This is a genomic window from Micromonospora sp. NPDC048909 (assembly GCF_040649635.1).
Lineage (GTDB): Bacteria > Actinomycetota > Actinomycetes > Mycobacteriales > Micromonosporaceae > Micromonospora.
Map to the genome: position 1 here is coordinate 54897 of NZ_JBEZFU010000001.1, position 226942 is coordinate 281838.

The following is a 226942-nucleotide window of genomic DNA, read 5'->3' on the forward strand; positions in this document are numbered from 1 at the left end:
TCATCCCGTAGATGCCGGCGATGGCGGTCCACACCGCGGCGATGGCCGCCCAGGCGGCGATCTTGCGCATGTCGTTGTTCTGGTCGACGGTGACCTGAGCGAGCCGCGCCTGGAGGATGGAGTTCAGCAGGTCGTCGTAGGAGTTCACCTGCTCGACGGTGCGGCTGAGGTGGTCCTGCACGTCGCGGAAGTAGCGCCGGATCTCCTTCGGCACCTCCCGGTTGACCTGCGAGGTCAGCGTCAGCAGCGGCCGTTGCAGCGGCACCACGGCCCGCTTGAACTCCACCAGCTCGCGCTTCATCTGGTAGATGCGCTGGATCCGCCCGTGGCTGTTGCGGTCGAAGACCTCGGCCTCCAGCACGTCCAGGTCGTCCTCGAGCTGGTCGGCCACCTCCAGGTAGAGGTCGACCACCCGGTCGGTGACCGCGTACGCGACGGCCCACGGCCCCTGGAGCAGCAGGTCCTGCTTGGTCTCCAGGTCGGCGCGGACCGGCGAGAGCCGGCAGGCGTCCCCGTGCCGGACGCTGATCAGGAAGTTCGGGCCGATGAAGAGCATCACCTGCCCGGTCTCCACCACCTCTGAGTTCTCGGTCAGCTCGGCGTGCTCGCAGTAGCGGGCGGTGCGCAGCACCAGGAAGCTCACCTCGCCGAACTGCTCCAGCTTGGGGCGCTGCTCGGCCTTCACCGCGTCCTCGACGGCGAGCTCGTGCAGGCCGTAGGTGTCCGCGATGGCGGTCATCTCGGCCAGCTCAGGCTGGTGCAGCCCGAGCCAGACGAAGCCGTGCTCCGCCCGGCGGGCCGCGGCCAGCGCGTCGGCGTAGTGCCAGTCGCCGGGCTGTCGCTTGCCGTCGATGTAGAGGGCGCAGTCGACGACCCCGCTGCGCCCCGGACGGTCGGGGGCCGGGGTGGGCGGGGAGCCGTCGGCGTTGAGGATCCGGCTCATCGCCCGGACCGGGGCCGCCCAGGCTCTCGGTCGGAGCCCTCGCCCGCTCTGCTGTGGGGTTGTCCGGCCCCGCTCCGCCCGATCCGTCATCGCGCCCCCCTCTCCACGCTCCGCTGCGGCTTGCAGGTTACGCCGCACGGCGCGGTCACCGCCCGTGACGACCGGGTGAGCGGGCGGGGCCGGGCGGGCCGGGTCGTTCTCGGGGGGTGAGGGGACGACGCGGCCCACCCGGCGCCCTGTGGGGGCGGGGGTTGTGCTGGTCACGCCATTCGTCGTGTCGGTTGCGGCCCGTCGACCCGGCCCGCCGGCCGGCACGCCGGGTGCCGGGGGCGGGCGGTGACGTCCGCTACACGTGGTGAATGACGCTCGCAGCATTGTGGGCCGCCGGCCGCCCGGACGGGAGCCCCGGAACGGCCGGCACGGTCGTTCTGTCGGAAACCCGACAGATTTCAGCCGCGAACCGCCGCCACCGCCTCGGCCAACCGGCGGACGCCATCGTCGATCTTGTCGGCGGTGACCGCCGAGAAGGCGAGCCGCAGGGCGTGTTGTCCGCCGTCGACCACGAAGTCGCTGCCCTTGACCACGGCCACCCCGCGCTCGGCGGCCGCCGGGGCGAGTCGGTCGACCAGCACGTCGTCCGGAAGCTCCACCCAGAGGAAGTAGCCGCCGTCCGGCTCGACGAACCGGGCCTGCGGGATGTGCCGGCGCAGCGACTCGGCGAGCACCCGGGCCCGCTCGCCCAGCGCGGCCCGTACGGTCTCGATCGAGCGGTCGATCTCACCGGACACGCAGAACTGGTGCACGATCGCCTGGGCGACCATGCCGGGAGAGATGTAGAGGCTGGTCGCGCTCTTGGCGATGTCCGCGATCAGGTCCGTCGGGCCGACCAGGTAGCCCACCCGGACCCCGGGGCAGACCGTCTTGGTGAAGCTCGAGGCGTGCACCACCACGTTGCGGGTGTCCAGCGAGAGCATCGACGGCAGCGCCTCGCCCCGGAACCGGATGTCGGCGTACGGGTCGTCCTCGAAGATGGTGAACTCGTACTCGGCGGCCAGGTCGAGCAGCTCACGCCGCTTCTCCAGGGAGAGCGTCACGCCGGCCGGGTTCTGGTAGTTCGGGATGATGTGCGCCAGCCGGGGGCGGACCCCGGACTCCAGCAGCTTGCGCAGCTCGGCGGTGTCCAGACCATCCGGCTGGATCGAGACGCCGTGCAGCTCACTGCCCATCCGCTGCAGGTTGAGCAGCGTCCGGTCGTACGTCGGGCGCTCGACCACCACCGCGTCACCCGAGCGGATCAGGTGGTCGAAGAGGAAGGCGTCGGCCTGCAACGAGCCGTTGGTGACCAGCACCTGCTCGGGTGTCACCCCGTGCTTCTCCGCGATCCACTTCCGCAGGGGCGGGTAGCCGACGGAGGTCCCGTACGCGGTGACCCCTGCGGGGTCGGCGTCGAACGCGCGGACGGCGGCGGCCTTGAGCCCCTCGACATCGACGATGTCCAGCGACGGAGCCCCACGGGCGAAGGAGATCAGCTGCTCGGCGGTCATGGCTGTTGAGCGTACGGGCGGCGACGGGGGGCACGCGGACGGCACGGCGATGTCCGCATCCTGAGCCACCGGGTCGGGTGACCTGGGCGGACCCGGTGGGCGGCAAGTCAGACCGGAAGGGCGAGCGGGTCGTGCTGCGGCTCGCGGGAAAGCCCTTCAAGATGCAGCCCGAGCTCCGCCAGGAGCTGGCCCCAGTCGAAGTAGGACCGCCAGGCGGCGATCCGTCCTCGCCGGACCCGGACCACGTCCACCACGTCCCAGCTGACCGCCCGCCCAGTCGGCGCGACCGTGCCGAACGGTGAGTGCAGCACGCCTGTGTGGGTGCCGGTGAGCCGCTGCTCCACCGCCGCCCCACCGGCGGTCTGCACCCGACCGGTCGGGTCCACCCGCAGGTCGGGGAAGGCGCCGGTCCAGGTACGCAGCAGGGCGGGGAGCTCGATCGGGCGCACCGTGACGCCGGGCATCGCGTAGAAGGCGTCCCGGGCGTAGAGGTCCGGCAGCCGGGCGACGTCCCGCCGCAGGAGCATGGCGTACTGCTGCTCGACCAGACGCTCGGCGCTGCGCATCACGCCCTCCCCCGCGGTCGCGGCGTCTCCGCTCCCGCAGGGGGATCCTTACCCGTCGATCCGGCCCGGCACACCTGCGGGCACCGGGCGACCCGACGCCGGCCGTCGGCCCGTGGCCGGTGGCCGGCGCCGGGCCGGAGGCCGGCTCAGCTCGTCGCGATCATCCGGCTGGCCGCCCAGACCCGCATGATGTCGCGGACCGAGATCACGCCGGCCACCTCACGGCCGTCGAGCACCACCAGGTGCCGAAAGCCGCCCCGAGCCATCGCCGCGGCCGCCTCCTCCAGCGTCCAGTCCGGCCCGGCGTAGACCACGTCCCAGGTCAGGTGCGCGCCGGTGCGCTCGACGTCGCAGTCCAACCCGGCACCGATGGCGTTGAGCACATCACGTTCGGTCATGATCCCGACCCCCTCGGAGTCCGGGTCGATCACGACCGCCGACCCGATCCCGCGGGTCGACATCATCGTCGCCGCCTGACGGAGCGTGTGCTCCGGGCCGACCACGAGAACCTGGCTGGACATCGCTTCCCGTACCTGCATCACGCATCACCCCTTTGGGACGGTGGCATCCGGTACGGACATGGTGGGCCGTCGATGTTGCCGGGACAAGACCGGGCGTCGTCGCCACGCCGGTGGGCTCGCTAATGTCGGAGCGTGTCCACCGAGCCTCTGCGCTGCGCCGGCGCCCTGATCGTCCGCGACGACGGCCGCATCTTCTTCCAGCGCCGATCCCCGGAGCGACGGCTCTTTCCCGATTGCTGGGACGTGGTCGGTGGCCACCTGGAGCCCGGCGACGGGCTGAACCGCCGGATCGCGGAGGAGGCGTTCGCCGCCCTGCGCTCGACCAGTCGGTGAACGAGGCCGTCGAGCTGGGGCCGCACCGGTTCGCCGGGCTGGCCGCCCCGGCGGTGGACCGGGCCGTCGCCGCGGGCATGCGCGCCGCCCGCGACGGTGGTGGTGCCGAGCTGTGCCAACGGTACGGGGGGCCGGCGGCGACCGGCTTCCTGGTGGAGTTCCGCACCCGGCTCGCCGCGCCCGGTGGCGCGGTCGACGGGCCGGGGTTCGCCGCGCTCACCCGACACCGCGATCCGGCGACCTGCCAGCGGGCGCTGGACAAGCAGGTGGCGCACGGCATGATCCACCGCCGGCCGGACGGCGGGCTCTCCGCCACCGAGCGCGGCGCCACCTTCCTGGCCGAGTTGCACCATCTGCACGGCGAGGTCACCGCCGAGCTGTGGGCCGGCCACGAGGAGCGGGTGCTCCGGCTGGTCGCGGCGCTCGGCCGGCTGCTGGCGTACGCGCTGGTGCTCGCCGAGGAGAACGGCGCGACGGAGAGCACGGCGTTCACCGCGCTGGCGCCCCCGCACGAGCCGGACGGCACCCTGCCCGGCGTGCTGCTGCTCAACCGGCTCGACGCGCTGCGTCACCAGCGGGCGGACGCGTATGCCGCGTCCTGGGCCGCCGCCGGGCACACCGCACCCAGCGTGGCCGCCCTGTCGCCCGGTCCCGAGCGGCAGGCGATCGAGCTGGAGACCGACCGCCGGGCGGCCGGCCCCTACACCGTGTTGACCGCCGAGGAGCGCCTGATCATGCTCGCCGATCTGGCGGCGCTGCCCGGCTGACCCGGTTGGCCGGAGCCGCACCCGCGCCCGGCGCTATCCTCCACCGGTGAACGGGAGATGTACGACGGGAGATGTCGCATGATCGGGATGGTGCTGGCGGCCGGGGCGGGGCGCCGGCTGCGCCCGTACACCGACACCCTGCCCAAGGCGCTGATCCCGGTGGACGGCGACGTCACGATCCTGGACATCGCGCTGGGCAACCTCGCCGAGGTGGGGCTGACCGAGGTCGTGATCGTGGTGGGCTACGCGGCCGACGCGGTCCGGGAGCGGCAGGCCGACCTGGAGAAGCGGTACGGCGTCACGCTGACCCTGGTGCACAACGACAAGGCCGAGGAGTGGAACAACGCCTACTCGCTCTGGCTGGCCCGGGAGCACTTCAGCCGGGGCGTGCTGCTGGTCAACGGCGACACCGTGCACCCGGTCAGCGTGGAGAAGACGCTGCTCGCCGAGCGCGGGCCGGGCATCCTGCTCGCCGTCGACACGCTGAAGCCGCTCGCCGAGGAGGAGATGAAGACCACCTTCGACGCGGCCGGCCAGCTCACCCGGATCACCAAGCTGATGGACCCGGGCGAGGCGTACGGGGAGTACATCGGCGCGACCCTGATCGAGCCGCAGGTGGCCGACGCGCTCGCCGACGCGCTGGAGGCGACCTGGCGGCGGGATCCGAACCTCTACTACGAGGACGGTTACCAGGAGTTCGCTGACCGCGGCGGCGAGGTGCGGGCGGCCCCGATCGGCGACGTGTCCTGGGTCGAGGTCGACAACCACGCCGACCTGGCCCGGGCCCGGGAGATCGCGTGCCACTACTAGCCCGTACGGTCAACACCCCGTTGTTGATCGAGGTCCGGCGGGGTGCGGTGGCGGACCTGGGTCCGCTCCTCGCCGACCGGCGGATCTCGGCCGGCGGCGACGTCGCGGTGGTGGTCGGTCCCGGCCAGGGCGAGAAGATCGTCGAGTTGTGCCGGCCGAGCCTGGGCTCGGCCGACGTGTTCACCGTGGCCGGCGGCACCATCGACGCCGCGAACGAGCTCGGTGACCGGCTCCGGTCCCGGTCCTACGACGCCGTGGTCGGCATCGGCGGCGGCAGGACCATCGACACCGCGAAGTACGCGGCCACCCGGTACGGCATCCCGATGGTGACCGTGGCGACCAGCCTCGCCAACGACGGCATCGCCTCGCCGACCGCCTCGCTCGACCACGAGGGCGGCAAGGGCTCCTACGGGGTGCACATCCCGATCGCGGTCATCGTCGACCTGGACTTCGTGGAGAACGGCCCGGACCGGCAGACCCAGGCCGGCATCGGCGACGCGGTCAGCAACGTGAACGCCTGCGCGGACTGGGAGCTGGCCCACCAGGTCCGGGGCGAGCCGATCGACGGCCTCGCGGTGACCCTGGCCCGGACCGGCGCCGAGGCGTTGATCAACCACCCGGGCAAGATCACCGACGACGGCTTCCTCACCACGCTGGCCGAGGCGCTGATCCTCGGCGGGATCGCGAGTTCGGTGGCCGGGTCGACCCGCCCGGCCAGCGGCGGCGACCACGAGATCTCGCACGCCATCGACCACCTCTTTCCCGGCACCGCCTCGCACGGCGAGCAGGTCGGGATCGGCGCCCTTTTCTGCACGTTCCTCCGTGGCGACCCCGAGCGGTTCAGCCAGCTCGCCCGCTGCCTGCACCGCCACGGCCTCGCCGTCACCCCGGCGGACCTGGGGCTGACCGACGACCAGTTCGTCGAAGCGGTGCATTACGCGCCCAGCACCCGACCGGACCGGTACACCATCCTCGAACACCTCGCGCTGTCCGCCGACGGCCTGCGGACCCGGCTTGGAGACTATGTTGACGCCCTTCGTGACCACCTTGGCTGAGCCGTCCCGGCCGACCGCGGCCGACTTCCACCGGACGAACCGGGGCGGTGGGCTGTTCAGCGAGTCGATCAGCCAGTGGCTGGGCGCCGCCTTCGCGGTCGGCGCGCACCGGATGGGGCTTCCCCCGACCGCGCTGACCCTCACCAACCTGGTGCTCGGCCTGGCCACCTCGGTCACCGCGGTCGCGCTCGCCGGCCCGGTCGCCACGGGCGACGTGCCGGCCTGGGTGGTCGGCGTGATCGCGCTGGTCGGCTGGCAGGTGGCGTACGCCCTGGACTGCGCGGACGGTCAGCTCGCCCGGGTGACCGACCAGCGCAGCGCGGCCGGCGCCCGGATCGACGTGCTCTGCGACGTGGCCGCCCAGATCGCCCTGGTCGCGGCGCTCGCCGCGACCGCGGTGGCCCAGCAGCCGTCCACCCCGACCTGGCTGGTCGCCGCCTTCGCCGGCACCTGGATGGTCAACCTGGTCACCTCGGTGATGCAGGCCGGCCCGAACGCGGCGAGCATGGTCACCTCGACCTCGCTGCCGGTTCGGCTGGTGAAGCTGGTCCGCGACTACGGCGCGGTGATCTTCGTGGCCGCGCTGGTGCTCCTGCTCGCCCCGGCGCTGGCGCTCTGGGTGATGATCGCCTTCACCGTCGTCAACGGCGGATTCCTGCTCGCCAGCATCGCCTTCTCCGCCCGCGCCTCGCTCCGCTGACCCCCACTACTTCCCTTGATCGCGCTCGATTCCGGGAAGTAGTGGCGTCCGGCCGCCGCCGAAGCCCCTCTTCCCGGGATCGAGCGCGATCTTGCGGGGGCCGCGCCGTCGGGTCAGGCGCGGCTCGGCGTGCGGGACAGGCCGGCGTAGATGTCGATGAGCTGCTTGGTGACCACGTCGGGGTGGAAGGTCCGCTCGTAGCGGGCCCGGGCTGCCGGGGCGAGCGCGGCGGCCCCGGCCCGGGCGATCGGCAGGGCGGCGGCCAGCGCGGCCGGCTCCGGGGCCACCACCCAGCCGGCCTCTCCCGCCTCGATGCCGGCCGGCATCGGCGACCCGCCGCCCCCGGCGACGGCGGAGGCGACCTCGGCCGGCCCGGTGCCGGCCGGTTCGCGCGGAGCGTCCGCCCCCACCAGGTACGGAATGCCGCCGAGCGCGGTGCCGAGCACCGGCCGGCCGCTGGCCAGCGCCTCGATGATCACGGTCGGCAGCACGTCGTGCCACATCGACGCGGCGATCACCACCGCGCTCGCCTCGACCGCCGCGCGTACCCCGGCCCGGTCGAGCTGGCCCAGGTAGACCACGTCGGGGCGTTCGGCGGCGGCGGCCTCCACCAGCGGGCGCAACTCGCCGTCGCCGGCCATCCGCAGCGTGCCCAGCGCGCCCACCGGATGCCGGCGCCAGGCGTCCAGCAGCAGGTCGACCCCCTTCTCCGGGGAGAGCCGGGCCATGTAGAGGAACCCGTCGCCGAGCGGCGCGGGTCGGCCCGGGTCCGGCACGGCGTTCGGCTTCACCACGATGCGTTCGTCCGGAATGCCGTAGTCGCGCAGGTGGTCGGCGATCGCCGAGGTGAGCGCGATGTAGCGGTCCACCGACCGCCAGGTGCCCCGGTGCACGGCCAGGGTGGTCGCCATCAGCGCGCTCTGCGCCGCCGAGTCGCGGTAGCAGCGATGCTTGATCGCCGGTACGCCCAGCGCCCGGCCCTTGCAGTCCTGGCAGATCACGCCGTCGCGGAAGTAGATCCCCGAGGAGCAGACCTGCCGGTAGTTGTGCACCGTCTGCACCACCGGCACGCCGTGCCGGTGCGCGGTCCGCACCACCCAGGGCGAGAGCAAGGGGTACGGGTTGTGCAGGTGCAGCACGTCCGGCCGGTGCTCGGTGAGCAGCCGGCTCAGGTCGTGCTGGGCCCGCGGCGCCCAGATCGGCGAGATCGGCAGCAGCGCCTTCGCCGCCTTCGACATCGACGGGATCTCGTCCGAGCTTCGGATGAACGGCAGCACCTCGACGCCGGCGGCGGTGAGCTGGCCGATCTCCGAGTCGACGATGGTGTTCTCGCCGGAGGGCTGGGCTTCCCGGTACCGGTTGTGCGCCACCACGATTCTCACAGTGCTCGCCTTTCGTTCGCGGTCGTGCCGGCTCCTGCTCGCGGCTGCGGGGCTCGCACGCTCACTCCTCGCGCTCGCGGCAGGGACTCGCAAGCTCATTCCTCGCGCTCACCGGAAAGAAGGCTACCGTTGTGTCGTGCCCGAACTACCGGAGGTTGAGGCGCTCGCGGGTTACCTGCGGCAGCGCGCGGTGGGGCGGCGGGTCGACCGGCTCGAGGTCGCCGCGATCAGCGCCCTGAAGACGTACGACCCGGCACCGACCGCGGTCGCCGGCCGGGCGGTGGTCGACGCCCGGCGGCACGGCAAGTTCCTCGACGTGCTCTTCGACGGCGACCTGCACCTGGTGGTCCATCTCGCCCGGGCCGGCTGGCTGCACTACCGGGAGGCCTTCCCGTCCGCGGCGCCGCTGCGCCCCGGCAAGGGCCCGATCGCCCTGCGGGTCCGCCTCGACGACGGTTCCGGCTTCGACCTCACCGAGGCCGGCACCCAGAAGAAGCTCGCCGCCTACCTGGTGACCGATCCGGCGGCGGTGCCGGGGGTGGCCAAGCTCGGCCCGGACGCGCTCGCCGCCGACCTGCCCACCTTCACCGAGCGGCTCCGCAGCCGGCGCGGCCAGGTGAAGGGAGTGCTGACCGACCAGGCGGTGCTGGCCGGGGTGGGCAACGCCTACTCCGACGAGATCCTGCACGCGGCGAAGCTGTCGCCGTTCGCGCTCACCAACAAGCTGACCGACGGCCAACTGGCCACCCTGCACGCGGCGACCCGGCAGGTGCTGGGCGACGCGGTCGACCGGTCGATGGGCCAGCGGGCGGCGGAGCTGAAGGGTGAGAAGCGCTCCGGGCTCAAGGTCCACGCCCGGACCGGGCTGCCCTGTCCGGTCTGCGGGGACACCGTCCGCGAGGTCTCCTTCGCCGACTCGAGCCTGCAGTACTGCCCCACCTGCCAGACCGCCGGCAAGCCGCTGGCTGACCGACGGTTGTCTCGACTTGTACGGTGAGTAAGGCCACTCGCCGGTTACGGAGCGGAATCGACTGGAGCGCGCCGAAGGTCCCGGTCGGGAGTTCTTCCGACCCCGCCATCCATCGGTATAGTGACTCGGTCCCCGGCTTCTGATATGGCGTGGAGCCGGCCAGATCGCCCGCCGGCACCATCGGTCGCAAAGTCCTTCGGGTCGGCGCCCGGCCGGGGCCCGCGTGGGAGACTGGAACGGTGGGCGACTCGAGCCCTCACGGCGAGTGAGCGGCGCGGGTCATGCGGGAGGACATGGGTGAGGTGACGACAAGCCTCCAGCGCCCGGTAACCAACGAAGGCCGGAGCAAACTCGTGCGGCACGTCGACAGCTTCGAGATCCAGCCGCCGTCACCGCCGTCGCACAACGGCGTACCCCGGTCCGCCTGGGCCCGGGCCCGGCGTCGCGTCTCCCGCTGGCATCGCCCCTACACGGCGGTCCTGCTGCTGCTCGACTTCGCGGCGGCGGCCTTCGCCAGCTTCACCGCCATCCACACCTTCGACCAGGCCCGGTCCGGCTTCTACAACGCCCAGCAGGACCCGACCTGGTTCTTCACCGTCGCCTTCGTGCTGCTGCCACTCGGCTGGGTGGTGATCCTCTGGGGCAACCGGGCCTACGACCGCCGCTACCTGGGGCTCGGCCCGGACGAGTACAAACGGGTCATCCGGGCCGGTGTCGCCGTCGCGGCCACCGTCTCCTTCCTCGCCTTCGCCACCAAGACGTCGCTCTCCCGCTACACGGTCGGCACCGCGCTGCTCGGCGCGCTGCTGCTGATCCTGCTCGGCCGCATCCTGGCCCGCTTCGTGCTGCACGTGATCCGGCGCAACATCGGTCAGGGCGGGCACCGGATGGTGCTGGTCGGGACGCTGCCGGAGTGCCTGGAGGTCTACACCGCGGTCACCCGCAACCCGGCCGCCGGCCTGGTGCCGGTCGCGATCCACATCACCGACGGCTATGCCGCCGCCCGGGGGATGCAGACCCCGGTCCCGGTGTACGCCGGGCGGGACGTGCTCGCCCTGGTGCGCGAGGTGGGCGGCGACACCATCGCGGTCTGCGGCTCGGCCAGCGCCGAGCCGGGCGAGCTGCGCCGGCTGGCCTGGCAGTTGGAGGGCTCCGGCGTCGACCTGGTCGTCGCCCCGCAGCTCACCGACATCGCCGGCCCCCGGGTGCACATCCGGCCGATCGAGGGCCTGCCGCTGCTGCACGTCGAGGAGCCGACCCTCTCCGGCCCGGCGCTGCTGGCCAAGAACCTGATGGACCGGGTGGCGGCCGGGCTCGGGCTGCTGCTGCTCGTCCCGCTCTTCGTGGCCGTCGCGGTGGCGATCAAGATCTCCGACCGTGGGCCGGTCTACTTCCGCCAGCCCCGGGTGGGGCACGAGGGACGAACGTTCCGGGTGTGGAAGTTCCGGACCATGTACGTCGACGCCGAGGACCGGCTGGCCAGCCTGGTCGACCAGAACGAGACCGACGGCATGCTCTTCAAGATGAAGCAGGATCCGCGGGTCTTCCCGGTGGGCCGTTTCCTGCGCGCCTCCTCGCTCGACGAGCTGCCCCAGCTGATCAACGTGCTCTGGGGGGAGATGTCGCTGGTCGGCCCGCGTCCGCTGCCGGCCGACGACGGCGACTTCCTCGGCGACGTACGCCGGCGGCTCCTCGTCCGGCCCGGCATGACCGGCCTCTGGCAGGTCTCCGGACGCTCCGACCTCTCCTGGGACGAGGCGGTCCGGCTGGACCTCTACTACGTCGACAACTGGTCGCTCGCGTACGACCTGAGCATCCTCTGGCGCACCGTCGGGGTGGTACTCGCTCGCAAGGGCGCGTACTGAGGGATGGCGTAGCCGCCGCCGAACGGCCAGGATCTGGGCGTGGGTGGCAACCTCTCGGCCGTGGTCGGTGTCGTGTCGCTGGTCAGCGCGCTGGCCGCGGCGCTGTTCGCGGTCGGCCGGCTACGTGCCCGCCGGGGCATCGCCACCGCCACCCAGCGGGCCACCTACGAGGTGCTGCACACCGCCGGGCTGGCCGCCGAGCCGCTGCGTACCGGCCTGAGCCCGGCGGGCGCGGCGAAGGCCGTACGTCATCTGCGGGCCCTGGTGGGCGCGGTCGGCCTGGCGCTGACCGACCGGTCGGCGCTGGTCGCCCTGGACGGGCGCGGCGGGCACCACGGCGAGCAGCTGCTGGGCGCGGCCCAGCGGGCGGTGGCGACCGAGCGCTCCACCGTGCTGGGCGAGTCGGAGCTGCACTGCGACCGGGTCGACTGCCCGGTACGCGGGGCGGTCGTCGCGCCGCTGACCGGCGCGGACGGGCGGGTGGTCGGGGCGCTGGTCGCGATCGCCGACGGCCCGCCGGCGCCCGGTCTGGTGCAGGCGACCCTGGAGACCGCGCACTGGGCCGGCAACCAGCTCGCCCTGGCCGAGCTGGACTCGTCCCGGGAGCGGCTGGCCCGGGCCGAGATCCGCGCGCTGCGCGCCCAGATCAGCCCGCACTTCATCTACAACGCGCTGACCGCGATCGGCTCGTTCGTCCGGACCGACCCGGAGCGGGCCCGCGAGCTGATCCTGGAGTTCGCCGAGTTCACCCGCTACTCGTTCCGGGCGCACGGTGAGTTCACCACGCTGGCCGAGGAGCTGCGCTCGATCGACCGCTACCTGACCATCGAGCGGGCCCGGTTCGGCGACCGGCTCCAGGTGCGGTTGCAGATCGCGCCGGAGGTGCTGCCGGTGACCCTGCCGTTCCTCTGCCTGCAACCGTTGGTCGAGAACGCTGTCCGGCACGGGTTGTCCCGCAAGCCCGGCACGGGCATGGTGAGCATCGAGGCCCGGGACGCCGGCGCCGAATGCCACATCACGGTGGAGGACGACGGGGTGGGGATGGATCCGACCAGCCTGACCGCCGGCATCGCCGAGTTGGCCCGCAGCTCCGGCGACCCGGGGGACGATTCCGGCCAGCACGTCGGGCTCTCCAACGTCGACGAGCGGCTCCGGTCGGTCTTCGGGGACGGGTTCGGCCTGGTCGTCGAGACCGGCCTGGGCTCCGGCACGAAGGTCAGCATGCGGGTGCCGAAGTTCCACCCCGGCGTACGGGCGGGGTCATGAGCGCTCCGGGTTTTCTGCGGGTGCTGGCGGTCGACGACGAGCCGCCGGCACTGGACGAGCTGGCCTACCACCTGCGGGCCGACCCCCGGGTGGCCCGGCTGCACACCGCCGGGGACGCGACGGAGGCGCTGCGGCTGCTGCGCGACGGCGACATGGATGTGGTCTTCCTGGACATCCGGATGCCCGGCCTGGACGGGATGGAGCTGGCCCGGGTGCTGCGCCGGTTCGCCCGGCCACCGGCGATCGTCTTCGTCACCGCCTACGACGACGGCGCGGTCGACGCTTTCGACCTGGGTGCGACCGACTACGTGCGCAAGCCGGTGCGCGCCGAGCGGTTGGCCGAGTCGCTGCGCCGGGTGATGGGCTCCCGGGTGGTGCCGTCGCACCCGGCAGCGCTGGCCCGGGCGGAGGAGGACCCGACGATCCCGATCGAGCTCGCCGGCACCACCCGGATGCTGCCCCGCTCGGCGGTGCGCTGGGTGGAGGCGCAGGGCGACTACGCCCGGCTGCACACCGCGGACGGCTCGCACCTGGTCCGGGTGTCCCTGGCGACCCTCGCCGAGCGGTGGGCGGACGCCGGGTTCGTCCGCATCCACCGCTCGTACCTGGTGCAGTTGAAGCTCATCGCCGAGCTGCGGCTGGTCAACTCCGGCTACGTGGTGGTGATCGACGGCACCGAGCTGCCGGTCAGCCGGCGGCACACCCGGGAACTCAAGGACAAGCTGGTCCGCGCGGCGAAACAGGATTGGAACCGGTAGACCGGGAATAAGACCTCTCTGGCCGTACGCTGTACGGTAGGCCGTACGACTTGAGGGAGGCCGCCGTGACAGACGCCCCGTTCGACGCCGGAACCGAGTTCGACCGCCAGCTCGACCGACTGGTCGAGCTGGACTACCCCGCCCTCGCCAAGATGACCGCCGACGACTTCCGCGGGCTGGTCGAACCGCTGCGGGCGGCGGCCGTCGCCGGCGCGGCCGGCCTGCCGGCCCCGACCGAGGGGCGGGTGCCGTTCCTGCTGGTGATCACCCGCGAGCTGGTGCCGGTCGAGGACCGGCTGGCGCTGACCACGCTCGCCGGCAAGCGCAAGCCCGGCTTCCTGGACCGGCACTACGCCGAGGGTGACCTGGCCCGGTTCGACCCGATCAAGGAGCTGGAGGTGCCCGCCGGTCCCGCGTACCTGCTCTTCGACGTGGACCGGGGTGACGAGGAGACGCTGAACCTCGCCCCCTCGTCGGCGATGGAGGTGATCACCGGCCAGGGCCGGCTGCCGCTCAGCATCGACGAGGGGCTCGCCTTCGTCACGCTGTACCCGGCCGCGCTCGCCAAGAACAAGTGCTTCTCGCTGGTCGGTTCGCGCTGCGGCGACAAGCGGGTGCCGGCGATCTGGATCAGTCAGGGTGCGCCGAAGCTCGGCTGGTGCTGGTACGGCAACCCGCACACCTGGCTCGGCTCCGCCTCCGCCCGACCGGAGCGCGCCGGTCTGGAGTGACGAAAGGGCGCCCGGGTCCTCGACCCGGGCGCCCTTTCCACGTTCCGCCCGTCACGGCCAGTAGAACCTGCCCGTCACGTCCATGACCAGGTGAACGCTGCCCGCGTGGTTGCGCACGTGGAACTTGCCGTACGGCCCGAGCTCGTTCAGCACCGCCCCGGAAACGGTCTGCCCGATCGCCGGATTGAGGTTGCTCGCCGCCGGCTCACCGAAGTCGGGCCAGTCGGCCGGCCAGACCGTGACGACCGTGTTCCGCGTCGGCGTCACGGCGGTCACGTTCGTCACCAGGACGATCTCCTCGTTGGTCCCCATCGCCGGCGGCGGCGCCACCTTGCGGGTGTCCCCGGCGCCGAGCGCGCCCGCCGTCCCCAGGCCGGTGCGGGTGTCGACGATCCGGGTCGGATTCAGTGCCTGGAAGCGGCGGCCGAAGAGCAGCGTCCCGTCGTCCATCATCCCGAAGCCGTCGACGATGATGTGGGCACGGGCCGAGGTGTAGATCGTGAAGGCCGGCGCGCCCTCCGGGGAGCAGAGCGACCCGTCACACGGCCGGGTCTGCACGTACGCCAGGTTGGGCGTGACGGTGCCGGCGCGGAAGTTGACGGTCGAGGCGGTGGGCACCGGACCGTCACCCGACCAGGCCGTGACGAAGCCGTCGGACTCCGGGTCGACCACGGTGATGTTGAGGACCAGCGCTCGGGCATGTGGGTTGTCCCCGCCGAGCAGCCTGGTCAGGTTCAGGTAGCTGCCCGCGGACCGCTTCAGCCCGCCGGTGTTCGGGTCGGTCCGGCTGTCGAAGATCCGGTTCGCGCGGTACGGGTGGTAGCGGGAGCCCATGCCCCGGCTCGCGAGGGTGTTGTCGGCCGCGTAGAACCCCACCACATCGACCACGACATCCGTGTGGCCGTTGCGGTTGAACACCCTCACCTTGCCGCCGGCGCCGAGCTTGACGGTGACATTGTTGGAGCCCAACCAGCCCGCCGCGAAGTTGACCGACGAAGCGTTCGGCAGAGGCTGGCCGGCCGGATAGAGGGTGACGAAGCTGTCCGCCGTCGGGCCGGTGATCGTCACGTTGACGACGACCGCCCCGACACCGCTGACCGGCACGCCGCCGCGCCCGGTCACCTGCAGGTCCACCGTGCCCGACGGTCCGACCTTGGCCGCAGGCGCGCCCAGACCGTCGCGGGTGTCCATCAGGCGGGTGGGGGCGACCGGGTAGTAGGTGCCGGTGACGTCGACAGCCGCCTGCGACGTGCGCGACGGCACGGCGGCGGCGGGCGCCGCCGTCAGCGCGCAGGTGGCGACCAGGGCCACCCCCAAACCGAGCAGGCCGCGAACTGTTCGCATGTGGATCCCCCGGAGAACGATGGACGGAAATGCGTCGACACACCCTAGGAGCCGGTGATCATGCGCGGCAAGGCCGACCCCGGCCAGGGCGGCACCTCGACCCGTTCGGCCGGGGTGTGGTGGCCGGAACGTGGTCAGTAGCCGCCGGTGGCGATGACCCCCATCGGCTCGGCCGGCGAGGTGCCGGTCGGCAGTTGGAAGGTGCCCACCACGTCGGCCACCAGATGGGTGCTGCCGGCGAGGTTGTGCACCTGGAACGCGTCCTGCGGACCGATGCCGCTCAACACGGCGTTGGAGACGATCTGCCCGGCCGCCGGGTTCAGATTGCTCGCGGTCGGCTTCGCCAACCCCGCGTCGGCGGGCCAGACGGTGACCACGGTGTTGAGGCTCGGCGCGACCGCCGTCACGTTCAGCGCCAGCACCTGCGTGGCGGCGGTGACCAGGGCGGCCGGGGTGACGACCCGGCGGGTCACGTTCGCGCCCAGCGCCCCCGAGGTGCCCAGGTTGCTGCGGCTGTCCACGATCCGGGTGGGGCTCAGCGGGGTGAACCGCAGCCCACCCGCCAGCGATCCGTCGTCGATCACCCCGACCAGGTCGACCACGATGTTGGTGGACCGGAGCGTGTAGACCGAGAAGATCGGCACGCCGTACCAGGGACCGCAGTCGTGGCAGGTCGCGGTCCGCACGTAGGCCAGGTTTGGCACGACCTTGCCGGCGCCGTAGTTGACCGTCGACGAGGTGGGCACCGGGCTGTCACCGGCCCAGGCGCTGAGGAAGCCCGACTCGGCCGGCGCGACGGCGGTGATGTTGAGGACCAGCGCCCGCACCCGCGGGCTGGACGGGCCGAGGTCGACCCACCGGTTGATCCGGGTGTTCTCCTCGATCGCGCCGCGCTCCTGCCGGGTGTCGACGAGCCGGGTCGGGGTCACCCGCTGGAACTGGCCGCCCCGGCCGTGGCTGCTCTGCACCGCGTCACTGCCGGCGTAGAAGCCGACCACGTCGACCACGACCTGCGTGCTGCCGTCGTGGTGGTAGATGGCGACCCGGCCGTCCGCCGCGAGCTTGACGGTGACGTTGTTGGAGCCCAGCCAGCCGGGCGCAAAGTTGATCGACGATGCGGTCGGCCGGGCCTGGCCGCCCGGGTAGAGGGTCAGGTAGCTGTTCGCGGTCGGGCCGGTCACCGTCACGTTCAGCACCACCGAGCCGACGCCGCCGGCCGGTACCCCGCCCCGGCCGGCGACCTGGAGGTCGACCACCTCACGGGCCCGGAGCGGGCCGGTCCGACCGCCGAGGCCGCTGCGGGTGTCCATCAACCGCTCCGGCGCCAGCGGGTAGTACATCCCGACGACCGATTCGGCGGCGGCCGCGGCGGGTGCCGAGGCGGCCGACGCGACGGGCGCCGAAGCCGGCAGCCCGGCCAGCGCACAGGCTCCGGCGGCGGCCACGGAGAGCAGGGTGCGGAGTGCGCGCATGAGAGGCCCCGGGGAGACGAGGGGACAGGGAACAGCCTGCTCAGACTAGGGGTGGCCATCTATGCCGGCAACCCCGTGACCAGCGAATAAATCCCCTCGTATCCACCGTGGAGGAACATCCGGCGACCGGTATCCGTCGATCGGCTGAGCGGCAGCACGCGGATCGGCGCCGGACCCGGACCGACCGTTCTCCACAGATCGTTCACATCACCAGCCACTGATCTCCACGGCGGCTCCCTACAGTCAGGCCTCATGAAAGAGCGCCGCGTACTGGTGGTCGAGGACGAGCGGACCATCGCCGAGTCGGTCGCCGCACGGCTACGTGCCGAGGGCTTCACGGTGGACATCGCGGGCGACGGCCCGAGCGCCGTCGAACGATTCCGGGTCGGGCAGCACGACCTGGTCGTCCTCGACGTCATGCTGCCGGGCTTCGACGGCCTGGAGGTGTGCCGGCGGATCCAGGCCGACCGTGCCGTCCCGGTGCTGATGTTGACCGCCCGGGACGACGAGACAGACCTGCTGGTCGGGCTCGCGGTGGGCGCGGACGACTACCTCACCAAACCGTTCTCCATGCGCGAACTGGCCGCCCGGGTGCACGTCCTGCTGCGCCGGGTCGAGCGGGCCGCCGCGGCGCCGGCACCCGCCCTACGACTCGGCGACATCGAGATCAACGAGGCCGAGCGACGGGTCCGCAAGGCCGGTGCCGAGGTGCACCTCACCCCGACCGAGTTCGACCTGCTGGTGCATCTCGCCGCCCGACCCCGCACGGTGCTTCCCCGGGAGGCCCTGCTCGCCGATGTCTGGGGCTGGGCCGACAGCGCCGGCATCCGTACCGTCGACAGCCACGTCAAGGCGTTGCGGCGCAAGCTCGGCGCCGATCTGATCCGCACGGTGCACGGGGTCGGCTACGCGCTGGAGGTGCCGGCGTGAGCCCCGGCTTGTTCGCCCGGCTGGACCGGGTGCTCGAACTGCTTCCCCGGCCGCTCGACCCGGTCCGGTCGATCAAGTTGAAGCTGGGGATCCTGCTCGTCGCCTCCGGCGGGGCCGGGATCTCCTACTTCTGGTATGCCATCGGCTGGCTGCCGGTCCGGACGGCCGCCACCGCCATCTGCGTCGCGCTGCTCACCTCGCAGGTCCTCGCGCACGGGATGACCTCGCCGCTGCGCGAGATGACCGCCGCGGCCGGCGCGATGGCCCGCGGCGACTACACCCGGCGGGTACGTGCGACCTCACGTGACGAGGTGGGCGAACTGGCCCGCGCGTTCACCAAGATGGCCGAGGACCTGGGTGCCGCGGACCAGCGCCGGCGCGAGCTGATCGCGAACGTCTCCCACGAGCTGCGGACGCCGATCACCGCGTTGCAGGGCGTGCTGGAGAACATGGTCGACGGGGTGGCCGCCGCCGAGCCGGCCAGCCTGCGGGCCGCGCTGGCGCAGACCGAGCGGCTCGGTCACCTGGTCGCCGACCTGCTCGACCTCTCCCGACTCGACGCGGGGGTGGCGACGCTGCGCCGGGTCCACATCGACGTCGCCGACTTCCTGGACGAGGCGGTCGAGCACGCCAGCGCGAGCGCCGCCGGCGCCGGGCTGGACGTCCATTTCCGGTCGCGGGAACTGCCCGCGCCGCTGAGCGTGCACGCCGACCCGTGGCGGCTGCACCAGGTCCTCGCCAACCTGCTGGACAACGCCGCCCGGCACAGCCCGGCCGGCGGCACGGTGCGGGTGAGCGCCGAGGAGCACGCCGGCGAGCTGCACCTCGAAGTGAGCGACGAGGGCCAGGGCATCCCGCCGGCCGAGCGTTCCCGGGTCTTCGAGCGGTTCAGCCGTGGCGACCGGGCCGCCGGCGGCGGGACGGGCCTCGGCCTCGCCATCGCCCGCTGGGTCGTCGAGCTGCACGGCGGACGCATCCAGGTGATCGACCCCGCCGCCCCCACGCCCGGTGGCGGACCCGGCTGCCGGATCCAGGTGGCCATCCCCGGTGCCGGACAGACCCGAGAGGAAGCGGTATGACCGACCCCACGGCGAGGCCGACGCCCGCCCCAGCCAACTCCCCGCCGACGCCTGCCCCGCAGCAGCCGAAAGCTCCGGCGGCCGGCGGCGGACCGGCGGGCGGCACGGCCGGACCGCAGGCCGGCGGTCCCGCGGCGGGACATACGGTCCCGCGACCGTCCGGGCCGGTATCCGGCCATCCGGCGCCGCCGCCGGGACCGGGGGTCGGCCGTCCGGGACCGCCGGCGGTGGGCGTGCCCGGTGCCACGAGCTGGGCGGGGCACGGGGGCAACTGGGGCGGCAACTGGGGCCCGATGCCACCCACCGGCGGGCAGCCCCGGCCGCCCGCCACACCACCCGTACCGTCGGCACTCCGCCGACGGTGGCCCGGCCCGACCGGCGCCGCCCATCCGGCGGTCCTCGGCGCGGCGACCGCGGCAGCCGCCGTGGCCGCGTCGGTCGTGCCGCTCGACCGCCCCGGCGCCGGATGGTTGCTGGCCGCCCTCGCCGGCACCGGGGCGCTGGTCACGGCCGCCGCGATCCGCCCCGACCCATCCGCCGGCACGCCACGTGCGCCGGTACCGCCGGCAGCCACCGCAACCGCACCCGGCACGCCGCCGCAGCCGCCCACAGCTCCTCCCGTCGCGCCCGCTGTCGCCGCGGGGGACCGCCAGGATGCCGCACCGGGGAGGGCAGCGGCCGCGCCCGACGCCCAGCCGACCGCTGGCGCCCCGGCGCCGGCCGCCGGTACGCCGGCCGAGGCGCCGCCCACCGACGCGGCACCGCGAACGCCGGCCGACGCAGCACAGCCTGCCGACGCAGCAGCGCCCGCCAGGGCAGCACAGCCGGGTGAGGCAGCACAGCCGGCCGGGGCAGCACAGCCGGGTGAGGCAGCACAGCTGGCGGCGAAGCCGGACGTCCGTCCCGGTGCCACGGGGGCACCGGGGCGGGCGGCCCGACTCGCCTGGGCCGGCGCCACCATCGCGCTGGTCGCGGTCGGCTCGGTACGCGCCGCCGGTTGGCTCTTCGTCCTCTGCCTGCTCACCGCGGCCGTGACCGCGAGCCTCGCGCTGGCCGGTGGCCGTACCCCGCGGGGGATGCTGGTGTCGATGGTGCTGCCGCCGGCGGCAGCCGCCCGGGCCCTGCCCTGGGCGGCGCGCGGGTTCGCCGGCACCCGTCCGGACGGACGCAGGTTCGGGCGCGTCCTGGCCAGCGTGGCGGTCTCGCTCGGCCTGCTGGCCCTCTTCGGTCTGCTCTTCTCCTCGGCCGACGCGATCTTCGCCGACCTGCTGACCGACCTGCTGCCGGACGTCTCACTCTCCGGCGTCACCAGTTGGACGCTGCGGTTCGGCCTGATCGGCGCCGGTCTGCTCGGCGGGGCGTACCTGTTGGTCCGCCCGCCCGATCTGGGCGACCTGCGGTCCGGACCGGCCCGGACGGTGCACCGGATGGAGTGGGTGCTGCCGCTGGCCGCACTGGACGCGCTCTTCGCCGCCTTCGTGCTGGTGCAGCTGACCGTGCTCTTCGGCGGGTCGGGTCACGTGCTGCGCACGGCCGGGCTGAGCTACGCCCAGTACGCGCGCAGCGGTTTCTGGCAGCTGCTGGCGGTGTCCGCGCTCACCCTGCTGGTGATCGGCGGCGCGGTCCGCTGGGCGCCGCGCACGACTCGGGCCGACCGGATGCTGGTCCGCGTCCTGCTCGGCACGCTCACCCTGCTCAGCCTGGTCGTCGTGGCGTCCGCGCTCTACCGGATGCAGGTCTACACCGAGGCGTACGGGGCGACCCGGCTTCGGCTGTTCGTGACGACCGTCGAGGTGTGGCTCGGGGTGCTCTTCGTCCTGGTCGGGGTGGCCGTGCTCCGGCTGCGAGGCGGCTGGCTGCCCCGGCTGGTGCTCGCCACCGCCGTGCTGGCGCTGCTCGGCCTCGCGGCGGTGAACCCGGACCGCTTCATCGCGGACCGTAACGTCGAGCGGTACCAGGCGACCGGCCGGTTGGACGTCGGCTATCTCGCCGGCCTCTCCGCGGACGCCGTACCGGCCCTGGACCGGCTGCCGGAGCCGCTGCGCTCCTGCGCGCTGCGGGACATCGCCGCGGAGCTGCCCGAGGACGGGCTGTCCGCCGCCAACCTGGGCCGGGTCCGGGCCCGGGCGCTGCTCAAGCCGGATCCCGCGACGGCTGCCACCACCGGCTGCGAGGGCCCGCGCCACTGGTGACCGCCGCCGCCTACACGTACGAGGGCGCCCCGGATCACCGGGGCGCCCTCGTACGTGCCCGGTCCGCCGCGGACGTGGTCCGACGCGCCGGCACCGGCGGCCTTCGGCCTCGACGAGCCGGTCGCGAGGGCGGCCGCACCCGTCGTGCTCGCGGTGCCCGGTGGCGGGGTTCAGGTTGCTCGCCATCGGACCGGCGAAAGGCGGTGTGCCCCGACGTCAGCGGTGAAAACCGTATATGTCGGAGCGGGTTCGGCGAGTGCCAGCTTCCGCATTACCCGGCGCACATATCCCGGCCAAATCCGCGCGAGCAGCGGGCGGAACTTGCGCATGAAGAGCCCTGAAGCAGAGCGGACCGATTGCCGGCCTCGGGTTCTGATCCCGGCACGAGGGCCGCACTCATCGAGCCGGCGACCCGCCCGCGTCGATCGCGAGGGCGGACAGCGACGGGGCGCCCCGGCCGATGGCCAGGGCGCCCCGCGTGGGTGGTACTCAGCTGCCGGTCGAAGCCCGGCTGGTGGTGCCGACGACCGCGGGAGCGGTGGTGCCGGCCTTGGCGCCCTTGGCGGCGAGCGCCGCGGCCGGGTCGAGGAAGTAGAACGTGCCCACCACGTCGAAGATCATGTGCGTGGTGCCAGAGAGGTTGTGCACGTTGAAGCCGGCCTCCGGGCCGATCAGGCTCAGCACCGCGCCGGACACCGTCTGACCGGCGGCCGGGTTGAGGTTGCTCGCCATCGGCTTCGGGTCGCCCCAGCCGGCCGGCCAGACCGTGATCACGGTGCTGCTGGTCGGCGCGACGGCGGTCGCGTTCATCGCCAGCGCCACGGTGGTCTCGTCGAGCAGCGCCGCCGGCGTGGTGACCGTCCGGACAGCGCCCGGGGTGAGCGCGGCCGGGATGCCCTGGCCGTAACGGCTGTCGGCGATCCGGGTCGGGCTCAGCGGCTTGAACCGCAGGCCGCCGCCCCAGCTGCCGTCGTCGATCAGGCCGACCAGGTCAGTCACGAAGTGCGAGGTCTGCGAGGTGTAGACGCGGAACATCGGCGCACCGGGGGTGCACCAGTCCTCGTAGCACGGCCGGGTCTGCACGTAGGCCAGGTTCGGCACCACCTTGCCGGCGCCGTAGTTGACCGTGGAGGAGGTCGGTCGGGTGCCCGCACCCGACCAGGCGGTCAGGAAGCCCGCGTTCGCCGGGGCCACCGCGGTCAGGTTGATCACCAGGCTGCGGATGCCCGGGTTGTCGGCTCCGAAGTCGACCGAGTAGTCGATCCAGGAGCCGGCCGGCATCTTGCCGGTGCCGTCCGACCGGGTGTCGAAGAGCCGGTCCGGAGTGACGGGCCAGAACTCGCTGCCGTTGCGGTTGGTGAGGGTGTTGTCGGCGGCGTAGAAGCCGACGACGTCCACCACGACGTGGGTCGAGCCCAGGTGGTTGTAGATCGAGGCCTTGCCGCCGGTGCCGAGCTTCACCGTGACGTTGTTCGAGCCCAGCCAGCCCTTGGGGAAGTTGATCGACGAGGCCGAGGGGCGCGCCTCGCCCGCCGGGTAGGCGGTGAGGTAGCTGTTCATCGTCGGACCGGTCACGGTCACGTTGAGCACGACCGCGCCGACGCCGGCGGACGGAACCCCGCCGCGGCCGGCGACCTGCAGGTCGATCTTCTTGCCTGCGCCGAGGGCGCCCGTCGGCGCGCCCAGGCCGGAGCGGGTGTCGAGCAGGCGGGCCGGCGCCAGCGGGTAGTAGGCACCGGTGGTGTCGTCGATCGCCGCCGCAGCCTTCTGCGAGACGGCGGGAGCCGCGGATGCCGTACCCGGCACCACGGCCAGTGCACATGCTCCGGCGAGAGTGACGCCGAGCAGCGTGCGGAATCTACGCATAGAAACCCCGTGGGTAGAGAGGAACAGGAAATTGCCGCATCAGCGTAGGTGCCGGGGTCAATGCCGGCAAGGCCGATACGCCGGGAAACAAAGAAGGGTACTGAGGGCGGACCAAACCGGACTTAATGGTTACTTAAATGTCCGAGCGGCTGGTTGTCCACAGGGGTGAGCGCTTCTCCACAGGTTGTCCACAGCCGACGGCCTTCCCTTGACATTCGGCCTGATCAGGCGAGACTGCCCAGGTGACCGCTGCCGACGATGCCGTCCCGGCCCAGCGGGCGCCGGAGCCGCCGCTGCGGACGCGTATCGTGCTCGCCGAGGTGTCCCGGCGGGACGACCGGGTGCTGCGCACCCGCGCCGAGCTGGCCCAGCAGACCCTGGTCGGCGAGACGTTGGTCCGAGGCCTGGTCCGGGCCCAGCTCGCCCTGGCGCTGCGGCTCTCGCTGGTGGTGGCGATCGGGCTGGGCGGGCTGCCCTGGCTCTTCGCGATCGCACCCTCGGTCGGCCGGGTCACCGTGCTCGGGGTCAACCTGCCGTGGCTGCTGCTCGGCGTGGTCAGCTTCCCGTTCCTGATCGGGGTCGGTTGGGCGTACGTGCGGCTGGCCGAGCGGAACGAGCAGGACTTCACCGACCTGGTCCAGCGGCCGGAGCGCTGAGGTGGGCAACGGGCTGGTCGTTCCGGCGATCGTCGCGGTCACCCTGGTCACCGTCGGCATCGGCTTCTACGGGCTGCGGCTGGCCCGCACCACCTCCGACTTCCTGGTCGCCTCCCGGGCGGTCAGTCCGACGTGGAACGCCGCCGCCATCGGCGGGGAGTACCTCTCCGCGGCGTCCTTCCTCGGTGTCGCCGGCCTGATCCTCAAGTACGGCGTCGACGTGCTCTGGTACCCGGTCGGGTTCGCCGCCGGCTACCTGGCCCTGCTGCTCTTCGTGGCCGCCCCGCTGCGCCGCTCCGGCGCGTTCACCCTGCCCGACTTCTGCGAGCTGCGGCTCGGCTCCCGCCGGCTGCGCATCCTGGCCACCGTCTTCGTCATCTTCATCGGCTGGCTCTATCTGGTGCCGCAACTGCAGGGCGCCGGGCTCACCCTGGCCACCGTGGCCGGCTCGGCGTACCCGGTGGGAGCCGTGCTGGTGGCCGTGGTGGTCACCGCCAACGTGGCGCTGGGCGGCATGCGGGCGATCACCTTCGTCCAGGCGTTCCAGTACTGGCTCAAGCTGACCGCGCTCGCCGTACCCGCGATCTTCCTGGCCCTCCAGTGGCAGGCCGACGCCCGTCCGGCGGTGACCCCGCCCGACGGGCCGGCCTTCCGGACCGCGACCACCGTCGTGGTCGAGCACCGCGCCACCCTCACCCTGCCCGACGGCGAGACCCGGGAGGTACGCCCCGGCGACCAGCTCTCCTTCGCCGCCGGCGACGCGGTGCCCGAGGTGTCCGGGGCGGCCACCGGTGCGGCCGACTGGCTGCTGCCCAGCACCGCCGGCGACGACGACCGCGGCCTCTTCGCCACCTACTCGCTGATCCTGGCCACCTTCCTCGGCACCATGGGGCTGCCGCACGTGCTGGTGCGCTTCTACACCAACCCCGACGGCGCGGCGGCCCGGCGTACCACCCTGGTCGTGCTCGCGCTGGTCGGCGCGTTCTATCTGCTGCCCACCCTGTACGGCGTGCTCGGCCGGATCTACACCCCGCAGCTGCTGGTCAGCGGCCAGACCGACGCGGTGGTGGTGCTGCTGCCCGGTGCCGCGCTCGGCGACGGGCTGACCGGCCGGCTGCTCGCCGCGCTGGTCGCGGCCGGCGCGTTCGCGGCCTTCCTCTCCACCTCCTCCGGCCTGCTCACCAGCGTGGCCGGGGTGATCTCGACCGACGTGCTCGGCCGCGGCTCGGTACGCGGCTTCCGGCTGGCCACGGTGATCGCCGGGGCGGTGCCCACCGTGCTCGCCCTGAACGTCTCCGGGCTGGACGTGTCGCAGGTGGTCGGGCTGGCCTTCGCCGTCGCCGCGTCGAGCTTCTGCCCGCTGCTGGTGCTCGGCATCTGGTGGCGGGGGTTGACCGACCTCGGGGCCGCCGCCGGAGTGCTGGTCGGTGGCGGCGCGGCGATCGGGGCGGTGCTGGTCACCGTGCTCGGGCCGCCGCTCTCCGGCTGGCCGGCAACGCTCACCACCCAGCCGGCGGCGTGGACCGTCCCGCTCGCCTTCACCGTGATGGTCCTGGTGTCGATGGCCTCCCGCCGGCGGGTTCCGGCCGACATCGGGGCCACCATGCTGCGCCTGCACACCCCCGAGGCCCTGCGCCTCTAGCCACCGACACGGTGACCCGGGCGCCGGTGGCGGCACCCGGGTCACCGGTCGGGTCAGCAGCCGTCGGTGCCGGCGCAGAGCCGGTCGGCCACCTTCCGGGCGTACCCGCGGGCCTCAGCCGGGGTGGTGGCGCTGTCCATCCGGAGCTGCGCCACGAGATCACCCTGCCGGACCAGGAGCCACCGGCTCGGCTTTCCCTCGATCAGCGAGCCGACGAGCAGCGACTCGTCGCCACCGAGGCCCTCCGCCAGGATCGACAGCGAGTCGTCCGGCCGGTGGGGATCGCAGTCGGCGACCTGCTCCCGTACCCGGTCCATCGAGCTCGCGGCGCCACTTCCGGAGTGCCGGGTGACGCGCTGGATCATCGAGTCGGTGGGCGAGTCGAAGACCCGGTCCCGGTCGGCGACCTGGCGCACGGCCAACGACGGTGACTGGTGACGGCAGTAGATGGTGACCGACGCGAGGGTCCAGTCACCGTCCGGGGTCTTGTCCGCCGAGGTGAAGCCCTTCGGCAGGTCGGCCGGCTGCAGCATCGCCGCGGCCGGAATCTCCACGCTCGGCGCGGACGGTCCGCCGGTGCCCGCCGCAGGGCTCGACGGCGCCCGGCCGGTGGGGCTCCCGCTGCTGCTCGGCGTGGGGTCGGCGGCGCGGCTCGGCGTGCTGGACGGCGTGGGCGTCGGCGAGTCGGTGGCGGGCGGAAACGGCGGGGTGGCGTCCGGGCCACCGGCCAGTGCCACGGCACCGGTGGCGACCAGGGCCACCGCCACGATGCCGGCGAGGCCGGCCGCCATCCGGGTACGCCGGGTGCGCTGCCGGCCGCGCCGACGCACCTGGTCGGTCGGCGCCCAGGTCAGGTTCTCGGTGTCCCGGTAGAGATCGGTGAAGAGCTGGTCAGGCATGGGTGACCTCCTCAGGGAGGGCGGTGTCGAGCCTGGTGGCCAGGGATTTCCGGCCGCGGGCGAGGCGGGCCTTGACGGTGCCGGTCGGGGCGCCCGTCTGGGCCGCGATCTCGGCGACCGACAGATCGGCCAGGTGGTGCAGCACGATGGCTTCCCGTTGTTCGTCGGGCAGCCGGCGCAGCGCCGTCACCAGGGCGACGGTGTTCTCCGAGGGTGGTCCCACGGCGGGGTCCGGACCGTGCCGCCGGTAGGCGGCGAACCCGTTGCGGATCTTGCGCCAGCGGTTGATCAGCAACCGATGGCCGACCGTCCGTACCCACGCCTCCGGATCGCCGTACCCGCTGATCCGCTCCCACCGCTGCCAGGCCCGCACGTACGCCTCCTGCGCGGCGTCCTGCGCCTCGGCCAGGTCACCGCCGAGCGCGTAGAGCACGGTGACGACCCGATGTCTGGTGGTCCGATAGAACTCCTCGAACCCCTCGTCGCTCTCCAATGTCCCTCCCCGTCGCGTTCCTGCCCCTGTCACCCGCCAGCGAGTGGACCGGTTGCAGATGACGCGGGTACGTCGCGAGGATGACCGCAGGTCATCCGCGCGGGGGCGGACGTCGCGGTGCGAGCCGGATACGGTCTGACGCATGACTGGTGAGCATCCGGCGCTCGTGCTGCGTGGCCTGGCCAAGCGGTTCGACAGCAAGGTGGCGGTGGCCGGCGTCGACCTGGACGTCCCGGCCGGCTCGTTCTACGGCCTCCTCGGCCCGAACGGCGCCGGCAAGACCACCACCCTGTCGATGGCGGTCGGGCTGCTCCGGCCGGACCACGGCCAGGCGCAGGTGCTCGGGCACGACGTCTGGGCCGACCCGGTCCGCGCGAAGCAACTGCTCGGCGTCATGCCCGACGGGGTACGTCTCTTCGACCGGCTCAGCGGGGCGGAGCTGCTGGCCTACCACGGTCTGCTGCGCGGCATGGACCCGGCGGTGGTCGACCAGCGGGCCGCGGAGCTGCTGGACGTGCTGGCTCTCAGCGACGCCGGCCGCACCCTGGTGGTGGACTACTCGGCCGGCATGAAGAAGAAGATCGGGCTGGCCTGCGCTCTGCTGCACGGCCCCCGGCTGCTCGTCCTCGACGAGCCGTTCGAGGCGGTCGACCCGGTGTCCGCGGCGCTGATCCGGGACATCCTCCAGCGCTACGTCACCGGCGGCGGGACGGTGGTCTTCTCCAGCCACGTCATGGAGGTGGTCGAGCGGCTCTGCTCGCACGTGGCGATCCTGGCCGAGGGCACCATCAAGCGGGTCGGCGCCATCGGCGAGGTACGCGGCGACCGCTCGCTGGAGGACGTCTTCGTCGAGGTGGTCGGCGGGCGGACCGCGACCGGCGAGGAGCTGGCGTGGCTGTCGAAGTGACCGCGCCCGCCCCACGGGTCCGGCCGGTCCCGGCCCGGCTCTTCGTCCGGCTCAAGCTGCGGGTGATGGGCAACAACTTCCGGGGCCAGGGCTGGCGGATCGCGCTCTTCGTGGTGGGCGTGCTGGTCGGGCTCTGGTTCGCCGGGAGCGGCTTCTTCCTCTTCGCCGCACCCGGGCTGGCCGACAGCAACCGCTACGCGCTGATGATCGCCGCGTTCGGCGGCGGCCTGCTGGTGCTCGGCTGGCTGCTGCTGCCGCTGGTCTTCTTCGGCGTGGACGAGACGCTCGACCCGGCCCGGTTCGCGTTGCTGCCACTGTCCCGTCGGACGCTGGTCACCGGGTTGCTGGCCGCCGCCCTGGTCAGTGTGCCGGTCCTCGCCGTGCTGATCGCGCTCGCCGGGCTGGTGGTCACCGCGTGGGTGCTCGGCGGCTGGTCGGCCGGCCTGGTCGGCGCCGTCGGCGTGCTCGCCGGCGTGCTGCTCTGCGTGGCCGCCAGCCGGGCGGTGACCAGCGCCTTCGCCACCATGCTCCGGTCCCGGCGGGTCCGCGACCTGGCCGCCGTGCTGCTGGCGGTGACCGCTGCGCTGCTCGGGCCGTTGCAGATCTTCGGGCTCGCCGCGATCCGCGAGGCCGACTGGGCGGCGCTCAGCGGGGCGGCCGAGGTGGTCGGCTGGACCCCGTTCGGCGCACCGTGGACCGTCGGCATCGACGTGGCGCAGGGCCGGGTCTGGGCCGCGCCGGTCAAGCTGCTGATCACCGCGGTCACCCTCGGCGCGCTGCTGCTCTGGTGGTCGCGGTCGCTGGAGTCGGCGATGGTCGGGGCGGCGAGCGCCGGCCCGGCCCCGGCGACCCGCGGCGCCACCGGGGGCGCGGTGGCCCAGCTCTTTCCGCGCGCGGCCGGCTGGGCCCGGCGGGACCGGTTCGGCGCGCTGGTCGCCCGGGAGTGCCGCTACTGGTGGCGCGACGCGCGACGGCGGGCCAACCTGATCACCATCGCCGTGGTCGGCATCTTCGTGCCGGTGATGGTCAATCTGGGTGGCGCCGGTTTCAGCATGGACACCGAGCGCGGCTTCACCGCCGGTGGTGGCGCGGCCTCACCGGTGCTGGTCAGCCTCTCGATGCTCTTCGTCGGGGTGATCGCGGCGCTCACCCTGGCCAACCAGTTCGGCTTCGACGGCAGCGCGTACGCCGCGCACGTGGTGGCGGGGGTGCCCGGGCGACTGGAGCTGCGGGCCCGGTTCACCGCCTTCTCCGCGTACGTGCTGCCGATGCTGGCCGTGGTGGCCGTGGTGATCCCGCTGGTGCTCGGTGAGCCGGGCTGGATCGGCCTGACGGCCGGTGGCCTGTTCGCCGCGTACGGGGCCGGGCTCGCGGTGACCGGTCTCGTGTCGGTGCTCGGGGCGTACTCGCTGCCGGAGACGAGCAACCCGTTCGCACTGAACACCGGCGCCGGGGTGGCGAAGAGCTTCCTCAGCCTGCTGGCGATGCTCGGCTCGGCCGCCGCCGGGGTGCCGATGGTGCTGGCCGCCGTGCTGCTCGGCGACGTCTGGCTCTGGCTGGCCCTGCCGATCGGCGCGGCGTACGGGTTGGGTGCGGCGCTGCTCGGCAGCTACCTGGCCGGCGACGTGCTGGACCGGCGGCAGCCGGAGCTGCTGGCCACGGTCACCCCCCGCCGCTGACGCCGGCGCGCCGGCTGGCCGGATCGGTCGGGCGCGCGCGCTCCGCCGCTTCGGGCACCCGAACCGGGCCGCGCACGGCAATGCCCGGCGACCGTTGCGGAGCGGCAGTTACGGTGCGGGAAGCCGTGACAAGGAGCAGCCGGTATGAGCACCTCCACCCGCTACCGCACCGTGACGGTCGACGGCCTCTCCATCTTCTACCGGGAAGCCGGCCCGCCGGACGCGCCGACGCTGCTGCTCCTGCACGGCTTCCCATCCTCCTCGCGGATGTTCGAACCGCTGCTCGGGCGGCTCGCCGACCGGTTCCGGTTGATCGCGCCCGACTATCCGGGCTTCGGGCACAGCGAGGCCCCCGACCCCGGCCGTTTCCGGTACACCTTCGACCGCATCGCCGAGGTCATGTCGCGCTTCGCGGCCACCGTCGGCGCCGAGCGGTACCTGTTGTACGTCCAGGACTACGGCGGCCCGGTGGGCTTCCGGATGGCGTTGGCGGAACCGGACCGGCTCACCGGCCTGGTGGTGCAGAACGCGGTCGCCCACGAGGTGGGCCTGGGCCCGCTCTGGGAGAGCCGGCGGGCGTTCTGGCGGGACCGGGCCGGGCACGAGGCCGCGGTACGGGAGAACTTCCTGTCACTGGACGCGGCGCGCACCCGGCATGTCGGGAGCGACCCCGACCCCCAGCGGTACGACCCGGATCTCTGGACCGACGAGCACGCCTTTCTCAGCCGACCGGGGCAGGCCGAGATCCAGCTCGACCTCTTCTACGACTACCGCACCAACGTGGCGTCGTACCGCCTCTGGCAGGAGTGGCTCCGCCGGACCGGGCCGCGGCTGCTCGTCCTCTGGGGCCGCTACGACACCTCGTTCGAGCCGGGCGAGGCGGAGGCGTACCGCGCGGACGTGCCGGGCGCCGAGGTCTACCTGTTGGACGGCGGCCACTTCCTGATGGACACCCGGGCCGACGAGGTCGCCTCGCTGGTCCGTGGCTTCGCGTCCAGCGGCGGGTGAGCCCGGACCGCGGGCAGAATGTTTCACGTGAATCATGACCCGGGCGCCGAGATCCACCACACCGATCCGTTCGCCGTACCGGCCGGTGCGCGGTCGCCGGTACGCCGTCTGCGCGGTCGGCTGGCCGCGCCGGTGACGCTCTGGACGGCACCCGGGCCGGCCGGCCTGACGGTGTCGTCGACGCTGGTCTCGGAGGGCGAGCCGGACCGGCTGCTCGGGCTGATCGACGCGGAGTCGGACCTGTGGGCGGCGGCCCACGCCGCCGGCCGGTTCGCCGTGTCCCCGCTGGCTCCGGCGCACCGGCAGCTCGCCGACCGGTTCGCCGGTCTCTTCCCGTCGCCCGGTGGCCTCTTCGCCACCGGGTCGTGGACCGACACGCCGTACGGGCCGGTGCCGGCCGACGCCGGCGGGTGGGCCGGCTGCCGGCTGGACACGGCCCGCGAGTACGGCTGGGCGCTGCTGGTCGAGGCGACCATCGAGGCGGTGGAACTGGTCGAGGACGCCGCCCCGCTGCTGCATCACCGGGGTCGGTACCGCGAGTTGGGCTGACGACCGCTAAGCGGAGTGACATGCGTCACTCGGCGCAGCGAACACGCCGTTCGGCGCAGCCGTCGACCGACGCCGATCTCGGCCTTCCGCGTCGGGGAGCGCACTTTCTACCGTGCGCGAAAATCCCCGATGCCTGTGAAGGTGGTGATCCACAGATGTCCACGGACACACCCGCGCCGGCCACGCCCGCGCCGGACCGGTACCTCGCCGTACAACGGTCGGATGAGTTCGCCGGGTTGCGTCGCGCCCTGCGCGGCTTCGTCTTCCCGATGACCGTCGCATTCTTCCTGTGGTACGCGCTCTACGTGATCCTGTCCGCGTACGCGCGGGACTTCATGGGCACGAAGCTCTTCGGCAGCAACATCAACATTGCGTTGATCTTCGGACTGCTGCAGTTCGTCTCCACGTTCGTGATCGCCTGGCTCTACTCCCGGTACGCCGACCGGAAGATCGACCCGGTGGCCGACCGGATCCGTGCCGAGATCGGGGAGGTGAACCATGAGGATGCTCCTCGCGGCTGAGGCGGGCGACACCACCGCCCGCAACCTGACCATCACCCTCTTCCTGGTCTTCGTGGCGATCACGCTGGCCATCACCATCTGGGCCAGCCGGCAGACCAAGACCGCCACCGACTTCTACGCCGGCGGCCGGTCCTTCTCCGGCTTCCAGAACGGCATGGCGATCGGTGGCGACTACATGTCGGCCGCCTCGTTCCTCGGCATCGCCGGCATCATCGCCCTCTACGGCTACGACGGCTTCCTCTACTCGATCGGGTTCCTGGTCGCCTGGCTGGTGGCGTTGCTGCTCGTCGCCGAGCTGCTGCGCAACTCCGGCCGGTACACGATGGCCGACGTGCTGGCGTTCCGCATGCGCCAGCGCCCGGTGCGTACCGCGGCGGCGGTCTCCACCATCACCGTGTCGATCTTCTATCTGCTGGCCCAGATGGTGGGCGCGGGCGCCCTGGTGGCGCTGCTGCTCGGCATCCGGCCGGGGACCACGTTCCTCGGCATGGACGCGGACGCCGCGAAGATCGCAACCATCATCATGGTCGGCGCGCTGATGATCGTCTACGTCACGGTGGGCGGCATGAAGGGCACCACCTACGTGCAGATCGTCAAGGCGTTCCTGCTGATGGGCGGCGCGCTGATCATGACGCTGCTGGTGCTGGCCAAGTACAAGTTCAACCTCTCCTCGCTGCTCGGCGACGCCGCGTCGTCCTCCGGCAAGGGCAGCGCATTCCTCGAACCGGGGCTGCGCTACGGGGTCGAGGTGGCCAGCTCGACGCAGACCTTCTACAACAAGATGGATCTGCTCTCCCTCGGCATCGCCCTGGTGCTGGGCACCGCCGGCCTGCCGCACATCCTGATCCGCTTCTACACCGTGCCGACCGCCAAGGCGGCCCGCAAGAGCGTGCTCTGGGCGATCGGCATCATCGGCACCTTCTACCTGCTCACCCTCGCGCTCGGCTTCGGCGCGGCGGCGCTGGTCGGCAGCGAGGCGATCACCGCCCAGGACCGGGCCGGCAACACGGCCGCACCGCAGCTGGCCGAGGCGCTCGGGATCGACTTCCTCGGTGGCGACCTGGGCGGGGCCACCCTGCTCGCGATCATCGCGGCGGTCGCCTTCGCGACCATCCTGGCCGTGGTCGCCGGGCTGACCCTGGCCTCCTCGTCCAGCCTGGCGCACGACTTCTACGCCAACGTCATCAAGAGAGGGCAGGCGTCGGAGCGGCAGGAGGTACGGGTCGCCCGGATCTCGGCGCTGGTGATCGGTGCGGTCTCGATCGCACTGTCGATCTTCGCGCAGAACCTGAACGTGGCGTTCCTGGTGGCGCTCGCGTTCGCGGTCGCCGCGTCGGGCAACCTGCCGGCGATCCTCTACAGCCTGTTCTGGCGGCGGTTCAACACCTCCGGCGCGGTGTGGGCCATCTACGGCGGCCTGCTCGCCGCGGTGGTGCTGGTGTTCTTCTCGCCGGTGGTCTCCGGAGCGCCGACGGCGATGTTCCCCGACCACGACTGGCAGTGGTTCCCGCTCTCCAACCCGGGCCTGCTCTCGATCCCGTTCGGCTTCCTCTGCGGCTGGATCGGCACGCTCGTCTCGAAGGAGCACGACGAGGACAAGTACGCGGAGCTGGAGGTGCGGGCCCTCACCGGCGCCGGCGCCCACTGAGAAACCGCTGGCCCGGCACCCCCCGCCGGTCAGCACCCCGGGCCCCCTCCCCCTTCGGGAGGGGGCCCACCCTCGTTCCGGCCCGCTCTTCGGGCGACCGGTGGGGCCGGTTGCGACACCGACACGGGCCGCCACGTCGGCCCTGCGGCCGTCGCCGCGCCGGCGGCGACGCTGAGTAGGCTGACCGGTATGAAGGTTGCTGCGCGCTTCGGACCCGGTCACCGCATCCTCGTCACCGGCGGTGCCGGTTTCGTCCCGTCACACCTGGTGGACGCCCTGATCACCCGGGGCTGCACGGTGGTCGCGCTGGACAACTTCGTCACCGGGTCGAAGGAGAACGTCGCGCACCTGCTGGACACGCCGACCTTCTCCCTGGTCGAGGCGGACATCTCCGACGGGCTGCCGGCGCACCACCCGGCGCTGGCCGAGCGGTTCGACGCGATCCTGCACATGGCCTCCCCGGCCAGCCCGACCGACTTCGAGAAGCTGCCGGTGGAGATCCTCCGGGTCGGCTCGGTGGGCACCCTGCACCTGCTCGACCGCGCGCTCGCCGACGGCGCCCGGTTCCTGATGGCCTCCACGTCCGAGGCGTACGGGGACCCGAAGGAGCACCCGCAGCGGGAGACGTACTGGGGCAACGTCAACCCGATCGGCATCCGCAGCGTCTACGACGAGGGCAAGCGCTTCTCCGAGGCGGCCACCATGGCCTACCACCGCAGCCGAGGGCTGGACGCCGCGATCGTCCGGATCTTCAACACCTACGGGCCGCGGATGCGGCCGGACGACGGCCGGGCCATCCCCACCTTCATCTCCCAGGCGCTGCGTGGCGAGCCGATCACGGTGCACGGGACCGGCAACCAGACCCGCTCGATCTGCTACGTCGAGGACCTGGTCCGCGGCATCCTGCTGCTGCTCGACTCGACCCAGACCGGGCCGATCAACTGCGGCACCGAGCACGAGATGACCATGCGGCAACTGGCCGAGACCATCGTGTCGCTCTGCGGAAGCAGCTCCGAGGTGACCTACATCACCCGCAGCGCCGACGACCCGGAGATGCGCCGGCCCGATCTCACCCTCGCCCGCGAGCTGCTCGGCTACGAGCCGACGGTCTCGCCCGAGGACGGCCTGCGACGCACGATCGAGTACTTCCGCGGCCGGCTGGGCTGACCCCGGGAGGCGGCGCAGGTCGAGAACCTGACCCTCACCTGAGGGCGACACTGGCTCAACCTACGTACCCTGAGTTACATGTCAGCGACCTCGTCTGCCGGCGTCCCCCTCCCGTACCTGCACCGGAGCTCCGGGCGCGCGTCGGTTCCCGGCCCCGCCCGGGGTGCCTCCGGACGCGCCCGGCCCGCCGAGCCGCGCTGGTACCCGTCGTACGACGAGGAGCCGCGTGGCGGTGGCCCCGGCGGACCCTCCGGGCCTGGTGGGCCGACCAGCCCGGGCGGCCCCGGCGACGGCCGACCCGGCCGGCGGGGGCCGCGGCCGCGGTGGGGCCGGATCGGCCTGGTGGCCGGCGTGGCGGTGCTGGTGCTCGCGCTGCTCGGCGGGATCGGCGGCTGGCTCTACGTCCGCAACCTGGACAACGACCTGGCCCGGACCGACCCGTTCTCCGAGATCACCGGTGGACGTCCGGCGAAGCCGGTCGAGGGCGCGCTCAACATCCTGCTGGTCGGCACCGACTCGCGGGATCCGGACGCCCCGGTCGACCAGGCCGGCGAGTGGCGGGCCGACACGATCATCGTGATGCACATCCCGGCCAACCACCAGCAGGCCTACCTGGTCAGCATTCCGCGCGACCTCTACGTGCCGGTCCCGGAGAGCGCCGGCGCCGACTGCGACTCGGGGCGGCGCGCGAAGATCAACGCGGCCTTCGCCTTCGGCGGCCTCCCGCTGGCGGTACGCACCGTCGAGTGCTTCACCGACGTCCGGCTGGACCACGTGATGGCGATCGACTTCGCCGGCTTCAAGCAGGTCACCGACGCACTCGGCGGGGTCGACCTGAAGGTCGAACGGACCATCACCTCGATCCACAAGCCGTACCGGACGTTCACCAAGGGCACCAACCACATGGACGGCGCCGAGGCGCTGGACTGGATCCGGCAGCGCAAGCAGTTCCCGGACGGGGACTTCGCCCGGATGCGCCACCAGCAGGAGTTTCTCCGGGCGCTGATGGACAAGGCGGCCAGCACCGGCACGCTGAGCAACCCGAAGAAGTTGAACGCGTTCCTCCAGTCGGTGACCGACGCGGCAACCGTGGACCAGGGTTTCTCGTTGATGGACATGGCGGTGCAGTTCCGCAACCTGCGGGGCGAGAACCTCACCTTCGTGACCAGCCCGAACTCCGGGAGCGACACGATCAACGGAGAGTCCGTGGTCGTCTCCGACCGGGAGAAGGCGCTGGCCATGTACCGGGCGATGTCGGCCGACACCATGGCCGACTGGGTCAAGGCCAACCAGAAGGGCGGCACCGACGGGGGCTGAACGCTCACCGAGGGTGCTGACACCGGCGAGAGTGATCGACGGCCGACTTTGCGTTTACTGAAGGCCAACCGCCGACCGGTCGTATCGAAGTAGCCGATCGGTCAATACGCCTGGGTGACCCCCGGACCAACGGAACATTGCGTCCGGGCGAACTCGCCTCGGCCGGGAAGTGTCCGTACAGTGGTCCCGCCCCCCTGATCACGTGAGCTGGAGCACGCATGCCGGTTCAGACCAGCCGCCGCCCGTCGGCGGATGCCACCCGCCCCCCCGTCGGCGGCGCCGCGGCCATCCCGCCCCAGAGCCGTGGGGGTCGAGGTGGCGGCAGCTCGCCGGCCAAACGACCGCGCCGCAAGGATCCGCTCTGGGCTCGGCTCACCGTGGTCTTCGGCGCCGTGCTGATGATGAGCAGCGGCGTCGCCATCGTCGGCAGCAAGGCCCTGATCAGCCAGGCGACCGGCGACATCGCCCAGCGGAACCTGCTCGGCGAGGCCGGCAAGTCCGACGCCGAGGGCGGCGCGAGCCTGGACGGGCCGATCGACATGCTGCTGCTCGGCGTGGACGCCCGCGAGCGGTGGGCCGCCGACGACGTCCGGTCGGACAGCATCATCATCCTGCACATCCCGGCGACGCACGACCAGGCGTACCTGATCTCCATCCCCCGGGACACCGAGGCGCAGATCCCGGCGTTCAAGAAGAGCGGCTACGGGGGCGGCACCGACAAGATCAACGCCGCGTTCCAGGCCGGGGCCCGCAACGGCGGCGGCTGGGAGGGTGGCGCCCAGCTGATGGCGCAGACGATCAAGCGGATGACCGGGGTGAGCTTCGACGGCGCCGCGATCATCAATTTCGGCGGCTTCAAGAACGTCATCGACACCCTCGGCTCGGTGCGCCTGTGCGTGAAGCAGGAGGTCAAGTCGCACCACATGTCGTACGTGAACGGCAAGCCGATGTGGAACGCGGACGCCAAGAAGACCGGCAAGACGATGACCCCGGTGGTGCACAAGAAGGGCTGCCAGCAGATGGAGGGCTGGGCGGCGCTCGACTACGCCCGGCAGCGCTACGGCCTCACGAACAGCGACTACGACCGGCAGCAGAACCAGCAGCAGCTGATCAAGGCGATGGCCAAGAAGGCCACCGACAAGGGCATGCTGACCAACCCGGTCAAGCTCCAGCAGCTGATCAAGGCGGCCGGCAAGGCTTTCATCCTGGACACCGGCGGCGTGCCGATCGAGGACTTCGTCTTCACCATGCGTGGTGTCACCGCGAACGAGCTCACCATGCTGAAGACCAACAACGGCACCTTCAACGGCGACGGGAACGGCAAGGAAGTGCTGAGCGCCGAGACGCTGGAGATGTTCCAGGCGGTCAAGCAGGACAAGCTCGCCGAGTTCGTCTTCAACCACCCCGAGGTCATCTCCTCCCGGAAGTGACCGCCCGGGGCCGCCGGCGGCCCTGAAAGTCGGCAAAACGGACCGGTCGACGGTGCTCTCCTCGTAGCCTGACGTGAGCAGGACTCACGTACTGGCTGCGGGGAGGCGCCACGTCCAGGTCGGGCCGAGATGGCGGAGCGCGGACCGGGCCGAGCGCTCGGGCCGCCCGGCCGCGTCGCGCCCGCTGGCCCCGGATCCTGCTCGTCCTCGGTCTCAGCCTGGTCGTGCTGGCCGGCCTCGCCGTGGTCGGGCTCCAGGCGCTCACCGACCGGTACGACCGCACGGTGCTCAAGGAGCAACTGCTCGACCCGGACGCCCGCACGGAGCGGACCAACCTCGACGGGCCGCTGAACTACCTGCTCATCGGCACCGACCGGCGCCCCGGCGACACCAACCCGGAGCAGCGCGCGGACACCATCCTGATCGTGCACGTGCCGGCCGGGCTACGTCAGGCGTACCTGGTCTCCATCCCCCGCGACCTGCTCGTCGCCATCCCGGCCGGCGGCAGCTACCCGGGCGGTCAAGACAAGATCAACGCGGCGTACGAGCACGGCGGCGGCGGGGAGGCCGGCGCCCAACTGCTGTCGGCCACCCTGGCCCGGCTCACCGGGCTCCGGTTCGACGGCGCCGCCCTGATCGACTTCTCCGGCATCAAGCAGGTGATCGACCTGCTCGGCGGCGTACGGATGTGCGTGGACAGCGAGGTCCGCTCGATCCACACCACGCGGGTCTTCACCCCCGGCTGTCGGCAGATGAACGGCGCGGAGGCACTGGACTACGTCCGCCAGCGCTACGACCTGCCGGGCGGCGACTACGACCGGCAGCGTCACCAGCAGCAGTTGCTGCGGGCCCTGCTGGACCGGGCCGGCGAGACCCGGCTGCGCACCAACCCGGTCAAGCTCGACCAGGTCATCCGCGCGGTGGGTGGCGCGCTGACCGTGGACACCAACGGCGTGGCGCTGGAGGACCTGCTCTTCGCGCTGCGCGGGCTGCCCCCCGACGCGCTGCGCGGGGTACAGGTGCCCTCGTACCCGCAGGTGATCGACGAGGTGTCGTACGTGGTGCTGGAGAACGGGAGCAACGGGCTCTTCGACGCGGTCCGCGGCAGCCGGATGCCGGACTGGGCGGGAGCCAATCCGCGCTGGGTGGTCAAGCTGTGACCGCGCCGACTCCCCCGGGCGGCGGCGGTCCGCCGGGGAAGGCTCTAGGCTTGGTACCCGTGTTCGGACCCCAGGTTCCCACCGTGACCGTGAACGATCTCGCCGATGACATCTACCTGCTCGACGTCCGCGAGGACGACGAGTGGGCGGCCGGTCACGCGCCCGGCGCCCATCACCTGCCGATGATGGAGCTGCCGAGCCGGCTGGCCGAGGTGCCCACCGACCAGGAGGTGGCCGTCATCTGCCGCTCCGGCGGGCGCTCCGCCCAGGTCGTCACCTACCTCATGCGCAACGGCTGGGAGCAGGTGCGCAACGTGGCGGGCGGAATGGGCGACTGGGCCGCCGCCGGGCGACCGGTGGTCGCCGAGAACGGGCAGCCGGGCCGGGTTCTCTAGGACCACGTCATGGGCGAGCAACCCCTGGTGTTCGCGCACCGCGGCGCCTCGTACGACCTCCCCGAGCACACCCTCGCGGCGTACCTGCGCGCCATCGCCGAGGGTGCCGACGGGCTGGAGTGCGACGTCCGGCTGACCCGCGACGGCCACCTGGTCTGTGTGCACGACCGCCGCCTGGACCGCACCAGCAACGGCCGTGGCCTGGTCAGCGCCCGCACCCTCGCCGAGTTGGACGCGCTCGACTTCGGCTCCTGGCACCCCGGCTACGCCCTGGGGGACACCGACGAGCCGCCGGACGAGTCGCACACCCGGCTGCTCACCCTGGAGCGGCTGCTCGACGCGGTGCTCGCCGCCGGCCGGCCGGTCCGGCTGCTGGTGGAGACCAAGCATCCGTCGCGCTACGGCCGTGACGTCGAGCGCCGGCTGGTCGCGCTGCTGCGCCGGTACGGGTTGGCCGAGCCGAAGCCGGACGACCCCGTCCAGGTGACGGTGATGTCCTTCTCACCGCTCGCCGTCCGCCGCGTCCGCGAACTCGCCCCGACACTTCCCACCGTGCTGCTGCTGGAGGTGCTGCCCCCCTGGCTGCGGCTGGGTCGGCTGCCCTTCGGCACCCGGATCGCCGGCCCGGGCGTGGGCCTGGTCCGGGCCCGGCCGCACCTGCTGCCGGCCCTGCGGGCCGCCGGCAACCAGGTCTACGTCTGGACGGTCAACGAACCCGCCGACCTGGATCTCGTCCTGACCGCCGGGGTGGACGGGATCATCACCGACCGGCCGGCGCACACCCTGTCCCGGCTCGGCCGCTGACCGCCGACGGCGGAGACCGGCGCGTGGGCGAGCGGCACGTGGGTCCGGGCGGCGCGCCGGCCAGTCCGTGTGCCGAGCGGCGGCGCCCCGGGCGGGGGTGCCCAAAAGCGGGCCGGCGAGGCACACTCGGGGCATGCCGGAGCGCATCGACTTCGCCGCTCTCATCGACGGCCACACCGTGGTGATCGAGATGATCAATTCCGGCGACGCCGGCCTGCCCGTCCTCACCCAGCTGCTCCGGGTCGCGCAGCCGGCGCTCGGCGCGGCGGCCATGGCGTTCGTCGAGTTCGGCCCGACCGGCGGCCGGGTGATCGCCGCGACCGGAGCCGCCGAGTGGACCGTCGGCCGGCCGCTGGCAGGCAACGACCCGGCCACCGTGTGCCTGCTCACCGGCCCCCGGGTGCAGCAGGTCCGGATGGATCACCTCACCGGCCGGCTGCCGGGTGAGTTGGCCGAGCGGGGGCTGCGCCAGATGGTGGTCTCCCGGGCCGAGATCGGCGGGCACACCGTCGGCAGCCTGCACGCCCTCTACGCCGAGGACGAGGAGCCGGACGACGAGCAGCACGGCGTGGTCGCGTACCTCGCCTCCTGCATCGCGCACATGTACGGCGACCAGACCGGCCTGCCCGTGCACGGTGACGGGCCGGTCGTCGCGGCGCTCGCCGACGGGCTGGCGGTGGTCGACCGGGACGGGCACGTCCGGCTCTGGAACCCGGCCGCGGCGCAGGTGACCGGCCGGGACGCCGGCCAGGCGCTCAGCCGGCCGCTGACCTTCCCGATCCCCCCGTCCGGGCAGGTGCTCGACCACCGGCTGCCGGACGGCCGCTGGCTGCGGATCACCTCCGGAGAGCTGCCCGGCCCCGGGGCGCTGCGGGTGGTCACCTTCCGCGACATCACCGACCAGCAGCGCCGGGACCACGAGCGGGATCTCTTCGTCGCGGTGACCAGCCACGAGCTGCGCACACCGGTCACCGTCATCAAGGGGTACGCGGACACGCTGACCGACCACTGGGAGTCGCTGACCGACACCGACCGGCGGCAGGCCGCGCGGGTGATCGGCCAGCGGGCGAACGAGCTGGCCCGGCTGGTCGACCGGCTCCTCTCCTCGGCCGCCGAGTCGGGGCCCGGCGACGAGCCACCCGCCCCCTTCGACCTTGGCGACGCCCTGCAGGCCGCGGTCGCCGACCTCCCCGCCGAACTGCGCCACCGGCTCGTCCTCGACCTGCCGACCGACCTGCCCAAGGCGCTCGGGCACCGGCCGAGTCTGGCCACCGTGCTGACCGAGCTGAGCACCAACGCCGGGAAGTACTCCGCGCCGGGCAGCCGGATCGAGATCAGCGCCAGCGCGGACAGCCAGATGGTCTCGTTCCGGGTCAGCGACCGGGGCATCGGCATCCGTCCCGAGCACGTCGAGCGGGCCTTCGACCGGTTCTGGCAGGGCGAGTCCGGCGACCGCCGGGGCTATCCGGGGGCGGGTCTCGGCCTGTATCTCGTCCGCCGGATCGTTGAGCAGCAGAATGGATGGGTATCCCTACGGCCGAGGGCCGGTGGCGGTACCGTCGCAGAGGTGCGGCTGCCGCGCGGATGACCGGCGACGGCACGGGCGTGGAGGGGCGAGCGTGGCGACGGGAGTAGGCGAACGAGCCTGGTGCGTGGTGGTCCCCCACCACGCCAGTGGCGCGCGGCTGGCCCGGCACCGGCTCGCCGACGAGTTGGCCGAGCTGGTCGCCCCGACGCTCCTGGCGGACCTGGTCGCCGTCCTGGCCGAGCTGGTCGGCAACGCGGTCCGGCACGCCCGCCCGCTGCCCGGCGGCGTGGTGCGGGTGGCCTGGCGGCTGTGCGGGGCGGTCGACGGTCCGCGGATCCAGCTCCGGGTCACCGACGGCGGGGCCGGCGACGGCCCTCGGATGCGGATCGCCGATCCCGACGCCGCCGACGGTCGGGGGCTGCACATCGTCGCCGGTCTGGCGAGCCGGTGGGGCGTCGATCGGGACGGGCTCGGGCAGAGCGTCTGGGCCGAGTTCGAGCCGGCCGGGTCGAGCCGGCCGGACCTGGTCGCCGCCGGCTGAACGACGCCTCGGGGCGGGTCCTCCCCACGCTCGGCCGGTCCGGCCTCTAGGCTGTCTCGCCGTGAGCAAGCGTCGAAAGAGCCAGCGGTCCGCCGAGACCACCCCGAAGGAAAAGGTGCGCGACGTCTTCGTGCCGCGTCCGTTCGAAGGGCTCGTCGACGAGCCCGAATGGATCGCGTTGCGAGAACTCGTACCGGCCGCGTCCGCGCCGCTGCGGCTCGCCCCCGCCCTGGTGGAGGAGTTCGGCGACCGGCCCGTCACGCTGGCCACCGTGCTGCCGATGGCCGCCCCGGCGATGACCAAGCCGGACGGCCGGGTGCTGATCGGGCTCCAGCGCCACATTCAGTCCGGCGACGTCTCGCGGGACCTGGCCGAGGCGCTGCTCTGCGCGCTGCGCGCCGAGCCGGGCGGCCCGGTGTCGGTCCCGCCGCTGCCCGGCCCCGGCCCGCGCCTGCAGGACGTGCTGGTCGACGGCCCGCTGGAGATCAGCATGCACGACGGGTTCGACTTCTGGCTCGACCCGGGCGCGGCGGACGACCCCAACGTGCAGGCGTCCCTGGAGCGGGCGAACGCCGCCGTCTACCCCACCGTGCGGATGGCCGCGGCGAAGGCCGCGTACTGGTGCCAGGTGCCGGAGAAGTCGCACGTGCGCTGGGTCCTGCCGGAGGGCGAGGACGCCGCGCTCGACGCGCTGGCCCGCCTCGGCGCGGCGGGCGCGCTGCCGCTCGGCGACGACACCCGGTTCGCCGGCATGTTCCGTGCGCACGGGCGCCTGGTGCCGGTCTGGGACCTGCCGGAGCAGACGCCCGCCGCCGAGTGGGAGGAGCCGGTGGCGCAGTTCGGCAAGCGCTACGCCGAGGCGCTGACCGAGACCGGCCCGCTGGACGCCGCCGGGCGCCGGGCCCGGCAGGGCCTGCTCGGCCGGCAGCTCACCCTGCGCTGACCCACCGCCGCGGCCGACCGCCGCCGCGTCCTGGTGCCGCGGCGGCGGCAACCGGGGCGCGGCGTCAGCCGTGCAGCGGTTCCCGGACCAGCGGGCAGGACATGCAGCGGGGACCGCCCCGGCCCGAGCCCAGCTCCGAGCCCGCGATCGGGATCACCTCGATGCCCGCCCGCTCCAGCTGCGCGTTGGTCTCCACGTTGCGCTCGTAGCCGACGCAGAGCCGAGGCGCGAGGGCGAGGGTGTTGTTCCCGTCGTCCCACTGCTCCCGCTCGGCGGTGATCGGGTCCAGGCCGGTGTCGATGACCCGGAGCTGGTCCAGGTCCATCGCGTCGGCGGCGGCCCGCAGGAAGGGCGCCGGGCCGTCCACCCGCGGGTCCTCGCCGTCCGCGCCGGCGATCACCGTGTACGCGGAGAGCGTGTCGGCGACGTTGGGGTACATCAGCACCGCGTCGACGTCGACCATCGTGCAGACCGTGTCCAGGTGCATGGTGGCCCGCTCCTGGGCGATCGGCACCACCAGGATGGTGTGCGCCAGGCCGGCGGCGAAAACCTGCCGGCCGAGTCGTTCCGCGCCGGCCGGAGTGGTCCGCTCGCCCACCCCGACGGCGAGCACGCCGGGTGCGAGCAGCAGCACGTCGCCGCCCTCCAGGTGCTCCAGCTCCGGTCGGTAGACGAGCTGGGTGCCGGCGAAGCGGGGGTGGTGGCGGTAGATGGCGTTGGTCAGCGTGGTCTCCCGCCGCCGGGCCAACATGGCCAGGCTGGTCACCCCGACCCGGTCCCGGATCCAGACCGACGAGTCGCGGGTGAAGAGCAGGTTGGGCAGCGGGGCGATGACGAAGTCGTGCCGGTCCATCAGCGTGTAGACCAGGCCACCCGGTCGCTCCGAGCTGATCCGCAGCTCCTCGTGGGCGAGGCCGGCGATGAGCACGTCGGCGAGCGCCGCCGGGTCCAGGTACGCCAGATGGTCCGCGACCCGGGCCCGCAGCGTGTCGCCGAGCCGGGGTGAGCGGAGTACCTGCTCGGTGAGTTCGGCGCGGGCGTCGGCGACGGCGAGCGTCTCCGCGAGCAGGTTGGCGAGGTAGAGCACCTCCACCCCGCGCTCGCGTAGCGCCGCGGCGAAGGCGTCGTGCTCCTCCTGCGCCCGGCCGACCCATGGGATCGCGTCGAAGAGAAGGGTGTCGTTGTTCCGGGGGGTGAGGCGGGCGAGTTCCCGGCCCGGACGGTGCAGCAGCACGGTGCCGAGCCGGGCGACTTCGCTGTCCACATAGTGGGTCACCATGGCAGCGTAGGGCAGGGTTTGGCGGCATCCGGGAAAAGAAGTGTGGATGAATATGGCATTCATCCACAGTCACTCCGGCGCTCCACCTTGCCGACCCCCCGGAGTGGCAACGTAGGGTAGTGGAGACATAACTTCGAGGGACCTTTTGCCGGAGGTCGCGATGACTGTCTTTCCCGCTCGTCGAGCCGTACCCACCGCTCGGGCACTGCCGCCCGCCACGGTGCCACACCCTCGGGTGGAGGCACCGGGGGTTCTCGACCCGGTCCGTCCGACCCCGCTGGAGTGGGCCCGCCGTCGGCGGGCCGAGCGGGGCGCACGGCGGCTCGAGGCTGCGGGGGCCCGGGCGCTCGGCCAGCTCGATCACCTCGGGCCGGCCTGGCACGTCATCGAGTGGCCCCGCACCGACGTGACCGACGTGCTGCTCGACCGGCCGCACGAGGAACGCGCCGGTTTCCTCGCCATCGGGCCGAGCGGCCTGTTCGCGGTCACCATCGCCGACCACGGCCGCGCCCGGGTGCTGGTCGCCGGCGACGTGGTGCAGATCAACGGCAAGCGGCCGCCCTACGTTGCCGAGGCCCGCCGGGACGCCAAGCGGGCGAGCAAGGCGCTCTCCGCCGCGGTCGGGCTGCCGATCCCGGTCACGCCGGTGCTGACCTTCGTCGGCTCCGGCGTCATCAGCGTCTACGGCCTACCCAAGGACTGCCTGATGGCGACCCACCGCGAGCTGGACCGCCTGCTCGTCGCGGGTGGCAGCCGGATCAGCCCGGCCACCGCCGAGAAGCTGTCCCGGGTCGCACAGCACCCGAGCACCTGGCTGAACGGCACTTACCGTCCAGCAGCCGACTACCGGTGGTACGAGGACGGCCGAATGGCCGCTGACAAGCCGGCCAACCGCCGGTAACGTCATCCGGGACGTCACGTGCGCCGGCCGTCGCCGGCACCGCAGGTCCGCGCCCTCGCCGGCCGCCTGGTCCGGGCATTGCCCCGCGCACCGGCGGCCCGGCGAGCGCGGTGTGATCGGCGATCGCCCGGGCGACCGGCTAGCGTGGACAGTCCCTCGGTGCACATAGGAGGCGCGGTGGCCCACGTCGAACTCTCGCTCTCGGAAGTGTTCGTGCCGACTGCGCGGGCTTCGACAGAGCCGGAGTCCGACAACTTCGGCCAGTGGTCCTCGACGGTCTCCCACGCCGACGAGCCGTGTCTGCTGATCGACGCCGACACCAAGGTGGTGGCGATCTCCGCCGCCGGCTGCGAACTGCTCTGCCTCGGCAAGCCGGAGGATCTGATCGGTCTGCCCCTGCTCGACGGCGGTTTGCGCCTGGTCGACTTCACCGCCAACCGCGGCGAACTGACCGACCAGGAGATCGACAAGATCCCGCCGCTGCTGGCGCTCTCCTCCGGCCGGCTGGCCCGCGGCCTGCTCCGGGTGCAGGCGGCGCCCGAGGGCAGCTCCGACGCCACCGTGGACGCCATCTCCACCCCGGTGTTCACCGACGGTTCGGTCGCCGGCTCGCTCACCTTCTTTTCCGTGGTCTGACCTGCGGCGGAGTGTGGCACTCGCCGCACGCGGCGAATCCGGGCGGGTGCACGCCGAGGCCGTAAGGTGCCCTCATGCTCGATATCGCCCTGCTGCCGGGGGAGTACGCCGTGTGCCGGATGGCCGCCGGCTCCGCCCTGCCGCCCGCGTTGTCGAGCGGGTTGACCGCCGCCGACGTGGTGACGGTGAGCTGGACCGCTGACGGGATCTCGGTGATCTGCCCGATGGACCGGGCACCCGAGCAGGCTGTGGTGGAGACCGCCTGGCGCTGCCTGCGGGTCTCCGGCCCGGTGGACGTGGCCGTCACCGGCACCCTCGCCGCGCTCGTCGACCCGCTCGCCGGCGCCCGGGTGAACGTGGTGGCCTTCTCCACCTTCGACACCGACTACCTGCTGGTCCCCGCGGTACGCCTCGGCGCGGCGACCGCCGCGCTGGAACGCGCGGGGCACCGCGTGCTCGGCTGACCTTCACCCCCGCCGCGGTTGCTCCTACGATGGGCTCGGCCACCCCGGCCACCCCTTCCGCAGCCCCTCAGGATCGGCCCGTGCCGCCCACTCCACCGCCCCGCCCCACGATGCCCCGCACCCGCCGACCGGCCACCCCGCCCGCGGCGCGCTCCGGTGCGCTCGACCACCTCACCGGTTCGACCGTGGCCCACCGCCGCTTCCGGCGGCTGGGCGCGGCAGCCACGGTGCTGGCCACGCTCGCGCTGGCCGGCTGCGGCGCCCCGCCGGAGCTACGGCAACCGGTGCCGACCGGCACGCCGAGTGCCCCGACCACGGCGCCCACTCCGGCGCTGCCGCCGGCCACCGGTCTGCCGTCCGCCGTCCCGACCGCGCCGGCAACCCCGACGACCGATGCCGGACTGGTGGCCGCCCCGTGCCGCAACGGCCCGAGCGGGCAGCGGGTCATCCAGTTGCTGCGTGGCCGGTCCGGGGTGCTCCCCGACGACATCCGGGTCCAGGTGCGCACCGGGCCGCTCTGTGCCGCGGACTGGCAGTACACGGTGCTCGAGGTGACCGGGCACGAGGAGCTCCAGGTGGTCACCCGGGGTGGGCCCGGCACGCCGGAGCTGGTGACCGCCGGCACCGACGTCTGCACCGTCGAGGTACGGGCGACCGGGCCGCTCGGGATCCGGACGCTGGCCTGCGACGGCGGCACGGTGGGCCTACCGGGTGCGTAGGCTGGTCGCCATGCCGGGAACACCGCCGACGCGCTTCGTCTACCTCGGGCCCGAGGGCACCTTCGCCGAGCAGGCGCTGCGTACCGTCTCCGCCGCCGAACGCGGCAACCGGACGCCGGCCCGCAGCGTCGGGGAGGCGCTGGAGAGCGTACGGGCCGGCGACGCCGACGCGGCGCTGGTGCCGCTGGAGAACTCGATCGGCGGCGCGGTGGGGGTGACCCTGGACGAACTGGCCGAGGGGGAACCGCTGGTGATCACCCGCGAGGTGATCCTGCCGGTGGAGTTCGTGCTCGGTGCGCGGACCGGCACCGAGCTGGCCACGGTCCGCACCGTGGCGGCGCACCCGCAGGCGTCCACCCAGTGCCGGAACTGGCTCCGCGCCCACCTGCCCGACGCGGTGGTGGTCGACGTGCTCTCCAACGGCGCTGCCGCGGCGGGCGCCGCCGCCGGCGAGTACGACGCGGCGATCTGCGCACCGATCGGGGCCGGTCGGCACCGGCTGGCGGTGCTGGCGGACAAGATCGCCGACCACCCGGACGCGGTGACCCGGTTCGCGCTGGTGTCCCGCCCCGGCCCGCCTCCGCCGCCGACCGGGGACGACCTCACCTCGCTGGCCGTCTACATCGCCCACGATCGGGTGGGCGCGCTGCTCTCGGTGCTCATGGAGCTGGCCGTGCGGGGGGTCAACCTGACCCGGATCGAGTCCCGGCCCACCGGCGAGGCGCTCGGCCGCTACGTCTTCTTCCTCGACTGCACGGGCCACGTGGCCGACGTCCGGCTCGGCGAGGCCCTGCAGGGGCTGCGTCGGGTCTGCGCGGATGTGCGCTTCCTCGGCTCGTACCCTCGGCACCGCTGGGCGGAGGCGGCGGGTGAGCGGCCGGTTCCGGCGCCGCCGGGCCTCTCCGACGTCGACTACGCCGATGCGGCGGCCTGGCTGGCCCGGCTGCGCACCGGAGAACTGAGCTGACCGACCGCATCGCCGGGAAGGCCGGGGCGGCGTCGCCCGCTCGTCGGTCTCAGGGCCCGGCCGCCCCGGCCGGGAGGCACCCGGCGCCGGGGCGGCCTGAGCGCGACGTCAACTGAGCAGGCCGCCGAGCAGGCCGCCCTGCTGCTCCTGAGCGCCGCTGCCCAGCACCGGCGGCTCCTCGGACGGCTGCACGACCACGAAGCCCTGGCCGGCGAAGCTCATCGTGAACGACTCACCGGTGCGCCGGCCCAACAGCGTGCCGAGGCCCAACTGCTCGGCCCGGTGGTAGCCGGTCTGCAGGTTGGCCGACCAGCAGACCGCGGCCTGCGGGTCGACGTAGGTCGGCTGGTCGACGTTGAGCACCACCGGGGTGCCCCTGGTGGTGATGGCGATCCGGCCGTAGCCGGTGAAGACGCAGTTGAACAGGCCGGAGGACGAGGCCATGCCGGCGCCGCCGACCATCTTGATGTCGTACTGGAGGGTGGAGTCGAAGGCCAGCACGCTGGAGCCGTTGATGGAGAGCGCGTCGCCCTGCTCGAGGTCGATGATGTGCACGTCCTTGGCCAACTCGGCCAGGAAGACGTCACCCTGCCCGCTGACCCTCATCAGCGGTACGCCCTCGCCGGTCAGCTTCTGCTTGAGGAACTTGCCCAGCCCACCGGAGCCGAGCGCCTGGAACTGCACCTGCCCCTGATAGGCGACCATCGACCCGACCCGGGCCATCGCCTCGCCGTTCAGCTCGATCTTCAACATCTTGGAGTTCTGCAGCCGCATGCCGGGCTGGGCGGACTCCTTCTCCAGGTTCTCCGCGGAGAACAGCGCGCTGCGCATGGAAGTGCCTCCTGAGGTCGCGATGCCTCTCACGACCGTAGGTGACCGTCGCAACGGCGGGCCATCAGTCGAGCGGCGTGCCGGCGACCCCCGTCGTCGCGCCCGACTGGACGACCAGCCGGGTCAGCCCCAGCCCAGGGCGTGCAGCCGCGCGTCGTCGATGCCGAAGTGGTGGGCGATCTCGTGCACCACGGTGACCGCCACCTCGTCGACGACGTCCTCGTCGCTGTCGCAGATCCCCAGGATGGGGCGGCGGTAGATGAAGATGCGGTCGGGCAGGACGCCGGAGTAGTCCCAGCCGCGGTCGGTGAGGGCATGCCCCTCGTAGAGGCCGAGCAGGTCCTCGCCGGGGGGCGGGTCGTCCTCGACCAGGATGACCACGTTGCTCATCAGGCCGAGCAGCTCCTCGGGCACCTCGTCGAGGGCGTCGGCGACCAGCTCCTCGAAGCGCTCGCGGCTCATCTCCATCGGCACCCTGTCATTCTGCCCCACGCCGCCCGGCTGCCGGGACGGCCAAGATCCGCCCACCTCCACGGAGAATCGGCACTCCGTGGAGGTGCGCGGTCGGGTGGGTCAGGAAGCGAGGCGGGCGGTGAGGGTGATCGCGGCGCCCGGGGAGAGCAGGCGGGAGATCGGGCAGTTCGCCTTGGCGGCCTCGGCGAGCTTCTGGAACTCGCTCTCGTCGATGCCCGGGACCTGGCCGACGGTCTCCAGCTCGATCCGGGTCACGGTCATCCCGGCGTCGGTCTTGTCCAGGTGCACCTTGGCGGTGGTCTCGACGGAGGTCGCCGTGGAACCGGCGTCGGCGAGCGCCTTGGAGAAGGCCATCGAGAAGCAGCCGGCGTGCGCCGCGCCGATCAGCTCCTCCGGGTTGGTGCCCTCGCCCTCCTCGAAGCGCGACTTGAACGAGTAGTTCCCCTCGAGCCCGCCCTTGCCGGTGCGGACCGTGCCGGACCCCTCGGTGAGGTTGCCCTGCCAACGTGCGGAAGCGGTACGGATAGGCATGCACCGACGCTAGCGGAAAGCCGCCCAGCCTGCGACGGCCTCGGTCGACGCCCCTCGTGCGATCCCCGTCACCAGACGTCCGCTGTGCCATGATTCGGGGCAGGCGCGTGACCGGCGAGAGGATGGCCGATGTCCCGAGAACTGCCTATCCCCCGGCAGGACGACCGGTCCGACGGCACGGCCGTCGTCGAGTGGGGCAGCACCGAGCCAGCACCCGCTGCACGGCGCGGGCGCTTCCTCGCCGACCTGGGTCGGGACCGCCGGTTGCCGCCGCTGCTCGCCGGGCTCGGCGCGGTGGCCGCGGTCGCCTCGCTGATCGGCGAGTGGTCGGTGATGACCCTGCCCAACGCCGGCCCCAGGGGTGAGTCGGTCCGGGTGCCCGCTGGGGTCTCCGACGTCGCGGGCTTCGGTGTCGCCTACCTGGTCGGGCTGCTCGCGCTGGCCTGCGCGGTGGCGGTCGTGCTGTGGGGCACCCCGGCGGTCCGGGCGAACACCCGACTGGCCGGGCTCGCCCTGGCCGGGGCGCTGCTGGCGTTGCTCACCGCGTCGGCCTTCACGCTTGACAAGGCGGGGCAGCGCACCTTCTTCTACGGCGTGGAGGACGGTTTCCAGGTCGAGTACGGCCGGGGCCTGGTGATGGCGTTCGTCGCCTGCGCGCTGCTCGGCGGGGCGCTGTGGCTGGGCCCGAATCTCGGCCCGTTCGACTCCGACGCCTCGGCCCAGCCGGTCTTCCGGCGACGTCGCCGGCCGGCCGGCGACCTACGTGATGACGGGCCGGCCGAGCCGGCCGACCTCACCGTGCAACCGGCCGTCCCGTTCGCCCGGCCGGAATCGTCCCACTGAGTCGCCCGGCCCCGAGCTGACGGCCCGTGAGCCGGCCGGTCGGTCCGGCGGCCGGCGGAACGATCGCGTTCAGGTGGCCCAGCGCAGCTCGCCGTCGACCACCGTCTCGGTGGCACGCAGGCCGAGTCGTTCGGCGACCCGGGCCGAGGCCCGGTGGTCGGGGTGCACGTGGGCGATCAACGCCCGGATCCCGTGCCCGTCGAGCCAGCCGACCATGCCCGCGGCGGCCTCTCCGGCGTAGCCGCGGCCCTGCTGCGGGGCGACGATGATCCAGGCCAGCTCGGCCACCGACCGCTCACCGTCGAGCCGGACGGTGGCCTGCACGGTGCCCACCGCCTGCCCGCTGTCCCGGTGCCGGACGATCCAGTTCAGCCAGCCCTGGCTGCCGTCCGGCGACTGCCCGGTGACCTGACGGGCGTACCGGGCGCGTAGCTGCTCCAGGCTGGCCGGCTGGCCGCCGATGTACTCGTGCAGCCGCTCGTCGCGCAGCAGCGGGGCCATCTCCGCGGCGTGCTCGACCCGGAGCGGTTCCAGCACCAACCGCTCGGTCTCGATCGGCTCCGCCGCCGGCCAGTCGCGCACCGCCATCCGTTCACCGTACGACCGAAGGGGCGCCGCCGGGTGGGAAGCCACCGGACCGGCGGTCGGAGATCGGTGTGCGCCCGGGGTTGGCGTCTGATTCGCCTGGAAGCCATGGTTGCGACCAGTTGACCGAGGTACGGTTGCTGCCCGCCGTCACTCCGGGTCGATGATCGACCACTGAAACGGCTGGCTGCGACGGCGGCGGGCGAAGGAGGAACCATGACCCGCCCGGGACTGCCCAAGCTGATCGCCACCGATCTTGACGGAACGCTCGTCCGCAGTGACGACACTGTTTCCGCGTACACCCACGGGGTGCTCGACCGGGTGCGGGCCGCCGGGATTCCGGTGGTCGGCGCGACCGGCCGCGGGCCCCGGCTGACCGAGCTGACCCGCAACGACATCCGCGCGGCCGATTTCCTGGTGATGGCGGGCGGCGGCCGGGTGGTCGACCAGAGCGACCCGGCCGGCCCGATCGTGCTCCGCGACGAGCGGCTTCCCGGGGAGGTGCTCGCCCGGCTGCTGGCCGACCTGGAGGCCGAAGTGGGCCCGCTGACCGTGATGGTGGAGGCGTCGGACGAGCACGACGCCCCGCTCTGGGGCGACTACCACCCGAGCTGGCCATACCAGGATCGGTTCGAGGCGCGCACCCGCGCCGAGTGCCTCGCCACCGACGTGATCAAGGCGTTCGCGCGTACCGCGGATCACCACGTGGACGAACTGCTCGCGGTGGCTCGTCGGATCATTCCGGCGCAGGTGGCCACGCTCACCCAGGCCGGGCTCGGCTTCGTGGAGATCTGCCCGCCCGGGGTGGACAAGGCGACCGGGCTGGCCGTGGTGGCGCAGGCCCTCGGCGTCGACCCGGGTGACGTGCTGGTCTTCGGCGACATGCCCAATGACCTGCCGATGTTCGAGTGGGCCGGTTGGTCCCGGGTGGCGGTCTCCAACGCCCACCCGACGGTACGTGCCGCGGCTGACGAGGTGACCCTGCGCAACGACGACGACGGGGTAGCGGTCTACCTGGACCGACTACTCTCCCGGTGATGGGAGAGACGCCACGCCTGGTCGCCACCGACATCGACGGCACGCTGCTGCGCGACGACCGGACGCTCAGCCCGCGTACCGCGCAGGCGCTGGCCCGGATCGCCGCCAGGGGCACGCCGGTCGTGCTGGTCACCGGCCGCCCGATCCGCTGGCTGAAAATGGTGTACGACCAGCTGAGCGGGCCGCTGCCGGCGATCTGCGCGAACGGCGCGGTGGTCTACGACCCGGTGAACGACGAGGTGCTGCGGGCTGATCCGCTCGCGCCGGAGCTGCTCGCCGAGGTGGCCCGGCGGCTGCGCGCCGAGGTGCCCGGAATCAGCTTCGCCGTGGAGATCATCGACAGCCGGCAGATGCGACACGAGGCGCACTACCCGCTGCGCTGGGATGCTGACGCCAAGGCGATCCGGGCCGTCGAGACGCCCGAGGAACTGCTGGCGGCGCCGGCGGTGAAGCTGCTCGCCCGGGCCGGGGAGCAGGACCCGGACGCCTTCGTCGAGCTGGTCGCCACGGCCCTGCAGGGACTGGCCGAGGCCACCCACTCGTCCTACTCCGGCCTGGTCGAGATCTCCGCTGCCGGGGTGACCAAGGCGGCGGGGCTGGCCTGGTACTGCGCCCGGCTCGGCGTCGACGCCGGGGACGTGCTGGCCTTCGGCGACATGCCCAACGACGTGCCGATGCTGGCCTGGGCCGGTCGGGCGGTGGCGGTGGCGAACGCACACCCCGCCGTCCTGAAGGTCGCGCACGAGGTGACCGTGACGAACTCCGAGGACGGCGTGGCGGCGTACCTGGAGAAGATCTTCGACGTGGGTTGAGCGGGCCCGCCGCGCCGGCGGCGCGGCGGTCGGCTCAGAGGTACTGCCCGGTGCTGTGGCCCTCGCCACCGGCGGGCTGCCCGATCCCGGGCATCCCGGGCGCCATCCCGCCGGGCCCGCTCGGCAGCGCCTGGCGCCCCGAGCGCATCTGCTCCAACTGCACCCGCGCGGCCATCTGCTGGGCGACCAGCGCCGCCTGGATGCCGTGGAACAGCCCCTCCAGCCAGCCGACCAGCTGGGCGTGGGCGATCCGCAGCTCGCCCTCGCTGGGCGCGCTCTCCTCGGTGAAGGGCAGCGAGATCCGCTCGAGCTCCTCGCGCAGCTCGGGGGCGAGGCCCTCCTTCAGCTCGACGATCGACCGGGCGTGGATCTCCCGCAGCCGGTGCCGGCTGGCGTCGTCGAGCGGGGCGGCCTTGACCTCCTCCAGCAGCTGCTTGATCATGCTGCCGATCCGCATCACCTTGGCGGGCTGTTCGACCAGGCGGGTCGGGTCCTCCCCCTGGCCCTCGTCGGCCTGCATGGTGCCGACCGGCTGGCCGTCCGGGCCGACCACCACCACCGTGCCGGAGTGGCCGGTGTCCTCGTGGTCCGGCTCGTTGTTCTGTCCAGCGGAGCGCGCTTCGGTCATGGGATCCATCTTTACCCAGTGGCGCCCGTCCACGCTCGGCGGGACCGACTCCCACCCGGCAACCACCCGGGCGGGGCGCGCTACCGTCGCGCCATGCCCGCCGACCCGCGCGCCGTCCTCACCCGGCCCGCCCCGGAGCCGGACCGCACCGTCGCGTACGGCGACCATCCGGACCAGATCGCCGATCTGCGGATCCCCGCCGGGTCCGGCCCGGCGCGGCCGCTGGTCGTGGTGGTGCACGGCGGCTTCTGGCGGGCCGAGTACGACCGGCGACACACCGGCCCGATGGCGGCGGCCCTGGCCGCGCTGGGTCATCCGGTGGCGCAGCTGGAGTACCGGCGCACCGGGCAGCCCGGCGGCGGCTGGCCGAACACGTTCACCGACGTGCTGACCGGCGTGGCGGAGCTGCCCCGGCTGGCCGCCGCGGCGATGCCGGGCCGGGTGTCGGCAGCCGCGCCGATCCTCGTCGGTCATTCGGCCGGCGGGCACCTGGCGCTCTACGTCGCCGGGACCGCGCCGGCGACAGTCGGTGGGGTGCTGGCGCTGGCCCCGGTCGCCGACCTGGGTGAGGCGTACCGGCGAGACCTGGACTCCGGGGCGGTGGTCGCGCTGCTCGGCGGGGGGCCGGCCGAGTTTCCCGAGCGGTACGCGATCGCCGATCCACGGTCGTTGGTACCGATGCAGACACGCTCAGTAGTTGTCCATGGTGCCCTGGACCGACAGGTGCCGGTCGCGATGAGTCGGAGCTTCGTCGCCGACGCCCGCGCGGTTGGCACCGATATCACCCTTGTTGAGCTCCCAGAATGCGAGCATTTCGGGCTTATCGATCCGGAGTCCGCAGCCTGGCCGGTGATCGTCGATGTATTGCAGTCCCTACACGATGATCAGCAGCCGATTGACGCAGCGTCGCCGACCAGGTAGAACGCCGAAGGGGCGTTCAGGCCCTGCAACGCTCCTCGGAAGGAACTCGGTGTCGCAGATGAACCGCAGGCGGGCGCTCCAACTGCTGGCCGCGCTCGGTACGACCGGACTCGTCGCGGCGTGCGGCGACGACACCGACGGCGCTCCGGCGGCCGGGCCGAAGAGCCCGATCAAGATCGGTCTCATCGCACCGCAGGCCGGCGGCTTCAAGGCGATCGGCGAGGAGATCACCAACGGGTTCCAGCTCTTCCTCGACCTGCACCAGCAGCAGCTCGGCGGCCACCCGGTGACGCTGATCACCGCGGACGAGGGGGAGACCGCCAAGTCCGGCAAGGCCGCCGTCGACGATCTGCTCAAGCAGGGCGTGCTCGCGCTGACCGGCGTGGTCAACTCCGCCGTCATGCTCGGCATCCGGGACACGGTCGAGCAGGCTCGGGTGCCGCTGATCGGCTCCAACGCCTCCCCGAGCAGCCTGCAGAGCGTGGTCTACATCTGGCGTACCTCATACGTGCTGGACGAGGCGGGACGGGCGCTCGGCCGGTACCTCAAGGAGAAGCTCCCCGCGAGCAGCCGGATCACGATGATCATCCCGGAGAACGTCGGCGGCCCGGACGTGGTCCGCGGCTTCCGGCAGGAGTTCGGCGCCAGCGACCCGCGCATCTCCGGCGCGGTCATCTGGACCAACCCCACCACGAAGCCCAGCCCCACCGCGTACGTCCAGGACATCCGCAAGGCGATCAACCGCAGGCCGTCCGGGATCTTCTGCTTCTTCGCCGGCGACGCCGGTGTCGAGTTCATCCGGCAGCTGCGCAAGGAGGGCTACAAGGGGCCCGTCTACGCCCCCGGCTTCCTCACCGAGGGCACCGCACTGGAGACCCTCAAGAACGACGGGCTCAACATCCAGACCGCGTTGAACTACTCCGCCGACCTGAACAACGCGGCCAACCGGGACTTCGCCTCGGCCTACCGGAAGAAGCACAACTCGTCGCCCACCACCTACGCGATGGCGTCGTACGACGCGGCACAGGTGCTCCACCAGGCGATCGACCTGGCCGGCGACGCCCCGAACCCGCAGCAGGTCAACCTGGCGCTGGGCAAGCTCGGGCAGATCGACAGCCCGCGCGGTATCTGGCAGTTCAACCAGCCGCGCACGCCGCAGCAGAAGTGGTACCTGCGCCAGGCGCAGCGCGAGGGTCAGCTGATCTCGAACGTCGTGATCACCGAGCTGGCCACCCTGGGCTGAGCCCCACCACCCGCACGCCAGGGGCCGGCCTCCACGACGGGAGGCCGGCCCCTGCTGGTACGCCGGTCGTACGGGCGGTCAGTGGCGCAGCTCGGCGATGCAGCACTTCACGCTGCCGCCGCCCTTCTTCAGCTCGGCCAGGTCCACCGGCACCGGGTGGTAGCCGGCGGCCTTGAGCTTGCCGGCGAGCCGGGTCGCCTCGCTGTTGAGCACCACGTTCAGCCCGTCGCTGACCAGGTTGAGCCCGAAGGCCATGGCATCCTCGTCGTCCGCGATCACCGCGTCCGGGAAGAGCTGGGTGAGCACCCGCTGGCTGGCCGCCGAGAACGCACCCGGGAAGTAGACGACGTTGGTGTCGTCGATGGCGGCGAGCGCCACGTCCAGGTGGTAGAAGCGCGGGTCGATCAGATGCAGCGAGACCACCGGTCGGGCGAGTGCCTCCTGCGCCTCGGCGTGCGCCGGCAGCTCGGTGCGGAAGCCGTGCCCGGCGAGGATCAGCCCACCGTGCGCCTCCGGCACGTACGCGAAGTCACCCTCGCCCTCGTTGGTCTCGCTCGGGGCGATGAACCGCCAGCCCTGCTCCTCGTAGAACGCCCGGTGCGCCGCGGCCTCGCCGGCCCGCTGCTCGTGCTTGAACCGGGCCCCGTAGGCGGTGCCGTCCACCACGAAGGCGCCGTTGGCGGCATAGACCATGTCCGGCAGACCGCGCTCGGGGGTCAGCAGGTGCACCTCGTGGCCGAGACCGACCAGAGTTTCCCGCAGCCGGTCCCACTGCTTCACGGCCAGCGCCGAGTCGACCGCAGTGGTCACGTCCATCCACGGGTTGATCGCGTACTCGACCGCGAAGTGCTCAGGGGAGCACATGAGATATGTCCGCTTTCGCGGCACTCGCTGCTGGTTCACGGTGACCAAGAGTAGGTACCGTAGAACTTTGGTAACAGCCACAACCATTGCTTCCCAGAGGCGGAACGTTGCAGATAGATGCCGTTGACCAGCGGATCATTGCGTTGCTCGTCGCCGACGCCCGCGCGTCGTACGCCGACATCGGCACCCGGGTGTCACTCTCCGCCCCCGCAGTCAAGCGGCGGGTCGACCGGCTGCGCGCCACCGGGGTGATCCGGGGATTCACCGCCGTCGTCGACCCGGCCGCCGTCGGTTGGACCACCGAGGCGTTCGTCGAGCTCTTCTGCGCCGGGCGGACCACCCCCGCACAGATCGGCGTGGCGGCCCGCCGGCACCCCGAGGTGGTCGGCGCGTACACCGTCTCCGGCGAGGCCGACGCGCTCGTGCACCTGCGCGCCGCCGACATCGCCCACCTCGAGGCGGCCCTGGAGCGGCTGCGCGCCGAATCGTTCGTCACCTCCACCCGGAGCACCATCGTGCTCTCCCGGCTGGTCGAGTCACCGGGCGTCGGCCCCTCCGCCGGCTGACCGGCCGGCGCACGCACCCAGCCGGGCGGTGACGGAAAAACCGGTGGCCCACCATGGAACCGCTGCCGGCCGCAGCCCGTCGAACCGGCCATGACACGGGTAGCCCTCATCGCCGTCGTCGGCACGCTGGCCGCGCTCAGCCTGCTCGCCGACGGTGGTCGGCTCCCCTAGACCTGATCCTCCCTCCCCGGCGGGTGAGGTCCGGTTCTCGGGGTTTCCGGGCCTCACCCGCCACCACCGGACTTGACCTCAAGGTGGGTTGAGGGTGTCGACTCGACACCGGAGACCCGAGGGGGAGTCATGCGAGCGATCTGGTTGCGCGGGTTCGGCGGACCCGAGGTGCTGGTGCCAGGCCCGGCTCCCGATCCGGTGCCCGGGCCGGGCCAGGTGCTCATCGACGTGGCACACGCCAACATCACCTTCGTGGAGACCCAGTTCCGGGCCGGCCGGACCGGGCCGTTCGGCGGCAGCCCACCGCTGATCCCCGGCAACGGCGTCGGAGGCACGATCACCGACGTGGGCGCGGGCGTCGACCCGGCGCTGGTCGGACGCCGGGTGGTGAGCTCCACCGGCGGCTCGGGCGGCTACGCCGAGCGGGTCACGGTGGACGCGACCGCGCCGATCGAGGTGCCCGATCCGCTGGCGCTCGACGCGGCAGTGGCGCTGCTCGCCGACGGTCGCACCGCGACCATGCTGATCGACGCGGTCGACCTCCGGCCCGGCGAGCGGGTGCTGGTGGAGGCGGCCGCGGGCGGGGTGGGCAGCCTGCTGGTGCAGCTCGCCGCAGCCGCCGGCGCCCGGGTGGTCGCGCTCGCCGGCGGGCCGCGCAAGGTGTCGCTGCTGCCCGGGCTCGGCGCGGCGGTGGCGGTGGACTACCGCGAGCCGGACTGGACCGACCGGGTCCGCGCCGCCACCGACGGGGTCGACGTGGTCTTCGACGGCGTCGGCGGCGAGCTCGGCCGGGCCGCGTTCAAGCTGCTCGACCCGGGTGGCCGGATGGTGAGTTTCGGCCTGGCCAGCGGCGAGTGGGCCGGGGTGCCGCCGGAGGACGCCACGGCCCGGAAAGTGGCGCTGCTCCGGCCGGACGTGCCGCCGGCGCGGCTGCGCGCGTACACCGAACAGGCCCTGGCGGAGGCGGCGGCCGGACGGCTGCGGCCGCTGATCGGCCAGCGGTTCCCGCTGGAGCGGGCGGCCGACGCGCACGCGGCGATCGAGTCCCGAGCGACCGTGGGCAAGACCCTGCTCGACCTGCACTGACCAGCAGCATCCCGCCTTTTCAGAGGTACATGCCGGTGCGGTGCTCACCCTGGTCACGGCGGACCGGCTTGTCACTCTCGCCGAAGAACCGCTTGCCGCCGAACTCGCCGTGCAACCGGTCGTCCAGCTCGTCGGCGAGCCCGGTCATCACCTGCACCGCCAACATGAGGTGGGTGGCCTGGAAGTTGCGGCCGAAGACCGGGATGGACGCCCAGACGGTGTCGTCGGCGCAGTAGAGGCGGCCGATCGGCATCCGGTTGGTGAGTTCGGAGAGCCGTACGTAGAGCCGCTCGGTCGGTTCGACCTCGGTGAGCACCGGAGAGAAGACGTCGACCAGCGGCGGATTGTCGCGGACCCGGACGAAGACCATCGCCGAGCCGGAGCGGATGTTGATGTCCCCGTCCGAATCCACCTGCAGGCGGTCGGAGTCGGACTTGAGCATGGTCGAGACGACGGTGCGGACCCGCTCCTCCAGCGCCAGCACGCCGGTCTGCTCGGGCTGGGCGGCGGCCGCCTCGGCCAGCGCCTCGTCCAGGTCGGCCTCGACGTCGTGGTCCGGGCCGAACTCACTACGCGCGGTGCCGAGCGGCTCGCCGGGCAGCGGCTCCCCCTCGGCGTCGTGGATCAGGTAGACCAGGAAGGCCGGGTGCGGCGCACCGTAGACGTCGCGCAGGGTCCGGGAGAGCAGGGCGGCGATCCGGGTCGACGCCGCCGTCGTGCCGTCCAGGCCGAAGGACTCGCCGGAGCCCTCGATGACCCCCGGCGGCGACCAGCCCAGCGCGATCATGTCCGCCACCGCGCTGCGGTCCAGCCGATAGCCCTGCGGCAGGCTGGCGTTGCCGACCGCCCGCGCGGCGAGCCGGCCGTCGGCGCCCACGTCCACGCTGATGGAGTAGACGGCGTCGCCGGTGCCGGAGGCGGTCGGATCGAGGGTCAGCTCGACGTGCGCGCCGGTGGGCAACGCCGGGAGCAGCGCCGCCAGCGCCCGGGCGAACTCCTGCCAGGCCTGTGTCACCTTGGCCCGCAGGTCGGCCGTGCTCGGCTCGTCGAGCAGGATCGACTCGTGCTGTTCCGGCTGCGTCGGCGCGCCGCCGGACGGCTCACCGGTCGGCACCGAGGGGTGGTCTGCCGTCATGATCGCCTCCGTCCGTCAAGGTCACCCTACCCACGGGACCGGGAAGCCGAATCAGCCCCGACCGTGATCGGACAGCAGCCGCCGGCGGACCGGTCAGATCGGCCGATCCGGGCCAGGAAAGCCCTGGTGAGGCCGGTGCGGCACCGGGCGGCGCGAAGCGGACGACCCCGTCGCCCGCCGCAGGCGGTCAGGAGGCGGTGGGGTCGGCCCGGTCGGCACCGAGCTCGACCGGCCAGCTCCCGGCCAGCGCACTGAGCCGCGCGGCGGCGCCCGCGGGATCGGCGCCGCGCCCCACCGCCAACCCCAGCAGGTACGCGGAGACCGGCGCGCCGGGGCGGATCACCTGGTGGGCGACGTCCTTCGCCAGGTCGAGCACGGCCGGCACCGGCACCTCGGCCGGGTCGAGCCCCAGCTCGGCGCAGGCCGCCGTGACCCAGTCGTCCATCACCGTCATCGCGCCCACTCCTCCGCCCGGTGTACGTCCTGGTCAGTGTCGCAGTCGAACCAGGGCGGCGGGCCCTCGCCGGCCCAGGCCACCTCCCGCACGGTCAACCCGTCGAGCAGGGCGCGCACCGAGGCGCCCGCGAGCGTGCCGCCCCGCGCGGCGGCGAGCCGGTCCACGGCGGCCCGCAGCGGGGACACCCGCCACATCCCGCAGAGGGACTGTCGCCGGCCGTCGTCGTCCACGAAGCAGGCACCGTCGACGGCCCGGGCGTGGTCGCCGTCCGGCTTGTCCAGCGCGCGCCGCAGCACGCCGATCGCGTTCCGGGTGAGCAACGGCAGGTCCGCCGCGAGCAGGGCGACCGTCGTGGCGCCCGCATCGAGCAGGGCGAGCCCGGCCGCCGCGGCGGCCACCGGCCCACCGCCGGGCGGCTCCTCCCGGGTGACCCGTACCTCGGACGGGACCGGATCGGCCCACCCGACCAGGATCCGGGGCTCGGCGTCGGCGACCGCGGCGAGCACCCGGTCGCGCATCGGCCGGCCACCGACCGCGAGCGCGGGTTTGTCCACCCCGCCCATCCGCCGGGCCGCGCCGCCCGCGAGCACCACCGCCGCGTACGTCCCCATCCGGTCACGGTAGCCGTGCGGACGCCCGGACGCGGGGTGCAGGATGGCGGGATGGGACGGGCGACTGACCGACGTGGCGTACTCCGGATCGACCTCGACGGCGTGGCCGGCCCGTCGGTCCGCCGGCCGGACAACCTGGCCGTGGAGGAGCCGCTGGAGATCCGGGTGGGTGCGGCCGGGCCGGGCCGGCGTGAACCACTCGCGGTGACCATGCGCACCCCCGGCGACGACCTCGACCTGGCGATCGGTTTCCTGCTGACTGAGGGGCTGATCCGGTCGACCGACGACGTGCACACCGCGCAGCTCTGCGCCGGGGCGGAAACTCCGAACACGTACAACGTGGTGGACGTGGTGCTCAGCCCCGGCGTGCCGGAGCCGGCCACCGACCCGGCCCGGAACTTCTACACCACCAGCTCGTGCGGGGTGTGCGGCAAGGCCAGCATCGACGCCGTCCGGACCCGCTCGCTCTTCCCCGTCGCCGATGATCCGCTCACCGTGCCGGCCGCCCTCCTCGCCGAGCTGCCTGACCGGCTGCGCGCGGCGCAACGCGGCTTCGACCGCACCGGTGGCCTGCACGCGGCGGGCCTGTTCACCGCGGACGGGCAGCTGCTCGTGCTGCGCGAGGACGTCGGGCGGCACAACGCCGTCGACAAGGTGGTCGGCTGGGCGGTGCGGGAACGCCGACTGCCGCTGGCCGGGCATCTGTTGATGGTCTCCGGGCGGGCGAGCTTCGAGCTGACCCAGAAGGCGTGGATGGCCGGGCTGCCGCTGCTCGCGGCGGTCTCCGCGCCGAGCACCCTCGCCGCCGACCTGGCCGAGGAGGCCGGGATGACCCTGGTCGGCTTCCTGCGCGGCCGGACGATGAACGTTTACGCCGGCCCGGCCCGGATCCTCACCGATTGAGCAGGTCGAACAGGTCCAGCCGGAGGGCGGCGTCGCGGGCGACCAGGAAGCCGGCGATGCCGAGGACCCAGCCGAGCGCGCTGCCGGCCTTCTCGGTGATCCAGGCGTTCAGCCGGGCGAGCACCGGCTCGATCAGCCTCGGGACGGCCACCCGGGCGGCCAGCAGCAGCACGGCCGGCACCACCATCACCAGGCAGTAGCCGGTCAGCAGCGCCGCCACCGTCGGCGCGCCCAGATCGGCGGACGCCAGCAGGCTCACCGCGCCGAGGTACGGCAGCATGGTGGCCACCTCGGCCAACGCGGCGAGCAGCGCCAACCCGACCAGCCAGCGGGCCGAGGAGTCCCCACTGGTGGCCCGGTCGCGCCAGCGCAGCACCCCGCCGGAGCGGCGCCGCCGCTTGCCGTCGTAGCGGAAGCTGAGCGCGAAGAGCGCGATGCCGAGCGCCAGCTGCGCCCAGAGCACCGGTCGCTGGTCCAGCGCCCCGCCGAGCGCGTCGGCCAGCCGGGTGCCACCCCAGACCAGCAGCAGCCCGACCGCGAGGTAGAAGGCGGCGATCGTGCCGAGGTACGCCAGGATCCGCGGCACGCTGACCCGGCCCGGCGCGAGCAGCAGCCAGATCGGGATGAAGAGGGTGCCGATGCTGGTGCTGTCGATCAACGCCAGCCCGGCGAGTGAGAGCAGGAGTCCGACGCTCATCTGGTCACCAAGGGGGGTACGGGCACCTGACCATCCTCCGGTCGCGCGGGCCGCGCCGAGTCGACCCGGGGAACGAACCTGGCGTACATCGTTCGACGGACGGCGGTTCCCGGCCGGTCAGCGCCCGGCGCGGCGGCTCCGCTTGCGGCGCACCACGCCGGGCAGCCCGACCGCCGGCCAGCCGTCCAGCTCGGAGGGCGGCACGCCCCGGCGGAGCAGGTCGTCCAGGAGCAGCGCGAGGGAGTAGTCCGGGTGCACGGCGAGCGCCCGCTCCAACGCGACCGCCGCCAGCGCGCCCTGGCCGGCCCGCCAGGCGGCGAAGGTGAGCAGGCTCGCCGGCGCGGCGATCAGCTCCGGCTCGGCCCGGCGCAGCACGTCCGTCCAGAGGGCGATGTCCCGTTCCCGCCCGTCGGTGCGTTCCCAGGCGTGGTCGCGTACCGGCAGGTGGGTCAGGAGCAGGGTCAGCCAGGCCACCTCGGCGTCGTCGAGGCGCTCGCCCCGGCGCTGCCGGCGCAGCGCGTCGCGTACCGCCGCCACCCCGGCGGCGCGCAGTGAGCGTCCGCCCAGCAGGTCACTGCCGGGAGCCCGCTCGACCAGGCCCACCAGCCGCCGCTCGGCGTCGTCGGTGGCCCGCCGCATGGCCAGCCGGGCCGGGCCCTGCACCGGGGACACCTGCGCCGCCAGGGCCGCCCGGTCGGGCAGGGCCACCTGCCCGGCGAAGACCGCGGACGCGGTGACCTGACTGGCGCCCGGGTCGTACGGCCGACCTTCCGGCGGGCAGCAACCCGCCTCGGTGCACAGGTAGGACCACCACCGACCGTCGGTGACCCGCAGCGCGTCGAGCAGCGCCAGACCCGCCTCGGTCAACGCGGCGCGGACGGCGTCGACGGTCGGGGTCACCTGCGCCGCCGGCCCGTAGCCGACGACGGTGGCGGCGTCCGCGCGCTGACGGTGGACGACGCCGGCCAGATGCTGGGCCGGGCCGGCCGGGTCGGCGGTGGGCTCGGGCAGGTCGGCCCGGGCGGCGAAGACGATCTGCCGACCGCGCAGCGCCACCACGACCACGCTCTCGGCGGGGTGGAAGCCGAGCAGGTAGGGCACGGCGGCGATCAGGTCGGCGGGTGAGCGGACGGCGAGCCGGGGGCGGTCGGTCGAGGACATGGAGGCAGCCTGCGACCCGGCGCGGACGCCGCGCTGCCCTTGTGGACGACACGCTGTCCATCCACAGACACGGAGAGTATTTCGCCTGCTCAGCCGCGTATGCCACGGCGCTCGGCGGGAGGGGCTACGGTGCGCTGATGGACCTCGCGTACCTGCGCGCGCATCCGGCCCACCTGCCGACGTTCCTGACCCACCAACGGATCCGGGAGACGCCGGTCGCCGGCGGGGACATCTGCACCGCGTCCCGGCTCACCCTGGACGACGGCCACTCGGTCTTCGCCAAGACCTGGCCGGAGCGCGCCGGGCGACCGGTGCCGGAGGGCTTCTTCGCCGCGGAAGCGGCCGGGCTGCGCTGGCTGGCGGCGGCCGGCACCGTGGCCGCGACCGGCGCCGCGGTCGCTGCGGACGTGGTGCCGGTGCCCGAGGTGATCGTGGTGCTGCCGGAGCTGCTCGCCCTGCAGTGGGTGCAGCCCGGCGAGTCGAGCCCGGAGGCGGCCGAGCGGTTCGGCCGGGAGTTGGCCGCGCTGCACCGGGTCGGCGCGCCGACCTTCGGGGCGGAGTGGACCGGGTTCATCGGGGCGCTGCCCCAGGACAACACGCCGGAGGAAGGCCCCTGGGCGGCCTGGTTCGCCCGACGGCGACTGACGCCGTACCTGCGCCGCTCGGTGGCCGGTGGGGCGCTCACCGCGGCCGACGCGGCCCTGGTCGAGGAGGTCATCGACCGGGTCGGCGAGTTCGGCGGGGACGAGCCACCGGCGCGGATCCACGGTGACCTGTGGCCGGGCAACGTGCTCTGGGGCGCCGACGACCGCGCCTGGCTGGTCGACCCGGCCGCGCACGGCGGGCACCGGGAGACCGACCTGGCCCAGCTGGCGCTCTTCGGCGGCGCGCCGCACCTGGACCGGATCCTCGCCGCCTATCAGGAGACGTGGCCGCTGGCCGAGGGGTGGCGGGAACGGGTGCCGCTGCACCAGCTGCACCTGCTGCTGGTGCACACCGCGCTCTTCGGCGCCGGATACCGCGATGCGGTCACCCGCGCCGCCCGAGCCGCCCTGAACGGGGTCGGGCGCGCTACGGTCGACACGTGAGCGTCGCCATACCGACCGACGGCGTCCTCGTCGACCGGTTCGGCCGCGTCGCCCGGGACCTGCGCGTGTCACTGACCGACAAGTGCAATCTGCGCTGCACCTACTGCATGCCGGCCGAGGGGCTGCCCTGGCTGGCCGGCCCGGAGCTGCTGACCGACGACGAGATCGTCCGGCTGGTCCGGATCGCCGTCGAGCAGCTCGGCGTGACCGAGGTCCGGTTCACCGGCGGTGAGCCGCTGATCCGCCCCGGGCTGGTCGACATCGTCACCGCGGTGGCCGCTCTCGAACCGCGCCCCACGATCTCGCTGACCACCAACGGCATCGGTCTGGACCGGCTCGCACCGGCGCTGCGCGCCGCCGGGCTGGACCGGGTGAACGTCAGCCTGGACACCCTGGACCCGGCCCGGTTCGCCGACCTCACCCGCCGGCCCCGGCTCGACGCCGTCCTGGCCGGCCTGACCGGCGCGGTGGCGGCCGGCCTTGACCCGGTCAAAATCAACAGCGTGCTGATGCGCGGCGTCAACGACGACGAGGCCCCGGCGCTGCTCCGGTTCGCCCTCGACCACGGCTACGAGCTGCGGTTCATCGAACAGATGCCGCTGGACGCGCAGCACGGCTGGGACCGGGCCGCCATGGTCACCGCCGACGAGATCCTCGCGTCGCTGCGCCGGGAGTTCGACCTGCGTACCGATCCCGCGGAGCGGGGCGCGGCGCCGGCCGAGACGTGGTTGGTCGACGGCGGCCCGGCCCGGGTCGGCGTGATCGCCAGCGTCACCCGTCCGTTCTGCGGTGACTGCGACCGGACCCGGGTGACCGCGGACGGCCAGGTCCGCGCCTGCCTCTTCGCCACCGAGGAGTCCGACCTGCGCGGCGCGCTGCGCGGCGGGGCGGACGACGACGGCCTGGCCGACCGCTGGCGGCGCGCGATGTGGGGCAAGCGGGCCGGGCACGGCATCGACGATCCGAGTTTCCTGCAACCAGCCCGACCGATGTCGGCCATCGGAGGGTGACGGTGACCGACCCGACGCGGCCGGTCGGCGCCGCGCAGCTCACCGTCCGCTACTTCGCCGGTGCCCGGGCGGCGGCCGGCCGCACCGAGGAGGCCGTACCCGCCGGGAGGTCGCTCGACGATCTCACGACCGAGTTGGCCGAACGGCACGGTGACCGGCTCGCCGGCGTGCTGCGGGTGGCGAGTTTCCTCGTCGACGGCGTCACCTGTCATGATCGTCAAACGCCGTTGCCGGCCGGGGCCACGATCGACGTCCTGCCCCCCTTCGCGGGCGGCTGAAGGAGGCGTACGTGCTGTCGGTCCTGGCGTTCGTGGGCACCATCGCCCTGATCACCGGCCTGATCCACCTCTACCTGTGGAAGCGGCTGGTTCGCGACACCACCAGGCCGGGTCGCTGGCGGCGGATCGGTGGCGTCACCGCTGTGGTGCTCGCCGTGCTCGTGCCCGCCGCGCTGGTGGGCACCCGGGCCGAGCTGCACTGGCTGGCCTGGCCGGGCTACCTCTGGCTCGCGCTGATGTTCTACCTGCTGGTGCTGCTCGTGGTGCTGGAGGTGCCGATGCTGGTGGCCCGGTTGGTGCTGCGCCGCAGGGTGACCGCCGCCGAGTCGACCGCCGCCGCGCCCGAGCCGGTGCTCGTCGGCGCCGCCGGGCCGGCCGACCCGCCCGCCGCCGACGCGGTCGCGCAGCCCGACCACGATCCGTCCCGCCGGTTGCTGCTCGCCCGGGGGGCCGCCGTCTTCGCCGGCCTCACCGCCGTCGGCGTCGCCGGGTACGGCGTGCGCACCGCCTTCGGCCCGCCGGAACTGGACCGGGTACGCATCCCGCTGGCCAAGCTGCCCAGGAGCATGGACGGCCTGCGCATCGCCACCGTCTCCGACATCCACCTCGGGCCGCTGCTCGGTCGGGGGCACACCGAGCGGATCGTCGCCGCCATCAACCGGCTCGACGCCGACCTGGTCGCGGTGGTCGGCGACCTGGTCGACGGTACGGTCGCGGAGCTCGGCGAGGCGGCTGCCCCGCTGCGCGACCTGCGCTCCCGCTACGGCAACTTCTTCGTCACCGGCAACCACGAGTACTACTCCGGGGTGGAGGAGTGGGTGCGGGAGGTGGACCGGCTCGGCCTGCGGGTGCTCCAGAACCAGCGGGTGGAGATTCCCGCGCGCGGCGGCGTGCTGGACCTGGCCGGCGTGAACGACGTGTCCGGGGCGCAGTTGAGCGCCGCCGCCGGGCCGGACTACGCCGCGGCGCTCGGTGACCGCGACCCGGCCCGCCCGGTGGTGCTCCTCGCCCACCAGCCGATCGCCGCGGTCGAGGCGGCGAAGTTCGGTGTCGACCTGCAGCTGTCCGGGCACACCCACGGCGGCCAGATGGTGCCGTTCAACCTCGCGGTCAAGCTGGAGCAGCCGGTGGTCTCCGGGCTGGGTGAGGTGGACGGCACCAAGGTCTACGTCACCAACGGCGCCGGTTTCTGGGGTCCACCGGTGCGGGTCGGCGCCAACCCCCAGATCACCCTCGTCGAGCTCCGCGCCCCCTGACCGGTCCCGGCACCCGCCGGGAAGAAGTGAGGATTGCGCGGGTCACGTGTGTGCGTGGCGGCGGGCGGCAGCCCGGGCGGGCGTGACAGGATGCGGCGTGCCTCCGTTCAGCGCCGCACCCCCCGGTGGCCTCCCGCCGTTCGTCGCGGACCTGCACATCCACTCGAAGTACTCCCGCGCGTGCAGCCGTGACCTCACCCTGCCGAACCTCGGCTGGTGGGCCCGGCGCAAGGGCATCGGCGTGCTCGGCACCGGTGACTTCACCCATCCCGCCTGGTACGACCACCTACGCGAGACGCTGCATCCGGCCGAGCCCGGCCTCTACCGGCTCAGCCCGGAGGCGGAGCGGGACATCGCCCGGCGGCTGCCGCCCCGCCTGGCGAGCGAGGCCGAGAGCGACCCCGTCCGGTTCATGCTCAGCGTGGAGATCTCCACGATCTACAAGCGGGACGACCGGACCCGCAAGGTGCACCACCTGGTCTACCTGCCCGATCTGGACGCGGTCGAGCGGTTCAACACCGCGCTCGGCCGGATCGGCAACCTCGGCTCCGACGGCCGCCCGATCCTCGGCCTGGACTCCCGTGACCTGCTGGAGATCACGCTTGAGGCGAGCCCGGACGGCTACCTGGTGCCGGCGCACATCTGGACGCCCTGGTTCTCGGCGCTCGGCTCGAAGTCCGGCTTCGACGCGATCGCCGACTGCTACGCCGACCTCGCCGAGCACATCTTCGCGGTGGAGACGGGCCTGTCGTCGGACCCGGAGATGAACTGGCGGGTCGGCAGCCTGGACGCGTACCGGCTGGTGTCCAACTCGGATGCGCACTCCCCGCCGGCGCTGGCCCGGGAGGCGACCGTCTTCGCCACCGCCCGCGACTACTTCGCGGTCCGGGACGCGCTGCGCACGGGCGACGGGCTCGCCGGCACCGTCGAATTCTTCCCCGAGGAGGGGAAGTACCACGCGGACGGCCACCGGCTCTGCGGGGTCAGCTGGGCCCCGGAGCGGACCCGGGCGGCCGACGGGCGCTGCCCGGAGTGCGGGAAGCCGCTGACCGTGGGCGTACTGAGCCGGGTCGAGGAGCTGGCCGACCGGCCGGTGGGGCACCGTCCGGCGCACGCCCGCGAGGTGACCCACCTGGTTCCGCTGGCCGAGATCCTCGGCGAGATCAACGGCGTCGGGGCCCGGTCCAAGAAGGTGGAGGGCAAGCTCAACGAGCTGCTCGCCGCGCTCGGCCCCGAGCTGGAGATCCTGACCCGCACCCCACTCGACGATCTCGCCCGGGTCGGTGGCGAACTGCTCGGCGAGGGGATCGGCCGGTTGCGCCGGGGCGAGGTCCACCGGGTGCCCGGCTACGACGGCGAGTACGGCGTGATCACCCTCTTCGACCCGGCCGAGCTGCGCGGGCAGTCGGGCAGCGCGCAGGCGGAGACGCTCTTCGACGTACCCGTGCCGGCGCAGCGGAAGCCGACGGAGCCGGCGTCGAAGCCGCGCACCAAGCGCCCGACGGCGGCCAAGGCCGAACCGAAGCGGAAGCCGGCGGCCCCGCCGCCCCCGATCGCCCCGCCGCCCTCGCCACACGAGCCGTTCGAGCCGATGCTCGCCGGCATGGAGGAGGTCGGCACCGGTCTGCTGGACCGGCTCGACGCGATGCAGCGGGTGGCCGCGTCCGCGCCGGGTGGCCCGCTGCTCATCGTGGCCGGCCCGGGCACCGGCAAAACCCGGACGCTGACCCACCGGATCGCGTACCTCTGCGCCGAGCTGAACGTCTTCCCCGAGCAGTGCCTGGCGATCACCTTCACCCGGCGGGCGGCGGAGGAGCTGCGGCACCGCCTCGACGGCCTGCTCGGTCCGGTCGCCGAGGATGTCACGGTCGGCACCTTCCACTCGCTCGGGCTGGCCATCCTCCGGGAGAACGCCGACGCCGCCGGCCTGCCGGCGGACTTCCGGATCGCCGATGACGCCGACCGGGCGGCCGCCCGCAGCGAAGCCGGCGACGACCCGGCGGCGTACACCGCGCTACTGCGCAAGCAGGACCTGGTCGACCTGGACGAGCTGCTCACCCTGCCGGTGGCGCTGCTGCGCGAGGATCGGACGCTGGTCGAGCGCTACCGGGACCGCTGGCGTTGGATCTTCGTCGACGAGTACCAGGACGTCGACGCCGTGCAGTACGAGCTGCTGCGGCTGCTCAGCCCCGCGGACGGCAACCTCTGCGCGATCGGCGATCCGGACCAGGCCATCTACTCGTTCCGCGGCGCGGACGTGGGCTACTTCCTGCGCTTCTCGCAGGACTTCACCGACGCCCGGTTGGTCCGGCTGAACCGCAACTACCGATCCTCGGCGCCGATCCTGGCCGCCGCGGTGCAGGCCATCGCGCCGTCGTCGCTGGTCCGGGGCCGCCGGCTGGACCCGGCCCGGCTGGACCCGGAGGCCCCGCTGGTCGGCCGCTATCCCGCGGCCTCCGTCGCCGACGAGGCCGATTTCCTGGTACGCACCATCGACGAGCTGGTCGGCGGTCTGTCGCACCGGTCGCTGGACTCCGGCCGGATCGACGGCCGGTCCACCTCGCTCTCCTTCTCCGACATCGCGGTGCTCTACCGCACCGACTCGCAGGCCGCGCCGATCGTGGACGCGCTCGCCCGGGCCAACATTCCGGTGCAGAAGCGCTCACACGACCGGCTGCGCGATCGCCCGGGGGTGACCGCGATCGCTCGGGAGCTGCGGCACGCCGACGGGCTCGGCGGCGGCCTGCCGGCCCGGGTCCGGCTCGCCGGGCAGGTGCTGGCCGAGCGGTTCGCCGCACCCACCCTGGACGGCTCGGGCGTGGTACGGCCCGAGGAGGTCCGGGCGGCGGTCGACCTGCTCACTCCGCTGGCCCGGCGCTGCGGCGACGACCTGCCGCTCTTCCTCTCCCAACTGGCCACCGGCGCCGAGGTGGACGCGTTGGACCCGCGCGCCGAGGCGGTCACGCTGCTCACCCTGCACGCCGCCAAGGGGCTGGAGTTCCCGGTGGTCTTCCTGGTCGGCGCCGAGGACGGGTTGCTGCCGCTGCGCTGGCCGGGCTCGACACCCGACGAGGACGCGGTCGCGGAGGAGCGGCGGCTCTTCTTCGTCGGGCTGACGCGCGCTCAGGACCGGCTCTACGTCAGCCACGCGGCCCGCCGCACCCGGCAGGGGACGGAACGTGACTGCGCCCCCTCGCCGTTCCTCGACGTGATCGACCCGGGCCTGTTCGAGCGGTTCGGCGAGACCGAGCCCCGCCGGCCGAAGGACCGCCAGCTCCGCCTGATCTGACCGGGTCAGGCCCGCGGCCGGGCCGCCGACGCGGGCCCGCCGGGTCGGGGAGCGGCCGAGCCGGGCCGGGAGCGGCCGAGCCGGGCCCGGTCGGCCACATGGTTGTAAGCGATATACCTCAGAGTCATATTGATGCCTCTCAGGTATATCGCTCACCAGCACGGCCGGGCGGCGGGCATCCGTCGGAAGCTGGGGCACGGCCGTGCCGGTGGCGTGCACCAGAGTGCGGAAGGTGTCAGGCGAGGAGAGCGGCCAGCCAGGCACCGACGAGGATCGCCGGGCCGAACGGCAGAGCGGTGTCCCGCCGGACCTGGCGGGTGGCGAGCAGCGCGAGCACCACGAGGCCGTTGAGCACGTGCGGCAGGACCAGCGCCCAACCGAGGGTCGGCCAGCCCAGCCAACCGAGCGGCAGGCCGAGCGCGGCGGCGAGCTTCACGTCGCCGGCGCCGAGCCGGGAGCCGGGCAGCAGCGCCAGCGCCAGGTAGACGGCGAGTGAGACGGCGGCACCGGCCACGGCCAGCGCCAGCCGGGCCGGGGTGCCGCCGACGAGTGCGGCCACGACCAGTGCGAGCGCGGCGGCGCCGGTGGCCGTGGTCACCAGCGGGTCGGGGAGCCGCAGGCAGGCCAGATCCACCACGGCCAGCACCAGCCCGACCGCCGCGACCAGCAGGAACGCCGGCAGGGCCGGATCGGCCCCCCGGGCCGCGGCGAGCCCGCCGAAGACCACCGCCCCGGCCACGCCCAGGACGATCCGGCCGCCGGTAGAGCCCATGGTGCGGGCGATCCGGCAGTCGCCGGAGGTCCCGGTGGCGTCCGGGGAGGCGGCGGGCAGGAAGCGGCCAGCGAGGGTCGGCGTGGCGACGCCGGCGACGACGCCGAGGAGCGCCGCTGCGGTCACCAGTCCCGCCGACACGGGCCGGGATGCTACCGGCGGGGCGCGGCCGGTTCCGCCCCGTCGCGCGCCCGGCGGGGCCGCTCGGTGCTCACCACCAGGGCCACGCCGGCCACGATCACCGCACCGCCGAGCAGAACCTGCGTGGTGATCGGCTCGGCCACCAGCACCGCGCCGAGCGCCACCGCCACCACCGGGTTGACGTAGGCGTACGTCGCGACGAGCGAGATCGGCGCGTGGTGCAGCAGCCAGACGTACGCGGTGAAGGCGACCAGCGAGCCGGCGACCATCAGGTAACCGAGCGCGAGCCAGGAGCGGGTGCTCACCTGGCTCGGGTCGAAGCCGTGCATCTCGCCCCGGCCGAGGGCGAGCACGGCGAGCACCACCGCCCCGGCGATCATCTCGTAGACGGTGGCGACGAACGGGTCGGCGGGCATCCGGATCCGCCCGGAGAGGAACGACCCGATCGACCAGCAGACGGCCCCCGCCACCACGGTGAGCGCCCCGGCCAGCGGCACATTGTCCGCCCCACCGGTCGGCAGGACCAGCAGGACCAGGCCGAGGAAGCCGAGGGTGACGCCGGCGAAGGTCCAGAACCGGGGTCGGTCCCCGGTGGCCGAGCGGAGCAGTACGACCAGCAGCGGCACGGTGGCGACCAGCAGCGCGGCGATCCCGGAGGGCAGCGCCGTCCCGGGGGGACCGGATTCGGCGAGCACCACCAGCCCGTTGCCGCCCGCGAGCAGCAGCACCCCCACGAGCGCCGCGGAGCCGAGCTGCCGCCGGTCGACGCGGAGCGCGCCCGGCCCCCGGCGGATCCGGAGCACGAGCGCCAGCACCACGGCGGCGGCGGCGAACCGGGCCGCCGCCGAGGCGAGCGGCGGCAGGGTCTCGACCGCGATCCGGATGCCGAGATAGGTGGAGCCCCAGAGCAGGTAGACCACGATCAGGGCGGTCCAGATCAGGCTCGGGGCGGTTGCGGCGGAGGCGATTACGGCGGGCCGTCCGGAAGGATCGGCGGGCCGGGTCGCACTTGGCGGAGTCGAGCTCATCGCTGGTCCACGCTACGGTGACCTCGGCGTCGGCGTCCCGCCTTGGTGGCCGGCCTCTCACCACTCCCGCAGGAGGCGTGCATGGCGAACTACGGATCTGCGGGCGGCGGCTCCCGGGAACCGTGGCAGGGGCGACCGGCTGAGCAGCCGTACGGGCCGCCGGCCGGGCAGCCCGGATGGGGTGAACCGAGGCCACGCTACGACGACGGCTCCCGCTACGACGACGGCTCCCGCTACGGCACCGAGTACCAGACGGAGTACCAGTACGACGCCGATCCCCGCTACACCTCGGAGCCCCGCTACGCGCCCGAGCCACATCCGGCACCCGCGCCGGGCTACGACACCTCCGCCTACCCAGGTGGCGGCGCGGTGACGTACGGCGGTGATCCGGCGCCGCCGCCCCCGCGGCGCGGTCGCGGGCCGTTGATCGCGGTGCTGGCGGTCGTCACGCTGCTCGTGCTGGCCGGCGGTGCGGCGCTCTTCGTCCTCCTCGGCCAGGACGAGCCGGCACCGGTGGCGGGGCCGACCGAGCCGGCGACGGCCGGGGGGCCGGACGCGGACGTCGCCGATCCGACGGACGTGCCGAGCGCGCCCGCACCGGAGTCGTCGGCCGACCCGCGGTTCGTCAAGGTCGGGCAGTGCGTCCGCAACGAGGGTACGGCCGGTGGGAAGCCGAAGCTGCTGATCAGCGACTGCGCCCCGAAGTCGTACGAGGTGCTGCGCCGCATCGAGGGTGCGACCAGTGGGGAGAAGGACGCCGAGGCGAAATGCGCCAAGGTGTCGGGCTACACCAACTGGTACTTCTTCGACAGCGAGCTGGACACCCTCGACTTCGTCCTCTGCCTGAAGCAGCGCTGACCCACGCACCCCGGGGGATGAGATGAGCACCTACGGACCACCCGGTTCCGGCCAGCCGGACGACACCGAGCCACCCACCCAACCGCAATGGGGTCCGCCCCCGGCCCAAGGCGCCGAGCGCGGCGAGCCACCCACCCAACCGCAATGGGCCCCGCCCCCGGCCCAGGGCGCCGAGCCACCGACGGCACCGATGTGGGGGCCGCCGCCCACCTCCGGCTCCGGCTATCCGCCGCCGGGTGGCGCGGCCGGGTCACCGCCACCCGGGCCCTTTCCGCCGGCCGGCCCGGCGCCCGCTCCGGCCGCCGGCCAGTGGGGCGCGCCGCCGGCCGGGCCCGGCGGCTACGGAATGCCACCGACCCCGGGCGGCTACGGAATGCCGCCGGCCGCCCCGCCGGCGAAGAGACGCGGCGGCCGGATCGCGCTGATCGTCATCCTGGCGGTGCTGCTCCTGCTCTGCCCCTGCCTCGCGCTGAGCGGTTGGGCCGTGTGGCGGGTGACGAACGGCGATTCGACGACCTCGGCACCGGCGCCGTCACTGGGTGCCCCCGTCGAGCCGTCCGCCGGGCCGTCGTCGGCCGGACCGAGCCCGAGCGAGGACGACGAGGAGTTCGCCACCGGCGACTGCGTGGTCAACGACGGCACGGACAACGAGGCCGAACTGCGCAAGGTGCCGTGCGGCCCGAACACGTACCAGGTGCTGCTGCGGATTCCGGCGACGACCGACGGCGACCGGTGCGAGACGCTGGCGCCGCAGGCCACCGCGAACTACGTCCACGACAACACGATCGACGTGCTGGACTACGTGCTCTGCCTCAAGGAGCGGTAGCCGTAGCCAAAACTAGGGCTGTCTAGCGTGGAGGCTAGACAGCCCTAGTTTTATGTCGACCGCCCCGACACGCCGGTAGCCCCATCTATCCATGTCTAGCCCGGCAGCTAGACGGCCCGATACTCTGCGATGCGTGGATCCGGTCCGCAACCCGTACGCCCCGGGCGCCGGCCAGCGCCCGCCCGAACTCGCCGGGCGGGGGCGGGAGCTGGACGTCTTCGACGTCGTACTGGAACGCATCGCCCGAGGGCGGCCGGAGCGGAGCCTGATGCTCACCGGTCTGCGCGGCGTCGGCAAGACCGTCCTGCTCAACACCCTCCGCTCACAGGCGATCAGCCGACTCTGGGGCACCGGCAAGATCGAAGCCCGGCCGGACCAGTCCCTGCGCCGTCCGGTGGCCGCCGCGCTGCACATGGCCGTGCGGGAACTCGCCCCCCGACACCGCGCGCCGGACCGGATCGACGCGTTCCTCGGCGTACTCAAGGCGTTCGCGCTGCGCGCCACGCCCGCCGGCCGGGCCGGGACCGCGACCAAGCTGCGCGACCGCTGGCAGCCCGGCATCGACGTGCCCGCCAGCAGCGGCCGGGCCGACTCCGGGGACATCGAGATCGACCTGGTCGAGCTGCTGAGCGATGCGGCGGCGGTCGCCAGCGACGTGGGCACCGGCATCGCCATCTTCATCGACGAGATGCAGGATCTCAGCCCCGAGGACGTCTCAGCGCTCTGCGCCGCCTGCCACGAACTCTCCCAGCTCGGCGCGCCACTGATCGTGGTCGGCGCCGGCCTGCCCCATCTGCCGGCCGTGCTCAGCGCGGCGAAGTCCTACTCGGAACGGCTCTTCCGCTACCAGCGCATCGACCGGCTCGACCGGATCGCCGCCGACCAGGCGTTCTGCGCGCCGGCGGAGCGCGAGGAGGTGGAGTACGAGCAGAAGGCGCTCGACCTGCTCTACGAGAAGTCCGGCGGCTACCCCTACTTCGTCCAGGCGTACGGGAAGGCCACCTGGGACCACGCCCCGCGCTCCCCGATCACCGCCGCGGACGTCCGGGTCGCCGCCCCCGAGGCCGAGGCGGAGCTGGCCGTCGGCTTCTTCGGCTCCCGGTTCGAGCGGGCCACCCCGGCTGAGCGCGAGTACATGCGGGCGATGGCCACCCTGTCGCTGGTGGAGGCCGAGACGGGCGGCCCGGTCCGGGACGACATGGACGCGGCGGTGCCGACCGCGGAGATAGCCCGGTCCCTCGGCCGCAAGCCGGCCAGCCTCTCCCCGGCCCGGGACGCCCTGATCAAGAAGGGCCTGATCTACTCCGGCGAGCGGGGCACCGTCGCGTTCACCGTGCCGCACTTCGGCCGGTACCTGCGGACCCAGCCGGCCTGACCGCGGCCCGGCCTGCGCCCCGACCCCGGTCGGGCGGCGCTGCTCAGACCTTGGACCAGGGGGGCGGAAAGACGACCTCGCCCTGCGGCGGCGGGCCGGCGTCGCTGGTCGACGGGGGCAGCACCAGGCACTGCCAGGGCTCGCCCAGCCCCGACCACGGGCTGGTCAGTCCCATCCGATCGGCCCGCTCGAAGCCGAACCGCCGGTAGTAGCCCGGGTCGCCGAGCACCACGACCAGTCGCTCACCCAGCTCGGTGGCGGCGTCCAACGAGGCCTGCACCACGGCGGTGCCGTGCCCGACCCGTTGCCGGTGTGGGGCCACCGCCAGTGGCCCGAGTGCCAGCGCCGGCTGCGAACCACGCTCGGACTTCACCCGGACCCGAGTGAGCAGTGCGTAGCCGACGACCTCACCGCCGTACTCGGCGACCATGGCGAGCTCCGGAATCCAGACCTCGCTGCCCCGCAGCTCGTCGACCAGGCCCACCTCGGGCGGGGTGGCCACGTCGGGGCGCGCGAACGCGGCGGCCAGCACCCGCCTGACCGGGCCGGCGTCGGCCGGGTCCTCGGGTCGCAGCCGCAACGTCGTCACCCGCGCGACGTTACCCGCCGGAGGCGGTCCATCCGCGACGGTCGCTCGATTCGGCGTGGCGCAGCGTGCACCGTCGCCGATCCGGATCGGCGGTTGCAGGGGTGGCCGGGGTCGCGAGGGGGTATGACTGAGCCATGAAACCCGTACGCTCTCTCGCCCGCGCCATGTTGAGCGGCATCTTCGTGGTCAGCGGGTACCGCAACTTCACCAACCCCGGCCGACTGGTGCCGTCGGCCGAGCCGCTGACCGACCGGGTGGCGCCGCTGATCCAGCGGGTCAACCCCCGCCTCCCCACCGACACCGCGACCCTGATCCGGGCCAACGCGGCGGTGCAGGTCGGCGCCGGGCTGATGTTCGCCACCGGGCGGCTCACCCGGCCGGCGGCGCTGGTGCTGGCCGGCACGCTGGTGCCGGTGACCCTCGCCGGGCATCCCTTCTGGAACAACGACGACCCCCTCGCGCGGACCAACAACCAGATCCACTTCCTGAAGAACGTCGGCCTTTTCGGTGGGCTGCTGCTCGCCGCCGCCGACACCGAGGGTAAGCCGGGACTGCGCTGGCGGACCGGCCACCGCATCGGCCACTCTCGACGTTCGGTGGGTCGGGCCGTCCGTACTGCCCGGCGGGAGACCCGGATCGCCGTCCGGTCCGCTGCCACCGCGCGACGAATCCCTGGTTGACCTGCATCTATACCTCCCCTCGGTCGCCCCACCCCTCCCAACACCGCGAATCACCTGAACCACCCGGTAGGCGTTAACGCGGTGGAAATGTCAAAAACATGTGTGGGATCGGACACGGTCGCATAACGCGGGAGGCACTAACGTGAGGCGCCGTTCTAGGCTCCGTGCAGGACCTGGACGGGTAGGACGACGACCTTGGTATGGGGGTGGCCACGCCGTGCCGACGACCGTCGGGAGACGGGCGGACCGCCTCGCCCTCGTTCAGCGGGTCACGAGTGGGATCGATCGCACGGTCACGACGGCGCTGGTCGGGGGACGACTCGGGACACTGGTACGGGCCGGCATCGTGGCCTTCGTCGCCTACGCCGCCTGGCTCGCCGTCGGCGTCTTCGGGCGGCCGTACAACTTCTTCGACATGAAGATCTACCACGGCGCGATCGTGTGGTGGGCCAGCGGTCACGAGCTCTACGAGTTCATCGCCCCGGACACCACCCTCGGATTCACCTACCCGCCGTTCGCCGGCCTGGTCATGCTGCCGATGGCGCATCTGCCGGTGCAGGCGGCCGGTCTGGTCAACGCGCTGGCCAGCCTCGCCGCGCTGGCGGTCGTACTGGCCGGCCTGCTCCGCCCGATCGTCGACCGGCTCGCCTGGCCGCTGTGGTTCTCGGTCGCCATCGCGGTGCCGCTCGCCGCGGCCATCGAACCGGCCCGGGAGACGCTCGGCTACGGCCAGGTCAACCTGCTGCTCTTCGCGCTGATCATCGCCGACATGATCGGTCTCCGCTGGCGCTCCCGCCGCGGCACCCACGCGGCGGCCGAGGACGGCCCGTTGCTGCGGTTCATCTACAGCGGCGCCTGGGCGGGCGCCGGCATCGGGCTGGCCACCGCGGTCAAGCTCACCCCCGCGCTCTTCATCGCCTACCTGATGATCACCCGGCAGTGGCGGGCCGCGTTCACCGCGATCGGCACCACGATCGGGGTCACCGTCGGCACGTTCGCGGTCGTCGGCAACGAGTCGCGCGCCTACTTCGGCAGCGTCCTGTGGCAGACCGAGCGGGTCGGGGCGGCCGACATGACCCCGAACCAGTCGCTGGCCGGGCTGCTGGCCCGCCTCTACGACTCGATCGAGACGCCCGGCCTGCTCTGGTTGGCGTTCTCCGTGCTGATCCTGGCGCTGGGCCTGTCCCGGGCGGCCAACTCACACGCTGACGGCGACGAGCTGACCGCGTTCACCCTGGTCGGGCTGACCGCCAACGTGATCAGCCCGATCTCCTGGACGCACCACCTGGTGTGGGTGATCCCGGCGATCATCGTGCTGGCCGACGCCGCGGTACGCCGCCGCGAGGCGAGCCGGGGCCCGGCGCACCGGGCCGCCCACCTGTCCGGGCACGGTGGCCTGCCGGGGGTGAGCGGGCTGCGCCCGCCGATCTGGTACCCGACGTTGACCGGGCTGCGGCACGGCGTCGCCGCGATCGGGCTCTACCTGCTCTTCCTGGTCTCCCCGATCTGGCCGTACGAGCACCAGTTGCCCGAGGTCTCGCACTACCAGGACGGTCTCTTCGGCGCGCTGATGGAGAACTCGCTGGCGGTCGCGCTGATCGTGCTGGTCGCCGGGCTGCCCTGGCGGCCGGGGGCGGAGCCGGTGTTCTACAGCGACCGGATGGGCCGGGTCTCGGTCAACGCCCGCCGCTGAGCGCCGGGCCGCGACCCGGCGACCGCACCGGTCACGGGCAGTTGACCCACTCCTCGGTGCCGTCGGCGAAGACCTGACGCTTCCAGATCGGCAGTCGCGCCTTCACCTCGTCGACCAGCCGCGCGCAGGCCGTGAACGCGGCGGCCCGGTGTGCCGTACTGACCGCCGCGACCAGGGCCACGTCGCCGATGGCGAGCGGACCGACCCGGTGCGACACGGCGACCGCGTACACCTCGGGGTCCGCGGCGATCTCGGCCGCCACCTCGCGCAGGATCTGCTGGGCGCTCGGATGGCCCTCGTACTCCAGGCTGGTCACCGCCCGACCGTCGTCGTGGTCGCGGACCACACCCTGGAAGGAGACCACCGCCCCGGCCCGGGCGTCGGCGACCGCCGCCTCGTGCGCGGCCAGGTCGAGCGGCCGGTCGGTGACCTCACCGAAGGCGAGCGCCGGCGCGGTCACGACGTCCGCTCCCCGGGCAGCAGCGGCAGCGGCACCACCGGCACCGGCGAGCCGGGCTCGCCGCTGGTGCCCGGGCGGATCACCGCGAAGCCGTCCGCGCCGGCGAGCCCACGCAGCATCGCCGAGCCGACGTGCCGCACCGGGTGGGCGGTACCGGCCGCCCGGTCCAGCCGGACCAGGGCGAGATGGGTGAAGTCACCTCGGCCGGACACGGGCTCGGCCAGGGTGACCTGCGGCAGCACCGGCATCGACCGGCCCTGCAGGCCGGCTAGCAGCGGTGCGACCAGCGAGACCAGCGCGACGATCGCGGACTGCGGGTTGCCCGGCAGCCCGGCCACGAAGCGGACCCGCCCGTCGGCGTCGGTCAGCCGGGCCAGCAGCATCGGGAACCCCGGCCGGACGGCGACCGTGTTGACCACGTAGTCGGCGCCGAGCTCGGCCAGCGCCGGGTGCAGGTGATCGACCGGGCCGTGCATCGTGCCGCCCGTGGTGCAGACCAGATCGGCGCCGCCCAGGGCCGCGCGCAACGCCGCGACGTGCGCGGGAAGGGTGTCCGCCACCGGGCCGATGACGTCGTCGGCGGTCAGCTCGCAGCCGTAGCGGCGCAGCCAGGCCGGCACCGCCGGGCCGAGCGCGTCGCGGACCCGGCCGGCGCCGGGCGGGCCCGCCGTCAGCAGCTCGTCGCCGAAGACCAGCAGCGCGGCACGCGGCGCGCGACGCACCGGCAGGGTGTCGTAGCCGCACGAGGCGGCCAGCCCGATCACCGCCGGGTCGACCGGCGTCCCGGCCGGTAGCAGTTGCTCCCCGGCGTACGCCTCCTCGCCCGGCTCGCGCCACTCCGGCGTGGCCCGCGGCGTGCCGGCGACCCGGCCGTCCAGCGTCCGCTCGGACTCCTCGATCCGGAGCACCGCCGTGGTGCCTGCGGGCACCATCGCGCCGGTGGCGATCTCGACGGTGGTGCCGTCCTCGGTCAGCGGCGGTGGGCTGCCGCCGGCGAGCACCCGGCCGACGACCTCCCAGGGCCCGGCGCCGCGCACCGCCCAGCCGTCCACGCTGGAGGTGGGGAAGGCGGGCAGGTCGGTGCGCGTGGTCAGCGGCTCGGCGAGGGTCTGCCCGTCGGTCTCGACGAGCGGTCGGGCGACCACCGGAAGCGCGGCGGCCAGACCGGCTGCGTGGACCCGGGCACGCGCCTGATCCCAGCCGACCGGCGGCGGCGCGGGGGCGCGGTCGGCGGCCGGTGCGGTTTCGGTTCTCACCCGCCGAGCCTATCGGGGCAGCGGACGCGGTGCCGGCGCAGTGACCCCGCTCAGTGGTCGCCGCCGCGCAGCTGGTCGACGGCGTGGACGAGGATCGGGCCGAGCACGGCGAGCCCGTCGCGCGCGCCGCCGGTGGAGCCGGGCAGGTTGACCACCAGCATCCGACCGGCCACCCCGGCCAGGCCCCGGGAGAGCGCCGAGGTGGGCACCCGGTCGCGGCTGTGGGCGCGGATCGCCTCGGCGATGCCGGGGATCTCGTAGTCGAGCAGCGCCCGGGTCACATCCGGCGTCCGGTCGGACGGTGTGATGCCGGTGCCACCGCTGGTCAGCACCACGTCGACCCCGTCGGCCAGCGCGGCCCGCAGCGCGGCACCGACCGGCTCACCGTCGGGCACCACGACCGGCTCGTCGACCTGGCAGCCGAGCTCACGCAGGCCGGCGACGAGCAGCGGGCCGCTGGTGTCGGCGTAGACGCCGGCGGCGGCCCGGTTGGAGGCCACCACCACCCGCGCCCGGATCACGGCCGGTCCTGCGGGCGGACCCACTCGCCGGTCTTGCCGCCCTCCTTGCGCAGCACCCGCACCGCCTCGACCGAGGCCGCCGGGTCGACCGCCTTGACCATGTCGACCAGGGCGAGGCCGGCGACCGCGACGGCGGTCAGGGCCTCCATCTCCACCCCCGTCCGGTCGGCCGTCCGCGCGGTGGCGGTGATCTCGACCGTTTCGGCGGTGAGTCGCAGGTCGACGGTGACCGCGTGTAGCGCGATCGGGTGGCAGAGCGGGATCAGGTCGGGCGTGCGCTTGGCGCCCATGATGCCGGCGAGCCGGCCGACGGCCAGCGCGTCGCCCTTCGGCAGGCCGTCGCGGCGGAGCAGGTCGACCACCTCGGACGTGGTCCGGAGCCGGCCGGCGGCGACCGCCGACCGCCCGGTCACCGCCTTGGCGGAGACGTCGACCATGCGGGCCGCGCCGGCCGCGTCGACGTGGCTGAGCTGCGCGGGTTCGGTCACGGCCGCGAGCCTATCCTCCGGGTACGACCGGAACCTGCCCCCTGGCCCGTCCGACCGACTGGTGGTGGGGAGGAGCGACGCCCGGCACTCCGCGCGCCGCGGTGCTGTCGGCGCGACCGCACGGCCTGACGCCGCCTCTCCCCACCTACCCGCCGCCAAAGTCGCTGGGGGGGACCCGAGCAGCGGGCGATTCGGCGACCCGGTCCTGACCGCAGGCCAGAACCTCCCCCGTTGGCCGACACCGCGACGACGCTAGCGAGGCCGGCGATAAGAAATCGATAAGCGCGGCGGCCACCTCACCGCGACCGCTGTCGCTCGACGGCCGGGGGCTCGGCCAGCCGGCGCTCCACCTCGACGCGTTCCGGCACGCCCATCCGGCGGAAGATGGCCAACGCCCGCTCCCAGTGCCGGCGCGCCTCGACCGGCTCGGTACGCGCGAAGTGCTCGGCCAGCCCGGCCAACGCCCGGCCCTGCTCGTACGGATGCCCGATCCGGGTCGCGAGCCGCAGCGCGGCGGCGTACATCTCGGCGGACTCGTCCACCCGTCCGGCCACCGCGAGGGTCCGGCCGAGTTCGTTCAGTGCCGCCGCCTCCACATGGCGCTCGCCCGAGTCGGCCGCCAGCGTTCTGGCCAGCTCGTGCTCGCGCTGGGCCTCGACCAGCCGACCGAGGGCGCGGAACGCGGCACCGAGGTCGTTGCGTACCTCTGCTTCCGCATAGCGGTGACCGGTCCGGTCGCGCAGCGCCAGCGAGGCCCGTAACAGCCGGATCGCCTGCCGATGCCGGCCGAGGCGCACCTTGACCCCGCCGATGTGGCTCAACGCGTTGAGGATGTGGAATTCGCTGTGGCTGATCCGCGCCCAGTAGAGATGGAGCCGGTGGACACGCAGGGCGTCCTGGTAACGACCGGATGCTGCCAGGGCGAGCCCGACGTTGGGCAGGCCGACGGAGATGTCGTGTCCGTCGCGGCCCCGTGGATCCCGAAGGCTCTCCAGCCCGACCGCCACCGCCTGTCGCAGGTCACCCCGGAGCCAGTAGACGACGACCAGGTTGGCCCGGTACCGGAACAGGTTCCGGCTGTCCCCCTCCTGCTCGGCGACGGCGGCGGCTCGGGACAGGTGATCCAGCGCGGGCCGATAGTTGCCGGTCCGGACGTACGCGGAGGCCAGGTAGTTGTTCATCGAGGCGATGCCGTGCGCGTCGCCGTCCGCGTCGGCCGCGGCCAACCCGCGCCGGTGCGTCAGCAGGATGTCGTCGAAGTACGCGCGGATGTAGCAGAACCGCCAGAGGCACCGGGCCAACCGCCAGGCGTACCCGTGCAGACCCGCCTCCTGCGCGCCGGCGACGAGGGCGACCAGCTCGGCCCGCTCCCGCGCCAACCAGTCGACAGTCGGTGGGCCGACAGCCTCCAGCAGTTCGGGACGGCGCGGGGGCGGCGGCGCCACCTGGTCCCGGATGAAGTCGGGCTCGAGCAACTCGGCCACCCGCAGCGACGCGTTGAGCGCGAAGTCGAGCAGCTCGGCCAGGGCCGATTGACGGGTCTCGGCGGAGTCCTCGCGCGCGGACAGCTCCGACGAGTACTGCCGGAGCAGGTCGTGCATGCGGTAGCGGCCGGTCTCCACCTCTTCGATCAGGTAGCCGTCGACGAGCTCGTCGAGCGCGCGGCTCGCGGTGTCGATCGGGAGTCCGGCGAGCGCCACCGCCATGGCGAAGTCGATCTTGTTGCCCGGATGCAGGCTCAGCATTCGGAACATCCGTCTGGCGGGCTCGCTCAGCGGCTCGTACGACGTGGCGAAGACGCCGGCCAGCGTGCGCTCCTCCTCGGAGAGCTGGCCGAGCGCGTGGGAGCCGTCGGCCAGGAGTTCGGCCAGATGGGCGACGCGCCAGCTGCGACGCCGGGCCAGCCGGGAGCCGGCCAGCCGGATCGCCAACGGCAGGTACCCGCACCGGCGTACGACCGTGGCGGCCGCCTCCGGTTCGGCCCGCACCCGGTCGGCGCCGGCCGCGCGGGCGAGCAGCGCGAGCCCTTCCTCGGTGGTCATTCCCGGTAGCGACTCCGGCGGCCCCACGTCCAGGCCGGTGAGCCGCCGGCGTGAAGTGACGATGAGCACCGTTCCCGTGAGCACCGGCAGCAGCGGTCGTACCTGCTCGCCGCTGGCGGCGTTGTCGAGGACGACGACGCAGCGGCGTCCGGCCAGTTCGCGTCGCCACGCCTCGACCCGGCACGCCAGCTCGGCCGGGATCTGCTGTCCCGGTACGCCCAGTTGACGCAGCAGGGTGGCCAGTGCGCCGGCCGGCTCGACCGGCTCCTCACCGCCGTGGCCGCGCAGGTCGATGAAGAGTTGCGCGTCGGGATAACGGGCGGCCAGCCGGTGCGCCACGTGTACGGCGAGAGCCGTCTTACCGCTGCCGGCCATCCCGTCGATGACGTGCACCGCGGAGGTCAGCTCCTCCACCCGCCGGGTCTCGGCCAACAACCGCTCGGTGGTTTCGCCGCGTCCGACGAAGTCGGTCACCTGCCGGGGCAGCCAGTTGACACCGCCGGACCGTTCCGCGGACGCCGCCGGTGCTCCTGGCCGCTGCCCACCCGAGCGGGTCAGCCCGGCCCTCGTCCGGGGAATCACCGTCTGCTGCCCGGCGCCGGCCGGCTGCCGCTCGTCCGCGTCGTCCACGGCCCGCCGGAAGCGCTGGAGCTCGGCGCCCGGCTCGATGCCGAGCTGCCCGCGCAGCGCGTCGCGCGCGCTGCGGTACGCGGCGATCGCTTCGGCCCGGTCGCCCCGCTGGTACAACGCCCGCATCAGCAGCAGGTGCGCGGACTCCCGGAGCGGGTGGAGGCCGAGCAGCTCGCGAAGCAGCGGGATGGCCTGTTCGCCCCGGCCCGATCGCATCCAGGCGTCGGCCAGGAGCTCGACGGCCAGCAGCCGCATCTCCTCGGCGGCCACGGTCCGCGCGGTCAGCACCGGTCCGAGCGGAACGCCGGCGAGCATCGGCCCCTGCCACCGGCCCACGGCCCGTTCGAGCAGCTCCGCGGCCGGGTCCAGCGCGCCCTCGTCGAACGCGACCCGGGCCTGTCGGTACTCGGCCTCGAAACGGTTGACGTCAATCTGTTCGAGCCCGACCTGCAACCGATAGCCGCTTGCGTGTCGCACCAGGACTTCCGCGCCGGGTGCCAGTGTCTCGAAGTTCCGCCGCAGATTGGCGGCGTAGGTACGCACGTTCGCAACGGCGGATCGTGGCGGTTCGGCGGCCCAGAGTTCATCCACCAGATCGTCGACGGTCACGAGCTGACCAGGCTGTGCCACGAGCAACGCGAGAACGGTCTGTTGTTTCGGCGTCCCCGGGTGCAGGCTGCTCGCCGAAAGTTGCACCGCAAGGCCACCCAGAACGCGAATCTCCACCGGTCCCTCTACTTTGGCCGCAATTGGGTATTCACATGATCACGCCTCGAAGCATAGGACCGGAGGTCACCGAAGTGGCGGCACATTCCGGCACCCGGACCGTCACCCTGCGCGACGGTGGCCCGCTGCAGCGGCGCCATCCGATCCGATCGCACAACGCATCCGAAGTGCGGATGAAGGATCCGGCGACCTTAGCGACACTGGACTGGCAACCGACCGTTAACGTTCAGCGGTATCGGCGACACTGCGGTGGATTTGTCGAATGAGTTAAGCGCGCTCCGCTCAGGAGTGCGGACAGAACGTGACAAACCAGCGCCATCTTGGCTTATGTTGCGCATACCGACATTAATGCTTCCGTATCACTCACTAACTCTCCTACGCTCGCCCCTACAAAGACGCCCCTTAGCGGGGGCGCCGGCGATCGGGGAGGGAGACCTGTCATGCGCAGCACCGAGTGGAACTGAGCTCTTATCAAGCCCGGAACGCGAGAGGTACGCTGCCGGTCATCAGATACTGACGGTCGGCAACGGATGGGGTTGGGTGAGCCTGACGACGCGTCGTCACAGCGATACCGACCGACGGTTGCTGCTGTTGGTCGGAATTCTTGTGGCCTTCGCGAGCGTCGTGGCCCTGGGCGCCGCGACGGCCGTCTGGCACGACCCGCCCACCTCGATCGACGACTTCACGACGAGCGCCGCCGTCGCCGTCATGATCGCTCTCGGAGCGATCGTCAAGGCGCCGCTGCGGATCAGGTCGACCGCGTTCTCCATCGCGTGGGTCGAGACCGCCATCGTCCTCGGACTCGCGCTGGCACCACCGCCGCAGGTGATCCTCGCCGCCGGAGTGGGCATCGCCTGCGCGTCGTTCCTGACCCGCCTGTCCGCCATCAAGACCGCGTTCGGCATCGCGAAGCACACCCTCGTCGCGGGAGGCGCCACAGCCCTGATCCTGCTCCTCGGTGACCGTTGGCCACCCAGGGATTTCTGGAGCGTCATCGTCGTCCTCGGCGCGGTATACCTGGTCGCCGCGCTGCTGGATGACCTTCTCGCCACCCCCGTCATCGCCCTCGCCTCGGGCAACAAGATCTCCCGACAGTTCCGCAACAACCTCGACCTGCGGCTGGCCGGGTTCGGCGTCCGCTTCGTGGTGGCCGCCTGCACGCTGCTCATCATCCGGGCCGACCCGCGACTGCTGCTGGCCGTCCCCCCGCTCGTGCTGAGCCTGCACCTCGCGTACTCGGCCCGGATCCGCGGCCGGACCGAGCAGCAGGCGTGGCAACGGCTCGCCCGGACCACCGACGCACTCAACGTGGTCGACCTGGACAAGGTCCTCACCACCGCCGTCACCCAGGCGGCCGAGCTCTTCTCCGCCGACGAGGTGGAGATCGAGCTGCGCGACGGCGACCGGACCGTCCGCGGTGGCGCGGGCGGCGTCATCACGTACGACGGGCCGGAGGGCGAGCCCACCACCGTCGACGGCACCGTCGTCCCGGCGCCGCTGGAGGGGCACGACCGGGCGGTCGACGTCGGCGTGCTCCGGCTACGGTTCCGCGGGCCGGTGGAGCTCTCCGAGCGGGAGCGGTACACGCTGCGGACCTTCGCCTCCGCGCTGTGCACCGCCGTCCGGAACGCGCAGGCGTACGCCGAGCTGGCCCGGGTCGCCGAGGAGCACGCGTACGCCGCCACCCACGACGCGCTGACCGGGCTGGCCAATCGGCGGCACCTGCTCGACCAGGGCACCGAGCAGCTCAGCATCCGGCACGCCGACGGGGTGACCGCGCTGGTGCTGATCGACCTCAACCACTTCAAGGAGGTCAACGACACGCTCGGGCACGCCGCCGGCGACCAGGTGCTGGTGCAGGTGGCCGAGCGGCTGCGCGGCGCCGCCCAGGGCGACGACGTGGTGGCCCGGCTCGGCGGCGACGAGTTCGCGGTGCTGCTGCGCGGTCTGCCGGCGCCCGCGGTGGCCGCGCACCGGGCGGAGGCCCTGATCGCCGCGCTGCACGAGCCCTTCGACCTGGACGGCATGCGGATCAGCGTCGAGGCGAGCGGCGGCATCTCCGCCGCGCCGGCCAGCGGCGGAATGCCCGAACTGCTGCGCCGCGCCGACGTGGCGATGTACCAGGCCAAGCGGGCCGGCCAGCGGATCTCCACGTACGCCCCGACCCGGGACACCGCCGACCTCGGCCGGCTCACCCTCGGCGGTGAGCTGCCCCGCGCGGTCGCCGACCACGAGTTCACCGTCAACTTCCAACCCATCGTCGATCTTGCCACCGGCGAGGTCACCAGCGCCGAGGCGCTCGCCCGCTGGCACCACCCCCGGCACGGGGTGATCGACCCGCTGCGCTTCCTGGAGGCGGTGGAGCGCTCCGGCCTGCTGCCGGCCTTCGCCGAGGCCATCCTGGACCAGGCGCTGATCGCCGCCGGCAGTTGGCGCGACGCCGGCTTCGACGTACCGGTCGCGGTCAACGTCTCCCCGCGCAGCCTGCTCGACGCCCGGTTCCCCGGCTCGGTGCTGGCCCGGCTCCGCGCCCACGACCTCCCGGCGGACCGGCTGGTGCTGGAGTTGACCGAGACCCTCACCCTCAGCCAACTCGACGTGGTCGACCGGGTGCTCAGCCGGCTGCGCGACGAGGGGGTACGGCTGGCGCTCGACGACTTCGGCACCGGCTACTCGTCGCTCAGCCTGCTCTCCCGGATCCCGGTCCACGAGTTGAAGATCGATCGCAGCTTCGTGAGCGCGATGGAGAGCTCCGCCGAGGCCGCCGCCGTCATCCGCTCCACCCTCGACCTCGGTCGCAGCCTCGACCTCACCGTGGTCGCCGAGGGAGTGGAGAGCGAGCCGCAGCGCCGCGCCCTCTGGGAGTTGGGCTGCGCCGCCGGCCAGGGCCACCTTTTCGCCCGACCGATCCCGGCCGGCACGCTGCTGGCGGCGCTCCAGCGCGGCGCCGGCGGCAGCCCGGGCACCCTGGCGCCCCCGCTGCACGACGCCGGCTCGGTGATCCGCCTCGGCGGGCGGCGCTCGAACAGTCGCGGCCGGGACCGGCTGCCGCACCTGCCCGCCTGACCCCGGCACCCCACCCGCACGCAGCCGCGGCGATCACCGACCCAGGCCGTGCGCGGGCCGGGCCGCAGCCGCCCGTCTGCCACACTTGCCGGCGTGACCGCCGCAGCCCCGACCGTCCGCCGCCGTGGCTGGCGGGCCATCGACTCCGCCGCCGGCGGCCTCGCCCTCGACCTCGGCCTCTACGCCGCGTCGGCCGGGTTCGCCGCGATCACCGCCGCCACCTCGACGCTGCTCCCGCACCGCGCCTGGGGCGGCACGGCCGCTGTCGGCTATATCCTCGCCGCGCTGGCCGTCGCCAGCCAGCTGCTGGTCCGCCGCCGCCACCCGGACTCGCCGCTCGTCGGGCTGCCGGCCCGCTGGGCGCTCACCGGGTTCGCGTGGGTGACCACCGCGCTGCTTCCGCTCGTACAACAGAGCGTCGAACGGGCGGGCGGCCGGACCGACCGGGCACAGGAGGAGGTGCACGTCGTCGAGCAGGCCGGCACCCGGCTCGCCGAGCACGGCACCCCGTACCTCGGCCACGACGCCATCGCCGCACTGCCCGCCGACGAACGGCTGCTCGGCTACACCCCGTACCAACCGGGCATGGCCCTCTTCGGGCTGCCCCGGGCGATCGCCGACGGGTGGTGGACCGACGCCCGGGTCTGGTTCGCGGTCGGCACCGCGCTCGCGCTCGCCCTCGCGGCCGCCACGCTCCGCGCCCACCACCGAGCGGGTCGCACCGCCTCCCCGGCGCAGGCGGGCGGAACGACCGACCCGAAGGCCGCGCTGCTGCGCGGCGTGCAGGCTGCGACCGTCCTGCCGATCTGCGCCCTCACCCTGGCCACCGGCGGCGACGACCTGCCCGTCCTCGCGCTCTGCCTGCTGGCCCTGACCTTCGCCGGCACCGACCGGCCCGGGCGGGCCGGCCTCGCGGTCGGGATGGCCGGCGCGCTGAAGCTCTTCGCCTGGCCGATCGCCCTGGTCCTGATCATCTGGGGGGCGACCCGGCGGGCCGGCACCCGGGTGGCCGCCGGAGCCATCGGGCTTCCCGTGGCGGCCCTGCTGCCCGCCCTGCTGGTCGATCGCGACGCCCTGGTGGAGAACGTGCTCCGCTTCCCCCTCGGCCACGGGCTGGTGACCAGCCCGGCACAGTCACCCTTTCCCGGCTACCTGATCGCGACCGGGCTGCCCGGCGGCAGGCTCATCGCCGCCGCGCTGCTCGTCGCGGCCGGTGCGGCGATCGCCGTCCGACTCGCCCGCCGCCCGCCGCGCACCGCCTTCGGCGCGGCGCTGATCTGCGGGTACGGGCTGCTCGCCGCGATCGCCCTGATGCCCACCACCCGCTTCGGGTACCTGCTCTATCCGCTCGCCCTGCTGATCTGGGCACCCGCCCTGCGTGCCCCGGAGCAACCGGCCACCGACGCGGCCGAGCCGCTTCTTTCCGGCAACTGGCGCGCGGCGGGGCGCGGCAGGGCGTAGACCTGAGGCATGACCACCTACCGCGACCGCGCCGAAGCGGGCCGGGTGCTCGCCGAGCGGCTCACCGGCCTGATCGGCGAACCGAACCTCATCGTCCTCGGCCTGGTACGCGGCGGCGTGCCGGTGGCGCAGGTGGTCGCCGGACGACTCGGCGCACCACTGGACGTCCTGGTGATCCGGAAGCTCGGCATGCCCTGGGCTCGTGAGGTGGCCTTCGGCGCGCTCGGCCCGGGCGGGGTGCAGGTGCTCAACGAGCAGGTGGCGAGCCGGCTCAGCGCTGAGGACATCGCCGAGACCAACCGGCGCGAGCAGGCCGAGCTGGAACGGCGGGAGCAGCTCTACCGGGCCGGGCGGCCACCGCTGGACCTCACCGGCCGTACCGCGGTGATCGTCGATGACGGCCTGGCCACCGGCGCCACCGCCCGGGCGGCCGTGGAGGTCGCCCGCCGGCTCGGCGCCCAACGGGTGGTGGTCGCGATCCCGGTCGGTTCGCAGGAGGCGTTCGAGATGTTGTCCGCCGAGGCCGACCAGGTGATCTGCGCCCAGCGCCCGCCCGAGTTCATGGCGGTGAGCAGCTACTACGAGGACTTCCACGAGGTGACCGACGACGAGGTGACGGAAACGCTTACGGCAACCGCGTGACCCGACCAGGTACCGTCGGGTGATGAGCCTCACCTGTCCCAAGTGTCATGGAGAAATGCGTCAATACGAGCGCAGCGGCGTCGTCATCGACCAGTGCGGTGAGTGTCGGGGGATCTTCCTCGACCGCGGCGAGCTGGAGAAGTTGTTCGAGGCGGAGGCGAACTGGAACCGCCAGCAGGCGGCCGGTCCGGGCGGCCAGCCAGCCCACCAGCCCGCCGGCTACCCGCCCCCGCCGCCCCCGCCGGCGCCGCACCAGCCGGGTTACGGCGCGGTGCCGCCGCCCCCGCCGCCGGCGCACGGCTACCCGCCCGCGCCGGCCTACGGCGGCCACGGCCAGCAGCACCAGGGCTACCACGGGCACTACCGGCGCAAGAAGCACAAGAGCTTCCTCGACGACATGTTCGGCTGAGCCCACCCGCACAGCGTCCGACGGCCGGCCCGGTACCCGCCGGGCCGGCCGTCCTGTCGTGCTGGACGCCATCATCCGTGCGAAGCTGCAACCCATGACCGCCGTCCGGCAGCATGACGCGCTGGCGCAGGCGTACGGGGCGATCACCGCCGTGGTCACCGACCTCGACGACGCCGACCTGCAGCGACCGACCCGGTGCCGCGGCTGGCTCGTCGCCGACCTGCTGTTCCACGTGCTCTGCGACGCCCAGCGGGCGCTGGTGGCGCTGGCCAGCCCGGCGCCCGGGCCGGCCGACGTGGACGACGTGAGCTACTGGCGCGCTTTCCCGCCCGGCGGCGACGCTGACGGTGCCCGGCACGCCTGGTGGGCCCGCCGCTCCGCGGCGGCGTTCGACCGGCCCTCCGGCGTGGTCCGGATCTGGTCCGACACCGCGCCGGCCGCCGTCCGGGCCGCCGGCGCGGCCGACCCGTCGGGCCACGTGACCACCCAGGGTCACGTGCTGCGGGTGCCGGACTTCCTCGCCACGCTCACCACCGAGGCGGTGATCCACCACCTGGATCTGGTGCTGGACCTGCCCGACGCTCCGCCACCCGGCCCGCTCGCCACCCGGGTCGCGGTGGCCACCATGGATGGCCTGCTCAGCGACGAGGCGGTCCGCCCGGCGAGCTGGGACGACCACGAGTTCCTGCTGAAGGCGGCCGGCCGCCTTCCGCTCACCGACCGGGACCGGTTGGAGCTGGGCGAGGTCGCCGGCTGGTTCCCGCTGCTCGGCTGACGCCGCCGCGCCGACCGCCGCCGGCCCGGGCGCCGCTCGCGCGGGCAGGGCTCAGACGATGGCCATGTCGACGAAGCGGGACAGGTGCAGCTGCGCCGCGACGGTGACCGTGTCGGTCGGACCGTTCCGGTGCTTGGCGACAATGAAGTCCGCCTCGCCCGCCCGCGGCGACTCCTTGTCGTAGTAGTCGTCCCGGTGCAGCAGGATCACCACGTCGGCGTCCTGCTCGATCGAGCCCGATTCACGCAGGTCGGAGAGCTGGGGTCGCTTGTCGGTGCGCTGCTCGGGGCCACGGTTCAGCTGGCTGACCGCGATCACCGGGCACTCGACCTCCTTGGCCAGCAGCTTCAGGCCCCGGGACAGGTCGGCGACCTCCTGCTGCCGGCTCTCGGTGCGCTTGGGTGAGGTCATCAGCTGGAGGTAGTCGACCACGATCATCTTGAGGTCGTGCCGCTGTTTGAGCCGCCGCGCCTTGGCCCGGATCTCCATCAGGTTCATGCTCGGGGTGTCGTCGACGAAGAGCGGGGCCTCGCTGATCTCGCCCATGCAGCGCGCCAGCTTGGTCCAGTCGTCGTCGGAGAGCTGACCGCTGCGCAGCACGTGCAGCGGCACCCGGGCCTCGGCCGAGAGCAGTCGCATGACGATCTCGACCTTGCTCATTTCCAGCGAGAAGATCGCCGCCGCCTGGTTGGCGCGGATCGCAGCATTTCGGGCGAAGTCCATGCTCGCCGTGCTGTTGTGGGTCGGAATCATGGCCCGACTGGCCAAATAGAGATGCTCGGGGTTGTCGACCGTGACGCAACGAACCGGCACGCTTCGCACCGGACGGATATCGACGATGAACCGCGAGGTAGTCCGGACATCGGAGGCGGTCCGCCGGCGGGCGGCGTGCGCGGTGCGCTTGCGCTCCAGGCGGAAGACGGCATCCGGGGTGGAGAAGTTCAACGTGTAGGCCGTCGATGATTCGGCGGTGCGGCCGCGTACCGGCCGAGCGGTGATGGTGCACCGGTATCCGAGGCTCACCACCAACTCGCGTACATCTTCAGCAAGCCGGTTGGAGGTCGACGTGTACTGAAGGTTGCCCGTAGTAGCGACCGTGCCGTCCGTATCCATCAACCCCGCCAGCAGCGCCCGCCGCTGGGCCTCGGATGCTCGTAGATACGCCTGCGGGATGTGCTTGTCGGCCACAACCCCGAGCTGCCGTAGCAGCCCGAGGAAAGAGCCGTTGCGATTGTGGCAGGCGGCACACCTCATGGTCTCGGGGTTCTCCCGCAGTGCCCGGGTGGACCCGCCACAGTCCACGCAGCATCGGTCCATACGAGGGGCCGACGGAGGTGGCAGCAGGATGGTGTAGACCATCGGCCCACTGGGGCGGACGACGAAGCCGTCGGCCTCGATGTGCCCGACCATCTCCGGGTCCGCGGTCGTGAACCGGCTGGCGTCGGCGTGCCCGTCACCGAGCCAGGCTCCCAGCGTGTACGGCGGCACCAACAGCTCGCGCTCCGGAAGACGAATCGCAGCGCAGTTCTGTACGGCATGGTTGAGCCGGCGCTCGGCGGTCTCGGTGCGCAACGTCGCAAGGATTTCGGCGGTGGTGACGACGCCGTCGTGGCTGGCCCGGTTGCCCGCGTTGACCTGACGCTCGGCCCGTTCGAGCAGCGTGGTGAGGAGCGAACCTGCCGGATAGCCGGGAGCGGTCCAGTTTCGCAGCTTGCCAGAGCGAACGACTGGCCGGCTGATCCGGCCGGTGGAGCCGACCTCGCGGGCGACCGTGTGCAGGACATGGCGGAACTCGGGACCCACTCGCTCCAGCGTCTCCGCGAGAGTAATCGGCCGATCCCCGTCCACAGCGAGGGTCGCGTGCGTCGCTCGTACCTTGGCCTGCGAAGCCTCGGGCCAGTGCCGCCGCCCGGGCCCCTGTCGCCGACTGGCTCGGGTCGTGGTTCTCCACAGGTGCTCGGCGTCCGCCACGATGACAGTGCCGTCTGAGAACTCGACCTCATAGCAGGGACGGCCGTGCATGACGTCAAAGGCGTGCGTGACCACTGTCGGAGTGCCGTCCGCCGCCAACAACTGATCACCCGCCTTGACCTCGCCCATGGTGGTCCAGCCGGTCGGGGTGGGAAGCGGAGTGTCGAGCGCGAGCGCCTTGCCCAGACCAGGCCGGCCCGCCACGATGATCAGCTGCCCCGCGTGCAGGCCGTTTAGCAGCCGATCCAGGTCGGTGAAGCCGGTGGGCACACCGGTCATCACCCCACCCTGGGCGCCCACCGCCTCGATCTCGTCCAGGGTCGGCTGGAGCATGTCGGCCAGGACGGCGAAGTCCTCGCTGACCCGCCGCTCGGTGACGTCGTAGACGGCCTGCTGAGCGAGGTCGACAACGTCGTCGACGTCGCGGCTTCCCCCGCTGGCGGTGCCGTAGCCGAGCTGCACGATCTTGGTGCCGGCCTCGACCAGCCGCCGCAGGACCGCCCGTTCGCTGACGATCCGGGCGTAGTAGGCCGCGTTCGCGGCGGTCGGCACGCTGGCGATCAGGGTGTGCAGGTAGGGCGCGCCGCCGATGCGGACCAGGTCGCCCGAGTCGGCAAGGGCGGCCGCCACCGTGATCGAGTCGGCCGGCTCGCCGCGGCCGTAGATCTCCAGGATGATGTCGAAGATGGTGGCGTGCACCGGGCGGTAGAAATCGTTGGTCTTGAGGATCTCCACCACGTCGGCGATGGCGTCCTTGGAGAGCAGCATGCCGCCGAGGACGCACTGCTCGGCCGCCACGTCCTGGGGTGGGGTCTTGTCGTAGTGGCCTTCGCGCTGCGCTGGCGCGGGGGACTGACCGCCGCCGCGTGGCTCCGCCCGCATGTCATCAGTGACCGACACCGGTCCCCCCCTCCACTGCGTCGGATCCGCGTCCCAGCTCTACCGTCCGGGTACGACAATCTGCCGACCGGACCGGTTGATCGGGGGCCATCGCGCGGGTGGTCGGGGGCCAACCATACGGACACCGAGCTCAGCGGCCAACAACACCGGTGGACGAGCCTCGGGACAACCTGTGGACACTGGTGGACCAGCATGTGCGCAGCGTGTGCACAGGCTGTGGACAACCGTTGGGGAATTCCCCGCCGTACGGCGCTGACCTGGGAAGATGCGATCCCCAGCCTGTGGAGGGGAAGTTTTCGGTCGGGCCTGTGAGTCGTTCGTCCCGTACTATCTCCAGCGAACGGCTACACCTGGACAGCGGATTGCGCTATCGGTTGAGAAGGGTCACGCTCCGGCCGTGAGTTACCGGGACTGGGGACGCGGGGAGGACAGCCCGCGCGAGCGCCAGCCGATCGCACCGTGGGACGAGCCCGCCTCGGGCGACCCGTACCGCTCCGGCGAGCGCCAACGCGCGCGTGGCCAGCGGCGGGCCCTCGACCCGGGTCAGGAGGAGCCGGTCGACGCCTACCTGCCGCGGTGGGCGCTGGAGTCCGGCGTCCGCCGGGCCGACGGCGGTGGGCGGCACGCCGCACCGGACGACGACGAGCCCGACCGGCCGCGGTCCGGCGCCGGCTCGCGCACCACCGAGACCACCAGCAGCTGGCGTCGGGTCGAGGAGACCAGCTGGCGCGAACTGCCGGCGATCGCCGCGGCGCCGGAGTCGGACCACACCCGCGAGTGGACGTTCGACCGTCCACAGGAGCAGGGGTACGTGGGGAGCCGCCGGGCCGAATCGGCGGGCACCGACGAGCCGGTCTCCGGTTCCGTCGCGGAGCGGCGCCCCCGGCGATCGCCGGCCGGTCGGCCTCCGGTCATCTGGTCCGGCGGCGAGGAGTCGCCCCCGGCGGCGGAGCCGACCCCGCGGCGGGAGCCCGACCGGCCGACCCGGCGCGCTCGCCGGGCGGCGGAGGAGGAGTCCTGGACCCGTCCGGCCGCCGACCCGTGGGATCGGGCGGCCACCCCGGCCGAGGATCCCGAGCCGGCGGACCAGCCGGCGGTGGACCCCTGGGACGCCTCGGGCGTGCAGGAGTGGCTACCGGCGGCCGGAACGGACCGGTGGGACGGCACCGGCCAGTGGGAGCAGCCCGACATCGCCGGCCGCTGGGAGCAGCCGGACAGCACGGGCCAGTGGGACAGGTACACCGAGCCGGCCCAGTGGGACCGGACGGAACCGCCGCGGTCCGGGCGGTCCACCGAGGCAGCGGGCTGGCCCGGCGCCGCGCGCGACGACGAGAGGTTCTGGTCGGGTACCCGGCTGGCGGGCGACGATCCGCGGTGGGTGGATCCGCCCACCTCGGCGCCGCGCTCACCGGTGATCACGTACACCGCGCCGAGACCGCGCAGCTCGCCCGGCTCCTACGGGTCGGCACGGCGGCGGGCGGAACCGGTCGGCGTCGCACGCGGTGCCGGCATGACGTCGGTACGCCGCCGGATCGAGGCGGCCGGAACGGGTGGCTGGTCCCGCCGGCTGGAGGACGACCTGCTCGACCCGGATCCGGGCGGCTCGGCCCGGCCACTGCTCTACACCGCCACGTGCTACCTGATCCCGGCCGTGCTGATCTTCGTGTGGCTGCTGACGCTCGACGCCCAGGCACCGGCCGGCTGCGTCACCGACATCAGCGGCGGCGGCTGCGACTCACCGCGAGCACGCGCCCTCGGGTCGCTCCTCGCCGCCGCGCCGCGCTTCGGCCTGGCGCTGGTCAGCAGCCTGGTGGTCGCGGCGCTGCTGCGTCGGGTCGGGACGACCTGGCGTTCGACCACCATCGCGCTCGCCTCGGCGGTGGTGGGTGGCGGTCTCTCCACGGTGGTGATCAGCGCGGTGACCGGCCAACCCATCGGCTGACCCACGCGAGGTGCCCGATGACGACCAGGGCCCGCACCGATCGCTCGGCGCGGGCCCTGGGTGGTGCAGGTGGTGTCAGGAAGCGACGACGTTCAGGTTGAACGCTGCCGTCACCTCGGGGTGCAGCTTGATCCGCACCGGGTAGGCGCCGGTCGTCTTGATGTGACCGGGCACCTCCAGCCGGCGGCGGTCGAGGGTCGGGCCGCCGGCCGCCTTGACGGCGTCGACGATCTCGGCCGGCGTGACCGAGCCGAAGAGCCGGCCACCGTCGCCGGCGCGGGCCTTCAGGCTGACCTTCAGGCCCTCGAGCTGGCCCTTGACCTCGTTGGCGTGGCCGAGGTCGCGGATCTCCCGGGCCGAACGGGCCCGCTTGATGACCGTGACCTGCTTCTCGGCACCCTTGGTCCAGGCGATCGCGAAGCCCTGCGGCAGCAGGTAGTTGCGGCCGAAGCCGGCCTTCACCTCGACGATGTCGCCGGGGGCACCGAGACCGGAAACTTCCTGCGTCAGGATGATCTTCATGTCGGTGCCTCCTTTCAGCGGGCCGTCGCGGTGTACGGCAAGAGCGCCATCTCACGGGCGTTCTTGACCGCACGCGCGATCTGCCGCTGCTGCTGCGAGGTGACGCCGGTCACCCGCCGAGCGCGGATCTTGCCGCGGTCGGAGATGAACTTCCGCAGCAGCGCGGTGTCCTTGTAATCGATATAGGTGATCCCGTCCTTGTCGAGCGGGTTCACCTTCTTCTTCGGCTTGCGAAGTGCCGCAGCCTTGGCCATTGACCTTGCTCCTGGTTTGCGATCGCGGGCGCTCGGCGCCATTAGAACGGAGGCTCCTCGTCGAAGTTGCCGCCCGAACCAGCGCGCGACGGAGACGGTGCGGCCGAAGCCCAGGGGTCGTCGAAGTTGCCTCCGCCGCCACCCTGGCCACCACCACCACCGGAACCGAAGCCACCGCCGCCGCCACCGGAGCGCGACATCTTCTGCACCTTCGCCGTGGCGTAGCGCAGCGATGGGCCGATCTCGTCGACCTCGAGCTCGATGACGGTGCGCTTCTCACCCTCGCGGGTCTCGTACGACCGCTGACGCAGCCGACCCGAGACGATCACGCGGGCGCCCCGCTGAAGCGACTCGGCGACGTGCTCCGCCGCCTGCCGCCACACCGTGCAGGCCAGGAAGAGCGGCTCGCCGTCCTTCCATTCGCCGGACGCCTTGTCCATGAATCGGGGCGTCGAAGCGACCCGGAACTTGGCGACCGCAGCCCCGGAGGGGGTGAACCGCAACTCGGGGTCATCGGTCAGGTTGCCGATGACCGTGATGGTGGTGTCTCCTGCCATGACCATCTCCTCGCGCACTCATCGTCTGCGTACAGGCTCTCAGAGCCGTACGACAGCGTCGATGAGGCTGATCCGGGCGAACCGGGGTTGAATGCTTAGCGCATCTCCGGCCGGATGACCTTGGTGCGCAGCACGGACTCGTTGAGTCGAAGCTGACGGTCCAGCTCGGCCACCGCCGCAGGCGTCGCCTGCAGGTCGATGACGGCGTAGATGCCCTCGGCCTTCTTGTTGATCTCGTACGCGAGGCGCCGGCGGCCCCACACATCGGTCTTCTCGACCGAGCCACCCGCGGTCCGGATCACGTTCAGGTACGTGTCGAGCGACGGGGCGACGGTGCGCTCCTCGAGGCTGGAGTCGAGGATCACCATGACTTCGTAATGACGCAAGACGTGCTCACCTCCTGTGGGCTAAGCGGCCACGGTCCTTCCGTGGCAGGAGGTCGTGCGTCGTGGCCCGCTCCGGGACCGGGGGAACCCGACCGGACGCGGACAACTGGACCAGGATACCCGGCCCGGTCGATCATGGCCTGGGTGGCCACTCGGGACGGGTTCGTGGCGCGGCGACGGGGGCCCGCCCCCGGACCATCAGGCCGGTGGCGGACCCCCGTCGACGGGGCCGCGGGGCGTCCCGTCCGCATTCCTTGGGTGGGACCTGGGGAGGAACGACCACACCGATGAGGTTGGACCGAAGACGCCCCGCGGAGCTTTATCGTGTTGTTATCTGACGATACAACGGCTGTTGTCACTTGTCGGAGGAAATAGCACAATTTTCCAAGAATCTAGGCTCGGCGTGCTCTGCTCGTCCCGGCGGGCCCTCGTCGCGCCGGGCCGCGCGACGAGGGGGCCCCGCTGTCGCAGGTGACCGACCAACCGGCGCGGCGGGCGTACCCGTCCGTCGGCCTGGGGAGCCGGCCTTCCATCCCACCTCATCAACGAGCGTCGGTCCCGTCGGGTGACGTGCGCCCCGCGAATCGACGGCGGGCGTCGCCCCGCTCGTCGGACGTCCGACGTAGGCTCGCCTGCATGCGTATCGGAGCCCACGTCGATTCGACCGACCCGCTGGCGGAGGCGGCCGATCGAGCCGCCGACACCGTGCAGTTCTTCCTCTCCGACCCGCAGGGTTGGAAGGCGCCCAAGCCACGGGAGGACGCGGAGCGGCTGCGCTCCGCGGAGGTCGACATCTACGTGCACGCCCCCTATGTCATCAACGTGGCGACCCTCAACAACCGGATCCGGATCCCCAGCCGGAAGCTGCTGGTCGGGCACGCGACCGCAGCGGCGGCGGTGGGCGCGAAGGGGCTGATCGTCCACGGTGGGCACGTCAACGCCGGTGACGATCCGGCGGTCGGTTTCGACAACTGGCGCAAGACCTTCGCCTACGCGGCCGACGCGGGCGGGTTCGGCGTGCCGGTCCTGATCGAGAACACCGCCGGCGGTGACAACGCCTGCGCCCGCCGGCTCGACGCGCTCGCCCGGCTCTGGGACGCGGTGGGCGACTACGAGGTGGGCTTCTGCCTGGACACCTGCCACGCCCACGCCGGCGGCGAGGAACTGCTGGGCCTGGTCGACCGGGTCAAGGCGATCACCGGCCGGATCGACCTGGTCCACGCGAACAACTCCAAGGGCGCCTTCGGCTCCGGCCAGGACCGGCACGACAACCTCGGCGGCGGGACGATCGATCCGGAGCTGGTGGTGGCGGTGATCCGGGCGGCCGACGCGCCGGTGGTCGTCGAGACACCCGGCGGTATGGCCGGCCAGGCCGCCGACATCGCCTTCCTCCGGGAGCAGCTCGGCGCGGAGCGCCCGGCGGCATGACGACCGGACAGTCGGAGACCGGCGGCGCACCGTCCGCCACCGGCGACAACCCCGAGCGCCCGAGCACCCCCACCGCCACGACCGACGCCGAACGCAACCGCACCGGCGACGCGAAGGCCGGCACCCCGGGTGGCGGCGCGACCGGCGCGATCGGCACCGGCCGTGACGTCAGTGCCGACGATCCGGCCGACGCCATGGGCAAGGCCGGCAGCGCCAAGGCCCGCAGTGCCAAGGCCGACGCCGCTGGTGAGACCGGCAGCACCAGGGCCGGCAGTGCCAGCAAGACCAGCAGTGACAAGACCAGCATTGACAAGACGAGCGCCGCCAGCGAGAGCGGCAGTGACGAGGCCGACGCCGCCAGCAAGACCGGCAGCGCCAAGGACGGCAACGACAAGGCCGGCACCGAGCGCGAGACCGCCGACGACAAGACCGGCACCGGCACCGGGGACAAGAAATCAGCCGGGAAGGACGCCACCACCGGCGACGCCGACCCGAAGGCCGACAAGAGCGGCGCCGACGGCAAGGGGGAGGCGGCCAAGCCGGACCCGTGGGAGGCCTTCGGGCCCGCGCCGGAGCGGGTGCTGACCCGCCCCCGCCGGATCGTCCGGGCGGTCGGCCGGTCCCTGGTCCACGAGTGGACGCTGGCGACGCTCGGCGCCCTCGCCCTCGCGGTGCTGATGACCTGGCCGACGCTGCGCTACCCGCGCTACACGTTGCCGCAGGACTACTGGGACCCGAGCCTGCAGTCCTGGCAGATGGCCTGGTCCGGGCACATCCTGCTGACCAACCCGGCGCAGCTCTGGCAGTCCAACACCTTCTTCCCGGAGCTGTGGAGCTTCGCGTTCTCCGACACCCTGCTGGGCTACGCGCCGGCCGGCATGATCGGCAGCGGCCCCGAGGACGCCGTCCTGCGCTACAACATCATGTTCGTGCTGGCCCACGCGCTGGCGACGCTCGGGGCGTACGCGCTGGCCCGGCAGCTCGGCTCCGGCCGGATGGGCGCCGCCGTGGCCGGGGTCAGCTACGCGTACGCGCCGTGGCTGCTCGCCCAGGCCGGGCACCTGCACGTGCTCTCCAACGGGGGCATCCCGCTGGCGCTGGCCATGCTGGCCCGGGGCCACGGCTGGTCACTGCGGCACGGCTACCGGCCGGAGCGCCGGCACGACGGCTGGATCTACGCCGGCTGGCTGGTGGCGGCGTGGCAGCTGAGCCTCGGCTTCGGGATCGGCCTGCCGTTCGCGTACTTCCTCGGCGCCACGGTGCTCGTCGCGGCTGTCACCTGGTACGTCCGGCGGACCTGGTTCGGGGCGGTGCGACGCCCGTTCGGCAAGCGGCTCGTCGTCGCCAACCTTGTCGGCGGGGCACTCTTCGCCGGCGTCGGCCTGCTGATGGCGATCCCCTACTTCACGGTGACCGAGCTGCACCCGTACGCCGAGCGCAGCGTCGGCGACATCGCCATCTTCTCACCGCCGGCGTCCGGCTTCGTCACCGCGCCGGCCGAGTCGCGGGTCTGGGGCGGGCTGCACGAGGGGGCCCGGGCCGCCCTGCCTTGGCACCCCGAGATGACCCTGCTGCCCGGCTTCGTGCTCTACGCGCTGGCCGCCGGTGGCCTGATCTTCTCGGTCTGGAAGCTGCGGCACCGGCTGCTGTTGCTGGCCGGGGTGCTCGCGACGATGGTGCTGGCCATGGGCACCCGGTTCTTCGGTGGCACCTTCACCTACATCCCGCTCTTCGAGCACCTGCCCGGCTGGAACGGCCTGCGTACCCCCGGCCGGCTGATGCTCTGGGCCACGCTGCTGCTCGGCCTGCTGGCGGCGGGTGCGGTCACCGCCCTCACCGACCGGGTGCGCGAGCTCGCCGCGCAGCGGGTCCCGTCCTGGCCGGGTCCGTGGCTGCGGCTGGCCACCCTGTTGCCGTTGCTGCTCGTGACGGTGGAAGGGCTGAACACCACGCCGCACCCGGTGGTCCCGGCCCAGCCGGCCGCGATGCGCCTGGTGGACGGTCCGCTGCTGGTCCTGCCGAGCAACCAGAGCCTCGACCAGCACGTGATGCTCTGGTCCACCACCCACTTCCAGGACGTGGTCAACGGTGGCAGCGGTTTCACCCCGCGCCAGCTCGACGACGTCCGCCGGGTGACGCAGACGTTCCCCGACCAGACCAGCATCGACTACCTGCGCACCCTGGGCGTGCGCAACGTGGTGCTGCTGCGCGACCAGCTCGCCGGCACCCCCTGGGAGATAACCGTCGACGCGCCGGTCGACTCGCTCGGCATCACCCGCGAGGAGATCGACGGCTCGGTGGTCTACCGGCTGTTCTGACCCGAACGCCGGCGCACCCGCGGGTGCGCCGGCGTTCCGGGATCAGTGGGCGGCCGGCACCGGCTCGGCGGGTAGCACGGGGCTGCGCCGCCACCGGTTCCACCACGGTGCGTCCGGCGCTCCGTCGAGCACGCCGCCATCCGGGTCGTCGGCGTAGGTGGCCCGGACGGCGTCCTGCTCCGGCTGCAGGATCTCGCGCACGATCAACACGCAGAGCACCACCACGGTGGTCAACCGCAGGGTGGCGGCGAGCACGAAGACGCCCTCCGGAAAGACCGGCCGGGAGGTGGCCGCCCCGAGCAGTTCCCCGTAGAACGCCGCGAAGTAGCAGACCTCGGCGAGCTGCCAGGCGAGGAAGGCGCCCCACTTGGGCCGGGCGAGCACCGCCAGTGGCAGCAACCAGAGCACGAACTGCTGGGACCACACCTTGCTGAAGATCAGGAAGGCGGCGACCACCAGGAACGCCACCTGGGCCAGGCGGGGGCGGCGCGGAGCCAGCAGCGCCAGCGCGGCCACGCCGAGGCACGCCAGCCCGAAGAGGGCGTACGACAGCAGGTTGAGGGTGGGGATGTTGGCGTTGAGCCACTCGAACGGCCCCAGGTCGGCCGGGTCCGCGTTGCCCATCTTCCCGTCCAGGTAGCGGCCGATGTACCAGAGCGTGCCCCAGTCGATGGGGCGGGTGCTGTTCAGCTCGAAGAACCGGTCCCAGTTCTCCCGGTACGGCAACGCCACCGGCAGGTTCACCGCGACCACCGCCACGACGGCCGCGACCACCGCGGTGAGGGCGGCGCGGAGCCGGTTCGCCCGGACCGCGAGCACCAGGATGGGGCCGAGCACGAAGAGCGGCCAGAGCTTCGCCGCGCCGGCGAGCCCGAGCAGCGCGCCGGCCAGCAGGGGCCGACGTCTCGCCCAGGCGAGCAGACCGAAGGCGGCCAACCCGATGGCGAGCAGGTCCCAGTTCACGGTGGCGGTGAGCAGCAGGGCCGGCGCGAGGGCGAAGAGCGCGGCGTCCCAGGGTCGTCGCTTGCGCAGCGTCAGGATCACCGCCACCGTGGCCACGGCGAGCGCGCCGAGCACCAGCGCGTTCAGGTTGTAGAACCACATGCCCTGGTTGATGCCCGGGTCGTCGACGCCGAGGGCGTGCACGGGCAGCCCGAGCGCGCCCATGAAGTAGCCGGTCAGCACCGGGTACTCGACCGGGTGGTCGCGGTAGGGCACCTTGCCCTCGTTGAGCCCCTCGGCGTAGTAGAGGGCGAGCACGTCGGTGTAGCAGAACCGGGTGTACTGGACGTTGTTCTGCCAGGCACCGTCCTGGCAGGGCGACTTCTGCACCCAGTGCAGGGCCAGGGCGAGGCAGGTGAGCGCCAGCACGATCCGGGCCGCGGTCCAGAAGCGGCGCTCCCGTCCCGCCGGCCGGTCGATCGCCACGGCGTGATCGCCGAGCGGGCCGCCGATCAGGCCGGAGATACCCCGGACGAAGGCGTCGGACCGGGACGGGTGGTCACTGGTACCGGCGTCGTCGAGGCCGGGCGTCGACTGGGTGCTCATGAAGAGGCATCCTGCCGTACGTCCGGCTCGGCGTCCCGTCGTGGCGGCGACATGTCGGCGCCCGGAACGGCACCGGCGGCCGGACAGTTCGTCCGGCCGCCGGCGGCGGTTGAGCTGGGATCAGTCCCGGTTTGTCGGTGGGGTGCTCGGCAACAGCCCACCACCATTACCGCCCGGCCGCGGACCGAACGGGTCGGTAGGGTTCCCGCCACCGTTGTTCCCGCCGTTGTTGCCACCGTTGTTGCCACCGTTGTTGCCGCCGTTGTTCTGGCAGAAGATCGACAGCGGGTCGGGGCAGCCCGCCGGCGGCTGGACCGGCGGGGGCGGCGGCGCCTCGCCGTTGCCCGAGTTCGGGTCACCGATGTTCGCCGCGGGCGGGAAGTCCACTTCCTTCTCGCCCTTGAGCGCGTCGTCCATGAACCGCTCCCAGATCGCACCCGGCATGCCGGAGCCACTGATCCGGGTGCCGTCCTTCGTCTTGAGCGGATCGCGTTTGTTCACGTTGCCCACCCAGACCGCCGTGGCCAACTGCGGCGTGTAGCCGATCATCCAGGCGTCGCCGTTCTCCGCGCTGCCCGCCTTCTGCTCCCAGGTGCCGGTCTTGGAGGCGGCCTTCCGGCCGTCGTCCAGCCGGTGGTTGACCTGCGCCGGGTACTGCTCCAGCACCGAGGTCACGTCGGCGACGACGTCCTTCTCGATCCGCTGTTCCCCCTTGAGCTTCTCGCCGCCCACCTTCTTCCACTTGCCGGTCACCTCGTCCTGCTGCTCCACCGAGTACAGGAAGTGCGCCTTGTGGTAGACGCCCTGGTTGGCGAAGGTGGCGACGCCGTTGGCGTGGTCCAGCACGGTGATCGGGTACTGCCCGTAGCCGACCACGTGGAAGAAGGGTGACGGGGCGATGTCCTTCGGGTCGGTCTTGGTCAGGTCGTAGGACTTGGCCGGGTTGGTGTCAGTACGCCACATGGTGGTGACGCCGGCCCTCTTGGCCATGTCGATGACCTTGTCCGGGCCGATCTCCTCGGTGACGTGGTAGAACGGCACGTTCAGCGACTTCAGTGTGGAGACCTTCAGGGTGCAGGAGTTACCGCAGGACGGGTTGTCGGTGCCTGCGTTGCTCACCTTGAACTTGGTGCCCGGTGGCGTGAAGGCCCGCCCCTTCCAGCGCGACTCGAGCGCCTTGCCGGCCTTGAGGGCCGCGGCGAGGGTGTAGATCTTGAAACTGGAGCCGGGCGAGTGCCCGCCGGTCAGGTTGCCGTTGGAGTCGGTGTTCTTGCCGGCGTAGTCGGTGCCGGTGCCGTTGTCGCCGCCGTAGTAGGCGCGCACCCGACCGTTGGCCGGGTCGATCGCCACCACCGCGGCCATCAGGTTCTTGGGCTGACCGGCCAGCTCCGAATCCTTCATCTTGCGCTGCGCGGCCGCAAGAGCGGCCTTCTGCGTATTCACGTCGATCGTGGTGCGGATCCGGTAGCCGCCGGACATCAGCGCCTGCGAGCAGAGCATCTTGGTGTCGGTGACGTCGGTTTCCTTGTCGACGCAGATGCCCTGGTCCCGCATCTCGGTCTTGACGTAGTTGATCACGTTGCCGTAGGGCGTGTTCACCCCGTAGTCGACGCCGACGCCGCCGCTCTTGGGGCTCTGGAGGGTCTTCGTCGGATACTCGGTGGGCGCCTGCGGCTTGCCGGGGGCGTTCAGCCACCCCTCCTGGACCATGCCGCTGATGACGTAGTCCCACCGACCCTTGGCGTCGGTCGGGTTGATCGCCGGGTCGTACCCCTTGTGGCTGGCGCTCGGCTCCGGTTGCTTGATGAGCGCGGCGAGCACCGCACCCTCCGCCGGGGTCACCTTGCTCACGGGCTTGCCGAAGTACTTCTGCGCCGCCGCCTCGATGCCGTACGCGCCCCGGCCGAAGTAGATCACGTTGAGGTAGTGCTGCATGATCTGCGGCTTGGTGTACTCGTCGTTGAGCTTGGAGGCGAGGATCGCCTCCTTGACCTTCCGGGCGTAGGTGTCGTCCTTCAGGTTGTCGTAGGCGTTGCGGGCGTACTGCTGGGTGATGGTCGAGGCACCCTGCTTGTCACCGCCGCTGACGTTGTTCCAGGCGGCTCGCGCGATGCCCTTGTAGTCCACACCGGAGTGCCGGTAGAAGTTCCGGTCCTCGGCCGCCGCCACCGCGTCCTGCACGTATTGCGGGATCTGCTCGATGGTGACCAGCGTGCGGTTCTCTTCGCCCACCTTCGCGATGATGTTCTTGTTGTCGAAGGCGTAGAGCGTCGTCGCCTGCGGCGGCGTGATCTCGTCGGGCAGCACCACGTTGGTCGAGTAGTAGGTGAAGCCGACCACGCCGAGTCCGGCGAGCATGATGAAGACCGCGAAGCCGGCGATCAGCATGTTGATCCGCTTGCGCTTCTTCGCCCGCGCGGCCCCAGCCGGGTCGCCGGCACCACGACGGCCGCGCCCGGGGCCGCCGGGGCCGCCCGGCCCACCCGGACCACCCGGTCCACCGGAGACCGGGGAGACACTCGCCCGGGCCACCGCGGCGCGGCCGGCGGAGCCACCGACCGACGCCGAGCCGACGCTCGCCCGTCCGGCCGACGCCGCGCCGACTGACGCCGCGCCGACGGAGGCGCGACCGGCCGGTCCGGCCGGGGAGACCGGCACCGACGCGCGGCCCGCCCGCCCGGGTGCCGGGGAGACCGGCACCGAGGCCCGGCCACCGCCGGCGCGGCCGACCGACGCCGCGCCGACCGATGCTGAGCCGGCGGCGCCGGCGGCGCGCGGGGTCACCGTGGCCCGTCCACCCGGGCTGCCGCCGGTCGGCGCCACCGAGGCGCGTCCGGCGGAGGCCGAGCCGTCCTGAGCCGACCAACTGCCCGCCCGTGCGTCACCGCCGGAGCGGCGGTAGGGATCGTCCGCCCCCCGCCCGGGGTCGCCGCTCGGATTGGGGATCTGGGCCCGCCCACGCGAACTGGGATCGCCGTACGAGTTCATTCCTCACACCCTGCCGGTCGCGGTGGGGCGCCGCTGCGCCGCCACCGGGTTGCCGTGAGCTGCTTCACGCGTCGTCGCGGCACGGGGGTGCCGGACGCGTGGCGTCGTTTCCGAATCAATCGGGCTTATCAGACCAATCAACCGTCGCCTGTCCCGGCGGTTCCGCACGGCACCGGGGCCGGTCGATCGGGCTGGGGTCACCGTTGAGCCTCTCGCCTTCGCCGTACCGGACCGGTGCCGCCGGTGGGTTCGCCACCCACCGCGTCGCGCTCCGGACCCGCCTCGCTGCCTCCGGCAAGCCCGTCCCGGCCGAGCAGGTACTGCTCGACGAGATGGTTCCAGTCACAACCGAGGCACACCTCCACAACGAAGACCTGGAACTCACGTAGCGTCATCGCCAGCGGAGCCAACTCCGCCAGCGTCCGGGCCTGGCCGGCGGACTGCTTGAGTTCGTCTCCGTAAATGTAGTGGACGTGGATCAGATTCTCGCTCCGGCAGATCGGGCAGCGCTCGTCGGTCGGCTCTCCGTGGAACCGAGCCGCGTTCTTCAGGTACGGAGAGGCGTCACACACGTCGTACGTGCCGACCCGACTGGCCAGGAGGTCACGCAGCACCGCTCGCTTCTGAAGCGAGTAGTCGACGACCTGGCGCTGCGTACGCATGCGGAAGAGGGTACGCGGTCCGGCCGGACCAGGCGACCACGGTGACGATCCGTGACCGCAGGAACCCGAATTCGGGGTTTGCCCTGATCGGAGCGAGCCGCTAACGTGCGATGTATCGGTCCGATACATCGCGGCGGTTACCCGCTCCGCGCAGAGGGTAAGAGAGGGCGGCCCCGTGCTCGAGTTCGCCATCCTCGGCCTCCTGCAGGAGTCTCCGATGCATGGCTACGAGCTGCGCAAGGAGCTGGCCGCCAAACTCGGCGCGTTCCGGGCGGCGATCAGCTACGGCTCGCTCTACCCGACCCTGCGACGGCTGCAGGCGGCGGGCTGGATCACCGAAGCTGCCGAGACACCCGCCACCGCCGAGGAGGTTCCCGCGCTGACCACCCGACGTGGTCGGGTGGTCTACAAAATCACCGCGGAAGGCAAGGAACGCTTCGCTCAGCTGATTGCACAGGCGGGGCCCGAGACGTACGACGACACGGGCTTCGGCGTGCACTTCGCGTTCTTCGCCCGGACCGACCAGGCGACCCGACTGCGCATCCTGGAGGGTCGCCGCCGCAAGATCGAGGAGCGTCGCGAAGGACTTCGTGACGTGCTTGGCCGGGCGGCCGAGCGCCTCGACGCATACACCCTGGAACTGCAGCGCCACGGCCTCGACGCCTGTGAGCGCGAGGTCCGCTGGCTGGAGGAGCTCATCGCCAACGAGCGCTCCGGCCGAGCCCCGACGGTCCCGCAACCCGGGACGGCCGGCGGTCGACGAGAAGACAACAGCCCGCCCCCGCCTGGAGAGACCAGGACAGAGCGGCCGTGACAGAGAAGAAGGAGGCAGACGCTATGGGCTCCGTCCGCGTCGCCATCGTCGGTGTGGGTAACTGCGCCTCGTCCCTGATCCAGGGCGTCGAGTACTACCGGAACGCCGACCCCAACGACCGCGTCCCGGGTCTCATGCACGTCACCTTCGGCGACTACCACGTCTCCGACGTGGAGTTCGTCGCGGCGTTCGACGTTGACGCCAAGAAGGTGGGCATGGACCTCGCGGAGGCGATCGTCGCCAGCGAGAACAACACCATCAAGCTCTGCGACGTGCCGCCGACCGGCGTCAGCGTGCAGCGCGGTCCGACCTTCGACGGTCTGGGCCAGTACTACCGCGAGATCGTCGAGGAGTCCGACGCCACCCCGGTCGACGTGGCGCAGGCGCTGCGCGACGCGCAGGTCGACGTGGTCGTCTCCTACCTGCCGGTCGGCTCCGAGCAGGCCGACAAGTTCTACGCCCAGGCCGCGATCGACGCCGGCTGCGCGTTCGTGAACGCCCTGCCGGTCTTCATCGCCTCCGACCCGGAGTGGGCGCAGAAGTTCGTCGACGCCGGCCTGCCGATCGTCGGCGACGACATCAAGAGCCAGGTCGGTGCCACCATCGTGCACCGCGCCCTGGCGAAGCTCTTCGAGGACCGCGGCGTCGAGCTGCTGCGCACCTACCAGCTCAACTTCGGCGGCAACATGGACTTCATGAACATGTTGGAGCGCAACCGGCTGGTCTCCAAGAAGATCTCCAAGACCCAGTCGGTGACCTCCCAGATCCCGCACGAGATGAGCAAGAGCGACGTGCACATCGGCCCGTCGGACCACGTGCCGTGGCTCGACGACCGCAAGTGGGCCTACATCCGGCTGGAGGGTCGCTCGTTCGGCGACACCCCGCTGAACGCCGAGCTCAAGCTCGAGGTCTGGGACTCCCCCAACTCGGCCGGCGTCATCATCGACGCCGTGCGCGCCGCGAAGATCGCGCTGGACCGGAAGATCGGCGGCCCGATCCTGTCGGCCTCGTCGTACTTCATGAAGTCCCCGCCGGTGCAGTACGCCGACCACGACGCGCACGCCGCCGTCGAGGCGTTCATCGCCGGCGAGGTCGAGCGCTGACGCGCTGACCAGCAGCACCGTCGAGGGCCGGGTCCGTACGGACCCGGCCCTCGCGTCGTCAGCAGCCGACCCACGGGTACGCGGACAGCCCGGTCACCGCCATCGGGGCCGGCTCCGCCGGGCCGCGGCCGCGCACTCCGCCCGACGGCCCGCCAGCGCCTCGGCGCTCAACGCGGCCCCGCCGGAGAGCGGCAGGATCGTCGGGTTCACCTCGCCGTAGCTGATCACGAACGCCACCACGTCGATGATCACGTGCGTCGTCCTCAGCGTGTAGACCGAGATCAGGTCGAGGTCGTTGCTGACCCCCGACACGAACGCGTTCGACAGGGTCTGGTTCGGCTGGTAGTTGATCGTCGAGAACTCCGGCGGGCGCGGCGTCCCCTCCGGGAAGACCTGGAGGAAGCCGGCAGCGAGCGGGCCGGTGACGGTCACGTTGCCGAACACCCCCTCACCGAAGAAGACGTAGTCGCCCAGCCGGTGCATCGACCGATCGGCGGCCCCCGGGCCGTCGGTCAGCCGAGCAGGGCACGCTCGAAGTCGACCCGGGCCTCCAGTTCGAGCAGGTAGCGCTTGCGGTCCAGGCCGCCGCCGAAACCCACCAGCTTCGCCCCGGCGCCGACGATCCGGTGGCACGGCACGATGACCGGGACCGGGTTGCGGTTGCAGGCCACCCCGACGGCCCGGGCCGCACCTGGGTCACCCACCCGGCGCGCGACCTCGCCGTAGGTCAACGTCTGCCCGTAGGGAATGCGGGTCATCTCGCGCCACACCGCCCGCTCGAAGTCGGAGCCCCGCGGGATCGACAGCGGCACGGTGAACCCGGTCAGCTCGCCGGCGAAGTAGGCCCGCAGCTCGTCCACCGCCTGCCGGGACAGCTCGTGGTCCGGCTCGTCGAGCCCCGACTCGACCCGACCGAAGTGGGTGCCGCAGACGCTGTCGCCGTCGGTGGCGACGGAGAACTCCCCGATCGGCGAGTCGAGCACGGTCCAGCGCATCCACCCATTGTCGTCCCCTCGTACGACACGTATCCCGATGGGCCCAGGTCGACGTTCGCCGCCCGGCTGACACCTTGCGGTCCGTCGATACCGTCCAGGTCGTGGCCACGGGGACCCTCATCTTTCTGATCATCGGCGGTGCGGGCATCGCGCTGCTCGCCCTCGCCCTGCTCGGCACGGAACTGCTCCATTTCGGCGGCGCCGACGGGCCGATCTCGATCGAGACGGTCGCCGGCTTCGCCGGCGCGTTCGGCTTCGGCGCGGCGATCGTCAACGAGCTGCTCGGCGGGCGTACCACCGGCGCGGTCGCGGTGGCGGCCGGCGGCGGCGCGCTCGCCGCGGTGCCCGCCGCCTGGATCGCGTCCCGGATCAGCCGGGCGGCCCGCAACATGCCCACCGATCCCACCCCCACCCGCGACCACCTGGTCGGCGCGCTGGGCCTGGTGGTCACCCCGGTGCCGGCGGACGGCTACGGCGAGGTCCGGCTACGGGTGGCCGGCCAGCCGCTCAAGCTCAACGCCCGCGCCGACCGTCCCGTCCCGCTCGGCGCCCAGGTCTTCGTCGTCCAGGCGCTGAGCGAGACCAGCGTGCACGTCGAGACCTACTGAAAAACCCCTTCGCAGACAGGAAACCTGCATGCCGCTCTTCATCGCCATCGGAGGCGCGGTCCTCCTCGTCCTCATCCTCATCCTCTTCGTGCTCTCCCGGATCAAGGTGGCCGGGCCGAACGAGGCGTTCATCGTCACCGGCCGCAAGGGCCGTACCACGCAGACCGCGGACGGCGGCCGGTCGACCGACATGTCCGGGCAGAAGGTCGTGCTGGGCGCCTCGGTGTTCGTCCTGCCGGTGGTGCAGAAGCTCCAGTCGCTCGACCTGTCCAGCCGCCGGATCGACGTCGGCATCCGGGGTGCGGTCAGCAAGCAGGGCATCCGGGCCGACCTGCACGGCGTGGCGATCGTCAAGGTCGGCGGCACCGAGGACGCGATCCGGGCCGCCGCCCAGCGCTTCCTGCACCAGCAGGACGAGATCGACAACTTCACCCGGGAGGTGCTCGCCGGCGCGCTGCGCTCGATCGTCGGGCGGCTCACCGTCGAGGAGGTGATCCGGGACCGGGCCGCGTTCGCCAGCGCGGTGGCCGAGGAGGCCGAGCACTCGATGACCAACCAGGGCCTGGTGCTGGACACCTTCCAGCTCCAGGACATCCTGGCGGAGGGCTCCTACCTGCAGGACCTGGGCCGGCCGGAGGCGGCCCGGGTGCTCAAGGACGCCGCGATCGCCGAGGCCCGGGCCCGGCAGCAGGCCGAGCAGGAGCGGCTGCTCGCCGAGGAGGCGATCGCCGAGGCGAACCGGAACCTCTCCCTGAAGCAGGCCGCCATCCAGGCCGAGATCGACGCGGCGAAGGCGAAGTCGGCCGCCGCCGGGCCGCTCGCCCAGGCGGAGCGCGACCAGGCGATCCTCTCCGAGCAGCAGAAGGTGGCCGAGCGCAATGCCGAACTGAAGCAGCGCCAGCTGGACACCGAGGTGCGCAAGCCGGCGGACGCGGCCCGGTACAAGGTGGAGCAGGAGGCGGAGGCGGCCCGCAACGCGGCGGTGCTGAACGCCGACGCGCAGCGACAGGCGGTCATCGCCGCCGCCCAGGCCGCCGCCGAGCAGTCCCGGCTGACCGGTGAGGGCGAGCGGGCCCGCCGGGCCGCGCTGGCCGAGGCGAACGCGATCGAGGGCGCCAAGGAGGGCGAGGCGGAGCAGCGCCGCCGGTCGGCCATCGCCGAGGCGGTCGAGCGGGAGGGCCAGGCCGAGGCCGCGGCGATCCTGGCGAAGGGGCAGGCCGAGGCGGACGCGATGGCCCGCAAGGCCGAGGCGTTCGCCGCGTACGGCGAGGCGGCCGTGCTCGACCTGCTGGTCACCGTGCTGCCGCAGGTGGTGCAGGCGGCGAGCGCCCCGATCGGCGCGATCGACAAGATGACCGTCATCTCCACCGACGGCGCTTCGTCGCTGACCAAGTCGGTAGCCGGCAACGTGGCGCAGGGGCTCCAGCTCGGCAGTGACCTGACCGGGATCGACCTGGCCGGGCTGCTCTCCCGGCTCGGCTCGGCCGCCGGCAACGGCAAGCCGTCCGTCGAGGGCGCGGCCGTCGAGACCCGCTGACCGTACGGCGAAGGGCGCCGCTCCCGGTGTGGGAGGGGCGCCCTTCGCGCTGTCTCGGTAGAGCGTCGGATCAGTCGAGGATGCCCTCGTCGCGGGCCCAGCGGAGCAGTTCCGCCTCGGCGGCGTCCCGGTCCAGCGGGCCGTGCTCCAGCCGCTGTTCCTTGAGGTGCTTCCAGGCCCGCCCGACCACCGGGCCCGGCGGTACGCCGAGCAGCTCCATGATCGCGTTGCCGTCCAGGTCGGGCCGGACCCGGGCCAGGTCCTCCTCGGCGGCGATCCGGGCGATCCGCTCCTCCAACGCGTCGTAGTCCGCGGCGAGCTGGGCGGCCTTGCGGCGGTTGCGGGTGGTGCAGTCCGAGCGGGTGAGCTTGTGCAGCCGGGTCAGCAGGTCACCGGCGTCGGCGACGTACCGGCGCACCGCCGAGTCGGTCCACTCGCCGCGGCCGTACCCGTAGAAACGCAGGTGCAGCGCGACCAGCGCGGTGACCTTGGCGGTGACGTCCTTGGGGTAGCGCATCGCCTTCATCCGCGCCTTGGTCAGCCGGGCGCCGACCACCTCGTGGTGGTGGAAGCTGACCCGCCCGTCCGACCCGACCGACTTGGTTCCCGGCTTGCCGACGTCGTGCATCAACGCGGCCATCCGGAGGATGAAGTCGCAGCCGTCCTCCTCGTAGCGGATCGCGTTGCCGACCACGGTCAGGGTGTGCTCGTAGACGTCCTTGTGCTGGGCGTGCTCGTCGATCTCCAGCTTGAGGCCGGTCAGCTCGGGCAGGAAGCGCTCGGCGAGCCCGGTCTCCACCAGCAGCCGGAGCCCGGTGATCGGGTCGGCGCCGCAGAGCAGCTTGGTGAACTCGTCCCGGATCCGCTCCGCGGTGATCCGGTCCAGGTCGGTCGCCATGCGGGTCATCGCCGCGTGCACGTCCGGGTGCACGGTGAAGCGCAGCTGCGCGGCGAACCGGGCGGCGCGGAGCATCCGCAGCGGGTCGTCCCGGAACGACTCGTGGGGCGCCGCGGGAGTACGGATCACCTTGGCGGCGAGATCGTCCAGCCCGCCGTGCGGATCGGTGAACCGGTGATCGGGCAGGCTCACCGCCATCGCGTTGATGGTGAAGTCCCGGCGCTTCAGGTCCTCGCTCAGGCTGGTGCCGTACTCCACCACCGGGTTGCGGCTGACCTGGTCGTACGACTCGGCCCGGAAGGTGGTGATCTCCAGCCGCAGCCCGTCGCGCTGAAGGCCGATGGTGCCGAACTCCCGGCCGGTCTCCCAGATCGACTCGGCCCAGCCCTTGACGATCCGCAGGGTCTCGTCGGGGTGTGCGTCGGTGCAGAAGTCGAGGTCCTCGCCGAGGCGGCCGAGCAGGGCGTCCCGTACCGAACCGCCCACCAGGTGCAGCTCGTGACCGGCCCGGGCGAACCGGCGGCCCAGCTCGTCGGCGACCGGGGAGACCCGGAGCAGTTCGGCGACGGCGTTGCGCTGCGCGGCGGTGAGTTCGCGGCGGTCGGCGGCGTGCGATGCGGAGACTTCGGACATGGGATCGCCAGCCTATCGGGCCCGGTCGGGATCCCATCCGCCGGGCGCGGGTAACGGGCTGGGGTTGACTAAGGTCTGTGACGTGCGGGCGGGCGCCCGGCAAGGTACCGGGGGGAGGCTGGAGATGAGCGGCGGGCTCTACCGCAGCGCGAACGCCGCACAGGGCGGCGACCCCGGCGGGTACGGCCACGGCCGGCCGACGCCGGACGGCGCCACCTTCATCTCGGCCGAGCCGCTGAACCAGCCGGCCATGGAGTCGACGGCCCCGCCGCAGGAACAGGTCGCCGAGGCCAGCGCCGCCACCAACAGCGCGGTGATGGCGATCGGCAGCCTGGTCAGCCGGGGTACCGGCTTCCTGCGCACGCTGGCGCTGACCGCCGCTCTCGGCGGCGCGCTCGTCGGCGACGCGTACACCACCGCGCAGATCCTGCCCGGGATGGTCTACGAGTTCCTGCTCGGCGGCATCCTCACCAGCGTGCTCATCCCGGTGCTGGTGCGCCGGCGCAAGGCGGACGCCGACGGTGGCCAGGCGTACGCCCAACGGCTGCTCACCCTGGCGGTGGTCACCCTCGCCGCGGCCGCGCTGGTCGCGGTGGCCGCCGCGTCGCTGCTGACCAGGCTTTACACCAGCGACGACCGCGGAACGGCCTACCAGGACCTGGTCACCAGCCTGTCGTATTTGATGCTGCCGATGATCTTCTTCGCCGGCCTCAGCGCGCTGATCAGCGCGGTGCTCAACACCCGGGGGCACTTCGCCGCCCCGATGTGGGCGCCGATCCTGAACAACATCGTGGTGATCGCCACCGCCGGCCTCTACATCGCGATCTTCGGCGCCGAGATCGTCCGGCCGGAGCAGATGACTGCCGGGCGGATCCTGCTGATCAGCGGTGGCACCCTGCTCGGTGTCGCGATCCAGGCCGCCGGCCTGCTGCCGGCGCTGCGCAAGGTCGGCTTCCAGTGGAAGCTCCGGTTCGACTTCCGCGCGCTCGGCCTGCGTGAGCTGGGCCGGCTCGGCGGCTGGATGTTCTGCTACGTGGCGGTCAGCCAGGTCGGCCTGATCGTGCTCTTCAACCTGCTCAACCGGGCGGGCGACGGGGACGCAGGCGCCCTGATCTACAACAACGTCTTCCTGCTGCTGATGATGGCGCACGGCATCATCGCCGTCTCGATCATCACCGCGCTGATGCCCCGGATGAGCGCTGCCGCCGCCGATGGCCGTTACGCCGACGTCGCCGCCGACCTGTCCCGGGGGACCCGCACGGTCTCCGCGGTACTCGCTCCGATCGCCGTCTGCTACGCGGTGCTGGCCACTCCACTGGCGGTGGTGCTGTTCCGCTACGGCGCGTTCACCGAGGAGAACGCCTCCGACACCTCGCTCGTGCTGCTGCTCGCCGCGCTCGCCCTGGTGCCGTTCGCGATCAGCCAGCTCTTCACCTTCGCCTTCTACGCCCTGCCGGACACCCGCACTCCGGCGCTGATCAACATCCCGGTGGTGGCGCTGCGGATCGGCGTGCAGATCGTGCTCTTCGCCGCGTTCGCCGCCCACTTCGCGGCGGCCGGAATGATGATCGGCAACGCGGTCTCGTACCTGGCCGCGGCGATCGGCTCCGCCTGGTTGCTCCGCCCGCGGGTCGGCCGGATCGGGCTGGCTCACATCATGCGCACCCTGGGCCGGGTTCTGGTCGCCGCGCTCGGCGCCGCGCTGGTCGGTCTGCTGGTGGTCGCCCTGCTGCCCGGCGGCGACACGCCGAGCTGGGCGCAGGCGCTCATCCAGCTCATCGTCGGCGGCGCGGCGATCGGCGGGACCTACCTCGGCCTCGCCATGGTGCTGCGGATCGGCGAGATCACCGAGGTGGTCGGCATGGTCCGCCGCCGGCTCGGACGCTGACCCGGCGGCTCGACCGCTCGCCCGCACGCACCGTGACCGTGGATCACCAGGGTTGGGGATGTGGCTGTGGATAACTCCGCGATTCACCGGTCAGCTACCGGATCGGCCTGTGGATAACCAGCCGTACGGCTGAGCGTGACCGGCCCGTCGGGGGGAACTAGGCCGGTGTTGGCGCGAACCGCCACACCAGCCCGGGCCCCTCCGGCGGCCTCTTGCGGTGAACCCGTAGATTGGCTAGTACATGTGCCAGCAACGTGGCTGACAACGGTCGCAACCGGACGACTTCCCCACTACCCGGCTCCCCGCCGGGTACGGCGGGAAGATGACATGTCGGGAAGACGGGCAACCCGGGTAAGGTCGCTCTCGACGGGTACGGCAGGCGCCGACGCTCAGCGTCGACACCGGTCGGCCGTTCCTTCGAAGGCAGAGCGGGAAGCCACATGCCCAGCAGCGCGGGTCCATCGATCGACACGATCACCGAGGGAGGACGGGTGACCCAGGTCGGCGAGGGTCAGGACGCGGACGAGAGCGCTCCGCCGGTCATGACCTTCGGTGCTCCCACGGCCGGTGAAGTCCTCGCCGATCGCTACGAGCTGGTCGAGCACATCAACAACGACAGCGCCGGCCGGCTGGTGTGGCGCGGTGTCGACGTGGTGCTGCGCCGCCCCGTGGCGGTCGTGCTGCGCTACCCGGGTGGCGACTCCGCCACCGAGATGCTCCAGGCCGCCGTCGCGGCCAGCCGGGTCATCCACCCCAACCTGGTCGGCGTCTACGACGCGATCGACGAGGACGAGCGGGCCTACGTGGTGCGCGAGTGGGTCGACGGGCGCTCCCTGCGCGAGATGGTGGCCGAGGACCAGCTCGATCCCGCCCGGGCGACCGCGATCGGCAGTTCCGTCGCCAGCGCACTCGCCGCGGTGCACGCCACCGACATGGTGCACGGCAACGTGCACCCCGGCACCGTCATGATCTCCGACGACGGCCGGGTGGTGCTGGCCGACGCCCGCACCGACGGCGCCGACAGCCAGGAGAGCGACATCCGGGCGGTCGGCGGCATCCTCTACTTCGCCCTGACCGGGCACTGGCCGCACGCCGAGGCCCCGCTGCGTGGCGCCACCGCCGGCCACGGGCGCGCCGCCATTCCCGACGCGGTCCGCGACGCCAGCGGCGCCATCGCCGCACCCCGCCAGGTCCGCGCCGGCGTGCCCGCGTACCTCGACGACCTGACCATGGATCTGCTCGACACCGAGATCGCCCCGCCCTCGTCGGACGTGCTCGCCGCCGAGCTGGACCGCCTCGACGTGCCCTCCGAGGAGCACTTCCTGGAGGAGACCGGCGGGCCGCTGCGCTTCGCCGCGGACAGCGACGAGGAGCCGTCCCCACTGGCCGCCGCCGGCGGCCGCAAGGTCGCCATCGGCATCGCCGGCCTGCTGGCCGTCGCCCTGGTCGGGCTCCTGATCGGCATCAGCGCGCTGGGAGGTGACGGCGACGACGACCCGCAGACCAACCCCGTCGCCGCGCCCACCTCGAGCGCGCCGGCCGGCGAGGCCACGCCGCCTGCCGCCGTGGGCCCGCTACGCGTCAAGGACGTCCGGATCATCGACCCCGACAGCAGGGTGCGCGACGAGCTCGGGGGCGCGAACAAGGTCATCGACGGCGACCGCAACGAGGGCTGGGGCACCGACACCTACACCGCGGCCAACTTCGGCAACCGGAAGTCGGGCATGGGTGTGTGGCTCGACCTCGGCGCGCTGCACACCGTGAAGTCGGTGCAGGTCGAGCTCTCGGCCACCGGCGCCTCCGCTCAGCTCCTCGCCGGCACGACCAACCCGCCGTCCAGCTCGTCCGGCGACAAGGACCTGGTCGCGAGCTACAAGAAGACGCCGATCGGGCAGCCGTTCGAGGAGCACGACGGCACCCGGATGACCTTCGACGGGTTCGACGCCGACAAGAAGTACCGCTACCTGCTGCTCTGGATCACGGTGCTGCCCTCGAACGATCGGGGCTACCAGGTCGACGTTCAGGAAATCACGGTCCAGGGCTCGTGAGCCGTTCACCACGATCCGGGCACCGCCTCCGCCGGACGTGGTGATGGATGAACACGAGGGCCGGACGACGGACAGGTCACCGGCCCCGCACGGGCCCGCCGATCCGCTCGGCGACCTCGCGCTGCTGCGTGCCCACGTCGCCGGCGACCGGGACGCCTTCGCCGAGCTCTTCCGCCGGCACCGTGACCGCCTATGGGCGGTGGCGCTGCGGACGATGGGTGACCGCGAGGAGGCGGCCGACGCCCTCCAGGACGCGATGCTCTCGGCGCACCGTGCCGCCGCCCGGTTCCGCGGCGACTCGGCGGTCACCACCTGGCTGCACCGGATCGTGGTGAACGCCTGCCTGGACCGGATCCGCCGGCGGCAGGCGCACCCCACCGTGCCGCTGCCGGACGGGGCACGCACCGACAACGGGTCGACCACCGGCGGTGTCGAGCCGGCCGCCCCGATGCACGACCACGACACCGCGCTGGTGGTCCGGGAGGCTCTCGCCGCGCTGCCGGTCGAGCAGCGCGCCGCGCTCGTCCTGGTCGACGTCCAGGGCTACCCGGTGGCCGAGGTCGCCCGGATCCTCGGCGTCGCCGAGGGGACGGTGAAGAGCCGGTGTGCCCGAGGGCGGGCCCGGCTGGCGGTGCTGCTGGGTCACCTGCGACCGGCGATCGGCGACCCGGCCGTGCCCACGCGGGTGGCGGGCGACGCGCCCGTCGGCCCGGTCGCCGACGTGCCGCCCGTCACCTCCGGGAACCCACGCCCGCCGGAGGGCGTCGGATCGGGGCCGGGGCGATCCCGGCGCGACGCCAACCAGGAGGACACGTGACGGTCGGGGGGTTCAGGGGGGTCGACCACGACCTGCTCGCCGACTACCTCGGCGGCGCGTTGGACGGCACCCCGCAGGAGGCGGCCGTCGCCCGGCTGGTCGCCGAGGACGCCGCCTGGGCCGAGGCGTACACGCTGCTCGCACCGGCGGTGGCGGGCGTCCGGGCCGACCTGGCCGGCTGGGGGGAGCCCGCGGTCGAGCTGCCGTCGGCGCTCGCCGACCAGATCACCGCGGCGCTCGCCGCGCTGCCACCCCCCGACCCGACCGCGCGACTCGCCGGCGACGAACACGTCGAGGCCGACGGGACGGTTCCGGAGGCACCCGCCCCGGCAGCCGTCGAGCCGACGCCGGCCGCCATCCCGGACCGGACACCCGCCACCGAAGAGGCCGACCAGGATGGCCGCGATGCCGTGCCGGCCGGCGCCGGGCCGCGGCTGGTGCCCACGCAGGGTGGTCCCGGGCGGCGCCGACCCAACAACGGCACCCCGCCGTCGGAGCCGGGCCGGGGTGCGCGCAACGGGCCGGGCCGGCGACAGCGGCGGTGGGGCCGGATCGCCGGGCCGGTGGCGGTTGCCGCGGTCTCCCTGGCGGCCGTCGGGCTCGGCGTGAACCAGCTGGCTCCCGGGCGGCAGGACGGCGGGGCCGACACGGCGTTGAACCAGCCGGCGAGCGCCCCGGACGAGGCCGGCGGGGTTACCCGGACCATCGCCCCGCCGCTGCGCAGCGGCACCAACTACACCCCACAGACCCTGGGCGTCCCCGGGGCGTCGACCGAGGTACGGCCGCTCGGGAGCGCGGCTCCGGGCGAGCAGCCCCGGGTCGACGGGGACGGCGGGCGGCTGCCCGCGCCTGACGGGCTGGACCGGCTCGCCCGGCTGACCGACCAGAGCGCGCTGAGCACCTGCCTCAACGAGATCTCGGTGGAACACGGCGCCGGTGCGCTCGTGGTCGAGTTGGTCGACTACGCCGCCTTCCAGGGTGAGCAGGCGTTGGTGGTGCGGTTCGCCGACAGCACGGGCGCTCGCTGGGCCTGGGTGACCGGTCCGGAGTGCGGTGTCCCCGGCTCGGGTGCGGACACCCGCTACCGCACGCGGGTAGGGTGAAGCCGCGGTCACCGGGCGTTTGACCGTCCACGTGACCTGACCCACCGGATGCCCGGCTCGGGAATTCCCGGTTCGTACGATGAGTTTCGCAAGTAGCTGCCGGCTCTCTCCAGGGGTCGGCACTCGGATCGGCATCGGTGCGCACCGAACGCCGAACACACACAACTCGGGAGACGGCAGTGGACGAGGTCCGCAACCTGATCATCATCGGCTCCGGGCCGGCTGGCTACACAGCGGCGGTCTACGCCGCGCGCGCCAACCTCAAGCCGCTGGTGATCGAGGGCGTTCAGTCCGGCGGCGCACTGATGACGACGACCGAGGTCGAGAACTTCCCCGGCTTCGCCGACGGCATCCTCGGGCCCGAGCTGATGGACAACATGCGCAAGCAGGCCGAGCGGTTCGGCGCCGAGTTCCTCACCGACGACGTGACCCGGGTCGAGTTGGTCGACACCGGCGACACCGGCTCCCACGCGGTCAGCACCGTCTGGGTCGGCGAGACCGCCTACCGCGCCCACGCAGTCATCCTCTCCACCGGTTCCGCCTGGCGCCCGCTGGGCGTGCCGGGCGAGCAGGAGTACCTCGGCCACGGCGTCTCCTCCTGCGCCACCTGTGACGGCTTCTTCTTCCGTAACCAGCACATCGTCGTCGTCGGCGGTGGTGACTCGGCGATGGAGGAGGCCAGCTTCCTCACCCGCTTCGCGGATTCGGTCACCATCATCCACCGGCGTGACTCGTTCCGGGCCAGCAAGATCATGGCCGACCGGGCGCTGAACAACGAGAAGATCAAGGTCGAGTGGAACTCCACGGTCGAGGAGATCCTCGGTGCCGACGGTAAGGTCTCCGGCGTCCGCCTCCGCAACGTGCACAGCGGCGAGACCAAGGTGCTCGACGTCACCGGCGTCTTCGTCGCGATCGGGCACGACCCGCGCAGCGAACTCTTCCGGGGGCAGGTGGAGCTCGACGACGAGGGGTATGTGAAGGTCGAGGCGCCGACCACCCGGACCAACGTGCCGGGTGTGTTCGCCGCGGGCGACCTGGTGGACCACACCTACCGGCAGGCGATCACCGCCGCCGGCACGGGTTGCGCCGCCGCCCTCGACGCCGAGCGCTTCATCGCCACGCTGCAGGGCTGAACAACCGAAACACACCCGGAGGAGGGTCATAGTGGGAACAACCAAGGCGGTCACCGACGCGAGCTTCGCCGCCGACGTACTGAAGTCCGACAAGCCGGTGCTGGTCGACTTCTGGGCCGAGTGGTGCGGTCCGTGCCGCAAGGTGTCGCCGCTGCTCGAGGAGATCGCGGGCGAGATGGGTGACCAGGTCACCATCGTCAAGCTCAACATCGACGAGAACCCGGAGACCGCCCGGAACTACCGGGTGATGTCCGTGCCGACCCTGACCGTGTTCAAGAACGGTGAGCCGGTGCAGTCCATCGCCGGGGCCAAGCCCAAGGGCGAGCTGGTGAAGCTCATCGAATCGGCGCTCTGACCCGCGCTGAAAGCATCCGGACCCCGTATCCGCCTCACGGCGGGTGCGGGGTCCGGCGTTTTTTCCGCCCGAGCCACCTCGCCGGTCCGGAGCGCATAACCTCAAGCCGGGGCCGCCCGGCCAGCCAGCTTCCGTGCAGAGGGGGTCGTGCGTGCGTCCGATCCGTCCCGGTGACCGCGGGCCCGCGGTCACGGAGATCCGTACGGTCCTGACCGGTCTCGACCTGCTCCCGAGGACGACCGTTCCGCACGACGACGAGTTCGACGTCGAGACCGAGCGGGCGGTACGGGCGTTCCAGCAGTCGCGCGGGCTGAGCGTCGACGGCCGGGTCGGCGCGGAGACCTGGCGGGCCCTGGACGCCGCACGCTGGCGACTCGGCGCCCGCACGCTCTACCACGCGGTGCCCGAGCCGCTCACCGGCGAGGACGTCCGCTCTCTGCAGGAGCGCCTGCTGGAGATGGGGTACGACGCGGGCCGGGCGGACGCGATCTACGGCGTACGGACCTCGCGGGCCGTCGCCCAGTTCCAGCGTGAGGTGGGGCTGACCCCGGACGGCTCGTGCGGGCCGCACACCATGAACGCGCTGCGCCGGCTGGGCCGCAAGGTGGTCGGTGGCCGCCCACAGTGGCTGCGCGAGTCCGACGCGATCCGGCAGTCCGGCCCGACCCTGGTCGGCCGGACGGTGGTCATCGACCCGGGACACGGCGGCACGGACCCGGGGGTGGTGGTGCCCGACGGGAATCTGCGCTGGACCGAGGCCGACCTGGTCCACGACCTGGCCAGCCGGCTGGAGGGGCGGCTCGCCGCCGCCGGGGTGCGGGTGCAGCTCACCCGCGGGCCGGCGCCCGGGGAGTGCCTGCCGGACACCGAGCGGGCGCAGCTGGCCAACGCCCTCGGCGCCGACGTGTTCATCTCGCTGCACACCGACGGGCACGCCAATCCGGATGCCGACGGGGTGGCGACCTACCACTACGGCACCGACAACGGGGTCACCTCGGCGACCGGTGAGCGGCTGGCCGGGCTGGTGCAGCGGGAGATCGTGGCGCGTACCGGGCTGCGCGACTGTCGTACCCATGCCAAGGCGTGGGACCTGCTCCGGCTGACCCGGATGCCGGCGGTCCGGGTGGAGCTGGGTTATCTGACCTCCCCGGCGGACCGTGGCCGGCTGGTGGATCCCCGGTTCCGGGATCGGGTGGTGGAGGCGATCGTGGCCGCCGTGCAGCGGATGTACTTCCCGATCGAGCGGGACGTGCCGACCGGCTCGATCGACGTCAGCGAGCTGCGTGCGGTGGTCGCCGCCGGCACGGTGGTCGACTGAGCCGCGCTGGCCGGCCCGGCTGGGCCGCGGCGGCCGGCGGGTCAGCCGGAGGTGGTCGACCGGGTGGCCGGGGCGGGGCGGACCGGGCGGAGCAGCGTCTCCGGGCTCATCGAACCGAGCAGCTTCTCCAGCGCGTACTCGACGTCGGACTTCCAGCTCAGCGCGGTACGTAGCTCCAGGCGCAGTCGGGGGAAGCGCGGGTGCGGACGTACCGTCTTGAACCCGACGGAGAGGAAGAAATCGGCGGGTGCGACGCAGCCGCCGGCCGGGTCGTCGGCGTCGCCGAACTTCGCGTCACCGAACGCCTCGATCGCCTTGATCCCCCGCTTGGTCAGGTCCCGCGCGACGCCCTGCACGAGCATCCGGCCGAGCCCTCCGCCGGCAAAGGCGGCAACCACGTTGGCGGTCATCAGCAGCGCCGCGTCGGCGGAGACCGGGGAGGTGGGGAAGGCCATCGAGCGGGGCACGTAGGCCGGCGGGGCGTACATGACGAAGCCGGCGGGCATGCCGTCCACGTAGGCGAGCTTGCCGCAGGAGCCCCACTCCAGCAGCGTCTGGGAGACCCAGGCCTCCTTCTCCAGGCCGGGATCGCCGGCGGCGCAGGCGCGGTCCGCGGAGACCGGGTCGAGCTCCCAGTAGACGCACTGCCGGCACGGGCGGGGCAGATCCTCCAGGGTGTCCAGCGTCAAGCTGACCAGACGTCGCGACATGGCGCATCCCCACAAATAGGCTCGGTGCTGAACCCGGCACGGAACGACAGCGCCGCCTTCCTGCCCCCGACGAGCGATCGTACGCCGCCAACCGACCGTACGGGAGAGGACGCGCGAACCCTCACCGCGGCGGGTGACCGCGTCCGGGATATGGACGATCCTCGTGTCCGTACCGCCGCCCCTGGTCACGGCCGACTAGGATCGACATTCGGCGTCCCGTGCCGCCATGGTCGCCGGTGTCCCGGGTACGCCCCGAACGGGAGTCCGCCCCGCAGCGATCGAGGTGATGTCATGACCGGTACGACGCTCGACGACTACACCGACCGGTACGCCCGCCGCGTCCGGGGGATGACCGCCTCGGAGATCCGGGCCCTCTTCGCGGTGGCCAGCCGGCCGGAGGTCGTCTCGCTGGCCGGCGGTGCGCCCTACATCGCCGCGCTGCCGCTCGACGCGGTCGGCGAGATGCTGGGCCGACTCGGCGCCGAGCAGGGCGTGACCACCCTCCAGTACGGCATCGGCCAGGGCACCCTGGAGCTGCGCGAGCGGATCTGCGAGGTGATGGCGCTCTCCGGGATCGACGCGGGGTGCGGCGCCTCCCCGGAGGACGTGGTGGTGACCGTCGGCGGGCAGCAGGCGCTCGACCTGGTGGCCCGGCTCTTCCTCGACCCGGGCGACGTGGTGCTCGCCGAGGGCCCGACCTACGTCGGCGCGCTCGGGGTGTTCCAGGCCGCCCAGGCGCAGGTGGTGCACGTGCCGATGGACGACGACGGGTTGATCCCCGAGGCGCTCGAGGCGGCCATCGCCGACCTGGCCCGAGCCGGCCGGCGGGTGAAGTTCCTCTACACCATCCCCACCTACCAGAACCCGACCGGTGTGACGCTGACCGAGGAGCGCCGGGAACGGGTCCTCGACATCTGCGAGCGCGCCGGCCTGCTGGTGGTCGAGGACGACCCGTACGGGCAGCTGGGCTTCGAGGGTGAGGCGCCGGCGCCGCTGCGCGCCCGGCGGCGGGAAGGCGTCTTCTACCTCAGCACCTTCTCCAAGACCTTCGCGCCGGGGCTGCGGGTGGGCTGGATCCTGGCTCCGCACGCCGTCCGCGACAAGCTGGTCATCGCCAGCGAGGCGCAGATCCTCTGCCCCAGCGGCTTCGCCCAGGCGGCCGTCTCGACGTACCTCGGCACCATGCCCTGGCGGCAGCAGCTCAAGGTCTACCGCGAGGTCTACCGCGAGCGCCGCGACGCGATGCTGGACGCGCTCGCCGACCTGATGCCGGCGGACACCACCTGGACCACTCCCGGCGGGGGTCTCTTCGTCTGGGCCACGCTGCCCGACGGCCTCGACTCCAAGGCGATGATGCCGCGCGCCGTCGCCGCCCGGGTCGCCTACGTTCCCGGGACGGGCTTCTACGCCGACGGCACCGGTGGCGGCAACATGCGGCTGAACTTCAGCTTCCCGCCCCCGGAGCGGATCCGCGAGGGCGTGCGCCGGCTGGCCGGGGTGATGGAGCAGGAGCTCGCGATGCGCCGGGTTTTCGGCACCGTGCGCGGGGCCGGCTCGCGTCGGGGCCAGGCCGGCTCGGACACGCCGGGACCCGACTTGGCATGATTCCGGCATGGGTACGACCGCTGCCGAACAATCCGTGACCGCACCCGCCGTCACCGACGATCTGCGCGTCCTGGTGCTGGCCGGCGGGCTCTCCTACGAACGGGACGTCTCGCTGCGCTCCGGCCGCCGGGTGCTCGACGCGCTGCGCGCGGTCGGCATGGACGTCGAGCTCCGGGACGCCGACGTCGCGCTGCTGCCGGCACTGGCCGTCGATCCGCCGGACGCGGTGGTGATCGCCCTGCACGGTGCGACCGGCGAGGACGGCTCGCTGCGCGGCGTGCTCGACCTGTGCGACGTGCCGTACGTCGGCTGCGACGCGCGGGCGTCCCGGCTGGCCTGGGACAAGCCGTCGGCGAAGGCGGTGCTCCGCGAGGCGGGCATCCCGACGCCGGACTGGGTCGCCCTGCCGCACGACCGCTTCTCCGAGCTGGGTGCGGTGGCGGTGCTCGACCGGATCGTCGACCGGCTCGGCCTGCCGCTGATGGTCAAGCCCGCGCAGGGCGGCTCGGGCCTGGGCGCCGCCGTGGTCCGCGACGCCGCGGCGCTGCCGGCCGCGATGGTGGGCTGCTTCGCGTACGACTCGACGGCACTCGTCGAGCGGTACGTCCCCGGGATGGATGTCGCGGTCTCCGTGGTCGACCTGGGCGACGGCCCCCGGGCGCTGCCGGCGGTCGAGATCGTGCCCCGCAACGGGGTGTACGACTACGCCGCCCGGTACACGGCCGGCCGGACCACCTGGCACACGCCGGCCCGGTTGGAGCCCGAGGTGGCCGAAACCGTGGCCAAGGTGGCGCTGGCCGCGCACACCGCCCTCGGCCTGCGGGACCTGTCCCGGGTCGACCTGATCGTCGACGCCGACGGGCAACCGCACGTGCTGGAGGTGAACGTCTCGCCGGGCATGACCGAGACGTCGCTGCTGCCCCTCGCGGTGGCAGCCGACGGCCTGGACTTCGGGCGGGTACTCAGCTCGTTGGTGGCCCGGGCCGCCGCCCGCCGGCGCTGACCGCCTCCGGGAAGCGCCGGCGCAGACCTCGGCTGCGGCCGGGACGCCCGACGGGCCCTGACCGTCGCTCCTATTCGGCGGCCGGCTTACCCCTCGCCGCACCGGCTTCGGCCTCGGCTCCGGCCTCGGCTTCGGCCTCAGAGTCGGAGTCGGAGTCGGGGCCGGCTTCGGAATCGGCTGCGGCCACCGGCTCCGGGTACTCCTCGGCCGCCTCGATCACCGACGTCGGCTCCTCCTCCTCGGGGCTGCTGACGGGGGCGCTGTCGGTGAGGCTGGACGGCGCCTGCCACTGGATCCGCGGCGGCTCGGCCAGCGGACGGCCGCCGAACTCGGCGAGCCAGGCCGCGATCATCGCGAGATTCTCTCGCCACTGAGATTCCGGGATCGGCGGCAGGATCGAGTCCCAGAGCGGGAGGAAGGTGCCCCGCAACTGGAGACGGCCGTAGGGCCGGGCCAGGAACCACATGTGCAGGTGCGCGGAGCCGTCGCCCCAGCGGTTCACATGCACGCGCGCCACCCCGTCGAGCGAGCGGATCGCCCGCTCCAGCCGCACGGTCATCACCCCGAGTTCCGCGGCGAGCAGGTTCGGCAGATCACCGAGATCGAGGTGAGACCGGGACTCCAGGATGAGGACCATCGGGAGGCCGGTCGGGCGGTCCATCGCGCGTACCCGCCACCGCTCGCCGACCCAGATGTAGGCGTCGTCGGGCGCGCTGCACGCCGTGCATTCCCGGGGGCCCTCGCCCTTGCGGGGCGGTTCGACCGGGACCGGATCATCGAGCTGCTTGACGCGGATGTCGCCCTCGAAGGGGAACGAGGGCCACTGGGTGAAATCCGGAACTGCGGGAGGGGTGTCGGGCACGAGGCTGACCCTAACCGAGTCGAGCACCGGTGTCCCTACCCGAATCAGCGGTTGTCGTCGGCACCTCAGAAGGCCCGGGCCGGGCCGTCCACACGGTTATCCACAGGCCTCCGCAGCCGCGAATACGCCCCGTCATCCACAGGCCCACACCCCGTTCCACGCGCTGTTTCACGTGAAACTGCGGTCGCCTGTGGAAAACCGGTGTGGATAACTTTGGCCGGCTCCGCGACCGCTCTGGGTCGAGGACGCGCCGCTCCGGGTCGCGGCCTGTTTCACGTGAAACGGCGCCCACCGCCAGCGTGGCTTCGCTATGCGCGCGAGACCCGCGGGAGAGGGTCGGCGCCGCCTCTGGCGCTCGATGATCGCCGGTTCGGAACGCCGGTGTCGCCCTTGCCGCAGGGCAGCGGCGGCACGGGCGCGGAGAGACGGCCTGGCGTCTACCGGCGCAGGCGGGCAGGCACCGGCTCGACGCCCCGGGCCGGATGGCCGGCCAGGCCGCGCGGCGGCGGTCCGACGCGGCGGCGGTCCGAGGCCGGCCAGGCCGCGCGGCGGCGGTCCGAGGCGGCGACGGTCCGCCGTGAGCGCCAGGTCGGGGATACGAGGGATCGGGTGACGCCGGGTGGGATATACGAGGGGCCGGGTGACGGGAAGCCGGCGACGGCGGGTCGGAGTGGCGGCGGCATCTGAATCCGGACCGGACGCGGTTTCACGTGAAACAGGGAGACCCCCTTTCGGTGCGTTGCCACCCACGACGCGCGCCGCCGGATCTCGGCTTGAGAATCGCGATCTGCCGTGCCCGGCAGAGCCGGTGCCGCCCGGCGGCGCCCACGGCATCGCTCCTCGGCCCGCACGGGCGACCGTCGGCCGAGGTTCCGGCACCGGCCCTTGTCCCTGGCGGGTCGCGCAGCCCCGCTCAGGTCCGCGCTGACGGACGCGCCGACCCCGGACTCGCAGAGCCCGGACTCGCAGAGCCCGGGCCCGCAGAGCCCGGGCCCGCAGAGCCGGGGCGGGCAGAGCCGGGGGGCAGAGCCAGGCAGCAGGAGCGGGCAGGGTCGAGCCGGGCGGCAGGAGCGGGCAGGGTCGAGCCAGAGGGGTACAGGGCGGGCGAGGCGACCTCCGGCCGGGCGGGGGCGGGGGCGGGCCGGCGCGGGGCGCGGGGCGAATCCAGAGGGCGATTTCCGTGGCGCGCCGCCTCGATCTTGAGGCGGGGGTCCACGACGGGCGGTCACGCCCCGGGGGCCCTGACGCCGCAGTCCGGGTGGCAGAGAGATGGCAATTCGATCGAGGCTCCGCCTGGGCCGATCCCGATGGCCCGTACCGGCCCCTGAGCGGGCCGGTAGCGGCTCGACCGCGCCGGACCCAGCCGGTTAGGCGTCCGGAGCGGATGCGAGGCGCCAGGGCGATCTGAAGGGGTGGAAACCCTCCGCACCGCATCAGCAGACCGCTCCACAACAGCCCTGGCCCGAACGACACCGGGTCGTGCCGACCCGGGCGCGACCCCGGGGACGGGCAGCGTCGCCGCACCCGCCTCCGTAGCGGGGCCGTCCCGATGACGCACAGTCCGGGCCGAGCGGCCTTCGCGGATGGCGCGAGCGGAGCACCGAGGCGGGTCGGCGCATTCGCCCCGCAGCCGTTTCACGTGAAACGGGGGTGCAGGCCCGATCGCACAGCGGCTCTCCGCAACTGGCGGGCACCTCAGGGCGGATACGCCTGACGCCCGAACCGAGGGGCGACCTGACGGGAACTGCTCGGCATGCGCCGCCCGCCGACCGGACCGATGGCCGCGCTGACGGAACTGCCCGGCAAGCACCGCCCGCCGACCGGACCGACGGCCGCGCTGAGGGGAACTGCCCCGGCGCCGCGCCGGTAAATCCACTGAAGGGCGGATCCGGAAGGTCGACGGTAACGACAACGGCCGCGCACCCCGTTCGGGTGCGCGGCCGTTTGGCGATCGGCTCAGTCGGTCGCGGACTCCTCCTGGCCGACCCCGATGATCCCGACGATCCGCTCCAGGTCGTCGACCGTGGCGAACTCGATAGTGATCTTGCCCTTGCTCCGCCCGATGTCCACCTTGACGCGGGTGTCGAACCGGTCGGAGAGCCGGTCGGCGAGGTCGGTCAGCGCCGGCGCGTGCGGCTTGGTACGCCGCTTGGCGGCCTGGGTCTTCGCCGGCCCGTCGCTCAGCGCCAGGGCGACGATCTCCTCGGTCGCCCGCACCGACAGCCCCTCGGCCACGATGCGGAGTGCGAGCTGCTCCTGCGCCTCGGTGTCGTCCAGGCTCAGCAGCGCCCGGGCGTGCCCGGCGGAGAGCACGCCGGCGGCGACCCGGCGCTGCACCTGAGCGGGCAGGTTCAGCAGTCGGATGGTGTTCGAGATCTGTGGCCGGCTGCGGCCGATCCGGCGGGCCAGCTCCTCGTGGGTGGCCCCGAACTCCTCCAGCAGCTGCTGGTACGCGGCCGCCTCTTCCAGCGGGTTGAGGTTCGCCCGGTGGATGTTCTCCAGCAGCGCGTCCCGGAGCATCGCGTCGTCCCGGGTGTCCCGGATGATCGCCGGAATGCTCTCTCGGCCGACCGCCTGGGCGGCCCGCCAGCGGCGCTCACCCATGACCAGTTCGTACTTCTCGTCGTCGAGCTGGCGTACGACGATCGGCTGGAGGAAGCCGACCTCCTGGATCGAGGTCTTCAGCTCCTCCAGCGCGTCCTCGTCGAAGACGTGCCGCGGCTGCTTCGGGTTCGGCACGATCGCGTCGACCGAGATCTCCGCGAACCGCGCGCCGGGCACCGGGCTCAGCGTCGACTCAGGCTGCTCCGCAACGGGGGCCGGGCTCGGCGGCGCTACCGCCCCGTTGACCGGCTCGGCGGCGACCGGTCCGCTCTCGGGCTCAGCCGTGATCGCACCGGCGCCCGGTACCGGCCCGGTCGGGATGAGCGCCCCCAGGCCTCGACCCAGACCGCCCCGAGGACGGTTCTTCATGCCTCGCCTCCCGACGACTCGTCCGCACTACGCATTCCGGCTCACCGGCTCCATGGCGCCCCGCTCGGCGATCTCCTGGGCGGCCTCGAAGTAGCTCGTCGCGCCCCGCGACCCGGGATCGTAGGTCATCACCGACTGGCCGTAGCTGGGCGCCTCGGAGACGCGCACGTTGCGCGGGATGACCGCCTGGAGGACCTTGTCGCCGAAGTGGTTACGTACGTCCTGCTCGACGGCGTCGGCCAGCCGGGTACGCCGGTCGTACATGGTGAGCAGGATGGTGGAGACCTCGAGCCGAGGGTTGAGGTGCTGCCGGACCAGGTTGATGTTGTTGATCAGCTGGTTCAGCCCCTCCAGCGCGTAGTACTCGCACTGGATCGGGATGAGCACCTCCTGCGCGGCCACCAGGGCGTTCACCGTGAGCAGGCCGAGCGAGGGCGGGCAGTCGATGAAGACGTAGTCGAAGTGACCGGGGTACGCGGTGATCGCCCGGTCGAGGCGAGACTCCCGCGCGACGACGGAGACGAGTTCGATCTCCGCGCCGGCGAGGTCGATGGTGGCCGGCACGCACCAGAGGTTGGGGATGCCCTCGACCGCCTGGGCGACGTCGTCGAGCGGCACGCTGTTGATCAGGCAGTCGTAGACGTCCGGCACACCGGTGTGGTGCGGCACGTTCAGCCCGGTCGAGGCGTTTCCCTGCGGGTCGAGGTCGATCACCAGCACCCGGTTACCGTGCAGCGCGAGCGCGACCGCCAGGTTGACCGTGGTGGTCGTCTTCCCCACACCGCCCTTCTGGTTCGCGACGCACATGACCCGGGTCCGCTCGGGCCGAGGCATTGTCACCTCGCCACTGGGGTTCAGGATCTGCACGGCGCGCATCGCCTCCATAGCCAACGGTGGGTCATCGTCCACGTCCGTTTCACGTGAAACGGACGACGGGTCAGCAGCCGGCGACGCCGGGTACGGCTCGGCTGGAGCGGTGGCGACATCGGGTGCCGCCGGGGCCGCGTCGCGTACCGCGTCGGGGGTCGGCTGATGCGGCACTGCCGGCTCGAACCGGGCCGAGGCGGCCGTGTTCCGGCGGGGCTGGGTCGGTGCGTCAGCGGGGGCGTTCGCCGGTCGCGACGTGCCCTCCGCAGCCCGCCGCGAGGCCGGTGAGCCACTCGATTCCGATCCGGCCGACACCCCGCCGACGGTGGGTTGGTCCCGCCGCGCCGCCGGGTCGCCGTCGACCGGGTGGGGCGCCGGGTTTCCGGAGCCCCCGTCGGGCGACCAACTCGGGTAGCCGGTTTCACGTGAAACATGGTCGTTGGCCGACCCGGTCACGCGTGGATCGTCGTACCTGCCGTCGTCATGCACCTGTCATCCCTGCCCGCTTCGGATGGTCGGTCCGCACCCCGTCAACTGGCCACGCCCGCGCTCGTCCCGCGGAGCCCGCGGCCCGGCGGGAGCGGCCGGGACCAACAACTTCCGTCGCCGCCCGCTCCACACTATCGACGCGCGGTCAGCCTACGGTGGACGGGCGCGGCCGGTCCACGTCGGGTTCTCATCCCTTCGGTCCACCCGCACCGGTTCAACGACAGAACCATCGACCGGGAAGCCGGTGACAAGACCCGAACCATTGGTCGATCACGATCGCCGCCGCGGGCGGTGCGGCTCGGCACCGCCCGCGTGGCTCCTGAAGGAACGGACGGGTGGTCAGCGCCCGCGGGGCCGACCGCCCCGGGACTTCCGGCTGGCCTTCGGACGCGGGCCCACCAGGCGCTCCCGGACGACCTCCACCACCGTGGTCGGCGGGTCGATGACGTCGACGCCGCAGTGCCGCACCGTCGGCGCGCCGCCGCCGAGCTTCGCCACCACAGCCGCGTGCTCGGCGATCTCCTCGGCGGCCGAGGCGCCCTTGAGCGCCAGCAGCCGGCCACCCCGTACCGCCAGGGGGAGGCACCAGGCGGCGAGCCGGTCCAGCGGCGCGACGGCCCGGGCGGTGACCACGTCGCCGCTGAGCGGGGCCGCACCGGTCGTACCGCTCGCGGCCTCGTCGGCCCGGCCGCGGAACACCCGGGTGGTCTTGGTCAGACCGAGCTCCTCGACGACCTCGACCAGAAAGGAGGTACGTCGGGCGAGTGGTTCGATCAGGGTCACCGTCAGATCCGGGCGGGCGATCGCCAGCACCAGGCCGGGCAGGCCCGCGCCGGAGCCGACGTCGAGGACCGTCGCGCCCTCGGGGATCCGCTCGGCGACGGCGGCACAGTTCAGCAGGTGCCGGTCCCAGATCCGGGGGGCCTCCCGCGGGCCGATCAGGCCGCGCAGCACCCCGTCGGTCGCCAGCAGTTCGGCGTACGCGGCGGCCACGTCGAGGCGGTCGCCGAAGAGGGTACGGGCCGCACCGGCCAGCTCCGGCGGCAGCGCGGCGTCGGACGGCGCGGGCACGGTCGACGCTCCGCCCTCCGCCGCGGCCTCAGGCGGAACGTCGGGGTCGCCGGAGTGGTCACCGGGCCGGACAGCCGACGGCCCGGGTGAGGTGCCACCCGGGCCGGCCACGGCTCCCGCCGCGGTGTCGTCGTGGGTCACCCGGTCAGTCCACCGGCCGGACGATGATGCGCCGGTTCGGCTCGACGCCCTCGGACTCGCTTTCGACGCCGGTCATCGCGTTGACAACGTCGTGCACGCACTTGCGCTCGAAGGCGGACATCGGCTCCAGCCGGACGGCCTCGCCGTACTCCTTGACCTTCTCCACCGCGTTCTTGGCCACCGCGGCGAGTTCCTTGCGCCGGTTGGCCCGGTAGCCCCCCACGTCGAGCAGCAGCCGGCTCGGCGTGCCGGTCTGCCGGAAGACGGCGAGCCGGGCCAGCTCCTGGAGCGCCTCCAGGGTGGCGCCACGCTGACCGACGAGGTTCTGCAGCCGGGCACCGACGACCTCGACCATCGGGCGCCCGCCGGCGACCAGCTCGTCGATGTCGCCGTCGTAGTCGAGGATGTCGAGCAGGCCCTCGACGTAGTCGGCGGCGATCTCGCTCTGCCGGAACAGGTCGCTGTCGGCCGCGCTCCGCTTCTCCCGGCCCGCCTCGACCTCGGTCTCCTCGACCTCGGTCTCCTCGGGCTCGGTGTCGCCGTTCGCCGCGATCGGGGCGGTCTCCTCCTCGTCCAGGGACTCGTCGGCGCGGGGGATGCTGGTGTCGGTCACGGTCTCATCTCCGTACTCGCTCGGCCGGACCGTCGGGTCCGCTGGTTTCCCGGGGCCGGCGGGAGGTCGCCGGTGCCCGCGGGCACGTCTTACGGGCAGTGTCGCCCGCGGCCGCGCGATGCGCGGCGCATTCCGCCGGCGCCGGCCGTACGGCGGCTGCACGGTGCGGAACGGGCCGCCGTCGGTCACCCGGCGGCGGCCCGTACTCAGCTCAGCCCTGCCGCTTGGCGGGGCGTCCCTTCTTCGGGTTCATCGGCTTGGCGCCCGGCTTCGGCCCGGCGATCTTCGGCGCGGTCGCCTTGGCCGGCACCTGCGGGGCCGGCTTACCACGCCCGAACAGACCGCCCGACTTGGCCGGCTGGACGGGGTTGCGGGCCCCCGAGGTGGCCTTGTTGGCGGTGGGCGGCGGCGGGTACTTGCGCAGCACCCACTGCTGCTGACCGAGGGTGAAGAGGTTGTTGGTGACCCAGTAGATGATCACGCCGATCGGGAAGATGGCGCCGGAGACGAGCAGGGAGAGCGGGATGCCGTAGAGCATCAGCCGCTGGATCATCCGCTGCTGCGGGTCCTCGGCCCAGCCGGTCTTCAGGATCATCTGGCGGCTGGTGAGGTAGGTGGTGCCCATCATCACCAGGACCAGGATGCCGGCGATGATCTTTACCGTGGTGCCGTTGGCGTTCAGCCGGGCCAGCTCGTCCGCGGTCGAGCCGAACTTGCCGGCGATCGGGGCGGTGAAGAGCTTCGCCTGCGAGGCGCTGTCGAACTGCTCGACCGACCAGCCGTAGAGGGTCTTGGCCTGCTTGGCCGGGTCGAGCCGGCGGAGCACGTGGAAGAGGCCGAGGAAGACCGGAATCTGGAGGAACATCGGAAGGCAGCCCATCAACGGGTTGGCCTTTTCCTTCCGGTAGAGCTCCATCATCTCTTTCTGGAGCGTCTCCCGGTCACCCTTGTGCTTCTCCTGCAGGGCCTTGACCTGTGGCTGCAACGCCTGCATCGCGCGCTGCGACTTGATCTGCTTGACGAAGACCGGGAAGAGGATCACCCGGACGGTGACCACCAGGAAGATGATGGCCAGGATCCAGGCGAAGTTCGTGCCGATCACCGCGCCGACCGGGATCCCGATGGCGTCCCAGGCGGAGTGCCAGGTCAGCAGGATCCACGAGATCGCGTAGTAGATCCAGTCCAGACTGAACAATTCTCAGGCTCCAGTCACATCGGCACGGCGGCGACCGCCCGGCTCCGGCACCGGGTCATGTCCACCAGGGTGGAAGGGGTGGCAGCGCAACAGCCGCCGGACCGCCAGGGCGGCTCCGCGGACCGCGCCGTGCCGGGCCACCGCCTCCTGGGCGTACGCACTGCACGACGGGTAGAACCGACAGCGGGCCGGCAGTGCCGGACTTATCCACCGACGGTACGCGATGATGGGCCCGATCAGCACACGGGCGGCGGCGCTGCTCGGCCGGGGGGCGGTCGGGTCGGCGCTCATCGGCGCCGCCCTCGCCCGGCCCGAGCCGCGGTGATCGCGGCATCCAGGTCAGCGCCGAGCGTCGGATAGGACGCGTCCGCGGCCGCCGGCAGGGCCCGGACGACCAGCGTGCTGCCGGCCGGCAGCGCGGCGAGGCGCTCGCGGACCAGGTGCCGGAGCCGGCGGCGGACGCGGTTGCGTACCACGGCGGGCCCGACGGCCTTGGACACGACGAAGCCGGCGCGGGTCGGGGCGGAGGGCTGCTCCGCACCGGTGGTCCGCGCCGGCTCCGGCGAGGTCGGTGTCTCTGGTTCAGGGGAGGCCGGCAGGGTCAGGTGGACCACGACGGCGCCTCGGCCGGCGCGTCGGCCACCCCGGACCGCTGCGGCGAAGTCAGTACTGCGCCGCAGTCGTTGCGCGGCCGCCAGCACGACTGCCCACGTCCCCCGGACCTACCCGGTCGGCCTCAGGCCGACAGGGTGGTACGACCCTTGGAACGGCGGTTCGCGAGGATGGCACGGCCGGCACGGGTGCGCATGCGCAGCCGGAAGCCGTGGGTCTTCGCGCGCCGGCGGTTGTTCGGCTGGTAGGTGCGCTTGCTCACGTCAGGCTCTCCGTTTTCGTACGCGCCCCGCGCGACGGGATCGCCGGGGTCGTGGGGTGGTTCAGGCCACCTCGGCGGTGGCCCCCGTTCGGTGCTGCCCGGCGGAGCGGGACCTCGGCAGTGCGGGGATGCGACCGCGGACAGCAAGCACCCATCACCCTAGCAGAGGGCGAGAGAGCAGCCGCTCCAGCCTACGCAGGGGCGCAATGACCGTCAAACAGCTCAGCCGGGATCCACCCGGACGCGCCGAGGACCGAAGCGGCGGTTTTCACTGATGCCGACAACGGCCGGGCCGCGCCGACGGTTGATGGCGCAGGGACAACGCTGTTACCGTGCCCGATTGCGGTCGGCGTCGGGGGTGCAGTCGTCGTCGACCGGCAAGACCGGACAAGGTAGTGAATCGTTCGGCACGGTGTACCCGCTTCAGCGCCCGTTCAGGCAGGGGCAGGTCCCACCCGGAACCGACGAACGGCCACAATCGGTCGGTACACAGGCTGTGGATAACTTGTGGATGACGACCGGTCGGCCATTCGGCCGCTCGGGTGGTGATGGACCACCCGCGCGAATGCGGCGGGCCCGGGACGGCCGGCTGGCAGACAGCGGCGGCCGGGGAGCAGAAGCGAGGGGGTGGCACGACGGTGGCCGGTACGACCGACCTTGCCGCGGTGTGGACGGCGGCGACGGACGAGCTCGCCGACGAGATCATCTCCGCCCAGCAGCGGGCCTACCTCCGACTGACCCGGCTGCGGGCCATCGTCGAGGACACCGCGTTGATCTCCGTGCCGGACGCCTTCACCCGCGACGTGATCGAGTCACGCCTGCGGCCGGCGATCACCGAGGCGCTCACCCGCCGGCTGGGCCGGCCGATCCAGGTCGCGGTCACCGTCCGGGTCGCCGAGGACGCCACCGGCCGCCCGGCGGGCACCGTCTACCGCAGCGCGCCCGAGTCGGAGCCGATCGATCCCCGCGGCGGGCCGGCCGCCCTGCTCGACGAGCCGGCCGGTGTGAGCCAGCGACCGGAAGTGTCGCTTCCTGAGCAGCCGCAGCCCGAGCAGAGCCCCGAGCCGCCGACTGCGGCGCCGATCGGCGACGGGCACCACCCCGGGCTGGCCGGGCGGGACGCGCAGGAGACGTTGTTCAGTGCCGTCTTCGCCGAGCCGCCGGCGCCCCGGCCGGCGCCCGAGCGGCGCGGCTTCGACGAGCAGGCCGCTCGGCTGAACCCGCCGGGCTCGGACACCCGCCCGTACGAGCCCCGGTACCGCGACGACGCCGGCTCACCCCGGGACCAGCACGTGATCCGGGCGCTGCCGCGCGACGGCGGGACCGACAGCGGGCCCGGCCGGGGTGGCACGGATCACCGGACCGGGATGCGGGACGACCGCCGGCTGCCCGGCGCCGACACCGGCGGCAACCGGCTGAACCCGAAGTACATGTTCGAGACGTTCGTCATCGGCTCGTCCAACCGGTTCGCGCACGCCGCGTCGGTCGCGGTGGCCGAGTCACCGGCGAAGGCCTACAACCCGCTCTTCATCTACGGTCACTCCGGGCTGGGCAAGACCCACCTGCTGCACGCGATCGGGCACTACGCCACGACCCTCGGCAATGCCCGCTCGGTCCGGTACGTCTCGACCGAGGAGTTCACCAACGACTTCATCAACTCGCTCCGGGACGACAAGACCAGCGCGTTCCAGCGGCGCTACCGCGACGTCGACATCCTGCTGATCGACGACATCCAGTTCCTGGAGAACCGCGAGCGCACCCAGGAGGAGTTCTTCCACACCTTCAACACCCTGCACAACGCCAACAAGCAGATCGTGATCACCTCCGACCGGTCGCCGCGCCAGCTCGCCACCCTCGAGGACCGGATGCGAACCCGGTTCGAGTGGGGGTTGCTGGCCGACATCCAGCCGCCGGACCTGGAGACCCGGATCGCGATCCTGCAGAAGAAGGCGGCGCAGGAGCGGATGTACGCCCCGCCGGACGTGCTGGAGTTCATCGCCTCCCGGGTGTCGAACTCGATCCGGGAACTGGAGGGCGCGCTGATCCGGGTGACCGCGTTCGCCAGCCTGACCCGGTCGACCGTCGAGCTGTCACTGGCCGAGGAGGTCCTCCGGGACTTCATGCCCGACGGCGCCGGGCCGGAGATCAACGCCGACCAGATCATGGCGTCGACGGCTGACTACTTCGGGGTGAGCCTGGAGGACCTGCGCGGGCACTCCCGGTCCCGGGTACTGGTCAACGCCCGTCAGGTGGCGATGTACCTGTGCCGGGAGTTGACCGACCTCTCGCTGCCCCGGATCGGCCAGGCGTTCGGCGGCCGGGACCACACCACGGTGATGCACGCCGACCGCAAGATCCGGCAGCAGATGGCCGAGCGCCGGTCGCTCTACAACCAGATCGCCGAGCTGACCAACCGGATCAAGCAGAACACCTGAGGCGCGTACGCCTGCCGGCGGGAGACCGACGACGGGCCGCACCCTCCGCCCGGCCGCGCCCACGGCCGGGTTTTTCTGTTTTCCACACCCGGTGAACTTGACCCTCGAGTCGGTCGAGCCCGCAGCATTGAACCCGTGACCGACACCGCCGACGATCGTTGTCCACATCCAGTTATCCACCGTCGGTGGATAACTACGGTCGGTCCGCTCCCAGTTACCCACAGCCTGTGGAGAAACCCTGGGGACAGTGCTGTGGACGGCTGGGGACAACCGCACCGTCATCCACCGATGACGACCGCCCTGTGGGCGACCTGTTGAAGGTTCTGGGGATGACGGTCCACGAGACGACCCGGACGGTCCACAGGTCTGGGGAGAAAGTCGGTGGATTACCGGTGGACAACCGGTGGACAACGGTGGACAACGAGCCGCCGGCGGTGGCCTGTGGACCACGGCACGGGTTCGCACCCCGGTTCTCCACAGCCTGCACACCGGTGGATAACCTGTCTCACCTGCGCGGACGTCGGTTCTCCACAGTTTGCACAGGTGCGATGAAGACGATGAGTTATCTCTTCTAAAAGAACAAAAACCAATCATCACCGTTGGACTTTCTGTGGATCGGGCCGGACGCTGCCGGACCGAGGTGAGCACCAACCCCGGCACCGGGGTCGGGCGCACAGCCGATGCCCCCGCGCCCTAAGGTGCGATGGGTACCCGCACGGTCGGGCGGGTCGGTAGGCAGCGGTCGGCATGAGAGAGTTGTGGCTGACGTCGACGCGGAGGCATTGATGAAGTTCCGAGTGGAGCGCGACGCGCTCGCCGAGGCCGTGGCGTGGACCGCGAAGAGCCTGCCCAGCCGGCCTTCCGTACCGGTGCTGGCCGGTGTGATGCTCCGGGTCACCGACGGCAACCTGCAGGTGTCCGGGTTCGACTACGAGGTCTCCAGCCAGGTCACCGTCGAGGTGCAGGGCGATGCCGACGGGGCCGCGCTGGTCTCCGGCCGCCTGCTCGCCGAGATCACCAAGGCGCTGCCGGCCAAGCCGGTCGACATCGCCGCGGTCGGTGCCCACCTCGAGTTGGTCTGCGGCAGCGCCCGGTTCACCCTGCCCACCATGCCGGTGGAGGACTACCCGTCGCTGCCGGAGATGCCGGAGAGCGCCGGCACGGTCGAGGCGGCCACCTTCGCCGCCGCGGTCGCCCAGGTGGCCGTCGCCGCCGGGCGGGACGAGACCCTGCCGATGATGACCGGCGTCCGGATCGAGCTGAGCGGCGGCACGCTGGCGATGCTCGCCACCGACCGCTATCGGCTGGCGCTGCGCGAGATCCAGTGGCGGCCGGACGACCCCGAGGTGAGCCTCAACGCCCTCGTGCCGGCGCGCACCCTGCACGACACCGCCAAAGCGCTTGGCCCGCTCGGCGGCGAGGTCACTCTGGCGCTCGCCACCGGTGGCGCGGGCGAGGGCATGATCGGCTTCGCCGGCGGAACCCGGCGTACCACCAGCCGGCTGCTCGACGGTGCCAACTACCCGCCGGTCCGCTCGCTCTTCCCGGCCAGCCACAACGCCGAGGCCCGGCTGTCGGTCAGCACCCTGATCGAGGTGGTCAAGCGCGTCGCGCTGGTCGCCGAGCGGACCACCCCGGTGCTGCTCAGCTTCAGCGCCGACGGGCTCGTGGTCGAGGCCGGCGGCTCCGAGGAGGCGCGGGCGAGCGAGGCGATGGAGGCCACCTTCACCGGCGATTCGCTGACCATCGGCTTCAACCCGCAGTACCTGATCGACGGTCTGGCCAACCTGGGCGCGCAGACCGCGATGCTCTCGTTCGTCGACGCCTTCAAGCCCGCGGTGATTTCGCCCGCCGGCGAGGATGGCGAGGTCATCCCCGGGTACCGGTACCTCATCATGCCGATCCGCGTGTCCCGCTGATCGCGCTCGCAAAACAGTCACACCGGAGGTAGGAACGATGCAGCTCGGCCTGGTAGGACTCGGCCGGATGGGCGGCAACATGCGTGAGCGGTTGCGCGCCGCCGGGCACGAGGTGGTCGGTTTCGACCACAACGCGGAGCTGAGCGACGTGCCGTCCCTCGCGGCGCTGGCCGAGAAGCTCGAGTCGCCGCGGGCGATCTGGGTGATGGTCCCGGCCGGCGTGACCGACGCGACCATCGACGAGCTGGCCGCCGTCCTCGGTGCCGGTGACATCATCATCGACGGCGGCAACTCGCGGTTCAGCGACGACGCCCCCCGGGCCGAGCGGCTCAACGAGCGCGGCATCGGCTACATCGACGTCGGCGTCTCCGGCGGCGTCTGGGGCCGGCAGAACGGCTACGCGCTGATGGTCGGCGGCGCCCAGGAGCACGTCGAGCGGCTGATGCCGATCTTCGAGTCGCTCAAGCCGGCGGGCGAGTTCGGTTTCGTGCACGCCGGGCCGGTCGGCGCCGGGCACTACGCCAAGATGGTGCACAACGGCATCGAGTACGGCCTGATGCACGCCTACGCCGAGGGCTACGAGCTGCTCGCCGCCTCCGAGCTGGTCACCAACGTGCCCGGGGTGTTCAAGTCCTGGCGCGAGGGCACGGTGGTCCGGTCCTGGCTGCTCGATCTGCTCGACCGGGCCCTCGACGAGGACCCGGAGCTGGCCGAGCTGAGCGGCTACACCGAGGACACCGGCGAGGGCCGCTGGACGGTCGACGAGGCGGTCCGGCTCGCGGTGCCGCTCAACGTCATCACCGCCTCGCTCTTCGCCCGGTTCGCCTCCCGCCAGGACGACTCGCCCGCGATGAAGGCGGTCGCCGCGCTGCGCCAGCAGTTCGGCGGGCACGCCGTCCACAAGCGCTGAGCGGTATCCACAACCTGTGTACGTCCGCCGGCTTGAACTGGTCGACTTCCGCTCGTACGAGCGCGTCGGCGTGGACCTGGAGCCGGGGACGAACGTCCTGATCGGCGCGAACGGCGTCGGCAAGACGAACCTGGTCGAGGCGCTCGGCTACGTGGCGACCCTGGACAGCCACCGGGTCGCCACGGACGCGCCGCTGGTGCGGATGGGCGCCGGCTCGGCGGTGATCAGGTGCGCGGTCGTGCACGACGGCCGGGAGCTGCTGGTCGAGTTGGAGATCGTCCCGGGCAAGGCCAACCGGGCCCGGCTCGGCCGCTCACCGGCCCGGCGGGCCCGCGACGTGCTCGGCGCGCTGCGGCTGGTGCTCTTCGCCCCGGAGGACCTGGAACTCGTCCGGGGCGACCCGGCCGAGCGTCGCCGTTATCTGGACGACCTGCTGGTCAGCCGCCAGCCCCGGTTCGCCGGGGTGCGGGCCGACTACGAGCGGGTGGTGAAGCAGCGCAACGCCCTGCTCCGCACCGCGTACCTGGCCCGCAAGACCGGCGGGACGCGCGGTGGGGACCTCTCCACCCTGGCTGTCTGGGACACCCACCTGGCCCAGCACGGCGCGGAGCTGCTCGCCGGTCGGCTGGAACTGGTCGCCGCGCTGGCGCCGCATGTGGCCAAGGCGTACGACGCGGTGGCCGCCGGACGGGGCGCGGCCGGCATCGCCTACCGGCCCTCGGTGGAGCTGGCCGAGCCGACCACGGACCGGGCGGTGCTGGCCGAGGCGCTGACCACCGCGCTGGCCGACTCCCGGTCAGCGGAGATCGAGCGGGGCACCACGCTGGTCGGCCCGCACCGCGACGAGTTGGCCCTCACTCTCGGCCCGCTGCCCGCGAAGGGGTATGCCAGCCACGGCGAGTCCTGGTCGTTCGCGCTGGCCCTGCGGCTGGCCGGCTACGACCTGCTGCGCGCCGACGGGATCGAGCCGGTGCTGGTGCTCGACGACGTCTTCGCCGAGCTGGACGCCGGGCGCCGCGAGCGGCTGGCGGAGCTGGTCGGCGGTGCGAGCCAGCTCGTGGTCACCTGCGCGGTCGACGACGACGTACCGGCCGCCCTGCGCGGCGCCCGGTACGAGGTGGGCGAGGGGATGGTGCGCCGTGCCGGATGAGCCGGAACGTCCCGCCGCGGGCGGTACCCCAGCGGGCCGGTCGGACCCGGCGGGCAAGCGGAACCCAGTCGGCAAGGCGGACCCCGCCGGCAAGGCGGACCCGGCCGGCGGGGCGGACGTGGCGGACGGCGTGGCGGGGCCGGAGCTGGCGCGGGCTGTGCTGGACGCGGCGAAGGCCCGGCGGGAGGCCAACCGGACCCGCCGGCGCGGCGGGCCGGGCGGGACCGGCGCAGCCGGGGGTGGAGAGCGGCGGCTGCGCGGCTACTCGGGCCCGGGCCCTGATCCGCGGGATCCGCAGCCGCTCGGCGCGGTGCTGAACCGACTGGTCAAGGCCCGTGGCTGGCAGCAGCCCGCCGCCGAGGCGACCGTCTTCGGCGCCTGGGAGCGGGTGGTCGGCGCCGAGGTGGCTCAGAACAGCCGGCCGGTGAAGCTGGAGAACGGCGAGCTGACCGTGGAGGCCCGCTCCACCGCCTGGGCGACCCAGCTGCGGCTGCTCGCCGGATCACTGTTGAAGCAGATCGCCAAAGAGGTCGGCCACAACGTGGTGCGCAAGCTGCACATCCACGGCCCGGCGGCGCCGTCGTGGTCCCGCGGGCCGCGCCGGGTACGGGGTCGTGGCCCCCGCGACACGTACGGCTGAGCGGTCAACGACCGATGCGCCGGGCCTCCCGCTCGGCGCGCTTGCGTTCCCGTTGCTCGCGGCTCCACTGCTTGCGTCGCTCGAGGTCGTCCTTCCACGCCTCCCGGGCGTGGGTCGAGCCGCCCTGCACCGCGCCCTGCACCTCGGGAGGGCCCGCCAGGTTGCGGAACGCCCAGGCCATGAGTCGGCCGCCCTCGCCGGGGCTTCTGGTGGTCGGCTTCTCGTCACTCATCGCCTCGCCTCTCCCGCAACGGCGGTTGGTGTACAAATAATTGGTACACCAACCGTTGGTACGATCGCAACACCGACAGGAGGTTGACGGGTGGCCGAACAGCTCGACGGGGATCCCCTGGCGCTGGAGCAGCAGGTGTGCTTCGCGCTCTCGGTCGCCGCACGCGGTGTGGTCGCGGTCTACCGGCCGCTGCTGGAGCCGATGGGGCTGACCCACCCGCAGTACCTGGTGATGCTGGCGCTCTGGCAGCACGCCCCGCTCTCCGTGCGCGAGCTCAGCCGCCTGCTGCAGCTCGACCCGGGCACGCTCTCACCGCTGTTGAAGCGGCTGGAGGCGGCCGGGCACCTGCGCCGGGAACGCGACGTCGCCGACGAGCGGAGCCTCGCGGTCACGCTCACCGCCAGCGGCAAGGCGCTGCGGGCCGAGGCCGAGCGGATCCCCCCGGCGATCGTGTCGCGGCTCGGCCTGCCCCTCGACGACCTGCGTCAGCTGCACGCCGCGCTCACCGACGTCATCGCCGCCGCGAACCGGGCCGGCACCGACGCCGCGAACCGGGCCGGCGCCGACGCCGCCGGATAGCGGGTTCGTCAGGGCTGCGGGGCCCGGCGGGGTGCCTCCGACTCGGCGTAGACGGCGAAGCCGCGGTCCGCGCAGCGCCGGTAGAACGCCGCGAGCACGCTCAGCTCGGCGCAGGTGAAGTTCCACTGCGGGGGGTCGCCGCTCTCGTCGCGCAGCGCGTCCAGCCGGCCGTCCAACCACCGCAGCTGCTGCTCGGCCAGCCGCCCGTCGCCGAGCAGCGATCGGAGCACGGAGCTGACCGACTCGAACGTCACCGCCTCGCCGTGCGGGCGATGCCCGGCGACGAACCGCTCGATGCCGTCGGCGATCCAGGCGCACCCGTCCGGGTCGATCACCGGGTCCTCGTCCTCGGCCGCGGCGTCTGTGGCGTAGAGCACACCCTCCAGGCCGAGCAGCAGATCCACCAGCTCGGTGTACGCGGTCGCCCGGACTGTGCCGGTCTTCGCGATCAGCTCCGCCAGCGCGGCGGTCGGCGCGGAGATCTGCGGCACATCGACGATCTCGCCGAAGTCGACGAACTCGGCCGGTGCGACCGGATCGTAGAAGCGGCCGGTCCGCGGCCAGTGCACCGCGACGTTGTCCAGCCCCATCTGAGGTCACCTCTTAAGAGCACGTGTGGGAGTCGATCGGGACGATCGTCCGGTTTCAGCCAGGAAAGATCAAGCCCGCGTCGGGACCGCCGCAAACGTACGGCACCGCCCGCCGGTACGCGACCCCCCGACCCGCCCGGCAGCGGGTGCACCCGTCGGCCGGCGCCGCCCTCGATCGAGGGTTGGCGTGTAGGGGGAGTCGCGGACGGCGCGGTTCGGCCCGCTACGGAGTTCTCAGCCGCTTTGCGAGGGTGCCGAGTGGCGTTTCTGCCGCCAGCGCACAGTAAGATTGACGGAGAGACGAAGACCCGGTGCGGAGCGAGGAGACACGGGCCCGGAAGAGGGCCCGTGATCATTGTCCACGTCGGGTCGAGCCGATCGCGATCCGCGGGCGACCGCGGCGACCGGCGCGTACCGACCCGTCACCGGAGTCCTCCGGTGACGGTCCGCGCGCCGACGTCGCGTCCTGTCCGCCGAACCCGCGCCCGAAGCGCCCACCGGTGCCGACGGAGCGAGAAAGTGGCCGAGCGTGGCAGCGCAGGACAATCAGCAGTACGGCGCAGAGTCGATCACCGTTCTTGAAGGGCTGGAAGCGGTCCGGAAGCGGCCCGGCATGTACATCGGGTCGACCGGTGAGCGGGGTCTGCACCACCTCGTATGGGAGGTCGTGGACAACGCGGTCGACGAGGCGCTGGCCGGTTACTGCGACACCATCGACGTGGTGCTGCTCGCCGACGGCGGGGTCCGGGTCACCGACAACGGCCGGGGCTTCCCGGTCGACCTGCACCCGAAGCTCAAGAAGCCGGGTGTCGAGGTCGCGCTGACCGTGCTGCACGCGGGCGGCAAGTTCGACGGCAAGGCGTACGCGGTCTCCGGCGGTCTGCACGGCGTCGGCGTCTCCGTGGTGAACGCGCTCTCCACCCGGATGGCTGTGGAGATCCACAAGTCCGGTTTCGTGTGGCGGCAGCAGTACGACAACTCCAAGCCCGGCCCGCTGGACAAGGGCGAGACCACCGACCGCACGGGCTCGGCGGTCTCCTTCTGGCCCGACCCCGACGTCTTCGAGACCGTCGACTTCGACTTCCAGACCATCTACCGGCGCCTGCAGGAGATGGCCTTCCTCAACCGTGCCCTCCGCATCCACCTGCTCGACGAGCGGGTGGCCGAGGAGGAGGACGGCCGGCAGCGTGAGGTGACCTTCTACTACGAGGGCGGCATCGCCGACTTCGTCCGGCACCTCAACGCGTCCAAGAACCCGATCCACAAGACGGTGGTCGAGTTCGGGGCCGAGGAGGAGGGCATGTCGGTCGAGATCGCCATGCAGTGGAACGAGTCGTACGGCGAGTCGGTCTACACCTTCGCCAACACGATCAACACCCACGAGGGCGGCACCCACGAGGAGGGCTTCCGGGCCGCGCTGACCAGCGTGGTCAACCGCTACGGCGCGGAGAAGAAGCTGCTCAAGGGCGACGAGAAGCTCTCCGGCGAGGACATCCGCGAGGGGCTCGCCGCGATCATCTCGGTGAAGCTGGCCAACCCGCAGTTCGAGGGCCAGACCAAGACCAAGCTCGGCAACACCCCGGTGAAGAGCTTCGTGCAGCGGGTCTGCAACGAGTGGCTGGTCGACTGGTTCGACCGCAACCCGGCCGAGGCCAGGACCATCATCCAGAAGGCCTCCCAGGCGGCCCGGGCCCGGATCGCCGCCCAGCAGGCACGCAAGCTGGCCCGACGCAAGTCGCTGCTGGAGTCCGGCTCGATGCCCGGCAAGCTGGCCGACTGCCAGTCGACCGACCCGCGGGAGTCCGAGGTCTTCATCGTCGAGGGCGACTCGGCCGGCGGCTCGGCGAAGCAGGGGCGTGACCCGCGGACCCAGGCGATCCTGCCGATCCGCGGCAAGATCCTCAACGTGGAGAAGGCCCGGATCGACCGGGTGCTGAAGAACAACGAGGTCCAGGCGCTGATCACCGCGCTGGGCACCGGCATCCACGACGACTTCGACATCGAGAAGCTGCGCTACCACAAGATCGTGCTGATGGCCGACGCGGACGTGGACGGCCAGCACATCCAGACGCTGCTGCTCACCCTGCTCTTCCGCTTCATGCGTCCGCTGGTCGAGCTGGGGCACGTCTACCTGGCCGCACCGCCGCTCTACAAGATCAAGTGGAACAAGAAGGGCGACGACGCGCAGTACGCGTACTCCGACCGGGAGCGCGACGGGCTGATCGCGCTGCGCCAGCAGAAGAAGCCGAACGCCAGGCCGGACGACATCCAGCGGTTCAAGGGTCTCGGCGAGATGAACTATCCCGAGCTGTGGGAGACCACGATGAACCCGGCGACCCGTACGCTCCGTCAGGTCACGCTCGACGACGCGGCAACCGCAGACGAGTTGTTCAGCGTTCTGATGGGTGAGGACGTGGAGGCGCGCCGGTCGTTCATCCAGCGCAACGCCAAGGACGTCCGGTTCCTGGACATCTGACGGTGATCGGCGGACCGGCTGGGCGACCACCGGCCGGTCCACCGATCCACAGAGTTATCCACAGCTAGGCCGCTTTCCACAGCGGTTATCCACAGCACGAAAACGACTCTGAGTCTGATAAGGGTAAACAGTGACTGATACCCCCGAGTCCACACCGAACGAGCCCGAGGTCCCCGAGACCGCCGGCGCCGTGGTCGCGCACGACCGGATCGAACCGGTCGGGCTCGAGGTGGAGATGCAGCGCTCCTACCTCGACTACGCCATGAGCGTCATCGTCGGGCGGGCGCTGCCGGACGTCCGGGACGGGCTCAAGCCGGTACACCGCAAGATCCTCTACGCGATGTTCGACTCCGGCTACCGGCCGGACCGCGGCTACGTGAAGTGCTCCCGGGTCGTCGGCGACGTGATGGGTCAGTTCCACCCGCACGGCGACTCGGCGATCTACGACGCGCTGGTCCGGATGGCGCAGCCCTGGTCGCTGCGCTACCCGCTGGTCGACGGCAACGGCAACTTCGGCTCGCCCGGTAACGACCCGGCGGCGGCGATGCGGTACACCGAGTGCAAGCTCGACCCGCTCGCCATGGAGATGCTGCGCGACATCGACGAGGACACTGTCGACCTGCAGGACAACTACGACGGTCGGGCCAAGGAGCCCACCATCCTGCCGTCCCGGATCCCCAACCTGCTGGTGAACGGCTCCGAGGGCATCGCGGTCGGCATGGCCACCAAGATCCCGCCGCACAACCTGCGGGAGATCGGCGCGGCGGTGCAGTGGTGCCTGGAGAACCCGGACGAGGACGAGGCCACCACCCTCGAAGCGCTGCTCGGCATCGTCAAGGGCCCGGACTTCCCGACCCACGGCCTGATCGTCGGCACCCAGGCGATCCAGGACGCGTACCGCACCGGGCGTGGCTCGATCCGGATGCGTGCCGTCGTGGAGGTCGAGGAGGACAAGCGCGGCCGGCCCGCCCTGGTCGTCAGCGAGCTGCCCTACCAGGTGAACCCGGACAACCTGGCCGAGCGGATCGCCGAGCTGATCAAGGAGGGCAAGCTCGCCGGCATCGCCGACATCCGCGACGAGTCCTCCGGGCGTACCGGTATGCGGATCGTGCTGGTGCTCAAGCGCGACGCGGTCGCCAAGGTGGTGCTGAACAACCTCTACAAGCACACCCAGCTCCAGGAGACCTTCGGCGCCAACATGCTGGCGCTGGTCGACGGGGTGCCGCGCACGCTCAACCTGGCCCAGTTCATCCGCTACTACGTCGAGCACCAGATCGACGTGATCCGCCGGCGGACCGCGTTCCGGCTGCGCAAGGCCGAGGAGCGGGCGCACATCCTGCGCGGCCTGTCCAAGGCGCTCGACGCCCTCGACGAGGTGATCGCCCTGATCCGGCGCTCCCCGACGGTGGAGGACGCCCGGCAGGGCCTGGTCCGGCTGCTGGAGATCGACGAGATCCAGGCGACCGCGATCCTCGACATGCAGCTGCGCCGGCTCGCCGCCCTGGAGCGGCAGCGGATCCTGGACGACCTGGCGAAGCTCGAGATCGAGATCGCCGACCTGAAGGACATCCTGGCGAAGCCGGAGCGGCAACGGCGGATCGTCTCCGAGGAGCTGGGCGAGATCGTCGCCAAGTGGGGCGACGAGCGCCGTACCCAGATCGTGCCGTTCGACGGCGAGGTCTCGATGGAGGACCTCATCGCGCGGGAGGACGTGGTCGTCACGATCACCCGCACCGGGTACGCCAAGCGGACCAAGGTCGACCTGTACCGCTCCCAGCGCCGTGGCGGCAAGGGCGTCAGCGGCGCCACGCTGCGCCAGGACGACATCGTCAGCCACTTCTTCGTCTGCTCCACCCACGACTGGATCCTGTTCTTCACCAACAAGGGCAGGGTCTACCGGGCCAAGGCGTACGAACTTCCGGAAGCCAGTAGGGTGGCGAAGGGCCAGCACGTGGCCAATCTGCTCGCCTTCCTACCGGACGAGCAGATCGCACAGATCATCGAAATTCCGAACTACCAGGTGGCTCCCTACCTGGTACTGGCCACGAAGAACGGCCTGGTGAAGAAGACGCGGCTCGAGGAGTTCGACTCCAACCGTTCCGGCGGCATCATCGCGATCAACCTGCGCGATGAGGACGAGCTGGTCGGTGCCGCCCTGGTCGGGCCGGCGGACGACCTGCTGCTGGTATCGAAGAACGCCCAGGCGATCCGGTTTAACGCCACCGACGAGGCGCTTCGGCCGATGGGGCGGGCCACCTCGGGCGTGATCGGCATGCGCTTCGCCGAGGACGACGTCCTGCTCGCCATGGAGGTCGTGCGGGAGGGTCTGGACGTCCTGGTGGCCACAAACGGGGGATACGCGAAACGTACCCCGATCGAGGAATACCCGGTCCAGGGCCGGGGAGGTAAAGGTGTGCTGACTGCGAAGATCACCGAGCGACGCGGTGGTCTGGTCGGTGCGGTCGTGATCGACCCGGACGATGAGCTGTTCGCCATCACGAGCAACGGTGGTGTCATCCGGACTCCGGTGAAGCCTGTACGCCGTACGCGTGACCGGAACACAATGGGGGTCAAGCTGATGGACCTTCCGGACGGCGTGACTATCGTGGCGATTGCTCGCAATGCCGACGAGCCTGACGAACAGGACTAGTTGAATGACGGAGACACAGGCGAAGTCGGGGAACACGGGGACCTCGGCCAACCCGGTCGACGAGGAGGCCGCATCGGGCGGCACACCAGCGACCGGCCGCGCCGCCGTGGGCCGGGCGACCGTCCCCGCCGATGCGCCTGCCCCGAAATTCACCCGGGCTCCCGGGATGACGCCACCGCCGGACAAGCCGACCGACGAGGCGGGGTCCGCTGACAAGACCGAGGCGACGCCGGCCGAAGCCGCCGCGGGCGGTTCCGCCGGCGCGGCGGGTGCCGCCCGTCCGACCAGCACCCAGCAGATCCCGGTTCGGGCCGGCGCGTCCGCCAGCGGGACGACCGGCACCCAGCCCCGGGTCGGCGGCAGCGCGATGCCGCAGCCGGACGGCGGCCGGCAGGGGCCGGGTGGTCGCCCGAACAACGGCGGGGGTCTGCCGCCGGGCATCGGCAACGCGGCCGCCGTCGGGGCCGCCCGCGTCGGTGAAGCGGTACGCGCGGCGCGTACCTCGGTCAGCTCGGCCGCGTCCCGCGGACCGCGCCGGGCCCGGCTGAACCTGAAGCGGATCGACCCCTGGTCGGTGATGAAGTTCGCATTCGCCGTGTCGGTGGTGCTCTTCATCGTCGTGGTGGTCGCCACCTCGGTGCTCTACCTCGCTCTGGACGCGATGGGCGTCTTCCAGAGCGTCAACGACAGCCTGACCGACCTGGTCAGCGCCGGCGGTGGGCAGAGCACCGACGGCTTCCAGATCACCGCCCGGGGCGTCATCCTCAGCTCAGCGTTGATCGGCCTGGTCAACGTCGTGCTGTTCACCGCGCTGGCCACGCTCGGGGCGTTCGTCTACAACGTCTGCGCCGACCTGGTCGGCGGCATCGAGCTGACGCTCGCCGAGCGGGACTGAAACAACGGGCGCCGGGGCACCGCGGAAAGCGGTCGCCCCGGCGTTCCGCACTCCGGTACTTTCGAGATCGCGACGGCGCCGCGCGGGCCCGGACCCCGATTTGGGGCGGCGAGCGCGGATGGGTTAACCTTGCTCGTCGCAACGCGGGGCTATAGCTCAGTCGGTTAGAGCGCAGAGCTGATAACTCTGAGGTCGCTGGTTCGATTCCAGCTAGCCCCACCGCACGTCATCCGACGGCAGCCGAGCGCAAGGGGTCGCCCCATGTTCAAGAAGCTTCTGATTCTCGCCGGCGTTGTCGGCGTGGCCGCCGTCGTGGCCAAGAAGGTCAAGGCTTCCAACGACGAGCGCGCCCTCTGGCACGAGGCCACCACCGCGCCCGACCTGCGCTGAGGCCCGCGCCTCAGTCGCCAGTGACCAGGCGGCACCGCCGCCCTCGGGGCCCTAGCTCAACTGGCAGAGCACTGCCTTTGCAAGGCAGGGGTTAGGGGTTCAAGTCCCCTGGGCTCCACCAACTCCCGTGCAGGTCGCGGGGCATTCTCTCCAGCTGGATCCGCTGCGATCGATCGGCACCCCCCGCGAGGTGTTTCCGACCTCGCGAGAAGCGGCCACGGCTTGAAATCGCCATGTCAGCAAAGCCTCTGTCGGTGCGCGACATTCCTCGCCCCTTACTCCCCGAGAGGGAGTGGGATCCCCCGCACGGGTGTGATACCGCAACCGGAACCCTGCGACGTTGTCCATGGCGATGGGTGCGCTGAAAGCCCGGTAGCCAGACGACCAGTTGGGACTCTGCGAAGGCGAGGGCGTGCAATGGCTCAGGCGACCGAGAAGGCGGCGGCGGGGGGATCGGCGCGGTGCGCGTCGCCGCCGAAGTGGGCACGGTGGGCAGGACATGTGGCATGGGTGGCTCCGGTGCTCGGCTTCATCCCGCTCCACATCCCATGGATCCTCGGCATTCCACTGTTCGCCAACCCTGAGCCGTTTGACGAGTGGTATCACGGCCGCGGCCCGGGCGTTGGAGACCACCCGGTTGAGGGGTTCCTCGGTATGCCGGCCGGTGCGTTCTACCTGGGCATTCTCTGTATCCTCGCTGCTCTCGGCGGGATACTGGCCCTCGGGCTCATCAGCGACTGGGGCCTGACCTTCCCTCGCTGGATACCGCTGCTGCGTGGCCGCCGGGTCCCACCATGGCTCCCGTTGACACCCACCGTTCTCGGGTCTGTGCTGATGATCGGCTATTCGCTGACTCTGCCCACGCAACTCTCCGAACAACTCGACACGTCCAGCCCGCAGGACATCTTCACGACCACCGGGGTTCTCATCGGCCTACCGCTGCTCGTGGCGTGGGAAATCGCGTTACCGATGGCAGGGTGGTCCTACTACCGCCGCACCCGTCGTGTCGACCGGTCACTGGCTTCCGCCGTCGCCATTCGCTGAGTGTTCGCCGGGGGCAGGGAGCCTGACCAACGGTCTGCTGGCCGGTGCCGCCACCACGCTCGCCCGGTCGATTCCGTCAACCGCCTACGGCCCGATTTCGGTGCGCTCGGGGTGCATCTCGCCCTGGCTGACCGGGCGACCGGGGACGTTGATGCACAACTGTCCCGGCTCCGCGCGGCAGACCGGGCAGGGGCGGTAGGACTCGACCGGTCCGGGATCGAGGCCCCGCGCCAGGGCGGCCCGGACGATCTCGTCGGCCGCGTGGTGCAGCTCAAGGTCGCGATACTTCACCGCAGCCCGGTGGATTCGCTGGAGCGCGTTTCGCGCCAGCTCCGATGGGTCGGTCATCCGACCGACCTTCCCGTTGTGCTCGCCGTGACACACCCCCTGGGCGCGCCTTCAGTCGGCGGCGATCTGCCGAGTCGACTGGGCGGCGGTGGCGAGGATCCCGGCATCGCCGCCGCGGTCGTACGTGTCGATCGCGGCATCGGCGAACTTGATCGCGTGCGGATCGCCGGACGCAGCCGCCTGCCGCATGACCTCGTCGACGGCCAAGGTGGGGCGAGCGGGCGGGGCGGGGCGCGCCTCGGCGGGTGCGTAGGCGGCGGTGACCGCGGCCGCCGCGGCCCAGGCGGCGTCGAGACTCGGCGCCCAGAGCCGCCTCGGCAGAGCGGGCAGGGCCCGCAGGACGGCGTTCGGCGCGGTGGCCGCGTGCACGAGCATGACCGGACTCGCGTACCCGTGGGTGCCGTGCCGGGCGACGGCCGCGTCCACCACGGCGGCGAGCCGGGCCGGCACGCCATCGGCCACGGCGCCGGGCACCGCGCCGGACGCCACCGGCCAGTCGGGCGAATCGGCCAGCTGCGCGAGGCGGGCACGGATGCCGAAACGCTGGTCCGGCACCCGGGGTACCGCGTCCAGGGCGGATCGCGGATCGGTCGCCGGATAGGGGCCGACGCCGGGCGGCGCGAGGGGTTGCCACCGAGCCGCCCAGTAGGCCAGGCCCTGGCCGAGCTCGTCGACGCGTGGGCCGCTCTCCTCGTCCAGCAGCGCGCGTACGGCATGGCCGACCCCGATCACCCCGTGGGTGGCGCCTGCCGCGATGCCCGGCAGCAGGCGCGGCCACCACCGTACGAGCACCTCGCGCCAGGGCTCGTCAGCCAGTTCGCGCTCGAAGTAGCTGATCCAGTCACCGGTGCGCAGTGGGTCGCCGAGCGGGTCACGCCACTCGTCGGTGGGGATGGGCCGGATGCCCCTCGGTCGTTCGTCGAGCCGGTCCGCGTACGCGTCGAGCCACCGGTGGACGGCCTCCTCGTGACCGTGGTGGGCCAGCGCCTCCACCGCCATCGGAGCGTGGTTGGACAACCAGCCGTCCCGCTCCGGGCCGCTGTGCCGCACCCGTTCGTACGCCTCGTCCAGGGTTGAACCTGTCATGTGGACAAGGCTGCAAGGTGAAGCCCGGTTCAGGTCAACCGCGCAGGGGCGCGCGATCCCCGATCAGGCGCGGCGGGGCTGTGGCACCCGTACGGAGGCCATGCCCGCCGCCGTCGCCGCCTGGATGCCCAGGTCGGTGTCCTCGAAGACGAGGCACGCGGACGGCTCCACGTGGAGGAGCTGCGCGGCGAGCAGGAAGGCTTCCGGGTCGGGCTTGGCCTTCGCGTAGTCCTCGGCGCAGACCAGCACGTCGAACTTCTCCAGCAGGTCGAGCGTGCCGAGGGAGGCGGTGACGGATTCCCGGGTGCTGCCGGAGACCACGGCGATGGGGAGCCGCTGATGGGCGTCGTGGATGTGCCGCAGGACGTCGGGGACGGCGGTGAGCTGCGGCAGCAGCCGCAGGTAGTGGTCCTCCCGGCGGCGGGTGACGGCCTCGATCGGCATCGCGAGACCCTGCTGCTCGTTGAGCGTGACGATGATGTCGGCCACCGGCCTGCCGCCCCAGGCGTAGAAGAGCTCCTCCGGGAAGACGCACTTCCACTCGTCGAGGGCCTGCTTCCAGGCCAGGTAGTGCAGTGGCATGGAGTCGGCGATGGTGCCGTCGCAGTCGAAGAGGTAGGCCTGGAAGTCGCCGGAGGGCAGGGGCAGGGTCACCGCAGGAGCCTATAGCGCGTGCGGAGCGGCATGACCGGCGCGCGCGAGGGTAGGAGGGGTGGCCGTTGCCGACGTGGCCCGCTCGCTGAACGGCGGCGTCCCGGCCTCAGCCGGCCAGGGTGAGCGGGACGGTCTCGCCCCGGGCGATGGTGCGTACCTGGCGGGCGAGGCCCCGCCGGCGGACCTCCTCCACGAAGTGCGCCAGCGGCGAGCGGAAGACCCGGTAGTCGTCGTAGTGGATGGGCACCGTCAGCTTCGGGCGGACCAGCTCGACCAGGTCGGCGCCCTGTTGGGCGTCCATGGTCAGCAGGATTCCGGCGACCTTCGTGCCGCCGAGGTGGATGAGCATCGCGTCGATGTCCGGGTACCGCTCGGGGATGGCGGCGAGCTGCGGCCGGTTCAGGGTGTCGCCGGTGACGTAGAGGCGGAACCGCCGGGTGCCGTCGCGGAACAGCTCGAGCATGGTCCCCATCACGTCCGGGAGCAGCTGATCCAGGAGGCCGGGGCCGTGCTGACCGGGCATCGAGGTCAACCGCAGCGTCTCGCCGTCGCGGTGCAGCTCGTGCGAGCGCCAGGTGGACAGCCCCAGCGCGCCGTGGAAACCCCACCGGGTCAGCTTCTGTTGCGCCGACGGCGTGGTGACGATCGGCAGTTGCCGGTCCAGCTCCCGGCGGGCCACCCGGTCGAAGTGGTCACCGTGCAGGTGGGAGAGGACCACCGCGTCCAGCGCCGGCAGGTCGGCGATCCGCAGCGCCGGATCGGTACGCCGCCGCGACCACATTCCCTTACCCAGGTAGGCCCGCTGCCCGCGATGCAGGAAGTTCGGGTCGGTGAGCAGGGTGAACCCGCCGATCCGCAGTACCGTGGTGGCGGTCCCGACGAAGGTCACTTCCGGCTGTTCAGCCACCGCACCCACCTCCACCGACAGCCGTTACCCGCGAACCACTGCCGGCATGCGCAGCGGCGGCGGTCACCGCTGCGGCGGGTCGGACCCGTCGTCGCCCTCCGGATGGTCGCCCTCCGGCTTGATCTGGGGTAGCCGCTCCACCAGCCGGCTGAGCGCGCCGTTGGCGAACGTGGCCCCGAACGCCGAGCCGGCCGCGATGCCCCAGCCCACCGGCCCGAGCGGGGTGCAGCCGAAGAACTGGCTGAGCCCCGGCGTCTGCACCACGGCGCCCAGCACTCCGAGCGACGCCGCCGTCGAGGCGAGCACCGCCGGGCTGGTGCCTCCGGCCAGCACGGTCTGGCCGAGCTGCGTGCCGACCAGCGAGACCAGCGCCACCGTGCCGGCCCGCCGGGGAGTCCCGGTGTAGCGGGCCAGCGTCCAGCCAGCCGTCGCACCGAGCGTGGTGGCGGCGGCGCGCAGCCCGATCTCCCGGGTGAGCGTCGCGCCGAGTGAGCTGTCCGGTCCCTCGCGGAGCAGGCCGTCGGTGCGGTCCGCCGCCGGTGGCCGAATCGCGATGGCCAGCGCCGGCGCCAGGTCGGTGAGCAGGTTGACCAGCAGCAGTTGCCGCCCGGTGAGCGCGGACCGGCCGGTCGCCGCGGCCGTCAGCACGCTGAACGCGATCTCGCCGAGGTTGCCACCGACCAGGATGCTCAGCGCGTGCCGTACCGACGACCACATCGCCCGACCCTCGACCAGGGTGGCGATGATCGTCTCCAGCCGGTCGTCGGTGACCACCAGGTCGGCGGCGGCCCGGGCCGCCGGGGTGCCCCGCTGGCCGAGGGCGATGCCCACGTCGGCCAGCCGGATCGCGGGCGCGTCGTTGGCGCCGTCGCCGGTCATCGCGACGGTACGCCCGCACTTCTGCAACGCCTGGATGATCCGTACCTTGTGCGCCGGGGTGCAGCGGGCCACCACGTCGGTGTTGGCCAGCCGCTCGGCGAGGGCGTCGTCGTCGAGCTGGTCGAGTTCGGTGGCGGTGACCACCCGCTGCTCGTCGTGCTCGGTGATGGTCGCGGCGATCGCCTCGGCGGTCGCCGGGTGGTCGCCGGTGATCATGATGGTGTGCACGCCGGCCTGCCGGATCCGGCGTACGGCGGGGGCGGCGCTCTCCCGGACCCCGTCGGCGAGGGCCAGGAAACCGACGAAGCTCAGGTCGCGCACCTGGTCGTCGTTGACCGTGCGCTCGTCCACCCGGCACTCGGCGACGGCCAGGATGCGATGCCCCGCACCGGCCCGCTCGGCGAGCAGCCGGTGCAGTTCGGCGCGACCGGGGTCGTCCAGCGACTCCTCCCGCCCGTCGACGCGCCGGGTCGCGCACCGGGGCAGCACCGACTCCGGCGCGCCCTTGACGCTGAGCAGCAGACCGTCGTCGTACTCGCCGACGCTGGCGTGGTAGCCGCGGGACGGTTCGAAGGGCAGCCCGCCGACCGGACGCCAGCTGCCCGCGCCGGTCTGCTCGACCACGCCCGCGGACCCGGCGCCGCGCCGGACCGCCCGGTCGGTCTGCTGGGCCAGCTCCTCCGGGTCGGCCGCCGAGGGGGTGGCCCGTAGCGCCGTTCCGAGGGTGAGTCGGAGCCGGTCGTCGAGCCGGTCCACCGGCTCGTACCGGCTGCCGTCGCCGTCACCCACCCCGGCGAGCAGCAACTGCCCCTCGGTGAGGGTGCCGGTCTTGTCGAAGCAGAGCACGTCCACCCGGCCGAGCGCCTCGATGGTGCGCGGATTGCGGACCAGTGCGCCGTGCTCGGCGAGCCGCCGGGCGGCGGCCAGCTGCGCGGCGCTGACCAGGAACGGCAGCCCCTCCGGCACGGAGGCCACGGCCAGGTTCGCGGCGGTCGCGGCGGTCTCCGCCAGCGGTACGCCCCGCAGCAGGCCGGCTCCGGCCACCGCCACCGCCGAGCTGGCCGCCAGGGGGATCGCCGCGCTGGTCAGCCGGCCGAGCCGGGCCTCCACGCCACCGGTCGGGGGCGCCTGTCGAGCCAACGCGAGGCTGCGGCCGGTCTCGGTGTCCGCGCCGGTCGCCACCACCACGGCGGTGCCGTGCCCGGCGGCGATCGTGGTCCCCTCGTAGAGCATGGAGTGCCGGTCCGCGACGGCGGCGGCGACCACCGGCTGGTCGGTCTTGGCGACCGGCAGCGACTCGCCGGTCAGCGAGGATTCGTCCGCCTCCAGCCCCACCGACTCGATCACCCGGCAGTCGGCCGGCACCGCGTCGCCCGGCTCCAACGTGACCACGTCGCCAGGCACCAGGTCGTCGGCGGCCAGCACCCGCTCCGCGCCGTCGCGCCGGACCCGGGCGGTGACCGCCGAGCGCGACAGCAGTTCGGCCAGGGAGCGTTCGGTGTTGCGCTGGTGCACCGCGCCGATCAGTGCCGACCCGCCGACCACCCCGCCCACCAGGCCGGCGTCGACCAGCGAGCCGAACGACGCGGAGAGCACCGCGCCGGCGGCCAGCACCGGGGTGAGCGGGTTGGCCAGCTCGTCGACGAACGCCCGCAGCAGGCCACCCGAGGCCGGCGCGTCCACCCCGCCGCCGGTACCCCGCTGCGTCGCGTCCGCGGTGCTCAGCCCGTCCGGGCCCGTGCCGAGCCGGTCGAAGACGGTCTCGACGGGCATCAGGTGCCAGGCGGTCGCCACCGGCGCCGGGGTGTCCGCCGGCTTGGGCAGCCGGCTGGCCCGCCACACGCCGTGCCCGAAGGCCAGCGCGGCAGCGCCGTTGACCGCCAGCAGGGCCCGGTTGGGCAGTTCGGTGGGCGCGGCCGTGAACGCGCCCAGCGCACCGAGGCCGGTCCCGGCCATCGCCAGCCGGATGTTCTGCTCGGTCATCCGGCGGGCCACACCGGCCGCCTCGATCAGCAGCGCCGTCACCCGCAGGTCCTCGCCGACCAGCAGGTGCGCACCCCACGGCGGCAGGTCGTCGGGGCCGTAGACGCCGAGGCCGCAGTCCGACGTGCCGAGGGCCGCCCGGTCGCCGGAAACCAGCATCACCATCGCGCCGTCGCGTTGCAGCGACCGGACCGACTCGACCAACTGCTCCCCGCCGGGCAGGACCGCGTCGGCGAAGCCGTAGCGCTGCTCATCGTCGCCGGCGACGACCAGCCGCAACCCGGCGTGGCGGGCCGCGGCGGGCAGACCGTCGACGCCCGGCGCCGGCTCCGGTTCCACCCGCAACAGGGCGGCGAGGGTGCCCCCCTCGGCGAGGCCGAGCAACTGGCCGCCGCCCGAGCGGAGTCGGGCGCTGTCGGGAGTGTCGCCCGGGTCGGCGGCGTCGAGCCGGCCCAGCGGGCCGAGCCGCCAGCCGTCCGCCTCGTGCAGGCGCTCCGGGTCCGCCGGGTCGAAGAGCGCGAACGCCCGCTCGGCCACCTGCCCGGTGTCCGCGCCGGGCAGCGGGGCCAGGTCGGCCAGCACCCCGCGATCCGAGCCGAGCACGGCGGCGTCCAGCACCAGCGTGTCGATCCGGTCGAGTTCGCGCAGCACCCCCCGCTCCATGGCGATCACTCCGCGCCGGGCCAGGATCCGGCCCAGCTGCGCGCCGTACCCCTCACGGCCACTGCCCGGTGCCTTCGGGAGGCTGGAGAGCCCGAGCGCGGCGGCCCGTTTCCGCCCGGCCACCGGGGCGGCGGCCGCGGCGGCGGCGGCCCCGGCGGCCAGCATCCGGATGCTGAAGCGCTCGACCGGGCCGTCCGGCTTCGGGCGGGGCCGGTCGACGACGGGCGAGCGGGCGACGGCGTGTTCCGGGTCACCGGTCAGCCGGGGCTCGGCCTCCTCCCAGACGGCGAGCTGGGCGCGGTCCTCACCCCACTGCACGATCCGCTGCGCGCTGTCGAGCACGATCCCGGCCCACCCACCGGTGAGCCCCTGCACCACCGCCTCGGCCAGCGGGAAGATCAGGTCGGCCCGGGGGTCGGCGCGCAGGCCCCGCCCCGCCAGCGCGTGCAGCCGCGGATGCAGGTCCACCGCGCCGAGCAGGCCGGCGACCTCGCCGGGCACCGGGGCGAAGGGCAGGATCCGGGTGGCCGCGGAGATGGTCAGACCCAGCGCGTCGGAGGCGAGCGCGCCGAGCGTCCGCGGGGTACGCGGGCCCTCCTCGGGCGGGTGCGGCGGCGGCACCTCCGGGTCGGGCTCGTACGGGCAGGTGCGCTCGGCGCGGGCGATCGTCGCGATCAGGTCGCGCAACTTCGGCTCGGGTGATCCGAGCGCGACGACCACCCGACCGGACGGCGCGTTCACCCGGGCCCAGGAGACGCCCGGCATCCGCTCCAGCGCCGACTCCACGTTGCGGGCCAGGGTGTCGCCGCCGTCCTGGCAGACACCGTGCACCTCGATGTGGTGCCGACCGGGCCGGGACCAGACCCGACGCCGGGTCAGTCCGGCCATCCGGGCCAGCCGGGTCGCGGTCGAGCCGACGCCCTGCGATGCCTCCTCGACCAGCCGTGGTACGCCGACCGGCGGGAGCAGCCGACCGGCGAGGCCGCGCACGGACGTCATCGAGGCGTACGGCCGGACGGGTGCCGGCCTGGCTCCCCGATTCTGCTGTCCCTGCCGAGCGCCATCTCGCCTCCCACGCGTCGCGTCCGGCGGCCTGGCTTCCCGACGTACCGTCCGTTATGCCCCTTGAGCAGGGGAATTTTCGGCCGCCGACGGCGCATGGACCGGATAGCTGGTGGAAAGCGACGGGCTCCATCGTCAACGGGGAGGCCGACATGAGCACAGTGACCCGACATCTCAACGGGGCCCGCGAAACCGTCCAGATGTACAGCCGCCGGGTGCAGGTGCCGATGCTGGGCGAGGTGGCGGTGCCGCCCGCCGACAAGGTCGCCTACTACGCGGGGCTGGGGGTGCTCGCCGCGCTCCAGGTCATCGAGTGGCCGATCGCCCTGGTGATCACCGCCGGGCACCTCCTCGCCGACCAGCACTTCTCGGGGTTGGTGAAGGGGATCGGCCAGGCGTTGCAGACTCCCTGACGAGAGACCGGTCACCCTCCGGTTGACTTGAATCCCGGTTCAGGTCGCAAGCTTGGCGAATGCTGATCGACCTGCTCCGGGCCGAACCGTCGGGTGAGCGGCGGTGACCGCCACGGCCACGCCCGCAGTGGCGGCGCCGGGGCTCTTCGCTCCCCGCCTGCGCGCGATGACGGTGGGCAGCGTCGCCCTGATCTCGTTGCTCGCCTTCGAGGCGTTGGCGGTCGGCACCGCGATGCCGACCGTGGCCCGCAGCCTCGACGGGTTCGCCCTGTACGGGTTGGCCTTCGGTGGCTCGTTCGCCGCCGGCGTCCTGGCCATGGTGCTCTCCGGCATCTGGTGCGACGCCCGGGGGCCGCGCTCGCCGATGTGGCACGGGCTGGTCTGGTTCGTGGTCGGCCTGGTCATCGCGGGCACCGCGCCGGTGATGGGGATGCTGGTCGTCGGCCGGGTGGTGCAGGGCTTCGGCTCCGGGCTGCTCTCGGTGGCGCTGTACGTGATCGTCGCCCAGGCGTACCCGGAGGAGCTGCACCGGCGGATCTTCGCCGCCTTCGCTGCCGCGTGGGTCGTACCGTCGCTGGTCGGGCCGGCGGTGGCCGGCCTGATCGTGGAGCACCTGGGCTGGCGTTGGGTGTTCCTGGCGGTGCCGGCGGTGGCCGTGCCGGCCGGGCTGCTCATCCATCCGGGCCTGCGCTCGGTCGCCGGGACCGCGGTGACCGGCGTGCCGGCGGGGGCGACGGCGCGGATCGGCTGGGCCTGTGGGGCGGGTGCCAGCGCCGCACTGCTGCACATCGGGGGTCAGCAGCGCGGCGCGAGCGCCGTGGTGGTCACCGCGGTCGCGATCGTCGGGTTGCTGCTCTGTGCGCCGCGACTGCTGCCGGCCGGGTTCCTCCGCGCGGCCCGCGGGCTGCCCACCGTCATCGGGCTGCGTGGCCTGGCGTCGGCGGCCTTCGTCGGGGCGGAGGTGGTGATCCCGCTGATGCTTTCCCGGGAACGCGGCCTCTCGCCCACCGCGGCCGGGCTGGTCCTCACCGTCGGGGCGGTGGCCTGGTCGGCGGGTTCCTGGGTGCAGGGTCGGATCCCGGCGCCGGCCTCCCGGGCCACCCTGCCCCGCGTCGGGCTGGCGTGCATCACGGTTGGCATCGGCACGTTCGCGTTCGCCGTCGCGCCCGGGGTGCCGGTCGCCGTCGGTGTGGTCGGCTGGGCCGTCGCCGGGATGGGCATGGGGCTGCTCTACCCCTCACTGTCGGTGCTCACCCTGGAGCTGTCCGCCCCGGGTGAGCAGGGCCGCAACAGCTCGTCGCTGCAACTGGGCGACTCGCTCTTCGCGGCGACCGTGCTGGCGCTGACCGGCGCGGTGCTCGCCGCGGGGGCGGCACCCGGCCCGGGCAGCTACCTGACGACGCTCGCGGTGGCCGCCGGCCTCGCGCTGTTCGGCGCCACGCTGGCCGGCCGGGTCGTGCCCGCCGCCCGCTGACCCCGGCTGCGACGCCCCCGCGACTGCCCAGTGGTGCGGTGATCCGGGCTGCGACGCCGGCACGGCTTGCCCCGGTGCGGTGATCCGGGCGATCCGGCGCTTGGCCGCCCGCAGGGCCGGGAGGATGGGCGGGCGGCGGTCGGCGCGAGCGCTGCCCGGCACAGTCTGGCGTGGTGGCACCTGCTGCCGTTCATCCTGCTGACCGTCGTGCTGCTCGCCGTGCCGCTGCTCGTCCTGCTGCTGGCCGGCGGCCGGGCCGGTAAGGCGTTGCCCCGGATCCGGGACTGGGCCGACGAGCACGCGTGGGTGGTCAGCGAGGTCGTGATCGCGTTCTTCGCGCTGGTGACGGTGCTGGATCTGCTGCGCTGAGCCGAGCGGGCGGCGACCCGCCGCACGGCACCGGTCACCTCCGGTCGGGCGACGTCGTCAGGACGGCGGGCCGAGCCGGGGCCGGTGGGAACTGGGAGTCGGGCGTACGAGGAGGACGAGATGAAGGTGCTGGTGACCGGGGCGGGCGGCCGCCTCGGCCGAGAGGTGCTGCCGCGGCTGATCGAGGACGGCCTGACCGTACGGGCGACGAGTCGGCGACCGCGTACCGATCCGGTGGTGGAGTGGGTGGTGACCGACCTGGCGACCGGTGCGGGGCTGACCGAGGCGGTGGCCGGAGTCGACGCTGTCCTGCACCTGGCGTCGGCCGCGGACCAGGGGCGGCGTGCGTATCAGGTCGACGTGCTGGGCACCCGGCGACTCGTGGTGGCCGCCGGGAAGAACGGGGTGCGGCACCTGGTCTACGTCTCCATCGTCGGGGTGGACCGGGTGCCCTTCTCGTACTACCGGCACAAGCTCGCCGCCGAGCAGGTGGTCGCGGCCGGCCCGGTGCCGTGGTCGGTGCTGCGGGCCACCCAGTTCCCGGAGTTCCTCGAAGAACTGTTGACCACGATGAGCCGGCTGGGCCCGACGATCGCGGACCGCGCGGTCCTCGCCCAGCCGGTTGACCCGGGTGAGGTGGCGGCCCGGCTCGCGGCCCGGCTGGTCGCGGGGCCGCTGCGCGGGATCGAGGAGTACGGCGGGCCGGAGGTGCTCCGCGTCGACGAGGCGGCACGCGCCTGGCGGGCCGCCCGGCGCTCGCGCCGGCCGCTGCTGCCGGTGTGGGTCCCGGGGAAGCTCGGTCGCGCGCTGCGGGCCGGTGGGCTGGTCACCGAGGCGCTGCCTCGGGGCACCCGGACCTGGGCGGACCACCTGGCGGACACGTACGGGGGAACCGACCGGAGATGAGAAGAATCCCCGTTCACATTCGGCTTAGCGTGACGGCATGTTCGCTGTCGTCACCGCTGTCATCCTTTACTGCTTCGGCTTCGTCTTCCTCTATGGCGTGATCCGGCTCGCCGTCCGGCACGGCATGGAGGACCTGGAGGTTCGCCGCGCCCAGGCGCTCCGGGCCGAGGAGCTGGCCGCCAACCGGGACCGCACCTTCCTGAAGGAGAACGCCTTCCTCGCCGGCAGCTGAGCCGCGCTCGGCGGCGCACGGCCGGGTCCGGACCGCGCGGTCGGGGTCCGGGCCGCGCGGTCGGGGTGCGGGCCGCGCGGTCGGGTCTGGGCCGCACGGTCGGGGCGTTCCGGCGCTTCGGGTGGGCGGTGCGGGGTTGCGGGTGCGAGGATCGCACCCGTGATGGGGACGCTGAAGACCGAACCCGCCCGGACCCGCCTCGACCTGCTGGCTCCGCCGGTCGCCGCGGCGCTCGCGGAGTGGCCCGCCGACGCGCCGGTGGACGTGGACGACGTGCTGGTCGCGCCGATCGACGCCGACCTCGCCGACACCGCCGCATTCTGTGCGGCCTACGAGGTGGGGCTGGACGTCTCGGCCAACTGTGTGGTGGTGGCCGGCAAGCGCGAGGGCGTGGTCCGCTACGCGGCGTGCGTCATCCTCGCCACCACCCGGGCCGACGTGAACGGGGTGGCCCGCCGGGCGCTCGACGTGCGCAAGGCCAGCTTCGCGCCGATGGCCGACGCGGTCGAGTTGACCGGCATGGAGTACGGCGGGATCACCCCGATCGGCCTGCCGGCGCAGTGGCCGATCCTGGTCGACTCCCGGGTGATCGCCATGCCACACGTGATCATCGGTTCGGGGGTGCGGCACAGCAAGATCGCCCTGCCCGGGCCGGCGGTGGGTGCGCTCCCCGGGGCTCAGGTGATCGAGGAGCTGGCCCGCCCGGCCTGATCGGCCGGACGATCAGCGACCGACCCGGCCACTCGTCAACATCGATACCGTTGCACGTGAAACATCACCGATGTCGATCTCCCGGCCGGGCCGGTGGCTGGTCAGCCCGGGTGGCCGATCAGCCGGCCGCGGATTCCCGGCGCTCGACCTCGGCGAACGCGGCGAGCAGGGTCGCGGTGTCCTGGGCGCCCTGGATCGCATACTTGCCGGCGAGCACGAAGGTCGGCACGCTGCTGACCCCGAGGTCGCGGGCGGCGGCCAGATCGGCGCCGACCTCCCGGGTGCCCTCGTCGGAGTCGAGGAACCGGCGCGCGTCGGCCCCGTCCAGGCCGACCTGCTCGGCGAGCGTGGCCAGGGCCTCGTGCGAGCCCACGTCGACCCCGTCGACGAAGTGCGCCCGGTAGAGCGCGTCGATCATGTCGCCGGCCCGGCCGCGCTCGGTGGCGTAGCGGACCAGCCGGTGGGCGTCGAAGGTGTTAGCGGCGATCGCCCGGTCGTAGTCGAGCTTGAGCCCCGCCCCCGCGGCCACCTGAGTCACCCGGTCGATCATCTGCCTGGCGGTGTCCGGTCCGCCGAACTTGGCGGCGAGCGCGTCGACCACCGGAACCGGCTCGGCCACCGGCGACGGGTCGAGCTGGAACGGGCGGTAGCGGACGGTCACCTGACCGTCGTACGACTCCACCGCCTGGTCGAGCCGGCGCTTGCCGACGTAGCACCACGGGCAGACCACGTCGGCGTAGATCTCGATCTCCATGATCGGTGGCAACTCCCCGCTCAGTTGACTTGTTCCCGGACCTGGCGCTTGAGCCGGGCCAGGATCGCGGTGCCGCCCCGCACCCGCAGCGGGCTGATCGCCTGGGCCAGCCCCATCCGCTGGTAGAGGTCGTCCGGGACGGCGAGCACCTCGTCCGCGCTCGCCCCGGCCAGCCCTTCGGCGAGGATGCCGGCGAACGCCCGAGTGGTCGGCGCCTCGGGCGGGCAGTCGAAGAGGGTCTCCACCGTCTTCTCGGGCGTCACCCGGGCACGCAGGAAGAAGGACGTCTGGCACTCCGGCACCTGCTCCATGCCCTCCCGCTCGGCCGAGCCGGGCGGCAGCGGCGGGATGACGTCGGCGTACTCCAGCAGCATCTCGAGCACCACGTCCCGGGGGGCGGCGGCGAACTCGTCGACGATCTCGGCCAACCTGGCCGGCATGGCGGACATGCGTCGAGGCTACCGCTGCTGATCACCGGCCCCCACCGGTACCGGCGGGGCCCGACCGCCGACTCAGACAGTCGGCGACTGCTCGCTGATCTCGCTCAGCGCGGACTGCGGGTCGAGCTGCATCGCCAGGTCGCCGAGGGAGACGATGCCGACCAGCTTGCGGTCGGTGTCGCAGACCAGCACCCGCCGGATGCCGCGCTCGCGCATCAACGCCGCCGCCTCGCTGGCCGTGGAGTGCTGCTCGATCATCACCACCTCGCGGGTGATGATCGAGCCGAGCGTGGTGGTGGCCGGGTCGGCCCGCTCGGCCACCGCCCGGACCACGATGTCCCGGTCGGTGAGCACTCCGGCGAGGCTGGCGCCGTCGGTCACCACCACGTCGCCGATGTCGGCCTCCTTCATCACCTTGGCCGCCTCGTCCAGGGTGGTCTCCGCGGACAGGTAGACCACCTGCCTGGTCATCACGTCGCTGACCCGGTAACCGGTCATGAGAGCCTCCGAATGCGCAAACGCCGATCCGACTGCGGTACCCCGTGACGCGACGGCTACACCCGGTTTCCGGACACCTCACCGGTCAGCCGATCCAGCAGCTCGTCCACCGGCAGTTCGGTCCGCTCGCCGGTGGCCCGGTCCCGCAGCTCGACGTACCCGTCGGCGAGCCGGCGGCCGACCACGACGGCGCGCGGGATACCGATCAGCTCCGCGTCGGTGAATTTCACCCCGGCGGAGACGTGGGTGCGGTCGTCGACCAGCACCCGCAGGCCGGCCGCCGCGAGCTGGCCGCCGAGGTCGACCGCCGCGTCCAGCTGCGGTCCCTTGCCGGCGGCCACCAGGTGTACGTCGCACGGCGCGACAGCCGCCGGCCAGACCAGCCCCCGGTCGTCGTGGTGCTGCTCGGCGACCGCGGCCACCGCCCGGGACACCCCGATGCCGTAGCAGCCCATGGTCGGCCGGACCGGCTTGCCCTGCGGACCGAGCACGTCCACCGCGAACGCGTCGGTGAACCGGCGGCCGAGCTGGAAGATGTGCCCGATCTCGATGCCCCGTCGGATGGTCAACTCACCGTCGGCGCAGGCGGGGCAGGGGTCACCGGCCCGCACCTCGGCGGCCTCGATGGTGCCGTCCGGGGTGAAGTCCCGGCCGCTGACCACGTTGACCGCGTGCCGCCCCGGCTCGTTCGCCCCGGTCAGCCAGGCCGAGCCGGGGGCCACCCGGGGGTCGACCAGGTAACGGATGCCCAGCTTGCCGAGGACCTGCGGGCCGATGTAGCCACGGACCAGCTCGGGCTGCTCGTCCCAGCCCTCGAAGACGGCCACCGTGGCCGGGTGCAGCGCGGCGCCGAGCCGCTTCAGGTCCACCTCGCGGTCGCCCGGCACCCCGATCACCAGCAACTCGGCCTCGTCGCTGCCCGGTCGGCGTACGGTCAGCACCACGTTCTTCAGGGTGTCCGCGGCCGTCCAGTCGTGCCGCCCGCCGAGCCGGCGGGTGTTGGCCAGCTCGACGAGGCTGGCGATGGTGGGCGTGTCCGGGGTGTCGTGCGCCTCCGCCGCCGGATGCGCGAACGGGTCGCCGGCGACCGGTGCCCGGGTGGTGACCGCCTCGGTGTTCGCCGCGTAGTCACAGGCGGTGCAGCCGACGAAAGTGTCCTCGCCGACCGGCGTGGCGGCCAGGAACTCCTCGGACGCCGATCCGCCCATCGCCCCGGACATCGCGTGCACCACCGTGTAGCTCAGGCCGAGCCGGTCGAAGACCTTCTGGTACGCGGCGCGGTGCCGGTCGTACGCCGCCTGCAACCCGGTCTCGTCCAGGTCGAACGAGTAGGCGTCCTTCATCAGGAACTCCCGCCCGCGCAGCAGCCCGGCCCGGGGCCGGGCCTCGTCCCGGAACTTCGTCTGCACCTGGAACAGCGTCACCGGAAAGTCCCGGTAGGAGGTGAAGAGGTCCTTCACCAGCAGCGCGGCCAGCTCCTCGTGGGTCGGGGCGAGCAGATGCTCGGCGCCCTTGCGGTCGGCGAGGGTGAAGATGTCGTCGCCGTACTCCGTCCACCGTCCGCTGGTCCGGTACGGCTCCGCCGGCAGCAGCGCCGGGAAGTGCACCTCCTGGTCGCCGATCGCGGTCATCTCCTGCCGGACCACCTCGGTGATCCGGTCCAGCACCAGCTTGCCCAGCGGCAGCCAGGTGTAGCCGCCCGCGGCGGCACGACGGATGTAGCCGGCGCGCAGCAGCAGCCGGTGGCTCGGCACCTCCGCGTCTGCCGGGTCCTCGCGCAGGGTCCGGAGCAGCAGGGTCGACATGCGAAGCAGCATTGGCGCAGCTTACGAGCGGTGCGGCGGGGGCGGCGACCCTATTGCCCCGCTCGTCGCCGAGACTTTCGCCGGAAATCGGCTGCCCGGGCGGCAACCCGGCGATCCCGGGGTGGCGTCTGGAAGGTCATCAACGACTACCCCAAGGATCGGCCCGTGTGGACCCGCTGCTGAGTGAGTTCGACTCGTTCGTCCGTACCCGAACGCCGGCGCTGCTGCGCTCGGCCTATCTACTGACCGGTGACCAGCACCTGGCCGAGGACCTCGTCCAGTCGGCGCTGGCCCGGACCCACCGCTCCTGGAACCGACTGCACCACAGCGGCAACGCGGAGGCGTACACCCGCAAGACCATGTATCACCTGCAAGTGTCCTGGTGGCGGCGCCGTCGGGTACCCGAGTCGATGACGGGCGAGCTGCCCGAACCACGCGGAGGCGACTCGGGCCCCGATCACGCCAGCCAGACCACGCTGCGGCTGACCCTGCGGGCGGCGCTGGCCAAGCTCTCGCCGAAGCAGCGCGCGGTGTTGGTGATGCGGTTCTTCGAGGACCGCACCGAGACCGAGGCCGCCGAGATGCTCGGCGTCACCGTCGGCACCGTGAAGAGCCAGACCTCGAAGGCCCTGGCCAAGTTGCGCACCGTCGCACCCGAGCTTGCCGAGCTGTACGTCCTGGAAGGGAGCGCCCGATGAACGACCAGCGTCTCCGGCTCGACCTGGCCGACCTGGCCGATGAGGTCACCCCCGTCGACCTGCGGGACCGCGCGCTGCGGACGTCCCGCCGGATCGGCATCCAGCGCGCCGTCGCCACCTCCGCCGCGGCGTTGGTGCTGCTCGGCGCGGCCACCGGCACCGCCTTCGCGATGATGCCGGACCGGAGGGCCGACCCGCTTCCAGCGACCACCCCGTCGGTCACCGCCACCCCGACGCCCACCGCGGACGCCACCAGCCCCAGCCCGTCGTCCGACGTCAAGCCGGCGGACGCGCCGAGGGCGCCGTTGACGGTGGACGAGGTCCGGAACGCGAACATCCGCCTCGGCAAGTGGAACGACGACTTCTGCCCAGGCGGGACGTACCGCTTCAAGGACGGGAGCAGTGTCTACCTGCCTCGGGAGGATTCGCCGGGCGCATTCGGCATACTCGGCACCCCGTCGATCGTGGACGTCGACCGCGACGGTGACCTGGACGCGGTCGTGCTGATCACGTGCAGTCCGTTCGCGGTGCGGGCCCAGCAGGTGGTCGCGCTGCACCGGACCGAATCCGGCGCGGTCGCCACGCTCGGGCAGGTGACCATCAACGGCGCCTACCCGACCGGCGGAGAGCTCATGGAAATCCAGACGGCGGCCGACGGCACCGTCCGGGTGCGCTGGCACGACACCCAGCCCGGCGGCGACGCCGCGCAGTGGCGTAGCTACCGCTGGAGTGGTGCCGGGTTCCACCAGAGCGACGGCCCGAGGAGCTTCCCGAAGGTGTCGATCGACGTGAAGGTGGCGGCCGGTCCGACGACGCTGGTGAAGCAGGCGGACAACAGCTACCAGGGCGATCTCGTGGTGAGGGTCAGCAACATCGGGAAGATCGCCATCGACCAGCCGAGTATCCGCCTGACCCTGCCGAAGTCGGTCTCCCTGACGAAGGTCCGCGGCGTGCTGAACAACAAGGCGTCCGTGCAGGACAGCGGGCCGCCCACGGTCATGCTCTGCATGCTTCCCCCGATTGCGCCGGGCAAGTCGCTGACGATCACCTACACCCTGCGGTTCGCCGGGAGCGGGCAGCCCGCCTCCGGCGTCCTGGATGTCAGCAACAGCCAGGGTGACAACGACGAGAGCAACAACCAGGCGAAGTACACGCTGACAATCGCCGAAAGATGATCGCCACTGCTGCTGCGGGGCGGGCCATCACCCGGTGGTCCGCCCCGTACGCTTCTCCGCTGACCGGCTGCCGGACGATCATCACGCCCCCGGTCTCGATGATCGACTCGATGTCGGCGACATGGGGTGTCCGAACGTCAGCGATACCACCAGCTCGCCGAAACGGAGTCGATCTCGGTCAACGCCGCCGCGCGAACTCCACGAACGACCGCCACGCCCGGGTATCAAAGGTCAGCACGGGCCCACCCCGGTCCTTGCTGTCCCGAACACCGACGACCCCGGTCAGATTGTCCGCCACCTCGACGCATTCGCCCTGGGTGCCGCTGCGGGTGGACTTCCGCCAGGTAGCGCCAGTCAGCTCCATGACGTCATCACTTCCTTCATCAGCTCGACCGACTGCCGTCGAGGTAGCGCCTCACTGCGCACGCTCTCCCACCTCGACAGCAGGATAGCCAGATCCTCATCTTTATCGACCACAACGCCACCGAGCTGGGTCTCCAGATGACCGACCCATCCGCCGTCGCTACCCCGGCCTAGCACGAATGGACCGACGAGGCCGACGTGCACGCTGACCTCGATCGGGATGAGGTGGATGCTGATGTGCGGGCGTTCCGCGCAATCGATCAAGTGATCGAGCTGCTGAATCATCAGCCCGCGGAACGCCTCGTCGGCACGACGGAGTACCGACTCCTCGATCACTGCGACGAACTTGGGCGGGTCGGGCTGCACGAAGATGGACTGCCGATCCATCCGGATGGCCAGTCGACGCTCTACCTCTTCATCGCTGATCGTGTCGTCGCAACGAATCAGCGCCCGCGCATAGTTCTCCGTCTGGAGCAGGCCGGGCACCAGGCTCGGCTGGTAGCAGCGCAGTTGCTGGGCCTGTCGTTCTGCTTCGAGCCAGGGGCGGAACCAGCTCGGCTGGCCGTCGCGTTCGGCCAGCTTCAGCAGGGAGGTCAGCAGACCGCCGGTACCGAGCACCTCGTCGGCGCGCTTGAGGAAGAACCGGTCGAGCGGCCGCTGGCCCAGCTCGACGGCGGACACCTGGGAGCCCGAGAAGTGGACCAGTTTCCCGAACTCCTCCTGACTCAGGTCGGCGTTCAGCCGCAGCCGCCGTAGTTGCGCCCGGACCAGCTCCGCCGTCGGCTCACCTTCCACATCTCCTCCACGACTTCACCGGCATCTCCCGGGCGGATCCCACCGGGTGGACCCCTCGCCCGGCCACCCCCACGACCCCCGTCGATCACTTCCGACAGTAGTCACATGGCGAGCAGAGTGTCACGCAGCGCATCCGCTCCGATCCAGCCCGGACGGGGCCGATCCGCCGGGGCCGTCCCGGTTCCCCCGTACCGGGGCGGCCCCTTCCGTACCCCGCTGAGGAGGTCGATGTGGCCGGACCGCCGCGCCAACTCCCGGTGCCCCGTCTCGGGCCGTACGCCGATCGGCCCCGGGCGTATCCGCCGGACCACCCGCCGCACCTGCCGATCCGGCCGCTCTGGCTGTGCCGTGCGTGCGGCCTGCCGTGGCCCTGTGCGCAGGCCCGGCTGCTGCTCAAGGTCGAGTACGACGGCCGCTACCTCGACCTGGCCGTCTACCTCTCCGGGCTCTATCACGAGGCGAGCCACGACCTGTTCCGGCTGAACCCGGACGACGGCCCGACGCCCCGGGACCTCTTCGACCGGTTCGTCGCCTGGGGGCCGTACCGGCGGCCGATGGTCGAACCACCGCGCGGCGAGCGGTAAGTCGAGTAATCCCAGACGCCCGCGAGCGGCCGGATGGTTGCCGTCCGGGGCCGGAAAGATTGTCGGAAAACAGCGTTGAACAGCGGCAACTGAGATCCACAGGGGACGCGTCTTGGGGGGCGTCGGAACGAGATCCACTCCCGGAGGCCACCCCCATGGACAGCATCCTCACCCCCCGTACCGTCTTCACCTCGGCGCTGCGGCGGGCGCTGCGGCCCCGCGCGCTGATGGGCGCCGCGGCGCTGGTTTTGCTGCCTCTCGCGGCGGCCGGCTGCGCCACGCCGGCCACCACGGTCGGCGCCGCCGCGCGGCCGGCCAGCACTCCCGCCAGCACCGAGCCGGTCGCCGCGGCCCGGGTCGTCGACGACGGCGGTGCCGGCGGGTCGGCGCCGCGGTCCGGCGACGTCCGGCGGAGCGCTCCGGCCGGCACCGCCCGCAACCTGAGCTGGCCGCAGCTCAACTGGTACTCGGAGCCGGAGTACGGCGGGACGAGCGACACGCCGGCCCGGGTCTGGCGCAGCACGCCGGAGGGCCGTTGGGAGCTCGTCCGGGAGGGCCGCCCCGCCGACCCGAAGGCCGAGGGCAAGGTGGCCGCCTCCCCGGACGGCCGGCGGATGGCCTGGCGGTCGGCCAACCCGAACCAGTTGATGACCAGCGCCTTCGAGGGCGGTCCGGTCACGACGGTGCCGGCGCCGGGCGACCGGGGCTGCGCGCCGCGCTGGCTGGACAACCAGACCGTGACGTACACCGAGGGCGCGCAGGGCGACTGGACGGTGGTCGGGGTCCGCCCCGACGGCAAGGGGCGTCACGTGCTCGCCAGCCAGGAGTCGAAGTGCCCGTTCGTCGGTAACGGCGTGGTGGCGTTCGTCCAGGATCGCGCCCTGCGCATCGCCGAGGGCGGTGGCAGCTCCTACCGCATCGTGCAGCCCCGGATCCCCGCCGAGCTCAAGATCCACGGCGTGGCCGGCTTCTCCCCGGACGGCCGGCAGGCCGTCATCAGCACGCACGTGCCGAACGCGGGCGAGTGCGGCTGCACCTGGCGGATCCGCAACTACCGGGTGGAGATCGGCACCGGCGTCGCCACCGAGCTGACGCCGCTCGACCCGGCGTGGCGTGGAGAAACCGGTCGCGGCCAGGCCGAGCAGGTCCGCTTCCTCCCGGGCGGCACCATGATCGCCCAGATCAACACCGCCACCCTCGGTGACGACGTCCCCGCCTACCAGCTGGTCCGCTACGCCGCCGACGGTCGGGTGCTGGGCAGCCTGCCCGTCCCGGCCGGTACCCCGTGGGGTCGGCTGCTCGGCTGACTCGGGAGCTGCGCGGGCGAACGGGCCACACCGACGGGGGGGTGGCCCGTTCGCCCGCGCCTCGACCCGCCTCGATGACCTCTGCCACGTCGCCGAGTAGCGGGACCCACCGGCCCGCCTGGCGGTGCAAAACTTGTCGCCGCAGGCAACGAGAGCGAGGGGGCGCGGTGCGCTGGCGCAGCTTTGTGGCGGTGGGAGACAGCTTCACCGAGGGGATGGACGACCCGTACCCGAACGGCACCTACCGCGGGTGGGCCGACCTGGTCGCCACCCGGCTGGCCGCCGAGGCCGGTCCGGAGTTCCAGTACGCGAACCTGGCCATCCGTGGCCGGCTCTTCCCGAACGTCGTCGCCACCCAGGTGCCCGAGGCGGTCGCGATGAAGCCCGATCTGATCAGCTTCGCGGCCGGCGGCAACGACGTGCTGCGCCGCACCTTCGACCCGGACGCGCTGGTCGCCCGCTTCGACGACGTGGTCCGCGAACTCCGCTCCGGCGGCGCGGACGTGATCCTGTTCCGGTTCGCCGACGTGATGGCCCGGCTTCCCGGCCAGCGCCTGGTCGCGCCCCGGGTGCAGCTGCTCAACCAGGCGGTCGGCGAGACCGCCGAGCGGCACGGCGGCATCCTGGTCGACCTCTACGCCGACGACACCTACCTCAACCCGATGCTCTGGAGCACCGACCGGCTGCACCTCTCCCCGGCCGGGCACCGCCGGGTCGCCGGCCAGGTGCTGACCGCGCTCGGGGTGGGCTGTGACGAGGAGTGGCTGATGGTGCCGCCGCACCCGGCGCCGACGCCGTGGCTGGCCGCCCGCGCGGCCGACGCGCGGTGGGTCGGCCAGCACCTGGCGCCGTGGATCAAGCGTCGGGTGACCGGCCGCTCGTCCGGTGACACCGTCACCGCCAAGCGCCCGGTCCTCGGCCCGTTCACCGACTGACCGTTCGCCCGGCGCCGCCCGCCGTTTCGTGCGGTCGGCCACATTGTGGGCCCTGACCTCGGATGCCGGGTTCCCGGCGTCCCATCGGGCGTACCTTGGGGATCATGTCTGTGCCGAGTGATCCGGATCCCCGCCTTCAGGCCTACGCGGATCCCCAGCGGCTGGTCACCACCGAGTGGCTGGCCGAACACCTGGGCGACGAGGGCCTCGTCGTCATCGAGTCCGACGAGGACGTTCTGCTCTACGACACCGGTCACATCCCCGGCGCGGTCAAGGTGGACTGGCACCTGGAGCTGAACGACCAGGTGACCCGGGACTACCTCGACGCCAAGAGCTTCGCCGAGCTCTGCGCCGCCAAGGGCATCGGTCGCAACGACACGGTGGTCTTCTACGGCGACAACTTCAACTGGTGGGCCGCGTACGCGCTCTGGGTCTTCACCCTCTTCGGTCACCAGGACCTCCGGCTGCTGGACGGCGGTCGGCAGAAGTGGATCGCCGAGGGGCGGGAGCTCACCCGGGAGAAGGTGTCCCGGCCGCGGGCCGAGTACCCGGTGCCGCAGCGGGACGACGCACCGATCCGGGCCTACCGCGAGCAGGTGATGGCGCACGTGGCGGCCGGCCGGCCGCTGGTCGACGTCCGTTCCCCGGGCGAGTACACCGGCGAGATGCTGCACATGCCGGACTACCCGCAGGAGGGCGCGCTGCGCGGCGGCCACATCCCCGGCGCGGTCAGCAAGCCGTGGAAGTCCGCGGCCAACGACGACGGCACGTTCAAGTCGCCGGACGAGCTGCGGGCGATCTACGCCGACCAGCTCGGGTTGAGCCCGGACGACGACATCGTGGCCTACTGCCGGATCGGTGAGCGGTCCAGCCACACCTGGTTCGTGCTGCGGCACCTGCTCGGCTACCCGCAGGTGCGCAACTACGACGGCTCGTGGACTGAGTGGGGCAACCTGGTCCGGGCCCCCGTCGTGAAGGGCGACCAGCCCGGCGGGCTGAACAGCTGACCGTCGCCGGACCCGCGCGCGGCCGAGGGGCCGTCGCGCGGGTCCGGGGTTCGGCGGTACGACGCGCGCCGGCTCTCGGCCGGAACGCGCGGCGGGACACCGGCCGCGCGGTGGCCGGGCTCAGCCGGCGGCGAGCGAGACCTCGCCGTACAGGTCCCGCACCACGCCCGTGACCGCACCGGTCGACGGTTGCCAGCGCAGCAGCCCGCCCGGGTCGTGGCGGAGCAGCACGGCGCCGTCCCGGTCCCAGCCGAGCACCTCGCAGCAGGCCTTCCAGCGGTCCCGGCCCAGATCGAGCAGACGGGTGACCACGCCGGTCTCGGCGTTCAGCACCGCGACCCCCTCCAGCCCACTCATGCTGCCGGTGGTGAGCCAGCCGGCCCGGGCCACCTGGTCGCCGCGCTGCCAGCCCCGCCCGTAGAACTCGTCGACCCGGTTGCCGCTGGGCAGCGCGCGGAAGTCGAGCGCCCAGGAGTCCAGGTGCGTGCTGGCGGCGCTCCAGGCGTACCGGCCCAGCGTCAGGCTCTCCGGGGCGCCGCCCACCGTCAGCACGGTGTCCGTCCGAACGCTCGGGTCAGGGCTTACCACGTCCCACGGGGAGACCGGCGCCTCCCGGCTGGTACCCGTGACCCGGTCCACCTCGTACGCGGTGTCGTTGTCGCCGACGAAGAGCCGGTCGCCGGACCAGAAGACGTGTTCCAGGTAGCCCTTCAGCGGGTAGCGGCGGACCGTCGCGGTGGTCAGGTCGACCACGATCACCTCGTCGGTCTGGGCGAAGGCGGCTGTCCGCCCGTCCGGCGACAGGCTGCTGCTCTTCAGCGGGACCGCGGCGTTGCCGTCGGCGTCGCGGGTCCGGGCGAGGGTGACCACGTCGAGATCCCGGACGAGGCCATCGTCGCCGAGCACCCGGATCCGTCCCTCGACGCCGGTCCCCGGATCGACCGGCTGGTAGAGCGCCAGCGCCTGGCGGACCGGGCGGGCGGAGAGCGACGCGCTCACCGGATCGCCGAGGCGACCGAGCGGGTCACCGGGATACGTCAGTTGGTCCGGCGGTCGCTGCACCGGTGCGGCGCTCGGCACCGGGCTCGCGGTCGGTGTGGCCGGTGTGATCGGCGACGGTCGGTCGGCGGGGCGCAGGGCGACGGCCGTACCGCCGGTCAGCAGGACGACCGCCACGGCGGCGGCCCCGGCCCGGCGGTTACGCCGGGTGCGGCGGGCCCGCTCCCAGCCGGCGGACGCGGGGTGCGCCGGCCGGATGTCCTCGGTGGCCACGGTCAGCAGTCGGGTCAGGTCCTCTTCCTTCACGGGTTCACCTCCATGCCGCTCGGCCGTCCGACCTCGCGGCCCAGCTCGGGGGCCACCTCGCGGAGCCGCCGCAGCGCCGCGTGGCACTGGCTCTTCACGGTGCCGACGGTGACGCCGAGCACCTCGGCGGTCGCCGTCTCGGTCAGGTCCTCGAAGTAGCGCAGCACCACGACCGCCCGCTGGCGGGGCGGGAGCTGCCCGAGGGCTTCGTGCAGGGCGAGTCGGAGCAGCCCGTCCCGGTCGTGGGCGGCCTGCTCCGGCGGGTACCCGCCGAGCCACTCCCGCCGGCGGCGACGCCACCAGGAGACGGCGTCCCGGTAGAGGATGGCCCGTACGTACGCGGCCGGATCGCCGTCCCGGACCGCGGGCCAGCGCAGCGCCAACTTCAGCAGGGCATCCTGGAGCAGGTCCTCGGCCTGGTGCCGGTTGCCGCAGATCAGGTAGGCCGCACGCAGCAGCCGGTGCTGGTGGTTCTCCACGAAGGCGACGTAGCCCTCGCGCCCGTCGTTCGCCGCCGGTCCCATCCGCCCCCTCCCCGGCCGTCGTGTTCCGTGTCACCCGACAGACGCACGGGGAGTGGCAAAAGGTTGGGTCAGTTCTCCGGCAGCCCGGTCAGGTAACGCTGGAGGGTGGGCGCGACCCAGCCGACCAGCTCCTCCGGTGCCATCTCCACCATCGGCGGCAGCTGGACGATGTAGCGCGTGAAGGCCAGCCCGAGGATCTGACTGGCCACCAGGCCGGCCCGCCGGGCGGTGGTTGCCGGGTCGGTGCCGAAGCCGGCCACCGCAGCACTGAGCTGGCTGGCGAAGATGCCACGCATCCGCTCGGCCGCGCCCGGGTTGGTGCTCGCGGTCCGGAGCAGGGCGGCCAGCGTCTCGTCGCCCTCCCACCGGGCGAGGAAGTGCCGGATCAGCACCTCGCCGAGCTGCCCGGGCGGGACGTCGGTCAGGTCGGGCAGCCGTAGGTCGAACTCGGCCGCCGCCGCGAACAGCCCCTCCTTGCTGCCGTAGTAGCGCATCACCATCGACGGGTCGATCCGGGCGTCGGCGGCGATGGCGCGGATGGTGGCGCGCTCGTAGCCGTCGGAGGCGAACCGTTCCCGGGCGGCGCGCAGGATCGCCGCGCGGGTGACGTCCGAGCGGCGGGGACGGGGCGCGTCGGTGGGGGCGACGGTCATGTCCACGACCGTAGGCCAACAACTGTTGACACACCAACACCCGGCGGCCAAACTTGCCAACAAGTGTTGGCCAACACACGTTGGCAATTCCTTCCCGGAGGTGGCGATGCTGCCCGCGAAGACCGACGTTCTCGTGGTGGGAGGCGGCCCGACCGGCCTCGCCACCGCGCTCACCCTGGCCCGACGCGGGGTCGAGGTGACCGTGCTCGACCAGCTCTCCCACCCGCCGGCGACCTCCCGGGCGGCCGTCGTGCACGCGTACACCCTGGAGGTGCTGGACCGGATCGACGTCGCGGCGCCGCTCGTCGCCCAGGGCCTGCGGGCGCCGCGGTTCACCGTGCGCGACCGCGACCGGGTGCTGCTCGCGGTGCCGTTCGACCGGTTGCCGTCCCGCTTCCCCTACGCGCTGCTGGTCTCCCAGTCGGTCACCGAGGCGGTGCTCACCGAGCGGTTGGCCGGGCACGGGGTGCGGGTGCGGCGGCCGTGCCGACTCACCGGTCTGACCCGGACCGACGACGGGGTGCTCGCTGAGGTCGACGGGGCCCCGCTGCGCGCCCGGTACGTGGTCGGCGCGGACGGCATGCACAGCACCGTCCGGCAGGCGGTCGGTATCGGCTTCACCGGTCCCACCGACGAGGAGTCCTACGTGCTCGCCGACGTCCGGGTACGCAGCACCCTGCCCCGCCAGGAGGTGTCACTCTTCCTCGCCCGCTCCGGGCCGCTGGTCTGGGCGTCCCTCCCGGACGGGGTGGTCCGGCTGGTCGCCGCCGTGCCGGTGGCCCCCGCCGAACCGGATCGGGCCTACCTCCAGGCGCTGCTCGACGAACGCGGACCCGCGCAGCGACCCGACCAGGTGACCGAGGTGCTCTGGGGATCCCGGTTCCGGGTGCACCACCGGCTCGCCGACACGTTCCGGGCCGGGCCGGTGCTGCTGGCCGGAGACGCCGGGCACGTGCACAGCCCGGCCGGCGGGCAGGGCATGAACCTCGGCATCTGCGACGCTTTGGCCCTCGGCACCGCCCTCTCCGACGTGCTCGCCGGCGGCCCGGAGACGCTGCTCGACGATTACACCGCGCGGCAGCGCCCGATGGCCGAGGACGTGCTGAGCTTCGCCGCCGGGCTGACTCGGCTGGCCACCGTGCCGCCCGCCGGCCGGCCGGTGCGGGACGTGCTGCTGCGGCTGCTCGGCGCTGTGCCGCAGGTCAGGCAACGGATCGCGCTGCGGCTCTCCGGGCTGTCCCACCGGGAGCGCACGCCGGGCTAGGCTCCGCCCGTGGAGCAGGTCTGGCGGGACTGGGGCGGCGTCCTGCTCGCCGTACTGGCCGGGCTGCCACTGCTGGTCCTGGTCACCGCCGGGCTCGCCCGGCTGCGCCGGGACGTGCCGGCCGGGCAGGCGTGGCGACGAAGCGTCGCCGAGGTGGGCGCGGTCGCCGGCACCCTGCCCTGGGTGTGGATGATCCTCACCCCGCGCGACGCACCCCGCCAGGTCGACCCGGTGCCGCTGCGCGACCTGGCCGACCTGTTCACCGGCCCGCCGGTGACCGCGGTGGTGCAGGTCGTCGGCAACCTGCTGGTCTTCGCAGCGCTGGGCTTCTTCGCCCCGGTACGCCTCGCCGCGCTGGCCGGCATCGGTCGGCTCTTCCTGCTCGGCGCGGTCGGCTCGGTGTTGGTCGAGACCCTCCAGTACGCGCTGGATCTCGGCCGGGTCTCCTCGGTGGACGACGTGCTGCTCAACGCGACGGGCGCGGCGCTGGCCGGGCTGCTGTCCCGGCACTGGTGGGCGCGGCCGGCGGCGGCGCTGGCGGGGCCGGCCGCAGTGACCACCACGCGGCGAGGGTGACCAGCGCGAACGTGCCGGCCGCACCCACCGCCACCGGCACCGTCCCGTAGGCCGCGCCGACCAGCCCGGCGAGCGCCGCGCCGACCGGTGCGGTGAGCAGCCCGACCATCCGCTGGGCGGCGCCCACCCGACCGAGCAGCCCGGCCGGCACGCGCCGCTGCCCGCACGACGCCCAGAGGCTGTTCCACGAGGCGGTGCCGGCGGCGAAGACGGCCAGCGCGAGCCCGCCCGGCACCGGGTGCCGGGCCAGCGCGAACCCGGCCAGCGCGACGGTCTGCGCGGCGAGCACCGCGCGCAGCGCCGGCACCGTGCCGAGCCGGGCGGCAAGTCGCCCCGAGCCGAGCGCCCCGGCCACCCCGCCGACGATGGCCGCCGCGGCGAAGAGTCCGTACCCGGTCGGCGGCACCTTCAGCACGTCCAGTGCGTAGAGCACCAGCACGGCCAGCAGCCCACTGATCGCCAGGTTGCTCGCCGCGGTGAGCAAGGTGAACCGCCACAGGGTCCGGTCCCCGCGCAGCCACCGCATCCCCTCGCCGATCTCGGCCCGCACCGAGCCCCGCGGTGCGCGCATTCCGTCACCGAGCGGACGGGGCGTGGTGAGGGCGAGCACGAGGAGGGCGGCCACCGCGAACGTGACGGCGTCGATGGTGAAGGGCAGCGCCGGGGCGGCGGTGAAGAGCAGACCGGCGGCGGGCGCGCCGAGGAAGCCGCCGGCCACCGCGGCGCCCGCCTGGAGTCGGCCGTTCGCCCGGGGCAGCGCGGCCGGCGGCACCAGCGCGGGGAGCAGCGCGAAGGAGGCGGCGTCGAAGAGGGTGCCCAGCGCGGCGAGCAGGAACGCGGCCACCAGCAGCGCCGCGACGCCGGCCCGGTCGAGGGCGACCGCCACGGCCAGCACGCCGACCACGGCGGCGCGTACCCCGTCCACCAGGGCCATCGTCCGCGGGCGGTCCCAGCGGTCCGCGTACACGCCGCCGAGCAGGCCGAAGAGCAGCGGCGGCAACTGGCCGGCCACGGTGACCGCCGCGATGACCCGGGGGTCGCGGGTCAGCGTCGCGGCCAGCAGAGCCAGCGCCGGCGTCCGCAGCGCGTCACCGAACCGGGACGAGACGGCGGCGGACCAGAGCAGGTGGTAGTCACGGCCGAGCCGGGATGCGGTCATGCCGGCGACCCTGCGGGGTCGAGTAGGTCGAGGGTCAAGCCGCCGGCATCGGCCGGTCGCCGGCTTCTCAGGTGTGACCAACCGCCCGGTAACCAAGCCTCCACCTCGCGCTGGGCGCGGTCTAGGCTTGCCCGGTGACGGTGGAGCAGCAGGCGCGCGGCGGCGCGGCGAGCGCGGGGCGGCGCCGGTCCCGCAAGGACGAGATCCTGGAGATCGCGGTCGGTCTCTTCGCCGCCCGGGGCTACCACGGCGTCTCGATGGACGACATCGGCGCGGCCGCCGGGGTCACCGGTCCGGCCCTCTACCACCACTTCGCCGGCAAGGAGGCGATGCTGGTCGCCGCGCTGATCCCGGTGAGCGAGGGGCTGCTCGCCGGCGGCCGGGAACGCGCCGCCGGCCGCCCCGACGACCCGCGCGGCGTGCTGGAGTCGCTGATCGACTATCACGTCGACTTCGCGCTGGCCAACCCCGCGGTGATCGCCCTGCACCTGCACGAGCTGGACCGTCTCCCCGACGAGCCGCGCCGACGGATCCGGCGCCTGCAGCGGCTCTACGTCGAGGAGTGGGTGACGGTGCTGACCGCCCTGCACCCGGGCATGCCGGACGGCGAGGCCCGGGTGTTGGCGCACGCGGCGTTCGGCCTGATGAACTCGACGCCGTTCCTCGGCGGTGAGGTGGACCGGCGCCGCCGGGCCGAGTTGCTGCGCGGCGCCACGCTCGCCGCCCTCCTGGCCTGACCCCCGGCCGGCCCCGCTGACCGACCCCGATGGCGACTTCTGACTGACCGGGGTGGCATGGTTCCCTGACAACCGTCCCGACATCTGGACGCTGGGGAGGAAACATGATCGAGTCGCTGCTGGTCGCCAACCGGGGCGAGATCGCCCGCCGGATCATCCGTACCGCCAAGCGGCTCGGCGTACGCGCGATCGCGGTGCACTCGGAGGCGGACGCCGGTCTGCCCTTCGTCACCGAGGCCGACGAGGCCGTCTGCGTCGGCCCGGCCAACCCGGCGCAGAGCTACCGCAACACCGAGGCGATCCTCGCCGCCGCCAGGTCCACCGGCGCGCAGGCGATCCACCCCGGCTACGGCTTCCTCTCGGAGAACGCCGACTTCGCCCGTACCGTCGAGGCCAGCGGGCTGATCTGGGTCGGGCCCGGCGCGGACGCGATCACCGCGATGGGCGACAAGATCAACGCTCGGAACCTGATGGCGGCGGCCGGCGTCCCGGTCGCGCCCGGCACCACCGAACCGGCGGCCGACCTGAACGCCGCCGTCGCGGCGGCGGCCGAGATCGGCTACCCGGTGATGGTCAAGGCCGCGGCCGGTGGCGGCGGCATGGGCATGGGCGTGGCCGTCGACGAGGCCGCGCTGCGCACCGAGTTCGACAAGGTGCGCGCGTTCGCGGAGCGGATGTTCGGCGACGGCTCCGTGCTGCTCGAGCGGTACTTCCCCCGGGTACGCCACGTCGAGGTGCAGATCCTCGGTCTGGCCGACGGCCGGGTGGTGGCGCTCGGTGAGCGGGAGTGCTCCGTGCAGCGGCGCAACCAGAAGCTGGTGGAGGAGTCGCCGTCTCCGGCGGTGTCGCCCGAGCTGCGCGCGCGGTTCCTCGCCGCGGCGGTGCGGGCCGGCGAGGCGGTCGGCTACCGCAACGCCGGCACGGTGGAGTGCCTGTTGGTCCCGAGCACGAACGAGTTTTTCTTCCTGGAGATGAACACCCGGCTCCAGGTGGAGCACCCGGTGACCGAGCTGGTCTACGGCCTGGACCTGGTCGAGGAGCAGCTGCGGGTGGCGGGCGGGCTCGCCCCGACGTTCGACCCGGACCGGCTCGCCCCGCGCGGGCACGCCATCGAGCTGCGGATCAACGCCGAGGACCCGAAGCGCTTCCTGCCCGGCCCGGGCGCGATCACCACGTGGGCCGAGCCGACCGGCGAGGGGGTCCGGGTCGACTCCGGCTACGTCGCCGGCAACACCGTCACCCCGTTCTACGACAGCCTGCTCGCGAAGCTGATCGTCAGCGGCGCGGATCGGGCCGAGGCGATCGAGCGGGCTCGCGCCGCCGTGGCCGCCTTCGAGGTGGCCGGCCCGAAGTGCAACCTGCCGTTCTTCGCCGAGCTGTTGGAGAACGACGAGTTCGTCTCCGGCGACTACGACACCGGCATCGTCTCCCGGATGCGCTGACCTGCTGGCGGCCCACCTGCCCCGCCGGTGTCCCGCCGTCGCCGTGACGGCGGGACACTGGCAGCCGGGCCCTTTGCTCTGCTTCCCTGGAGGCAACACCGGTTGTCCGGATTCCGGACGTTCGGCGTTGCCGTCGCTGAAGCAGAGCAAAGCGTCCTAGGCGACACCCCACGACGACGTCACAGCGAGGTGACCATCGCATGAGCCAGCTGCCAACTTCCGTGTCGATCCGCGAGGTCGGGCCCCGCGACGGGCTCCAGAACGAGGACCCGATCCCGACCGACGCCAAGGTGCGCCTGCTCGACGCGCTCTCCGGCACCGGCGTCAAGCGGATCGAGGCGGTGTCGTTCGTGCACCCGAAGGCGATCCCGCAGATGGCCGACGCGGACGAGGTGTGGCAGCGGGCCCGCAAGGCCGACGGGGTGCGCTACTCGGCGTTGGTGCCGAACACCCGCGGCGCGCAGCGCGCCCTGGCCGCCGGGTTCACCGAGATCGAGGTGGTCGTGTCGGCCAGCGACACGCACAACCGGCGCAACGTCAACCGCTCGACCGACCAGTCGCTCGACGACATCGCCGAGCTGATCGACCTGCTGCACGGCGCGGGGGCGCAGGCCGAGGTGATCGTGGCGACCAGCTTCGGCTGCCCGTACGAGGGGGACATCGACCCGCAGCGGGTCGCCGGGATCGTCGACCGGGTGGTCTCCGACGGCGCGGACCGGGTGGCGTTCGGCGACACCACCGGCATGGGCACCCCGCGCCGGGTCCGCGACCTGCTGACCGCGGTACGCGACCGCAACGCGCACATTCCGGTGCTGCTGCACTTCCACAACACCCGGGGCACCGCGCTGGCCAACCTGCTCACCGCGCTGGAGCTGGGGGTCACCGAGTTCGACGCCAGCGTCGGCGGTCTCGGCGGCTGCCCGTACGCGCCGGGGGCGAGCGGCAACCTGGCCACCGAGGAGGCGGTGCACATGCTGCACGACATGGGGATCGACACCGGCATCGACTTGGACGCCCTCATCGAGGCCGCCGAGCTGGCCGAGCGGCTGGTCGGCGGGAAGCTCCCCTCCGGCGTGCTGCGCGCCGGCCCGCGTACCCGGTTGACGCCGATGCCGGCCTGACCGGTCAGGCGGACAGCGGAGGGGCCGGCGGTCGCGCCGGCCCCTCCGTCGTACCCGGTCGATCAGCCGATCGGGGCGAGCGTGGCCGGGGCCGGCCAGCTGTCGCGGAAGATCTCCGACCCGGTGCGGTCCGCGGCGCGCTCGCCGGCGCTGCGGGTGCCGGCGAAGAGGTTGCTCACCCGGTTCGCCTCGGTGGTGCTCGGGTAGGGGTTGGTGCAGCTGGTGCCGGCACTGCCGCCGGACATCAGGATGGCGCAGTTGCCGTTGTAGTTGTCCGGCAGGCCGAGGATGTGCCCGATCTCGTGGGTCATGATCCGCAGCGGGCTGTACTGCGAGGCCTGCTGGGTGTCGATGTAGACCCGGCCGTTGCCGAGGCTGGTCCGCACGGCGTACGAGCCGCCGCCGGTGATCTGGTAGATCCGCAGGTTGGAGCCGCAGTTCGCGGAGAGCGTCAGGTTCGAGGTGGCGTTGTTCCAGATGGAGGCTGCCTGGTTGGCGATGCTTGCGTAGCTCGGCGCCTGGCTGGTGTTGTAGCAGATGGTCATGGCCGCGGACGCGGGCGACGGGTTGGCCACCGTGACGCCGAGGGTGGCGACTGCCGTCGCGACCAACGCGCCTGCGATCCGGCCGATGCGTGAGGTCATTGCGGGCTCCAATCCGGAAGGGGTGTCAGGAGCCTAGACATACACATCCATTGATTTCAATATCTGGTTCGCGTTCACCGTCGTGCGGCGCGGCGGCGTCCGGGTGGCCGGGCGTCCTCGCGATGCGCTAGCCTAACGATCGTTCAGGTCGCAACAGGCGAGGGAGTCGGCGTGACGCTCGACGGTGAGGCACTGGAGCAGCTGCGCAAGCGGGCCCGGGCCGGCGGGGCGGACAAGTACCACGCCGCCAACGCTGCCAAGGGCAAGCTCTTCGCTCGGGAACGGGTCGCGCTCCTGGTCGACGAGGGCAGCTTCGTCGAGGACGGCCTCTACGCCAACGCGATGGCCGACGGCCTGCCCGCCGACGGCGTGGTCACCGGCACCGCCACCATCGACGGGCGGCAGGTCTGCCTGATGGCGAACGACTCCACGGTCAAGGCCGGCAGTTGGGGCGCGCGCACCGTGGAGAAGATCATCCGGATCATCGAGCGGGCCTACTCCACCAGCGTGCCGATGGTCTACCTGGTCGACTCGGCCGGCGCCCGGATCACCGACCAGGTCGAGCTCTTTCCCGGCCGGCGCGGCGCGGGAAAGATCTTCTGGAACCAGGTCCGCGCCTCCGGCTCCATCCCGCAGGTCTGCGCGCTCTTCGGGCCGAGCGCGGCCGGCGGGGCCTACATCCCGGCGTTCTGCGACGTGGTCGCCATGGTCGACGGCAACGCGAGCATGTACCTCGGCTCGGACCGGATGGTCGAGATGGTCACCGGCGAGAAGACCACCCTGGAGGCGATGGGCGGCGCCAAGGTGCACTGCGCCGAGTCCGGCGTCGGGCACTTCCTCTGCAAGACCGAGGCCGAGGCGCTCGACGTGGTGAAGCGCTACCTGTCCTACCTGCCGGCGAACTGGACCCAGGCGCCGCCGGCGGCCGAGGCGCAGCCCGCGCCGGCGAAGGCCGACCTGGCCGCGCTGGTGCCGGCGAGCGAGCGGCAGGCGTTCGACATGCGCCGCTACGTCAAGGGCCTGCTCGACGAGGACAGCTTCTTCGAGATCCAGGCGCTCTGGGCCAAGGAGCTGACCATCGGCTTCGGCCGGCTCGACGGCAAGGTCGTCGGCGTGGTCGGCAACAACTCGATGTTCAAGGGCGGCGTGCTCTTCGTCGACTCGGCCGACAAGGCCACCCGGTTCGTGCAGCTCTGCGACGCGTTCAACGTGCCGCTGCTCTTCCTCTCCGACGTGCCCGGCTTCATGGTCGGCAGCGCGGTCGAGAAGCAGGGCATCATCCGGCACGGCGCCAAGATGATCACCGCGATCTCCGAGGCCACCGTGCCGAAGATCTGCGTGGTGGTCCGCAAGGCGTACGGCGCGGGCCTCTACGCGATGGCCGGTCCCGGCTTCGAGCCCGACGCCACCATCGCACTGCCCACCGCCAAGATCGCCGTGATGGGTGCCGAAGCGGCGGTGAACGCGGTCTACGCCAACAAGATCGCCGCGATCGAGGACGAGGCGGAGCGCGCCGCGTTCGTCGCCGCGAAGCGCGCGGAGTACGAGCAGGACATCGACATCGTCCGGCTCGCCAGCGAGCTGGTGATCGACGCGATCGTCGAGCCGCACGAGCTGCGGGCCGAACTGGTCCGCCGGTTCACCGCGGCGCAGGGCAAGGAACGGCACTTCTCCCGGCGCCGGCACGGCGTCACCCCGGTCTGACCGACCCGACCCATTCCCGGCCGGCGTCACGAGCGCCCGGCGGGCCCGTCCTACAGGAGGAACCCATGGACTTCCGGCTCACCGAGGAGCAAGAGGCGCTGCGGGAGAGCGTGCGGGACTTCGCCCGAGAGGTGGTCGCACCGGTCATCGCCGAGCACTACGAGAAGCACACCTTCCCGTACGAGGTGATCCGGCAGATGGGCAAGATGGGCCTCTTCGGGCTCCCCTTCCCCGAGGAGCACGGCGGCATGGGCGGCGACTACTTCACGCTCTGCCTGGCCCTGGAGGAGCTGGCCCGGGTCGACTCCAGCGTGGCCATCACCCTGGAGGCCGCGGTCTCCCTGGGCGCCATGCCGATCTACCGCTTCGGCAACGACGAGCAGAAGGCGCAGTGGCTGCCGAAGCTGCTCAGCGGCGAGGCCCTCGCGGGCTTCGGGCTGACCGAGCCGGGCACCGGCTCCGACGCGGGCGGCACCCAGACCCGGGCGGTCCTGGACGAGGCGACGAACGAGTGGGTGATCAACGGCTCGAAGGCGTTCATCACCAACTCGGGCACCGACATCACCATGCTGGTCACGGTGACCGCGGTGACCGGGGTACGCGAGGACGGCTCGAAGGAGCTCTCCACCATCATCGTGCCCTCCGGCACCCCGGGCTTCACCGTCGCGCCGGCGTACTCCAAGGTCGGCTGGAACGCCTCGGACACCCATGAGCTGACCTTTGAGGACTGCCGGGTGCCGGCGGCGAACCTGCTCGGCGAGCGGGGTCGGGGCTTCGCCCAGTTCCTGCGCATCCTCGACGAGGGACGGATCGCCATCGCCGCGCTCGCCGTCGGCCTCGCCCAGGGCTGCGTCGACGAGTCAGTCAAGTACGCCCAGGAGCGGCACGCCTTCGGCCAGCCGATCGGCAACTACCAGGCGATCCAGTTCAAGATCGCCGACATGGAGCTGAAGGCGCACACCGCCCGGCTGGCCTACTACGACGCGGCGGCCCGGATGCTGGCCGGCGAGCCGTTCAAGCGCCAGGCCGCGATTGCCAAGCTGCACGCCAGCACGGTCGCGGTGGACAACGCCCGCGAGGCCACCCAGGTCCACGGCGGCTACGGCTTCATGAACGAGTATCCGGTGGCCCGGTTCTGGCGGGACTCGAAGATCCTGGAGATCGGCGAGGGCACCAGCGAGGTGCAGCGGATGATCATCTCTCGCGACCTCGGGCTCTGAACGCTCGCCGACGCTGCCGCTGTCGGATATCGGCGGCGGAGCGTCGGCAGCCCGACGCTCGACTGCCGGAGGTCGGACGCGGTCCGTAGTGTTCCACCCCATGACTCCGGCTCATGATCGATCGCCCGGCCTGGGCGTTCGTGCTGGTCTGCCGGACCTGTTGCGCGGGCACCGGCTCTCCGCCGGCCTCACCCAGGCCGAGCTGGCCGACCGCGCCGGTGTCGGCGTGCGAACGGTGCGTGACCTGGAACGCGGTCGGTCCTCGCGGCCGCAGCGGACCACCGTCGAGCTGCTCGCCGGCGCGCTCGACCTCGCCGGGGCCACCCGGGCGGCCTTCCTCGCCGCGGCCCGTGGGCCGACCGCCGACCCGCCCGACCCGTCGGGCGATCCGCTGACGGCCGGCGGGGAGCGGGGCGACGCGAGCCCGGTGAGCCTGCCGCCGCCGGTCGAGCTGATCGGGCGCGACCGGGACGTGACCGAGTTGACCGGCATGCTCACCGACGAACTCGGTCCCCGGCTGGTGAGCCTGGTCGGGTTGGCCGGCGTCGGCAAGACCGCGCTGGCCCTGTCGGTGGGACACGCGGTGGCCGGCGGTCACCCCGGCGGGGTGGCCGGTGTGGTGGTGGCGGCCGGGTCGGACGGGTCCGATCTGCTCGCCGCCTCGGTGGCCGTACTCGGCGCGACCCGGGTGCCGGACCTCGCCGCCCGGCTGGTCGGCCGGCCGGCGCTGCTCGTGGTGGACGCCGCCGAGCGAGCACCCGGTCCGGTCGCCGAGACCCTGCACCGGCTGATCGCGGCGGTGCCGTCACTGCGGGTGCTGGTCTCCGGGCGGCATCCGGTGGGCCTGCCCGGGGAGTGGGTCTGGCCGGTCGCACCGCTCGAGGTGCCGCCGCCGGAGGACGAACAAGCCGGGCCGACGGTGCTGGCCCAGTGGCCGGCGGTGGCGCTCTTCACCGCGCGGCTCGCCCAGGTGCGCCGCGAGCCGCCCGTCGCGGCCGAGCTGCCGGCGCTGGCCCGGCTGGTGCGCCGGCTGGACGGGCTGCCGCTCGCCATCGAGCTGATGGCGGCCCGTGGCCGGATCCTCGACGTGACCGAACTGCTCGACCGCTACGGCGACCGGGTTCTCGACCTCGCGACGCCCGGCGACGGCGGGCAACACCCCGGCTGGGACGCACCGGGTGCGGCGGACGCCTCCCGGCCGCGGGTGGGCGTCACGCTGCGGGACGCCGTGGCGACCAGCTACCGGCTGCTCGCCCCGAACGAGCGGGCCGCGCTGCGCCGGCTGGCCGCGTTCGGCAACCGCTGGTCGGTCGACCTGGCCGAGGAGATGCTCGCCGACGACGCGGACTCGGACGGTACGGTCGCGATCGACCCGGTGCCGGTGCTCGACCGGCTCGCCGAACTCGGTCTGCTGAGCGTCCGCGGCGCCGGACCGCTCCGGTTCCGACTGCTGGACGCGGTCCGCGACTTCGCCACCGAACAGGCCGCCGGCGCGGGCGAGCTGACCTGCATCCGGCTCCGGCACGCCGCAGTGGTCGCCCGGTTGGTCGCCCGGACCGCCACCGACCTGGTCGGTAGCGGACTCCCCGAAGCGGTGCACCGGCTCGACGAGGTGAGCAGCGACATCAACTCCGCGCTGGCGCACGCGGCGACCGACGATCCGCTGACCGCGCTGCGGCTGGCGACCGGGTTGACCCGCTGGTGGCGGTTCCGCGGCCGGGACGTGGCCGGACGGCAGTGGCTGCGCCGGTTGCTGGCCGACCCGCGTACCGCCGATGCCGACCCCGTGCTGCGGGCGTGGGCGTCGGTCGGCGTGGCCCAGCTCGCCGCCGAGCACGGCGCGGGTGCGGAGGAGTTGCCCGCGGCGCGAGGGGCGCTGGAGGCGTTCCGCCGGGCCGGTGTCGTGACCGGGGAACTTGCGGCCCGTACGGTGCTCGGCGCCCTGCTGGTGACCACCGGGCATCAGGAGGAGGCCCGGGAGCAGGCCGACTCGGTGCTCCGGCTGGCGGCCCGCAACGGGCGCGTCCGGGACATGGCGGTGGCGCAGAACAACCTCGCCTGGCACGAGGTCCGGGTCGCCGACCTGGCCGCGGCCCGGCGTCGGCTCGCCGCGGTGGACCGGCTCGCCGCCCAGTGCGGGGAGCAGCGGCTGCGGGTGCTGGCGCGGGCGAACCTGGCCGAGGTCGCCCGCCTGGCGGGCCGGTACGCCGACGCGGTGGACCAGGGCCGCTCGGCGGCGACGGCGCTGGCCGAGCTGGGTGATCCGGGACAACGGCGCCGGGTGCTCGGCCGGGTCGGCCTGGCGCTCGCCCAGGACGGTCGCGGCACCGAGGCGGCCGACGTGCTCGCCGAACTACGGGCCAGCTTCCCGGAGGTGCCCAGCCAGGCGCGTTCGGCCCCGGTGGTGCCCCGCCCCCGGGCGGCCGGATCCGTGGGTCGTCCGGACGGTGCGTCGCATCGGGGCGACCTCGGCGCGTTCACCAGCGGTCCGACCGTGGCCGCAGGCGGGTGGTCGCACCCGGAGGAGGGCGTCCGCGCGTTGATCGAGGGAAACCTCGCGCTGCACCGGGGGGACCGGGAGCTGGCTGCGGAGTGGTTCGCGGCGGCTGCCGCCGCGGCCGGCGCCGATGGGCAGGACCGGCGCGACGTCGTGGAGGCGCTGGTCGGGTTGGCCGCCAGCACCGGAGATCCGGCGGCGCTGGACCGGCTGGACCAGGTCTGCCGAAATAACGGGATCCGGCTGCTGCCACAGGAGGAGGGCCTGCTCTACGCGCTGGTCGTGGCGCGGGAGACCGGGTCGCACCGCTGACGGCGGCGGCCATCTGCGCTGACGACGCCAGCGTGGGGGCGTCAGCGGTGGCGGGCGTCAGCGCGGGGCACGGGGCCGGGGGTGGCGCGAGCGAAGAGCCCCCTGTTGCTACCCCTCGCCGTTCGCCCGCGCCGTCACCCCCCGGTGAATCCCCGCTGACCGAAGACTAGCCAGCGCCGGCCAGGTGATTGGTCCGATTTCGGGGGCTGTATCCGGCTGGTCCGGCAGTTCTGCCGGTCTTTCTGCCGGTGCCCGGGGGTGCGGCCGACCGGGCCGTGGTCGAAGGCGGTCAGCCGCGGCTGAGGGTCGACTGCTCCTCGACGGGGTCGTTCTCGGCCGTGCTTCCGGCGGTCGCGCAGGGGTGCACGGCGTCCCGTACCCGGCGGAGTCCGTCGAGCATCGCGTCCAGGGCCGCCGGATCGAGTTGGCCGGTGAACCACTGCTCGATGATGCGCAGGTGCCCGGGCAGCACCTCGTCCAGCCGTTGCAGCCCCGCGGCGGTGACCACGGCGTACGAGCTGCGCCGGTCGGAAGGACAGGCGCGCCGGGTCAGCAGACCGTCGCGCTCCATCCGGTCGACCACCCGGGTTACCCCGCTGGTGGAGAGGGAGGTCTGCGCGGCGAGGTCGGTCATCCGCAGCTGGTTGTTGGGTGACCGGGCCAGCCGGGTCAGCACCTCGAACTCGACGGCGGAGACGTCGTGCTCGTCGAACTGGGCGGCGAACCGGGCCGTCAGCCCGGCGTGCACCTCGTAGAGCAGGCCGATGGCGGTGATCCGGGGATCGTCCAACACGTTCTTCACCCGTTCATCGTAGCAGTACTTGACACGGGGAATATTGCAGCGGCTATAGTTGCTGCGGCAGTCGTTGGGCTACTACATATTCCTGGAGGAGAGCACCATGACCAGCAGCACCGATGCGGTTACCCGCGACTGGCAGGGCCTCACTATCCCGACCGCCGGCACCTACGTGCTGGACGCCGCGCACGCGCGGGTGGGTTTTGTCGCGCGCCACATGATGGTCAGCAAGGTCCGCGGTGAGTTCACCGAGGCCGCCGCCACCATCACCATCGCCGAGGACCCGCTGCAGTCCTCGGTCACCGCCACCATGCAGGCCAGCAGCATCAACACCGCCCAGGCCGACCGGGACGCGCACCTGCGCAGCCCTGAGTTCCTCGACTCGGAGCAGTTCCCGACGGTGGAGTACCGCAGCACCGGTGTGAAGTCCCAGGACGGCAACGAGTTCGTCCTGCTCGGTGAGCTGACCATCAAGGGCGTCAGCCGCCAGGTCGAGCTGGAGGTGCAGTTCGAGGGCGTCGGCCGCAGCCCCTTCGGCCAGGACATCTTCGGTTTCTCGGCGAGCACCGAGATCGACCGTGAGGACTTCGGCCTGACCTGGAACGTCGCCCTGGAGACCGGTGGCGTGCTGGTCAGCCGGAAGATCAAGATCGAGATCGAGGGCGAGGCCATCCGCCAGGCCTGATCCTCGGATCTCCGCCAGACGCTCGGGCCCGCGCCGTACTCGGCGCGGGCCCTGCGTCGTTCAGGTGCCAATTGTCACGACTTGTTTGTGGTCCGGCCGGTGGTGGGCACAGTGACCGGGGCGGTGCTGCCGCCGTGAGGGCTCGACCAGGCCCGGACGGAGCCGCTCCGGCGCGGGATAACCGGAGTCGGCCTCTGGTTTGGCGAGGTGGGCGCTCTTACCGTGGATGGCTGACAACGCGCATCCGGGGCGGTGAGCCCCCGACTGCGCCTCGTGCCGGGAGGACACATGGGCAGGGACGTCTCGCAGGGCGCCTTCACCCGCGAGGACCGGGTCCGCTACCGGCAGAAGGTCCGGCGGTGCCTGGACGTCTTCGCGCTGATGCTGGACGACTTCGGCTTCGACGCCGACCGCCCGATGACCGGGCTGGAGATCGAACTCAACCTGGTCGACTCGGCCGCCGAGCCGGCGATGCGCAACGAGGAGATCCTCGCCAACATCGCCGACCCGCTCTTCCAGACCGAGCTGGGTCAGTTCAACCTCGAACTGAACGCACTGCCCCGGCTGATCGAGGGCGCCGGCTTCGCCGACTACGAGCAGGACCTGCGCGGCAGCCTGTCCCGGGCGGACGAACGTGCCGCCAAGTCGGACGCGAAGATCGTCCTGGTGGGCATCCTGCCCACCCTCACCGAGGGCCACCTGGTCGAGGACAACCTCTCCACCAACGAGCGCTACCGGGTGCTCAACGACCAGATCGTCGGCGCCCGGGGCGAGGACATCGAACTCGACATCCGCGGTGTCGAGCGGCTGCAGACGCACACCGACTCGATCGCGCCCGAGGCCGCCTGCACCAGCCTCCAGTTCCACCTCCAGGTCGCCCCGGACAGCTTCGCCGACTACTGGAACGCGTCCCAGGCCATCGCCGGGGTCCAGGTGGCGATCGGGGCGAACTCCCCCTTCCTGTACGGCCGGCAGCTCTGGGCGGAGACCCGGATCGCGCTGTTCGAGCAGGCCACCGACACGCGTCCGGACGAGCTGAAGGCGCAGGGCGTACGACCGCGGGTGTGGTTCGGCGAGCGGTGGATCACCTCGATCTTCGACCTCTTCGAGGAGAACGTGCGGTACTTCCCGCCGCTCCTGCCGATCTGCGAGGAGGAGGACCCGGTCGAGGTGCTGCACGCCGGCGGGGTGCCCCAGCTGGGTGAGCTGCGGCTGCACAACGGCACGGTCTACCGGTGGAACCGGCCGGTCTACGACATCATGGACGGCCGCCCGCATCTGCGGGTGGAGAACCGGGTGCTGCCCGCCGGCCCGACGGTGGTCGACATGCTGGCGAACGCGGCCTTCTACTTCGGTCTGGCCCGCGCGCTGGCCGAGGCGGACCGCCCGATCTGGAGCCAGCTCACCTTCAGCTCCGCCGAGGAGAACTTCCACGCCGCTGCCCGGCGCGGGATGGACGCCGTCCTGCACTGGCCCCGGCTCGGCGACGTGCCGGTGACCCAGCTCGTGCTGGACGTACTGCTGCCGAAGGCCGCCGCCGGGCTGGACGGCTTCGGCGTGGCCCCGGCCGAACGGGACCGGCTGCTCGGCATCATCGAGCAGCGCTGCCGGACCGGGCGCAACGGCGCGGTCTGGCAGACCGAGGCGGTCTGGGCCGCCGAACGGCGCCGAGGCATGGACCGGAACGCGGCGCTGCACCACATGGTCCAGCGCTACGCCGAGCTTCAGCGCAGCAACGAGCCGGTGCACACCTGGCCGGTGGACTGACCGCTGCGGCGGTGGCGCCCCGGCCGAGCCGACGTCAGCTCGTCTTGCGCGGTGGCCGGCTGCGACGGCCGGCTGGTTTCTGCGGGGTCAGACCCGGGGCGGCGTCGTCCGCACCGACCGGGTCGAGCCGGTCCGCCTCCCCGGTCCGCGGCGCGGGCACCCGTGGGACAACCGACGGGGTCGCGGGTGGGACGGCCTGCTGGTCGTTCCCAACGCCCGACCGCCCAGGGGTGGCCGAGGTCTTCTCCGCGTCGCCCAGCCCGAGCTGTCCGGTCGACGGTTCCGCCCCGCCGGCGTCCGGCCCGGCGGGCGGCTTCGGGTCGGTGACTGCGGCCGCGGGCTCGGCCGCCGGCCGGCTGCGCGTCGCCGACCGCCGGTCGCCGCGCTGGGCGAGGGTGGCCAGCAGCACCGATCCGCCCATCCCCACGATCACCGCGTACGGCGCGATGAGGTGCGCCGACACCTGCTCCGGGCTGATCGCCGAGAGCCGGGGCACGGCCAGCAGGTAGCCGACCGCGACCAGCAGCGGCCCGGCCGCGCCGGAGGTCGTCGCGCCGACCCGGTGCTGCGCGGACCGGGCCGCTCGCCGGGCGGCGAGCACGCCGATCACCAGCGCGGAGCCGAGCGAGAGCAGCGCGCCGGGCCAGTAGAGGTAGTCCCGGATCCAGAACCCGGGCCGGTCCGAGCTGATCTGCCAGATGCCGAGCTGCGCGCTGGCCAGCCCGCGGCCGGAGAGCACCCCGTCGACCACGGCGACCACGGCGAGCAGCCAGAGCCAGGCCACGGTCGCGATCATGTTGGTGGCGGCGGCGCGCGAGCGGAGTGCCCAGAGCGCGGCGAGCACGCCGAGCAGCACCCCGATCGCCGCGTAGCCGGCGGCGACGCGCTGCGGGGTGGCGGTGTCCGGAGCGGCCGCGACCCGGGCCGGCACCGCGACCAGCAGGACGGTGATCAGGGCGCCGAGGCCGGCGGCGACCGCGAGGCCGACGTGCCACAGTCCGCCGCCCCGCGTGGTGTCCGCCGTCGGCGCGGCGGCCGGCCTCGGGTGCCCCCCGGCCTCGTCGACCGGCGGAACGTCCCGACCCGACGGGTCGAGCGGCGCCTGGCCGGGCGCGTCGGGCGTCGGGCGGATTTCGTCGGTCGCCGCCGGGACGGCGGACCGCTCGTGGAGCCGGTGCGCGCACACCGCGCCGAGCACGGTCGAGGTGGCGGCGATCCAGGTGGCCCAGATCAGGCTGGCGACCCAGGCCGCCGGCGCCGCACCGACATCGGCCGGCGCCCAGTTGATGATGCCCAACCCGTAGCCGAAGCCCAGTTGGGCTGCACCGGTACCGGCAGCAACCCCGACCGCGGTCGCGATCGATCCTCCCCAGCCGCGTCTGGCCATGCCGGGGAGCGTAACGTCCCGTCGTCGCCGGGGCGAGTCGTCGGCGACCGGCGCGGTTCGACGGTGGTGGCGTCGGCTTTGGCGGGGACCGGTACGGTCGCCGGTGACGGAGGCGGTGGCGGTGTGACGGACGGGAACACGGGCGGGCAGTTCTCCCCGGGCGACGGCGACGGCCGCCCCGGTCGGATGGCCGTGGTGCTGGGCGGCGGCCTGGCCGCGGTGCTGCTGGCCGCGCTCGGCGCGACGGGGGGCTGGCTGCTGGCCGGCGAGGACGACGTACCCCCCGAGGAGCCGGCGGCGGCGACCAGCCCGACCGCCGGTTCCAGCTCTCCGACGGCGCCGCGGCCGTCGGTCACCCGCAGCACGCCGTCCGCCCCCCGCACCTCGGCGTCCACCGGTTCCGGGCTGACCGTGCCGCCGGTGATCGGCACCGACTTCGAGGACGCCCGGGACGAGCTGCACGAGCGGCGGTTGAGCTGGCGGCTGGTCTTCGGCACCGGCGCCGGTCGTACCGTCGAGCGGACCGAGCCGGCGGTCGGCGCCGCGGTGAAGCGGGGTACGACCGTGACCCTGTACGTGAGCGGACCGGCGCCGACCAGCACCGTGCCGGATCTCGTCGGCGAGAACTGCTCCGAGGCGGCCGAGGAGTTGGGCGAGGAAGGTTTGTTCCCGCGCTACCCGACCGGCCGCAGCGGCACCATCCAGCGGCAGGAGCCGGCGGCGGATGCCGTGGCGCGCTGGAACGACACGGTCCAGGTCTTCTGCGGGGCACAGCCGGACGGCTCGCCGAGCGGTTCGCCGGCACCCTGACCGGACGGGTGGGTGCCGGGCGGGTCGGCACGCTGATCCCGGCCGGTGGTCGCGCGGACCGTTAGGTTGGCGGTCGAGGGCCAGGACGCCCGCCCGGTTCGGGAAAGGACGTGCGATGAGCGACGACCGCCAGCAGCCGCCCACCGGGGAGCCCGACGACGACCAGACCCGGCCACTGCCGAGAGACAACGCGGAGCCGGCCGACCTCACCCAGCGGTTGCCGGCGGAGCGGGCCGGGTCGAACGAGTCCGGCGGGAAGCCGTCCCAGCCCGGCGCCCCGGAGGCGACGGCTCCGCTGGGTCGGCCGGTGGACCGGACCGCCGCGCTGCCTCCGGAGCGGGCGGCGCCGTGGTCCGGGCGGGCCGAGGTGCCGCCGCCCCGACCGGCCGACTACCGGGAGCAGACCGGCGACTGGTACGCCGAAGACCAGGGCGGCCGGCGCTGGTGGCTGCCGATCCTCTGGGGTGTCCTGACGTTACTGCTGGTCGCGCTGCTCGGTACCGCGCTGTGGCTGGTGCTCAACGCGGACGACGACCGGACCGGCCCGGAGCCGTCCCCGTCTCCGGTGTTGACCACCGCGGTGCGGACCAGCGCCGCCCCGACCTCGGCCGCACCGAGCAGCGAGGCGCCGAGCAGCGCGCCGCCGACCACCGAGGCGGCCGGGGTGCCGGTGCCACCCGTGACCGGGCTGCCGCAGGCGACCGCGGAAGCACTGCTGGACGGGCTCGGGTTGAGCTACCGGGTGGAGTTCCGCCCGTCGGAGCTGCCACCGGGGCGGGTGATCGGCACCGAGCCGGGGGCGGGTGAGCTGGTCTCCGAGGACGACGAGGTCGTGCTCCTGGTCTCGGAGGCCGATTCGTCGGAAACCGTGGAGCCGCCAACGCCGAGCCCGACGGGAACGGCCACACCCTGATCGCGGCCGGCCGTCACCACATTCGTCGTCTGGTGCTGACCAGGCCGAGCCCGGCCAGCGAGATGGTCAGCCCGATGATGCCGGACCAGAACAGCGAGCGCCGGATGTCCTCCGCCGAGTGCTGGCCGGTGACGGAGCCGGTCTCGCCGGCAAGCGCCCCCGCGCCGGATCCGGAGTCGCCGTCGGTCCCGGTGCCGGCTTCCCGGCCCGTTCCGGCGCCGGCGTACGGGTCTGCGGCCGGATCGGCGGCACCGGCCCAGCCTGGTTCGTCCGCCACGTCGGGCGGGCCCCCCTCCCCGATCACGGTGATCTCCGGTGCCGGGACCGGCTCCGGTAGGTGGGTGGCGGAGAGAGCGGGGTCGCGGAACACGACCACCATCGTGGTCGCGGCGCCGAAGAGCGCCAGGAGCCCGAAGGCGTAGCCGATACGGAAGCGGTGGTGCCGCCGCGCGGCGGGCAGATTGACCATGACCATCCCAGGGTCGGGGTCCTGGACGCGCGGGGTGGAACGTGCCGGGGTGGGCGTGCCTCGATTCTATGGCGGCGGCACGCCCCCCATCGGTGGTTTCGGCTGGTCAGCCAACCCGGACCGGAGTGCGGGCGACCGGCCGGCGCGGTCGTACGGTGTGCGGGCGCGGCTCCGGCGCGGCCCGTAGCTGCCGCAGCCCCTGCCGCTGTACGTAGATCGACCGTCGGTTGACCGCGTCCCCCGCCGCGTTCAACTCGTAGCCGTCGAGCCACAGCCAACCGTCGTAGGTCGGCCACTCGAGCACCCGGATCACTCGAAACATGATGGGCCGGAAGAACTGGACACTCGCCGCGCGAGTCACGTGCAGTACGTCACCAGAGCGGGGAAGCACATGGGCTCCTGGAGAGGGACGGCCGGCGGAGGCGCCGGCGAATCTGGTCGGGGGACGTCTCGGCCGGTCAACGGGGTCGTGCCTCGTCCACCGGTGTGGTGCGGTCGGTGGTGGTCGGGCCGTACCCGCTGGTGGCGTGCCGCCACCCGACCATCACCCGGCTGCTCCGGTTTCGCGCCCGCCGCCGCAGCCAACTGACATGCAGCGGCGGGGTCATCACTCCGGAGCAGGTCTGGCGGTCTCTGTCGCCTCGCCGACATCCCCCGACCCCCTCCAGCTGCAATGATCACCAGCGGGGATCGAACGGAGACGGTGAGTAACGCGCGTCATACGGACAGAGTGCACCAGCGAGGTGCCACATGCAAGTTGCACGTCGAGATTTGCCGATACATGAGTGCCCCCCGCAAATCGGCGCTTGAAGCGGTCGGCGTCCGGACGGCACACTGAGGGACGGTTTCGCCCGTCGCGGCCGGCCGAGGACCGGCACCACCCCGCCGCGAACGCCCGCCGTCCCAGGGTCGCGCCCCGGCGGGCGCGAGCATTCGGCGCGTCGACCGGAGGTAGGCCGGGTGAGGGCGAGCAGCCAGCATTCCGAGGTGGCACCTGTGAGTGAGGCGTGGGCCGAGGTGGGCAGGTGAGTGAGCGGCGCAGTCCGACCATCCGGCGGCGCCGGCTCGGTGCGGAGCTGCGTCGGCAGCGCGAGTCGGCGGGCATCACTATCGAGGTGGTCGCCGAGCAGTTGGAGTGCTCGGCCTCCAAGATCTCCCGGATCGAGACCGGCCACACCACGGCCACCCCGCGCGACGTCCGGGACATGCTGCGGATCTACGGGGTGGTCGGCGTCGAGAGCGACGAGCTGGTCCAGATCGCCCGGGAGGCCCGGCAGAAGGGCTGGTGGCACCCGTACAGCACGGTCCTGGTCGGGGCGTACGTCGGGCTGGAGGCGGCGGCCAGCTCCATCCGGGCCTACGAGCAGCAGGTGGTACCGGGCCTGCTCGAGACCGAGGAGTACGCGAGCGCGATGATCCGCGCGGCCCGGCCGGACTTCACCCCGGATCAGGTCGCACAACGTGTCCGTGTCCGCCTCGGCCGACAGTCGTTGCTGACTCAGGACGATCCGGTCGACTTGTGGGTGGTGCTCGATGAGGCGGTGGTGAGCCGTCCGGTGGGCGGGGACGAAGTGATGCGTGGCCAGCTCAAGCGGCTGGTCGAGGTGGCCGAACTTCCGAACGTGACGCTCCAGATCCTGCCGTTCGAGGTGGGGGCGCACGCCGGCATGGACGGGACCTTCACGATCCTCAGCTTCCCCGAGCCCGGTGATCCGGATGTCGTGTACGCGGAGAACGCCACGGGTGGGCTCTTCCTCGAGAAGAGTGACGAACTGCAGAAGTACAGCTTCATCTTCGATCACATCCGAGCAGCGGCCATTCGTCCGGAGGAGTCCGTCGCACACATCGCGAAACTGGCAGAGGAGCCGTTGTGGAAATGGCGACCAAGAGGTTCCCCGTGGACCTGACGCAGGCAACGTGGTTCAAGAGCTCGAAGAGCGGGCCGAACTGTGACAACTGCGTGGAGGTGGCGTACGCGACCGGCGCGGTCGGGGTGCGGGACTCCAAGGACAAGACCGGGCCCGCCCTGATCTTCGCTCCGGGTGAGTGGCGCGCCTTCGTCGCCGGTACCAGGGGCGGCGGGTTCGGCCCGGCCTGAGAGCGGTCGGGCAGTGGATGACGGGCGGGTCCCCGTCCGGTGGGTGGCCGGTCGGGGACCCGCCCTTCCCACGCGCCGGTCGGGGGTACGGGTACCACCCGCCGGTCGGCCGGCGGAACAGGATCCGCCGGGAGTCCCGTCGCCACATCCGTTCCGCCTCGTTGAACCCGTCGGTAGGGCGCTGGCCGACAACCCGCCGCAGGGATCCGCAACCGAGCGAGGCAGGCGAGACGGATGACGACGATCGGGTCAGACAACCTCACCAACGGTCCCGGGAAGCCGGAGCGGTTCGGTGGCAAGTACCGCGGGGCGCGTCGGGACACGGTGCTGACCGAGGTGGTCTCGAGCGATTCCGAGCTTGGCGCTCGGGAGGCGCCGGCCCCCGAGCAGGCCGGCCCGCCGCTGTCGCTGCCGTCGCTGGACCCGAACCCGCTCACCGAGCCGTCGTTCCCGCCGGCCGGCTGGCCGGCGGACCCCGGCGACTCGCTGGTCGACCACCCGCTGCTGCGCGGCCTGCTGATGGAGCTGCCGCCGAAGGGCAGCGTGCCGCCGCCGGGCTGGCTGGACCGGTGGTTCGAGGCGACCCGGGCGATCCTGGAACTGCTATACGTGCAGGGGACTGGCGGCCGCTCGCGCTGAGGCCGGCTCCGCCGGCCTGGCCCGCTCGGCGAGCCGGTTGTGCCGTAGCGCGTGCCGGACCCCGAAGGCCAGGATGATGAGCGCGCCGACGGTGATTGCCGGGCCGATGAAACCCGGCGTGGCGAAGCGGTCGTCGCCGCTCGCGGCGATCACCGCCGGCACCGTCAGCAGGCCGGTGACCTGCAACGGCAGGCCGATCAGCGGATGCGCCGCAGCAGCCCGCAGGCCGTGTGGCGCGGGGGTCTCCGGCGCCGTGGCGAACGCGCCCGCGCCGGCCCACAGCCGGCGCACCCGGCGTACGGTGCAGACCGCCACCACGAGCGCGGGAAGGCCGGCGAGATCGAGGGCGGCGGCGGCCCGGTCGGCCGGGGCGTCCCCGGCGCTGACCAGCCCGGCCGCCAGCACGGTCGCGGTCAGCGTCAGGCCGGTGAGGGTCAGGATGAGCAGCCATCCGGCGCGCCGGCGCAGCGCGCAGGCGCGGTCCAGCCCGGGCAGTCCGTCCGCGATCACGCCGGCGGCCAGCCATACGGCGGCGATCGGCAGCAGGGCGACGAGATAGCTCTCCATGCTGGACACTTTTGCCCGTCGAGGCGCTGCGCGAATCCGGGCCCAGCCCCCGTTCGCCCCGGACAGCATCCCGTAGGGGGCATCGTCCCGCGTTATGAAAGATTCGACATGTTTATCTTCGCCACTCTCCTGATCTACGCTCAGCTAGATCGGCCGCCATCGATCTGAGCGGGACCCGCGTCGGGCGGCTGCCGGTCGGAGGGAGGTAGCAAGATGGGTCTTGCCCACAGATCCGTACTCGTCGGGGTGGCCACGCTGACCATGTTGGCCGCCGCCACGCCCGCCCTGGCCGCCGAACCGACCGGAGCGATCCGGGCGGCGGGCGGGGACACGGCCGTCGCGGACAGCTACATCGTCGTCTTCAAGGACACCGCGGTCAGTCGGAACGCGGTCGGCGACTACGCCGACCGGTTGGTCGGCCGGCACGGCGGTGCGGTGGCCCGCACCTACGGGGCGGCGCTGCGCGGCTTCGAGGTCCGGGTCGGCGCGAAGGCCGCAGCACGGATCGCCGCCGATCCGGCCGTCGCGTACGTCGAGCAGAACCACACCGTCTCGATCGCCGGCACCCAGACCAACCCGCCGTCCTGGGGCCTGGACCGGATCGACCAGCGGAACCTGCCGCTGAACAGCTCGTACACCTATCCGAACACGGCGTCCAACGTCCGCGCCTACGTCATCGACACCGGAGTGCTGTACGGACACAACGACTTCGGCGGCCGGGCCGTCTCCGGCTTCGACGCGGTCGACGGCGGCTCCGCCGACGACTGCAACGGCCACGGCACGCACGTCGCGGGCACGGTCGGCGGCTCCGCGTACGGTGTCGCCAAGGGCGTCCAGATCGTCGGGGTCCGGGTGCTCAACTGCCAGGGCAGCGGCACCAACGCCCAGGTGGTCGCCGGCATCGACTGGGTGACCGCGAACGCGGTCAAGCCGGCGGTGGCCAACATGAGCCTCGGTGGCTCCGCCAACAGCTCGATCGACACGGCGGTCACCAACTCGATCAACTCCGGCGTCACCTACGCCGTGGCGGCCGGCAACGGCAACGCCCTCGGCGTCCGGCAGAACGCCTGCAACTACTCCCCGGCCCGGGTGCCCTCGGCGATCACCGTCGGCGCGACCCAGAACAACGACGCCGCGGCGAGCTTCTCCAACTTTGGCACCTGCGTCGACATCCTGGCCCCGGGCGTCAACATCACCTCGGCCTGGTACACCGGCAGCGGCGCGACGAACACCATCAGCGGCACCTCGATGGCGTCGCCGCACGTCGCCGGGGCCGCGGCGCTCGTGCTCTCGGCGAACCCGTCGTGGAGCCCGCAGCAGGTGCGGGACAACCTGGTCACCAACTCCACCCCGAACGTGGTGACCAACGTCGGCACCGGCACCCCGAACCAGCTGCTCTACGTGGTCAACGGCACCCCGCCGGCCAACGACTTCTCGGTCTCGGTGTCGCCGACCTCCGGCTCCACCGCGCCGGGCGGTTCGGTGACGGCCACCGTCGGCACGGCCACCACCGCCGGCTCCGCCCAGTCGGTCAGCCTCTCCGCCAGTGGCCTGCCGGCCGGCGCGACCGCGTCGTTCAGCCCGTCGACGGTGACCTCGGGCGGCTCGTCCACCCTCACCATCGCCACCTCGGCGAGCACCCCGGCCGGCAGCTACCCGGTGACGATCACCGGCAGCGGCACGGCCGGCACCCGTACCGCCAGCTACACGTTGACCGTGACCGGCTCGGGTGGCGGTGGCTGCTCCGGCAGCAACGGCACCGACGTCGCGATCCCGGACACCGGCGCGACGGTGGCCAGCTCGATCACGATCGCCGGCTGCAACCGCAACGCCTCGGCGTCCGCCACGGTCGCGGTGAACATCGTGCACACCTACCGCGGTGACCTGGTGATCGACCTGGTCGCGCCGGACGGCTCGGCCTACCGGCTGAAGAACAGCAGCTACTTCGACGGCGCCGACAACGTGAACACCACGTACACCGCCAACCTCTCGAGCGAGGCGGCGAACGGCACCTGGCGGCTGCAGGTGCGCGACGTCTACGCGGGTGACACCGGCTACATCAACACCTGGACGCTCAACCTCTGAGTCCGGGATCGACCGGGGCCCCTTCCGACACGCCGCGGAAGGGGCCCCGCCCCGTCCGGCCGGGACCGCCCGTTCCGACGGGAAGCGGGCGGGCCGGGACCGGGTGCCGGGGCGGGTCAGACCGCGAAGGTGGCGGGCCGCTCGGTGGCCGGCGCCGGCGGCCGGGCCTTCCACAGGCCGAGCTTCTGGGCCGTCATCCGGGTCAGGTAGGCCGGGTTGAGGATCACGTACCGGCGCCAGAGCCGCTTCGGCTCCAGGCCGAGCCGCCAGAGCCACTCCAGGCCGGCCCGCTGCATCCACGGCGGAGGCTGGCGCAGCAGCCCGGCGTGGTAGTCGAAGGCCGCCCCGACCGCCATCATCGGCATGTCGAGCAGCGGCCGCATGGCGTACGTGAAGACCTCCTGGCGCGGGCAGCCGAGCCCGACCAGGACGAGCCGGGCACCACTGGCCCGGATCCGGTCGGCGATCTCGGCATCCTCACCCGGCTGCACCGCGCGGAACTTGGACGGCTCCACCCCGGCGATCTTGAGGGCCGGGAACATCCGCTCCAGCGCCGGGATCAGCCGGGCCAGGGTCTCCTCGGTCGAGCCGTAGAGGTAGACCGGCAGGCCCTCGTCGGCGAACCGGGAGAGCACGTGCAGGGTCAGCGTCGGGCCGTAGACCCGGTCGGTCAGGCCGGCGCCGTGCAGCAGGTTGAGCGCCCAGCGCACCGGCTGCCCGTCCGGGGTGACCACGTCGAAGGAGTTGAGCCGTGCGTTGTGCGCCCGGTCCAGGACGCCGGTCATCACGCCGTGCACGGCCAGCGCGGTCAGCGCCAGCGGGCGGCGGTCCTGGGCGGCCGCCACCACCTGCTCGGTCGCCGCGGCGTAGTCGGTGGCGTCGACCAGGACGCCGAGCACGTTGCGCTTGCTGCCGGTGGTCATGGCTGCGGCACCCACTTGTCGACGTTGGCCTCGTAGATCTCCCGCAGGATCATCGGCACGTCGTAGGTGATCTTCCAGTTCGGGTAGTGCTCCTCGAACCGGGCCATGCTGCTGACGTACCACTGGTGGTCGCCGGTGCGCGCCTGCTCGACGTAGTTGATCCGCGCCTCGCGGCCGGCGATCTCCTCGGCGACCCGGAACGCCTCGATGTGCGACGTGTTCGAGTGCCGGCCGCCGCCCAGGTTGTAGACCTGCGCCGAGCGGGGCTCACGGAAGAACGCCTCGAACGCGGTCAACACGTCCCGGGAGTGGATCGCGTCGCGAACCATCTTGCCCTTGTAGCCGAAGAGGTTGTAGGTCCGGCCCTCCATGACGCAGCGCATCAGGTAGGCCAGGAAGCCGTGCAGCTCCGCCGCCGAGTGCGCCGGGCCGGTCAGCGTGCCACCCCGGAAACAGGCCGTCTTCATGTCGAAGTACCGGCCGTACTCCTGGACCATCACGTCGGCGGCCACCTTCGAGGCGCCGAAGACCGAGTGCAGCGACTCGTCGATCGACATCTCCTCGGTGATGCCCTGGTGGAACGGGTGATCCTCGGGCAGCTCGTACCGGGTCTCCAGCTCGACCAGGGGCAGGCTGTTCGGCCGGTCGCCGTAGACCTTGTTGGTCGAGCAGTGGATGAACGGGGCGTCGATCGCGTGCCGGCGCGTGTTCTCCAGCATGTTGAGCGTGCCGCCGGCGTTGACGTCGAAGTCGGTGTACGGCTCCTTGGCCGCCCAGTCGTGGCTGGGCTGGGCCGCGCTGTGGATAACCACCGCGATGTCCGAGCTGTACTTCTTGAAGATCTGCTCCAGGCCGTCCCGGTCCCGGATGTCCACCGCGAAATGGGTGTACGACCCGCCCAGGTCGGCGCCGAGCCGCTTCAGGCTCCAGGATGTCGAGCCATCCTCGCCGAAGAAGTACCGCCGCATGTCGTTGTCGATGCCAACCACGTCGAGACCGAGGCCGGCGAAGTGCCGAGCCGCCTCGGAGCCGATCAGACCGCCCGACCCGGTCACCAACGCGACACTCACACGCCACTCCTGGTCCATCGGAGGCAGAAACCATCGGAGCATAGCGTGACGCCCGAAACGCCCCGATATGCCGCGAGGGCTCCGCAACCTGCGGAGCCCTCGTGTGGTGGTGGGGAAGGGGGGAGTTGAACCCCCACGCCCTTTCGGGCACACGGACCTGAACCGTGCGCGTCTGCCATTCCGCCACTTCCCCGTGGCACGACCCGGATCACTGTAATCCGCCCTGACCTCGCCGTCTCCGGCGGGGCCCGAAACATATTACGCTGTCCCGGTCATCGCCACGAGCGGTTACCGTTCGTGGCGGACGAAAGAGTAGCACGACAGGAACGGCCCAACCGAACGGGCCGGAAGCAGCCGGCCGAGCGGCGTGTGAGCTGCGCGCGCGCCGGCCGGATACCATCATGTCCTCGGGACCCGAGGAGGAGCCGGTGAGCGTGCTGCAACGCTTCGAGAAGCGTCTGGAAGGCCTGGTCGAAGGGGCCTTCGCCAAGGTCTTCAAAGGGGTGGTCCACCCCGTGGAGATCCTCAACGCCATGCAGCGGGAGGCCGAGGCGCACAAGGCCATCCTGGCTGGTGGCCGCACGTTGGTGCCCAACCGCTACGTGATCGATCTCTCGCCCTACGACCACAGTCGGCTGGCGCCGTACGCCGCCGCGCTGGCCCAGGAGCTGGCCCAGTCGCAGGCGGAGTTCATCGGCGAGCAGGCCTGGACGGTCTACGGCGACGTGATCGTCGAGATCGAGCGCGGTGAAGGGCTGGACACCGGCATGTTCCGGGTCACGGCCGAGGTCTACACCGGCGGCGAGGTCGCCCCGGTCTCGGCGCCCGGCTACGACGCCGGCCCGCCCGCCTACCCCGCTTACGACCAGGGTGGCGGCTACGGCCCACCGCCCGGACACGGCGGCACGCGCAACGTGCGGCTGGTCTCCGGCGACGGGCGCACCTATCCGCTGCAGATGGGCTCGACCGTCATCGGCCGCGGCGACCAGGCCAACCTGCGCCTGCCCGACGTCGGCATCTCGCGGCGCCACGCCCGGCTGGACTTCGACGGCGGTCAGGTCGTGCTGACCGACCTCGGCTCGACCAACGGCACGATGGTCAACGGCCAGCGGGTCTCCGCCGTCGCCCTCAACCCGGGCGACATGATCCAGCTCGGCACCACGACGCTGACCTTCCGCGTGGACGGCTGACCCGCCTTGCCGGAACTCGTCATCACCGTCGCCCGGTTCGGGTTCCTCATCCTGCTGTGGATCTTCGTGTTCACGGTGGTCGGCGTCATCCGCCGGGACCTCTTCGCGGGCGCCCGCTCGGGCCGGCTGGTGGCCGCGCCCCGAGCGGTCGGCGCCTCGACGGGGCAGCCGGCCAAGCCGGCGAAGGTGAAGCGGGGCAGGGCGGCACACCAGCTGGTGGTGACCGCCGGTCAACTGGCCGGCACTCGGATCACTCTCGGTGAAGCGCAGATCACCATCGGTCGGGCGGAGGACTCCACCCTCGTGATCACCGACGACTACGCCTCCGCGCGACACGCCCGGCTCGTGCCGCGCGACGGGCAGTGGTTCGTCGAGGACCTCGGTTCGACTAACGGCACCTATCTCGATCGCGCTAAGGTCACCGGACCAACCCCCGTCCCCCTCGGCGTGCCGATCCGGATCGGCCGCACTTCCCTCGAATTACGGCCATGACTCTGACCCTGCGCTATGCGGCCCACAGCGACCGCGGTCTGATCCGAGACGGCAATCAAGACTCCGTCTACGCCGGACCGCGGCTACTCGCCGTCGCCGACGGCATGGGCGGCATGGCCGCCGGTGACGTCGCCAGCAACATCGTCATCGGTGCCATGGCGCCGCTCGACGAGGACGTCCCAGGGGACGCTCTCGTCGACGCGCTGCGTTCGGCCGTCGGCACCGCCAACCAACAACTCCGCGACACGGTGGACGCCAACCCGCAGCTGGAGGGGATGGGCACCACGCTGACCGCGACGCTCTTCTCCGGCAGCAAGATCGGCATGGTGCACATCGGCGACTCGCGGGCCTACCTGCTCCGCAACGGTGAGTTCGCCCAGATCACCAAGGACGACACGTACGTCCAGATGCTGGTCGACGAGGGCCGCATCAGCGCCGAGGAGGCGAGCAGCCACCCACAGCGGTCGCTGCTCACCCGGGCGCTCGACGGCCGGGACATCGACCCGGAATACTCCGTCCGCCAGGTGCTCCCCGGTGACCGCTACCTGATCTGCAGCGACGGGCTCTCCGGCGTGGTCAGCGCGGAGACCATCGGTGAGACGATGCGGGAGTACGTCGACCCGCAGCAGTGCGTCGAGCGGCTGGTGCAGCTCGCGCTGCGCGGCGGCGGCCCGGACAACATCACCGTGATCATCGCCGATGCCACCGACCAGGACATCGTCGAGGCGACGCCGATCGTCGGCGGTGCGGCGGCCCGGGACCGGGGAATGGCCACCTCGGCCGACGACTCCACCCCGGCCGCCCGTGCCTCCGCGCTCTCCGCGCCCCGCCCCGCCGCCCCGGAGGAGCCCAGCTCCACCGCCGACGACGACGAGCCGGAGCGGCGGCGACACCGGCCGGTCCGGGCCGCCGCGATGGCGCTGGCGTTGCTGGTCATCCTCGGTGGCGGGCTCTTCGCCGGCTGGTCCTACACCCAGCGGCAGTACTACGTCGGCGCCACGGAGGACGGCCAGGTGGCCGTGTTCCGCGGGATACAGGGTCAGATAGCCGGGATGGACCTCTCCAGCGTCCACTCCACCAGCCCCGCCGACCTGGAAGACCTCACGCTCGCCGCGCAGGAGCAGGTCAAGCAGGGCATCCCGGCCAAGAGCGAGCCGGACGCCGAGCGCCGGCTGGCCGAGCTGACCAGCGACACGCCGAGCAACCCCAACCTGAAGCCGGTCTGCGGGCCGAGCCCGACCGCCGACGTCAGCCCGGAGAGCCCGTCGCCGACCGGCGTCGTGACCTCGCCGGGCCCGAGCGGCAGCGCTACCGCCGCCACGCCGACCGGCCGTGTTCCCACCCCCAGCGCCAGCAGCAGCGTGGCCGGCACCGCGCCGTCCGCCACGCCCGACGCCCCGCCCTCCGACTCGGCTCCGCCGGCGCTCGACCCGGCCGGCTGCCGGTCGCCCGAGTGAGCGCCGGCCCTACTCCGAGGACCCATCCGTGACCGCAGCGGCCACACCGGCAGCCTCGCCCGCCACCACGGGCGAGCAGCCCGGCGTACGCCTGGCCCGGTCCCGGCGCAACGCCGAGCTGTCACTGCTGCTGCTGGCCATGGTGCTGGTGGCCGCGTACGGGGCGACCGTCGAGGCGAACATGCTCGACACGGTCACCCCGGACTTCTGGTTCCCGGCCGCCGCGCTGGGTGCCGTCTTCCTCGGCCTGCACCTGGTCATCCGGTTCCTGGCCCCGTACGCCGATCCGGCTCTGCTGCCGGCGGTGGCGCTGCTCAACGGCCTCGGGGTGGGCTTCCTGCGCCGGATCGACCTGGGTGAAGCCCCACCGGCCGACCGGGAGGACCTCGCCATCTTCGCCGGCATCGGTGGCCGGCAGTTGGCGTGGACGCTGGCCGCGGTGATCCTCGCCGCCGGCCTGCTCGCCATCATGCGCGACCACCGGTCGGTCTCCCGTTACGCGTACACCCTGGGCCTGGCCGGCATCGTGCTGGTGATGATCCCGGCGGTGCTGCCGGCCAGTATCTCCGAGATCAACGGTGCCAAGCTGTGGGTCCGGGTGGGCAGCTTCTCCATCCAGCCGGGCGAGTTCGCCAAGCTGGCGCTGCTGGTCTTCTTCGCCTACTACCTGGTGCGCAAGCGCGAGGTGCTCTCGCTGGCCAGCCGCCGCTTCCTCGGCATCGACTTCCCGCGCGGGCGTGACCTCGGCCCGGTCGTCGTGGTCTGGCTGATCAGCCTCCTGGTGCTGGTCTTCGAGAAGGACCTCGGCACCTCGCTGCTCTACTTCGGCATGTTCGTGGTGACGCTCTACATCGCCACCGAACGGGTCAGCTGGCTGCTGATCGGTCTGATCCTCTTCTTCGGCGGCGCCTACCTCGCCTACTTCCTCGGCGAGATGGTCGGCGGGCCGTTCGCCAACTTCTACCTGCGCGCGGAGATCTGGCTGGACCCGTTCGCCGACCCGACCGACAAGGGCTACCAGCTCGTTCAGGGTCTGCTCGCCCTGGGCACCGGCGGGCTCTTCGGCGCCGGGCCGGGCGGTGGCCAACCGGGCATCCTGCCCGAGGTGCAGAACGACTTCATCTTCGCCGGCATCGGCGAGGAGATCGGCCTCTTCGGGCTCTCCGCGCTGCTGGTGGTCTACCTGCTGATCGTGGAGCGGGGTCTGCGCGCCGCGCTGGCCGTGCGGGACTCGTTCGGCAAGCTGCTCGCGGGCGGCCTCGCCTTCACCCTGGGGCTCCAGGTCTTCGTGATCGTCGGCGGGATCAGCAAGCTCATCCCGCTGACCGGCCAGACCACCCCGTTCCTCTCCGCCGGTGGCTCGTCGCTGATGGCCAACTGGCTGCTGATCGCGGTGCTGCTCCGGGTCTCCGACGGCGCCCGCCGGCCGGTGACCGGTGGGGCCGGCGGTGGTAAGGCGGCCCGCCCGTCGAGCGGCCCGCCCGAGCAGCTGCACGGTGCCCCCACGGAGGTGATCAAGCCGTGAACGCACCCCTGCGCCGCGTCGGCGTCGTCGTCATGGTCCTGTTCGGTCTGCTCTTCGCGAACCTCAACTGGATCCAGGCCTACAAGGCAGATGAATACCGCACCAGCGACTACAACGGCCGGGTCCAGGTCGCCGAGTACGAGCGCAAGCGCGGCAACATCGAGGCCGGCGGCACCGCCCTGGCCACCAGCAAGGAGACCAGCGGCCAGCTGAAGTTCCTGCGCACCTACCCCGGCGGGGCGAAGTACGCGCACGTGCTCGGCTACAAGCCGGTCAACCTGGCCGACACCGGCATCGAGCGGGCCGAGAACGACTTCCTCGCCGGCACCAGCGACCAGCTGCTCGGCGACCGGATCAAGGACATGTTCACCGGTGACCAGACCGGTGGCGGCAACGTGCTGCTCACCCTCTCCAAGCGGGCCCAGGACGTGGCCTACGAGCAGCTGCGCAACAACGAGCAGGGCGTGAAGCGGGGCGCGGCGATCGCCATCGACCCGCGCAGCGGAGCGGTGCAGGCGCTGGTCTCCATGCCCAGCTTCGACCCGAACCCGCTGGCCAGCCACAACACCACCCAGGCCGCGGCGGCGTACAACCAGCTGGAGCAGGACCCGAACAACCCCCTGCTGAACCGGGCGTTCGCCGAGACCCTGCCGCCGGGCTCCACCTTCAAGGTCGTGGTGGCCGCGGCGGCGTTGGAGAACGGGATCGGCAAGAGCACCCAGATCCCGGCCGGGTCGAGCTGGACCCCGCCGACCTCGGGCACCCCGATCCGCAACGCGGCCTCGTCGATCTGCCCCGAGCCGCAGGTCACCCTGATGAGCGCGGTCACCGAGTCGTGCAACACCGGGTTCGCGCAGCTCGGCGTCCGGCTCGGCGCCGACGTCATCAAGCAGAAGGCCCGCCAGTTCGGCTTCGAGCAGGACGACCTCACCGTCGGCCAGCTCGGCGAGGACGGGCAGGCCGTCGCGGCCAGCCGGACCGGGGACATGCAGAACCCGGACGGCAGCACCGACCCGGCGGCGCTGGCCCAGTCGTCGATCGGGCAGAACAACGTGCGGATGACCCCGCTCGAAGGTGCGCTGATCGCCGCGTCGGTCGCCCGCAAGGACGGCAAGCAGATGCGTCCGTACCTGGTCCGGCAGCTGCTCGCCCCGGACCGCACCACCAGCTACTACACCGCCGACCCGCGGGAACTGCGCCAGCCGATCAGCGGCCAGGTCGCCGCCGACCTGCGGGACATGATGGTCAGCGTGGTCGAGAACGGCACCGGCGGCCGGGCCAAGATCAATGGCTACACGGTGGGCGGCAAGACCGGCACCGCCCAGTCCGCGCCGGACCGGCCCGACCACGGCTGGTTCATCGGCTTCGCGCTGGACAAGAACGGCGAGCCCATCTCCGCGGTCTGCGTGGTGCTGGAGCAGGCGGGATCCGGCGGCAGCGCCGAGGCGGCCCGGATCGCTGGCAAGATCATGCAGGCGGCCATCGCCGATCCCGGGGGCCGCTGACATGCTGAGCCCCGGAGTCCAGCTCGGCAACCGCTACCGCCTCGACGAGCGGATCGCCAGCGGCGGCATGGGCGACGTCTGGCGCGGCACCGACCAGGTGCTCGGCCGTACCGTCGCGGTGAAGAGCCTGCTCCCGGCGTTGCTGGACGAGCCGGGCTTCGCCGAGCGGTTCCGCGGCGAGGCCCGCACCATGGCCACCATCAACCACCCCGGCGTCGTCGACGTCTACGACTTCGGCAACGACCAGCAGATCGCCTTCCTGGTGATGGAGTACGTCGAGGGCGACGCCCTGTCGGCAACGCTGAGCCGGGTCGGCCGGCTCACCCCGGCCCGGACGATGGCCCTGGTCGCCCAGGCCGCCGACGCGCTGCACGCCGCGCACGAGAAGGGCATCGTGCACCGCGACGTCAAGCCGGGCAACCTGCTGGTCCGGCCGAACGGCACGCTGGTGCTCACCGACTTCGGCATCGCCCGCTCCGAGCTGGTCGGGCAGCTCACCGCGGCGGGCTCGGTGCTCGGCACCGCCTCCTACATCTCCCCGGAGCAGGCCACCGGCGGGGTCGCGACGCCGGCCTCCGACGTCTACGCGCTCGGCGTGGTCGCCTACCAGTGCCTCGCCGGCCGCCGCCCGTTCGAGGGGGACAATCCCCTTGAGATCGCCATGCGGCACGTCCAGGAGACCCCCCGGCCGCTACCGGCGGACATCCCGCCGCAGGTCCGAGCCGTGGTCGAGCGGGCCCTGGCGAAGGACCCGGCGGCCAGGTGGCCGAGCGCCGCGGCGCTCGCCGGGGTCGCCCGCCAGTTGAAGGCGGTCCTCTCCCAGCAGGCCCGCGCCGGAGGGCAGGCCCGACCGGTCTCCGGCGCGCCGTCCTCGCCGGCCGCGCCCGGCCGCGCCCAGGTGCCGCAGCAGCAGCGCCCGTCGGCGACCGCCCAGCGGCCGCCGGCCGCCGGTTCACCGCCGCGCCCGGCCGGCACCGCCCGCCCGACCGCCGTGGCCCCGGCGCAGCAGCCGCCGCGCCCGACGGTGGTCGCCCCGGCCGCGGCCCAGTCCCGGCCGCCGGCGGCCCAGGCCGGCTATCCGCGCGGCGCCGCGGCGGTGCCGTCGGCGCCGACCCGGCACGACCCGTCACCGGCGTACGCCCCGCAGGCCAGCCCCGGGATGCCGGCGCCGGGCCGGTCCCGCCCCGGGACGGTGCTCGTCGCCATCCTCCTGGCCGTACTGGTCCTGCTCTGCTCCGGCGTGATTTCCTACAAGCTGCGGAAGGCGCAGGCCGGCGAACCCGGGGCGCTCGGCCCGCGCACCGTGACGTCCGGCGCGCTGCGGCCGGACGGACGCGACGATCTGCCCCAGACGTCGTACCGTCGACACGAACGGCCTCGGCCGGCGAGCGGCGAGACGACGACGAGCGAAGGACGACAGACGCGATGACAGCGCAGGCCCGCCTGCTCGGTGGCAGGTACCAGGTCGGCGAGCTCCTCGGCTACGGCGGCATGGCCGAGGTGCACCGCGGTCGCGACCTGCGGCTCGGACGGGACGTCGCGATCAAGATGCTCCGGACCGACCTCGCCCGGGACGCCACCTTCCAGATGCGGTTCCGCCGCGAGGCGCAGAACGCCGCGTCGCTGAACCACCCGGCGATCGTGGCCGTCTACGACACCGGCGAGGAGACCGCGCCGACCGGCGAGACGCTGCCGTTCATCGTGATGGAGTTCGTCAACGGGCGGACCCTCAAGGAGGTGCTCGGCGCCGAGGGCCGGCTCCAGCCCCGGCGGGCGCTGGAGATCTGCGCCGACATGTGCGCGGCGCTGGAGTTCAGCCACCGGCACGGCATCATCCACCGGGACATCAAGCCCGGAAACGTCATGCTCACCCAGACCGGCCAGGTCAAGGTGATGGACTTCGGCATCGCCCGGGCCCTGGCCAGCGGCGCCACCACCATGACGCAGACCAGCGCGGTGATCGGCACGGCGCAGTACCTCTCCCCCGAGCAGGCCCGGGGCGAGGCGGTCGACGCGCGCTCCGACGTCTACGCGGCGGGCTGCGTGCTCTTCGAACTGATCTGCGGCCACCCGCCGTTCGTCGGCGACAGCCCGGTCAGCGTCGCCTACCAGCACGTACGGGAGGCGCCGCCGACGCCGAGCGACATCAATCCGGACGTCAATCCCGCGGTCGACGCGATCGTGCTCAAGGCGCTCTCCAAGAACCCGCTCAACCGCTACCAGAGCGCCGGCGAGATGCGCGCCGACCTGCTCCGGGCCGCGGCGGGCCGGCCGGTGCTGGCCACCCCGGTGATGCGGGAGCAGGAGACGATGCCGATGGCGCCGGCCGCCGGTGGCGCGGGCTACCCGGCCGGTGGCGCGGGTGCGCCGCCCACCGGGCAGATCCCGGCCCGGGTCGGTGACCCGCGCCGCCGCAAGGCGTCGTCCTGGCTGATCGCCACGTTCGCCGCGCTCGGTGTGCTGGCGGTGATCGCCCTGGTCGCCGCCCTGCTCTGGGACCGGCAGAGCGACAAGCAGGTGAGCGTCCCGACAGTGACCGGCCTGACCCAGCAGCAGGCGTTCGCCGAGATCCAGAAGGCGGGCCTCGCCGCCCAGGCCGGCGATCAGGTGCTCAGCACCACCTGCGAGAAGGGCAAGGTCGTCAACCAGGACCCGGCTCCGAACACCCGGCTGGAGCCGAGCCGCACGGTGACCGTCCAGGTCTGCGGCGGTCCCAACGTGAAGGCGATCCCTCCCGTGGTCGGTCTCAGCTTCGAGAACGCCAAGCAGCAGCTGGAAGGTCAGGGCTTCAAGGTCGGCAAGCCGGTGGAGAAGGACAGCCCGAAGGAGGAGGGCACCGTCCTCGCGTCGTCCCCCGAAGCCGGAAAGCAGGTGGCCGAGGGCACCGAGGTGACCTTGACCGTCTCCAAGGGCAACGTGGGTCAGGTCCCCAGGGTGATCGGCTCCACCGAGGAGGATGCACGGCAGGAGCTCAGGGAAGCCGGGTACGAGGTCCGCGTCGTCGACGGTGACGAGGTGCCCGCGGCCCAGGTCGGTCGGGTTCAGCGGCAGAACCCCGAGCCCGGCAAGGATCTCGCCAAGGGCAAGACGGTGACCATCGAGGTCGGCATCCCCGAGCCGGAGGCGCCGCCGACCACCGGCACGCCCACCCCGACGCCGACGACCACGCCGACGACGCCGGGTACCGGGGGCGGATTCCCGATACCCCCCATGCCGCCGATCCGGTCCGACGACTGACCGGCGGCCGGCGGCGGCCGGCCGGTAGCCGGTTGGCCCGGTGACCGGCCCGGTGGCGGCCGGATGATCAGGCGTCGGCGAAGGCGGCCCGGCGGCGGGCGTCCACCTCGGCGGCGAGGGCCGGGGCGCGCTGCAGCGCCTCCGGGTGGCCACAGCCGGCGAGCCAGTTGGCGAGCATCAGGTGCCCGCCCTCGGTGAGCACCGACTCGGGATGGAACTGGACGCCCTCGATCGGCAGGGTGCGGTGTCGCATCGCCATCACCACCCCGGACCCGGTCCAGCCGGTGACCTCCAGCTCCGCCGGCAGCGTCTCGGGCAGCACGGCGAGCGAGTGATAGCGGGTCGCGGTGAACGGGTCCGGAAGGCCGGCGAGCACCCCGGTCGACGTGTGCCGGACCTCGGAGGTCTTGCCGTGCAGCAGCTCGGGAGCCCGGGTCACGGTCGCGCCGAACGCCTCGCCGATGGCCTGGTGACCGAGGCAGACACCGAAGATCGGCAGCTCGCCCGCGTACTGGCGGATGACGTCCAGGCAGATGCCGGCGCGATCCGGGCTGCCCGGGCCGGGCGAGAGCAGGATGCCGGCCGCGCCGACCCGGCCCACCTCGGCGACGTCGATCTCGTCGTTGCGGCGTACGTCGCAGTCGACGCCGAGTTGGCCCAGGTACTGCACCAGGTTGAAGACGAACGAGTCGTAGTTGTCGATCACCAGGACGCGCATCGGCTCACCGGTCCGGGGTCGGGGGCGCGGTGTTGTTCCGCTCGGTGTCGTACGGCAGGTCGTGCTCGTCGCCGGGCGGCGCGTCACTCGGCACCACCTCGCCGGCCGGGTCGCCCTGGTCGGCGTCCTGGCTGACCTGCACGTCGTCGAAGGGGAGCAGGGGCTCGGCCCACGGGAAGACCACGTACCAGAGCAGCGCGACGGTGGCGGCGGCGAGCAGCACCGACCCGCTCAGCTTGCCGACGAACCCGAACGGGAGCTTGCGCCAGATCCACGAGTACATCGCCGGTCAGCCTCCCAGCTCCGCCGGGCGGCCCGCCGACTTCGGCTGGGTGCGGTCCAGCTCGGCGTGGATGATCAGCCGCTGGTAGTTGTCGAACTTCGGGTTGCAGGTGGTGAGGGTGAGCATCCGCTTGGTCGCCTTCACGCCCGGTTTGCCGGGCACCGCGGCCACCACCTCGACCTGCGTCGGCTTGACGATCCGGGTCTGCGAGACCTTGTAGACGTACCAGTCGGTCTTGCTCTCGACCACGATCGCGTCGCCGTTGTTGAGCTCGTCCAGGCGCCAGAAGGTGGCCCGGTTCCGGTGCCCGGCGACGGAGAAGTTGCCCACCTCGCCCGGCATCGCGCTCTTCGGGTAGTGGCCCGGGGCGTACCGGATGTCGGCCTGGGTGACGCCCTCGACCACGACCCAGTTCTTGGCGAGTTTCGGGATGTAGAGGCCCGCGATCGGCTTGCCGTGCACCGGCGGGGACGGCTTCGCCGACGGTGTCGCCGGTGCGGCGACGGTCGGATCGCCGGTCGGACCCCAGGCCTGGGCCAGCTGCTGACTCAGATCGTTCTGGTGGGCGTCGACGATCGCCGACTTGCCCCAGACCTCGTAGCCGGCGAAGAGCAGCACCACCAGGCCGAAGGTGATCAGCGCCTCGCCGGACACCCGGATGCCGGTGCGCACCCGGGAGGCCAGCGACGGCCGGGTCAGCTCGGAGTAGACGCTCTTGTAGCCCTCGCCGGTCTGCTCCGGGCGGAGCTGGACCACCCGCTCACCCCGGCGGGGCCGAGGCGGCTCGGTGGCCTCGGAACCGCCGGTGTCACCCGCGTCACCGGTCTCCGGCGTCCTGGGCACCGCGCCCATCAGCGCGGTCGAGTCGAGTGCCGGGTGCCGCGCGGGAGCGCCGGGCACGACCGGGATCAGCGCGGTGGCGGCGGGGTCGCCGGCCGGGGAGACCGGAGCGGCGGGCCCGCCACCCGGCCCGCCGGACGAGCGCTCGGCCCGCGGGCCGACCGGTGCGATGAACGCGGTAGGCCCGTCGGTCTGGTTCGCCGGGGGCGTGGCCGGGGCGGCGCGGTTGGTGGACTCGTCCGCCGGTGCCGCGGACCGCGGCAGGCCGGCACCTGGCCAGCCGGAGTCGGCCGAGGAGGTGGCGGGGCGGCGGCTCGGCAGGCCACCGGGCGCGGCGGGCCGCACCGCGGTCTCGCCCGGGTACCGCGGGTCGGCCGCCGCTCCCGGCGCGGAGAAGTAGTGGGGAGAACCGGGGTGCCCGCCGGGGGCCGGCGCGTCGCCGGCGGCGGGACCGGCCGGCGGTGTCGCCCGGTTCGGCTGCTCGGCTCTCAGCGATGTCGGTCGGTCGTGACGAGGCGCCGGGCCGTCGCTCGGCGGCGCGGGGTTCGCGGCCTGGTCGGCGGGGCCCGGACTGGCCGGCGCGTCGGCCGGCGGTGTCGGCCGGGCGCCGGCGGCACCGGGCCACGGCGGTGGTGCGCTGCCCGCGCCACCGGCGGGCGTGGTCGGGCGGGCCGGTTCGGCGGTGGCCGGTGGCCGAACGGACTCCGGCGCGAACCAGCCCTGGTTCCCGGGCTGACCGGCGTCCCCGGCCCCGCTCGACTGGGGCGGCACCGCGTTCGGGCCGGGGCGGGCGGTCGCCCCCGACGGCCCGACGGCCGGCGGCCGCGCGGCCGGTGGTTGCGGTGCCGGCGACTGCGGTGCCGGCGGCTGCGCGGTCGGCGAGCGCGTCGGCAGTACCGGGTCGGGCCAGGCACCCCGGCCGGGTCGCTGCGGTGCCGGCTCGGTAGGGTCGATCTTGGGCAGGAGGGCCGTCGGATCGTCGGTCTGGTCCCGGTGCCGCCCGTCGGGCCGGTCGCCGGCACTCACCGGAGCACCTTCGCCGAGCGCAGGGCGGTCGAGTCCTCGAAGGCCGGCACGGTCACGGTGGAGACGGTCTCCCGGTAGCCGAGTTGGTAGTCATCGACCACGTCCTTGAACAAGCGAACTCCCTCGGATTCGGCGAGCGCCTGCTGGAGGGCAGCGGGATCGCCGATCGCTACGATCTTGAACGGGGGGGAGTACACCCGACCATGCAACAGCAGGGTGTTACCGACGCAGCGTACCGCGCTGGTGGCGAGCACGCGGACGTTCATGATTGACATGGCCTCCGCGCCGCCGGCCCAGAGCGCGTTCACCACCGCCTGTACGTCGCCCTGGTGAACGACCAGGTCATCGTTGCTGACGCCCTCGGGTAGCTGGTCGCTGCGCCGGGGTGCGGCGTCGTTGAGCTCGACCGTCACGCCGGTGCCGGTCAGCGCCGTGAAGCCGGCGGTCTCCCGGCTGCCGAGCGCCCGCTCCTGCTGGGCCTTGATCGGACCGTCCTGCTCGCCCAGCGCGGTGGTCCGCTCCTCGACGTCGCCGCGGAGCGTCGCGGCCTGCCGCTCGCTGTCGGCGACCTGGTGCCGGCGCTCCTCGATCAACTGGTTGAGCTGCGGGCGCCGGTCCTCACGCAGGGCGGTGCCGCCGGCGGTGGTCGCGGTGGTGGTGAAGAGCAGCCCGGCCGCGGCGGCGATCAGCGGAACCCCGATCGACCAGCCCGGTCGTCGCTGCCGCCCGCGCCGTGGCAGCAGCCCGGCGACGGCGCGCCGGAGCACCTTCTGCCAGGATGCGCCGCCGGATGTGTACTCCACCGAGCGTTCCTTCCCGTCGTCTCGCGTCGGCCCACGCCGGCCTGGCCGGCATGGTGACCGGAATAACTCCCGCTTTTTCGGTCACTCCGTGCACCGGCCTGACCCCATTCGTGGCTTGGGCGGGCCTTCGGGACTACGCTAGCTTTCGAACATTATTGGCCATGGACCGTCGCCCCCGCGCCCGGTTGTCAGGCCGGACGAGGTCGTAACCCCCTCTGGAGAGCGTCGTGCCCAAGTCTCAGGTCCGCAAGAAGAAGGTGTACACCCCGCCCACGGACGTGCGCCCGACGGCGACGGCGTCGACGCGCAAGCCTAGCCCGGTGTGGTTGCCGCTCACGGCGGTCGCGCTCATCGTCCTGGGCATCGGCTGGCTGGTGGTCTACTACCTCTCCGAGCAGGAGTACCCGGTCTTGTCGTGGGGTTACTGGAACCTCGCGGTGGGCTTCGGGGCGATGGTCTCCTCGCTGATCCTGCTTTCTCGCTGGCGCTGATCCCGGCCCTCGCGCGCCCGCCGGCCTCCGTCGCTGTCGCGCCGGAGGCCGGTCTACCTCACTCCACGCCGCCCCTGCCCGGCAGATCCGGGCGGGGCCACCTATGGTGTGCGCAGGGCGGCGCGGCCCGGTGCGAGAAGGCTCACGTTACTGCTGGGTAACCTTGCGCGTAGGCTGCACTGCATGACCGAGCGGAGCGAGGTCATCGACCGGCCCGGTCGAGGGTGCGGCAGCGGCGGTTCGCCGGTCGTGTCCTGAACTGGTCCCGGTCGCCGAGCCGCTCGACAGCCAGCAGACCGGGGAGGCCAACTCGATGGGCAGCGTCCAGATCGTCACCACGATCCTCGCGGCCGCCATCACCGCCGTGGCGGTGGGGCTTGCGGTGCGCGCCGTCCTGAGGATGGTGGCAGTCGTCCGGCTGGGTCAGCCCGCGCCGGAGCGGTTCACCGACAAGGGCGCCCGCACCAAGACCATGCTGGTGGAGACCGCCGGGCACACCCGGATGCTCAAGTGGGGCGTGGTGGGTGCCGCGCACTGGTTCGTGATGGTCGGCTTCATCGTGCTGTCGCTGCTGGTGCTCGAGGCGTACTTCGAGGTGGTCACCCCGACCGGCGGGCTGCCGATCATCGGGCCCTGGACGGTCTTCGGCCTGGCCACCGAGGTCATCGGCGTGCTGGGCCTGGTCGGCATCCTGGTGCTGATGGCGATCCGGCTGCGCAACCGGCCCAACCGGCCGGGCGGTCGGTCCCGGTTCACCGGCTCGACGATGTGGCAGGGCTACTTCGTCGAGTGGATCGTGCTGCTGGTCCTGATCTTCGGGTTCGTGATCCGGGGCTTCAAGGTCGCCACCGACCACTTCGAGTACCCGGTCTGGGCCACCCCGGTCAGCCACGCCGTCGGGGCGGTGCTGCCCGACTGGCAGGACGGTGCCAGCATCGCCGCGCTCATCAAGATCGTAATCTCGATGACCTGGCTGATCGTCATCTCGCTGAACGTCACCATGGGTGTCGCCTGGCACCGCTTCCTGGCGTTCCCCAACATCTTCTTCAAGCGCGAGCCGGCCAAGCCCGCCGGCTCGGGCCTCGGCGCGCTGCGGCCGATGACGAGCGAGGGCAAGCCGCTCGACTTCGAGGAGGCCGACCCGGAGAAGGACCAGTTCGGCGTCGCCCAGGTGGAGCAGTTCACCTGGAAGGGTCTGCTCGACTTCAGCACCTGCACCGAGTGCGGCCGCTGCCAGTCGCAGTGCCCGGCCTGGAACACCGGCAAGCCGCTCTCGCCGAAGCTGCTGGTGCTGAGCCTGCGCGACCACGCGTACGCCAAGGCGCCGTATCTGCTGGCCGGCGGCGGCAAGGACCTGACTGGTGAGGAGAAGGCCACCGCCGCGCAGTTGGCGCACGTCGACGTGCTCGCGCTCGCCGAGGCCGAGAAGCCGCTGATCGGCACCGCCGAAGAGGGCGGCGTCATCGACCCGGACGTCCTCTGGTCCTGCACCACCTGCGGTGCGTGCGTCGAGCAGTGCCCGGTCGACATCGAGCACGTCGACCACATCGTCGACATGCGCCGCTACCAGGTGCTGATCGAGTCGAGCTTCCCCTCCGAGGCCGGCGTGATGCTGCGCAACCTGGAGAACAAGGGCAACCCGTGGGGCGCGCCGCAGAACACTCGCGAGGACTGGACCAAGGGACTGGACTTCGAGGTGCCCCGGGTCGGCGAGGTCGACGACTTCGAGTACCTCTTCTGGGTGGGCTGCGCCGGCGCGTTCGAGGACCGGGCGAAGAAGACCACCAGGGCGGTCGCCACGCTGCTCAACGAGGCGGGCGTCTCGTTCGCCATCCTCGGCGAGGGCGAGACCTGCTCGGGCGACCCGGCCCGCCGGATCGGCAACGAGTTCGTCTTCCAGATGCTCGCCCAGCAGAACGTGGAGACCCTGAACGAGGCGTTCGAGGGCCGGGAGAAGAGCAAGCGCAAGATCGTCGCGACCTGCCCGCACTGCTTCAACACGCTGGGCAACGAGTACGGCCAGCTCGGCGGCGAGTTCGAGGTCGTGCACCACACCCAGCTGCTGGCGCACCTGGTGGCCACTGGCAAGCTCACCCCGGTGCAGCCGGTCGACGGCGGCGTCACCTACCACGACCCGTGCTACCTGGGCCGGCACAACCGGGTGTTCACCCCGCCGCGCGAGGTGCTCGGCAGCGCGATCTCCGGTGGCGACGGCCAGGAGGGTGCGGGCGGTCTGATCGAGATGCCACGCAACAGCGAGCGCTCCTTCTGCTGCGGCGCCGGCGGCGCCCGGATGTGGATGGAAGAGAAGATCGGCAAGCGGATCAACGTGGAGCGGGTCGAGGAGGCCATGGCCACCGGGGCGAAGACCGTCGCGGTCGGCTGCCCGTTCTGCTCGACGATGCTCAGCGACGGGGTCAACGGCAAGGGCGCCGGCGAGCAGGTCGAGGTGATCGACGTGGCCAGCGTGCTGCTCCGCTCGGTCAAGCCGGAGCAGGCGCAGGGCGACAAGAAGGCCGAGCCGGTCGCCGGCTGATTCGCGTACCCCGGCAACACACGCACGACGGCGGTGGCACCCGGTGCCACCGCCGTCCGCGTTTTTCAGGGTCAGGAGACGGCGGTGGTCACGATCGCCGCCGTGGTGACGGCGGTGGTGGCGGCGATCAGCACCGCCTGGGTGTCCAGGATCGCCCGCGTCGTCGCGTCGGACGCCCAACTGCCCTCGGAGATCTCCGCAACCCGGCGCTTGACCCGGTCCTTCGGCAACTCGTGGAAGACCTTGCGGTCCAGACCGACGGCCCGGGCCAGGCTGACCAGTGCGGCGGTCCGGGGTTCGACCGGCCCGTCCGTCGCGACCGCGGCGACCATGCGCTGCCGGGCCAGCGTCTCCACCGCCGGCTCCGTGCCGCTCGGCGAGGGATAGCGGGTACGCGGGAAGACCCAGAGCACCCGGTCGGACTCGCGGCGCAGCACGCCGGAGCCGACCAGCCCGTCGAGCACCCGGTCTGGCAGGTCGCTGGCGAGCCGGCTGATCCAGTCCTTCGGCCGACGCCGCTCGTCGTCGGCCGCGATCCGGGCGAGGGCCTCGTCCAGCAGCGGTACGCCCAGCGGGTCCGCGCCGATCGCGGTAAGACGGTCGTCGGTGACCGACAGTCGGCCGGCGAGCGCGAGTTCGAGCAGCAGCGCGCCGGCCAGCCCGTAACCGAGGTGCAGCGCGCCGAGCTGGTTGACGCCCTCGTCGTCGTAGCTGAGCAGGGCCAGTTCGTCCGCCAGGGTGAGGTCCGACATGATCACGACGGTAACCGCCGCCGGCAAGGGCACCCGGCCGTGCGGAACCGGCGGTGTGGGCACTCGTACCCCTGGAGCCGCCGTGGAACAATCGCGCCCGAGGTGAGGCGATCATCGACGGCCTGCTATTGATCACGCTGCTGCCCCTGGTCGGCTTCGCTGCGCTGACCGCCGGCAACGCGTTCTTCGTCGCGGCCGAGTTCGCGCTGGTCACCGTGGACCGGGCCGAGATCGACCGGCGGGCCGAGGCCGGCGACGCCCCGGCTGCGGGCGTCCGCCGGGCGTTGCGCGAACTCTCCTTCCAGCTCTCCGGCGCGCAGCTGGGCATCACCATCACCGCGCTGCTCACCGGTTACCTGGCCGAGCCCGCCCTGGCCCGGATCTTCACCCCGGTGCTGCATCCACTCGCCGGGGACGCCGCCGAGCGGTTCACCCCATTCCTCGCCCTCGCACTGGCCACCCTGATCTCCATGCTCTTCGGCGAGCTGGTCCCGAAGAACCTCGCGCTGGCCCGGCCGATGCCGACCGCGCTGGCCACCGCCGGCCCGATGCGCGGCTTCTCCCGGACCTTCGGCTGGCTGATCCGGGGGCTCAACGGGTCGGCGAACCGGCTGGTCCGGGCGCTCGGCGTGGAGCCGCAGGAGGAGTTGGCCAGCGCCCGCTCACCGGAGGAACTGGGCCTGCTCGCGGCCATCTCGGCGCGGGCCGGCGCGCTGCCGCCGGACACCGCGATGCTGCTGCGCCGGACCATCCGGTTCGGCGACAAGCGGGCCGCCGAGGCGATGACCCCACGCGTCGACGTGGTCGCGCTGCGCGCGTCCGCCAGCGTGGCCGAGCTGCTGGCCCTGTCCCAGCAGACCGGGCGGACCCGGTTCCCGGTCTACGAGGAGACCCTGGACCTGGTCACCGGTGTCGCCGGGGTGCCGGACGCGCTCGGCGTCCCGCTCGACCGGCGGGCGGGCACCACGGTCGGCTCGGTGGCCCGCGAACCGGTCTACGTGCCGGAGAGCCTCGACCTCGACGGCGTGCTGGCCGCGCTGCGGGCCGCCGGCGCCGACCTGGCCATCGTGGTCGACGAGTACGGCGGCACGGACGGCGTGGTCACCGTCGAGGACCTGGTGGAGGAGCTGGTCGGCGAGATCGCCGACGAGTTCGACCCGGCCGCGGTGGCCGACACCGGTCCGGGTGAGCTGACCGTGCCGGGCGGTGAACGCACCCTGCTCGTGGACGGCGTGCTGCGCTCCGACGAGCTGGCCGAGCGGACCGGGTTCCGGCTGCCCGAGGGGCCGTACGAGACGCTGGCCGGCTTCCTGATGGCCCGGCTGGGGCACATCCCGGTGGCCGGCGAGACGGTCGAGGCGCGCGGCTGGGAGTTCACCGTGGTCGAGGTGGAGCGGCACCGGATCGAACAGGTCCGGGTGGTCCTGCCCGAGGAGCCGGACGGCGATGGCTGAGCTGCTGCTGACCGTGCTGCTGCTGCTCGGCAACGGGTTCTTCGTGGGCAGCGAGTTCGCGCTCATCGCGTCCCGGCGTACGGTGCTCGAACCGCTCGCCGCCACCTCCCAGCGGGCCCGCTGGGCGCTTTCGGCGATGAACCAGATCCCGCTGATGATCGCCGGGGCCCAGCTCGGCATCACGGTCTGCTCGCTCGGGCTCGGGGCGATCGCCGAACCGGCGCTCGCCCACCTGCTGGAATCGCCGTTCCACGCGGCCGGGCTGCCGGAGCGGGCGGTGCACCCGGTGGCCTTCGTGCTCGCCCTCGGCGTGGTGGTCTTCCTGCACACGGTGGTCGGCGAGATGGTGCCGAAGAACATCACCCTGGCCGGGCCGGAGCCGTCGGCGCTCTGGTTGGGGCCGGCGATGCTCGCCTTCTGCGTGGCGACCAAACCACTGCTGCTGGCGATGAAGTGGGCCTCCCGGCAGGTGCTGCGGTTCTGGCGGATCGAGGCGACCGACGCGGTCAAGACGGTCTTCACCGCCGAGGAGTTGGCCGGGCTGGTCTCCCAGGCGCGTACCGAGGGGCTGCTCGACGCCGAGGAACACGCCCGGATCACCGGTGCGCTCGCCCTGCACAGCCGGACGGCGGCCGACGCCCTGCAACCCTGGTCGACGGTGGTGACCGTGGCCGAGGACGTCTCGCCCGCGTCGCTGGAGGTGCTGGCCACCGGCACCGGCCGGTCGCGCTTTCCGGTGGTGGAACGGGCCACCCGGCGGGTGCTCGGCTTCGTGCACGTCAAGGACGTGCTCGGCTACGCCGGACCGGGCCGGCGGGCCCCGGTGCCGATCGAGGTCTACCGGCCGCTGGCGGTGGTGCCGCCGGACCGTACGCTCGCCGACCTGCTGCTCGCGATGCGCCGCGAGCGGCGGCACATGGTGCTGGTCAGCGACGGCCGCCGCCCGCTCGGCGTGGTGACGCTCGACGACGTATTGACCGCCATCGTCGGATGATCGGCCAACACCCTTGGTGTGCAAGCGGTTGCGCCAGCGTGACGACGCGCGGACTCACCTTGATTCCGCTCCGGCGCTTCCCTATCGTGGGGCACCGACCGCTGTGGGTCGTCTGCCTCGCCGCTTCCCCTCTGCGAGGCGCCCGGCGGTCGGTTGCAAAGGAGTCGGTGCCGGTGGCAACCATGCCCCCCCATCGTCACGCGCCGGGACGATCCGTCCGTCCGGGTGGCCTGCGCCGGGTCGCCCACCGCCTGCTCATTCTGGTCGCTGCCGCGGCCGTCGGTGCCGGCATGCTCGCCGCACCGGCGCATGCGGAGCCCACGGTCGACGAGATCGAGGCACAGATCGACAAGCAGTGGGAGCAGTTGGAGCCCACCATCGAGCAGTACAACAAGGTGCGGGCGCAGCTGAAGGTCAACCGGAAGAAGTCGGCTGATCTGGAGAAGAAGATCGAGCCGCTCGCGTTGCAGAGCGAGCTGGCCATGAGCCGGGTCGGCGACCTCGCCTCCCGCTACTACATCGACGGTCCGTCGCAGGACATCGGCGCGCTGCTGGTCAGCGCCACGCCGAGCACCCTCACCGAGCAGCTCACCATGCTTGACCGGCTGGCCAAGCAGGAGCGCAAGGAGGTCGAGGGGGTGCTCAAGGTCCGCGCGAAGTTCGACGCGGAGAAGCAGAAGCTCGACGCGCTGATCGCCACCCAGGTCAAGCAGCAGGACGAGCTGGCGGCGAAGAAGAAGAAGATCGACGCCGAGATCAAGCGGCTCGAGAAGACGCTGCCGGTGACCACGGTCAAGACGGCGGCGTGCCCGACCGTGAACGGCGTGGTCAGCGCGGCCGCCCGGACCGCGATCAAGACCGCCTGCCAGCAGGTCGGCGACCCGTACGTCTGGGGTGCCACCGGGCCGAACTCGTTCGACTGCTCCGGCCTGACCCAGTACGCCTACAAGGCCGCCGGGATCAGCCTGACCCACTTCACCGGCGCACAGTGGAACGAGGGCAAGGCCATCCCGCGCTCCGAGGCGCGCCCCGGTGACCTGGTCTTCTTCTTCAGCGACCTGCATCATGTCGGCCTCTATCTCGGCAACGACAAGATGGTGCACGCGCCACGGGCCGGTAAACCGGTCCAGGTGGCGAGCATCAACAACATGCCGGTCGCCGGGTTCCGCAGACCCAGCTGATCCATCCGTGCCACGACGAGGGCCCCCGGTCGAATCGACCGGGGGCCCTCGCGTACGTGCCGACGGCTAGCGGGGCGCGCCCAGCGGTGACGGGAGCAGCAGCACGTCGTCCAGGTTGACGTACATGATCCGGTGGCCGAACTGGATCTGCGCGTACCGCAGGTCACCGCGGATGACGGTCCAGTCGCCGGGCGACGACCCGTCGAAGGTGACCGCCCGGTAGTACTCGCTCGGCACGATCCCGCCGAGGGCGTACCGCTGCCCGGCGGCGAAGGTGTACTGCAACGGCGAGATCGTCTGGTAGGGCACCCCGGCCGGATAGGCCGCCTGCTCCGGGTAGGCCCGCCCGTAGACCGGCACGGTCGCCTTCCCCGGCCGCGGAGTCACCACGAAGCCGGTCGCCCACTTCGCGGTCCGCACCGCGGCGGGGTTGTGGAACCACGCCTTCTGGCCGAGGTACCAGATCGCCGTCCAGTCGCCGCGCACCTCGGCCACCGCGTACGTCTGCCCCGCCGAGGCGCGGGCACCGTGGTCCGAGATGTACATGGTGTCCGGTGTGCCGTCTGGCCGCTCGGCGAGGTCGTTGACGAGCGGCGCGTCGTGGCTGGGCGCGCTGTGCAGGATCACCGCGGACGAGCCGCGCAGCGGGCAGGGCTCGGCCGGCGGCGGCGGGGTCGGCACGCCGGGCGGCTGCTGGTTGCAGCCGATGAAGGCCGGCCGGTTGGTGGTGACGTCCGGGTCGATGGTGACCAGGCCGGTCCAGGCCGTGCCGGTGGTCCGGAACGGCGCCCTGAGCAGGTCGAAGTAGTGCGACCAGTCCCAGTAGGGGCCCGGGTCCCAGTGCATTCCGGCGACGGTGGACGCCACCGTGCCGGGAACGTTGTCGTGCCCGATGATGTGCTGCCGGTCCAGCGGGATGTTGAATCGCAGCGCCAGGTGCCGCACGAGCTTGGCCGAGGCCCGGTACATCGCCTCGGTGTACCAGGTGCCGTGCCCGGCGAAGCCCTCGTGCTCGATGCCGATGGACTTGGCGTTGACGTACCAGTTGCCGGCCTGCCAGCCGACGTCCTTGGCCTTGATGTGCTGGGCGACGTGGCCGTCCACCGAGCGCAGCGTGTAGTGCCAGCCCAGGTAGTCCGCCTGCTGCACCAACCCGACGCTGGGGCCGTAGTAGCCCTCGGTGTCGTGGATGACGATGTACTCCAGCTTCTGCTGCGCCGGACGGTTGCCCAGGTCGTGGTTGCCGTAGTCGCCGGCGCCCGGGCCGTACTTCTCGTAAGGCGCCGGGATCCACTCGCAGCCGAGGCCGACCGGGCACTCCAGCCCGTCCGGCCGCTCCGCCCGACGTAGCCCGAGCTGGTGCAGCCCGGACTGGTCGGGGCTGACCGCCCGGGCGGCGAGGGTGACCTGGTGGCCGTCGTCGGTGCGGCGGCTCGCACCGGAGCGGAGCTGGTCGTACACCTCGTCGGCGAAGGCCGCGGCGGTCTCCTCGGTGTCGGCGCCCGAGTAGCGGGCGACCGCGCCGTACCACGCGGCCGGGTCGGTCCTCGCGCCGAGCGGGCCGCCGAGCTCCCGCTGGTACGCGGCGAGCAGCGCGGCGCCGCCGCGGATGTTGGTGGCCGGATCGGAGCGGAGCGCGTCCACCGTCGCGCCGGTGAGCGTGGCGGCGGCCTGCATGGTCTGCACCGCGGCGGCGAGCGGGGCGTTCCTGCTCGCGGCGGCGCCGGCCGGCGCGGTGACGGTGAACGGTCGGGACTCGTCACCGCGCGGGTCCTCGTGCGCGTCGACGTGGAAGCCGGCGGGCTGCGACGTGACGTGGGCGACGTCGGTCAGGTGCAGCGGCCCGAACCCGCCGCTGGTGCTCGGCGTGCCGGCGTGGGTGTCCCAGCGGGACTCCAGGTACGAGACGCCGAGCAGGACGTTCTCCGGTACGCCGTACTCCGCCGCCGCGGCGGCGTACTGCTGCTGGCGGTCGTCGGGCGGCGCGGCGGTGGCCGGGCCGCCGCCGAGTGGCACGGCTGCCGCGGCCGTGACCACGGCGGCGGTGAGCAGGGCGCGCCTGCTCCTCGACAGGGTTGAACGGTGCATCGAACCCCCCAGGTCGGACGGGTAGGGATGGGGTCACCTTGGCCCTGGCGCGACCACTGCGTCAATACCTTTCCATCTATCAACATTCACGGAAGGAAATCTTCATGACGGACCGAGGGTGCGCCACCGCGACTCGGGTACGGAGTGTCACGGCCCCATGGGTTGCGGATCGATAACGACCATCTCTACTCTGGTCATTCGTCGGCCCGCCAACAGTTCCGTCCAGCCGGGGCGGTAACGGTCCGACACCGCCGAGTCGCTCGCGAGCGAGCCGGGGACCCAGGTTTCCGGGGTGAATCCGCAGTCACTGCGGTAGGGCGCCTACCTTCCCGCCCGAACCCGTCAGCTAACCCGGTAGGCGGTCAGGAAGAAGGAGTCCGGAGCCCGGTGGCCCACCAAGCCCCGCGGCCTCCGTCCGAGTGGCCGGCGACAGCCGGCCCGGTGACGGTTGCGCCGCGCCCACGCTGGTCCCGCTTCACCCTCATGCTCGCCGCACTGCTCGGCGTCGCCGTCGTCCTGACCGGTGGCGCCAAGGCGGCCCACGCCGACCCGTCGGTCGCCGAAATCGAGCGCCAGATCGACGAGGACTGGAACAAGCTCGAACCCATCATCGAGCGGCACAACGCCACCCGGCAGGACCTCGCCGCCAAGCGCAAGCAGGCCGACGCGCTGGGTGCCCGGATCAAGCCGCTGCAACTCCAGGTCGACCAGGCCATGGACAAGGTCAGCGCGCTCGCGGTACGCGCGTACAAGGGCGAGAACGTCCTCACCATCAACGCCGTGCTCGGCAGCCAGAGCCCGAGCGAGGTGGTCGGCCAGCTCGAGCTGCTCGACCGGTTCGCCCACAACCAGCAGCAGGACGTGCAGCAGGTGGCCAACCTGCGCGACCAGCTGGCCCGGCAGAAGGCGCCGCTCGACGAGATGGTCGCCCAGCTCACTCGGACCGAGGCCCAGCTCGCGGCCAAGAAGAAGCAGATCAACGCCGAGATCGACCGGCTGCAGAAGCTCCGGATCAAGGTGTACGGCAACGGCGGCGGCGGTTCGCTGCGGCCCGCCCCCTGCCCGGCAACCTATCCGGGTGGAGCCGCCGGCACCGCGGTCAAGTTCGCCTGCGCCCAGATCGGCAAGCCCTACGTGTGGGGCGCCGAGGGCCCGAACTCGTACGACTGCTCGGGCCTGATGCTCGCCGCCTGGGCGAAGGCCGGGGTCTCGCTGCCGCACAACGCGGCCCAGCAGAGCCGGGTGACCAAGAACGTCAGCCGGGCCGAACTGCGCCCCGGTGACCTGGTCTTCTACTACAGCGACATCCACCACGTCGGCATGTACGTCGGCGGTGGTTGGGTGGTGCACGCCTCGCAGGCCGGCGTACCGGTCAAGATGAAGAAGGTCGACGACGGCCCGATCCACAGCTACGGCCGACCCGGCTGATCCGCGTACTGATGAAAGGGCCCGCTCCGATGCCGGAGCGGGCCCTTCGTCGTGCCGGGATCAGCGGGTCGGCCAGGCGCGCCAGTTCTGCCAGGAGCGGCTCGGGGTCGGGCCCCGCTGGCCCTGGTAGCGCGAGCCGTAGACGGCCGAGCCGTACGGATGCTCGGCCGGCGAGGAGAGCCGGAAGATGCAGAGCTGCCCGATCTTCATGCCCGGCCAGAGGGTGATCGGCAGGTTCGCCACGTTGGACAGCTCCAGCGTCACGTGGCCGGAGAAGCCCGGGTCGATGAAGCCGGCGGTGGAGTGGGTCAGCAGGCCCAGCCGGCCGAGGCTCGACTTGCCCTCCAGCCGGCCGGCGAGCTGCTCGCCGAGCGAGATCACCTCAAGGGTCGAGGCGAGCACGAACTCCCCCGGGTGCAGCACGAACGGCTCCCCGTCGGGCACCTCGACCACCGAGGTCAGGTCGTCCTGCTGCATCGCCGGATCGATGTGGGTGTAGAGGTGGTTGTTGAAGACCCGGAAGAGCCGGTCGAGGCGTACGTCGATGCTCGACGGTTGCACCAGGGTGGGCTCGAACGGCTCCAACCCGAGCGTGCCGGCCTTGATCTCGGTGACCAGGTCGCGGTCGGAGAGCAGCATCGGACCACCATAGCGAGGCCCGCCAGGACGGCCGGATCCGGTGCCGGTGACCAGCGCGTCGCGGTCGCTCCTCGTACATTTGTTCGATAGAATGTCGGCATGGCTTCCTGGTCCGAATTCGCCGCTGACGAGCCCCGCCTCGCCAACGGGATCCGCGTTCTCCTGCAGCAGTACGGTCCGGGCTTCGGCTACCTGGCCACGGTCCGCGCCGACGGCGGGCCCCGGGTGCACCCGGTGTCGCCGGTGATCACCGACGAGGGGCTCTTCTGCTTCGTCATCGACTCGCCCAAACGGCGCGACCTGGAGCGCGACGGGCGCTACGCGCTGCACTCGTTCCCGCCGGAGGAGAGCGACGACGAGGCCTACGTCGCGGGCCACGCCCGGCCGGTCACCGATCAGGCCCGGGTGGCCCGGCTGGCCGCGAGTGCCGGGGCGGCGCCGCAGGTCGACTGGCGGCTCTTCGAGTTCACCGTCGACGTGGCGATGCTGGCCCGGCGTGACTCGGGCAGCGCCGGCGGGCCCGCCGAGGGCTTCGGCCGCCCCGCCGTCCAGGTCTGGCTCGATCCGCACGCGGCCGACCGGCCGGCCGCGCCGACACCGGTGCTGGCCGGCGCCGCCCGATGCGACGCCCACCGCTCGGCCGCCTGAGCACATCCCGGGGAGGAAGAAGCCGGTGCCGGCCCCGTCGCGACGGGGCCGGCACCGGTGGTACGCGGAGAGGCTACGCGGCGCGGTAGGCGTTCCACGCGGTCAGCATCCGGCTCGCCTGCCCGGCGGTGAACTGGTACATGCACGAGTCGTAGGTGTAGTCCATGAAGTTGGTGATCGGGTCCAGGCCGGTCGCGGTGCAGGTGTCCCGCCCGGTCGGGCACTGGTAGGCCGGCGAGGCCTCGGCCGGGGTGTCGCTGACGCTGTCGCCCTGGCCGCCGCAGCCACCTTGGAAGGTGTGGTAAAGGTTCAGCCAGTGGCCGACCTCGTGGGTGCCGGTGTCGCCCTGGTTGTAGTTGGTGGAGGTGCCGCCGGGCAGCGACTCGCCGAGCACCACCACGCCGTCCGTGCTGCTCAGCTTCCGCTGCGGGAAGGTCGCCCAACCCAGCAGGTCGTCGCTCAGCTCGCCCAGGTAGACGTTGAGGGTGTTCTTGCCGCCTTCGCGCAGCGCGGTCTTCATCTGCCGCTCGGCCGACGAGCCGTACACGATCGGGTACCAGGCCGGGTTGGTCACCCGGTTGATCTTCGTCAGCTGGAAGCCGAAGGCGGTCGCCGCGCCACCGGTGCCGCCGGCGTAGGCCTGGTTCAGCACGCTGATCTGCGAGTTGATCATCGAGTCCGGGATGTTGCCGCCGGCGCGGGTGCTGTCCCGCTGGATCACGTGCACGACGACGGGAATGGTGACGGCGGCCAGCGGGGCGGCGCCGGCTCGCGTGTTGCTGCGCTCCCGCAGCGCGGCGGCCAGGTCGGCCTCCCGCTCCCGGGCCTGCTTGACGGTCAGCTCGTTGGGTTCGTGCTTGGCCGCGCTGCCCGCCTTGACGCGGGCGTCCGAGTGGACGTCGGCCGGCTCCGCGCAGGTCTCGGCAGGGGCGGCGGCG

At 72.6% G+C, this 226942-nt stretch carries 210 protein-coding genes, 3 tRNA genes, 1 pseudogene and 1 riboswitch (2 of these 215 only partly in view); of the genes and pseudogenes, 129 read left to right on the plus strand and 85 right to left on the minus strand.

The window, feature by feature from the left end; genetic code table 11:
• From corA to AB0C04_RS00320, 4 genes are all read right to left on the minus strand, one after another.
• Nucleotides 1–1033, minus strand: the 5' portion of a protein-coding gene (gene corA / locus AB0C04_RS00305; protein ID WP_357046414.1) for a magnesium/cobalt transporter CorA. It extends 116 nt beyond the left edge of the window; the window shows 1033 of its 1149 coding nt (coding positions 1–1033); its start codon is at nt 1031–1033; its stop codon lies off the left edge, out of view.
• Nucleotides 1034–1392: 359 nt separating this feature from the next.
• Nucleotides 1393–2487, minus strand: a complete 1095-nt coding sequence (locus tag AB0C04_RS00310) for a PLP-dependent aminotransferase family protein (protein WP_357046416.1) — start codon at nt 2485–2487, stop codon at nt 1393–1395.
• Nucleotides 2488–2594: 107 nt separating this feature from the next.
• Complete coding sequence (locus tag AB0C04_RS00315) at nt 2595–3053, minus strand: ester cyclase (protein WP_357046418.1); 459 nt, start codon at nt 3051–3053, stop codon at nt 2595–2597.
• A 146-nt stretch (nt 3054–3199) separates the two neighbouring features.
• A complete protein-coding gene (locus AB0C04_RS00320; RefSeq protein WP_357046420.1) occupies nt 3200–3592 on the minus strand; it encodes a CBS domain-containing protein in 393 nt (130 codons plus the stop codon).
• 114 nt (nt 3593–3706) lie between these two features.
• Here AB0C04_RS00320 and AB0C04_RS00325 point away from each other — a divergent pair, with 114 nt between their 5' ends.
• From AB0C04_RS00325 to AB0C04_RS00345, 5 genes are all read left to right on the plus strand, one after another.
• Nucleotides 3707–3907: an NUDIX domain-containing protein gene (locus tag AB0C04_RS00325; protein WP_357046422.1), complete on the plus strand. Its 201-nt coding sequence runs from the start codon at nt 3707–3709 to the stop codon at nt 3905–3907.
• Nucleotides 3904–4674: a hypothetical protein gene (locus AB0C04_RS00330; RefSeq protein ID WP_357046424.1), complete on the plus strand. Its 771-nt coding sequence runs from the start codon at nt 3904–3906 to the stop codon at nt 4672–4674. Before AB0C04_RS00325 ends, AB0C04_RS00330 begins: the two co-directional genes overlap by 4 nt.
• A 78-nt stretch (nt 4675–4752) precedes the next feature.
• The gene (locus tag AB0C04_RS00335) at nt 4753–5484 is read left to right on the plus strand and encodes a phosphocholine cytidylyltransferase family protein (protein ID WP_357046426.1); all 732 of its coding nucleotides are present in this window, start codon (nt 4753–4755) and stop codon (nt 5482–5484) included.
• Nucleotides 5472–6539 (plus strand): iron-containing alcohol dehydrogenase family protein, encoded by a 1068-nt coding sequence (locus AB0C04_RS00340; protein WP_357046428.1) that lies wholly within the window; start codon nt 5472–5474, stop codon nt 6537–6539. The genes AB0C04_RS00335 and AB0C04_RS00340 overlap by 13 nt, the downstream gene beginning before the upstream one ends.
• On the plus strand, nt 6523–7239 hold the full coding sequence (locus tag AB0C04_RS00345) for a CDP-alcohol phosphatidyltransferase family protein (RefSeq protein ID WP_350876838.1): 717 nt from the start codon (nt 6523–6525) through the stop codon (nt 7237–7239). Before AB0C04_RS00340 ends, AB0C04_RS00345 begins: the two co-directional genes overlap by 17 nt.
• A 113-nt stretch (nt 7240–7352) precedes the next feature.
• On the opposite strand, the gene AB0C04_RS00350 is transcribed toward AB0C04_RS00345, so the two are convergent.
• Nucleotides 7353–8621, minus strand: a complete 1269-nt coding sequence (locus tag AB0C04_RS00350; RefSeq protein ID WP_357046430.1) for a glycosyltransferase — start codon at nt 8619–8621, stop codon at nt 7353–7355.
• A gap of 136 nt (nt 8622–8757) precedes the next feature.
• Here AB0C04_RS00350 and AB0C04_RS00355 point away from each other — a divergent pair, with 136 nt between their 5' ends.
• The 5 genes from AB0C04_RS00355 to AB0C04_RS00375 all read left to right on the plus strand — a co-directional run bounded on the left by AB0C04_RS00355 (nt 8758) and on the right by AB0C04_RS00375 (nt 14211).
• On the plus strand, nt 8758–9618 hold the full coding sequence (locus tag AB0C04_RS00355; protein ID WP_357046432.1) for a DNA-formamidopyrimidine glycosylase family protein: 861 nt from the start codon (nt 8758–8760) through the stop codon (nt 9616–9618).
• Nucleotides 9619–9884: 266 nt separating this feature from the next.
• Nucleotides 9885–11456, plus strand: coding sequence for a sugar transferase (locus tag AB0C04_RS00360; RefSeq protein ID WP_357049005.1), 1572 nt, complete (start codon nt 9885–9887; stop codon nt 11454–11456).
• Between the two features lie 39 nt (nt 11457–11495).
• Entirely contained in the window at nt 11496–12722 is a 1227-nt protein-coding gene (locus AB0C04_RS00365; protein ID WP_357046434.1) for a histidine kinase, read from the plus strand.
• Entirely contained in the window at nt 12719–13480 is a 762-nt protein-coding gene (locus AB0C04_RS00370; RefSeq protein ID WP_350876830.1) for a LytTR family DNA-binding domain-containing protein, read from the plus strand. The genes AB0C04_RS00365 and AB0C04_RS00370 overlap by 4 nt, the downstream gene beginning before the upstream one ends.
• 65 nt (nt 13481–13545) lie before the next feature.
• The gene (locus AB0C04_RS00375) at nt 13546–14211 is read left to right on the plus strand and encodes a DUF5701 family protein (protein WP_357046437.1); all 666 of its coding nucleotides are present in this window, start codon (nt 13546–13548) and stop codon (nt 14209–14211) included.
• A gap of 51 nt (nt 14212–14262) precedes the next feature.
• Here AB0C04_RS00375 and AB0C04_RS00380 read toward each other — a convergent pair whose 3' ends face one another.
• Both AB0C04_RS00380 and AB0C04_RS00385 read right to left on the minus strand, forming a co-directional pair.
• Complete coding sequence (locus tag AB0C04_RS00380; protein WP_357046439.1) at nt 14263–15555, minus strand: hypothetical protein; 1293 nt, start codon at nt 15553–15555, stop codon at nt 14263–14265.
• Nucleotides 15556–15689: 134 nt separating this feature from the next.
• Nucleotides 15690–17027 (minus strand): hypothetical protein, encoded by a 1338-nt coding sequence (locus AB0C04_RS00385; protein WP_357046441.1) that lies wholly within the window; start codon nt 17025–17027, stop codon nt 15690–15692.
• Nucleotides 17028–17279: 252 nt separating this feature from the next.
• Here AB0C04_RS00385 and AB0C04_RS00390 point away from each other — a divergent pair, with 252 nt between their 5' ends.
• The 3 genes from AB0C04_RS00390 (at nt 17280) to AB0C04_RS00400 (ending at nt 21228) form a co-directional block, all read left to right on the plus strand.
• The gene (locus AB0C04_RS00390) at nt 17280–17957 is read left to right on the plus strand and encodes a response regulator transcription factor (RefSeq protein ID WP_357046443.1); all 678 of its coding nucleotides are present in this window, start codon (nt 17280–17282) and stop codon (nt 17955–17957) included.
• Nucleotides 17954–19036 (plus strand): ATP-binding protein, encoded by a 1083-nt coding sequence (locus AB0C04_RS00395; protein ID WP_357046445.1) that lies wholly within the window; start codon nt 17954–17956, stop codon nt 19034–19036. Before AB0C04_RS00390 ends, AB0C04_RS00395 begins: the two co-directional genes overlap by 4 nt.
• Before the next feature lie 425 nt (nt 19037–19461).
• Nucleotides 19462–21228 carry a DUF4173 domain-containing protein gene (locus AB0C04_RS00400; RefSeq protein ID WP_357046447.1) on the plus strand — a complete coding sequence of 589 codons (1767 nt, stop codon included), beginning with the start codon at nt 19462–19464 and terminating at the stop codon, nt 21226–21228.
• 489 nt (nt 21229–21717) lie between these two features.
• On the opposite strand, the gene AB0C04_RS00405 is transcribed toward AB0C04_RS00400, so the two are convergent.
• Nucleotides 21718–23094: a hypothetical protein gene (locus tag AB0C04_RS00405; RefSeq protein ID WP_357046449.1), complete on the minus strand. Its 1377-nt coding sequence runs from the start codon at nt 23092–23094 to the stop codon at nt 21718–21720.
• A 242-nt stretch (nt 23095–23336) separates the two neighbouring features.
• On the opposite strand from AB0C04_RS00405, the gene AB0C04_RS00410 reads away from it, so the two are divergent.
• Nucleotides 23337–23750, plus strand: a complete 414-nt coding sequence (locus AB0C04_RS00410; protein WP_350876813.1) for a hypothetical protein — start codon at nt 23337–23339, stop codon at nt 23748–23750.
• A gap of 1 nt (nt 23751) precedes the next feature.
• Entirely contained in the window at nt 23752–25392 is a 1641-nt protein-coding gene (locus AB0C04_RS00415; RefSeq protein ID WP_357046452.1) for a cation acetate symporter, read from the plus strand.
• Nucleotides 25393–25445: 53 nt separating this feature from the next.
• Here AB0C04_RS00415 and AB0C04_RS00420 read toward each other — a convergent pair whose 3' ends face one another.
• Nucleotides 25446–26291: a hypothetical protein gene (locus tag AB0C04_RS00420; protein ID WP_357046454.1), complete on the minus strand. Its 846-nt coding sequence runs from the start codon at nt 26289–26291 to the stop codon at nt 25446–25448.
• On the minus strand, nt 26284–26784 hold the full coding sequence (locus tag AB0C04_RS00425) for a SigE family RNA polymerase sigma factor (RefSeq protein WP_357046456.1): 501 nt from the start codon (nt 26782–26784) through the stop codon (nt 26284–26286). The genes AB0C04_RS00420 and AB0C04_RS00425 overlap by 8 nt, the downstream gene beginning before the upstream one ends.
• Nucleotides 26785–26926: 142 nt before the next feature.
• On the opposite strand from AB0C04_RS00425, the gene AB0C04_RS00430 reads away from it, so the two are divergent.
• The 15 genes and pseudogenes from AB0C04_RS00430 (at nt 26927) to AB0C04_RS00500 (ending at nt 42381) form a co-directional block, all read left to right on the plus strand.
• Nucleotides 26927–27691, plus strand: coding sequence for an ABC transporter ATP-binding protein (locus AB0C04_RS00430; RefSeq protein WP_357046458.1), 765 nt, complete (start codon nt 26927–26929; stop codon nt 27689–27691).
• Nucleotides 27676–29370 (plus strand): ABC transporter permease, encoded by a 1695-nt coding sequence (locus AB0C04_RS00435; protein WP_357046460.1) that lies wholly within the window; start codon nt 27676–27678, stop codon nt 29368–29370. The genes AB0C04_RS00430 and AB0C04_RS00435 overlap by 16 nt, the downstream gene beginning before the upstream one ends.
• A gap of 144 nt (nt 29371–29514) precedes the next feature.
• Nucleotides 29515–30378, plus strand: coding sequence for an alpha/beta hydrolase (locus AB0C04_RS00440; protein ID WP_357046462.1), 864 nt, complete (start codon nt 29515–29517; stop codon nt 30376–30378).
• Between the two features lie 12 nt (nt 30379–30390).
• Nucleotides 30391–30927: pseudogene (locus AB0C04_RS00445) on the plus strand (flavin reductase family protein); the annotation flags it as partial.
• A gap of 155 nt (nt 30928–31082) precedes the next feature.
• Entirely contained in the window at nt 31083–31448 is a 366-nt protein-coding gene (locus AB0C04_RS00450; protein ID WP_357046464.1) for a DUF485 domain-containing protein, read from the plus strand.
• On the plus strand, nt 31426–33096 hold the full coding sequence (locus AB0C04_RS00455; RefSeq protein ID WP_350876798.1) for a cation acetate symporter: 1671 nt from the start codon (nt 31426–31428) through the stop codon (nt 33094–33096). The genes AB0C04_RS00450 and AB0C04_RS00455 overlap by 23 nt, the downstream gene beginning before the upstream one ends.
• Before the next feature lie 189 nt (nt 33097–33285).
• Nucleotides 33286–34263 (plus strand): UDP-glucuronic acid decarboxylase family protein, encoded by a 978-nt coding sequence (locus tag AB0C04_RS00460; RefSeq protein WP_357046467.1) that lies wholly within the window; start codon nt 33286–33288, stop codon nt 34261–34263.
• 78 nt (nt 34264–34341) lie between these two features.
• On the plus strand, nt 34342–35580 hold the full coding sequence (locus AB0C04_RS00465; RefSeq protein WP_357046469.1) for an LCP family protein: 1239 nt from the start codon (nt 34342–34344) through the stop codon (nt 35578–35580).
• A gap of 218 nt (nt 35581–35798) precedes the next feature.
• The gene (locus AB0C04_RS00470) at nt 35799–37010 is read left to right on the plus strand and encodes an LCP family protein (RefSeq protein ID WP_357046471.1); all 1212 of its coding nucleotides are present in this window, start codon (nt 35799–35801) and stop codon (nt 37008–37010) included.
• Nucleotides 37011–37228: 218 nt separating this feature from the next.
• Nucleotides 37229–38170, plus strand: coding sequence for an LCP family protein (locus AB0C04_RS00475; RefSeq protein ID WP_357049007.1), 942 nt, complete (start codon nt 37229–37231; stop codon nt 38168–38170).
• 59 nt (nt 38171–38229) lie between these two features.
• Nucleotides 38230–38565 carry a rhodanese-like domain-containing protein gene (locus AB0C04_RS00480; protein ID WP_357046473.1) on the plus strand — a complete coding sequence of 112 codons (336 nt, stop codon included), beginning with the start codon at nt 38230–38232 and terminating at the stop codon, nt 38563–38565.
• A 9-nt stretch (nt 38566–38574) separates the two neighbouring features.
• Nucleotides 38575–39369: a glycerophosphodiester phosphodiesterase family protein gene (locus AB0C04_RS00485; RefSeq protein ID WP_357046475.1), complete on the plus strand. Its 795-nt coding sequence runs from the start codon at nt 38575–38577 to the stop codon at nt 39367–39369.
• Between the two features lie 133 nt (nt 39370–39502).
• Nucleotides 39503–40957 carry an ATP-binding protein gene (locus AB0C04_RS00490; protein WP_357046477.1) on the plus strand — a complete coding sequence of 485 codons (1455 nt, stop codon included), beginning with the start codon at nt 39503–39505 and terminating at the stop codon, nt 40955–40957.
• Between the two features lie 64 nt (nt 40958–41021).
• Nucleotides 41022–41438: an ATP-binding protein gene (locus tag AB0C04_RS00495; RefSeq protein ID WP_357049010.1), complete on the plus strand. Its 417-nt coding sequence runs from the start codon at nt 41022–41024 to the stop codon at nt 41436–41438.
• Nucleotides 41439–41499: 61 nt separating this feature from the next.
• Entirely contained in the window at nt 41500–42381 is an 882-nt protein-coding gene (locus AB0C04_RS00500; RefSeq protein WP_357046479.1) for a DUF5926 family protein, read from the plus strand.
• A gap of 64 nt (nt 42382–42445) precedes the next feature.
• Here the strand turns inward: AB0C04_RS00500 and AB0C04_RS00505 are convergent, their stop codons facing one another.
• Entirely contained in the window at nt 42446–43660 is a 1215-nt protein-coding gene (locus tag AB0C04_RS00505; RefSeq protein ID WP_357046481.1) for an arginine deiminase, read from the minus strand.
• A gap of 160 nt (nt 43661–43820) precedes the next feature.
• Here AB0C04_RS00505 and AB0C04_RS00510 point away from each other — a divergent pair, with 160 nt between their 5' ends.
• The 5 genes from AB0C04_RS00510 (at nt 43821) to pheA (ending at nt 47347) form a co-directional block, all read left to right on the plus strand.
• Nucleotides 43821–44561, plus strand: coding sequence for a hypothetical protein (locus AB0C04_RS00510; RefSeq protein WP_357046483.1), 741 nt, complete (start codon nt 43821–43823; stop codon nt 44559–44561).
• Nucleotides 44562–44738: 177 nt separating this feature from the next.
• Nucleotides 44739–45197: a PAS domain-containing protein gene (locus tag AB0C04_RS00515; protein ID WP_357046485.1), complete on the plus strand. Its 459-nt coding sequence runs from the start codon at nt 44739–44741 to the stop codon at nt 45195–45197.
• 74 nt (nt 45198–45271) lie between these two features.
• Nucleotides 45272–45661, plus strand: a complete 390-nt coding sequence (locus tag AB0C04_RS00520; protein WP_357046487.1) for an ACT domain-containing protein — start codon at nt 45272–45274, stop codon at nt 45659–45661.
• A gap of 209 nt (nt 45662–45870) precedes the next feature.
• Nucleotides 45871–46380, plus strand: a complete 510-nt coding sequence (locus AB0C04_RS00525) for a hypothetical protein (protein WP_357049013.1) — start codon at nt 45871–45873, stop codon at nt 46378–46380.
• 10 nt (nt 46381–46390) lie between these two features.
• Nucleotides 46391–47347, plus strand: coding sequence for a prephenate dehydratase (gene pheA / locus AB0C04_RS00530; RefSeq protein WP_350876775.1), 957 nt, complete (start codon nt 46391–46393; stop codon nt 47345–47347).
• 108 nt (nt 47348–47455) lie between these two features.
• On the opposite strand, the gene AB0C04_RS00535 is transcribed toward pheA, so the two are convergent.
• From AB0C04_RS00535 to AB0C04_RS00545, 3 genes are all read right to left on the minus strand, one after another.
• Entirely contained in the window at nt 47456–48178 is a 723-nt protein-coding gene (locus AB0C04_RS00535; RefSeq protein WP_357046489.1) for an AIM24 family protein, read from the minus strand.
• 123 nt (nt 48179–48301) lie between these two features.
• Nucleotides 48302–48646, minus strand: a complete 345-nt coding sequence (locus tag AB0C04_RS00540) for a metallopeptidase family protein (protein ID WP_357049016.1) — start codon at nt 48644–48646, stop codon at nt 48302–48304.
• A gap of 105 nt (nt 48647–48751) precedes the next feature.
• On the minus strand, nt 48752–49183 hold the full coding sequence (locus AB0C04_RS00545; RefSeq protein ID WP_357046491.1) for an OsmC family protein: 432 nt from the start codon (nt 49181–49183) through the stop codon (nt 48752–48754).
• Nucleotides 49184–49312: 129 nt separating this feature from the next.
• On the opposite strand from AB0C04_RS00545, the gene AB0C04_RS00550 reads away from it, so the two are divergent.
• Nucleotides 49313–50026 carry a hypothetical protein gene (locus tag AB0C04_RS00550; RefSeq protein ID WP_357046493.1) on the plus strand — a complete coding sequence of 238 codons (714 nt, stop codon included), beginning with the start codon at nt 49313–49315 and terminating at the stop codon, nt 50024–50026.
• Between the two features lie 69 nt (nt 50027–50095).
• On the opposite strand, the gene AB0C04_RS00555 is transcribed toward AB0C04_RS00550, so the two are convergent.
• Nucleotides 50096–50614, minus strand: coding sequence for a GNAT family N-acetyltransferase (locus tag AB0C04_RS00555; RefSeq protein WP_357046495.1), 519 nt, complete (start codon nt 50612–50614; stop codon nt 50096–50098).
• Between the two features lie 213 nt (nt 50615–50827).
• Between AB0C04_RS00555 and AB0C04_RS00560 the strand changes: the two genes are divergently transcribed.
• Both AB0C04_RS00560 and AB0C04_RS00565 read left to right on the plus strand, forming a co-directional pair.
• Nucleotides 50828–51649 carry an HAD family hydrolase gene (locus AB0C04_RS00560; protein ID WP_357046497.1) on the plus strand — a complete coding sequence of 274 codons (822 nt, stop codon included), beginning with the start codon at nt 50828–50830 and terminating at the stop codon, nt 51647–51649.
• Nucleotides 51649–52461: an HAD family hydrolase gene (locus AB0C04_RS00565; protein ID WP_357046498.1), complete on the plus strand. Its 813-nt coding sequence runs from the start codon at nt 51649–51651 to the stop codon at nt 52459–52461. Before AB0C04_RS00560 ends, AB0C04_RS00565 begins: the two co-directional genes overlap by 1 nt.
• A gap of 34 nt (nt 52462–52495) precedes the next feature.
• On the opposite strand, the gene AB0C04_RS00570 is transcribed toward AB0C04_RS00565, so the two are convergent.
• Nucleotides 52496–53098 (minus strand): bacterial proteasome activator family protein, encoded by a 603-nt coding sequence (locus tag AB0C04_RS00570; protein WP_350876762.1) that lies wholly within the window; start codon nt 53096–53098, stop codon nt 52496–52498.
• An 84-nt stretch (nt 53099–53182) separates the two neighbouring features.
• Between AB0C04_RS00570 and AB0C04_RS00575 the strand changes: the two genes are divergently transcribed.
• Nucleotides 53183–54010, plus strand: coding sequence for an alpha/beta hydrolase (locus AB0C04_RS00575; protein WP_357046501.1), 828 nt, complete (start codon nt 53183–53185; stop codon nt 54008–54010).
• Nucleotides 54011–54059: 49 nt separating this feature from the next.
• A complete protein-coding gene (locus AB0C04_RS00580; protein ID WP_357046503.1) occupies nt 54060–55253 on the plus strand; it encodes an ABC transporter substrate-binding protein in 1194 nt (397 codons plus the stop codon).
• A 78-nt stretch (nt 55254–55331) separates the two neighbouring features.
• On the opposite strand, the gene ddaH is transcribed toward AB0C04_RS00580, so the two are convergent.
• Nucleotides 55332–56165, minus strand: a complete 834-nt coding sequence (gene ddaH / locus AB0C04_RS00585; RefSeq protein WP_357046505.1) for a dimethylargininase — start codon at nt 56163–56165, stop codon at nt 55332–55334.
• Nucleotides 56166–56224: 59 nt separating this feature from the next.
• Between ddaH and AB0C04_RS00590 the strand changes: the two genes are divergently transcribed.
• Together AB0C04_RS00590 and AB0C04_RS00595 are read left to right on the plus strand one after the other, a co-directional pair.
• A complete protein-coding gene (locus AB0C04_RS00590; RefSeq protein WP_091593913.1) occupies nt 56225–56683 on the plus strand; it encodes an Lrp/AsnC family transcriptional regulator in 459 nt (152 codons plus the stop codon).
• A 300-nt stretch (nt 56684–56983) separates the two neighbouring features.
• Entirely contained in the window at nt 56984–57940 is a 957-nt protein-coding gene (locus AB0C04_RS00595) for a zinc-binding dehydrogenase (RefSeq protein ID WP_357046507.1), read from the plus strand.
• A gap of 19 nt (nt 57941–57959) precedes the next feature.
• On the opposite strand, the gene AB0C04_RS00600 is transcribed toward AB0C04_RS00595, so the two are convergent.
• The 3 genes from AB0C04_RS00600 to AB0C04_RS00610 all read right to left on the minus strand — a co-directional run bounded on the left by AB0C04_RS00600 (nt 57960) and on the right by AB0C04_RS00610 (nt 60143).
• Nucleotides 57960–59075 (minus strand): hypothetical protein, encoded by a 1116-nt coding sequence (locus tag AB0C04_RS00600; protein ID WP_357046509.1) that lies wholly within the window; start codon nt 59073–59075, stop codon nt 57960–57962.
• Nucleotides 59076–59262: 187 nt separating this feature from the next.
• Nucleotides 59263–59529 carry a DUF6457 domain-containing protein gene (locus tag AB0C04_RS00605; RefSeq protein ID WP_357046511.1) on the minus strand — a complete coding sequence of 89 codons (267 nt, stop codon included), beginning with the start codon at nt 59527–59529 and terminating at the stop codon, nt 59263–59265.
• On the minus strand, nt 59526–60143 hold the full coding sequence (locus AB0C04_RS00610; protein ID WP_357046513.1) for an NTP transferase domain-containing protein: 618 nt from the start codon (nt 60141–60143) through the stop codon (nt 59526–59528). Before AB0C04_RS00610 ends, AB0C04_RS00605 begins: the two co-directional genes overlap by 4 nt.
• A 51-nt stretch (nt 60144–60194) precedes the next feature.
• Between AB0C04_RS00610 and fdhD the strand changes: the two genes are divergently transcribed.
• The gene (gene fdhD, locus AB0C04_RS00615; RefSeq protein ID WP_357046515.1) at nt 60195–61046 is read left to right on the plus strand and encodes a formate dehydrogenase accessory sulfurtransferase FdhD; all 852 of its coding nucleotides are present in this window, start codon (nt 60195–60197) and stop codon (nt 61044–61046) included.
• Here fdhD and AB0C04_RS00620 read toward each other — a convergent pair.
• Complete coding sequence (locus tag AB0C04_RS00620; protein ID WP_357046517.1) at nt 61036–61743, minus strand: GAP family protein; 708 nt, start codon at nt 61741–61743, stop codon at nt 61036–61038. The genes fdhD and AB0C04_RS00620 overlap by 11 nt on opposite strands.
• A gap of 117 nt (nt 61744–61860) precedes the next feature.
• A complete protein-coding gene (locus tag AB0C04_RS00625) occupies nt 61861–62904 on the minus strand; it encodes a DUF4192 domain-containing protein (protein ID WP_357046519.1) in 1044 nt (347 codons plus the stop codon).
• Between the two features lie 137 nt (nt 62905–63041).
• Here AB0C04_RS00625 and AB0C04_RS00630 point away from each other — a divergent pair, with 137 nt between their 5' ends.
• The 5 genes from AB0C04_RS00630 to AB0C04_RS00650 all read left to right on the plus strand — a co-directional run bounded on the left by AB0C04_RS00630 (nt 63042) and on the right by AB0C04_RS00650 (nt 69825).
• Nucleotides 63042–63992, plus strand: coding sequence for a fructosamine kinase family protein (locus tag AB0C04_RS00630; RefSeq protein ID WP_357046521.1), 951 nt, complete (start codon nt 63042–63044; stop codon nt 63990–63992).
• Complete coding sequence (gene moaA, locus AB0C04_RS00635; protein ID WP_357046523.1) at nt 63989–65002, plus strand: GTP 3',8-cyclase MoaA; 1014 nt, start codon at nt 63989–63991, stop codon at nt 65000–65002. Before AB0C04_RS00630 ends, moaA begins: the two co-directional genes overlap by 4 nt.
• A 2-nt stretch (nt 65003–65004) precedes the next feature.
• Complete coding sequence (locus AB0C04_RS00640; protein ID WP_357046525.1) at nt 65005–65280, plus strand: MoaD/ThiS family protein; 276 nt, start codon at nt 65005–65007, stop codon at nt 65278–65280.
• Nucleotides 65281–65291: 11 nt separating this feature from the next.
• Nucleotides 65292–66536, plus strand: coding sequence for a metallophosphoesterase (locus tag AB0C04_RS00645; RefSeq protein WP_357046527.1), 1245 nt, complete (start codon nt 65292–65294; stop codon nt 66534–66536).
• Nucleotides 66537–66633: 97 nt separating this feature from the next.
• Nucleotides 66634–69825, plus strand: coding sequence for a UvrD-helicase domain-containing protein (locus tag AB0C04_RS00650; protein ID WP_357046529.1), 3192 nt, complete (start codon nt 66634–66636; stop codon nt 69823–69825).
• A 235-nt stretch (nt 69826–70060) separates the two neighbouring features.
• Here the strand turns inward: AB0C04_RS00650 and AB0C04_RS00655 are convergent, their stop codons facing one another.
• Nucleotides 70061–70738: an A24 family peptidase gene (locus tag AB0C04_RS00655; protein ID WP_357046531.1), complete on the minus strand. Its 678-nt coding sequence runs from the start codon at nt 70736–70738 to the stop codon at nt 70061–70063.
• A gap of 11 nt (nt 70739–70749) precedes the next feature.
• Complete coding sequence (locus AB0C04_RS00660) at nt 70750–71766, minus strand: EamA family transporter (RefSeq protein ID WP_357046533.1); 1017 nt, start codon at nt 71764–71766, stop codon at nt 70750–70752.
• A 369-nt stretch (nt 71767–72135) separates the two neighbouring features.
• Between AB0C04_RS00660 and AB0C04_RS00665 the strand changes: the two genes are divergently transcribed.
• From AB0C04_RS00665 to AB0C04_RS00675, 3 genes are all read left to right on the plus strand, one after another.
• Complete coding sequence (locus AB0C04_RS00665) at nt 72136–72624, plus strand: hypothetical protein (RefSeq protein WP_357049019.1); 489 nt, start codon at nt 72136–72138, stop codon at nt 72622–72624.
• Between the two features lie 421 nt (nt 72625–73045).
• Nucleotides 73046–73450 carry a hypothetical protein gene (locus tag AB0C04_RS00670; protein WP_357049022.1) on the plus strand — a complete coding sequence of 135 codons (405 nt, stop codon included), beginning with the start codon at nt 73046–73048 and terminating at the stop codon, nt 73448–73450.
• 133 nt (nt 73451–73583) lie between these two features.
• Nucleotides 73584–74825 (plus strand): ATP-binding protein, encoded by a 1242-nt coding sequence (locus tag AB0C04_RS00675; RefSeq protein WP_357046535.1) that lies wholly within the window; start codon nt 73584–73586, stop codon nt 74823–74825.
• 43 nt (nt 74826–74868) lie between these two features.
• Here AB0C04_RS00675 and AB0C04_RS00680 read toward each other — a convergent pair whose 3' ends face one another.
• Complete coding sequence (locus AB0C04_RS00680) at nt 74869–75414, minus strand: N-acetyltransferase (RefSeq protein ID WP_357046537.1); 546 nt, start codon at nt 75412–75414, stop codon at nt 74869–74871.
• A 134-nt stretch (nt 75415–75548) separates the two neighbouring features.
• On the opposite strand from AB0C04_RS00680, the gene AB0C04_RS00685 reads away from it, so the two are divergent.
• Nucleotides 75549–76094, plus strand: a complete 546-nt coding sequence (locus tag AB0C04_RS00685; protein ID WP_357046539.1) for a DoxX family protein — start codon at nt 75549–75551, stop codon at nt 76092–76094.
• A 217-nt stretch (nt 76095–76311) separates the two neighbouring features.
• Nucleotides 76312–77787: a glycosyltransferase 87 family protein gene (locus AB0C04_RS00690; protein WP_357046542.1), complete on the plus strand. Its 1476-nt coding sequence runs from the start codon at nt 76312–76314 to the stop codon at nt 77785–77787.
• 31 nt (nt 77788–77818) lie between these two features.
• Here AB0C04_RS00690 and AB0C04_RS00695 read toward each other — a convergent pair whose 3' ends face one another.
• From AB0C04_RS00695 to AB0C04_RS00715, 5 genes are all read right to left on the minus strand, one after another.
• Complete coding sequence (locus tag AB0C04_RS00695; protein WP_357046544.1) at nt 77819–78247, minus strand: molybdenum cofactor biosynthesis protein MoaE; 429 nt, start codon at nt 78245–78247, stop codon at nt 77819–77821.
• Nucleotides 78244–79503, minus strand: a complete 1260-nt coding sequence (locus AB0C04_RS00700) for a molybdopterin molybdotransferase MoeA (RefSeq protein WP_357046546.1) — start codon at nt 79501–79503, stop codon at nt 78244–78246. The genes AB0C04_RS00695 and AB0C04_RS00700 overlap by 4 nt, the downstream gene beginning before the upstream one ends.
• Before the next feature lie 50 nt (nt 79504–79553).
• Nucleotides 79554–80024, minus strand: coding sequence for a MogA/MoaB family molybdenum cofactor biosynthesis protein (locus AB0C04_RS00705; RefSeq protein ID WP_350868745.1), 471 nt, complete (start codon nt 80022–80024; stop codon nt 79554–79556).
• Nucleotides 80021–80512: a cyclic pyranopterin monophosphate synthase MoaC gene (moaC, locus tag AB0C04_RS00710; RefSeq protein WP_357046549.1), complete on the minus strand. Its 492-nt coding sequence runs from the start codon at nt 80510–80512 to the stop codon at nt 80021–80023. The genes AB0C04_RS00705 and moaC overlap by 4 nt, the downstream gene beginning before the upstream one ends.
• Nucleotides 80513–80808: 296 nt before the next feature.
• Nucleotides 80809–83910, minus strand: a complete 3102-nt coding sequence (locus AB0C04_RS00715) for a BTAD domain-containing putative transcriptional regulator (protein WP_357046551.1) — start codon at nt 83908–83910, stop codon at nt 80809–80811.
• Nucleotides 83911–84456: 546 nt separating this feature from the next.
• On the opposite strand from AB0C04_RS00715, the gene AB0C04_RS00720 reads away from it, so the two are divergent.
• From AB0C04_RS00720 to AB0C04_RS00740, 5 genes are all read left to right on the plus strand, one after another.
• A complete protein-coding gene (locus tag AB0C04_RS00720; RefSeq protein ID WP_357049025.1) occupies nt 84457–86976 on the plus strand; it encodes a bifunctional diguanylate cyclase/phosphodiesterase in 2520 nt (839 codons plus the stop codon).
• Between the two features lie 93 nt (nt 86977–87069).
• Entirely contained in the window at nt 87070–88437 is a 1368-nt protein-coding gene (locus AB0C04_RS00725) for a glycosyltransferase family 87 protein (RefSeq protein WP_357046553.1), read from the plus strand.
• A gap of 9 nt (nt 88438–88446) precedes the next feature.
• Nucleotides 88447–89079: a phosphoribosyltransferase gene (locus tag AB0C04_RS00730; RefSeq protein ID WP_357046555.1), complete on the plus strand. Its 633-nt coding sequence runs from the start codon at nt 88447–88449 to the stop codon at nt 89077–89079.
• A gap of 19 nt (nt 89080–89098) precedes the next feature.
• Nucleotides 89099–89488 (plus strand): zf-TFIIB domain-containing protein, encoded by a 390-nt coding sequence (locus tag AB0C04_RS00735; protein ID WP_350868739.1) that lies wholly within the window; start codon nt 89099–89101, stop codon nt 89486–89488.
• Between the two features lie 94 nt (nt 89489–89582).
• Nucleotides 89583–90263, plus strand: coding sequence for a maleylpyruvate isomerase N-terminal domain-containing protein (locus tag AB0C04_RS00740; RefSeq protein WP_357046557.1), 681 nt, complete (start codon nt 89583–89585; stop codon nt 90261–90263).
• Nucleotides 90264–90314: 51 nt separating this feature from the next.
• On the opposite strand, the gene dnaB is transcribed toward AB0C04_RS00740, so the two are convergent.
• A complete protein-coding gene (gene dnaB, locus AB0C04_RS00745) occupies nt 90315–93134 on the minus strand; it encodes a replicative DNA helicase (protein ID WP_357046559.1) in 2820 nt (939 codons plus the stop codon).
• A 397-nt stretch (nt 93135–93531) separates the two neighbouring features.
• On the opposite strand from dnaB, the gene AB0C04_RS00750 reads away from it, so the two are divergent.
• Nucleotides 93532–95076, plus strand: coding sequence for a hypothetical protein (locus AB0C04_RS00750; protein WP_357046561.1), 1545 nt, complete (start codon nt 93532–93534; stop codon nt 95074–95076).
• A gap of 75 nt (nt 95077–95151) precedes the next feature.
• Here the strand turns inward: AB0C04_RS00750 and rplI are convergent, their stop codons facing one another.
• The 4 genes from rplI to rpsF form a co-directional block, all read right to left on the minus strand.
• Nucleotides 95152–95598, minus strand: coding sequence for a 50S ribosomal protein L9 (gene rplI / locus AB0C04_RS00755; protein ID WP_357046563.1), 447 nt, complete (start codon nt 95596–95598; stop codon nt 95152–95154).
• 14 nt (nt 95599–95612) lie between these two features.
• Nucleotides 95613–95852, minus strand: coding sequence for a 30S ribosomal protein S18 (gene rpsR, locus AB0C04_RS00760; protein WP_007073789.1), 240 nt, complete (start codon nt 95850–95852; stop codon nt 95613–95615).
• A 41-nt stretch (nt 95853–95893) separates the two neighbouring features.
• Nucleotides 95894–96427 (minus strand): single-stranded DNA-binding protein, encoded by a 534-nt coding sequence (locus AB0C04_RS00765; protein WP_350868730.1) that lies wholly within the window; start codon nt 96425–96427, stop codon nt 95894–95896.
• Between the two features lie 77 nt (nt 96428–96504).
• On the minus strand, nt 96505–96795 hold the full coding sequence (rpsF, locus tag AB0C04_RS00770; protein WP_117668160.1) for a 30S ribosomal protein S6: 291 nt from the start codon (nt 96793–96795) through the stop codon (nt 96505–96507).
• Nucleotides 96796–97431: 636 nt separating this feature from the next.
• On the opposite strand from rpsF, the gene AB0C04_RS00775 reads away from it, so the two are divergent.
• Both AB0C04_RS00775 and AB0C04_RS00780 read left to right on the plus strand, forming a co-directional pair.
• Nucleotides 97432–98223, plus strand: a complete 792-nt coding sequence (locus AB0C04_RS00775; RefSeq protein ID WP_357046566.1) for a deoxyribonuclease IV — start codon at nt 97432–97434, stop codon at nt 98221–98223.
• Nucleotides 98220–100541 carry a hypothetical protein gene (locus AB0C04_RS00780; RefSeq protein WP_357046568.1) on the plus strand — a complete coding sequence of 774 codons (2322 nt, stop codon included), beginning with the start codon at nt 98220–98222 and terminating at the stop codon, nt 100539–100541. The genes AB0C04_RS00775 and AB0C04_RS00780 overlap by 4 nt, the downstream gene beginning before the upstream one ends.
• Before the next feature lie 42 nt (nt 100542–100583).
• On the opposite strand, the gene AB0C04_RS00785 is transcribed toward AB0C04_RS00780, so the two are convergent.
• The 3 genes from AB0C04_RS00785 to AB0C04_RS00795 all read right to left on the minus strand — a co-directional run bounded on the left by AB0C04_RS00785 (nt 100584) and on the right by AB0C04_RS00795 (nt 105739).
• The gene (locus AB0C04_RS00785) at nt 100584–102089 is read right to left on the minus strand and encodes a glycosyltransferase 87 family protein (RefSeq protein WP_357046570.1); all 1506 of its coding nucleotides are present in this window, start codon (nt 102087–102089) and stop codon (nt 100584–100586) included.
• Nucleotides 102090–102209: 120 nt separating this feature from the next.
• A complete protein-coding gene (locus AB0C04_RS00790) occupies nt 102210–105077 on the minus strand; it encodes a transglycosylase domain-containing protein (protein ID WP_357046572.1) in 2868 nt (955 codons plus the stop codon).
• Between the two features lie 197 nt (nt 105078–105274).
• Nucleotides 105275–105739, minus strand: coding sequence for a DUF5318 domain-containing protein (locus tag AB0C04_RS00795; protein ID WP_357046574.1), 465 nt, complete (start codon nt 105737–105739; stop codon nt 105275–105277).
• A gap of 175 nt (nt 105740–105914) precedes the next feature.
• Here AB0C04_RS00795 and AB0C04_RS00800 point away from each other — a divergent pair, with 175 nt between their 5' ends.
• Nucleotides 105915–106553, plus strand: a complete 639-nt coding sequence (locus tag AB0C04_RS00800; protein WP_350868720.1) for a PadR family transcriptional regulator — start codon at nt 105915–105917, stop codon at nt 106551–106553.
• A gap of 23 nt (nt 106554–106576) precedes the next feature.
• Nucleotides 106577–107656, plus strand: a complete 1080-nt coding sequence (locus AB0C04_RS00805; protein WP_350868718.1) for an inositol-3-phosphate synthase — start codon at nt 106577–106579, stop codon at nt 107654–107656.
• A 93-nt stretch (nt 107657–107749) separates the two neighbouring features.
• Here AB0C04_RS00805 and AB0C04_RS00810 read toward each other — a convergent pair whose 3' ends face one another.
• Nucleotides 107750–108139 carry a hypothetical protein gene (locus AB0C04_RS00810; RefSeq protein ID WP_357046577.1) on the minus strand — a complete coding sequence of 130 codons (390 nt, stop codon included), beginning with the start codon at nt 108137–108139 and terminating at the stop codon, nt 107750–107752.
• Between the two features lie 29 nt (nt 108140–108168).
• Entirely contained in the window at nt 108169–108651 is a 483-nt protein-coding gene (locus AB0C04_RS00815) for a methylated-DNA--[protein]-cysteine S-methyltransferase (RefSeq protein WP_357046579.1), read from the minus strand.
• 101 nt (nt 108652–108752) lie between these two features.
• Here AB0C04_RS00815 and AB0C04_RS00820 point away from each other — a divergent pair, with 101 nt between their 5' ends.
• Both AB0C04_RS00820 and AB0C04_RS00825 read left to right on the plus strand, forming a co-directional pair.
• Nucleotides 108753–109259, plus strand: coding sequence for a hypothetical protein (locus AB0C04_RS00820; protein WP_357046581.1), 507 nt, complete (start codon nt 108753–108755; stop codon nt 109257–109259).
• A gap of 28 nt (nt 109260–109287) precedes the next feature.
• Nucleotides 109288–110796 (plus strand): SPFH domain-containing protein, encoded by a 1509-nt coding sequence (locus AB0C04_RS00825; protein WP_350868713.1) that lies wholly within the window; start codon nt 109288–109290, stop codon nt 110794–110796.
• 70 nt (nt 110797–110866) lie between these two features.
• Here the strand turns inward: AB0C04_RS00825 and AB0C04_RS00830 are convergent, their stop codons facing one another.
• Nucleotides 110867–112327 (minus strand): CCA tRNA nucleotidyltransferase, encoded by a 1461-nt coding sequence (locus AB0C04_RS00830; RefSeq protein WP_357046583.1) that lies wholly within the window; start codon nt 112325–112327, stop codon nt 110867–110869.
• A 124-nt stretch (nt 112328–112451) separates the two neighbouring features.
• On the opposite strand from AB0C04_RS00830, the gene murJ reads away from it, so the two are divergent.
• The 7 genes from murJ to AB0C04_RS00865 all read left to right on the plus strand — a co-directional run bounded on the left by murJ (nt 112452) and on the right by AB0C04_RS00865 (nt 120989).
• Entirely contained in the window at nt 112452–114215 is a 1764-nt protein-coding gene (murJ, locus tag AB0C04_RS00835) for a murein biosynthesis integral membrane protein MurJ (protein WP_357046585.1), read from the plus strand.
• A gap of 440 nt (nt 114216–114655) precedes the next feature.
• Nucleotides 114656–116263 carry a protein kinase family protein gene (locus AB0C04_RS00840; RefSeq protein WP_357046587.1) on the plus strand — a complete coding sequence of 536 codons (1608 nt, stop codon included), beginning with the start codon at nt 114656–114658 and terminating at the stop codon, nt 116261–116263.
• A gap of 43 nt (nt 116264–116306) precedes the next feature.
• Nucleotides 116307–117080: an RNA polymerase sigma factor SigM gene (gene sigM / locus AB0C04_RS00845; RefSeq protein ID WP_357046589.1), complete on the plus strand. Its 774-nt coding sequence runs from the start codon at nt 116307–116309 to the stop codon at nt 117078–117080.
• A complete protein-coding gene (locus AB0C04_RS00850) occupies nt 117077–118183 on the plus strand; it encodes a hypothetical protein (RefSeq protein WP_357046591.1) in 1107 nt (368 codons plus the stop codon). The genes sigM and AB0C04_RS00850 overlap by 4 nt, the downstream gene beginning before the upstream one ends.
• A 179-nt stretch (nt 118184–118362) precedes the next feature.
• A complete protein-coding gene (gene trxB, locus AB0C04_RS00855) occupies nt 118363–119316 on the plus strand; it encodes a thioredoxin-disulfide reductase (protein ID WP_357046593.1) in 954 nt (317 codons plus the stop codon).
• A 31-nt stretch (nt 119317–119347) separates the two neighbouring features.
• Nucleotides 119348–119671, plus strand: coding sequence for a thioredoxin (trxA, locus tag AB0C04_RS00860; protein WP_350868700.1), 324 nt, complete (start codon nt 119348–119350; stop codon nt 119669–119671).
• A 151-nt stretch (nt 119672–119822) separates the two neighbouring features.
• Nucleotides 119823–120989, plus strand: a complete 1167-nt coding sequence (locus tag AB0C04_RS00865; protein WP_357046595.1) for an N-acetylmuramoyl-L-alanine amidase — start codon at nt 119823–119825, stop codon at nt 120987–120989.
• A 41-nt stretch (nt 120990–121030) separates the two neighbouring features.
• On the opposite strand, the gene AB0C04_RS00870 is transcribed toward AB0C04_RS00865, so the two are convergent.
• Complete coding sequence (locus tag AB0C04_RS00870) at nt 121031–121699, minus strand: GNAT family N-acetyltransferase (RefSeq protein WP_350868698.1); 669 nt, start codon at nt 121697–121699, stop codon at nt 121031–121033.
• A 291-nt stretch (nt 121700–121990) separates the two neighbouring features.
• Here AB0C04_RS00870 and AB0C04_RS00875 point away from each other — a divergent pair, with 291 nt between their 5' ends.
• Nucleotides 121991–123304, plus strand: a complete 1314-nt coding sequence (locus AB0C04_RS00875) for a PLP-dependent aminotransferase family protein (protein WP_357046598.1) — start codon at nt 121991–121993, stop codon at nt 123302–123304.
• A 7-nt stretch (nt 123305–123311) separates the two neighbouring features.
• Nucleotides 123312–124307: a D-alanine--D-alanine ligase gene (locus AB0C04_RS00880; protein WP_357046601.1), complete on the plus strand. Its 996-nt coding sequence runs from the start codon at nt 123312–123314 to the stop codon at nt 124305–124307.
• A gap of 70 nt (nt 124308–124377) precedes the next feature.
• Here the strand turns inward: AB0C04_RS00880 and AB0C04_RS00885 are convergent, their stop codons facing one another.
• The 9 genes from AB0C04_RS00885 to rpmH form a co-directional block, all read right to left on the minus strand.
• Entirely contained in the window at nt 124378–125169 is a 792-nt protein-coding gene (locus tag AB0C04_RS00885) for a hypothetical protein (protein ID WP_357046603.1), read from the minus strand.
• A 1956-nt stretch (nt 125170–127125) separates the two neighbouring features.
• Complete coding sequence (locus tag AB0C04_RS00890) at nt 127126–128142, minus strand: ParB/RepB/Spo0J family partition protein (RefSeq protein ID WP_357046605.1); 1017 nt, start codon at nt 128140–128142, stop codon at nt 127126–127128.
• A gap of 27 nt (nt 128143–128169) precedes the next feature.
• The gene (locus AB0C04_RS00895; RefSeq protein WP_357046607.1) at nt 128170–129498 is read right to left on the minus strand and encodes an AAA family ATPase; all 1329 of its coding nucleotides are present in this window, start codon (nt 129496–129498) and stop codon (nt 128170–128172) included.
• A gap of 339 nt (nt 129499–129837) precedes the next feature.
• Nucleotides 129838–130569 carry a 16S rRNA (guanine(527)-N(7))-methyltransferase RsmG gene (rsmG, locus tag AB0C04_RS00900; protein WP_357049028.1) on the minus strand — a complete coding sequence of 244 codons (732 nt, stop codon included), beginning with the start codon at nt 130567–130569 and terminating at the stop codon, nt 129838–129840.
• A gap of 145 nt (nt 130570–130714) precedes the next feature.
• Nucleotides 130715–131323, minus strand: a complete 609-nt coding sequence (locus tag AB0C04_RS00905; protein ID WP_357046609.1) for a R3H domain-containing nucleic acid-binding protein — start codon at nt 131321–131323, stop codon at nt 130715–130717.
• Nucleotides 131324–131534: 211 nt separating this feature from the next.
• Nucleotides 131535–132518 carry a membrane protein insertase YidC gene (gene yidC / locus AB0C04_RS00910; RefSeq protein WP_357046611.1) on the minus strand — a complete coding sequence of 328 codons (984 nt, stop codon included), beginning with the start codon at nt 132516–132518 and terminating at the stop codon, nt 131535–131537.
• Between the two features lie 3 nt (nt 132519–132521).
• Complete coding sequence (yidD, locus tag AB0C04_RS00915) at nt 132522–132809, minus strand: membrane protein insertion efficiency factor YidD (protein ID WP_350868684.1); 288 nt, start codon at nt 132807–132809, stop codon at nt 132522–132524.
• Complete coding sequence (gene rnpA / locus AB0C04_RS00920) at nt 132806–133219, minus strand: ribonuclease P protein component (RefSeq protein WP_357046613.1); 414 nt, start codon at nt 133217–133219, stop codon at nt 132806–132808. Before rnpA ends, yidD begins: the two co-directional genes overlap by 4 nt.
• Before the next feature lie 35 nt (nt 133220–133254).
• Nucleotides 133255–133392 (minus strand): 50S ribosomal protein L34, encoded by a 138-nt coding sequence (gene rpmH / locus AB0C04_RS00925; RefSeq protein ID WP_350868681.1) that lies wholly within the window; start codon nt 133390–133392, stop codon nt 133255–133257.
• A gap of 638 nt (nt 133393–134030) precedes the next feature.
• On the opposite strand from rpmH, the gene dnaA reads away from it, so the two are divergent.
• From dnaA to AB0C04_RS00950, 5 genes are all read left to right on the plus strand, one after another.
• Entirely contained in the window at nt 134031–135827 is a 1797-nt protein-coding gene (gene dnaA / locus AB0C04_RS00930) for a chromosomal replication initiator protein DnaA (protein ID WP_357046615.1), read from the plus strand.
• Nucleotides 135828–136612: 785 nt separating this feature from the next.
• Nucleotides 136613–137746 carry a DNA polymerase III subunit beta gene (dnaN, locus tag AB0C04_RS00935; protein ID WP_357046617.1) on the plus strand — a complete coding sequence of 378 codons (1134 nt, stop codon included), beginning with the start codon at nt 136613–136615 and terminating at the stop codon, nt 137744–137746.
• A 37-nt stretch (nt 137747–137783) separates the two neighbouring features.
• On the plus strand, nt 137784–138656 hold the full coding sequence (gene gnd / locus AB0C04_RS00940) for a phosphogluconate dehydrogenase (NAD(+)-dependent, decarboxylating) (RefSeq protein ID WP_357046619.1): 873 nt from the start codon (nt 137784–137786) through the stop codon (nt 138654–138656).
• A gap of 16 nt (nt 138657–138672) precedes the next feature.
• The gene (gene recF / locus AB0C04_RS00945; protein WP_357046621.1) at nt 138673–139806 is read left to right on the plus strand and encodes a DNA replication/repair protein RecF; all 1134 of its coding nucleotides are present in this window, start codon (nt 138673–138675) and stop codon (nt 139804–139806) included.
• Nucleotides 139796–140446: a DciA family protein gene (locus AB0C04_RS00950; RefSeq protein ID WP_357046623.1), complete on the plus strand. Its 651-nt coding sequence runs from the start codon at nt 139796–139798 to the stop codon at nt 140444–140446. Before recF ends, AB0C04_RS00950 begins: the two co-directional genes overlap by 11 nt.
• A gap of 4 nt (nt 140447–140450) precedes the next feature.
• On the opposite strand, the gene AB0C04_RS00955 is transcribed toward AB0C04_RS00950, so the two are convergent.
• Nucleotides 140451–140678: a hypothetical protein gene (locus AB0C04_RS00955; protein WP_357046625.1), complete on the minus strand. Its 228-nt coding sequence runs from the start codon at nt 140676–140678 to the stop codon at nt 140451–140453.
• Nucleotides 140679–140768: 90 nt separating this feature from the next.
• Here AB0C04_RS00955 and AB0C04_RS00960 point away from each other — a divergent pair, with 90 nt between their 5' ends.
• Nucleotides 140769–141257, plus strand: coding sequence for a MarR family transcriptional regulator (locus AB0C04_RS00960; RefSeq protein ID WP_357046627.1), 489 nt, complete (start codon nt 140769–140771; stop codon nt 141255–141257).
• 8 nt (nt 141258–141265) lie between these two features.
• Here the strand turns inward: AB0C04_RS00960 and AB0C04_RS00965 are convergent, their stop codons facing one another.
• On the minus strand, nt 141266–141847 hold the full coding sequence (locus AB0C04_RS00965) for a hypothetical protein (protein WP_357046629.1): 582 nt from the start codon (nt 141845–141847) through the stop codon (nt 141266–141268).
• Nucleotides 141848–142376: 529 nt separating this feature from the next.
• On the opposite strand from AB0C04_RS00965, the gene gyrB reads away from it, so the two are divergent.
• The 7 genes from gyrB (at nt 142377) to AB0C04_RS01000 (ending at nt 149302) form a co-directional block, all read left to right on the plus strand.
• Nucleotides 142377–144323: a DNA topoisomerase (ATP-hydrolyzing) subunit B gene (gene gyrB / locus AB0C04_RS00970; RefSeq protein WP_357046631.1), complete on the plus strand. Its 1947-nt coding sequence runs from the start codon at nt 142377–142379 to the stop codon at nt 144321–144323.
• 130 nt (nt 144324–144453) lie between these two features.
• Nucleotides 144454–146973 (plus strand): DNA gyrase subunit A, encoded by a 2520-nt coding sequence (gene gyrA, locus AB0C04_RS00975; protein WP_357046633.1) that lies wholly within the window; start codon nt 144454–144456, stop codon nt 146971–146973.
• A gap of 4 nt (nt 146974–146977) precedes the next feature.
• Nucleotides 146978–147868 (plus strand): DUF3566 domain-containing protein, encoded by an 891-nt coding sequence (locus AB0C04_RS00980; protein ID WP_357046635.1) that lies wholly within the window; start codon nt 146978–146980, stop codon nt 147866–147868.
• 145 nt (nt 147869–148013) lie between these two features.
• A tRNA-Ile gene (locus tag AB0C04_RS00985) sits at nt 148014–148087 on the plus strand.
• A 42-nt stretch (nt 148088–148129) separates the two neighbouring features.
• A complete protein-coding gene (locus tag AB0C04_RS00990; protein ID WP_231928447.1) occupies nt 148130–148258 on the plus strand; it encodes a DLW-39 family protein in 129 nt (42 codons plus the stop codon).
• Nucleotides 148259–148303: 45 nt separating this feature from the next.
• A tRNA-Ala gene (locus AB0C04_RS00995) sits at nt 148304–148379 on the plus strand.
• A gap of 398 nt (nt 148380–148777) precedes the next feature.
• Nucleotides 148778–149302, plus strand: a complete 525-nt coding sequence (locus AB0C04_RS01000; RefSeq protein WP_357046638.1) for a hypothetical protein — start codon at nt 148778–148780, stop codon at nt 149300–149302.
• 84 nt (nt 149303–149386) lie between these two features.
• Here AB0C04_RS01000 and AB0C04_RS01005 read toward each other — a convergent pair whose 3' ends face one another.
• The 5 genes from AB0C04_RS01005 to AB0C04_RS01025 all read right to left on the minus strand — a co-directional run bounded on the left by AB0C04_RS01005 (nt 149387) and on the right by AB0C04_RS01025 (nt 156821).
• Nucleotides 149387–149650 carry a hypothetical protein gene (locus AB0C04_RS01005; RefSeq protein WP_357046640.1) on the minus strand — a complete coding sequence of 88 codons (264 nt, stop codon included), beginning with the start codon at nt 149648–149650 and terminating at the stop codon, nt 149387–149389.
• A 51-nt stretch (nt 149651–149701) separates the two neighbouring features.
• Nucleotides 149702–150736, minus strand: coding sequence for a questin oxidase family protein (locus tag AB0C04_RS01010; RefSeq protein WP_357046642.1), 1035 nt, complete (start codon nt 150734–150736; stop codon nt 149702–149704).
• A gap of 63 nt (nt 150737–150799) precedes the next feature.
• The gene (locus AB0C04_RS01015) at nt 150800–151390 is read right to left on the minus strand and encodes an HAD family phosphatase (protein WP_357046644.1); all 591 of its coding nucleotides are present in this window, start codon (nt 151388–151390) and stop codon (nt 150800–150802) included.
• A 106-nt stretch (nt 151391–151496) separates the two neighbouring features.
• Nucleotides 151497–152297, minus strand: coding sequence for an MBL fold metallo-hydrolase (locus AB0C04_RS01020; RefSeq protein WP_357046646.1), 801 nt, complete (start codon nt 152295–152297; stop codon nt 151497–151499).
• 63 nt (nt 152298–152360) lie between these two features.
• Complete coding sequence (locus tag AB0C04_RS01025; protein ID WP_357046648.1) at nt 152361–156821, minus strand: HAD-IC family P-type ATPase; 4461 nt, start codon at nt 156819–156821, stop codon at nt 152361–152363.
• 215 nt (nt 156822–157036) lie between these two features.
• On the opposite strand from AB0C04_RS01025, the gene AB0C04_RS01030 reads away from it, so the two are divergent.
• The 6 genes from AB0C04_RS01030 to AB0C04_RS01055 all read left to right on the plus strand — a co-directional run bounded on the left by AB0C04_RS01030 (nt 157037) and on the right by AB0C04_RS01055 (nt 160989).
• Nucleotides 157037–157297 (plus strand): hypothetical protein, encoded by a 261-nt coding sequence (locus AB0C04_RS01030; RefSeq protein ID WP_357046650.1) that lies wholly within the window; start codon nt 157037–157039, stop codon nt 157295–157297.
• A gap of 103 nt (nt 157298–157400) precedes the next feature.
• The gene (locus AB0C04_RS01035) at nt 157401–158771 is read left to right on the plus strand and encodes an MFS transporter (RefSeq protein ID WP_357046652.1); all 1371 of its coding nucleotides are present in this window, start codon (nt 157401–157403) and stop codon (nt 158769–158771) included.
• 66 nt (nt 158772–158837) lie between these two features.
• Nucleotides 158838–159140: a GAP family protein gene (locus tag AB0C04_RS01040; protein WP_357046654.1), complete on the plus strand. Its 303-nt coding sequence runs from the start codon at nt 158838–158840 to the stop codon at nt 159138–159140.
• An 84-nt stretch (nt 159141–159224) separates the two neighbouring features.
• On the plus strand, nt 159225–160046 hold the full coding sequence (locus AB0C04_RS01045; protein ID WP_357046656.1) for an NAD(P)H-binding protein: 822 nt from the start codon (nt 159225–159227) through the stop codon (nt 160044–160046).
• A 37-nt stretch (nt 160047–160083) separates the two neighbouring features.
• Nucleotides 160084–160278, plus strand: a complete 195-nt coding sequence (locus tag AB0C04_RS01050) for a hypothetical protein (RefSeq protein ID WP_357046658.1) — start codon at nt 160084–160086, stop codon at nt 160276–160278.
• A gap of 162 nt (nt 160279–160440) precedes the next feature.
• A complete protein-coding gene (locus AB0C04_RS01055) occupies nt 160441–160989 on the plus strand; it encodes a YbaK/EbsC family protein (RefSeq protein WP_357046660.1) in 549 nt (182 codons plus the stop codon).
• Between the two features lie 118 nt (nt 160990–161107).
• On the opposite strand, the gene AB0C04_RS01060 is transcribed toward AB0C04_RS01055, so the two are convergent.
• From AB0C04_RS01060 to AB0C04_RS01075, 4 genes are all read right to left on the minus strand, one after another.
• Entirely contained in the window at nt 161108–161743 is a 636-nt protein-coding gene (locus AB0C04_RS01060) for a DsbA family oxidoreductase (RefSeq protein ID WP_357046662.1), read from the minus strand.
• A gap of 20 nt (nt 161744–161763) precedes the next feature.
• Entirely contained in the window at nt 161764–162192 is a 429-nt protein-coding gene (locus AB0C04_RS01065; protein ID WP_350868639.1) for a SufE family protein, read from the minus strand.
• Between the two features lie 63 nt (nt 162193–162255).
• Complete coding sequence (locus tag AB0C04_RS01070; protein WP_357046664.1) at nt 162256–162681, minus strand: CBS domain-containing protein; 426 nt, start codon at nt 162679–162681, stop codon at nt 162256–162258.
• A gap of 56 nt (nt 162682–162737) precedes the next feature.
• Nucleotides 162738–164498: a proline--tRNA ligase gene (locus tag AB0C04_RS01075; protein WP_357046666.1), complete on the minus strand. Its 1761-nt coding sequence runs from the start codon at nt 164496–164498 to the stop codon at nt 162738–162740.
• A gap of 155 nt (nt 164499–164653) precedes the next feature.
• Between AB0C04_RS01075 and AB0C04_RS01080 the strand changes: the two genes are divergently transcribed.
• Together AB0C04_RS01080 and AB0C04_RS01085 are read left to right on the plus strand one after the other, a co-directional pair.
• Nucleotides 164654–165184 carry a SigE family RNA polymerase sigma factor gene (locus tag AB0C04_RS01080; RefSeq protein ID WP_357046668.1) on the plus strand — a complete coding sequence of 177 codons (531 nt, stop codon included), beginning with the start codon at nt 164654–164656 and terminating at the stop codon, nt 165182–165184.
• Nucleotides 165181–166359, plus strand: a complete 1179-nt coding sequence (locus tag AB0C04_RS01085; protein WP_357046670.1) for a hypothetical protein — start codon at nt 165181–165183, stop codon at nt 166357–166359. Before AB0C04_RS01080 ends, AB0C04_RS01085 begins: the two co-directional genes overlap by 4 nt.
• A 178-nt stretch (nt 166360–166537) precedes the next feature.
• On the opposite strand, the gene AB0C04_RS01090 is transcribed toward AB0C04_RS01085, so the two are convergent.
• The gene (locus tag AB0C04_RS01090; protein ID WP_357046672.1) at nt 166538–166723 is read right to left on the minus strand and encodes a DUF397 domain-containing protein; all 186 of its coding nucleotides are present in this window, start codon (nt 166721–166723) and stop codon (nt 166538–166540) included.
• A complete protein-coding gene (locus AB0C04_RS01095; RefSeq protein ID WP_357046674.1) occupies nt 166714–167517 on the minus strand; it encodes a helix-turn-helix transcriptional regulator in 804 nt (267 codons plus the stop codon). The genes AB0C04_RS01090 and AB0C04_RS01095 overlap by 10 nt, the downstream gene beginning before the upstream one ends.
• Nucleotides 167518–167747: 230 nt before the next feature.
• On the opposite strand from AB0C04_RS01095, the gene AB0C04_RS01100 reads away from it, so the two are divergent.
• The 4 genes from AB0C04_RS01100 (at nt 167748) to AB0C04_RS01115 (ending at nt 171350) form a co-directional block, all read left to right on the plus strand.
• Nucleotides 167748–168101: a hypothetical protein gene (locus tag AB0C04_RS01100; protein ID WP_350868626.1), complete on the plus strand. Its 354-nt coding sequence runs from the start codon at nt 167748–167750 to the stop codon at nt 168099–168101.
• A gap of 155 nt (nt 168102–168256) precedes the next feature.
• Complete coding sequence (locus AB0C04_RS01105) at nt 168257–169408, plus strand: hypothetical protein (RefSeq protein WP_357046677.1); 1152 nt, start codon at nt 168257–168259, stop codon at nt 169406–169408.
• A gap of 167 nt (nt 169409–169575) precedes the next feature.
• Nucleotides 169576–170343, plus strand: a complete 768-nt coding sequence (locus tag AB0C04_RS01110) for an SGNH/GDSL hydrolase family protein (RefSeq protein ID WP_357046679.1) — start codon at nt 169576–169578, stop codon at nt 170341–170343.
• A gap of 104 nt (nt 170344–170447) precedes the next feature.
• A complete protein-coding gene (locus AB0C04_RS01115; protein WP_357046681.1) occupies nt 170448–171350 on the plus strand; it encodes a sulfurtransferase in 903 nt (300 codons plus the stop codon).
• A 120-nt stretch (nt 171351–171470) separates the two neighbouring features.
• Here AB0C04_RS01115 and AB0C04_RS01120 read toward each other — a convergent pair whose 3' ends face one another.
• The 3 genes from AB0C04_RS01120 to AB0C04_RS01130 form a co-directional block, all read right to left on the minus strand.
• Complete coding sequence (locus tag AB0C04_RS01120; protein WP_357046683.1) at nt 171471–172655, minus strand: hypothetical protein; 1185 nt, start codon at nt 172653–172655, stop codon at nt 171471–171473.
• Nucleotides 172652–173179 carry a SigE family RNA polymerase sigma factor gene (locus AB0C04_RS01125; RefSeq protein ID WP_357046685.1) on the minus strand — a complete coding sequence of 176 codons (528 nt, stop codon included), beginning with the start codon at nt 173177–173179 and terminating at the stop codon, nt 172652–172654. Before AB0C04_RS01125 ends, AB0C04_RS01120 begins: the two co-directional genes overlap by 4 nt.
• Nucleotides 173180–173247: 68 nt before the next feature.
• Entirely contained in the window at nt 173248–173832 is a 585-nt protein-coding gene (locus AB0C04_RS01130) for a TetR family transcriptional regulator (RefSeq protein ID WP_357046687.1), read from the minus strand.
• 106 nt (nt 173833–173938) lie between these two features.
• Here AB0C04_RS01130 and AB0C04_RS01135 point away from each other — a divergent pair, with 106 nt between their 5' ends.
• Together AB0C04_RS01135 and AB0C04_RS01140 are read left to right on the plus strand one after the other, a co-directional pair.
• Entirely contained in the window at nt 173939–175096 is a 1158-nt protein-coding gene (locus tag AB0C04_RS01135) for an FAD-dependent oxidoreductase (RefSeq protein WP_357046689.1), read from the plus strand.
• A gap of 9 nt (nt 175097–175105) precedes the next feature.
• The gene (locus tag AB0C04_RS01140) at nt 175106–175672 is read left to right on the plus strand and encodes a VanZ family protein (protein ID WP_357046691.1); all 567 of its coding nucleotides are present in this window, start codon (nt 175106–175108) and stop codon (nt 175670–175672) included.
• On the opposite strand, the gene AB0C04_RS01145 is transcribed toward AB0C04_RS01140, so the two are convergent.
• Nucleotides 175563–176831, minus strand: a complete 1269-nt coding sequence (locus AB0C04_RS01145) for an MFS transporter (protein WP_357046693.1) — start codon at nt 176829–176831, stop codon at nt 175563–175565. The two genes, AB0C04_RS01140 and AB0C04_RS01145, sit on opposite strands and share 110 nt — an antisense overlap.
• A gap of 134 nt (nt 176832–176965) precedes the next feature.
• On the opposite strand from AB0C04_RS01145, the gene AB0C04_RS01150 reads away from it, so the two are divergent.
• From AB0C04_RS01150 to AB0C04_RS01160, 3 genes are all read left to right on the plus strand, one after another.
• A complete protein-coding gene (locus AB0C04_RS01150) occupies nt 176966–177568 on the plus strand; it encodes a helix-turn-helix domain-containing protein (protein ID WP_350868607.1) in 603 nt (200 codons plus the stop codon).
• 104 nt (nt 177569–177672) lie between these two features.
• Nucleotides 177673–179010, plus strand: coding sequence for a biotin carboxylase N-terminal domain-containing protein (locus tag AB0C04_RS01155; protein ID WP_357046696.1), 1338 nt, complete (start codon nt 177673–177675; stop codon nt 179008–179010).
• Between the two features lie 200 nt (nt 179011–179210).
• Entirely contained in the window at nt 179211–180131 is a 921-nt protein-coding gene (locus AB0C04_RS01160) for a hydroxymethylglutaryl-CoA lyase (RefSeq protein WP_357046698.1), read from the plus strand.
• A 62-nt stretch (nt 180132–180193) separates the two neighbouring features.
• On the opposite strand, the gene AB0C04_RS01165 is transcribed toward AB0C04_RS01160, so the two are convergent.
• Nucleotides 180194–180775: a snapalysin family zinc-dependent metalloprotease gene (locus AB0C04_RS01165; RefSeq protein ID WP_357046700.1), complete on the minus strand. Its 582-nt coding sequence runs from the start codon at nt 180773–180775 to the stop codon at nt 180194–180196.
• Nucleotides 180776–180946: 171 nt separating this feature from the next.
• Here AB0C04_RS01165 and AB0C04_RS01170 point away from each other — a divergent pair, with 171 nt between their 5' ends.
• The 3 genes from AB0C04_RS01170 to AB0C04_RS01180 all read left to right on the plus strand — a co-directional run bounded on the left by AB0C04_RS01170 (nt 180947) and on the right by AB0C04_RS01180 (nt 186508).
• A complete protein-coding gene (locus AB0C04_RS01170; RefSeq protein WP_357046702.1) occupies nt 180947–182479 on the plus strand; it encodes an acyl-CoA carboxylase subunit beta in 1533 nt (510 codons plus the stop codon).
• A 65-nt stretch (nt 182480–182544) separates the two neighbouring features.
• Nucleotides 182545–183699, plus strand: a complete 1155-nt coding sequence (locus AB0C04_RS01175) for an acyl-CoA dehydrogenase family protein (RefSeq protein WP_357046704.1) — start codon at nt 182545–182547, stop codon at nt 183697–183699.
• Between the two features lie 100 nt (nt 183700–183799).
• Nucleotides 183800–186508, plus strand: coding sequence for a helix-turn-helix domain-containing protein (locus AB0C04_RS01180; RefSeq protein WP_357046706.1), 2709 nt, complete (start codon nt 183800–183802; stop codon nt 186506–186508).
• Nucleotides 186509–186797: 289 nt separating this feature from the next.
• On the opposite strand, the gene AB0C04_RS01185 is transcribed toward AB0C04_RS01180, so the two are convergent.
• Nucleotides 186798–187310: a MarR family transcriptional regulator gene (locus AB0C04_RS01185; protein WP_357046708.1), complete on the minus strand. Its 513-nt coding sequence runs from the start codon at nt 187308–187310 to the stop codon at nt 186798–186800.
• A 97-nt stretch (nt 187311–187407) separates the two neighbouring features.
• Here AB0C04_RS01185 and AB0C04_RS01190 point away from each other — a divergent pair, with 97 nt between their 5' ends.
• Entirely contained in the window at nt 187408–187989 is a 582-nt protein-coding gene (locus AB0C04_RS01190) for a YceI family protein (RefSeq protein WP_357046710.1), read from the plus strand.
• A 288-nt stretch (nt 187990–188277) separates the two neighbouring features.
• The gene (locus AB0C04_RS01195) at nt 188278–189756 is read left to right on the plus strand and encodes a glutamate--cysteine ligase (protein WP_357046712.1); all 1479 of its coding nucleotides are present in this window, start codon (nt 188278–188280) and stop codon (nt 189754–189756) included.
• Nucleotides 189757–189790: 34 nt separating this feature from the next.
• Here the strand turns inward: AB0C04_RS01195 and AB0C04_RS01200 are convergent, their stop codons facing one another.
• Nucleotides 189791–191143, minus strand: a complete 1353-nt coding sequence (locus tag AB0C04_RS01200; protein WP_357046714.1) for a hypothetical protein — start codon at nt 191141–191143, stop codon at nt 189791–189793.
• Nucleotides 191144–191266: 123 nt separating this feature from the next.
• Here AB0C04_RS01200 and AB0C04_RS01205 point away from each other — a divergent pair, with 123 nt between their 5' ends.
• Together AB0C04_RS01205 and AB0C04_RS01210 are read left to right on the plus strand one after the other, a co-directional pair.
• Entirely contained in the window at nt 191267–191953 is a 687-nt protein-coding gene (locus AB0C04_RS01205) for a PASTA domain-containing protein (protein WP_357046716.1), read from the plus strand.
• 115 nt (nt 191954–192068) lie between these two features.
• Complete coding sequence (locus AB0C04_RS01210) at nt 192069–192866, plus strand: PASTA domain-containing protein (protein ID WP_357046718.1); 798 nt, start codon at nt 192069–192071, stop codon at nt 192864–192866.
• 13 nt (nt 192867–192879) lie between these two features.
• On the opposite strand, the gene AB0C04_RS01215 is transcribed toward AB0C04_RS01210, so the two are convergent.
• Both AB0C04_RS01215 and AB0C04_RS01220 read right to left on the minus strand, forming a co-directional pair.
• A complete protein-coding gene (locus tag AB0C04_RS01215; protein WP_357046720.1) occupies nt 192880–193341 on the minus strand; it encodes a hypothetical protein in 462 nt (153 codons plus the stop codon).
• Nucleotides 193342–193441: 100 nt separating this feature from the next.
• A complete protein-coding gene (locus tag AB0C04_RS01220; protein ID WP_350868581.1) occupies nt 193442–193726 on the minus strand; it encodes a hypothetical protein in 285 nt (94 codons plus the stop codon).
• Nucleotides 193727–194360: 634 nt separating this feature from the next.
• Between AB0C04_RS01220 and AB0C04_RS01225 the strand changes: the two genes are divergently transcribed.
• From AB0C04_RS01225 to AB0C04_RS01235, 3 genes are all read left to right on the plus strand, one after another.
• Nucleotides 194361–195242 carry a helix-turn-helix transcriptional regulator gene (locus tag AB0C04_RS01225; RefSeq protein ID WP_350868579.1) on the plus strand — a complete coding sequence of 294 codons (882 nt, stop codon included), beginning with the start codon at nt 194361–194363 and terminating at the stop codon, nt 195240–195242.
• A complete protein-coding gene (locus AB0C04_RS01230; RefSeq protein WP_357046723.1) occupies nt 195212–195433 on the plus strand; it encodes a DUF397 domain-containing protein in 222 nt (73 codons plus the stop codon). Before AB0C04_RS01225 ends, AB0C04_RS01230 begins: the two co-directional genes overlap by 31 nt.
• Nucleotides 195434–195667: 234 nt before the next feature.
• On the plus strand, nt 195668–196072 hold the full coding sequence (locus tag AB0C04_RS01235) for a hypothetical protein (protein ID WP_357046725.1): 405 nt from the start codon (nt 195668–195670) through the stop codon (nt 196070–196072).
• Here AB0C04_RS01235 and AB0C04_RS01240 read toward each other — a convergent pair.
• Entirely contained in the window at nt 196037–196639 is a 603-nt protein-coding gene (locus AB0C04_RS01240; RefSeq protein ID WP_357046727.1) for a hypothetical protein, read from the minus strand. The genes AB0C04_RS01235 and AB0C04_RS01240 overlap by 36 nt on opposite strands.
• A gap of 213 nt (nt 196640–196852) precedes the next feature.
• On the opposite strand from AB0C04_RS01240, the gene AB0C04_RS01245 reads away from it, so the two are divergent.
• Complete coding sequence (locus AB0C04_RS01245) at nt 196853–198724, plus strand: S8 family serine peptidase (RefSeq protein WP_357046729.1); 1872 nt, start codon at nt 196853–196855, stop codon at nt 198722–198724.
• Nucleotides 198725–198840: 116 nt separating this feature from the next.
• Here AB0C04_RS01245 and AB0C04_RS01250 read toward each other — a convergent pair whose 3' ends face one another.
• The 3 genes from AB0C04_RS01250 to AB0C04_RS01260 all read right to left on the minus strand — a co-directional run bounded on the left by AB0C04_RS01250 (nt 198841) and on the right by AB0C04_RS01260 (nt 200910).
• The gene (locus AB0C04_RS01250; RefSeq protein WP_357046731.1) at nt 198841–199647 is read right to left on the minus strand and encodes a WecB/TagA/CpsF family glycosyltransferase; all 807 of its coding nucleotides are present in this window, start codon (nt 199645–199647) and stop codon (nt 198841–198843) included.
• The gene (locus AB0C04_RS01255; protein WP_357046733.1) at nt 199644–200759 is read right to left on the minus strand and encodes an NAD-dependent epimerase/dehydratase family protein; all 1116 of its coding nucleotides are present in this window, start codon (nt 200757–200759) and stop codon (nt 199644–199646) included. The genes AB0C04_RS01250 and AB0C04_RS01255 overlap by 4 nt, the downstream gene beginning before the upstream one ends.
• A gap of 65 nt (nt 200760–200824) precedes the next feature.
• A tRNA-Leu gene (locus AB0C04_RS01260) sits at nt 200825–200910 on the minus strand.
• Nucleotides 200911–201118: 208 nt separating this feature from the next.
• Between AB0C04_RS01260 and AB0C04_RS01265 the strand changes: the two genes are divergently transcribed.
• The 7 genes from AB0C04_RS01265 to pknB are packed head-to-tail and all read left to right on the plus strand — an operon-like array spanning nt 201119 to nt 210123.
• The gene (locus tag AB0C04_RS01265; RefSeq protein ID WP_350868567.1) at nt 201119–201907 is read left to right on the plus strand and encodes a DUF3662 and FHA domain-containing protein; all 789 of its coding nucleotides are present in this window, start codon (nt 201119–201121) and stop codon (nt 201905–201907) included.
• A 6-nt stretch (nt 201908–201913) separates the two neighbouring features.
• On the plus strand, nt 201914–202399 hold the full coding sequence (locus AB0C04_RS01270; RefSeq protein WP_088996760.1) for an FHA domain-containing protein: 486 nt from the start codon (nt 201914–201916) through the stop codon (nt 202397–202399).
• The gene (locus AB0C04_RS01275; RefSeq protein WP_357046735.1) at nt 202396–203856 is read left to right on the plus strand and encodes a protein phosphatase 2C domain-containing protein; all 1461 of its coding nucleotides are present in this window, start codon (nt 202396–202398) and stop codon (nt 203854–203856) included. Before AB0C04_RS01270 ends, AB0C04_RS01275 begins: the two co-directional genes overlap by 4 nt.
• A gap of 28 nt (nt 203857–203884) precedes the next feature.
• Nucleotides 203885–205381 carry an FtsW/RodA/SpoVE family cell cycle protein gene (locus tag AB0C04_RS01280; RefSeq protein ID WP_357046737.1) on the plus strand — a complete coding sequence of 499 codons (1497 nt, stop codon included), beginning with the start codon at nt 203885–203887 and terminating at the stop codon, nt 205379–205381.
• A complete protein-coding gene (locus tag AB0C04_RS01285; RefSeq protein WP_357046739.1) occupies nt 205378–206886 on the plus strand; it encodes a penicillin-binding transpeptidase domain-containing protein in 1509 nt (502 codons plus the stop codon). The genes AB0C04_RS01280 and AB0C04_RS01285 overlap by 4 nt, the downstream gene beginning before the upstream one ends.
• Nucleotide 206887: 1 nt before the next feature.
• Nucleotides 206888–208315, plus strand: a complete 1428-nt coding sequence (locus AB0C04_RS01290) for a protein kinase (RefSeq protein WP_357046741.1) — start codon at nt 206888–206890, stop codon at nt 208313–208315.
• Nucleotides 208312–210123, plus strand: coding sequence for a Stk1 family PASTA domain-containing Ser/Thr kinase (gene pknB, locus AB0C04_RS01295; protein WP_357046743.1), 1812 nt, complete (start codon nt 208312–208314; stop codon nt 210121–210123). The genes AB0C04_RS01290 and pknB overlap by 4 nt, the downstream gene beginning before the upstream one ends.
• Nucleotides 210124–210190: 67 nt before the next feature.
• Here pknB and AB0C04_RS01300 read toward each other — a convergent pair whose 3' ends face one another.
• The 4 genes from AB0C04_RS01300 to AB0C04_RS01315 are packed head-to-tail and all read right to left on the minus strand — an operon-like array spanning nt 210191 to nt 213793.
• Complete coding sequence (locus AB0C04_RS01300) at nt 210191–210841, minus strand: aminodeoxychorismate/anthranilate synthase component II (RefSeq protein WP_357046745.1); 651 nt, start codon at nt 210839–210841, stop codon at nt 210191–210193.
• A gap of 4 nt (nt 210842–210845) precedes the next feature.
• On the minus strand, nt 210846–211124 hold the full coding sequence (locus AB0C04_RS01305) for a hypothetical protein (protein WP_357046747.1): 279 nt from the start codon (nt 211122–211124) through the stop codon (nt 210846–210848).
• Nucleotides 211125–211130: 6 nt separating this feature from the next.
• A complete protein-coding gene (locus AB0C04_RS01310; RefSeq protein WP_357046749.1) occupies nt 211131–212990 on the minus strand; it encodes a class E sortase in 1860 nt (619 codons plus the stop codon).
• Nucleotides 212987–213793, minus strand: coding sequence for a DUF881 domain-containing protein (locus AB0C04_RS01315; RefSeq protein ID WP_357046751.1), 807 nt, complete (start codon nt 213791–213793; stop codon nt 212987–212989). Before AB0C04_RS01315 ends, AB0C04_RS01310 begins: the two co-directional genes overlap by 4 nt.
• Before the next feature lie 227 nt (nt 213794–214020).
• On the opposite strand from AB0C04_RS01315, the gene AB0C04_RS01320 reads away from it, so the two are divergent.
• Together AB0C04_RS01320 and AB0C04_RS01325 are read left to right on the plus strand one after the other, a co-directional pair.
• Nucleotides 214021–214284 (plus strand): cell division protein CrgA, encoded by a 264-nt coding sequence (locus AB0C04_RS01320; RefSeq protein ID WP_357046753.1) that lies wholly within the window; start codon nt 214021–214023, stop codon nt 214282–214284.
• Between the two features lie 313 nt (nt 214285–214597).
• The gene (locus AB0C04_RS01325) at nt 214598–216820 is read left to right on the plus strand and encodes a (Fe-S)-binding protein (RefSeq protein WP_357046755.1); all 2223 of its coding nucleotides are present in this window, start codon (nt 214598–214600) and stop codon (nt 216818–216820) included.
• Nucleotides 216821–216891: 71 nt separating this feature from the next.
• Here AB0C04_RS01325 and AB0C04_RS01330 read toward each other — a convergent pair whose 3' ends face one another.
• Nucleotides 216892–217572 carry a GPP34 family phosphoprotein gene (locus AB0C04_RS01330; RefSeq protein WP_357046757.1) on the minus strand — a complete coding sequence of 227 codons (681 nt, stop codon included), beginning with the start codon at nt 217570–217572 and terminating at the stop codon, nt 216892–216894.
• A 140-nt stretch (nt 217573–217712) separates the two neighbouring features.
• Here AB0C04_RS01330 and AB0C04_RS01335 point away from each other — a divergent pair, with 140 nt between their 5' ends.
• The 3 genes from AB0C04_RS01335 (at nt 217713) to AB0C04_RS01345 (ending at nt 221201) form a co-directional block, all read left to right on the plus strand.
• Nucleotides 217713–219026, plus strand: a complete 1314-nt coding sequence (locus AB0C04_RS01335) for a hemolysin family protein (protein ID WP_357049031.1) — start codon at nt 217713–217715, stop codon at nt 219024–219026.
• Nucleotides 219019–220020 (plus strand): hemolysin family protein, encoded by a 1002-nt coding sequence (locus AB0C04_RS01340; protein WP_357046759.1) that lies wholly within the window; start codon nt 219019–219021, stop codon nt 220018–220020. The genes AB0C04_RS01335 and AB0C04_RS01340 overlap by 8 nt, the downstream gene beginning before the upstream one ends.
• 182 nt (nt 220021–220202) lie before the next feature.
• Nucleotides 220203–221201 (plus strand): NlpC/P60 family protein, encoded by a 999-nt coding sequence (locus tag AB0C04_RS01345; protein WP_357046761.1) that lies wholly within the window; start codon nt 220203–220205, stop codon nt 221199–221201.
• A gap of 66 nt (nt 221202–221267) precedes the next feature.
• Here AB0C04_RS01345 and AB0C04_RS01350 read toward each other — a convergent pair whose 3' ends face one another.
• On the minus strand, nt 221268–223289 hold the full coding sequence (locus AB0C04_RS01350) for an N-acetylmuramoyl-L-alanine amidase (protein WP_357046763.1): 2022 nt from the start codon (nt 223287–223289) through the stop codon (nt 221268–221270).
• Nucleotides 223290–223528: 239 nt separating this feature from the next.
• Nucleotides 223529–223664: riboswitch (cyclic di-AMP (ydaO/yuaA leader) on the plus strand.
• Between the two features lie 66 nt (nt 223665–223730).
• Between AB0C04_RS01350 and AB0C04_RS01355 the strand changes: the two genes are divergently transcribed.
• Nucleotides 223731–224717 (plus strand): NlpC/P60 family protein, encoded by a 987-nt coding sequence (locus tag AB0C04_RS01355; protein ID WP_357046765.1) that lies wholly within the window; start codon nt 223731–223733, stop codon nt 224715–224717.
• A gap of 60 nt (nt 224718–224777) precedes the next feature.
• Here AB0C04_RS01355 and dcd read toward each other — a convergent pair whose 3' ends face one another.
• Nucleotides 224778–225356, minus strand: a complete 579-nt coding sequence (gene dcd / locus AB0C04_RS01360; RefSeq protein WP_350868534.1) for a dCTP deaminase — start codon at nt 225354–225356, stop codon at nt 224778–224780.
• Nucleotides 225357–225455: 99 nt separating this feature from the next.
• On the opposite strand from dcd, the gene AB0C04_RS01365 reads away from it, so the two are divergent.
• The gene (locus AB0C04_RS01365; protein ID WP_357046767.1) at nt 225456–226004 is read left to right on the plus strand and encodes a pyridoxamine 5'-phosphate oxidase family protein; all 549 of its coding nucleotides are present in this window, start codon (nt 225456–225458) and stop codon (nt 226002–226004) included.
• A gap of 73 nt (nt 226005–226077) precedes the next feature.
• Here the strand turns inward: AB0C04_RS01365 and AB0C04_RS01370 are convergent, their stop codons facing one another.
• On the minus strand, nt 226078–226942 hold the 3' portion of the coding sequence (locus AB0C04_RS01370; RefSeq protein ID WP_357046769.1) for a zinc metalloprotease. Its footprint extends 113 nt past the window's final position; 865 of the gene's 978 nt are visible here — the last part of the coding sequence; the start codon falls outside the window, past its right edge; its stop codon occupies nt 226078–226080.

What these genes read in the sequence shown, in the direction of transcription:
- AB0C04_RS00310 (WP_357046416.1), bottom strand. Translation starts at nt 2,487, where the DNA reads ATGACCGCCGAGCAGCTGATCTCCTTCGCCCGTGGGGCTCCGTCGCTG.
- AB0C04_RS00315 (WP_357046418.1), bottom strand. Translation starts at nt 3,053, where the DNA reads ATGCGCAGCGCCGAGCGTCTGGTCGAGCAGCAGTACGCCATGCTCCTG.
- AB0C04_RS00320 (WP_357046420.1), bottom strand. Translation starts at nt 3,592, where the DNA reads ATGCAGGTACGGGAAGCGATGTCCAGCCAGGTTCTCGTGGTCGGCCCG.
- AB0C04_RS00335 (WP_357046426.1), top strand. Translation starts at nt 4,753, where the DNA reads ATGATCGGGATGGTGCTGGCGGCCGGGGCGGGGCGCCGGCTGCGCCCG.
- AB0C04_RS00360 (WP_357049005.1), top strand. Translation starts at nt 9,885, where the DNA reads ATGGGTGAGGTGACGACAAGCCTCCAGCGCCCGGTAACCAACGAAGGC.
- AB0C04_RS00370 (WP_350876830.1), top strand. Translation starts at nt 12,719, where the DNA reads ATGAGCGCTCCGGGTTTTCTGCGGGTGCTGGCGGTCGACGACGAGCCG.
- AB0C04_RS00380 (WP_357046439.1), bottom strand. Translation starts at nt 15,555, where the DNA reads ATGCGAACAGTTCGCGGCCTGCTCGGTTTGGGGGTGGCCCTGGTCGCC.
- AB0C04_RS00385 (WP_357046441.1), bottom strand. Translation starts at nt 17,027, where the DNA reads ATGCGCGCACTCCGCACCCTGCTCTCCGTGGCCGCCGCCGGAGCCTGT.
- AB0C04_RS00390 (WP_357046443.1), top strand. Translation starts at nt 17,280, where the DNA reads ATGAAAGAGCGCCGCGTACTGGTGGTCGAGGACGAGCGGACCATCGCC.
- AB0C04_RS00405 (WP_357046449.1), bottom strand. Translation starts at nt 23,094, where the DNA reads ATGCGTAGATTCCGCACGCTGCTCGGCGTCACTCTCGCCGGAGCATGT.
- AB0C04_RS00420 (WP_357046454.1), bottom strand. Translation starts at nt 26,291, where the DNA reads ATGCCTGACCAGCTCTTCACCGATCTCTACCGGGACACCGAGAACCTG.
- AB0C04_RS00430 (WP_357046458.1), top strand. Translation starts at nt 26,927, where the DNA reads ATGACTGGTGAGCATCCGGCGCTCGTGCTGCGTGGCCTGGCCAAGCGG.
- AB0C04_RS00440 (WP_357046462.1), top strand. Translation starts at nt 29,515, where the DNA reads ATGAGCACCTCCACCCGCTACCGCACCGTGACGGTCGACGGCCTCTCC.
- AB0C04_RS00450 (WP_357046464.1), top strand. Translation starts at nt 31,083, where the DNA reads ATGTCCACGGACACACCCGCGCCGGCCACGCCCGCGCCGGACCGGTAC.
- AB0C04_RS00455 (WP_350876798.1), top strand. Translation starts at nt 31,426, where the DNA reads ATGAGGATGCTCCTCGCGGCTGAGGCGGGCGACACCACCGCCCGCAAC.
- AB0C04_RS00460 (WP_357046467.1), top strand. Translation starts at nt 33,286, where the DNA reads ATGAAGGTTGCTGCGCGCTTCGGACCCGGTCACCGCATCCTCGTCACC.
- AB0C04_RS00465 (WP_357046469.1), top strand. Translation starts at nt 34,342, where the DNA reads ATGTCAGCGACCTCGTCTGCCGGCGTCCCCCTCCCGTACCTGCACCGG.
- AB0C04_RS00470 (WP_357046471.1), top strand. Translation starts at nt 35,799, where the DNA reads ATGCCGGTTCAGACCAGCCGCCGCCCGTCGGCGGATGCCACCCGCCCC.
- AB0C04_RS00485 (WP_357046475.1), top strand. Translation starts at nt 38,575, where the DNA reads ATGGGCGAGCAACCCCTGGTGTTCGCGCACCGCGGCGCCTCGTACGAC.
- AB0C04_RS00490 (WP_357046477.1), top strand. Translation starts at nt 39,503, where the DNA reads ATGCCGGAGCGCATCGACTTCGCCGCTCTCATCGACGGCCACACCGTG.
- AB0C04_RS00505 (WP_357046481.1), bottom strand. Translation starts at nt 43,660, where the DNA reads ATGGTGACCCACTATGTGGACAGCGAAGTCGCCCGGCTCGGCACCGTG.
- AB0C04_RS00510 (WP_357046483.1), top strand. Translation starts at nt 43,821, where the DNA reads ATGACTGTCTTTCCCGCTCGTCGAGCCGTACCCACCGCTCGGGCACTG.
- AB0C04_RS00520 (WP_357046487.1), top strand. Translation starts at nt 45,272, where the DNA reads ATGCTCGATATCGCCCTGCTGCCGGGGGAGTACGCCGTGTGCCGGATG.
- pheA (WP_350876775.1), top strand. Translation starts at nt 46,391, where the DNA reads ATGCCGGGAACACCGCCGACGCGCTTCGTCTACCTCGGGCCCGAGGGC.
- AB0C04_RS00535 (WP_357046489.1), bottom strand. Translation starts at nt 48,178, where the DNA reads ATGCGCAGCGCGCTGTTCTCCGCGGAGAACCTGGAGAAGGAGTCCGCC.
- AB0C04_RS00540 (WP_357049016.1), bottom strand. Translation starts at nt 48,646, where the DNA reads ATGGAGATGAGCCGCGAGCGCTTCGAGGAGCTGGTCGCCGACGCCCTC.
- AB0C04_RS00545 (WP_357046491.1), bottom strand. Translation starts at nt 49,183, where the DNA reads ATGCCTATCCGTACCGCTTCCGCACGTTGGCAGGGCAACCTCACCGAG.
- AB0C04_RS00550 (WP_357046493.1), top strand. Translation starts at nt 49,313, where the DNA reads ATGTCCCGAGAACTGCCTATCCCCCGGCAGGACGACCGGTCCGACGGC.
- AB0C04_RS00555 (WP_357046495.1), bottom strand. Translation starts at nt 50,614, where the DNA reads ATGGCGGTGCGCGACTGGCCGGCGGCGGAGCCGATCGAGACCGAGCGG.
- AB0C04_RS00560 (WP_357046497.1), top strand. Translation starts at nt 50,828, where the DNA reads ATGACCCGCCCGGGACTGCCCAAGCTGATCGCCACCGATCTTGACGGA.
- AB0C04_RS00565 (WP_357046498.1), top strand. Translation starts at nt 51,649, where the DNA reads ATGGGAGAGACGCCACGCCTGGTCGCCACCGACATCGACGGCACGCTG.
- AB0C04_RS00570 (WP_350876762.1), bottom strand. Translation starts at nt 53,098, where the DNA reads ATGGATCCCATGACCGAAGCGCGCTCCGCTGGACAGAACAACGAGCCG.
- AB0C04_RS00575 (WP_357046501.1), top strand. Translation starts at nt 53,183, where the DNA reads ATGCCCGCCGACCCGCGCGCCGTCCTCACCCGGCCCGCCCCGGAGCCG.
- AB0C04_RS00595 (WP_357046507.1), top strand. Translation starts at nt 56,984, where the DNA reads ATGCGAGCGATCTGGTTGCGCGGGTTCGGCGGACCCGAGGTGCTGGTG.
- AB0C04_RS00600 (WP_357046509.1), bottom strand. Translation starts at nt 59,075, where the DNA reads ATGACGGCAGACCACCCCTCGGTGCCGACCGGTGAGCCGTCCGGCGGC.
- AB0C04_RS00605 (WP_357046511.1), bottom strand. Translation starts at nt 59,529, where the DNA reads ATGACGGTGATGGACGACTGGGTCACGGCGGCCTGCGCCGAGCTGGGG.
- AB0C04_RS00610 (WP_357046513.1), bottom strand. Translation starts at nt 60,143, where the DNA reads ATGGGGACGTACGCGGCGGTGGTGCTCGCGGGCGGCGCGGCCCGGCGG.
- fdhD (WP_357046515.1), top strand. Translation starts at nt 60,195, where the DNA reads ATGGGACGGGCGACTGACCGACGTGGCGTACTCCGGATCGACCTCGAC.
- AB0C04_RS00620 (WP_357046517.1), bottom strand. Translation starts at nt 61,743, where the DNA reads ATGAGCGTCGGACTCCTGCTCTCACTCGCCGGGCTGGCGTTGATCGAC.
- AB0C04_RS00625 (WP_357046519.1), bottom strand. Translation starts at nt 62,904, where the DNA reads ATGTCCTCGACCGACCGCCCCCGGCTCGCCGTCCGCTCACCCGCCGAC.
- AB0C04_RS00630 (WP_357046521.1), top strand. Translation starts at nt 63,042, where the DNA reads ATGGACCTCGCGTACCTGCGCGCGCATCCGGCCCACCTGCCGACGTTC.
- AB0C04_RS00660 (WP_357046533.1), bottom strand. Translation starts at nt 71,766, where the DNA reads ATGAGCTCGACTCCGCCAAGTGCGACCCGGCCCGCCGATCCTTCCGGA.
- AB0C04_RS00685 (WP_357046539.1), top strand. Translation starts at nt 75,549, where the DNA reads ATGAAACCCGTACGCTCTCTCGCCCGCGCCATGTTGAGCGGCATCTTC.
- AB0C04_RS00730 (WP_357046555.1), top strand. Translation starts at nt 88,447, where the DNA reads ATGACCACCTACCGCGACCGCGCCGAAGCGGGCCGGGTGCTCGCCGAG.
- AB0C04_RS00740 (WP_357046557.1), top strand. Translation starts at nt 89,583, where the DNA reads ATGACCGCCGTCCGGCAGCATGACGCGCTGGCGCAGGCGTACGGGGCG.
- rplI (WP_357046563.1), bottom strand. Translation starts at nt 95,598, where the DNA reads ATGAAGATCATCCTGACGCAGGAAGTTTCCGGTCTCGGTGCCCCCGGC.
- rpsR (WP_007073789.1), bottom strand. Translation starts at nt 95,852, where the DNA reads ATGGCCAAGGCTGCGGCACTTCGCAAGCCGAAGAAGAAGGTGAACCCG.
- AB0C04_RS00775 (WP_357046566.1), top strand. Translation starts at nt 97,432, where the DNA reads ATGCGTATCGGAGCCCACGTCGATTCGACCGACCCGCTGGCGGAGGCG.
- AB0C04_RS00780 (WP_357046568.1), top strand. Translation starts at nt 98,220, where the DNA reads ATGACGACCGGACAGTCGGAGACCGGCGGCGCACCGTCCGCCACCGGC.
- AB0C04_RS00785 (WP_357046570.1), bottom strand. Translation starts at nt 102,089, where the DNA reads ATGAGCACCCAGTCGACGCCCGGCCTCGACGACGCCGGTACCAGTGAC.
- AB0C04_RS00790 (WP_357046572.1), bottom strand. Translation starts at nt 105,077, where the DNA reads ATGAACTCGTACGGCGATCCCAGTTCGCGTGGGCGGGCCCAGATCCCC.
- AB0C04_RS00795 (WP_357046574.1), bottom strand. Translation starts at nt 105,739, where the DNA reads ATGCGTACGCAGCGCCAGGTCGTCGACTACTCGCTTCAGAAGCGAGCG.
- AB0C04_RS00805 (WP_350868718.1), top strand. Translation starts at nt 106,577, where the DNA reads ATGGGCTCCGTCCGCGTCGCCATCGTCGGTGTGGGTAACTGCGCCTCG.
- AB0C04_RS00810 (WP_357046577.1), bottom strand. Translation starts at nt 108,139, where the DNA reads ATGCACCGGCTGGGCGACTACGTCTTCTTCGGTGAGGGGGTGTTCGGC.
- AB0C04_RS00815 (WP_357046579.1), bottom strand. Translation starts at nt 108,651, where the DNA reads ATGCGCTGGACCGTGCTCGACTCGCCGATCGGGGAGTTCTCCGTCGCC.
- AB0C04_RS00825 (WP_350868713.1), top strand. Translation starts at nt 109,288, where the DNA reads ATGCCGCTCTTCATCGCCATCGGAGGCGCGGTCCTCCTCGTCCTCATC.
- AB0C04_RS00830 (WP_357046583.1), bottom strand. Translation starts at nt 112,327, where the DNA reads ATGTCCGAAGTCTCCGCATCGCACGCCGCCGACCGCCGCGAACTCACC.
- murJ (WP_357046585.1), top strand. Translation starts at nt 112,452, where the DNA reads ATGAGCGGCGGGCTCTACCGCAGCGCGAACGCCGCACAGGGCGGCGAC.
- AB0C04_RS00840 (WP_357046587.1), top strand. Translation starts at nt 114,656, where the DNA reads ATGCCCAGCAGCGCGGGTCCATCGATCGACACGATCACCGAGGGAGGA.
- sigM (WP_357046589.1), top strand. Translation starts at nt 116,307, where the DNA reads ATGGATGAACACGAGGGCCGGACGACGGACAGGTCACCGGCCCCGCAC.
- AB0C04_RS00870 (WP_350868698.1), bottom strand. Translation starts at nt 121,699, where the DNA reads ATGTCGCGACGTCTGGTCAGCTTGACGCTGGACACCCTGGAGGATCTG.
- AB0C04_RS00875 (WP_357046598.1), top strand. Translation starts at nt 121,991, where the DNA reads ATGACCGGTACGACGCTCGACGACTACACCGACCGGTACGCCCGCCGC.
- AB0C04_RS00880 (WP_357046601.1), top strand. Translation starts at nt 123,312, where the DNA reads ATGGGTACGACCGCTGCCGAACAATCCGTGACCGCACCCGCCGTCACC.
- AB0C04_RS00890 (WP_357046605.1), bottom strand. Translation starts at nt 128,142, where the DNA reads ATGAAGAACCGTCCTCGGGGCGGTCTGGGTCGAGGCCTGGGGGCGCTC.
- yidD (WP_350868684.1), bottom strand. Translation starts at nt 132,809, where the DNA reads ATGAGCGCCGACCCGACCGCCCCCCGGCCGAGCAGCGCCGCCGCCCGT.
- dnaN (WP_357046617.1), top strand. Translation starts at nt 136,613, where the DNA reads ATGAAGTTCCGAGTGGAGCGCGACGCGCTCGCCGAGGCCGTGGCGTGG.
- gnd (WP_357046619.1), top strand. Translation starts at nt 137,784, where the DNA reads ATGCAGCTCGGCCTGGTAGGACTCGGCCGGATGGGCGGCAACATGCGT.
- AB0C04_RS00955 (WP_357046625.1), bottom strand. Translation starts at nt 140,678, where the DNA reads ATGAGTGACGAGAAGCCGACCACCAGAAGCCCCGGCGAGGGCGGCCGA.
- AB0C04_RS00965 (WP_357046629.1), bottom strand. Translation starts at nt 141,847, where the DNA reads ATGGGGCTGGACAACGTCGCGGTGCACTGGCCGCGGACCGGCCGCTTC.
- AB0C04_RS00980 (WP_357046635.1), top strand. Translation starts at nt 146,978, where the DNA reads ATGACGGAGACACAGGCGAAGTCGGGGAACACGGGGACCTCGGCCAAC.
- AB0C04_RS00990 (WP_231928447.1), top strand. Translation starts at nt 148,130, where the DNA reads ATGTTCAAGAAGCTTCTGATTCTCGCCGGCGTTGTCGGCGTGGCCGCC.
- AB0C04_RS01005 (WP_357046640.1), bottom strand. Translation starts at nt 149,650, where the DNA reads ATGACCGACCCATCGGAGCTGGCGCGAAACGCGCTCCAGCGAATCCAC.
- AB0C04_RS01010 (WP_357046642.1), bottom strand. Translation starts at nt 150,736, where the DNA reads ATGACAGGTTCAACCCTGGACGAGGCGTACGAACGGGTGCGGCACAGC.
- AB0C04_RS01025 (WP_357046648.1), bottom strand. Translation starts at nt 156,821, where the DNA reads ATGACGTCCGTGCGCGGCCTCGCCGGTCGGCTGCTCCCGCCGGTCGGC.
- AB0C04_RS01030 (WP_357046650.1), top strand. Translation starts at nt 157,037, where the DNA reads ATGAGCACAGTGACCCGACATCTCAACGGGGCCCGCGAAACCGTCCAG.
- AB0C04_RS01050 (WP_357046658.1), top strand. Translation starts at nt 160,084, where the DNA reads ATGTTCGCTGTCGTCACCGCTGTCATCCTTTACTGCTTCGGCTTCGTC.
- AB0C04_RS01055 (WP_357046660.1), top strand. Translation starts at nt 160,441, where the DNA reads ATGGGGACGCTGAAGACCGAACCCGCCCGGACCCGCCTCGACCTGCTG.
- AB0C04_RS01060 (WP_357046662.1), bottom strand. Translation starts at nt 161,743, where the DNA reads ATGGAGATCGAGATCTACGCCGACGTGGTCTGCCCGTGGTGCTACGTC.
- AB0C04_RS01065 (WP_350868639.1), bottom strand. Translation starts at nt 162,192, where the DNA reads ATGTCCGCCATGCCGGCCAGGTTGGCCGAGATCGTCGACGAGTTCGCC.
- AB0C04_RS01070 (WP_357046664.1), bottom strand. Translation starts at nt 162,681, where the DNA reads ATGACCGGTTACCGGGTCAGCGACGTGATGACCAGGCAGGTGGTCTAC.
- AB0C04_RS01075 (WP_357046666.1), bottom strand. Translation starts at nt 164,498, where the DNA reads ATGCTGCTTCGCATGTCGACCCTGCTGCTCCGGACCCTGCGCGAGGAC.
- AB0C04_RS01085 (WP_357046670.1), top strand. Translation starts at nt 165,181, where the DNA reads ATGAACGACCAGCGTCTCCGGCTCGACCTGGCCGACCTGGCCGATGAG.
- AB0C04_RS01090 (WP_357046672.1), bottom strand. Translation starts at nt 166,723, where the DNA reads ATGGAGCTGACTGGCGCTACCTGGCGGAAGTCCACCCGCAGCGGCACC.
- AB0C04_RS01105 (WP_357046677.1), top strand. Translation starts at nt 168,257, where the DNA reads ATGGACAGCATCCTCACCCCCCGTACCGTCTTCACCTCGGCGCTGCGG.
- AB0C04_RS01115 (WP_357046681.1), top strand. Translation starts at nt 170,448, where the DNA reads ATGTCTGTGCCGAGTGATCCGGATCCCCGCCTTCAGGCCTACGCGGAT.
- AB0C04_RS01125 (WP_357046685.1), bottom strand. Translation starts at nt 173,179, where the DNA reads ATGGGACCGGCGGCGAACGACGGGCGCGAGGGCTACGTCGCCTTCGTG.
- AB0C04_RS01130 (WP_357046687.1), bottom strand. Translation starts at nt 173,832, where the DNA reads ATGACCGTCGCCCCCACCGACGCGCCCCGTCCCCGCCGCTCGGACGTC.
- AB0C04_RS01135 (WP_357046689.1), top strand. Translation starts at nt 173,939, where the DNA reads ATGCTGCCCGCGAAGACCGACGTTCTCGTGGTGGGAGGCGGCCCGACC.
- AB0C04_RS01145 (WP_357046693.1), bottom strand. Translation starts at nt 176,831, where the DNA reads ATGACCGCATCCCGGCTCGGCCGTGACTACCACCTGCTCTGGTCCGCC.
- AB0C04_RS01155 (WP_357046696.1), top strand. Translation starts at nt 177,673, where the DNA reads ATGATCGAGTCGCTGCTGGTCGCCAACCGGGGCGAGATCGCCCGCCGG.
- AB0C04_RS01160 (WP_357046698.1), top strand. Translation starts at nt 179,211, where the DNA reads ATGAGCCAGCTGCCAACTTCCGTGTCGATCCGCGAGGTCGGGCCCCGC.
- AB0C04_RS01165 (WP_357046700.1), bottom strand. Translation starts at nt 180,775, where the DNA reads ATGACCTCACGCATCGGCCGGATCGCAGGCGCGTTGGTCGCGACGGCA.
- AB0C04_RS01175 (WP_357046704.1), top strand. Translation starts at nt 182,545, where the DNA reads ATGGACTTCCGGCTCACCGAGGAGCAAGAGGCGCTGCGGGAGAGCGTG.
- AB0C04_RS01180 (WP_357046706.1), top strand. Translation starts at nt 183,800, where the DNA reads ATGACTCCGGCTCATGATCGATCGCCCGGCCTGGGCGTTCGTGCTGGT.
- AB0C04_RS01190 (WP_357046710.1), top strand. Translation starts at nt 187,408, where the DNA reads ATGACCAGCAGCACCGATGCGGTTACCCGCGACTGGCAGGGCCTCACT.
- AB0C04_RS01195 (WP_357046712.1), top strand. Translation starts at nt 188,278, where the DNA reads ATGGGCAGGGACGTCTCGCAGGGCGCCTTCACCCGCGAGGACCGGGTC.
- AB0C04_RS01200 (WP_357046714.1), bottom strand. Translation starts at nt 191,143, where the DNA reads ATGGCCAGACGCGGCTGGGGAGGATCGATCGCGACCGCGGTCGGGGTT.
- AB0C04_RS01210 (WP_357046718.1), top strand. Translation starts at nt 192,069, where the DNA reads ATGAGCGACGACCGCCAGCAGCCGCCCACCGGGGAGCCCGACGACGAC.
- AB0C04_RS01215 (WP_357046720.1), bottom strand. Translation starts at nt 193,341, where the DNA reads ATGGTCATGGTCAATCTGCCCGCCGCGCGGCGGCACCACCGCTTCCGT.
- AB0C04_RS01230 (WP_357046723.1), top strand. Translation starts at nt 195,212, where the DNA reads ATGGCGACCAAGAGGTTCCCCGTGGACCTGACGCAGGCAACGTGGTTC.
- AB0C04_RS01235 (WP_357046725.1), top strand. Translation starts at nt 195,668, where the DNA reads ATGACGACGATCGGGTCAGACAACCTCACCAACGGTCCCGGGAAGCCG.
- AB0C04_RS01240 (WP_357046727.1), bottom strand. Translation starts at nt 196,639, where the DNA reads ATGGAGAGCTATCTCGTCGCCCTGCTGCCGATCGCCGCCGTATGGCTG.
- AB0C04_RS01245 (WP_357046729.1), top strand. Translation starts at nt 196,853, where the DNA reads ATGGGTCTTGCCCACAGATCCGTACTCGTCGGGGTGGCCACGCTGACC.
- AB0C04_RS01250 (WP_357046731.1), bottom strand. Translation starts at nt 199,647, where the DNA reads ATGACCACCGGCAGCAAGCGCAACGTGCTCGGCGTCCTGGTCGACGCC.
- AB0C04_RS01255 (WP_357046733.1), bottom strand. Translation starts at nt 200,759, where the DNA reads ATGCTCCGATGGTTTCTGCCTCCGATGGACCAGGAGTGGCGTGTGAGT.
- AB0C04_RS01265 (WP_350868567.1), top strand. Translation starts at nt 201,119, where the DNA reads ATGTCCTCGGGACCCGAGGAGGAGCCGGTGAGCGTGCTGCAACGCTTC.
- AB0C04_RS01275 (WP_357046735.1), top strand. Translation starts at nt 202,396, where the DNA reads ATGACTCTGACCCTGCGCTATGCGGCCCACAGCGACCGCGGTCTGATC.
- AB0C04_RS01290 (WP_357046741.1), top strand. Translation starts at nt 206,888, where the DNA reads ATGCTGAGCCCCGGAGTCCAGCTCGGCAACCGCTACCGCCTCGACGAG.
- pknB (WP_357046743.1), top strand. Translation starts at nt 208,312, where the DNA reads ATGACAGCGCAGGCCCGCCTGCTCGGTGGCAGGTACCAGGTCGGCGAG.
- AB0C04_RS01300 (WP_357046745.1), bottom strand. Translation starts at nt 210,841, where the DNA reads ATGCGCGTCCTGGTGATCGACAACTACGACTCGTTCGTCTTCAACCTG.
- AB0C04_RS01305 (WP_357046747.1), bottom strand. Translation starts at nt 211,124, where the DNA reads ATGTACTCGTGGATCTGGCGCAAGCTCCCGTTCGGGTTCGTCGGCAAG.
- AB0C04_RS01325 (WP_357046755.1), top strand. Translation starts at nt 214,598, where the DNA reads ATGGGCAGCGTCCAGATCGTCACCACGATCCTCGCGGCCGCCATCACC.
- AB0C04_RS01330 (WP_357046757.1), bottom strand. Translation starts at nt 217,572, where the DNA reads ATGTCGGACCTCACCCTGGCGGACGAACTGGCCCTGCTCAGCTACGAC.
- AB0C04_RS01340 (WP_357046759.1), top strand. Translation starts at nt 219,019, where the DNA reads ATGGCTGAGCTGCTGCTGACCGTGCTGCTGCTGCTCGGCAACGGGTTC.
- AB0C04_RS01345 (WP_357046761.1), top strand. Translation starts at nt 220,203, where the DNA reads ATGCCCCCCCATCGTCACGCGCCGGGACGATCCGTCCGTCCGGGTGGC.
- AB0C04_RS01350 (WP_357046763.1), bottom strand. Translation starts at nt 223,289, where the DNA reads ATGCACCGTTCAACCCTGTCGAGGAGCAGGCGCGCCCTGCTCACCGCC.
- dcd (WP_350868534.1), bottom strand. Translation starts at nt 225,356, where the DNA reads ATGCTGCTCTCCGACCGCGACCTGGTCACCGAGATCAAGGCCGGCACG.
- AB0C04_RS01365 (WP_357046767.1), top strand. Translation starts at nt 225,456, where the DNA reads ATGGCTTCCTGGTCCGAATTCGCCGCTGACGAGCCCCGCCTCGCCAAC.